Genomic DNA, 194,886 nt, shown 5'->3' with positions numbered 1-194,886 from the left:
CCGGGAGAGGGGAGGGAGCCAAGCCTTACGACGACTTCTTCTTGCGAAGCGCGTCGACGAACTTGTTCAGCTCGATGATCGGGTCGTAGGCCTTGTTGTCGACAGCGACGAGCGGGCCCTGCTTGCCTTCATAGATCTTGTCGAAGGCGGCCTTGTCCTTGGTGGCGAGGTTCAGCACCGAGTCGCGGATCTTGGTCTTCAGCTCTTCCGGCAGCTCGGTGAGATAGGCCATCGGCGAGTTCACGATCTGCTGCGACTTGTAGATGATGCGGAAATCGTCGGCCTTGACCATCTTCTTGCGGTCCATGCGCAGCAGGTTCGATTCCTGCTCGTCGTTCCACCAGTTGGCGGCGACGTCGACGGTGCCCTGGCCGAGCGCGATCACGGCGTTCTCGTGGCTGCCGGTGTAGACGACCTTGCCGAAGAAGGTCTCGGGCTCGATCTTCATGCCGTCGAGCGCGAAGCGCGGCACGTTGTTGCCCGAGGTCGAGTTCGGGTCGACCAGGCCGAGATTCTTGCCCTTGAGGTCCTCGACCTTCTGATAGGGCGAATCCTTCTTCACGTAGAAGACCGAGTAGTAGCCCTTGGTGCCGTCGATATTGGTCTCGATCGCGAAGGCGTCGATCTTGGCGCCGGTCATCAGCGCGCGAGCGAAGGAGGCCGGGCCGTACATGCCGATATGGATGTTGCCGGCGCGCTGGCCCTCGATGATCGCGGCGTAGTCGTTGGCGATGCGCAGGGTCACCTTGGTGCCGAGTTCCTTGGCGAGATAGTTGACGAAGGGGGTATAGCGCTCGACGACGCCAGAGGCGTTCTCGGACGGGATGATGGCGAAGATGAGCTCGGGATACTTCGCCTTCCAATCCTGGGCGAAAGCCGGAGCGGCGAGCGTTGCTGCGAGGCCGGCTGCGGCAAGCGTGAGCGTATGACGACGGGTCAGCATGAGAGTGCTCCTTTGAAAAGGTCGGCGATGAAGGGTCAGGCGTAGGGTGCAGGCGTGGATGCGCCGCCGGCTGCTTCAGGCGGCGGTCTGCTTGGCGCGCTGGGCTTCCTCGGTGGCGATGGCGTCGAGTTGGTCGAGCGCTTCGGCTCCGGCATCCTTGGCCTCGATGCCGTAGAGCTCTGCCGCGAGCTCGCTGGTCAGCGCATGCGGGGGACCGTCGAACACGACCTTGCCGGCGGCCATGCCGATCAGCCGGTCGCAATACTTCGCGGCGATGTCGAGGTGGTGGAGGTTGCAGATCACGGTGATGCCGTCCTCGCGATTGATGCGGAACAGCGCGTCCATGACGACTTGCGTATTGCGTGGGTCGAGCGAGGCGATCGGCTCGTCGGCGAGGATGATCTTCGGCTCCTGCACCAAGGCACGGGCGATGGCGACGCGCTGCTGCTGACCGCCGGAGAGGGTCTCGGCGCGCTGCGCCAACAGGTGGCCCATATCGAGTCGCTCGAGTGCCGCGATGGCACGAACCTTGTCGTCCTGCGAGAAGCTCTTGACCAGCGTCAGCGCGGCGGAGCGATGGTTCAGGCGGCCGAGCAGCACGTTGGTCAGCACATCGAGCCGGCCGACCAGGTTGAACTGCTGGAAGATCATCGCAGTGTCGCGCCGCCAGCCTCTGAGCGCGGCGCCGCGCAGGGCGGTGACGTCGCGCTCCTCGCTGAGGATGCGGCCATCGCTGGCATCGGCGAGGCGGTTCAGCATGCGCAGCAGCGTCGACTTGCCGGCACCCGAGCGGCCGATGATGCCGACCATCTCGCCACGCGGAATCGATAGGTTGACGTTGTCGACGGCGGCCTTGCCACCGAAACGCTTGGTCAGACCCTCGACACGCAGCATCAACAACTCTCCCGCGATTGCGGGATGATGCGGTATCGGCGACAGATGACACCGCCGTGACAGGAGGGGTGTTTCGAGGCGCCCAAGGGGCAGACGGTCATCGGCCGTCAACCATATCGTCGCGAGCCGCTGGAGCGGCGTGGCGTCAGGCCGCTCGCAACAGCAGGTCGACGCAGGCGGCGACGTAGGTCCTGCGCTCGGACGGGGGAGCCGGTGCGATGCCGAGCAGGCCGCGCACTTGGTGGAAGCCGCGCAGCATGCCGATGAACTGTTCGGCCAGCGTCGCAGCCTCACTGACTGTGAGCTCGCGCGACAACCCATCACCGGATCGTGACCGCTGCTCCAACAAGGCAGAGAGTTCCGCGATCATGCGCCCCGCTCCGGTATCGTAGGCGGCCTGTCCGAGTTCGGGAAAACGCGCGGCCGCCCCGACGATCAGGCGATGCAGATCGAGCGAGGCCGGGTGCAGCATCATCGCCAGAGCGTCCTCGCCGAGACGCAGCAGGATGGCCCGCAGATCGCCGGTCTCGCTGCGCGGACGACGCAACGGAATCGTCAGCTTTTCAGTGAGTTCGGTGCAGATTGCGAGGAACAGCGCCTGCTTGTCGACGAAGTGGCTATAGATGGTCTGCTTGGAGACGCCGGCGCGCTGGGCGATCTGGTCGAGGCTGGCGCGGTCGAAGCCCTCGGCCAGGAACGTCTCCGAAGCGGCCCTTGTGATCGCGTCATGTTTATCGGGCCGCGATTTTTCGGCCGGCATCGCTTTTGCTTCTGCAGCGGGGGCGCTAGTGCGTCCGTGCATTGATCATTCCGTCACGCTTCCGCCCTTAAAGGGTGCTTATCAAACTAGACCGTCCAGTCTAGAATATGTCCGCGGTACCGGAGCGTCCAGCCTGATGAAGCGTTTTCTCCTCCTTATCCTTGTCGCCGGGCTGGCGGGCGGTGGGTACTATGGCTACCGCTACCACTATAAGCCGACCAATCAGCAGGCGCAGGCGCGAGGCGTCGCCAGCGCGCAGAACCCCGCGATTCCGGTCGAGGTCGGGACGATCGAGCTCGCTACGGTCGCCGAAGAGGTCGAGGCGCTCGGGACACTCGCGGCCGAAGAATCCGTGGTGATCGCTCCCGAGATCGCCGGCCGCGTCGTCGCGCTCGGCTTCAAGGAGGGCGAGCGGGTCAACAAGGACCAGCCGCTGGTCATGCTCGATACGGCGATCCTCGACGCCGAACTGAAGCAGGCGCAAGCCGATATCAGCCTGGCGCGCGACACCTATGACCGCAACCGCTCGCTGGTGCAGCGCGGCGCCGGCACCCAGGTCGCGCTCGAGCAGGCGACGGCGCAGCTCGCCTCACAGGAGGCGCGCCTGCAGCTCGCCCAGGCCAAGCTCGCGCTGGCGACGATCAAGGCGCCGTTCAACGGCGTGGTCGGCCTGCGCGCCGTCGGCGTCGGCGACTATGTCTCGATCGGCAAGCAGCTGATCACGCTGACCAGTATCGACCCGATCAAGGTCGATTTCCGCGTGCCGGAGATTTACCTGACCCAGCTCAAGGTCGACCAGCCGATCCAGCTCAAGGTCGATGCGGTGCCCGACCGGCCCTTCGCCGGCAAGATCTTCGCGATCGACCCGGTCGTCGATGTCAATGGCCGGGCGGTCAAGCTGCGCGCCCTCGTCCCCAATGCCGATCTCGTCCTGAAGCCCGGTCTCTTCGCCCGCGTGACGATCATGGTCGACAAGCGCGAGAACGCGCTGGTCGTGCCGGAGACGGCGGTGGTGCCGGACGGGCTTGGCAAGACGGTCTTCATCGTCGAGAACGGCAAGGCCAAGCGCGTGCCGGTCGAACTCGGCAAGCGCCTGACCGGCAAGGTCGAGGTGGTCAAGGGCCTCAAGCCCGGAATGCAGATCGTCACCGCCGGGCAGATGCGCCTGCGCGAGGGCGCGACCGTCCTGATCAAGGAGAAAGCCGCGGTCCAGACCAGCTCGCTGCCGGGCGCCGTGCGGCAATGAGCCTGTTCGAGCTCTTCGTCCGCCGGCCGGTCCTCTCGACCGTCCTGAGCATGCTCGTCATCCTGATCGGCTTCGTCTCCTATACGCGTCTGACGGTGCGTGAATATCCGAACATCGACGAGCCGATCGTCTCGGTGCAGACGGTCTATCGCGGCGCCAGCGCCGAGATCATCGAGACGCAGGTCACGCAGATCCTGGAGAACTCGATCGCCGGCATCGAAGGCATCGAGATCATCAACTCGACCAGCCGGCAGGAGCGCAGCCAGATCTCGGTGCGCTTCCGGCCAGATGTCGACCCCGATGTCGCAGCCTCCGACGTGCGCGACCGCGTCAGCCGCGTGCGCGGCCGCATGCCCGACGAGATCGACGAGCCGATCATCGCCAAGGTCGAGGCCGACGCCCAGCCGGTGATGTACTTGTCGCTGACCAGCTCGCGGCATTCGCCGCTGGAGCTGACCGACTTCGCCGACCGTTTCATCGCCGACCGCGTCCAGAACATCACCGGCGTCGCCGAGGTCCGCATCCTCGGCCAGCGCCAATACGCCATGCGCATCTGGCTCGATCGCGCCCGGCTCGCCGCCTACAACATCACCGTCCAGGAGATCGAGGCGGCGCTGCGGGCGCAGAACGTCGAGATTCCCTCCGGCCGGATCGAGAGCGACAGCCGCGAATTCACGGTGCTCTCGCAGACCAGCCTGAACACGCCCGAGCAGTTCCGTGAGATCACGGTCAAGGACGCCAACGGCTTCCCGGTCAAGCTGCGTGACATCGCCAAGGTCGAGCTCGGTGCCCGCGAGGAGCGCAACGCCGCCTGGTTCCGGGGCAATCCTTCCGTCACGATCGGCATCGTCAAGCAGGCCACGGCCAACCCGCTCGACGTCTCCTCGGGCGTCGTCGCGGCGCTGCCGAGCATTCGCGAGGACCTGCCCGACGGCATGTCGATCGCGACCTCCTACGACACCTCGATCTTCATCGATCGTTCGATCAAGGCGGTCTACACCACGATCGGCGAGGCGGTCGTCCTCGTCGTCCTGATCATCTTCCTGTTCCTGCGCTCGCTGCGCGCGACGCTGATTCCGCTCGTCACCATCCCGGTCTCGCTGATCGGCGCCTTCGCGCTGATGTATGCGCTCGGCTTCACGGTGAACACGCTGACGCTGCTCTCGATGGTGCTCGCGATCGGCCTCGTCGTCGACGACGCCATCGTCGTGCTCGAGAACGTCCACCGCCATATCGAGGACGGGGTCGAGCCGACCAAGGCGGCGATCAAGGGCATCAACGAGATCGCCTTCGCGGTGGTCGCGATGACACTGACGCTGGTCGCCGTCTACGCGCCGATGGCGTTCTCGACCGGGCGCACCGGCAAGCTCTTCGTCGAGTTCGCGCTGACTCTTGCCGGCGCGGTGCTGGTCTCGGGCTTCGTCGCCCTGACGCTGACGCCGATGATGTGCGCCAAGCTGCTGAAGCACCACGACAAGCACAACTGGCTCTACAATATCCTGGAGCGCTTCTTCGAGGGGCTCGCCAGCGGCTATCGCCGCTCGCTGCGCTTTGCGCTGTCGGCCAGGCCGCTGGTGGTCCTTCTGGCGCTGCTCGTCGCCGGCGGCAGCTATTTCTTCTTCACCAATCTGCGCTCGGAGCTTGCCCCGGTCGAGGACCGCGGCACGATCACCGCGATCGGCGTGGCGCCGGAAGGCGCGACCATGGCCTTCACCGCCGATTATGCGCGGCGGGTTGAGGACTATTTCAGCAAGATCCAGGAGGTCGAGACCTATCTCGTCATTGTCGGCTTCCCGGACGTGACACGGGCGATCGCCTTTGCGCGCCTGAAGCCCTGGGAAGAGCGCCACCGCAAGCAGCAGGACCTCGTCGCCGAGATCAACAAGGGCCTGTCGCAGATTCCCGGCATCCGCCTGTTCGCGACCAATCCGCCCTCACTCGGCCAGGGCGGCGCCAACAGCAAGCCGGTCGAGTTCGTGCTGCGCTCGTCGGACCCTTACGTCACTATCAAGGAAAACGTCGACAGGCTGATCGCCGAGGTGCAGGGCAATCCGGCGCTGACCAATATCGAGACCAACCTCATCCTCGACAAGCCGCAGATCAAGGTCTCGATCGACCGGCAGCGCGCCGCCGACCTCGGCGTCGGCGTCGACGTGATCGGGCGCACGATGGAGACGCTGCTAGGCGGTCGCCAGGTCACGCGCTTCAACATGAACGGCGAGCAATACGACGTCATGCTGCAGGTCGCCGGCGCCGAGCGCAGCACGCCGCAGGCGCTGCAGTCGATCTACCTGATGGGCCGGGGCGGCCAGGCGGTGCAGTTGTCCAGCCTCGTCCAGATCGAGGAGAACGTCGCGCCCAAGGAGCTGATCCGCTTCAACCAGCTGCGGTCGGCGACGATCACGGCCGTGCCCGGAGCGGGCTATTCGCTCGGCGACGCGCTGACCGTGCTCGAGCAGGGTGCGGCCAAAGTGCTGCCGGCCTCATTTCAGACCGACTATTCCGGCCAGAGCCGCGAGTTCAAGCAGTCGGGCTCCTCGATCCTGCTCGTCTTCCTGCTGGCGCTCGGCTTCATCTATCTGGTGCTGGCGGCGCAGTTCGAGAGCTTCGTCGATCCCGTGGTGATCATGGTCTCGGTGCCGCTCTCGCTCACCGGCGCGCTGGCCGCGCTCTATTTCTCCGGCGGCACACTCAATGTCTACAGCCAGATCGGCCTGATCACGCTGGTCGGCCTGATCACCAAGCACGGCATCCTGATCCTCGAATTCACCAACCAGCTGCGCGAGGAGGGCAAGGAGATGATCGACGCCCTGGTCGAAGCAGCCGAACTGCGCCTGCGGCCGATCCTGATGACCACGGGCGCGATGGTGCTCGGTGCCGTGCCGTTGGCGCTGGCGGAAGGCGCCGGTGCCGAGAGCCGTTCGCAGATCGGCTGGGTCATCGTCGGCGGCATGACCTTCGGCACGCTGCTCACACTCTATGTCGTGCCGGTCGCCTATAGCTACCTTGCCCGGAGCAAGCACGGCTCGCGCCATGCGCCGGTCGAGGCGCATCCGCAGCCGGCGGAATGAGCGGCCGTCCGGGTAGAGGATATCCGGATAGCCTTTAGCGGAAACCTCTATTCGCTTTCGCCGCCAGCCGAGGCTAACCGTCCGGACGGCGGCGCCAAAGAGCAAGAACTCAGGCTGCCGCCCGTGACATGAACGGGAGGAACGGCATGAGGATTGGCACCAGATTCTGGCTGAGGGCGGCGATTGCCGCTGGCATGGCGAGCGCGGCTGCGATCGCGCAGGCGCAGAATTTCCCGAGCAAGCCGGTCACCATGCTGATCCCGTTCGCGGCCGGCGGGCCAACCGACGTGGTCGGGCGTCTCGTCGGCGAGCACATGGGCCGCACGCTCGGCCAACCCGTCATCATAGAGAATGCGGTCGGCGCAGCCGGCACGCTCGCCGGGCAGCGGCTGATGACCTCGGCCCCCGACGGCCATGTCATCCTGATCGGCCATACCGGCACGCATGCCGCGGCCGTCTCGCTCAATCCGAACCTGAAATACCGGCCGGTCGAGGACTTTGCACCGGTCGGGCTGGTCAATACCAACCCGATCTTCCTGACCGTGCGCAAGACGCATCCGAGCGGCACGCTGGCGGAGTTCGTCGCTTGGGTGAAGGCGAACGAGAAGGCGGCGAACAACGCTCATGCCGGCGTCGGCTCGGTCAGCCACACCACCTGCCTGCTGTTCAACACCGTCGTCGGGGTCAAGCCGAACGGCGTGCCCTATCGCGGCACCGGCCCGGCGATGAACGACCTCGTCGCCGGCCAGGTCGATTATCTCTGCGACCAGGCGGTGAACGTCGCGCCGCAGCACCGCGCCGGCACGATCAAGACGCTCGCCGTCGCCTCGACCGCCCGGGCGACGGCGCTGCCGGATGTGCCGACCAGCAGCGAGGGTGGCGTGCCCGGCTTCAAGGTCGAGGTCTGGAACGCGATGTTCGCGCCCAAGGACACGCCAGCCCCGGTCGTCGCCAGGCTGAACCAAGCGCTGAAAGCCGCGCTCGCCGACGCGACGGTGAAGGCCAAGCTCAACGAGCTCGGGGCCGAGATCCCCTCGGCCGAGCTGCAGGAGCCGGCCGGTTTGCGCGCTTTCGTGGGGGCCGAGATCGAGCGCTGGGCACCGATCATCAAGGCGAGCGGCGTCAAGATCGAGTGATCTTGCCGGCTACTGCAGCCTGACCGAGACGCTCTCGCTGGCGCCGGCGGCGTCGATCACCGAAATCCGCACGAAGCCCTTGCCGGGCGGCTGCCAGGAGGCCTCGCGGCGCTTCACCGCTGCGATCACCGGGGCGCCGTCGACCAGCCAGGTGAAGGGCGCGACGCCGCCCGCCACCTTGAGGTTGAGCTGAGGCGCACCCTCGACCGCGGAGGCAGCGAGATCGATTTTTGCGCCCTCGGGTGGGAAGGCTAGCTTCAGGCCCGGCGTCGCCAGCGCGGCGACCGTCTTCGGCACGTCCTGGCGCAGATGCCGGAGCGGCGGCGGCAGCGCGGCACTCGTCGCTGCGATCGTCCCCGGCGGCTGCACGAAGGGGCGCGGGTCGAGGCCGATGCGGGCGAAGGCGTCGAACAGGATCGGCGCTGCGACGACGCGCCCGACCAGCCCCGGCACCGCGCCATTGTCGGCACGGCCGACCCAGACGCCGATGGTGTGCTTGCGGTCGAAACCGACGGCCCAGGCGTCGCGATAGCCGTAAGACGTGCCGGTCTTGTAGGCGATCCGGCCCGGCGGAGCGTTGAGAGGCGGCGGCGCGCCGAGCAGGATGTCGGCGACATACCAGGCGGCGACCGGCTCGACGAGGCGCAGCGGCGGCTCGGCGACGCCGCTCGCCGGCTTCACGTGCAGCGGTACGACCTCGCCGCCACGGGCGAGGCCGACATAGAGCCGGGTCAGGTCGGAGAGCGTGATGCCGAGACCGCCGAGGCCGATGGCGAGGCCGGGCGCGCTGCCCTCCCTCGGCATGGCGATCGTGGCGCCGGAATCCTTCAGTCGCGACAGGAAGCGCTGCGGGCCGAGGGCCGAGAGCAGCTCGACCGCCGGCAGGTTGAGCGAGAGCTGCAGTGCCTTGCGGGCGCTGACCATGCCCTGGAAGCCGAGGTCGAAATTCTCGGGGACGTAGAGGCCGTAACGGGTCGGCCGGTCCTCCAGCATGGTCTCGGGGTGGGCGATGCCGTTGTCGAAGGCGAGCGCGTAGATGAAGGGCTTCAGCGCCGAGCCTGGCGAGCGCAGCGCCTGCGTCAGGTCGAGCGAGCCGGCGCGCCCGGCGTCGAAATAGTCGACGCCGCCGATCGAGGCGCGGATCTCGCCGGTCTCGTTGTCGGCGACGAGGATGGCGATCGAGAGCTGGGGACCTAAGGCCGTGGCGCGCTCGCGGGCGAGCTGCTCCAGGCTCGCTTGCCAGCGGGCGTCGATGGTGAGACGCTGGCTGCGCTGCGCCGGCGCCTCGGCGACGACCTGCTCGGCGGTGTGCGGGGCAAGATTCGGGAAGGGCTTGCGTGCGGTCGGGATCGGCTCCTCGCGCGCTGCGGCGACCTCGTCGGGCGTTGCGAGCCCGGCGGCCTCGACCCGGGCGAGCACACGCTCGCGGGCCTGGCGCGCCGCTTCCGGGAAACGATCGGGCCGGCGCGTCTCGGGCGATTGCGGCAGGGCGACCAGCAGCGCCGCCTCGGCGGTCGAGAGCCGCTTCGGCTCCTTGCCGAAATAGGCGAAGCTCGCGGCGCGTAACCCCTCGAGATTGCCGCCGAAGGGAGCGAGGGTGAGGTAGAGGTCGAGTATCTCAGTCTTGCCGAAGCGCCGTTCGAGTTCGACCGCGCGGACCGCCTGTCTCAGCTTGGCCGCGAGCGAGCGTTCCTGGCGTGGCTCGAGCAGGCGGGCGACCTGCATGGTCAGGGTCGAGCCACCCGAGACGATGCGGCCATTGCCCAGCATCTGCCCCGCTGCCCGCAAGGCCCCGAGCGGGTCGATGCCGGCATGGTCGTCGAAGCGCTTGTCCTCGAACGCCTTGAGCATGGAAAGGTAGCGCGGATCGACGTCGTTGGCGCCGACCGGAAGCTTCCAGCGTCCGTCGGCGGTGACGAAGGGGCGCAGCAGCTTGCCCTCGCGGTCGAGCACCACGGTCGAGCGGTCGCGAGCGGCGGCGAGGCCCAGCGGGGGAAGGGTCGAGGCGTACCAGAAGAGGGAGGCGGCGGTTGCCGCGACCAACGTGAATGCGCCTGCGCCGATATAGGCAAGTCGGCGCGGCGAGGCGCGCTTCCCTTCTCCCCTCGGGGGAGAAGGTGGCAGCGCGAAGCGCTGACGGATGAGGGCGGTCCAGCTTGCGACAAACCCACCGTCTGTCACGCCGGCCCTCACCCCATCCCTCTCCCCTGAGGGGAGAGGGGGTTCCGTCGCGCTTGGCCTTTCGTGCGGCGCGCTCACGTCAACCCTACCTTGCCGACGTGATCTCGATCGTGCCGAAACCCGTCCGGCCGAAGCGATCGGGCCGGTACATGTCCTCGATCACCGCCGCCGGCTGGACATAGCGGCCGGGCGAGACGGCCCGGGCGATGTAGGCGACCGTATAGGACAGCGGCTCGTTCTTGCCGCCATTGCGCTCGAAGGCCGCGACGAAGCGGTCGTCGCGCGCCTCGGTGTGGACGGGCGAGACCTCCTGCTTCAGCCAGTTGAGCCCCTCGACCGAGGCTCCCTCGGTCAGCTTGGCGTTCTCGATCTCGAGGCCGGCCGGGACGGGGTCGACCATCAGTAGCCGGCCATAGCGCGCCGCCGGCTCGGTGACCTTGAGCGCCACGACATAGCGCTCGTTCTGGCGCAGGCGGGAGGGATCGACCCGCTCACCCTTCATGGTGAAGAGCGTGCGTTCCAGCGCGAAGCCCTGGTTCAGCGCCGGTTCCGGCGTCGTCGGGATGCCGGAGACGCTGAGCACGGCATTGGCCGAGGCGGTGCCGGGATTGCCGATCACCAGCGGCTTGGCCTCCAGCGCCGCCTGCGGGATGGTGCGGTAGAAGGCGCCCTTGCGCTCGGCGCCGTCGACGGTCAGCGACATGCCGTCCGCCTCCTTGGCCATCGCCGCGGCGGCCATCGCCATCCACATGTTCTCCTGCGTCGAGGTGTAGCGCGCATTCTGGCGCGCGTTCTGGACGACGTCGGCGGCGCGGGAGAGGTCGGCGCGCTCGCCATTGCTCTCGGCGATCAAGGTCAGGATGCCGGCGCCGTCGCGCAGCCGTGAGCCGTAATCGGCGCGCGACAGACCGTCGTCGCTGATCTGCTGCAAGGTACCGAGCGCGCTGGTGAAGGCGGCGCGGCCGCGGGTGCGGTCGCCGAGCAGCGAGAGCGCGGCGCCGATCTGGGCGCGGGCGAGCGGAGAGCCGAAATCGCCGAGCTTGTTGTCGGCGAGATAGCGCAGGTCGCCCATCACCGGCCGGCCGTTGCGGGCGAGCACATAGAGCGCGTAGGCGATGCCGGCCGCCTCCTCCTTGTTGACCTCGCCGGTGTTGACGACCTGGTTGCGCAGGCGGTCGAGCGCCATGTTGAACGCCGTCTGCGGCACGGCGAACTGGCGTTCGCGGGCGCGGGTCAGGAAATCGGTGACGAAGGCGTCGAGCCAGAGATCCTCGCCGCCGACGCCCCAGAGGCCGAAGGAGCCGTTATTGCCCTGGCGTGCGAGCACGCGCTCGATAGCGGCGTTGACGCGCTCATCCGCGTTGCCGTCGAGCGCCAGCTGCTCCATCGAGGCGAGCCGGTTGACGACGAGCAATGGCAGCGCCCGGCTGATCGTCTGCTCGGTGCAGCCATAGGGGTAGCGGTCGAGCGCCTTCAGCACCGCTGCGACGTCGAGCGCCGCGACCGGCGACACGGAGACGGAGACCGCGCCGGAATCCGGCACGAGATCGGCCATCAGGTCGGAGGAGACGGTGAGCGAGCCGCCGCCGGGGATCGGGCGGACGATCCGGCGTGCGATCGTCTGGGTCGAGGGCTGCACCCGCACGGCGAGATTCTGCACCGTGCCGATGCCGTTCGGGCCGGTGATCCTGACGTCGAAGGAGGCGCGGCCGAGCCCGGCGGCGGTCACCGGGATCGTCAGCGAGCTCTTGGCTCCCGCTGCCATGGTCATGCTGCGGCGGGTTGCGTCGGCTGCGACGACGACCGGGCCCTTGACGTCGAGATCGACGAGATAGGCGCCGGCCGGGCCCTCGACATTGTCGATCTGCAGATGGAAGCGCGACTGGTCGCCGAGCGCGAGGAAGCGCGGCAGCGTCGCCTGGGCGACGATCTGGTCGCGCACGAAGACGTCGGCACTGGCCTGGCCGGTCCGGCCGGCACTCCAGGCCACGGCCATGAGGCGGACTGAGCCGTTGAAGGCCGGCAGTTCGAAATCGACCTTGGCGGTGCCGTCCGGACCGAGCTTGACCACGCCGGAATAGCGCGCCAGCGGCTCCTGCGTCGGGGCCTCGCCATTGAGCTGCGGAGCAGCGTCGCCACCGGAGCGGATCGCGCCGCGCGTGCCCTGCATGCCATCGATCAGATAGCCATAGAGATCGCGCAATTCATGGCCGAGCTGGCGCTGGCCGAAAAAGTACTTGCTCGGGTCGGGGCTCTCGAAGCGAGTGAGATTGAGGATGCCGACATCGACCGCGGCGACGGTGATGAAGGCCTCCTCGCCGGCCTTGGCACCCGTCACCTTGACGGGAAGCGAGAGCGTCGAGAGCGGGCGCACCAGATTGGGCGCGCCGAGGTCGATGGTGAGGTTGCGCTCCTCCTTGCCGACGCTGAACCAGGAAAGACCGATGGCGCGGCCGGGCATGCGCTGCGCCTGGCTGTCCATCGGGCGATGGGCGAGCACGACGAGATAGGCGCTGGCGCCCCAGTCGGACTTGGCCGGGATGGTCACGGTGGTGCCGGAGGCCGGCACGTCGACGGTGCGGATCTCGGCGACGCGGTCGCTCATCACCGCGAGCGTCGCCTTGCCGGCGAAGCGCGGGGTGAGACGCACCTGCATGCTCTCGCCATTGGCGTAGGAGGGCTTGTCGAGGGCGACGTCGAGCACATCGGGCTGGTCGGCGGTCTTGTCGGTCTCGTAGCCGACGTTGAAGGAGACGCTGGTCTCGGTCGCCTCGGCGCCGTCGGCGCTGACGTCGAGCCGATAATTGCCCCATTGCACGGGAGCAGCGATGCGGGCCGGCGCGGCCTCGTCGACGGCGATCTCGCCGTCGGCGACACGCCGCGTCGTCTTCACACCCTCATAGTTCCAGCGGCCGTCCTGGTAGAACCACTGATAGTTGCGGGTGACCTTGGACAGCGTCCATTTCAGGCCCTGGCGCGCGATGCGGCGGCCGTCGCCCTGGGCCATGATAACCTCGAAGGTCGCGGTCTGGCCGTTGCCGAGTTCGCCTTCCTTGAAGGCCTTGCGCACGCCGATGGCGGCACCCTTGGGCACGATCGGCATGGTGACGGAACGGGCGATGGCGCGCCCGCCGGGCTCGCCGACGCGCACGGTCAACTCGACCTCGAGCGGGCGGTTGGTCTCGGGCTGGGCGACCGGGTTGGCGATCGTGACCTTGCCGTCGGCGCCGGTCTTGGCGGCGTCCTCGAAATCGGCCTGCTGCGGCTCGAAGGCCTCGTCGGTCAGGCCGACCTCGTAGCCGGAAAAGCCCGGGATCGCGGTCTGAGCGGCCGAGCGCACCGTCATCGAGCCGGTAACGTCGAGATCGGATCCCGGCGCGCCGTAGAGATAGCGGGCGTTGACGTCGATCTCGGCGGGTTCGCCGGCCTGCAGAACCGGCTTCTTCGGCGCGAGCGTCAGCTCCAGCCGCTCGGGAACATAGTCCTCGACCAGGAAGGAGATTTCGCCGATCGCGGCGCCTTTCGGGTCGGAATAGGCCTGGACGCGCCAGGTGCCGCTCTGGGCGCCGGAGATCAGCGGGATCGAATGGGCGCGCCCGCCGGCGCCCTGGTCCTCGACCTGGCGGCGGCGGTATTCGACGCCGTCCGGGCGCCTGACGACCAGCGTCAGCGGCAGGCCGGAGACGGCGGCGCCCTTGGCGTCGCGCAGCAGCGTCGTCAGGTAGACGGTCTCGCCGGAGCGATAGACGCCGCGCTCGGTATAGAGGAAGGCATCGAGGCCCGCGGGGGCGACACGGCCCTTCACGCCGCGATCCGAGAGATCGAACGCGGTCTGCTTCAAGTCGAGGAAGCCATAATCCTCGGCGAGCGCAGCGGTGACGAGGCCGGGCGCATTGCCGCCCTGGCCCTTGCCGAGCGCGGCGTCGAAGCGGGCATAGCCGTTGCCGTCGGAGCGGATGGTCGCCAGCACCTCGTTGTTCCTAGCGATCAGGCGCAGTTCGGCATTGGCGACGGGCGAAGCATCGGCGAGCGAGCGCACCAGCACATGCACGCCATCAGGCCCCGAAAACGAGGTCAGGCCGAGATCGGAGACGACGAACCACTGCGTCGCGCGAGTCGTGCCGTCGTAGTCATAGTCGCCATCGCTGTCCGACGAGCTTGCGGTCCGGGCGCTGCCGGTCGGCTTGGCGAACATCACATAGACGCCGGGCTGGAGTCGGCCGACCGCCTCCAGCACAGGGAAAGCGGTGGTGACGTCCTTGTTGAGCTCGGACTTCACCGCCATGGTGCCCTTCCAGACGCTCGAGCCCTTGTCGGAAGCGATCTGATTGGCGTTGTAGCTGCCGAGCTGGCTGAGGAAGTCGTCGGAGTGGACCGAGCCGATCAGGTTGCGGTCGCCGATGCGCATCACTTCGAGATCGAGGCTGTCGGCGTTGACCGAGACGACCGGCACGCCCTGCTGGCCGGTGCGCGGCAGCACGTAGTTCTTGCCGGTGAAGCGCACCGAGGGTGCGCGGTCGCGGACATAGACCTCGTAATCGGCCGATTTCAGCAGCTTCTCGTCGGGAATCGCCGAAGGCACGCCCTGGCGGATAACGAAGCCGTAGCGTTCGCCATGGCGCAGTCCGTCGACGCAGAGCTGGCGCTCCTCGCCGCTGACGGCGAAATCGCCCTTGCCGGTGATGGCGACGTAGGGTGCGAAATCGACGCGGCCGCGCGACAACGGCTCGGAGAACTCGAAGCAGGCGCGCGGGCTCGCAGCGTCGGAATCGACCTTGTTGGAGATGAGGCGGAAACCGCGCTGGGCCCGCAGTGCCTCGTAATCGGTGCGCAGCGAGGCGTTGTCGGCGAGATCGAGGCTGAGGCGATAGGTGGTCAGCGCCGGGCGCCAGAGCTCATGCTTCTCGAAGACGCGGGCGAGCACGCCTAGTGAGGAGGCTTCGTCCGGGCGCGAGGTCGAGCGCTGATAGGCGAGATAGGCGGCGCTGATCGCACGCTCGCGCAGTTCATAGCGCTCACGATAATCGCGCGGCTCGATGCCGCTTGCCGCCTGCGCCATCAGGCGCCAGCCGCCGGGATTGGCGGGATCGGCGACTGCTGCGGCATTGGCGAGGGGCAAAGCGGCGCGGGCGTCGCCGCGGTTGAGGGCGGTGGTGCCGTCGCGCAGCAAGGTGGCGAAGGGGCGCTGGCCGACCGAGACCTCGCGCTTCAGCCGCTCTTCGAGGCGCGCTCCGTCGCTGGCGAGATCGGGCCGAACATAGGCCTTCTGGGCGAAAGCGGGTCCGGCGGCGACAGTCAGGCCGAGCAGGAGGGCGAGACGGACGAGATGGCGCATGGCTCGGTCTCCGAAAAGGCGGGCGGCCCGATTGTTGCCGCGGCAGGCGTCGACGCGATGACGGGTCATCGCGTCGCGCTGCGCGAAGCTAGCACCGGGCGCGTCGGGCGCAACTCGGCTTGCGACAGGTTGAGCCCTTCTCGCCTCTTGCCTCTGCGACGAGGCTGACGCTGAATGGCGCCGCGTTGCGGCGCGGTCTGGAACGAGGAGATGGTCGTGTTCAAGGTTCCCGCGCTGATCGGCATCGCCGCCGTCCTCACCTGCCTGAGTGCCGTGCAGGCGCAGCAGCCTGCCGATCCGCGATTAGCTGCGGCGACGCAGGCCTATACCGCTTTGCCAGAGACCGAGCGCAAGGCGATCCAGGCCGATTTGATCTGGACCGGACATCTCAACAGCGCCGCCACCGGGAATTTCGGACCGCTGACCTTCCGCGCCGTGAACAGCTTCAAGGCCGGCCGTGGCCAGCCCGACGGGCAACTGAGCGCGGCCGAGCGGCAGGAACTGGCGCGACTCGCCAGGACGGCGCGCGATGCGGCCGGCTTTGCGGTGATCATCGACCAGCCCACCGGCGTGCGCATCGGCATTCCGCAGAAACTCCTGCCCAAGCGCGAGGCGACCGCAGCCGGTGGCAGCCGCTGGCAGAGCGCTGACGGCAAGGTCACGCTCGATGTCAGCGCAGGCCCGGCGACCGAGCCGCTTCAGGCGATCTTCGAGCGGGCGACCGCGGTCAATCCGAACATCCAGCGCAAGGTCACCTACAAGCTGCTGCAGCCGAGCTTCTTCGTCGTCGCCGGCGAGACGCCGACCGGAAAATTCTTCCGGCGGCAGGCGTTGGGGCCGGCGGGCTTGCGCGGTTTCTCGATCGGCTACGACAAGAGCATGGCCACGACCTTCGACAAGGTGGTGACCGCGATCGCCGATAGTTTCGAGCCATTCCCGAGTGGAGCCGCGCCGGCTCCCACTCCGATCCCTGCAGCACCCGGTGCGCCGCTAGTGGTTGTCGCCCCCGCACAGCCGGCGACCGAACGTTTCGGCGTCGGCCTCGTCGTCGGCAAGGAGCTGGTGCTGACGGCGCGCGCTGCGGTGGATCCCTGCAAGGGGCTCAAGGTCGGCTCACGGCCGGCGAAATTGCGGCTGCAGGATCAGGCGAGCGGCCTCGCGTTGCTCGATGTGCCCGGGCTGGCCTCCAGCGCCGTGCCGGGGCTGCGGGATGCAGCGCCTGCCGCGCGGGAGGCCGTGGTCGTGCTGGCCTATGATGGCATTGCAACGTCGCGCACCGCGGTCGCGCTGCCCGGCGAAGTGATGAGCGATGCTGTGCTCGCGCCCTTGCAGCCGGGCGGCGCAGGTAGCCCCCTCTTCGACCGCCAGGGCCGCCTGGCCGGGCTGGTCACCGCTAATCCTTCGGACAAAGGTCTGATTGCCGGTGTCGCGCCGCAGCGCAATCATGCGATCGCCGGCGTCGCGCAGCTCCGAGCCATGCTGGAGAAGGCCGATGCCAAGCCTGCTGCCGCAGCGGCGGCGAGTGGCGAGCTGAGCACCGGAGCGATCGCCGAGACCGCCGGCAAGAGTGTCGTGCCCGTGGCCTGCGGGCTTTGACGTTCCCTCATCGCCTCGTGCATACAGCATACAAAGGCGGTTGCCTCGCTGGCGGCAATCGGCTCTGATAGCGAGAATGCAAGGAAGCCGCGCCGCAAGGTGAAGAAGCTTTCAAAATTTTAAATCGATTGAACGGGAGGGATATGGAATGAGCAGAATCAGCAGACGTTCGGTCCTCAAAGGCGCAGCGGCAGCCGGCGCGGCAGGGCTGATCACAGGCCCGGCAATCGGCCAGGCGCAGTATCCGAGCCGGCCGGTGACCTTGATCTGCCCCTGGGGCGCCGGCGGCGGCACCGACGCGACGGCGCGCATCGTCGCGCAATTGCTGGAGAAGGATCTCGGCCAGCCCTTCAACGTGGTGAATCGCACCGGCGGCTCCGGCGTCGTCGGACACCAGGCGATCGCGTCGGCCCCGGCGGACGGCTACACCGTCGGCATGCTGACGGTCGAGATCGCGATGATGCACCATCAGGGTCTGACCGAGCTCAAATCGACCAACTATGCCGCGCTCGCCCTGATGAACGAGGACCCGCCGGGCGTGCAGGTCTCGGCTTCGAGCCCGTACAAGGACATCAAGGCGCTGGCCGAGGCGATCAAGGCCGCTCCTCACGGCAAGCTCAAGGCGTCCGGCACCGGCCAGGGCGGCATCTGGCACCTCGCGCTGGTCGGCTGGCTGGTCGCGATGGGGCTGAAGCCCGACCATGTCGCCTGGGTGCCGTCGAACGGCGCCGCGCCCGGCATGCAGGATCTCGCGGCCGGCGGCATCGACATCGTCACCTGCTCGGTGCCGGAAGCGCGGGCGATGATCGACGCCGGCAAGGCGAAGTCGCTCGCGATCATGGCGAATGCGCGCAATCCGCAGTTCAAGGATGTGCCGACGCTGAACGAGTCGCTGGGGATCAACTACTCGGTCGGCGCCTGGCGCGGCATCGGCGCGCCCAAGGCCGTGCCTGCCGACATCCAGGCCAAGCTGACGGCGTCGCTGAAGAAGGCCTTCGACTCGAAGGAGTATCAGGACTTCATGAACTCGCGCGGCTTCGGCATGAAGTTCGCCGACGGGCCGGGCTTCGCCAAGTTCATGGCCGACAGCGACACATCGATGGCGTCGGCGATGAAGGCTGCCGGCCTGGCCAAGGCCTGATCGCTCGCAAGCAGGGCGGACGGGCGAGCGACGCTCGCCCGTTCCTCCGCTCCAGTCGGCGCCGGCGCGGCGCAATCACAGTTCGACGAGATTTCGCAGCATGTTGTTGTCAGACCGCCTGACCGGCGGCGCCATCGCGACGCTCGGCGCCGCCGCTTTCTTCTACGGTTCGAAACTGCCGCCGGTGCCCGGCCAGCAGGTCGGTCCCTCGGCCTTCCCGATGGTCGTCGGCGCCGGGCTGGTACTTTGCGGCGTGATGATCGTGCTGGGTGTCGGCCGACATTTCGAGGAGGTCGCCGAGGCCGATGTCGCGAGCCACAGTGCCCCGGAACTGCTCGAGCCGCTGCCGGCCTGGCGCAACTGGTTGGCTCTGCTGCCGCCGGCGCTGCTGCTGTTCTATGCGCTCGTCTCGGAGAGGCTCGGCTTCCTGCCGACGGCGGCGATCATGGTGCTGACCGCGAGCCTCGCCTTCGGCGCGCGCCTGAAGCTCGCTCTGCCGCTCGCGCTGATCGCGCCCTTCGTGATCAACCTGATCTTCCTCAAGCTGCTGCGCGTTCCCTTGCCCGGCGGCCTGCTGCCCTTCCCCTGGTGAGGCTGCGATGGATACCGTCATCCAGGCCTTCGGCCTCGTCTTCGCTCCGGATGTGCTGATCGCGATCTTCGCTTCCGCCGTCTACGGGCTTCTGGTCGGCTCGCTGCCCGGCCTGTCGGCGACGATGGCGACGGCGCTGCTCGTGCCCGTCACCTTCTACCTCTCGCCGATCGCGGCTGTCGCCACCATCATCACCGCTTCAGCGATGGCGATCTTCTCTGGCGACATTCCCGGCTGCCTGCTGCGCATTCCCGGCACGCCGGCTTCGGCCGCCTATACCGACGAAGCCTATGCGATGACGCGCAAGGGCGAGGCGGAGACCGCGCTCGGCATCTGCCTGTGGTTCTCGGCGCTCGGCGGCATCGCCGGCACGCTCTCGCTGATGCTGATCGCGCCGCTGCTGGCCGAGATGGCGCTGTCCTTCTCGACCTATGAGAATTTCTGGCTCGCCATGCTCGGGCTGATGTGCTCGACGCTGGTGGCGCGCTCATCGCCGATCAAGGCGATCGCGGCGATGCTGCTCGGTCTGCTGATCACCTGCATCGGCATCGACAACCCTGGCGGCGTGCCGCGCTTCACCCTGGGGTCGACTGACCTGCTGGGAGGCATCGAGGTGATCCCGGCGCTGGTCGGCGTCTTCGCTTTGGCCGAGGTGATGCGGGCCTTGACCGAGCGCGAGCCGCCGAAGCTGGAGAACCGCCGGCTCGGCTCGATCCTGAAGGGCCAGTGGGAGCTGACCAAGAAGTATCCGAAGCAACAGGCGCGCGGAAACCTGGTCGGCATCATTATCGGCGTGCTGCCCGGCGCCGGCGCCGATATGGCGGCCTGGGTCAGCTATGCCATGGCCAAGCGCTTCTCGAAGACGCCGGAGAAGTTCGGCACCGGCCATCCGGAAGGGCTGATCGAGGCCGGCGCCTCCAACAACGCGTCGCTCGCCTCGGGCTGGGTGCCGGCGCTGCTCTTCGGCATCCCCGGCGACACGATCACCGCGATCGCGATCGGCGTGCTCTACATGAAGGGACTCAACCCCGGCCCGACGCTGTTCACCTCGCAGGCGTCGAGCATGTACGCGCTCTACATCATCTTCATCATCGGCAACATCATCATGATCCCGCTCGGCATCATCATGATCCGGCTGGCGAGCAAGGTCGTCGGTGCGCCGCGCTCGGCGGTGATGCCGGTGATCATGATCTTCTGCGCGGTCGGCGCCTTCGCTACGGCGGGCAACAACCTGTTCGCGGTCTACTGCGTCGCCATCTTCGGCCTGATCGGCTTCGTGATGGAAAAGAACGGCTATCCGGTCGCGGCGATGGTGCTTGGCATCGTCATGGGCACGATGGTCGAGCAGAGCTTCGTGACTTCGCTGATCAAGTCGGACGGCTCGATCCTGCCCTTCTTCAGCCGGCCGGTCTCGTCGGTTCTGGCGGCGATGACCTTTGGTGCGCTGCTCTGGCCGGTCTTCGTCTGGGCGACGCGCAAGCTGATGGCGCAGCGACCGGCGACGGCCTGACAATAAGGGCGCTGCATCGACGATTATCTCGCGCACTATCTACCCGTCGGGTTCCTCCCTTCCCCCTTGTGGGGATGGGGATGGGGGTGGCGCCACTCGGTGACTGGCAGCAGGAAATGGAGGCGGGCAGCAGCGGCTCCGCTGCGAAATTCCATCGATCGCTCCGGCTTTACGACCCCCACCCCTGCCCCTCCCCACAAGGGGGAGGGATTTCCCGCCCTGCACCCGGCCCGGGGGAGAGGGGGCAGGCTCTGCCCGACGGCTACTGCCGACGATGATTCCGAATCAGTGCTAGAGACGGGCGCATGGACGATGTGCTCGATGAAGGGCAGGGCGGCGGCACGGTCGAGGTGCTGATCCCGCTCGGCCTCGACCAGGCCTATAGCTACGCCGTGCCGCCCGGGCTCACGCTCGCGCCGGGCGATGTCGTGCAGGTGCCACTCGGCCCGCGCGAGACGGTCGGCGTCGTCTGGGAGGCAGGCTCTGGCCGCGGTGGCAACCTGAAGAAGGTGGTCGGCAAGCTCGACATGCCGCCGCTCGATCCGGCCTTGCGCAAATTGGTCGACTGGGTCGCCTGGTACACGCTCGCCGCCAAGGGTTCGGTGCTGGCGCTCGCTCTGCGGCGCCCGCCTGATGACACGCCGGAGCGGCCGAAGCTCGGTGTCAGGCTGGTTGGGGCACCGCCAGCGCGGATGACGCCGGGCCGGGCGCGCGCCATCGCTGCGGCCGAGGGCGGGCTGCTGATCGGTAAATCGGCGCTGGCGGAGGCGGCCTCGGTCAGCACGGCAGTGATCGATTCGCTCGTCGATGCCGGTACCTTTTCCGTGGAGGCGTTGCCGCAGGAGGCGATCGCGGCGCGGCCCGACCCCGATCACGCCAGGCCGCAGCTCTCCGAGGATCAGCTGGCGGTTGGCGATGCCCTCGCGGAGCTCGTGCGCAAGCAGGCCTGGCAGGTGGCGCTGCTCGAAGGCGTCACCGGTTCGGGCAAGACCGAGGTCTATTTCGAGGCGGTCGCGGAGGCGATCCGGCTCGGGCGGCAGAGCGTGATCCTGATGCCCGAGATCGCACTCACGGCGCAGTTCATCGACCGGTTCGAGGCCCGCTTCGGCGTGCGGCCGGGCCTGTGGCACTCAGGCGTGAGCGGGCGCCGGCGCGAGCGCCTGCAGGCGGCGATCGCCAGGGGCGAAGCGCTGGTGGTCGCCGGTGCGCGCTCGGCGCTGTTCCTGCCTTATCGGGATCTCGGCCTGATCATCGTCGATGAGGAGCACGAGGCCGCCTACAAGCAGGAGGACGGCGTCGCCTACCATGCCCGCGACATGGCGGTGGTGCGCGGCAAGATCGAGAATGCGCCGGTGGTGCTGGCCTCCGCCACGCCCTCGCTGGAAACCCGCGTCAATGCCGAGCGCGGTCGCTACGTCCATCTCAAGCTGCCGGAGCGCTATGGCGGGCGTGAACTGCCGGTGCTCGGCCTGGTCGACCTGCGCAAGGACAAGCCGGAGCGCGGGCGCTGGCTCTCCTCGGGCCTGGTCAAGGCGGTCGAGGCCAATCTCGAGGCGAAGGAGCAGTCGCTGCTTTTCCTCAACCGGCGCGGTTATGCGCCGCTGACGCTGTGCCGCGATTGCGGTCACCGTTTCCAGTGCCCGAACTGCTCGGCCTGGCTGGTCGACCATCGCTTCCGGCGGGCGCTGGTCTGCCATCATTGCGGCCATGTTGAGCGCCGGCCGCATGAGTGCCCGGCCTGCCATCAGCCCGAAAGCCTCGTCGCCTGCGGGCCGGGCGTCGAGCGCCTTGCCGAGGAAGTCGCGACGCTGTTCCCGCAGGCGCGCTCGATCGTGCTGTCGAGCGATTTTCCGGGGGGTACCGAGCGCCTGAAGCAGGAGCTGATGGCGGTGGCCGAGGGCGAGTTCGATATCGTCATCGGCACGCAGCTCGTCGCCAAGGGCCATAATTTCCCGGGGATGACGCTGGTCGGGGTGATCGATGCCGATCTCGGCCTGACCTCGGGCGATCCACGCGCGGCCGAGCGCACCTTCCAGGTGCTGAGGCAGGTCACCGGCCGGGCCGGGCGCGGCGAGAAGCCGGGGCGGGCGCTGCTGCAGACACACGATCCCAACCATCCGGTGCTGAAGGCGCTGATCTCCGGCGATCCCGAACGCTTCTACGCGGCCGAGACGGCGTCGCGCGAGGCGGCCGGCCTGCCACCCTTCGGTCGGCTCGCGGGCCTGATCGTTTCGGCCAATTCGCAAGGGGAGGCCGAGACGCATGCGCGGGCGCTGGCGCGCTACGCCGAGGCGCCAGCCGGCGTCGCCGTGCTCGGCCCGGCCGAGGCGCCGCTGGCGATCCTGCGCGGGCGCCACCGCATGCGCCTGATCGTCAGGACGGCGCGCGAGATCAACCTCCAGGATTACCTGCGTGCGTGGCTGAAGCGCGCGCCGCGGCCGAAGGGCTCGGTCAGGGTCGCGGTCGACGTCGATCCGCAGAGCTTCCTTTGAAGTGATCCTTATTTGATGTTGAGGTAGATGCGCGACTGGCTACTGCCTGAATAAAGATAGACGTCGTCGGGGCCTTTATAGCCGGCAGGCGGCATATAGATGACCTGCAAGACCCGCTGCGTACGATTGCCGCAGCGGTGTTGTGTCGTCTCACGCGTGGTAATGCGCCCGCGCTCCGCCTCTCCGTTTACAGCTTGAATCACGTCGTTGCGGCAGTTCCAGAAATTGTAGATCTGCGTCTCAGTGTTGGCCGGCACGGAGCGGCGTGACCGCTCGTATTGCGCCAGAGACGATTCCATCGCCATGAGTAAGGTGAATGCCACTATTCCTGCTGTCGCGAGGTTCAATCTCTTCATGATCGCCTTCCCCCAAATCCGGCGACGGATGCTATTGCGGCAGGGAGGCAAGTCAACAAGGTCCTACAGGATCGACAGAATGGAAAGCTGCGCGTTCGGTCTGCTCTTTTCAACCGAACTAACCTGGCCTGACGAAGCATGGTGCTATGTGCCTCCGGAGCGGCGAAGTGCGGTTGCGCCCCCCGAAACCCCATGCTAGTGCACCGCCGCAATCCAAGCGCCGAAAGCCCTGGAACAGGTTCGTCGTGCGCTTGATCACCGCAGCGTCGGGGATATGCACTCCACCTTCGTCAGAAGGTCGCCGGAGCAGTCCCCTGGAAGAGAGAGCGAGAGCGTGGCCGAGGGCGGATCGCAGGAACAATCCCCTGTCTCGGGCGTGGCCGAGCGCTATGCGACGGCTCTGTTCGAACTGGCCAGCGAGGCCAAGACTGTCGACGCCGTCGCCAAGGATCTCGACACCTTCAGCGCGATGATCGCCGAGAGCGACGATCTCAAGCGCCTGATCGGAAGCCCCGCCTTCTCCACCCAGGACCAGGTTTCCGCCGTCGCCGCGCTCACCGCCAAGGCCGGCATCTCCGGCAGCGCCGCCAACTTCATCGGCTTCGTCGCCAGCAAGCGCCGCCTGTTCGCGCTGCCGGGCATGATCCGCGCCTTCCGCGCCAAGGTCGCCGAAGCCAAGGGCGTGGTCAGCGCCGAGGTCACGCTCGCCGAGCAGCCCTCTGCCGCCCAGCTCAAGGACATCGCCGCGACCCTCAAGGATGTCGCCGGCAAGGATGTCGACGTTTCCGTGAAGGTCGACCCGGCCATCATCGGCGGTCTCATCGTCAAGATGGGTTCGCGGATGGTCGATGCGTCCCTGAAAACCAAGCTCAATTCTATTCGTCTTGCCATGAAAGAGGTCGGCTGATGGACATCCGCGCCGCTGAAATCTCCGCTATCCTGAAGTCGCAGATCTCGAACTTCGGCTCGGAAGCCTCGGTTACCGAGGTCGGTCAGGTTCTCTCCGTCGGCGACGGCATCGCCCGCGTCTACGGCCTCGACAAGGTCCAGGCCGGTGAGATGGTCGAGTTCGAGTCGGGCGTGCGCGGCATGGCCCTCAACCTCGAGAGCGACAATGTCGGCGTCGTGATCTTCGGCTCCGACCGCGAGATCAAGGAAGGCCAGACCGTCAAGCGCACCGGCGCCATCGTCGACGTGCCGGTCGGCAAGGAGATGCTGGGCCGCGTCGTCGACGCGCTCGGCAACCCGATCGACGGCAAGGGCCCGATCAAGACCAAAACCCGTTCGCGCGTCGACGTGAAGGCGCCGGGCATCATCCCGCGCAAGTCGGTGCACGAGCCGATGGCGACCGGCCTCAAGGCGATCGACGCCCTGATCCCGATCGGCCGCGGCCAGCGCGAGCTGATCATCGGCGACCGCCAGACCGGCAAGACCGCCGTGGCGCTCGACACGATCCTGAACCAGAAGGCAATCAACGAAGGCACGGACGAGAGCCAGAAGCTCTACTGCGTCTATGTCGCGATCGGCCAGAAGCGTTCGACCGTCGCCCAGTTCGTGAAGGTGCTCGAAGAGCGCGGTGCGCTCGAGTACTCGATCGTCGTCGCGGCGACCGCCTCGGACGCTGCCCCGATGCAGTTCCTGGCGCCCTTCGCCGGCTGTGCCATGGGCGAGTACTTCCGCGACAACGGCATGCACGCCGTGATCATCTATGACGACCTCTCGAAGCAGGCCGTCGCCTACCGCCAGATGTCGCTGCTGCTGCGCCGCCCGCCGGGCCGTGAGGCTTATCCCGGCGACGTGTTCTACCTCCACTCCCGCCTGCTCGAGCGCGCCGCCAAGATGGGCGATGCCGCCGGCAACGGCTCGCTGACGGCGCTGCCGGTCATCGAGACCCAGGCCAACGACGTCTCGGCCTACATCCCGACCAACGTGATCTCGATCACCGACGGCCAGATCTTCCTCGAGACCGACCTGTTCTACCAGGGCATCCGCCCGGCGGTGAACGTCGGTCTCTCGGTGTCGCGCGTCGGCTCGGCCGCCCAGACCAAGGCGACCAAGAAGGTCGCCGGCAAGATCAAGGGCGAGCTCGCCCAGTATCGCGAGATGGCGGCCTTCGCCCAGTTCGGCTCCGACCTCGACGCCGTCACGCAACGCCTGCTCAACCGCGGCGCTCGCCTGACCGAGCTCCTGAAGCAGGGCCAGTTCTCGCCGCTGAAGATGGAGGAGCAGACGGTCGTGATCTATGCCGGCGTCAACGGCTATCTCGATCCGCTGCCGGTCAACAAGGTCCGCGCCTTCGAGGACGGCCTGCTCTCGCTGGTGCGCGGCAAGCATGCCGACCTGCTGAACGAGATCGGCTCGTCGAAGGACCTTTCGGACGCGAACGCCGCGAAACTGAAGGGCATCGTCGAGGGCTACGCCAAGTCGTTCGCCTGACGAGCGTCATGGCCGGGCTTGCCCGGCCGGCCACGTCGCCGCTGTCGCGACGGCGTGGTGAGCGAGAATGAGGTTCAAATCGTGAGTGGTCGGCTTATGGTCGGCCATGACGGGGTGAGAGCGCCAAATGCCGTCCTTGAAGGACCTTAGAAACCGCATCGCCTCGGTGAAGGCGACGCAGAAGATCACCAAGGCCATGCAGATGGTCGCGGCGGCGAAGCTGCGCCGGGCGCAGACGGCCGCCGAGGCCGCGCGTCCCTATGCCGAGCGCATGGAGGCGGTGCTGGCCAATCTTGCCGGCGGGCTCGCCAATGGCAGCGCGCCGCGCCTGATCGCCGGCACGGGCTCGGACAAGGTCCAGCTGCTCGTGGTCTGCACGGCTGAGCGCGGCCTGTGCGGCGCCTTCAACTCCTCGATCGCCCGTCTCGCCCGTGACAAGGCGAACGCGCTCAAGGCCGAGGGCAAGACGGTCAAGTTCATCTGCGTCGGCAAGAAGGGCTTCGACATCCTGCGCCGGCAGTTCGCCGCCGACATCCTCGAAGTCGTCGACTTGCGCGCCTTCAAGCAGCTCGGCTTCGCCAATGCCGAGGCGATCGCGCAGAACATCCTGACGCGCTTCGCCGCCGGCGAGTTCGACGTCGCGACGCTGTTCTTCTCGAAGTTCAAGTCGGTGATCTCGCAGATTCCGACCGCGCAGCAGATCATTCCGGCCGAGATCCCGGCCGGCGCCAAGACGACCGACGCGGTCTACGACTACGAGCCGGAAGAGAGCGAGATCCTCGAGACCCTGCTGCCGCGCAATCTGACGGTGCAGGTGCTCCGGGCGATCCTGGAGAACGCTGCCTCCGAGCAGGGCGCGCGCATGTCGGCGATGGACTCTGCCACGCGCAACGCCGGCGAGATGATCAAGAAGCAGACGCAGCTCTACAACCGCTCGCGCCAGGCGATGATCACCAAGGAACTGATCGAGATCATCTCCGGCGCGGAAGCGCTCTAACCGCCTAGACATTCAGGCCGGCGCGCCGGCCGCCCGACACGCTGAACGCGAATCCGAGGTTCGAACCATGGCCAAAGCCGCTACCAAGACCAAGACCGCCGACAAGCCCGCCAACACCGGCACCGGCCGCGTCGCCCAGGTCATCGGCGCCGTCGTCGACGTGCAGTTCGACGGCGTCCTGCCGGAGATCCTGAACGCGCTCGAGACCGACAATCTCGGCAACCGCCTCGTCCTCGAGGTCGCCCAGCATCTCGGCGAGAACACGGTCCGCACCATCGCCATGGACTCGACCGAAGGTCTGGTCCGCGGCCAGTCGGTGACCGATACCGGCGCGCCGATCGCGGTTCCGGTCGGCGACGAGTGCCTCGGCCGCATCATGAACGTCATCGGCGAGCCGGTCGACGAGGCCGGCCCGATCAAGACATCGGGCACCCGCGGCATCCACCAGCCGGCTCCGAGCTATGCCGAGCAGGCTACGGAAGCGCAGATCCTGGTCACCGGCATCAAGGTCGTCGACCTGCTGGCGCCATACGCCAAGGGCGGCAAGATCGGCCTGTTCGGCGGCGCCGGCGTTGGCAAGACCGTGCTGATCATGGAGCTGATCAACAACGTCGCGAAGGCCCATGGCGGCTACTCGGTGTTCGCCGGCGTCGGCGAGCGCACCCGCGAGGGCAACGACCTCTATCACGAGATGATCGAGTCGGGCGTCAACAAGAAGGGCGGCGGCGAAGGCTCGAAGTGCGCCCTCGTCTACGGCCAGATGAACGAGCCCCCGGGCGCCCGCATGCGCGTCGCGCTCTCCGGCCTGACCGTCGCCGAAGACTTCCGCGATCGTGGCCAGGACGTGCTGTTCTTCGTCGACAACATCTTCCGCTTCACCCAGGCCGGCTCGGAAGTGTCGGCTCTGCTCGGCCGCATCCCGTCGGCGGTGGGCTACCAGCCGACGCTCGCCACCGACATGGGCAACCTGCAGGAGCGGATCACCACCACCAACAAGGGCTCGATCACCTCGGTGCAGGCGATCTACGTCCCGGCGGACGACCTGACCGACCCGGCGCCGGCGACCTCCTTCGCCCACCTGGACGCCACGACGGTGCTCTCGCGCTCGATCGCGGAAAAGGGCATCTACCCGGCGGTCGACCCGCTCGACTCGACCTCGCGCATGCTCTCCGCCGCCATCGTCGGTGACGAGCACTACGGCGTCGCCCGTCAGGTCCAGCAGATCCTCCAGCGCTACAAGGCGCTGCAGGACATCATCGCGATCCTGGGCATGGACGAGCTCTCGGAAGAGGACAAGCTCGCCGTCGCCCGCGCCCGCAAGATCGAGCGCTTCCTGTCGCAGCCCTTCTTCGTCGCTGAGGTCTTCACCGGTTCGCCGGGCAAGCTCGTCGCGCTCGAGGACACGATCAAGGGCTTCAAGGGTCTGGTCGAGGGCAAGTATGACCACCTGCCGGAAGCTGCCTTCTACATGGTCGGCTCGATCGACGAGGCGATCGAGAAGGCGCAGCGCCTGGCGGCTGAAGCGGCCTAAGGCTGCCGACTCGCGTCATCAAGGGCGTCATTCTCGGGCTTGTCCCGAGAATCTCCCGACCAGAGGGCGCTGGTTTTCGAGATGGTCGGGTCAAGCCCGACCATGACGAGCCGAGGAAAGAGATACGATGGCCACCTTCACATTCGAACTCGTCTCGCCGGAGCGCATCCTGTTCTCGGGTGACGCCGTCAGCGTCATCGTGCCGTCGGTCGAGGGCGAGATGACCGTGCTCGCGGGCCATGCCCCGGTCGTCGCCGTGCTGAAGCCGGGCATCGTCCTGGTCCAGACCGGCGCCAGCAACGGCAAGGAGTTCTTCGTCTCGGGCGGCCTCGCCGAGGTCAACGCGACGAGCGTCACCATCCTGGCCGAGCAGGCCCGGTTCATCGAGGATGTCGACAACGCCGTGCTCGATCAGGAAATCCTGACCGCCGAGACCCGCCATGCCGGTTCGCATGACGAGGCCGAGAAGAAGCGACTGCACGACCAGCTTGTGCAGCTGCGCGAGTTCAAGGGCGTATTCGAGCAGCGCAAGGCGGCCTGAGCAGGTCCACTGGACGGAAATTGAGAAGGCCGGGAGCTCGCTCCCGGCTTTTTTTGTTCTGATGCCCAATGCCTACGACGAGTGGCCCCGGCTCATCGACTTTGACGATAGAGGCGCGGGGAACCCTCTCCTGGAAGGAGAGGGTAGGGTGAGGTGTAGGCCGTTCGACCAGTTCCGCGAGCGCTGACCGCGCGGTTGGGTTCAGGCCAACGTTTGCGGTCCGAACACCTCACCCCTACCCCTCTCCTTCCAGGAGAGGGGTTCCCGCGCCTGGGCACTATCAGCGGCGAACGCAGCCTCAGGCTGCGATTGCTTCCGCCAGCGCCACGACCCGCTTGGCCATTTCGGCATGCAGCCGCTCGACCATGCGGCCATCGAGCTGGATCGCGCCCTTGTCGGCGTTCTCAGGCTCCGAGAAGGCGGAGATGATGGCGCGGGCCCGGGTAAGCTCGGCTTCCTCGGGCGCGAAGACGGTGTTCGCCAGCGCGACCTGGTTCGGATGGATCAGTGTCTTGCCGTCGAAGCCGAGATCGCGCCCCTGCTCGCATTCCGCCTTGAAGCCGGCCTCGTCCTTGAGATCGTTGTAGACGCCATCGATGACGTCGACGCCATGGGCGCGGGCGGCGAGGATCGCCGTGGTCAGCCAGGGCAGCATTGGTGCGCGCCCGGGCACGAAGCGGGCCCGCGTCTCCTTGGCGAGGTCGTTGGTGCCGAGGACGAAGCAGGCGAGGCGTGTCACGGGATCGCGGGCGGCGCGCGCGATCTTCTCGCAGTCGAGGATGGCGAGCGGCGTCTCGATCATTGCCCAGATCTGCGTCTCGGGCTTGGCCCAGAGCCCGGTCAGGCGATGGCCGATCTCGACCAGCGTCTCCGGCGAAGAAACCTTCGGGATCAGGATCGCGTCGGGCGCCGCTTCGGTCGCGGCAGCGAGGTCGGCGTCGAACCAGGGCGTGTCGATGCCGTTGGTGCGGATGACGAGCTCGCGCCGGCCATAGCCGCCGGCTTTCACCGCAGCGCAGACCTGTTCGCGGGCCAGTTGCTTGGCGTCCGGGGCGACCGCGTCTTCCAGGTCGAGGATCAGCGCGTCGGCAGCGATCTCGCGGGCCTTCTCCAGCGCGCGGGCATTGGAGCCGGGCATATAGAGGACACTGCGGCGCGGACGGATATCGGTCATATTGTCTCTCCGGATTGAGGGTCGCCGGGTTCGCTGCAGTGCACAGTAGATCGCGCCGCAATGCAATGTCAGTTCTGCAAAAGATGGATGACAGGGCTGTGATGGGCTGGATTGCGGGCGTCGACGGCTGCAAGGCCGGCTGGATCGCGGCATTCTGCGATGCCGATCTCCAGAGACCACCAGTTGTCGAGGTCTTCCGTGACTTCTCGGCGATCCTCAATGACGAGCGTGCGCCGTCCGTCATCGCAGTCGACATGCCCATTGGGTTGCCCGATTGGACGGGCGGGCGAGGGCGTGGCCCTGAAGAGGCCGTGCGAGTCGTGTTAGGGCGCCTCCGCGGATCGGTCTTCAGCATCCCGTCGCGAGCTGCGGTCTATGCCGTTGACAGGCCCATTATCGGGATGGAAGACATCACGCATTCTCATGCCGTCGCTTGCGGGATCGCGCGCCAAACGTCGGGATTGCAGGCGGCATTCAGCCGGCAAGCTTTCATGATCCTCCCAAAGATTCGGGAAATCGACCGCCTCCTTCGCGAGTTCCCTGAGAACAGGCCGCGCGTCAAAGAGATACATCCCGAAGTCGCGTTCTGGTCGATGAACGGAGAGCAGTCACTTCAGTTCGCCAAAAGGGAACTGGCAGGCGAGGCGGAGCGCGTTGAGTTGCTTCACGCGCAAGGGTTTGCGCTGTCGAGCATTCTGGCGCCTCCTCCAAAAGGTGCCAAACGTGACGATGCGCTCGACGCGCTCGCGGCGCTGGTCGTCGCCCGGCACATTGCCGCCGGGCGCGGCAGGCCCTTTCCCGATCCGCCAGATCGCGATAGCCACGGTCTACCTATCGCGATCTGGACCTATGTCACGGATCGCTCCCTCGTCCAGGATCCCGCCATGACAGAGAAGCCTGTGCCGCGCCCGATGATCGAGGCCGCGGCCGACCGTATTGCCGGCCATGCACGCACCACCCCGGTGATGCGGCTCGGCACCGGCGCCTTCGGCTCGCGTGCCGATGTCTCGCTCAAGCTCGAATGCCTGCAGCATGCCGGCTCGTTCAAGACGCGCGGCGCCTTCAACAACCTGCTCTCGCTCGAGGTGCCCGCCGCCGGCGTCGCCGCGGCCTCGGGGGGCAACCATGGCGCCGCCGTCGCCTATGCCGCCGGCAAGCGTGGCGTGAAGGCGACGATCTTCGTGCCGGAAATCTCGCCGGCAGCGAAGGTCGAGGCGATCCGGCGCTTCGGCGCCGAGGTCCGCATCGGCGGTGCGCAATACGACGACGCGCAGGCGGCCTGCGACAAGTTCGTGGCCGAGACCGGCGCACTGAAAATCCACCCCTTCTCGGCCAAGGAGACGGTTGCCGGCCAGGGCACGCTCGGCCGCGAATGGCAGAGCCAGGAGCCCGATCTCGACACCGTGCTTGTCGCAGTCGGTGGTGGCGGCCTGATCTCCGGTATCGCTGCCTGGTTCGCCGGCACGAGCGTCAAGGTCGTCGGCGTCGAGCCGGAAGGCTCACGGGCGCTGCAGGCTGCCTTGGAGGCCAAGGGGCCGGTGACGGTGACCGTCGCCTCGGTCGCGGCGGATTCGCTCGGTGCCCGCAATGTCGGCCAGCTGGTCTATGATGTCTGCAAGGACACGGTCGACCATGTCGCTTTGGTGCCTGATGCGGCGATCACGGAAGCACAGCGTGTGCTCTGGCGCGATTTCCGCCTGGCGGTCGAGCCCGGTGGTGCCGCGGCGCTCGGCGCGCTGATCAGCGGCGCCTACAAGCCGCAACCGGGCGAGCGGCTCGGTGTGCTGGTCTGCGGCGCCAATGTCGATCTGACGAAACTGGTCGAGATCACGGCATGAGCAAGCGAGGTATCGCGAAGGGCGGCAAGGCGGTCTATGGCGCGCCGCTCGGCGTGCTGATGCTGGAGGCGCGCTTTCCACGCATCCTCGGCGACATGGGCAATGCCGCGACCTGGCCCTTCCCGGTGCTCTACAAGGTCGTCTCGGGCGCCAGCCCCGAGAAGGTGGTGCTGAAGGGTGCGGCCGGGCTGCTGCCTGACTTCATCGCGGCGGCGCAGGAGCTTGTCCGCCTTGGCGCCGAGGCGATCACCACCAATTGCGGCTTTCTCTCGCTGTTTCAGCAGGAGCTCGCGGCCGCCGTCGGCGTCCCGGTCGCGACCTCCTCGCTGATGCAGGTGCCCTGGGTGCAGGCGACCCTGCCGCCCGGCAAGCGCGTCGGCCTCGTCACCGTCTCGGCCGCGACCTTGACGCCGCAGCATCTGACGGCTGTCGGCGTTCCCGCCGACACGCCGGTGACCGGTACCGAGAACGGCCGCGAGTTCTTCCGCGTGCTGATCAAGGCCGAGAAGGAGGAGATGGACATCGATCTTGCCGAGCAGGATGTGGTCGAGGCGGCGCTGCGGCTGGTCGCATTGCATCCCGATGTCGGCGCGATCGTGCTCGAATGCACCAACATGCCGCCCTATGCGGCTTCGGTGCAGGCGGCGACGGGGCTGCCAGTCTACGACATCTACTCGATGATCTCCTGGTTCCATGCGGGCTTGCGGCCTCGGGACTTCCGCTGAGCCTCCGACTTCGGACCAGCTTTACGGCGGGCCGCGCCGCAGCGCACAATGAGAGCCCGCCGAGAGAGCACGTCGATGTCCGAGATCCCCAGCAAGACCAATCCCGGCCGCTTCTTCGAGGATTTTCGGCTGGGCGAGACGATTCCGCACGCGACGCCGCGCACGGTCACGGTTGGCGATGTCTCGCTCTATACCGCGCTCTACGGGCCGCGCTTTGCGGTGCAGTCGTCGGATGCCTTCGCCAAGGCGGTCGGCTATCCGGCGGCGCCGGTCGACGACCTGCTCGTCTTCCATATCGTCTTCGGCAAGACCGTGCCGGATATCTCGCTTAATGCGGTCGCCAATCTCGGCTATGCCGACGGGCGCTTCCTCAAGCCGGTCTTCCCGGGCGACACGCTGTCGACCACCTCCGAAGTGATCGGGCTGAAGCAGACCTCGGGCGGCGATTCCGGCATCGTCTATGTCCGCTCGATCGGTCGCAACCAGCATGGCGAGATCGTGCTGAGCTATGCCCGCTGGGTTCTGGTGCGCAAGCGCCAGCCCGGCACGCCGGCGGCGTTCGAGCTGGTGCCGGAACTACCGAAGAGCGTCGCGCCGGAAGCGCTGGGCGAGGGCTGCCCGCCGCTGCATCTGGCAAGCTATGACGACGCGCTCGCCGGCTCGCCTTTCCGCTGGGGCGACTATCAGGCGGGCGAGCGCATCGACCATGTCGACGGCATGACCATTGAGGAGGCCGAGCACCAGATCGCGACCCGGCTCTATCAGAACACCGCCAAGGTGCATTTCGACGCTTATGGCGCGCGCGAGACCCGTTTCGGCAAGCGCCTGATCTATGGCGGCCACGTCATCAGCCTGGCGCGGGCCCTCTCCTTCAATGGGCTCGGCAACGCCTTTCACATCGCCGCGATCAATGCCGGCCGCCATGTCTCGCCGCTGTTCGCCGGCGATACCGTCTTTGCCTGGAGCGAGGTGCTCGAGGCGGCCGAGCTGCCGGGGCGCGAGGATGTCGGAGCGTTGCGCCTGCGCCTCGTCGCGACCAAGAACCTGCCCTGCAACGAATACCCGCTGAAGCACGCCGACCAGTACGCCGACGGCGTGATCCTCGACTTCGACTACTGGGCCCTGCTGCCGCGCTGACCTCGCATGGCGGTGTCAGGTCACTGGGTGCCTTCGCTCGTCTTCTTGACGCTGACCTTGCCCTTGCCGTCGACCGTCGCCTCGTAGGTCAGGAGGTCGATGCGCTCCTCCTGCGAGATCGAGACGGTGAAGGAGGTCGTCGAGTTCTGCTTGATCGCGCTGATCCCGCCGCCGCCGACCTGCTTATAGGTGCGGCTGATATCGGCGAGAATCGCCTCGATGATGCATTTGGAGCGTTCGATCGCGTTCATCTGGCAGCGCTTTCCTGTGGCGTGGGCGGGGCCGAGCAGGCCGGCCATTCCGCTCAGAACGAGAATGAGCATGGGAAGGTTTCGTGCGGCGGTTCGTGTCATGGCGGTTCAGCCGGCCGTCATTTGCGCAGCGGCCGGTGCGTGAGCATGGCGTTGCTGGCGACCTCGGCCGGGATGCGCGGGTAGATCCGCTGCGTCCTGGCCTCCCAATCGGTCGCCGTCAGCACATTGCCCTTGCCGGACAGCGCGACCATCGCCTTGCGCCAGGGCATGGCGTGGCTCAGGCGCAATTGCATGCCCTGGCCCATGACGGAATATTTGTCGACGTCGGCGACACCATAGCAGTTCGAGGCGTTGGTATCGCCGCCTGGCGGGCAATGCGCCTTGCCGATGTCGACATGTCCGAGCCCGAGCAGATGGCCGATTTCGTGGACATGAGCGCGCTGCATGATCGCCTTGCCCTTGCTGTTGGTACCCTTCTGCACCGAGTTGGTGTCGAGGCTGTCATAGAGCTTGGCATGCGAGCCGAACCAGGTCTCGCTCTTGTGCAGCCGGACCACGTCGATGACGTGATGATGGCCGCCGAGCGCGATGCCGCGATCCTCGATCTTCAGCAGGCACCAGATGTTGGGGCGGTATTTCGTGCCGTTCTTCTCGAGCTCATAGACGGGAAAGTTGTTGGACAGCCAGAACTTGCCGTTCCAGAACCGGGTCGCCGACGCCACGAAGTTCTGCTTCCAGAGATTCCAGCTGCCGGTCGTCCATTTGACGATCTTGCGGGTCGGCTCAGTCGCTCGATTATAGTCGTGATAGGTGCCTTCGGCCGCGCCTGCGGCCGGGTTGATCTGCCGGAAGCCGAGCTTCAGCGTCAGCGTCAGCTCGGCATTGTTGTAAGGGTCGCAGCAGTCGGTGTTCAGTTCGGCCTCGAACTGTGAAAGGCTCATACCCAGTTTCATGGATGGTCCTCGCCCTGTGCGATACGGTCCTCAGGAAGGTGGCGAGCTGCGCTTGTCCCGCTTTAGGCGGTTTTCGCCGCCGGATCGAGAAGGGTGCCAGGCATCAGGTAAAGTTACAGATTCGATTTTCTGTAACCGACCATTCGCTTGCCGCATTGCAGCACGAGGATGGTTTCGTTAGACAGCCATTCACTCTAGAACGATACCAAGCGATCTTCGCTTCGTGAGCTTGAAGGGTCGGGAGTTCTCAACTTGGCCGAGTCCAGACCGGCGGCGCGCCCGCTTTCCCCGCATCTGCAGATCTACCGCTGGTCCTGGACCATGGCGATGTCGATCGCCCATCGCGTCACCGGCACAGCCCTCTATGGCGGCACGCTGCTGATCGCACTCTGGCTCATCGCCGCCGCGTCCGGCCCCGCCGCTTACGACACTGCGCAATGGATCGCCGGCTCCATCCTCGGCAAGCTCGTGCTGTTCGGCTACACCTTCGTGCTGCTGCACCATATGGTCGGCGGTCTCCGCCATTTCGTCTGGGACCTCGGCCATGGCTACGAGCCGCAGGCCCGTACGAACCTGGCGAAGTACAGCGTCGTCGTCTCTGGCGGGCTGACCCTGCTGGTCTGGCTCATCGCCCTGACGCGTTGAGGACAAAGCCGATGCTCTCCAACTCCTCGATGCGCACCCCGCTCGCCCGCGTCCGTGGCCTCGGCTCGGCCAAGTCCGGCACCGGCCATTTCTGGCTGCAGCGCGTCACCGCGGTCGCCAACGTCATCCTGGCACTCGCCTTCCTGTGCATCGTCATCTCGCTGATCGGAAAGCCCTATGCGCAGGCCGTCGCGACACTGGCCAAACCGCATGTCGCGATCCTGATGCTGCTCTTCACCGTCTCCGGCGCCGTGCACATGCGGATCGGCATGCAGGTCATCATCGAGGATTACATCCATCACGAAGGGCTCAAGATCCTCGCCGTGATGGCCAACACCTTCTTTGCGATCGCGGTCGGCGCCGCCTGCGCCTTCGCGCTCCTGAAGATCTCGTTCGGAGGCTGACCATGGCGATCACCCGCGCCCGCGCGACTCCGGCCTATACCGGCCAGGCATACGCCATCACTGACCACACCTTCGACGTCGTCGTCGTCGGCGCCGGCGGCGCCGGGCTTCGCGCCACGGTCGGCTGCTCGCAGGCCGGCCTGCGCACTGCCTGCATCTCAAAGGTCTTCCCGACACGCTCGCATACGGTCGCGGCCCAGGGCGGCGTCGCCGCCTCGCTCGGCAACATGGGCAAGGACACCTGGCAGTGGCACATGTACGACACCGTCAAGGGGTCGGACTGGCTCGGCGACCAGGACGCGATCGAATACCTCGTGCGCAACGCGCCGGCCGCCGTCTACGAGCTCGAGCATTGGGGCGTGCCGTTCTCGCGCACCGAGAGCGGTAAGATCTACCAGCGTCCCTTCGGCGGCATGACCACCGATTTCGGCAACGGCCCGCCGGCGCAGCGCACCTGTGCCGCCGCCGACCGCACCGGCCACGCCATGCTGCACACGCTCTATGGCCAGGCGCTGCGCTACAACACCGAGTTCTTCATCGAGTACTTCGCCATCGACCTGATCATGGACGAGGACGGCCATTGCCGCGGCGTGATCGCGCTGAAGCTCGATGACGGCACGCTGCACCGCTTCCGCTCGCAGCAGACGATCCTGGCGACCGGCGGCTATGGCCGTGCCTATTTCTCGGCGACCTCGGCCCATACCTGCACCGGCGACGGCGGCGGCATGGTGCTGCGCGCCGGCCTGCCGCTGCAGGACATGGAGTTCGTGCAGTTCCATCCGACCGGCATCTACGGCGCCGGCTGCCTGATCACCGAGGGCGCGCGCGGCGAGGGCGGCTACCTCACCAATTCCGAGGGCGAGCGCTTCATGGAGCGCTACGCGCCCTCCGCCAAGGATCTCGCCTCTCGCGACGTCGTCTCACGCTCGATGACGATGGAGATCCGGGCCGGCCGCGGCGTCGGCAAGAACAAGGATCACATCTACCTGCATCTCGACCATCTCGACCCGAAGATCTTGCACGAACGCCTGCCCGGCATCTCGGAGAGCGCCAAGATCTTCGCCGGAGTCGACGTCACTCGCGAGCCGATCCCGGTGCTGCCGACGGTGCACTACAACATGGGCGGCATCCCCACGAACTTCCACGGCGAGGTGCTGACCAAGGAAGGCGGCGATCCGGACCGGGTCGTGCCGGGTCTGATGGCGATCGGCGAAGCCGCTTGCGTCTCCGTGCACGGCGCCAACCGCCTCGGCTCGAACTCGCTGATCGACCTCGTCGTCTTTGGCCGCGCCGCTGGTCTGCGCTGCGCCGAGACGGTCAAGGCCGGTGAGAAGCAGCCGGAATTGCCGGCGAACTCGGCCGATCTGTCGCTCACCCGCCTCGACAAATACCGCAACGCCAAGGGCGGCACTTCGACGGCGGAATTGCGCGACCGCATGCAGCGGACGATGCAGACCAACTGCGCCGTCTACCGCACCGGCGAGACGCTCGAAGAAGGCCACAAGCTGATCCACGAGGTCTGGGGCGGCATCACCGACATCGCCACCACCGATCGCTCGCTGATCTGGAATTCCGATCTGATCGAGACGCTGGAGTTCGATAACCTGATCACCCAGGCGGTCGTCACCATGGACTCGGCGCTGCAGCGTCCGGAAAGCCGCGGCGCCCACGCCCGCGAGGATTATCCGGACCGCGACGACAAGGACTGGATGAAGCACACGCTCGCCTGGATCGACGACGAGAAGCGCAGCGTCACGCTCGATGACCGGCCGGTGCACACTTACACGCTCTCGAACGACATCGAATACATCAAGCCGAAGGCGCGGGTGTATTGAGACGGGGGCGAAGCAAAACCCTTGGACGCCGATAGTGCTCTTGTTGCTCGCGGCTGCATCGTTAGGTGGTTGTTCTTTGTTTATGCCGCTGAGAGGAACGGTCGGAGGCAAAGAAACCTTCACGGGATATCTTCGTGAGGGTGGGGGCATTGGGTTTCAGATCGGCAAGGTTGAGTGCTCAGGAAGCTATCGGCACGCATTTAGTCTTGGGCGAGGCGCCGTGAAATGCACTGACGGGCGAGAGGGGGATTTCTCGATGATCTCTTTCCCTGAACTTCGCCCTGGGCCTGGGCACGGTGATGGCAGAGCAACGGGCTCTCTGGGGGGCCGGGAATTGGTGTTCGACTACGGCAGTGGCTCGTTAGGTACGAAGGAATAGGCGTAGGCAGATGGCCGAATTCAATCTCCCGCAGAACTCCCGCCTGACCGAGGGCAAGGCCTGGCCGAAGCCGGCTGCCGCCAAGAAGGTCACCGAGTTCAAGATCTATCGCTGGAATCCCGACGACACCGCCAATCCGCGCACCGACACCTATTATGTCGATCGCGACGATTGCGGGCCGATGGTCCTCGACGCGCTGATCTGGATCAAGAACAAGGTCGACCCGACGCTGACCTTCCGGCGCTCCTGCCGCGAGGGCATCTGCGGTTCCTGCGCCATGAACATGGACGGCAAGAACGGGCTCGCCTGCACCACCGGCATCGACGAGTGCGGGGCCAAGGGCAAGGTCGCGATCTATCCGCTGCCGCATATGCCGGTGGTCAAGGACCTCGTTCCCGATCTCACCCGCTTCTACGCCCAGCACGCCTCGATCGAGCCCTGGCTCAAGACGACGACGCCGGCGCCCGAAAAGGAATGGTCGCAGGCCAAGGACGACCGCGAGAAGCTCGACGGGCTCTATGAGTGCATCCTGTGCGCCTGCTGCTCGACCTCCTGCCCGAGCTATTGGTGGAACGGCGATCGTTATCTCGGCCCGGCCGCGCTGCTGCAGGCCTATCGCTGGCTGATCGACAGCCGCGACGAAGCCACCGGCGAGCGCCTCGACGATCTCGAGGACCCGTTCCGGCTCTATCGCTGCCACACCATCATGAACTGCGCCAATGCTTGCCCGAAGGGTCTCAACCCCGCCAAGGCGATCGCGGAAGTCAAGAAGATGATGGTGACCCGCCAGGTCTGAGGCGGGTCTGCCGCGCGGCGGAGTGGTCGCGCGTCATGCTCGGGCTTGACCCGAGCATCTCAGGTCGGAGGAGGCTCCAATCGGCGCCCTCTGGTCCGGAGATTCTCGGGTCTGCGCTGCGCTTCGCCCGAGAATGACGCAGGGGGCCCCGGCGAGGCCCGAATCCTCACCCCAATTCCGCCGCTGATTTCGCTGGTTTCGGCCCTCAATCGATCACGCCCGCGACAAGACGCCGCGCTCTCTTCATGACGTTAAGTCACTGCATGAGGGCGAATCATGTCGCAAGAACAAGAGCAACTGAACGAGAGCAAGCTTGAACCGCTGGCCTTTCCCGTCGGCATCAATCCAAGGCGGTTCGGGCGCAGCCCCGGCCTGAAATTCTTCGTCATCGGCTTCCTGGCGCTGCTGCTGCTGATCCCGCTGATGTTCGTCTCAGGGCTGCGCAGCGAGCGGTCGGCCACTGCCAGCCAGGCGGCGCGCGAGATCGGCGAGGCCTGGGGCCGCGAGCAGATCGTCGGCGGGCCGGTGCTGATGGTGCCCTATCTGGTGCCGCCCAAGATCGCCAATGCCGCACCGACGCGCGAGGTCGCGGTCTTCCTGCCCGACGACCTCCAGGCGAGCTCGGAAGCACAGACCGAAATCCGGCGGCGCTCGATCTTCGATGTCCCGGTCTATCGCGGCAAGGTTGCACTGAACGCGCGCTTCCCGCCGCCCGATTTCAAGGCGATCACCTCGGAGACGGTGCAGCCGCTTTGGAACGAGGCGGTGCTCGCCGTCGGGGTCGCCGATGTCCGCGGCCTGAAGAACCGCGCCACGGCGCAAATTCGCGACGGCGCGGCAATTGAGTTCGAGCCGACCTTCGGCGCCGGCATCCGCGAGGGCAGCGGCATCCATGCGGCCCTGCGCGATGTCGACCTGACCAAACCGCTTTCGGTTGCGATCGGGCTCGATCTCAACGGTTCGCGCAGCCTGTCGATCGTGCCATTGGCCAAGAACAGCGCGCTCCGGATGAGCTCGAACTGGGAGCACCCGAGCTTCTCCGGCGCGCATTTGCCGGATGACCGGGTGATCGACGCGAACGGCTTTTCGGCCTCCTGGCGGGTTTCGCATCTGGCGCGCAACCTGCCGCTGGCCTTCAGCCATGACAACCGGCGTGCCGATGCGACCTTCCTCTCCGGCGGCGTCGGCGCCCGCTTCTACCAGCCGGTCGACCTTTACCAGCTCGTCGACCGCGCCATCAAATATGCGGTGCTGTTTGTCGGCGCGGTTTTCCTTGCCGTGTTCGGGTTGGAGCTGGTAGCGCGCGGCAATCTCCACGCCGTGCAGTACACGCTCGTCGGCTTCGCGCTGGTGCTGTTCTACGTGCTGCTATTGTCGCTGGCGGAGCATCTCGGCTTCCTGACCGCCTACCTTACAGCTTCCGCGGCCACGACGGCGCTGATCGCACTCTATATCGGCCTCGTCCTGCGCAGTTTTGCGCGCGGGGCCGTGCTGGGCCTGATCCTCGCCATCGGCTACGGCTTGGTCTACGCGCTGCTGAAATCCGAGGATTTTGCCCTGCTCGCCGGGGCAATCGGCGCCTTCGTCGCGCTGGCGACGCTGATGCTGGCGACAGCCAGGGTCAACTGGTCCGGCCTTGGTGACAGCGTGGCCAAGAGTGTCACCAGCGATCCGGCGCGGCCGACTGCGCCGGTATGACGCCTAGGACAAATAGCGGCTCGGCGCGAAAGGCGCCGGGTCGGCCGGAGCCTGTTCGCCGCAGACCAGAGCGGCGAGGATTTCCCCCGTCACGGGTCCGGTCGAGAAGCCGATATGCTGGTTGCCGAAGGCGAGCCAGAGGCCGGGATGGCGCGGCGCCTCGCCGATCATCGGCAGCGAGTCCGGCAGGGTCGGGCGCGAGCCGCGCCAGGTCGTCTCCTCGGCTGGTTCGGTCAGCGGAAAGGCCTCGCGGGCTCGCGGCAACACCTGGTCGATCTGGGCATGGTCGTCGGGCGCATCGCGATGGGCGAGCTCGACACCACTGGTCAGGCGCAGGCCGAGCTCCATCGGCGCCAGCATATAGGACGCCTCGACGTCGTAGATCGGGCGGTTGAGGAAACGCCCCTGCGCCGGCTTGTAGTGGCGGTGATAGCCGCGCTCGACATTGAGCGGGACCTTGAGCCCGAGCGGCCGGAGCAGGTCGGCGCTCCACGGGCCGAGCGCGACAACTGCGAGATCGGCCTCGTGCTGTGCGTTTTTGCCTGCGGCGCGCCAGCCGTCGCCCTGCTTCGTCAGGCCCATGACCTCATCGCGCAGGATCGTGCCGCCGCGGGCGGCGAAGAGCGCGGCATAGGCTTCGACCACGGCGCCTGGCCAGTCGACCGAGGCACTGTCCTTGTGCAGCAAGGCGGCCGAGAAGATCGGATTCAGGCTCGGCTCCAGCGCCGAGAGCGCCTGGCGATCGAGCGCCTCGACGCGCACGTCATGATCCTCGAGGAAGCTCCGGCGGGCCTCGGCAGCCGCCAGGCCGGCTTCGCTGCGCCAGAGCTCGAGGAAACCGGTGTCGCGCAGGCGCCAGGCGATCCCGGCTTCGGTCATCAGGCGCTTGTGCAGGGGCAGGGAGGGCGTGACCAGGCTTTCAAGCGCGGCGACACGCGGGGCGAGTCGGCCCGGCTTGGCCTCGGCGAGGAAGCCGAGGATCCAGCCGGGATTGCGCAGCAGATGGCCGAGCCGATAGCGCACCGCCGCGTGCCGGTTGCCGAGGTATTTCGGCAGGTTCTTCCATAGGCCGGGATTGTTGAGCGGCATGATCGAAGAGCGGCTGATCACGCCGGCATTGCCATAGGAGGTCTCGCGGCCGGGCTCGCGCCGGTCGATCAGCGTCACCTTGAGGCCGCGTTTCTGCAGCGCGAGCGCGCAGGAGACGCCGACCATGCCGGCGCCGATGACGAGAACGCTGCGACTCACCTGGACAGGACCGGGGAGGGAGCGGGCTCGGCGAGCCAGTGATCGAGGAAGCCGTCGAGCCAGGTGCGCACGGCGGGATCATACTGGTACCAGCCATCGAGATGCTGGTGGCGCAACTGCGCGCCCGGCATCAGCGTGCGCTCATGGGCGCGCACCGACCAGCGGCACATCATCGCCAGCGTCACCTCGGGGTGGAACTGCAGGCCGTAGGCCTTGCGACCGGCGCGGACCGCCTGGACCGGAAAATCGCCGCCGGTCGCCAGGCATTCAGCGCCAGTCGGACAATCGAAGCCCTCGCGATGCCATTGATAGACGGTTGCGGGCCAAGGGCTGCCGGTCGTGGCGGCGTCGGCATGGCCGGCTTCGGTCAGGCTAAGCGGGTAGTAGCCGATCTCGGCCCGGCCTTCGGCATGCGTGTAGACGGTTGCGCCGAGATGGCGGGCAAGCATCTGCGCGCCGAGGCATAGGCCGAGGAAGGGCGCTTCCTCCTTGAGGCAGACGCCGATCCAGTCGGTCTCCGCCTTGACGAAATCGTCGGGGTCGTTGGCGCTCATCGGGCCACCGAAGATCACCGCGCCGGCATGATCCTGCATGGTCTGCGGCAGCGGGTCGCCGAAGCGGGGCTTGCGGATGTCGAGGGCGTGGCCACGCTCGGTGATGAGGCGGCCGACACGGCCGGGCGTCGAATGCTCCTGATGGAGCACGATCAACACCGGCTTGCGCGACGGCTGGGTGCCGAGGCGGGTGCGGAGCCGACGACGGGCCTCGAAGCGATAGGACAGATCGTTCATCGCGACGTTCGATTGCGCTCCTGAGACCGGATTGTCCGCCGGATCACGCTTTAAAATGCGGTTTCCTGGTCCTTGCGGCAAGCAAATTATGCGCCATGGCGGGCATGGCCGAGGTCAACGCCGTGCATGCTTCGTGCAATCTTCCGTCAATACTCCTCTGGCAATGCAACCCGCAGTGATGACGCAGATTGACTTCCCGGCCAGGCTCAGGCATGAGAATGAACGTTCATTCTCAATCGTCGGAAGCATGTCGCACGTCATCACCCCCTTCTCGGCCGAGCGCGGCCTCAGCGAACGCCATGTCCGCATCCTCGACGCGGCCGAGGGCGTTTTCGCGCGCGCCGGCTTCCATGCGGCAACGATGAACGACATCGCCGTGGAAGCCGGGATGAGTCCGGGCAATCTCTATCGCTACTTCTCCTCGAAGGACGCGATCATCGCGGGCATGAGCGAGCGCGATCGAACGGAGGTCGCGGCCGATTTCGCCCAGCTCGATCCAGGCAAGGGCGGGTTGCTCGACCAGCTCGAGGAGCTCGGCCGCCAGCACATGGTGCGCAAGCCGCGCGAGAAGGCGATCATCGCGTTGCAGATCTGGGCGGAAGCCTCGCGTACCCCCGAGATGGCGCAGATCTGCGCTGGTTTCGACGAGGTGGTCGAGCAGGGACTCGCCGCTGCCGTCGAAGGGGCCAAGGCGAGCGGCGAACTGCCGAGCAATCTCGATCAAGCGCGCTTCCTGCAGGCGCTGTTCATGATGGCGGACGGCTTCTTCTGCCGGCGCGCCGTCGATCCGAATTTCGACGCCGCTGCCGGCGCCGATGCCCTGTTCGCCGCAATGCGCGGTCTGGCGCAGACCATGCTGCTGCCGCCCGTCGACGGCCAAACCTCGTAAGAAGACTGACCATGCCCGTATCGCCCAAGACCCTCATCCTGCTGCCGCTCGTCGCCCTCGCCTGCACGCCCGGAGCAGTCTTCGCCCAGGCGCCGGCCTCCGCCGCGACCGCCCAGCAGCCATCCGCCGGTCCGGCGATCACGGTGACATCGGCCAAGCGCGACGAGATCGTGCAGAGCGTCGTCGTCTCCGGCTCGATGATCGCGCGCGACGAGATCATGGTCGCGCCTGAGATCGACGGTGTCGTCATCACTGAACTCCTCGCCGAGGAGGGCGATCGCGTCGCCGCCGGCCAGGTGCTGGCGCGATTGTCGCGCACCACGCTCGAAGTGCAACGCACCCAGAACGAGGCGCAGATCAAGCGCGCCGAGGCGGCGGTCGACCAGGCCAAGGCGCAGATCGTCGAGGCCGAGGCCAATCTCGTTCAGGCCAACAACGCCTTCGACCGCACCAAGGCCTTGCGCGACAATGGCAATGCCAGCCTCGAGACCTTCGACCAGCGGTCCGCCGCGGCGCGCGGCGCGCAAGCGCGCCTGAATTCGATGAAGCAGGCGCTTGCGATCACCACGGCCGACCTGGCGCTGGCCCAGGCTCAGGGGCGCGATATCGAGGTCAGGCTGGCGCGCACCGAGATCAAGGCGCCCAAAGCCGGCATCGTCAGCCGCCGCAATGCCAGGCTCGGCGCCATGGCGACGATGGCGGCCGCGGAGCCACTGTTCAGGATCATCGCCGATGGCGCGATCGAGCTCGAGGCTGATGTCGCCGAGGTCGAGCTGCCCCATCTCAAGATCGGGCAGGCGGTCGCCGTCACGCCGGCAGGTTCCGACAAGGCGCTTGCCGGCCAGATTCGGCTGATCTCGCCCGAGGTCGACAAGGCCTCCCGGCTTGGGCGGCTGCGGATTTCGCTGATCGACAACCCGCCGGTCGCCGTCGGCTCCTTCGCGCGCGGCGTGATCGAGACCGGCCGCAAGACCAGCATAGTGCTGCCGCTTTCGGCGATCACCTATTCGCGCGGCGGCGCGATGGTGCAGTCCGTCAAGGACGGAAGGGTGACGACCAAGAAGGTCACGCTCGGCCTGATCGGCGGCGGACGTGCCGAGATCGCGTCGGGCCTCGCCGAGGGCGAGAGCGTGGTCGCCCGCGCCGGCACCTTCGTGCGTGACGGCGACATGATCACGCCGATCGCGACGAACTGACGGAGCCCCGCGTGAACGTCAATTTCTCCGCCTGGTCGATCCGGAAACCGGTTCCGGCGATCCTGCTTTTCGTCGTGCTCTGCGTGCTCGGGCTGCTCTCGTTCTCGAAGCTGCCGGTGACGCGCTTCCCGAACATCGACGTGCCCTTCGTCTCGGTGACGGTGACCCAGTCCGGCGCCGCGCCGGCCGAACTCGAAAGCCAGGTTTCGAAGCGGGTCGAGGATGCCGTCGCCAACATCACCGGCGTCAAGCATGTGATGTCGACGCTGACTGACGGCTCCTCGGTGACGATGGTCGAGTTCAGGCTCGAAACCAACACCGACCGCGCCGTCAACGATGTCAAGGACGCGATCGCCAAGATCAGGGCCGAATTGCCGCGCACCATCGATGAGCCGGTGATCCAGCGCATCGATGTCGAGGGCCAGTCGATCCTGACCTATGGCGCCTCCTCGCCCGGCATGACGCTGGAGCAGATCTCCTGGCATGTCGACGACGTCGTCTCGCGCGAATTGCAGGGGCTGAAAGGCGTCGGCCGGGTCGAGCGCTATGGCGGCGTCGACCGCGAGATCAGGGTCTCGCTCGATCCCGACCGGCTGCTGGCGCTCGGCACCACCGCCGGCGAGGTCAACCGCCAGATCCGCGCCACCAATGTCGACCTCGCCGGTGGGCGCGGTGAGGTCGGTGGCCAGGAGCAGGCGATCCGTACGCTCGCCAGCGCACGCACCGTCGCGGAGTTGGCCGACAGCAAGATCCAGCTCACTGGTGGGCGCGAGGTGCGCCTCAAAGAGCTCGGCCGGGTCGAGGATTCCAGTTCCGAGCCGCGCGCCTTCGGCCGGCTGAACAAGCAGCCGGTCGTTTCCTTCGCCGTGTTCCGCTCGAAGGGCTCGAGCGAGCTCTCGGTCAAGGACGTCGTTTCGGCCAAGCTCGACGATCTCAATAAGCGCTATCCGACGATCGCGCTGAAGCCGATCGACGATGCCGTCGCCTACACCCACGGCAACTACAAGGCAGCGATGGAGACGCTGCTGGAGGGCGCGGCGCTCGCCGTGCTCGTCGTCTTCGTCTTCCTGCGCAACTGGCGCGCGACGCTGATCACCGCGATCGCGCTGCCGCTCTCGGCGATCCCGACCTTCTGGGCGATGGAGCTCCTCGGTTTCTCGCTGAACCTGGTCAGCCTGCTCGGCATCACGCTGGTGACTGGCATCCTGGTCGACGACGCCATCGTCGAGATCGAGAACATCGTCCGGCACATGAAGATGGGTAAATCACCCTATCGCGCCGCGATGGAGGCGGCCGACGAGATCGGCCTCGCGGTCATCGCGATCACGCTGACCATCGTCGCGATCTTCGCGCCGGTCTCATTCATGGGCGGCATCGCCGGCCAGTATTTTCGCCAGTTCGGCCTCACCGTCGCGATCGCGGTGCTGTTCTCGCTCCTGGTCGCGCGCCTGATCACGCCGATGATGGCGGCCTATCTGTTCAAGCCCGTGAAACATCACGATGCCAGGGACGGCTTCGTGATGCGCGCCTATAGCTGGCTGCTCGAGGCGTCGCTGAGGAAGCGCCGCATTCCGGTGCTGCCGCGCTTCGACGGCTCGCGGACATGGCGCAAGCTGCCATTCAACACGGCGTATCTGACGCTCATCGCCGGCTTCGGCTTCCTCTTCATCTCGATCCAGGCGACGGCGCTGCTGCCGACCGGCTTCTTCCCGGAGGAAGACACCGCCCGCATCGTCGCTTCGGTCGAATTGCCGCCCGGCGCGACGCTGGAGGACACCACCGTCGCCACCGACAAGATCGTCGACAAGCTGCGCGAGATCCCGCAGGTGACGAACGTCTTCGTGCTCGGCGGTGCTTCGCCGACCGGGCAGCGCGAGGTCCGCCGCGCCGCGGTCTTCATCCTGCTGACGCCGAAGGCCGAGCGTGACGTCCCCCAGAAGGAGCTCAAGGTCACCATCGCCGAGAAGCTGGCTGGTGTGCCCGATGTCCGGGCCTGGTATGTCAACGAGCGCGGCGAGCGCGAGATGGCGTTCTCGATCCTGTCCAAGGATGGCGATGCGCTCGATGAGACCGTCGCGAAGATCGAGGCGCGCATGCGCCAGGTCGACGGCTACTTGAATGTCGCGACCGCCGGCTCGCTGAGCCGGCCGGAGATGCGCGTCACGCCGAAGCTCGAGCAGGCCGCCAATCTCGGCGTCACGCCCGAGGCGATCTCGGAGGCGCTGCGCGTCGCCACCATCGGCGACATCGGCCCCAACCTTGCCAAGTTCAATGCCGGCGACCGGCTGGTGCCGATCCGCGTCCAGCTCGACGAGCAGGCCCGCACCGACATCCGCAACATCGCGGCGCTGCGCGTCACCAGCGCGTCGGGCGTCTCGATCCCGCTGACGGCGGTGGCCGAGATCGGCTTCGGCGAGGGCCCGTCCTCGATCGACCGCTATGACCGCGTCCGCCGCGCCGCCATCGGCGCCGACCTGAAGCGCGGCTTCGAACTCGGCACGGCGCAGGAGAAGTTCCAGGAGATCGTCAAGGAGGTCGGTCTGCCCGAGGGCGTGCGCATCGCCGCCACCGGCGACGCCGAGATCCAGGGCGAGGTGGTCGAGGGCTTCATCACCGCGATGACCACCGGCCTGATGCTGGTGCTCGCCGTGCTGATCCTGCTGTTCGGCTCGGTCTTCCAGCCGATCACCATCCTGCTGTCGCTGCCGCTCTCCTTCGGCGGCGTGGTGATCGCACTGCTCGCCACCCACAACCCGGTCTCGATGCCGGTCTATATCGGCCTGCTGATGCTGATGGGCATCGTCACCAAGAACGCGATCATGCTTGTCGACTTCGCGGTCGAGGAGGTCGCCCGTGGCAAGGACCGGCTGACGGCGCTGCTCGAAGCCGGCCACAAGCGCGCCCGGCCGATCGTGATGACCACCATCGCCATGGCCGCCGGCATGCTGCCCTCGGCCTATGGCGTCGGCGATGGCGGCGAGTTCCGCGCGCCGATGGCGATCGCGGTGATCGGCGGCCTGATCGTCTCGACCGTGCTCAGCCTCGTTTTTGTGCCGTCCTTCTATGTGGTGATGGACGATCTCGGCCGCCTCACCGGCTGGATCTTCGGCCGCTTCCTCGGCAAGGCCGAGGATGAGAGCAGCTGGGCTCCGATGAGCGACGAGGAGACCCCCGGCGAAGCCAGCGCCAAGGCGATGGCCGGAAAGCTGCCGCCGCCGAGATTGGCGGCGGAGTGAGAACCAAGGGTCTGCCTCAGGGCAGGCCCTTTTTCGTGTCGGATCAATTCTCTCGGAGCGACAGGTCGAGGTTCTGCCCCTGACCTGGCTGGCTGCCGCGCAGCGTCAGCGCGACACCGTCCTGCTGGCGCGAAATCGTCAGGGTCGCGGGCGGGTTCGGGCGGACGCTTTCCGCAGTCTCGTTGAAGGCGAGCGTCAGCCGCTGGCCCTGGCGCGTGCCGGATAGATTCGCCACGGTGCCGGTGCTCTCCTTGAACGTGCCGGCATAGCGTCCGGTCTTCGGGTCGTGGCGCAGCTCGATCTTGATCGAGGTACTGAAAATGGCGGCGGTGCTGCAACTGCCGTCGAGGCTCAGGCGCGAGCCCTGCTGGTCGCCGTCGAATTGGCATTTCAGCGAGCGGCTGGTCCCGCGGGCGTTCTGGAGCGTACCATTGCCGCTGAAGCGACCTTCGAGGGAGTTCAGGAAACTCGCCTCGCTGCTGCCGGCTTCCTGCTCGGCGATGCCCGGCTGAGCCAGCACCAACAGCACCGCCGCGGCGAGCGCTTTCGCCATGCGATGTCTTGTCATGATCATTCCTCCTGCCGGCTAAACGTCTCAGGAGAGGTTTTGATCAATCTGCCTGCGAGATGACCCGATCGGCGGGCCTCAGACTGCTTCCGGTTCGGCGTCGGCGGTGCGTTTGCGCTCCACCGCGCAGCGATAGGCCTCGGTCAACTCATCGAGCACGGATTGGGCCGGTCGCGGCGCGTCGAGATGGAGAAAGCGCAGCTCCGCCATGAACTTCTGCCAGAGCGCCGGACCGCCCTCGGCCAGGATCTCGGCGCGGATCGACATCTCCGGCGTCACCGGCAGGAAGCGGCGGCCCCAGTCGGCCATGGCGGCGAAGACCGGCACCAGAGAAATCCCCATTTCGGTCAGGCTGTAGATGCCCTTCTGCTTGTGGCTGGCGTCGTCGCGGCGCGAGATCAGGCCATTTTCGAGCAGCCGCTTCAGCCGGTCGGCGAGGATGTTCGAGGCGATGCCCTCGTCCGATTTCGCCAGCAATTCGCGGAAATGCCGGCGATTGCCGAACATCATGTCGCGCAGGACGATCAGGCTCCAGCGATCCCCGAGGATTTCCAGGCTCAGATTGATCGGGCAGCCCGAACGGCCGGTCTCTCTCATATGCGTCTCCAAAACTGCTTGCATTCTACAATCAGTTTCGCTAGAAGCCAACTGCTTGCAAATCGCAAGCGGTTTTGCTGGCGCCGGGGCGGCGCCTATATGGAGGATGTGATGGCCAAGGTGATCGCCTGGAACCTCATGACGCTCGACGGCTATTTCGAGGGCAAGGAGAAGTGGGACCTGTCGTTTCACAACGACGCCTGGGGCGAGGAGCTCGATGCGCTCAGCAAGGAGTTCGGCAAGCGTGCCCAGCTTCTCGTCTTCGGCCGCGTCACCCATGACGGGATGAAGGCGTACTGGACCAGCGCCAACGCGGAGGACGGCGAGGTCACACGCTATATGAATGCGCTGCCCAAGCTAGTCGCCTCGCGCACGATTCAGAGTTCCGACTGGAACAACACGCGGGTGACCGCCGATATCGTCGGCGAAATCGCCAAGCTGCGGGCTGCTCCGGGCAAGGACGTCCTGGTCTTCGGCAGCGCCGAGCTGATCGACACGCTGTTGGCGGCGAAGCAGATCGACGAGCTGATGTTGGCAGTGGTGCCTGTGCGGCTCGGCGCGGGCACGCCGCTCTTCAAGGAAGGCGGCGAGCAACAGAAGCTCGAGCTGCTGGAGACCAGGCCGCTCAAGAACGGCACGGTGATCCTGCGCTACGCACCGGTAAACTGATGGAATGGCGACCCGTTGCGGAAGGGATGGGCTTCCAACCCTCCGCAGCGTCTACCTGCCGGGCCTGTGTAGCCGCGGCGATCTATTGCTTGAAGCCGATCAGCACGCCATCGGCGCCGAGCGAGAGCTGCAGGCCCCGGCGCTTGGTGGCGAGGCGCATGACTACGCCCTTGGCATTGCGGAGCCAGAGTGTGCCGCGGCCTTCGTCGCCGATCGCCCAGCCCTCGCGAATCTGGATGTAGGCGCCGGTGAAATCCTCGACATTGGCCAGGCGGTAGACCGAACCGGTCGCGGTCAGGCGCGAGGCGCCGATGCCGCCGATGCCGAGGCCGCCGACGGTGATGTCGTAATTGCGCTTGTTGAAGCGGAGCGTGCCGCCGCCGATAGCGCCCGAGCCGATGAAGGCCACCTGCACCTGCCGGATCGAGACGGTTCCGGTCGCCGGCCCGAACTGGCGCGACTGCGCGCCAGCCGGTGTGCTGACCAAAAGGCAAGTGAAGATGAAAGCGGAAACCCGAGCGACCATGGCTAGTTCTCCCCGCCTCAGAATGAGGCTGAGCGAACTGTGCGCCGGAAATATCAGGGATCAACCGGTATTTTAGTTTGCACCAATCAACTACGCTGGCGATAGAAAGTGGCTCGGCGGGCCCGCTTCCTATCGTCGTTCGATCGCGTGGCTCGAGGCTGATTTCAGCCCTTCCGCACCATCAGCACTGCCGCTAGGATCGCGACGCCGCCGAACGCCTGCGCCGGCGAGGGCTGCTCGGCGAAGATCGCCCAGGCGGCCAGCACCGAGACCAGCGCCGGCCAGACCATGACCAGCGAGGCGGCATTGGCGCCGTAATGGCCGAGCGCCAGCGTGATCAGGCCCTGGCCCATGGCATGCGAGACCAGGCCGAGTGCGGCGACGGCGAGCCAGCCGGTCAGCGTCTGAGGCAGGATAGTCTCGCCGAGGCCAAGCGCTGCAACGAGGCAGAACATGGCGCAGATGGCGCTGGAGATCAGGCTGATACGCCCGGCGGCGGCGCGATTGCGGGCGCGGCGCACGGCGAGGATATAGGCCGCGTAGGAGAAGGCGGCGCCGATGGCGAGGCCGTCCCCGAACAGGCCGGTGCCTGAGAGAGGCGTCACGGCGCTTCCCGACAGTTTTGGCAGCACCAGGAGGCCGGCGCCGCCGACGGCGAGCAGCAGCGCGCCGAGGATGCGCCGCGTCGGCTTCTCGCGGAACAGCAGCCAGCCACCGAGGATGACGCCGACCGGCGAGAGGTTGCCGAGCAGCGAGGCATTGGCGATCGAGGTGAAGCCGATCGAGGCGTTGTAGAGAACGACATCGACGCCGAAGGCGAGGCCGGCAAGCGCGATCGGCAGCATGGCGCCGGACCTGACGCCATCCGCATTGCCGCCGCGATCCTCCAGAGCCATCCAGGCGGCGAGGACCGGCAGGGCGAAGGCCATGCGCCAGAAGCCGGCCGCAGCCGGGCCGACATCGGCGAAGCGCACGAAGATGCCGGAGAAGCCGATGCAGGTTGCGCCGAGCAGCAGCGCCAGGAACATGGCGAGCGCCGGCGTGGCGGGACGATCTGGCACGGCAAGGCTCGGGGCGGACATCGGACGGCTTTCGGGCGCGATGATCACGGACAAGTCGCCGTCATTCCGGCCGGAGCGCAGCGTAGCGCCGGAATCCATCATAGAGCGCATCACCCTTCGATGGATTCCGGAACTGCGCCGCTGAAGCGGCTTGTCCGGAATGACGATCAACTGTGGCGCCCAACATAAGGCGCTTCCAGCAATCGGAAAAACGGATTATTCTGATTCATCTATCGCCATTTCCGCTGGTGCGATGATGTCGACCCATCTCGATCTCGATGCACTCGCCATGCTCGTTGCCGTCGCCGAGACCGGCGGCTTCACAGCAGCGGGCCAAAAGCTCGGGCGCACGCAATCGGCGGTGTCCGGCCGCATCCAGGATCTGGAGGCTGCGCTCGGCAAGCAGCTGCTGGAGCGTTCGCGCCGCGGTGTCACGCCGACGCAGGCCGGCGAGCGCTTGCTCGCCCAGGCCCGCCGCCTGCTCGCGATCGAGCGCGAGGCGCGGGCCGAACTCGAGGGCGACAAGGCGGTGGGACGCCTGCGCATCGGCCTGCCGGACGACTATGTCGACGCCTACCTCAGGCCGCTGATCGTGCGCTTCGCCGAAGAGCATCCGCGGGTCGAGATCGAGGTGCATTGTGAGCTCTCGAAGCGGATCGAGCCTGCAGTGGCGGCAGGCGAGCTCGACCTTGCCGTGATCACCCAGGACCCCGGCCGGCCGAAGGGCGAGCGCCTTAGGCGCGAGCCGCTGATCTGGGTCGCGGCCCGTGGCCACCGGCCGGAGCTCAGCGAAGTTCTGCCGCTCGGCCTGTTCAACGAGGGCTGCCGGGCACGCCCACGTATCCTGAATGCGCTGCAGGCCGCGGAACGGCCGCACCGGCTGGTGTTCTCGTCATCGCACATGGCCGGCCTGCTCTCGGCGGTGGAAGCGGGGCTGTGCGTCACCGCGATCACCGAGAGTGCGGCGCCGGTGTCCCTGCGCCGGCTCGAGCCGTCCGAGAACCTGCCGTCGCTGTTCGAGCTCTCGGTCGCGCTGGTGATCGCGCCGCAGGCGAGCATCGCCGCGCGTCATTTCGCACAGGCGCTGCGCGAGGCGATGGCGGCGCCGCGGCTGGCAGCCTAGATGCGCGTTACTCCGCCGCCTGCGGCTTCAGCACGCCGCGGCGGATCTGGTCTTCCTCGATCGACTCGAACAAAGCGCGGAAATTGCCCTCGCCGAAGCCGTCATCGCCCTTGCGCTGGATGAACTCGAAGAAGATCGGCCCGACCACCGTGGCGGAGAAGATCTGGAGGAGAACCTTGCTCATCCGGCCGGCCTTGTCGCCGAGCGCGACCGCGCCTTCGCCGTCGATCAGGATGCCGTTGGCCTTCAGGCGCTGGACCGGCTCGCCATGGTTCGGGACGCGGCCGTCGACCTTCTCGTAATAGGTCTCGGGCGGTGAGGGCATGAAGGGCAGTCCGTTCTGCCGGAGCTGCTCGACGCTGGCATAGATGTCGCGCGAGCCGAGCGCGACATGCTGGATGCCTTCGCCCTTGTACTGGCGCAGATACTCCTCGATCTGGCTCTTGTCGTCGAGGGATTCGTTGATCGGGATGCGGATCTTGCCGCAGGGCGAGGTCAGCGCCCGCGAGATCAGGCCGGTGAGCTTGCCCTCGATGTTGAAGAAGCGGATCTCGCGGAAATTGAAGAGATCGCCGTACCAGCCGGCCCAATGGTCCATGCGGCCGCGCATGACGTTGTGGGTGAGGTGGTCGAGATAATACATTCCGGCCTGCTCGGGATGCGGGTCCGTCTCGCCGAGCCATTCGAAGTCGACGTCGTAGATCGAGCCCTTCTCGCCATAGCGGTCGACGAAATAGAGCAGCGAGCCGCCGATGCCCTTGACCGCCGGAATCTGCAATTCGCCGGGACCGACCTTGCTCTCATAAGGCTCGGCGCCGAGCGAGACCGCACGCTCGAAGGCGTGCTTGGCATCGACCACGCGGAACGCCATGGCACAAGCGCAGGGGCCGTGTTCGGCGGCGAAGCTCTGCGCGAAGGAATCGGGCTCGGCGTTGACGATGAAATTGACGTCGCCCTGGCGATAGAGCGTCACCTTCTTGGAGCGGTGCCTGGCGACCTTGGTGAAGCCCATGGTCTTGAAGAGCTCGCCGAGTTTCTCCGGCTCGGGATGGGCATATTCGACGAACTCGAAGCCGTCGGTGCCCATCGGGTTGGCGTCGGAAATGGCCGGCGGGGCTGAATCGTGCGGGAACGGTCCCATGCGGTGTCCTCCTGAGAATGCTTGGTTGACCGATCCTCGCGCATTCGGATGGCGAAGGGTTTGCAAAACTCTGGACTCTCGGGTTGAATTCGCACGGATCGTGCATGAAAGTGCAGAAGGGCTCACGGAATGCCGCAGCTCGACGTTTTCGACTGGCGCCTGCTCGACGCTCTGCAGCAGGATGCTTCGCTGACCAATGGCGCGCTCGCCGAGCGCGTCGGCCTCTCCGCCAGCCAAATCTCGCGGCGGCGCCAAGCGCTGGAAAACGCAGGTACAATCCGCGGCTATCGCGCGCTGATCGATCCGGAGGCGATCGGGCTCTCCGTCACCGTCTTCATCCATGTCGCGCTCAACACCCATTCGCGCGACAATGCCCGGCGCTTCCGCGACCTGGTGAAGCTGACGCCGGCCGTGCTCGAGGCGCACGCGCTGACCGGCGAGGCCGACTACATGCTGAAAGTCGCGGTCGGTGACCTCAAGGAGCTGGCGCGCTTGGTCAACGAGGTGCTGCTGCCGCATGAGAGCGTGGCGCGGGTGCGCTCGGAGATCGCGCTGGAGACGCTGAAGGAGCCGGGACTTCTGCCCCTGGCGATGGTGTGAGCATGCCTCTTCCGTCCACGCTGCGGCGCGCTATAACTGCCGCATGGTCGTTCTCAATCGCATCTACACCCGCACCGGCGACGACGGCACCACGGCGCTCGCTACCGGCGCGCGCCGGGCCAAGTTCGACCTGCGCGTCTCCGCCTACGGTACGGTCGACGAGACCAATGCCTGTATCGGCCTGGCGCGATTGCACTGTGCCAGCGAGGACGCGGAGCTCGATGCCATGCTGGGGCGCATCCAGAACGATCTCTTCGATCTCGGCGCCGAGCTTGCCTCGCCCGATAGCGGCGAGAAGCCGGCCTTCGAGCCATTGCGGATCGTGCAGGCTCAGGTCGACCGCCTCGAAGCCGAGATCGACCAGCTCAACCGGCCGCTCGGGACGCTGCGTTCCTTCGTCTTGCCGGGCGGCACGCCGGGCGCGGCGTATCTGCATCTTGCCCGCACGGTCAGCCGACGGGCTGAGCGGCTGATGGTCGAATTGTCGCAGGGCGATGGCGAGAACGTCGCCCAGCCGGCGCTGAAGTTCATCAACCGCCTCTCAGATTTCCTGTTCGTCGCCTCGCGCCACCTCAATGCCAGGGCAGGGGGCGACGTGCTCTGGACGCCCGGCCAGAACCGCTAGTTTCATGTTCGTGCCGCTGCATGACGGCGTGCCGATGCGCTTCATCCGCGTTGCCTATGTCACCTATGCGCTGATCGCGCTCTGCATCGTGCTGCGCCTTGCGCTGATGCACTGGACCAGCGAGGCGAGCGAGATCGCGGTCATGGCCGGTTTCGGCACGATTCCCGCGGTCCTGTTCGGTGAGGCGCAGCTGCCATCGGAGCTGCTCAGGGCGCCGCCCTGGCTGACGCTCATGACGGGCATCATGCTGCACGCCAGCTTTGCGCATCTGATCGGCAACATGCTGTTTCTCTGGGTCTTCGGCGACAATGTCGAGGATGCGATGGGGCATCTGCGCTTCCTCGTCTTCTTCCTGCTCTGCGGCATGGCCGGGGCGCTGCTGCACGCGCTGATGAACCCCGAATCGGAGCAGCCGCTGATCGGCGCCTCGGGCGCGATCTCCGGCGTGATCGCCTCCTATCTGATGCTCTATCCGCGTGTGCGGATCTGGGGCCTCGCCTTCAAATGGATCCCGCTGCACATCCCGGCGATGTATGCGCTCGGTGCCTGGATCCTGTTCCAGCTGTTCTCGGCGCTGTTCGATCAGCAGGGCGCTGTCGGCTGGTGGGCGCATCTCGGCGGGCTCGGCGCAGGAGCGGCGCTGACGCCACTGCTGATCCGGCGCGAGCTGCGTCTGTTTGGCCGCGTCTTGCGGGGCAAGCCGTGACTTTCATGGCGTTGACAAGCCCAAATCCCCGTCGCTACGGTCCGTCCGCATTTCAGCCGAGAGCCACGATGCCGACCATCGCCATCGCAGGCGGATCGGCCTCCATCTCTCCGTAACCGGTGAAGCGCCCATGAAGATTCTTGTCCCCGTCAAGCGGGTAGTCGATTTCAATGTGAAGATCCGCGTGAAGGGTGATGGGTCAGGCGTCGAGCTGGCCAATGTGAAGATGTCGATGAATCCCTTCGACGAGATCGCGGTCGAAGAGGCGCTGCGGCTCAAGGAAGCGGGCAAGGCGACGGAAGTGATCGTCGTATCGGTCGGCCCCGCGCAGGCGGCCGAGACGATCCGCACCGGCCTCGCCATGGGCGCCGATCGCGGCATCCTGGTGAAGACCGACGCTCCCGTCGAGCCGCTGGCGGTAGCCAAACTGCTCAAGAAGATTGTCGAGCAGGAAACCCCGGAACTCGTTATCCTCGGCAAGCAGGCGATCGACGACGACAGCAACCAGACCGGCCAGATGCTGGCCGCGCTGCTCGGCTGGCCGCAGGGCACCTTCGCCTCGAAGGTCGTGATCGGCGACGGTTCGGCCGACGTCACCCGCGAGGTCGATGGCGGCCTGCAGACGGTGTCGCTGAAGCTGCCGGCGATCGTGACCACCGACCTTCGCCTGAACGAGCCGCGCTATGCCTCGCTGCCCAACATCATGAAGGCCAAGAAGAAGCCGCTCGACGAGACCACGCCCGAGACGCTCGGCGTCGACGTCGCGCCGCGTCTCAAGGTGTTGAAGACGGCTGAGCCGGCCGGCCGTTCGGCCGGCATCAAGGTGTCCAACGCCGCCGAACTCGTCTCCAAGCTCAAGACTGCCGGGGTGATCTGATGCCGACCCTTCTGCTCGCCAAGCACGACAACAAGAGCCTCAACGAAGCCACCCGCAAGGCGCTGACCGCGGCCAAGCAGCTCGGCGCGCCTGTGCATGTGCTGGTCGCCGGTCACAATGCCAAGGCCGTCGCCGAGGCGGCTGCCAAGCTGGACGGCGTCGAGAAGGTGCTGCTCGCCGACGATGCGTCTTACGAGCATCGCCTGGCCGAGCCGCTTGCGGCGCTGATCGTCTCGCTTGCGCCCGGCTATGACGCTCTGGTCGCTCCCGGCACCACCACCGGCAAGAACGTGATGCCGCGCGTCGCCGCGCTGCTCGACGTGATGCAGGTCTCGGAAGTGACCAAGATCGTCTCGGCCGACACCTTCGAGCGGCCGATCTATGCCGGCAACGCCATCCAGACGGTGCAGTCCGCCGATGCCAAGAAGGTGATCACCGTGCGCGGCGCTTCCTTCCAGGCAACCGGTGACGGGGCGGCTTCCGCGCCGATCGAGAACGCTGCGACGGCTGAGAACCCGGGCAGCTCGTCCTTCAAGGGCGAGGAGGTCGCCAAGTCCGACCGGCCGGAACTGGCCTCGGCCAAGATCATCGTCTCGGGCGGGCGTGCGCTCGCTTCGTCCGAGAACTTCGCCAAGGTGATCGAGCCGGTGGCGGACCGGTTGGGCGCCGCGATGGGCGCCTCGCGCGCCGCGGTCGATGCCGGCTACGCCCCGAACGACTGGCAGGTCGGCCAGACCGGCAAGGTGGTGGCGCCGGATCTCTATGTCGCGGTCGGCATTTCCGGCGCGATCCAGCATCTCGCCGGCATGAAGGACTCCAAGGTCATCGTCGCCATCAACAAGGACGAGGAGGCGCCGATCTTCCAGATCGCCGATTACGGCCTCGTCGGCGACCTCTTCACCATCATGCCTGAGCTCGAGAAAGAGCTCGAAAAGGCCGGCAAGTAGGCAAGTCGCGCTGCGGGCGGCCATGAGGCCGCCCGAGCCAGCTCCCCTCGGGAACAGAAGCGTCACATGGACCAACAGATCAGGACCGTCGGCATCATCGGCGCAGGACAGATGGGCAACGGCATCGCCCATGTCGCGTCGGTCGCGGGCTTCGACATCAAGCTGCACGACGTCGCCGAGGAGCGCATCAATGCGGCGCTGGCGACGATCGACGGCAATATGGCCCGACAGGTCAGCAAGGGCGCAATCGCCGACGAGGATCGCCGTACAGCGATGGCCCGGATCACGTCGGCGCCGAAGCTGGAGGATCTGGGCACCTGCGATCTGGTGATCGAAGCCGCGACCGAGAGCGAGGAGGTGAAGCGCAAGATCTTCACCGCGATCTGCCCCTATCTGCGGCCCGACGCCCTGCTCGCTTCGAACACCTCCTCGATCTCGATCACGCGGCTCGCCGCCGCGACCGATCGGCCCGAGCGCTTCATCGGCATCCATTTCATGAATCCGGTGCCGCTGATGCAGCTCGTCGAGCTGATCCGCGGCATCGCTACCGACGATCACACCTTCGAACTCGCCAAGGACTTCGTCGCCAAGCTGCACAAGACAGCGTCGGTTTCGGAGGACTTCCCGGCCTTCATCGTCAACCGCATCCTGCTGCCGATGATCAACGAGGCCGTCTACACGCTCTATGAGGGCGTCGGCTCGGTCGAGGCGATCGACACGGCGATGCGGCTCGGCGCGAATCACCCGATGGGCCCGCTCCAACTCGCCGATTTCATCGGTCTCGATACCTGCCTGTCGGTGATGCAGGTGCTGCATGACGGTCTGGCCGATTCGAAATACCGGCCTTGCCCGCTGCTGGTGAAATATGTCGAGGCAGGCTGGCTCGGCCGCAAGGCCGGGCGCGGCTTTTACGATTATCGCGGCGAGAAGCCGATTCCGACGCGCTGATCCCTGCCGTCATGCCCGGGCTTGACCCGGGCATCTCGGAAACCAGTGCCCTCTCCTCATGAGATTCTCGGGTCTTCGCTCCGCTGCGCCCGAGAATGACGGCTGTCGCCCGTAACCCGCAACATCGCGGCTTCACATTCCTGTCGTCTCGCGCTTACATTGATGCGTTACGGGATTCGTACGGCCAGCAAGCGGAGGCGCGATACGGGTGACGGCGCATGTGATGCATCCGATGGCCTCGCCGGACGGTTGTCCGGCGCTGGTGCTTAACGCCGATTTCCGGCCGTTGAGCTACTATCCGCTTTCGTTATGGAGCTGGCAGGACGCGATCAAGGCGGTCTTCATGGACCGCGTCAATATCGTCTCCGAATACGACACCGTGGTGCGCAGCCCGAGCTTCAACATGAAGCTGCCCTCGGTGGTTTCGCTCAAGACCTATATCAAGCCGTCGCGGACCCCGGCCTTCACCCGCTTCAACGTCTTCCTGCGCGACCGCTTCGCCTGCCAGTATTGCGGCACGCGCGATGAACTGACCTTCGACCATGTCGTGCCGCGCTCGAAGGGCGGGCTCACCACCTGGGAGAACGTCGTCGCGGCCTGTTCGCCCTGCAATCTGATGAAGGGCGACAAGATGCCGGCCGCGGTCGGGATGATCCCGACGCAGAAGCCGTTCGCGCCGTCGATCAACGACCTGCATCGCAACGGCAAGCTGTTCCCACCGAACTACCTGCACGAGAGCTGGCTCGACTATCTCTACTGGGATTCCGAGCTCGAGCCCTGAGCGCGGCTCCCGGTTCTACCAGCGCGGCCGCTTGACGCGACCGCCTGCGCTTCCGGTGCTCACGGACATCAGTCCGCTGCGCTCCGGTTCTCGGCGATCACGCCAATCGGACTCACGCTGGCGAACCGCCAGTCACTCTCAGCGCGCTTTTCAGCCCGAGCAGCGCTGCGATCAGCAGTCCCAGCGAGGCCAGCGCGTTCCAACCGGCGAGCGAGAGGCCGAGGAAGCGCCAGGCCGCTTCCGTGCAGGAGACGATGCGGGTCGTCCGCAGCTGCTTCATCAGGTCCTGGACGCCGGCTGCCGCGGGGGCAGGCGTTCCGCCGCAATCATTCGGGCCGGCGAAGATCCCCCATTCCACGCCGGAATGGTAGAAGCCAAGCCCGGTGCTCCAGGCCATCAGCAGCGCCAGGCCGATCAGCGCGGCGACCTGCAGCCGGCGCGAGCGCGCGAAAGGCAGAGCGATCGCGGCAAGGCCGATCGCGGCGTAATGCGGCGCCCGCTGCTCGAGGCAAAGCTTGCAGGGGCGCAGGTGCAGGACCAGCTCGAAGAACCAGGCGCCGGCGATCAGAGCGAGGCTCGCGACCCCGATCAGCGCGATCAGGCGGCGAGGATCGGCGAGAAGGCGCGGGACAAAGCCTGTCATGGCGTAACTCAGCAGGAGAGGAGCTGGCCCGAGCCTGTCAGCAGCTTGAGGCCGAAATAGAGCAGGATCAGTGCCGCTGCACCGCCGAGCGCGATCAGCTTCAGCCGCTTCTCGATGAAATGCCGGATCGTCTCGCCATAGCGGCGCAGCAGGAAGGCGAGGGCGAAGAAGCGGGCGCCGCGGGCGAGCACGCAGGAGAGCACGAAGAAACCGAGCCCGATATGAACGGCGCCGGCCAGGATCGTCACCACCTTGATCGGCGGCAGATGCGCCAGGCCGGAAGTGGTCAACAGGAGCAGCGTCGTGTCGGGGCCGGCGCAGGCGCGCAACTGCTCGAAGGCATCGAGCTTGCCGTAGAAGGCGAGCACCGGCCGCGCCAGCGCATCGAAGGCATAATAGCCGAGCGCATAGCCGGCGATACCGCCCAGGGTCGAGAAGATGGTCGCGATCAATGCGAGGCGATAGGCCCGCTCGGGCTTGGCCAGCGCCATCGGCACGAACAGCACATCGGCCGGAATCAGGAAGAAGGAACTCTCGATGAAGGCGACGACGGCGAGCCAGACCTGCGCACTGCGGCGCGCGGCGAGCGAGAGCGTCCAGAGGTAAAGTCGTTCGAACATCGCCGCCCCTTAGCGGGCGCGCGTGCGCCCGTCCATGGGGTGGACGTTACATCAACGAGTGTTCACGCGAGATTGACCGGCCCTCGGCGATCGCTATAGTCCGCCGGCCCGAAAGGGGCCCCTGTGGCGGAATTGGTAGACGCGCTCGACTCAAAATCGAGTTCCGCAAGGAGTGCTGGTTCGATCCCGGCCAGGGGCACCAAACATCGCGCTTGATGCGCTGGCCATCTCTTTCAGCCACTGTTTCTTCCAGCTCGGCTTCGAAAGCGGCCCCGCCTCCATCTGATCGAGCCGGGACGAGGCGTCGACCCAAAAGGAAGGGGGCGCCGCAGAGCCCCCTTTGATCGCATGTCGGGTGATCGTCTGGCCTGTGCGAGCTCAGATCACGCGGCGCGGGTCGAGCGCATCGCGCAGGCCGTCGCCGATGAAGTTGATCGACAGCACGGTCAGGAAGATCGCCGCACCCGGGAACAGGGCCCAATGCGGGGCGGTATCGAGATGGTCCTTGGCGTCGAAGAGCAGGCGCCCCCAGGTCGGGATATCGGGCGGGAAGCCGAGGCCGAGGAAGGAGAGCGTCGATTCCGCGATGATCGCCGAGGAGACCTCGATCGTCGAGGCGACGATGACCGGGCCGACCGCGTTGGGCAGGATATGGCGCGTCATCTGGCGGAACTTGGTGGCGCCCTGGGCCTTCGCAGCCTCGACGAACTCCTTCTCGCGCAGCGACAGGAACTGCGCCCGCACCAGCCGGGCGACCGGCATCCAGCGCAGGCCGCCGATGACGACGACGATCAGGATGAAGACGCCGCCCTCGACACCGAAGACTGCCTTCAGCTGCTCCCGGAACAGGTAGATGATCAGCAGCAGCAGCGGCAGCTGCGGCAGCGACAGGAACAGGTCCGTCACCCACATCAGCGCGGGGTCGGCGATCTTGCGCGACATGCCGGCCGAGGCGCCGATCACGACGCCGACGATGGTCGCGACCACCATGGCGGCGAGGCCGACGGCGAGCGAGATGCGCCCGCCATACATCATCCGCGCCAGGATATCCTGGCCGAGATCGTCGGTGCCCAGGGGGTGCGACCAGGATGGGCCCTGCAGCTGCGCCGAAAAATCGATGTCGTTGATCGGCACGGGCCAGAGCCAGGGACCGACGACGACCCCGAGGATCAGCAAAGCGAGGATGACGGTACTTGCCATCGCGAGGCGATGACGGCGGAAGCGCCGCCAGGTTTCGCGGCCGGGCGAGACTGAAACGCTCGCCGCGACGGCCACAGCCGGATCAGCGGAAGGAGATGCGAGGGTCGAGCCAGCCATAGAGCAAATCCGCGATGAGGTTGAAGAGGACGACCAGGCAGGCGAAGACGAAGGTGACGGCCATGATCACGGGCGTGTCGTTGGCGAGGATCGCATCGATCAGCAGCGAACCGATGCCGGGAATCCGGAAGATCTGCTCGGTGACGATGGCGCCGCCGAAGACCGCCGGCATCTGCAGGGCGACCAGGGTCACCACCGGGATCAGCGCATTGCGGGTGATGTGCCGCAGCGTGACGGTCTTCTCGCCGAGCCCCTTGGCGCGCGCCGTCGTGACATAGTCCAGCCGGATCACGTCGAGCACTGCGGAACGGACGTAACGGGTATAAGACGCCGCCTGGAACAGGCCGAGCACCGTGATCGGCATGATCGCCTGGCGGAACATCTCCCAATACCAGCGCCAGCCGCTCGCGGCGATGTCGGAGCGGTAGACGAAGGGGAACCAGTCGAGCTTGATCGAGAACAGCAGGATCAGCAGCAGGCCGGTGAAGAAGGTCGGCAGCGAGAAGCCGACGAAGGCGAGCGTGTTGGCGATCTGGTCGAAGACCGAATAGGGCCGCGTCGCCGCGTAGATCCCGACCGGCAGCGCGATGCACAGCGCCAGGATCTGCGAGGTGCCGACGACGAAGAGCGTGGTCGGGACACGCTGCAGGATCAGGTCGTCGACATTGATGCGGCTGGCAAAGGAGAAACCCCAGTCGCCCTGCGCCATCGCCGACAGCCAGCGCAAATAGCGCACCATGACTGGATCGTTGAGGCCGAAGCTGGCGCGCAGAGCCTCGCGCACTTCGGGCGGGACGTTGGGGTTGGTCGCCATCTCCGAAAACGGATCGCCCGGCGCCAACGCCAGAACCGTGAACAAGATCAGGCTGATGCCGAGCAAGCTCGGAATAGCGATCAGCAATCGCCGGAGAAGATAGGTCGCCATCTAGGATTCCCGTGAAGCGGGGTGTCGCTGGAGCAAACCGCGCTAGCCGATGGTGGTGACACCATCGGGCTGAAGCGGCTCGAGCGGGAGCGGCAAAGGGTCGCTCGCGGACGATATCAGTCGTCCGCGAGCGGTTTAGCCGGCCTCAGCTGCGATACCAGGCAGCGACGTTCCAGGTGTCGACATCCCAGCCGCTGTGATCGTGCATCAGGTTGGTCGCCGAGGCGGCGACGCGGGTGCGCGACAGCAGCGGCAGGATCACATGCGCCTCGCAGAAGATCTCGTTGACCTTGATCAGCAGCGCGGCGCGCTTGGCCGGGTCGAGCTCTTTCTGGGCAGCCTTGTAGGCCTTGTCGGCTTCCGGGTCGGAATAGCGCGAGACGTTCCGGCCCAGCCACTTGTTCTCCTTGCTGGCGATCTCCCAGGAGACGAACTGGTTGAGGAAGCGCTCCGGATCGGGCTGCGGCTGCGTGGTCGTGTACATCTCGATGTCGACATAGAGCTTGGTGTAGGTGTCGGGGTTCGCCACGTCGGAGGAGAAGAACACCGAGGCGGTCACCGATTTCAGCTCGAGATCGATGCCGGCCTTCTGGCAGGCCTGCTTGATGATCGCCTGCGTCTTCTGGCGCGGGGCGTTGATCGAGGTCTGGTAGACGTATTTGAGCTTCTTGCCGTCCTTCTCGCGGATACCGTCAGCGCCGCGTTTCCAGCCGGCCTCGTCGAGGATCTTGTTGGCCTTGTCGACATTGAACTCGTATTTGAGCTTCTGCGATTTGAACTGCTTGGGTTCGTTGACGAAGCTCGCCGTGGCGATGCCGCCGCGGCCATAGATGAACTTCTGGATCGAGTCGCGGTCGATCAGGAGGTTGATTGCCTCGCGCACCTTCGGATCCGACAGGGTGGGGTGCTTGGTCTTGGCACTGGAGCGCTCGCCATCGACCTCGGTCCAGGGATCGGTGGTGTTGAGGATGATGAACTCGATGTCGCCCGAGACCACCGCGCTGACCTTGCCGCGGCCGCCGGTCTCCATGCGCTTGAGGACCTCGTCCTCGACCTGCAGGTTCCAGGCATAGTCGAATTCGCCGGTCTGCAGCACGGCACGCGCCGCCGAGACCGCATCGCCGCCGCCCTTGACCTCGATCGTGTCGAAATGCGGCTGGTTCTTGACGTGGTAGTCCTCGTTGCGCGCGCCGATGAGGATGTCGCCCGGCTTGAAATCGACGAACTTGTACGGGCCGGTGCCGACCGGCTTCAGATTGGCCGGCGCCTCGCGCGACTTGGCGCCCTTGTACTCGCCGAAATGGTGCTTCGGCAGGATCTGACCGACGACACCGACGAAGGGATCGGCCCAGAACGGTGTCGGCTCCTTGAAGATGACCTTGACGGTGTGGTCGTCGACCTTCTCGACCTTGATGTTGGTGTAGGAGCCGGTGGTGTAGGCGGCGGTCGCCGGATCGGCGGCATACTCCCAGGTGAAGACGACGTCATCGGCGGTGAAGGGCTTGCCGTCATGCCATTTGACGCCCTGCTTCAGCTTCCACGTCACGACGGTGCCGTCGGCGGAAAGCCCGCCATTGGCCCTCGTCGGGACTTCGGCGGCGAGTTGCGGCGTGAGATTGCCCTCCTTGTCCCAGCCGGCGAGCGGCTCGAAGAAGATGCGGCCGGCGATCTGATCCTTGGTGCCGCTGGCGAAATGTGGGTTGAGCAGTGTCGGCGCCTGCCAGAGCAGGAGCTTGAGCGGCCCGCCACCGCCGGCCTTGGTCGGCTTGTAGGCCAGCGAGGCCTGCGCCATCGCAACGTCGTTCCAGGCCAGGATCTGCGTGGCGATCGGCGCCGTGATGCCGACGGCAGCCAATCGCTGGATGAAAGCGCGCCGCGAAACAGCACCATCCTTCACGCCCGCAACCAGCTCGCGCAACTTGTGTTCGTCCATCGGTGATCCCCTCTGCTGATATCGATCAGTCTGATCCGAACGAGGCCTTCGCCTCTTTTTTTCTTCGTCAGGGGCGGCAGCAAGACATGTGCCACAAAAAGCGTCAACAGGGGTCGTGACGCATCGCCGCCCTTGCGTGGTCGCCAAGGTGCCGGGACGCTCCCTCAACATTGCTGGCCGGCCGCCCTAAAATCGCCGCCCGCCCCGTTCTGTCTTGCGCCCTGAATCGATCCTTCCGGTTTTGAGGAGACAAACATGAGGGCACTCGCCATCATCGCCGCCGCCAGCATTCTCGGGCCCGTTCCGGCATTCGCCGAGGAGCTTCCGCAGCGCAAAGCCGGATTGTGGGAGACCAAATCGACCGGTGCCGAGGGCGAGACGAGCGCCAAGCAATGTGTCGGTCCCGGAACGGACCGCGCCATGCTGGGCGGCATGACCGGCGGTGCCTGCTCGAAGGTCGAGGTCAAGAAGACCGCGACCGGCTATGCCGTCGCGACGGAGTGCACGATCGGCCAGATCACGGCGGTCGGCAACAGTGTCGTCACCGGCGATTTCCAGGCGACCGTGCGCACCGAGGGCACCACCAAGCTCACCGGCATGCCCGGGCAGCCGGGGCCGGTCGAGCGCAAGCTCGTGGTCGAAGCCAAGCGCGTCGGCGATTGCGGGCCGGGCCAGAAGCCAGGTGACATCATCCTGCCCGACGGCAAGGTGATCTCGATGCCGGGGGCCGGAGCGAAGCCGTAGCGCGTAACGGGTCGGCGGCCCGGTCCATTTCGCAAAAAAGTTCTGTTGGCATGTCACAACATGCTGAGCCGCCTCGTCCTTGTGGAAAGCGCTTCAGAGGTTCTCTGACCTTGGGAAGCGCGTGTCGCCAGACAAGGACAAACCATGGGACCGGACATTCTTCAGGCTGATGCGGCAGGTGTCGCTGGACGGCTGCTCCTGGGCGGGACCTTCGCCTTCGCTGGCCTGCGCAACATCATCAACAGGAATCTGCTGACGAGCCTCATCGGGGCGCGCGGGGTGCCGCTGCCGGCCGCGACATTGTGGCTGGGGATCGCCTGGCAACTCGTCGCCGGCATCATGATCCTGTGCGGCATTCAGGCCGCGCTGGCGTCAGGAATGCTGCTCGCCTTCCTCGTGGCCGCGACGCCGATGTTCAATAATTTCTGGGATCATCAGGGGCTGGACCGGGCCAACCGCATCAACGGCTTCGTCGCCAATCTTGCGATCGCCGGCGGGTTTCTGGCTCTGATCGGTCAGGGCTGAGCCATTCAGCCCGGTTCGCCCGCGATCACGCCCTTGCGGAACAGGAAGCAGCCATAGGGGCGGGGATCGCCGACCTGCACCACCGCGAAGGCCTGCTTTGCCGCCTCGTAGAAGGCAAAGCGCTCGATGCCGGCGAGCGGTTCGATGCGGCCGAGCGCGCGGTCGAGTTCGGCCTGAACCTGGCGCTGGACGTCCGGGATCGCGGCGGCATCGCCGACCACCAGCATGCGCCGGGCCGGCTGCGGCTCGAATTCGTCGATCGGCAGCACCGAGAGAATGGCCCGCGCCGCTCGCGCCATGCTGAGGCCAGGCAGGCGTACCAGCCGGCCACTCGTGGTGGCGCGCGCGATCTTTTCAGCCGGATGGTTGGCATCGACCAAAGCAAGGTCGTCGCCATGGCCCATGGCGGCGAGCACCCAGAGCAGGTCGGCGGACAGGACAGGGTCGATATTCCTGAGCATGTCACTGACGTCCGCGCTGCGAGAGGTAGAGTTTTGCCGCATTGCCGCCGAAAACGGCAGTGCGCTGCGCCCTGGAGAGGCCAGCGAGGAGAATTTCAGCTGTCGCGAACCATTGTGCATAGGAGGCGCGCAGCGTCACCACCGGCCAGTCGCTGCCGAAGATCAGCCGGTCAGGACCGAAGACGGCGAGGAGATGTTCGACGACCGGCCGCAATGTCTCCAGCGTCCAGTCCGACCCGGCTTCGGTGACGAGGCCGGAGAGCTTGCAGAACAGGGGCGGATAGGCGGCGAGCGCCGTCATGCCCTCGCGCCAGGCCGCGAGATCTCCGGTCACGAGGTCGGGTTTGGCGCCGTGGTCGATGACGCAGGCGAGGTCGGGGTGGCGCTCCAGCACTGCGAGCATCGGCGCAAAATGGCGCGGCTTCAGCAACGCATCGAAGACGAGGTGGTGCGCCGCCATCGCTTCGAAGGCCGGCGCTAATTCAGGACGCGCCAGCCAGTTGTCGTCCGCGATGTCCTGCACCATTGGCCGCAGCCCGACGAGGAGCGGATCGTCGGCGAGGGCAGCGATCCGTTCTACGATATCGGGCGCGTCGAAATCAGCCCAGCCGACGACGCCAGCGACGAAGGGCGTCTTCGCGGCGATATCGAGCAGGAAGGCGGTCTCGGCCTGCGTCGGCGCGGCCTGGACCAGGATGGTGCGGTCGATGCCGTGCTGCGCCAGCAGTGGGGCGAGATCGGCGGGGCCGAAATCGCGATGGATTGCGCCCAGCGCCGGCGTCAGCCAGCCATAATCGCCGCGCGCGAGGCTCCAGAAGTGCTGATGGGCGTCGATGCGCATGGCGTCAGGCCGGAACCGGGACATCGGCGCCGAGCAGGCCTTCGGCCTTCAGCTCGGCCCAGAGGGCGGCCGGAACCGGCGCCGAGAGCTCTGTCACCTGATCCGCGACCTCTTCCGGCTTGACCGCGCCCATGACCAGGCTCGCCACGGCGGGGTGCCCGAGCGGGAACTGCAAGGCGGCGCGTCGCAGCGGTACGCCATGGCGGGCGCAGACCGCTTCGATCGCCGCGACACGGGCGAGTATCTCGGGCGGTGCCGGCTGGTAATTGTACTTGGCGCCGGCGACCGGGCCGGTGGCGAGGATGCCCGAGTTGAAGACGCCGCCCAGCATCAGGCCGATGCCCTTCTGCTGCGCCAGCGGCATGAAGGAGGCGAGCCCCGGCTGCTCCAGCAGGGAATAGCGCCCGGCGAGTAGCATGGTGTCGAAATCGCCGGCATTAGCGAAGCGCTCGCACATCTCGGCCTCATTGACGCCGACCCCGATCGCCTTGACCGCGCCGGCCGATCGCAGCCTGTCGAGCGCACGATAGGCGCCGGCCATGGCTTCCGCGAAACGGCTCTCGATCTGCTCGCGCCCATGGGTCCAGACGTCGACGTCGTGGATCAGGACGACGTCGATGCGGTCGACGCCGAGGCGCAGCGCCGACTGTTCGAGCGAGCGCATGGTGCCATCGTAGGAATAGTCGAAGCGAAGCCCGTGCGGCAGGCCGCCGAGATAGCCCGAGCCGTCGCCGCGGCCGGCGAAGGGCTCGGCGACCCGGCCGACCTTGGTCGAAATCACCACATCCTTGCGTCCCGAGCGGCGCAAGCCCGCCCCGATGCGATGCTCGGAGAGGCCGTGGCCATAAAGCGGCGAGGTGTCGACGAGATTGACCCCGGCCGCGAGTGCCGCCTCGACGGTCGCGATCGCAGTCGCCTCGTCGATATGGGCATAGAGATCGCCGAGCGGCGCGCCGCCGAAACCGAGCGTCGTGACCTCGAGGCCGGAGCGTCCGAGGGGGCGGGAAGCAAGCGTGGAAGTCGTCATCGGGAGCCGGGTTCTCGGTCGTGTTGCATCACTATGTGCACGCCAACATGTCAGCTTGCAACCGCCTTTGATCCGCACTAGCCTGCGCTCCATTCCCGCGGCTTGGCAATCGAGAGCCTGCTTGCCGGAACGGGATCAAGACGGCCGGCAACGGCCGCATCAGTCCAGGGAGGACGTCCATGACCGAAATTCTCAAGCCGACGCGGCGTGGCCTGCTGCGCGGAGCCGCCGCGCTCGGGGCGACCGGCGCGATCACCTCGCCTTTGGTGCTGCGCGAGGCCCACGCCCAAGCGGCGTTCAACTGGAAGCGCTTCTCAGGCACGACGATCGACGTGCTGCTGGTGAAGAATCCGCGCTCCGACCTGATGCAGGCGGCCGAGAAGGAGTTCACCGAGCTCACCGGCATCAAGGTCTCGGCCGAGCAGGTGCCGGAGCAGCAGCAGCGCCAGAAGGCGGTGATCGAGTTCGCCTCGGGCAAGCCGAGCTTCGACGTCAGCGGCATCTCGCTGCATGTGCAGAAGCGCATGGCCGCGAAGGGCAAGTGGTTTGCCGATCTGACGCCCTTCATCAAGGACGCCTCGCTGACCTCGCCGGACTTCAATTTCGAGGATTTCGGCGCCGGCGCCGTGGCCTATGCCCGCCAGAGCGACGGGGCGCTCGATACGCTACCCTTCTTCGTCGACTACTGGATGGTCTACTACAACAAGGAGCTCTTCGACGCGAAGGGCGTCGCCTATCCCAAGAGCATGGACGAGATGGCGGTCGCGGCCGCCAAGCTGCACGATCCCGCCAAGGGCGTCGCCGGCTTCGTCTCGCGCGGCCTCAAGAACGCCAACGTCCCGGTCTGGGCCTGCCTGGTGCTCGGCCAGGGCATCGAGACCACCTCGGCCGAGGGCAAGCTGCTCACCGACACGCCCGAAGCGATCTGGGCCGGCGAGCTCTACAAGAAGCTCAACAAGGATACCGGCCCGGCCGGCCAGGTCGGCTTCAACTGGAACGAGTGCCAGACCACCTTCATGCAGGGCCGCGCCGCGATGTGGCTCGACGGCATCGGCTTTGCGACCCCGCTCGAGGACCCCAGCAAGTCGCGTATCGTCGGCAAGGTCGGCTATGGCGTCACCCCGCCGGGGCCGAAGGCGCACCATGCCGGCATGTTCGGCGACGGCATCGGCATCTCGCGCGGCTCCTCGAAGAAGGAGGCGGCCTGGCTCTACATCCAGTTCATGACCAACAAGGCCAACCAGCTCGCCATGCTGAAGGCGGGCGCCGGCGCGCCGGCCCGCTCCTCGGCCTATCTCGACAAGGCAACGATCGAGTCGTCGAAATTCGGCAAGCAGTATTTCGACTGCCTGCTGAACTCGGCCAAGATCGCCCGCGCCGCGCTGCCGCAGATTGTCCCGGTGACCGAGTTCCGCGACGTCTTCGGGGTGGCGCTGACCAATGCGATCGGCGGCGCCGATGTCGCAGCCGAATTGAAGAAGGCGACGGAAGCCTTCGCGCCGGTCTTGGTCAAGAGCGAGCAGGGCTGAGGGGCGCAAACGCAGAACCCCTCCCCCTTGTGGGGAGGGGCAGGGGTGGGGGGCGCAAAGCCGGAGCTCGGCGGAGTTTTCAACGGCCTTTTCGGCAAAGCAGGCCTCTCGCTTCGTCAGGCTGACGATCGCCAAGCGGCGCCACCCCCACCCCCAACCCCTCCCCACAAGGGGGAGGGGAAGCGACCGCAGCGGATGCGGCGGGAATTGAACGAACAGGCACCATGACCAGCACAACCCTGCCAGCCAGCAACCTCGCGACCCCCGCGCAAATCCCTGCGGCGGGTTCGGCGGATTTCACGCCGCGCTATTGGCTGTTCTCCCTGCCTGCGGTGCTGATCATCGCCGGGGTGATCGTCTTCCCCTGGCTGTTCACGCTCTATATGTCGAGCCAGGACTGGAAGATCGGCGGCGGGCCGGAATTCGTCGGCCTGCAGAACTTCGCCGAGCTCTTCCGCGATGCGCGCTTCATCGAATCGATGGGGCACACCTTCTACTTCACCGTGCTCGCGGTCGTGCTGCCGATCCTGTTCGGCACGGCTGCGGCGCTGGTCTTCCATCGCGAATTTCCGTTCCGCGGCCTGCTGCGCACCATCTTCGTGATGCCGATGATGGCGACGCCGGTCGCGGTCGCGCTGGTCTGGACGATGATGTTCCACCCCCAGCTCGGCGTGCTGAACTACCTGCTTTCGCTCGTCGGCATCGGCCCGCAGGCCTGGGTCTATTCGCCCAATGCGGTGATCCCGACGCTGATCCTGGTCGAGGTCTGGCACTGGACGCCGCTGGTCATGCTGATCGTGCTCGGCGGCCTCGCCGGCCTGCCGCGCGAACCTTACGAATCCGCGCTGATCGACGGCGCCAATGCCTGGCATATGTTCCGCCATATCACGCTGCCGCTGGTCTGGCCGTTCATCATGGTCGCGATCGTGATCCGCACCATCGATGCGCTGAAAGCCTTCGACACGATCTTCGTGATCACCCAGGGCGGGCCGGGAACGGCATCGGAGACACTCAACATCTTCCTCTATCTGCAGGCCTTCCAGTTCTACAAGATCGGCTACGCCTCCGCCGTCGTGGTGATCTTCTTCGTCATCATCATCATGCTGTCGCTGCTGCTGCTCTATGCGCGCCAGAAGTCGAAGTGGAACGCGTAATGAAGCGCCTCGCCACCAAACTCGGCTTCTACGCCTCGGTCTTCGTGCTGGTCTCGCCGGCGGTACTGGTCTTCCTCTGGATGATCTCGCTCTCGTTCAAGAACGAGCTCGACAACACCGCCTTCCCGCCGGTGTTCATCCCGAGCCCGCCGACGCTGGCGAATTATGTCGATGTCTTCGCCAAGAACAATTTCGCGCTCTATCTCTGGAATTCGATCCTGGTGACGGGCGGGGCGGTGCTGATCGGCCTCGCCGTCGGCGTGCCGGCCGGCTACGGCATTGCGCGCGGCAAGGCGCATAAGTTCGCGATCCTGATCCTGGTCGCGCGGATGACGCCGGCGCTGTCCTATCTGATCCCGCTCTTCCTGTTGTTTCAGATTACAGGATTAGTGGGCTCCATCACGGCGCTGGTGATCACCCATCTCGTCATCACCATCCCGATCATCGTCTGGATCATGATCGGGTACTTTGAAAACGTGCCGATGGAGCTCGAAGACGCGGCCCGCATCGACGGTGCCACGACCTGGCAGGCCTTCCGCCATGTCGCGCTGCCGCTGGCCCGGCCCGGCATTGTCGTCGGTGGCATCCTCGCCTTCATCTTCTCCTGGAACAACTTCATCTTCTCGGTGGTGCTGGGTGGCAAGGCGAGCCGGACGCTGCCGTCGGCCGTCTACAACTCGCTGACCTTCGAGCAGATCTCGTGGGGGCCGCTGGCGGCCGCTGCTCTTCTCGTCACCTTGCCTGTCCTGCTGCTGACCGTGCTCGCCCAGCGCGAGATCGTCGCCGGCCTCTCCGCCGGAGGGCTCAAGGATGGCTGACATCGCTGGCGCTGATCTTGCTGCGCGCCCGACCTCTCCAACGCCTCAACTGGACATCTTACGGAAAGACGCTTCGCAATGGCTCTGAACCCCAACCGCTTCGGCCTCTCCTGCGCCATCACCACGCCGATGCGGGAAGGCGGCGCCGTCGACCTGCCGCGGCTCGTCCATCATGCCCGCCATGTTCTCGCCAATGGCTGCGACTCGGTCACGCTGTTCGGCACCACCGGCGAGGGCGCGGCGCTCGGCAGCCCGGCCCGCACCGCCATGCTCGGCGCGCTCGTCGGCGCCGGGATCGATCCGGCCAAGCAGATTTATGCCGGTGTCGCCGCCTCCTCGCTGCACGAGGCGGTCGAGCAGGCGCAGACGGCGCTGAATGTCGGGGCGAAGGGTCTGCTGGTCGCGCCGCCCTTCTACTTCAAGGGCGTCAGCGACGAGGGCCTCTATGCCTGGTTCTCGCAGTTCTTCGAGAAGCTCGGCGGCGCGGCGCGCAACACCATTCTCTACCACATCCCTTCGGTCACGGCGGTCGACGTTTCGGTCGGCCTGGTCGAGCGGCTGAAGAAGGCGTTCCCGGGCGTCGTCACCGGCATCAAGGATTCCTCCGGCGACTATGCGACGACCGAGGCCTTCCTGAAGGCGCATGGCGAGCTCGCCATCCTGGTCGGCGATGAGCGCCAGCTCGCCCGCGCCGTACGCAACGGCGCCCAGGGCACGATCTGCGGCCTCTCCAACCTGACGCCGCATCTGCTGCGCCCGATGGTCTATGAGGGCGCCGAAAGTGCGGTGGTGAACGAGCTGGTCGACGAGATCTGCTCCTATCCGGTGCTGCCGGCGGTGAAGGCGCTGGTCGGCCATCTCCATGGCGATGACGGCTACGGCCCGATGCGGGCGCCGCTGACCGCGCTCGACGAGGGCCAGCGCAAGGCGCTGTTTGCTGCCTTCGACCGGATCACCCGAGCCAAGGCGGCCTAGAGCCCGTTCCGATCAGCTTGCAGAGCAAGCTGATCGGTAGAAACGGGCTCTAAACTCAAAGTGAGAGACGGATTCACCGATCAGATTGGTTCAATCTGATCGGATCCGGCTCTGAGGAGGATGCGATGAGCCAGCCCGATCCGGACCGCGAGGGCGAGCCGCTGAAGCTCAGGGAGCGGGCCTATGCCAGCTTCACCGAGCGGCTGCTCGCCCGCGAGATCCGGCCGGGCCAGTTCGTCACCCAGCGCGAGCTCGTCGCGATGACGGGCTTCCCGCTCGGCGCGATCCGCGAACTGATCCCGCGGCTGGAAGCGGAGGGGTTGATCAAGACCGTGCCGCAGCGCGGCATGCAGGTCGCCCATGTCGACCTCAACCTGATCCGCAACGCCTTCCAGTTCCGCCTCTTCCTCGAGAAGGAGGCGACGGCCGCCTATACGCAGACCGCGACCGATGCCGAGATCGCCGAGCAGCGCGAGCGGCACGAGGCGATCGTGCGCCGGGCCGAGGCCGGTGGCGACGAGACGCTGATCGAGGACGCCGAGAATGTCGACCGGCTGATGCACGAGATGATCATCGACCATCTGGACAACGACATCGTCAGCCAGGCTTTTCGCGTCACCTGGCTGAAGATCAGGCTGATCCGGCAATACGAGACGCGCATCCAGAACCACATCCTGATCCCGGTGATGCAGGACCACCTCAAGATCATCGCCGCGATCGAGTCGCGCGATCCGGAGGCTGCGGCAGCGGAGATGAGCGCGCACATCAACAACGCCCGGACGAGGGCGATGAGCTACTGACCACGATCAGGCGCCGATCGAGAAAAAGGCGCTGGAAGCGAGCCGGAAAACCGGCCGCATTGGGAGGAGAGCAACAATGACCAAGCTGACGAAACGCGCCTTTCTCGCGAGCTCGGCCGCTGCCGGCGCCGTGATCGCGATGCCGACCGTATTGCGCGCACAGGCCACCGTGATGCGCTGGGGCGAGATGCTGCCTATCACCCATCCGCAGGTGCAGATGGTCGATCGCATCGCCAAGGAGGTGAAGGAGAAGACCTCGGGCCGTGTCGACATCCAGTCCTTCCCGGCCGGGCAGCTCGGCTCCGGCAAGGACATGATGGAATCGGTCGCTTCGGGCGCGCTGACCATGACGACCGACGGGGCGGCTGCGCTCGGCTCGTTCCTGCCGCAGCTCTCGGTGGTCGAGGCGCCCTATCTCTGGCGTGACCCGGCTCATATGAGCAAGGTCGCCAAGGCGCCGATCTTCACCCAGATGAACGAGGAGCTGATCAAGAAGCGCGGCATGCGCATGGCCGCGGTGACATATTACGGCAAGCGCCACCTGACCACCGGCTCTAAGGCGGTGAAGAGCGTCGCCGACGTCGCAGGGTTGAAGCTGCGCGTGCCGCCGGTCGACACCTTCCGCGCCATGGTCGAGGCCTGGGGCGCCAAGGCGACGCCGGTCAACTTCAACGAGCTCTATCTGGCGCTGAGCCAGGGCGCGGTCGACGGCCAGGAAAACCCGCTGCCGACCATCCACAGCGCCAAGCTGCAGGAGGTGCAGAAGCACCTGATCCTCACCGGCCACATCATCACGCCCCGCCTGATCGTCATCAACCAGGAGTTCTGGAAGGGGCTGAAGGACGCCGACCGGACTGTGCTGGAAGCCGCCATCGCCAACGGCGTCGCCTGGCAGGATGCCGAGCTTACGAGCCAGGAGGGCAGCCTCGTCGCGACGCTGAAGGCCGCCGGCATGAGCGTCACGGAACCGGACCTCGAAAGCTTCAGCAAGCCGGTGCTCGCCACTCTGCCGAAGCAGTTCGAGAGCAAATGGGGCAAGGGCACCTGGGACGCGCTCGCGGCGCTGTGACAGGCGCTTCGATGGCCGTGATAAGCGCGGGGAACCCTCTCCTGGAAGGAGAGGGCAGGGTGAGGTGTGGGAGGCCAGACCAGCTCCGCGAGCGCTCACCGCGCGGTCGGGTTCAAGCCAACGTTTTCAGTCCGAACACCTCACCCCTGCCCCTCTCCTTTCAGGAGAGGGGTTCCCCGCGACTCAAGGCCCAATGGCAATGAAATCCCTCGTCGCTCTCATAGATCGCTTCGTGCGCGCCGCCGCGGTGGGCTTGTTGCTGGCGTTGCTAATCGCCGTGCTGCTCGGTGTCGCCTCGCGCCAGCTCAACGCCCCGCTCGCCTGGACCGACGAGCTCGCGCAATACCTCCTCGTCTGGACCGGTTTTGTCGGCTGGATCATCGCGGCGCGGCGGCGCTCGCATATCCGGATCACGGTCTTCGCCGACCTCTTGCCGAAATCGGCCGGCCGGCTGTTCGAGATTGCGACGCAAGCCGCGATCATCGTCTTCGCCGCGATCCTGGTCCGCTATTCCTTCGGCCTGATCGAGCGGACCTGGGATGTCGAGTCGATCGCGCTGCCGGTTTCGAGCGCGGCGCTCTACGTGGTGATGCCGCTCGCCGGTCTCGCGCTGATTCTGCAGGCACTGGTCGAGATCGGCGATGTCCTCGCCGGCCGCAGGATCGAGACCGCCGAGCCGGGGACGCAGCCGCTATGACGACGCTGATGCTGCAGATCCTGCCGGTCTGGTTCATCGCCCTGCTGATGGGCGTGCCGCTCTTCGTCTCGATGGGGCTGGCGGCGATCGCCTTCGCCTTCTTCGGCGGTTTCCCGCTCGGCATCGTGCCGCAGAAGATCGCACAATCGGCCAATTCCTTCCCGCTCCTGGCGGCGCCCCTCTTCATTCTGATGGGCAACATCATGAACTCGGCCGGGATCACCGACCGGATCTTCGCCTTCGCCACGGCCTGCGTCGGTTGGCTGCGCGGCGGACTCTGCCACGCCAACATCCTCGCCAGCGTGATCTTCGCCGGCATGTCGGGCTCGGCGGTGGCCGATGCGGGCGGCGTCGGCACGCTCGAGATCAAGGCGATGCAGGACGAGGGCTACGACGCCGAGACCGCAGCGGCGATCACGGCCGCTTCCGCCACGATCGGGCCGATCATCCCACCGTCGCTGCCGATGGTGATCTACGGCGTCTCGGCCGACGTCTCGATCGGCGGGCTCTTCCTCGCGGGCGTCATCCCGGGCCTGCTGATGGCCGGCGCGCTGATGGCGATGGTGGTCTATGTCGCCAAAAAGCGCGATCTGCCGCGCCATCCCTTCCCCGGTGCGGCGCAGCTCTGGGTCGCCTACAAGGAAGCACATTGGGCGCTGATGACGCCGGTGATCCTGTTCGGCGGGATGATGGCCGGCATCTTCACGCCGACGGAAGCCGCGGCGGTCGCGACCGCCTATGCGATCGTGCTCGGCCTCTTTGTCTACAAGAGCTTCTCGCTCGACGACCTGCCGGAACTCGTCGTCCAGACCGTCGAGACCACCGGTGTCGTGCTGGCGCTGGTGATGACGGCGGCGGCGCTCGGCTGGTGCCTGTCGATCTCGCGCATCCCGCAGACGGTAGGGCCGATGCTGGTCGACCTCGCCGGCAACCCGCTGATGTTCCTCCTGATCGTCAACCTGCTGCTGCTCTTCGTCGGCTGCTTCATGGAAGCGCTGGCGGCGATGCTGATCCTGATCCCGATCCTGACGCCGGCAGCGGCCCAGTTCGGCATCGACCCGATCCAGTTCGGCCTGATCTTCGTGCTCAACCTGATGATCGGCACGATCACGCCGCCTGTGGGGGTGGTGCTGTTCGTGACGTCGAAGATCGCGAAGATCTCATTCGAGGCGATGTCGCGGGCGATCATTCCCTGGTTGCTGCCGCTGCTCGCGGTGCTGGTCGCGATCACGCTCTGGCCGCCGCTGACGACCTGGCTGCCGAACCTCGTGCTCGGCAGATAGGGCGGGCTCACACCGTCCGCGTCACCTTGGAGAGGTGGGGCGGACGGTCGGGGTCGAGGCCCCGGCTTTTGGCGAGTGCCGCGACAGCGCCGTAGAAGGCGCGAACCTGCGCCAGCGGCAGCAAGGCAGTGGGCAGGTCCGGCGGCAGTGGCAGGGTTTTGCCTGTGCTGTCGCCGCCTCCGGCATAGCGCAGATCGGCGCCGAGGCCCGTGAAGGCCGTAGCTGCGGCGCAGACGCTATCACTGCCCTCGTCGCCCGGATCGAGCGCCAGCGCCGGGAAGCCGGGTCCCACCAGCGCCAGCGGGCCGTGCAGCACCTCGGCGGCGCTGAAGGCCTCGGCATGGATGCGGCAGGTTTCCTTGAATTTGAGCGCGATCTCCTGGGCGATGCCGAAGGAGAGGCCACGGCCGATCACGTAGAGGCTGCGAGCCTCGCGCCAGGATAGCAAGGCGGGTGTCCAGTCGCAGCGCCCGGCCGCGTCCAGCCCGTCGGGCGCCTGCGTGAGCGCGGCGCGCAGCACGTCGTCTCGTGCCCATTCCGCTGTCAGGTGCAGGAAAGCGAGGCAGGTCGCGAGGAAGCTCTTGGTCGCGGCTACGCTGCGCTCGGGCCCCGCCCGCAGCGGCACGAGCATGTCGACCATGCCGGCGAGGGGCGATGTCTCGTCGTTGACGAAACCGACCACGAATGCCCCGGCCCGTTTGGCCGCCTCGGTCAACAGCAGCGCATCGGGACTGCGCCCGGACTGCGAGACGGCGATGAACAGGGCGCGTGAGAGGTCGAGCTCACCGCCATAGACCGAGGCGAGGCTGGGGCCGAGCGAAGCGACGGGCAGGCCGAGCGCGCGCTCGATCAGGTATTTGCCATAGGTCGCGGCATGGTCGGAGGAACCGCGGGCGCAGGTCGCGATGAAAGCCGGCCGCTTGATGCGCAGGCGTTCGACGAGATCGGCGACGATCGCGCCGTTCTCCACGGATTGGCGGCGCGCGACAGCGGCTGCCTCGGCCGCCTCGCAAGTGAGCAGGGCTTCAGCCATGGCGGCGCAAGGGCCCTTCGAGCAATTGATCGGCGATGAGAGCGACCTGGCGCGGGTCCAGCTTGCGGCCGGCGCCGCCGACACTCTGAACCGAAAGCGTACCACAGGCGATGCCTTCGGCGAGGGCGCGTTCGGGCATCCTCCCGGCGAGCCAGGCGGCGAGGAAGCCGGCGTTGAAGGCGTCGCCCGCGCCAGTGGTGTCGAGCACGGCCTGGCACGGTGCGGCGGGAAGCGTAAGGCACTCGTTGCCCTGGTAGAGGCGGGCGCCGGCGCCGCCATCCTTGATCGCCACCAGCGAAAAATGCCGGGCGAGCCGCCGTCCCGCTTCGTCGAGATCGTCACAGGCCGCGATCGCGCGGGCTTCGGATGCATTCGGCAGGAAGACATCGACGCCGGTGCAGCGCGCGACGAGCTCCGGCGAGCGGATCAGCGTGTCGTCCCAGCTCGGATCGAGCGAGACGGTGAGGCCATGATGCCGGGCGTCGGTCACCAGAGGCGGGATCTCGGCCAGCGTCGCGAACTCGGCGATATGGAGGTGGCAGGCGCGGACATCGCCGAGGGCGGTGGGAAGCGTCGCGGGGCGGGCGGAGCCGGCGCGTCGGGACAGGAAGGCGCGCTCGCCATCCTGTACCATGGCGACGGTGAGCTGCGGACCGGCATCGACGGCACGCTCCAGAAAGGCGAGATCGACGCCGCTGCCTTCGAGCGCGGGCAGGAGCGATTGCGAGAACGGGTCTTCGCCAAGGCGTGCCAGCAAAGCGGCAGCGCGGCCGAGCCCGACGAGATGTGCGGCGGTGATGAAGCCACCGCCACCCGGCACGACCGCGACCTCATCGGCGAAGCGCTCCTCGCCGAGGCGCGGCATCGCGTCCAGCCCACGGAAGACGAGATCGCAATAGAGCCGGCCGGTGCTCAGCACGAGCCCGTCCGGCCGGGGCCGCCTGGAGATCACAAGGCGCGCTCGCTCTTGGCGTCGAACAGGCGCAGCGCCGAGGCCGGGGCGCCGAGCCTGACGGCGCTGCCGACGGCAGGCGGGTGCTTGGCCGAAGCCGAGGCGAGCAGCAGCCCGCCTTCAGCCTCGACATGGACGAAGGTCTCCGGGCCGAGCGGCTCGACCACCACGACCGTGCCGGAGAGGACGAGGTCGGCGCCTTCGCCTTGCTCGAGCACGCGCAGCTCTTGCGGCCGGACACCGACGAGAATGTCGGCTGGCAGTGCGCTGGACCATGCAAGCGGGGTTTCACCGAGCTGCAGCGTGCTGCGGCCAGCGTCCGCGGTTGCCTTTGCCGGCACGACGTTCATCGTCGGCGAACCGATGAAGCGGGCGGTGAAGACGTCGGCGGGCTTCTCGTAGAGCTCCATCGGCGCGCCGACCTGCAGGATATGGCCGTCGCGCATCACCACGATGCGGTCTGCGAGCGTCATCGCCTCGACCTGGTCGTGGGTGACGAAGACGATGGTGGTGCCGAGCCGCTGGTGCAGGCGCTTGATCTCAAGCCGCATCTGGGCGCGCAACTGCGCATCGAGGTTGGAGAGCGGCTCGTCGAACAGGAAGACAGCGGGGTCGCGCACCATGGCGCGGCCGATCGCGACGCGCTGGCGCTGGCCGCCCGAAAGCGCGGAGGGGCGGCGTTCCAGCAGCAGCGTCAGGCCGAGCACCTCGGCGACCTCCTCGACGCGCTTGCGCTTCTGAGCCTTGTCGAGCCCCGAGGTGTAGAGGCCGAAGGCGATGTTCTCGGCGACGCTCATATGCGGGTAGATCGCGTAGTTCTGGAACACCATGGCGATGTTCCGCTCTTTCGGCTCGAGCCGGTTCACGATCCTGTCGCCGATCGAGATCGTGCCGTCGTTGATGTCCTCGAGCCCGGCGATCATGCGCAAAGTCGTCGACTTGCCGCAGCCGGAGGGGCCGACGAAGACAACGAACTCACCATCCTCGATCGTCAGGTCGATGCCGTGCACGACCTGCGTCGCGCCATAGCGCTTGACCAGCTTGTCGATCGCGATCCCGGCCATCAGGCGGCTCCTGCAAGGGCGGTGAAGGCGGCGTCGAGCTCGTTGCGTGCGGCGTCCTCACGCGCCTTCGTCGCGGCCGCGGCGTCCTCGGCCGCGGCGAGCTCGGTGCGGTAGCCGGCGAGCGCCTCGCCGAGTGCCTTCGGGCCCGGCCCGCCGAAGCGCTCGCGTAAAGCGACGAAGTTCTCGGGCGAGACCGCAGTGGCGAAATCCTCGCGGCTGAGACCCGGCTCGCGGCCGGCGGCGTGGCGGAAGGCTTCGGCGAAGGGCTCGTAGCCATCGCGCGGCAGGTCGCCGTCGCGAGCGACGACAGCGCGCGCCACCGCCGAGGCGACCTCGTGGGCGGCGCGGAAGGAGAGGCCCTCCTTGCGCACCAGCGTGTCGGCGAGTTCGGTGATGGTAATGCAGGAGCGGCGGATGGTCTCGGCGACGCGGCGGCTGTCGACCGAGAGCGCCGGCAGCAGCGCCGCGAGCAGATCGAGCACGCGCCCGCCGCTCTCGAAGCTCTGGTAGCCGGCTTCTTGGGTCTCGCCTTCGCTGTCGTTCATGTCGGTGAACGGCGTGTTGTGGACGACGTCGCGGACAAGCCGGGCGCGGCTCACTGTCTGCGAGGCGAGATGGCGCAGATGCTCGATCGGCACAGGGTTGCGCTTCTGCGGCATGATCGAGGAGATCTGCACGAAGGCGTTCGGCACATAGACCTGGCTGACTTCGAAGGCGGTCCAGAACTGCAGGTCCTGGATCAGCCGGCCGAGATGCAGGAAGACCAGCTCGACCGCGCTGAAGACGCCGGTGACGTAATCGACCGCGGCGATGCAGCCATAGGAGTTCTGCAGCGGCGCCTTGAAGCCGAGCAGATGGGCGGTGCGGTGGCGGTCGAGCGGGAAGCCGGAGGTGGTGATCGCGGCCGCGCCGAGCGGGCAGCGATCGAGAAGCTCGCGCGCCTGCACTAGGCGCTGGTGATCGCGCAGCATCACCTCGATGGCGGCCGAGAGATAATGGCCGAGGGTCGAGGGCTGGGCCGGCTGGCCGTGGGTATAGGCGACGATCAGCGTCGCCTTCTCGCGCTCTGCCAGCATCCATGCAGCGCCGATCAGGGCCCGCAGCTGGCCAGCGAGCTTGTCGAGCCGGGGCTTCAGCGCCAGCTTGAACAGGGTGTGCTCGATGTCGTTGCGCGAGCGGCCGGTGTGCAGGCGGCCATTGTCGTCGGCTTTCAGGCGCTTGCGCAGCTCGGCCTCGACCAGGAAGAAATAGTCCTCGACCTCGCCGGTATAGCTCAGCGTCGCCGGGTCGATCTCGCGCTCGATCTCGATCAGGGCGCGGGCGATTTCGGCAGCAGTGGCGCGCGGGAGGATGCCGGTCTCGGCGAGCATGACGAGATGGGCGCGGTCGACGGCGCGGAAGCCCTCGACATGATGGGTCTTCACCGCGTCAAAGAGCGGGCGCAGCACCGTCTCCTTGTAGACCGGATCGGGGAAGACGGAGCTGTCGCTGGTGCGCGGATCGGTGTGGGCGGTCATCGCAACTATCCCTTGAGCCCGGCGAGCACGACGCCGCGGACGATGTAGCGCTGGAGCAGCAGGAAGACGGCGAGGGTCGGGATCGTCGCCAGCGCCGCACCGGTCATGATCAGCTCCCACTGGATCTGCGATTCGACCGCGAAGGAGGCGAGCCCGACAGGGAGCGTGTAGAGCTCCTTGCTGGTGGTGACGATCAGCGGCCAGATGAAGGCCGTCCAGTTGCTGAGGAAGGTGAAGATCGCGAGCGCCGACAGCGCCGGCGTCACCAGCGGCAAGGCGATGCGCCAGAAGATCGCGAATTCGTTGAGCCCGTCGACGCGGGCCGCCTCGAGGAAGTCGTTCGGCACCGTTTCGAAGAACTGCTTCATCAGGAAGGTGCCGAAGGCGGTCATCATGCCCGGGAACATGATCCCCCAGTAGCTGTCGAGCCAGCCGAAGTTCTTGGCCATGACGTACCAGGGGATGACCAGCATCTCGGTCGGGATCATCAGCGTCGAGAGGATCGCCAGGAAGACGAGATAGCGGCCGCGGAACTGGAACTTCGCCAGCGTGTAGCCGACTAGGCTGTCGAAGAAGACGTTCGACAGGGTGACGATCGTCGCGATCGCCAGAGAGTTCCAGAACCAGCGCAGGAAGCGCCCATCCGAGAGCACGGTCTTGTAGTTGTCGAGCGTCGGCGCCGCCGGGATCAGCCGGAGATCGTAGATATCGGCCGAATCCTTCAGCGAGGTCGAGAACATGAAGAGCAGCGGCGTCAGCATCAGGAGGCCGCCGGCGAGCAGCAGCAGCCAGACGAGGACGCGGCCGGGCGCGAAGCGGTGCATGAGCGAGGAGCCGGTCATCAGCGATCCCTCAGCAGGCGCAGCTGCAGCAGCGAGACGCAGAGCAGGACGAGGAAGAGCACGACGGTTTGCGCCGCCGCATAGCCCATGTCGAAGGAGGAGAACGCCGTCTGATAGATCATCAGCACCAGCGGCTTGGTCGCGTTGAGCGGGCCGCCGGGATCGCCGCTGGTCATGTTGTAGACCTGGTCGAAGATGCGCAGGAAGCCGATCGAGGAGAACACGACGAGGAAGATGATCGTCGGCTTGAGCAGGGGCAGCGTGATCTTGCGCAGGATGGCGAAGTCGGAGACGCCGTCGATGCGCGCCGCCTCGTAATAGGTCGTCGGAATGGCGCGCAGGCCGGCGAGGAAGATCACCACCTGGAAGCCGAGGCCGGCCCAGATCGCCGGGGCCAGCACGGCCGGCAGCGCCTGCGTCGTCGAGCGCAGGAAGGGCTGCTGGGAGAAGCCGAGAGAGGAGATGACGTCGTTGATCAGGCCGATCGGCACCGGCTGGTAGAACCAGCGCCAGACCCAGGCCATCGCGGTGGCCGTAGTCAGGAAGGGCAGGAAGTACAGCGCCCGGATGAAGCCGTGCATGAAGCGGACGCGGTCGAGATGGTAGGCGATGGTGAAGGCGAGGACGAGGCTGACCGGCGTGCCGATGATCAGGTAGAGGAAGGTGTTGCGGAAGACCTGCCAGAACACCGGATCGGCCATCAGCCGCTTGAAGTTTGCCAGCCCGACGAAGGAGGGCGAGTTCATCAGGTTCCAGTTCGTGGTCGAGATCACGAAGGCCTCGACCGTCGGGTAGAAGCGGATCAGCCCGTAGAACAGGATCGGTACGGCAAGGAAGGCCCAGGCCCAGACCACCTGCTTCTGCTGCAGGGAGAGCCCGTGCCAGAGGCCTCCGCGCGAACCCTGACCTTGCAAGGACATGCTCATGACGATCGATCCGGGTTCACGCTCGAACCACGCCGTCATCCCGGACAAGCGGCGATAGCCGCGCAGCTCCGGGATCCATCATAGAATACTGTTCCCTACGATGGATCCCGGAGCTCCGCTTCGCTAGGTCCGGGATGACGATGTGGTTCACGGGCAAGCCGAGAGCTGGCTCACTTCTTGTAGAAGCGGTCGAGGATCGCCTGTTCGGCCTTGGCGGATTCGGCCAGCGAAGCCTTGGCGTCCTGGTTCTGGATCAGGACCCGGTTGGTCATGTCGAGCCCGACCTGGCGCTGCGCCAGCTCGTCGACGAAGACCGTCGCCTGCGAATAGTTCAGTGCCTTGAGGAACGGGCCATAGATCGGGTGGCTAAGGTTCTTCTCGGTCTCGGCCGCCGCCTTGCGGGCGGGCAGCTCGCCGACCATGTCGAGCCAGACCTGCATCGCTTCCGGCGAGGTCGTGAAGGCCATGAACTTCTTGGCGGCTTCGAGCTTGGCGCCGGTCGGCTTGCCGGTGATGGCGTTGACCCAGTAGCTGGCGAAGTTCGAGCGCTTGCCGTCGGCGCTCGCCGGCAGTTCGGTGACGCCCCATTCGAAGTTCTTGATGCCGCCGAAGGCGCCGAGGCGGAAGGAGCCGTCGACCGTCATCGCGGCGCGGCCGGCGCGGAAGGCGGCCTGGCCCTCGTCCATGAAGCCGGCCTGGCCGACCTTGTGGACGCGCTGCAGGTCGGCATACCAGTTCAGCGCCTTGGCGCCGGCCTCGCTGTCATAGGCGACGGTCTTGTTGTCGTCGGAATAGGGCTTGCCGCCCATCTGGCGCAGCAGTACCTCGCGCCACCAGTGCAGGTCCTGGCCGGGCATGTCGATCACGGCGCCGGCCGAGAGCATATTGCCGGCGGCGTCGCGCTTCACCGTCTTCTTGGCGGCTTCGAGGTACTCGTCGAGCGTCTGCGGCGGCTTGTTCGGGTCGAGCCCGGCCTCCTGGAACAGCTTCTTGTTGTAGAACAGGGCGAGCGTGCGGACCGCTGTCGGCAGGCCGTAATACTCGCCGTCGCGCTTCATCGTCTGGACGATCGGGTAGAATTCCTTCTCGATCATGTCGTGCGGGAAGGCGTCGCGCGGCAGCGGCTGGATGAACTTGGCGCCGACGAAATTGTCGAGCCAGCCATAATAGAGCTGGACCACGTCCGGCCCCTGGCCGGCGGGAACGGCGGCGGCGATCTTGGTCTGGTAGTCGGCATAGGGGAAGGTCGTGTGCTTGACCTTGATGCCGGGATTGGCGGCCTCGAAGCGCTTGATCAGCTCGTTCATCGCCTTGATGCGGGCGTCGAACACATATTGCCAGTACTCGATCTCGACCGCCTGGGCGCGCGCGCCGGCAATGGCGCCGACCGACATCAGAACACCCAGAACCAGTCCGCGAAAGCCGCGCATGATCTGTCCTCCCCATCTCGTTGCGACGTCCGCCCGCATGCTCGCTCCCGGCTGCCGGACGTTCGGCAGGCATGCTTTCCCGCAGCTCGCCTGCTGTCAATAGATTAATTCACTTGAGTTTGATTAATGGCCGTCGCAGCTTGTGCAGACAGAACGGGCCGACCCACAATGCCGCACCGCAAGCCTCCAGCCGCGCAGAGCGTCGCCCTCGGCGCCAATCCCGAGCGGGCGCGCCGGCACAACCGGCGCGTCGTGCTCGAGACATTGCGACAGCATGGCCGGCTCGGCCGCTCCGATATCGCCAATCTGACGCGGCTGACGGCGCAGGCGGTCTCGAACATCGTCGCCGAGCTGCTGGACGAGGGCTTCCTGATCGAGCTCGGGCGCCGGCGCACGGCGCGCGGCCAGCCCCCGGTCGAGTTCGCCCTCAACGCTGATGGCGGCGTGACCGCCGGCATGGAAATCGCCGCCGATCACATCACCACCGTGCTGGTCGACCTTACCGGCGAGGTCAGGGCGCAGCGCGTCGTGCCGTTGCCGGACATCTCGGTCGAGGCGGTGCAAGCGCTGGCGGCGGCAGAGCTCAAGCGGGCGCGGGCAACGCGGGGCCTGCCGGAGCGCCTGCTCGGCTGCGGCGTGGTGATGCCCGGCCCGTTCGATTTCGAGGGGACGATCACCGTCGGTTCGACGGCGCTGCCCGGCTGGACGGGGCGCGACGTGACGGCGCTGATGAGCGCCGCGCTGGCGACATCCGTGACGGTCGAGAACGATGCGACGGCGGCGGCGGTCGGCGAGCATCTCTACGGTATCGGCCGCAACCTCCGGCATTTCTGCCTGGTCTATTTCGGGCTCGGGCTCGGCCTTGGGCTAATGCTCGGCGGCGAGCCCTATCGGGGTGCCTTCGGCAATGCCGGCGAGCTCGGCCATGTTCCGGTCGTGCCGCAGGGCTTGCCATGCATCTGCGGCCGCCAGGGCTGCCTTGAAAGCTATGTCTCGCCCTCGGCCTTGCAGGAGACGCTGCGCCAAGCGGGGATCGCGCAGGTCGATGCGGCCAGCATCGCCGGACTCCATGCCGATGGGCACCCGGCCGTGCTGGGCTGGATCGCTGAGGCCGGGTCGCTGCTCGCGCCGGTGCTCGCCATGCTGGAGAACCTGTTCGACCCGGAGACGATCATCCTTGGAGGTGCGCTGCCGGACAGCGTCATCGATGCCCTGATTGCGGCAGCCGAGCCGTTGCCGCTGTCTGTCGCCAGACGCGATGGGCGAGCCATTCCACGCCTCCAACGCGGCACGACCGGTCAGCTTACAGCCGCGCTCGGGGCTGCGGCGCTGCCCCTGCTCGATGCGATCGCGCCGCGGCTGGTGCGCAATGCGGCCATGGCCGAGCCTGCCGCACCAAGTACCGCCGCTGCGTCATAGGCGGCCGATCGCGATGTCGCAGACGTGACGAGCTTTCGGCTGCGCCGACCCGGTTTTTCCGTTAACGCTCAGTCAGGCGAGTCGTTTGCCCGGGACCGATCGAACCGTCGCGCCTTTCGGGGATTGATCTTGGCAAGGCTCTTGCTAACGAGCCGGGGCGAACGATTGGAGATGCCGGCTCGATGCTAGAGTTCGAAGGGCGCGGCCTGCGCCGGATCCGGGCGCTGCGCCCGCCGCAGATGTCGAGCTGGACGCGCGAGGCCGTCGGTCAGCAGGCGCTTGCCAGCGCGCCGCCGGCTGCGGAATTGCGGGTCGCCTCCTACAACATCCACAAGGCCGTGGGGCGTGATCGCCGTTTCGATCCGGACCGGATCATCGAGGTGCTCCGGCAGATCGATGCCGATGTGGTGGCGCTGCAGGAGGCCGACCAGCGCTTCGGCGAGCGCTCCGGCCTGCTCGACCTCGCTCGCCTCGAACGCCGCACGGGGCTGAAACCGGTGCCGGTGCAGAGCGCCTGGCAAGGCCATGGCTGGCACGGCAATGTCGTGCTCTTCCGCGACGGCGCCGTCACCGCGACGCGGCAGCTCGTCCTGCCTGGCGTCGAGCCGCGTGGGGCACTGATCGTCGATCTCACCATCTCCCGCGCGCCGATCCGCGTGGTTGCTGCCCATCTCGGCCTGCTGCGCCATTCGCGCTCGCGCCAGGTCGAGACGCTGATCGCCGCCTCCAGGCCGACGGATGGACGGCCGATCTTCCTGATGGGCGACCTGAACGAATGGCGGATCGGCAAGAAATCGAGCCTGCATGGGCTGGCGCCGAAATTCGGGCCGCTGCAGGCCGCGATCCCGAGCTTCCCTTCGCGTTTCCCGATCTGGGCGCTCGACCGCATCGTCGCCTATCCGGCCGAAACCATCACCCAGGTTGAATTGCACGACACTGCATTGTCGCGGCTGGCCTCCGACCACCTGCCGATCAAGGCGGTAGTGCATCTACCGGGCGAGGACCGCCAGGCGCATTGAGACGCCCTTGCACCGAACGAGGAGTGCGCGAGGGTGCTTGACAATATTATATAGGATTCCTATTCAAATGACATGACCCTCTTCGATGCCAACTCGGAGCCCCTGCCGCGCCGTCTTCGCGACGGATTGGAGCGGCTGGCAAGCGTGCTGAAGGCCGATCAATGGTCGGCGGCCAATGCGGTCGGCCTCAATCCGACGCAGGCGCATGTGCTCTCCTTTCTCGCCGGTCGCGGCGAAGCGGGAATGCGCGTCAAGGCGATTGCCGAGCATCTCGGCGTGACCCAACCGACCGCGACGGATTCGATCGCGGCGCTGGAGCGCAAGGGGCTGGTCGCCAAAGGGCCCGACGCCAGCGATGCGCGGGCCGTCGCGGTGAGGATGACACAGGCCGGGAGCGACGCGGTCAAGGCGATCGGGCTCTCGACGATGGCGACGGATACGGCGCTCGCCCGCCTGTCCGCTGCCGAGCAGGCCGACCTGCTGCTGCTCGTCGTCAAGCTGATCCGCTCGCTGCAGATCGCCGGCGCGCTGCCGGAGCAGCGCACCTGTGTGACCTGCCACCACTTCCGGCCGAACGCCCATCCCGGCGCCGACGCGCCGCATCATTGCGCCTTCGTGAACGCCGCTTTCGGGACCCGGCATCTCCGGCTCGATTGCGGCGAGCATGAAACCGCGGAGCCGTCCGCTCAGGCTGCCACCTGGCGGGCTTTCACCGAGGCTTCCGCGCCCCTCCAGACGAACCGCTAGGCAGGAAGGAACTTAGATCATGAAGAGTTTTGGGCTGCGGGGCATCGGCCTCGCCGCAACGGTCGCGCTCGGCCTGATCGGTGCGGCCGGGGCACATGAGATCAAGAGCGCCAGCAACGCCGCGGTGCAGGCGTCGTTCGACATTGTCGAGACGACGATCACCACCGATCACGGCCATGCCGTCTTCCGCAGCCGCCTGCGCGGCGACGCGGGGGTGGCCAAGCCTGCGGCGACCGGAAATTTCGCCGGCTCCGAGGTCTATGCCTATGTCTGGCCGACCTCGCTCGACAGCGCCGAGGTCGGCTTCGACAAGGGCCAGGGCATCGTCGCCCTCGCCGTCACCTTCCACCCCGATTTCGACGACGGCGCCAAGGGCGCGAAGAACCGTGATGTCTGGCATCCGCACTGGGTCGTGCTGGCCGAAGACAAGGCCTGCGGCGGCGGGCTGAAAGTGCGCGACATTCCGGCAGGAGCGAAGCCGCGTCTCCCCGAGACCTGGCCCGGCGTGCCGCTCTTGATCGACAGCCCTGCCTACAAGACCGCACTCGCCGGCAGCACGGTCGAGGTCCATGTCCCGCTCGACAAGCTCGGCGCGCTGAAGGGTGCCTCCTTCGACGGCGTCACCGCGGGCCTGCGCGTCAACGCCAACCTGCACGCGCCGCTTCTCTGCGTCGCCAATGTCTTCAAGGTCGCCTCGGGCAATCTCAGCCTGCCCGGCAAGGTCGTGCCGGCGAAGTGACGCTGGCAGATATCCGCCGGTGAATCCGGCCGGATGGGCGGCGCGCCGACTGCCATCGACGCACCGCCCGGATTCCCCCTCCAGACGATAGAGAAGGAGCGGGGAGCCTCGCACGGAACGGCTCGGTCGATCCAGCAGGACGACGCAGCCGGGATCGACGCGCGGCGCGGAGCCGTTCCGCATCGCGGGGCGATGACCTTTCCGGACATGCGTGCCACGATGCCGGTCGCCATCATCCCAGACCGAGACCGTCATGCCCATAGCTGCGCCGCACCGTGCCTACCGCACCCAGAACTGGAGCCTGGCCAAGCCTTCGGCACGGGGGCGCAATGGCGTCGTCGTCTCGCAGAACCATGAGGCGGCGGCGGCCGGCGCGGCGATCCTCGAAGCCGGCGGCAATGCAGCGGATGCCGCGGTCGCGGCCGCCTTTGCGCTGGCTGCGGTCGAGCCCTGGAATAGCGGGCTTGGCGGCATCGGCTTTGGCGTCGTGGTCAAGGCCGGCGAGAGCAGGGCCCAGGTCGTCGATTTCGGCCCGGTCGCGCCGCGCCGCGCCGATCCGGCCGATTATCCGCTGACCGGCGAGATGAAGCTCGACCTGTTCGCCTGGCCGGGCGTGGTCGACGATCGCAACATCCACGGCCCGCTCTCCTTCTGCATCCCGTCCTCGGTTGCCGGTTACGCCAGGCTGAAGGAGGCGTTCGGGACCAGCATGCCGGTCTCCGAACTGCTCCAGCCAGCGATCGCGCTGGCCCGGCGCGGCCTGGCACAGGACTGGTACACGACGCTGAAGATCGCCTCCTCCGCCTCGGTGCTGCGGCTCTACGAGGAGAGCGCCCGGATTTACCTGCCCGACGGATTGCCGCCGGTGCCGCCCTATCAAGGCGTGCCGGGTTTCAGGATGCTCGGCAATCTCGGTGCGACGCTGGAACATCTCGCCCGGGCCGGGCTCGACGATTTCTATCGCGGCGATCTCGCTGCACGGCTGGCGGCTGATATCGCCGCGGTCGGCGGCGTGGTCGACGCGCAGGATCTGGCGGATTGCCGTGCAACTCTGCGCGAGGCGCCGGTGATCGACTGGCGCGGCACGCATCATATCCACACGGCCGGTGGTTTAACGGCGGCGCCGACCCTGCAGGCGGTGGTCGAGGGCATGGCTTCGAGCCCGCCTCCGGACGGTGGACCGGACTCGGCCTGGTTCGCGACGCTCTCGAAGGTGATGCGCGAAGCCTATGCCAGCCGGCTCGAAGGGCTCGGTGCGGCGCAGATGGCGAAGGAGCCGGCCGAGACCTGCACCACGCATCTCACCGTGGTCGACGGCGAGGGCACGATCGTCGCGCTGACGACGACCTTGCTCTCCTCGATGGGCAGCCGGCTCGTGCTGCCCGAGACCGGCGTGCTGATGAACAACGGCATGATGTGGTTCGACCCGCGCCCCGGCAGCGCCAATGCGATCGCGCCCGGCGCGCGCCCGCTCTGCAATATGTGCCCGGTGGTGGTGACGCCGGCCGATGGCGGCTTCCCGCGCTATGGCGCCGGCGCCTCGGGCGGGCGGCGCATCCTCGCCAGCGTCTACCAGATGCTGGCCTTCACCCTCGACAGCGGCATGAGCCTGGAGGATGCCGCGCATCAGCCGCGCATCGATGTCTCCGGACCGGACGGCACCAGCGCCGATGCGCGCCTGCCCGACGGCACGCTCGATGCACTGGCGGCCGTAGGGCCGTTGACGGTGGTCGAGCACGGCGTGCTGCCGCTCAACTTCGCCTGTCCGAACATGGTGCGGACCGGGCAAAGCGAGCAGGAAGGGATCAGCGACGCGGCTTCGCCCTGGTCTGCGGCGGTGGCGGCGAATTGAGGCGCTTGAACCGCACCGGCAAAACCCCTCTCCTGAAAGGAGAGGGGTAGGGGTGAGGTGTTCGGACCGAAAACGTTGGCCTGAACCTCACTGCGCGATCAGGCCTCGCGGAACTGGGCACAGGGCCTACCCCTCACCCTGCCCTCTCCCTACGGGAGAGGGTTCCCCGCGTTTCGGTCGTCACGGTCAGAGGCGAAGCTTCACGCCCGCTTCAGCCCCCACGGATAAGGCGCCGAGCCCGGTAGCATGCCGGTCAGACCCTTGCGATAGGCTGTCTTGATCACGAACTGGCCGAGCGGGATGGTGGCGCATTCCTCGAGCGCGAGGCGCCCGAGCGCGACCGCGACCTGCTTCTGCTTGGCCTCGTCGGGCGCATAGAGCCATTCCTCGGCCATCTCCTCGGCCTTGGCATTGGTCCACCAGCCGAACCAACCCTTCTCGCCCGGGCCGCGGACGATATTGGACAGAGCGGGGTTGCTCCAGCCGACCGCCGCGCCTGTGGTGTGGAAGATGCTCCAGCCACCCTTCTCGACCGGCTCGCGGCTGTTGCGGCGCTGGATCACCGTGCCCCAGTCGCTCGCCATCATCTCGACATTCATCCCGATTGATTTGAGCAGCTCGTAGGTGACGTCGCCGAGCGGGCCGATATCGGGGAAGTCGGTCGGGTTGATGATGACGACCTTCTCGCCGTTGTAGCCGGACTCCTTCAGCGCCGCCTTGGCCTTGTCGACGCTCTGCGGCATCAGGTCCTCGAGCTCGCCGGTGTAGTAGGGCGTGCCGCGCCACCACAGGTTCCGGCAGACTTGCCAGGTGGTGGTGTCGTCGCCCTGGGAGGCGCGCATATAGTCTTCCTGGTTGACCGCGAGGCGGACCGCGGCGCGCACCTTTGGGTTGTTGAAGGGCGGCTGGAGGTGGTTCAGCCGCATGATCGAGCCGCGGCCGTTCTTGTCGATGACCTCGCGGGTGATGTCGGGGCTTTTCGCGAGCAGGGGTTGGAGGTCGGCGAGCGGGCGCTCCCACCAGTCGATCTCGCCCTTGGTCAGCGCGGCGGCGGCGGTCGCCGGATCGGGCAGGATCGGCCATTCGATGCGCTTGAAATGCGCGACCTTGCCGCCGGCGTTGCGGCTCGGCGGCTCGCTGCGCGGCTTGTAGGCCTCGTTCTTCTCGTAGACGACGCGGCTGCCGGAGACATATTCGCTGGCGACGAACTTGTAGGGACCGGATCCCACCATTTCAGTGACCTGCTTGGTCGCGTCGGTCTTGGCCAGGCGTTCCGGCATGATGAAGGGCGGGTTGTCGGCCTTGGACATGCAATCGAGCATCATCGGGAAGGGCCGGGTCAGCTTGATCTCGATGGTACGCTCATCCGGCGCGGCCCAGGCTTCGACCGCCTTGATCAGGAGCTGGCCGTAAGGGTCGCGCTGGCACCAGCGCTTCAGGCTCTGGATGCAGTCGGCGGGCCGGACCGGCTGGCCGTCATGGAAGGCAAGCCCCTCGCGCAGCTTGATCTTCCAGGTCTTGCCGTCGGCCGAGATCTCGTGGCCCTCGGCCATTTGCGGCTGCGGCTTCAGGTTGAGATCGCCGCCATAGAGCGTGTCGTAGACGTAGTAGCCGTGATTGTTGGTGACGGTCGCTGTCGTCCAGATCGGATCGAGCGAGGTGAGATTGGCTTGCGGTGCCATCTTGAGCACGCTTGGGCTCGGTGCTTGCGCCAAGGCCTCGCGGGCCAGTGTTGGAGCGAACAGGGCGGCGGCTGCCGTGCCCTGCAGGAACTGACGGCGCTTCATATGGTCTCTCCCCTTTTATGATTGGATAGTACGGCTACAAACCCTGTTCGTCCTGCTGTCGTGGCTTGGAAACTCGCATGCCCCGGCTAGTCGAAGCCGAGGAAATTCGGGCTGTCCTTGAGCTTCGGGGCTTTCTTGAGCCCGGCGATATCCGGCACAGGGCGCGCCGTCAGCGGATCGCCCGCCAAGAGTGACTCGAGCGCGGCGGCAACAGCAAGCACCTTGGCGTCGCCGCCGCGCGGGCCGACGATCTGCAGGCCGAAGGGCAGGCCGTTGCGGTCGAGCCCGACCGGCAGCGAGATCGCGGGATGGCCGACGATGGTCACCGCATAGGCCATGGCGAGCCAGTGAAAATAGGTGCGTGTCGGCTTGCCGTCGATCTCGGCGGGATAGAGCTCCGACCAGGGCCGCGGCGAGAGCGTCATCGCGGGTGAGAGGATGACGTCGTAGCGTTCGAAGAAGCGCTGCCACTCATGGTAGATCACGGTCTGCTGCTTGAGTGCCCGGGTAATGTCGAGCGCGCCATAGCGCAGGCCTTCCTCGACATTGGCGCGGACATTGGGGCCGACCTGGTCCGGCGTGTCGCGTACCCGCTCATACTGCCCGGCGAGGAAGTTGACGGCGCGCAGGACCTCGAAGCTCTCATCGGTGCCGGCGCAATTGGGCGTCGCCTCATCCGTCCGGCCGAAGACCTTGCTGAAACGGCCGACCTTGTCGGCGAAGACCTCGCGGATGTGCCTTTCGGTCGGCGCGAAGCCGAAATCCGGGGTGAGCGCGACTTTCAGGGAAGCGAGATCGCAATGGTCCGGCCGGGCGAAGTCCTCGGGCCTTCTCACTTGCTTGCCATGGATCGTCGTCCCTAGCGGATCGACGGCGTCGTCGCTCACCATGGTGGAGAGCAGGAGGCAGAGATCAGGCACGGTGCGCGCCATCGGGCCGAGCACCGAAAGCGGGTTCCAGCCGAGCGCGCGCTTGTCGCTCGGCACCAGCCCCGGCGACGGCCGGAAGCCGACGATGCCGTTGAAGGCGGCCGGGTTGCGCAGCGAGCCGCCGGTGTCCGAGCCGGTGGCGATCGGCACCATGTTGGTCGCGAGCGCGACGCCCGAGCCACCGGAGGAGCCTGCGGCCGAGCGCGAGGGATCGAAGGGGTTGCCGGTGACGCCGTAGACGGCGTTGCGGGTGTTGGCGCCGGCGCCCCATTCCGGCGTGTTGGTCTTGCCGACGATGACGGCACCGGCCTTGCGCACGGAGGCGACGATGCCCTGGTCCTTTGTCGGCACATGCTCGGCGAACAGCGGGCTGCCATAGGTGGTGCGCAGGCCGGCGACGTCCTCGAGATCCTTGATGCCGATCGGCAAGCCGTGCAGCGCCGGTAGGTCGTCGCCGCGCATGGTGGCTGTGTCGGCCGCTTTCGCCGTCGCCCGTGCGCGCTCGTCGTCGCGTGCCACTATGGCGTTGACCGCAGGGTCGACCGCGTCGATGCGGGCAAGGCAGCTTTCGAGCAGTTCGGTGGCGGAGAGCTGCTTCGCGCCGATCAGGCGGCGGGCGGTGACGGCATTAAGATCGCAGGGTTCGGTCACGGGTTAAAGCTCCGGCAGTCAGGGCGGGTTCCTCGTGACCCGTCCTGCCAGTCGAAGCGGCCTGCGCTCCTGCGTCAACCCTCGCCGGGTTGAGTCCCGGCCTGCGTTCACCTCAGATGTGCAGGGCGTGGCCGAGCGCTTTCAGCGCCGATTCCTGGAAAGCCTCGCCCAATGTCGGATGGGCGTGGATGGTGTCGGCGATGTCCTCGAGCCTTGCCCCCATCTCGATGGCGAGGCCGAAGGCGGCGGAAAGCTCCGAAACGCCCTGCCCGACGGCCTGGATGCCGAGGACGAGATGGTTGTCGGCGCGCGCCACGACACGGACGAAGCCGGCTTCGCCATGGCGGGTCATGGCGCGGCCATTGGCCTGGAAGGGGAACTGGCCGATCTTGATCTCGAAGCTGGCAGCCTTGGCCTCCGCCGGTGACAGGCCGGCCGAGACGATCTCGGGATCGGTGAAGCAGATCGCCGGGATCGTGGCCTTGTCCCAGAGGCGCGGTTCGCCGGCGACGATCTCGGCGACCATCTCGCCCTGCGCCATGGCGCGATGGGCCAGCATCGGCTCGCCGGTGACGTCGCCGATGGCATGGATGCCGCGCATCGAGGTCTCACAGCGCTCGCCGATGCGGATGAAGCGGCCGTCCATGTCGAGCACGAGCTCATCGAGACCGAGCTTGCCCGTTGCGGGGGTGCGGCCGACCGTGACCAGGATCTTGTCGGCTGGGAGCTCGCGCTCCTTGCCGTCGGCCATCTCGATGCGCAGGCCATCACCCTTGGCGGTCGGGCCGAGTGCCTTGGAGCCGAGCAGGACCTCGACGCCGAGCGCCGACAGGCTCTTGGCGACGGGTGCGGTCAACTCGGCATCGTAGAGCGGCAGGATCTTGTCCTGCGCCTCGACCACCGTGACCTTGCTGCCGAGCTTGGCGAAGGCGGTGCCGAGCTCGAGCCCGATATAACCGCCGCCGACCACGACGAGGCGCTTCGGCAATTCGGTCAGCGCGAGTGCGCCGGTCGAGGAGATGACGTTGCCGCCAAAGGGCAGGAAGGGCAGCTCTACGGGGAGCGAGCCGGTCGCGATCACGATCGTCTCGGCCTTGATCACCTTTGGGCCGGTCTCGGTCTCGACCGCGACAGTCTTGCCGTCGCGGAAACGGGCCTGGCCGTGGACGATCTTGACCCTGGCCTTGCGCAAGAGGCCGGCGACGCCGTTATTGAGGCGCTGGACGATGCCGTCCTTCCAGGCGACGGCCTGCTTCAAGTCGAGCCTTGGCTCGGCGGCGGTCAGGCCGAACGGCGTCTTGCCGGCAGCGGCATGGGCGGCCTTCTCAAACTCCTCGGCGACATGGATCATCGCCTTGGAGGGGATGCAGCCGACATTCAGGCAGCTGCCGCCGAGCTTGCCGCTCTCGACGATGACGGTGTCGATGCCGAGCTGGCCGGCGCGGATGGCGCAGACATAGCCGCCGGGGCCAGCGCCGATGACGAGCAGCTTGCAGGTGATGTCGGTCATGCGAAGTCCTCGCAAGCAACGGTCATGAGGTTGCGCCCGAACCACCCCGTCATCCCGGCTGGAGCGGAGCGGAATGCCGGGATCCATCGTAGGGTACAGTTCCCTACGATGGATCCCGGAGCTGCGCCGCTTGCGCGGCTTGTCCGGGATGACGCGGCGTATGTGACGGCAGCCGACATCACATGTCCACGAACAGCGTCGCCGGCGTCTCCAGCAGCTCTTTCAGTCGCTGCACGAAGACCGCCGCGTCCCAGCCGTCGATGACGCGGTGGTCGAAGCTGGAGGAGAGGTTCATCATCTTGCGCGGCACGAAGGTGGTGCCGTCCCAGACGGGCCTGACCGCCATCTTGTTGACGCCGACGATCGCGACCTCCGGATGGTTGATCACCGGGGTGGTGGCGATGCCGCCGAGCGCACCGAGCGAGGTGATGGTGATGGTCGAGCCGGTGAGCTCGTCGCGGGTCGCCGAACCGTCGCGAGCCCGCTCAGCGAGGCGCGCGAGCTCGATGGCGCAGCCCCAGAGGTCGCGCGCCTCGGCATGCTTGACCACCGGCACCATCAGGCCGGACGGGGCCTGCGTCGCGATGCCGATATGCATGCCGGCATGCTGGTGGATGATGCCGGCTTCGTCGTCGTAAAGCGCATTGAGGCCAGGTTGTTCACCCAGTGCCTTGACCATGGCCCGCATCAGGAAGGGCAGCAGCGTCAGCTTCGGCCGCTCGGCCGTCGGCTTCTTGTTGAGCGCGGCCCGCAAGTCCTCCAGCGCCGAGACGTCGACCTCCTCGACGATGGTGATGTGCGGGATGCGCGACTTCGACAGCGCCATCTTCTCGGCGATGCGGCGGCGCAGGCCAACGACCTTGACGTCGGTGATCGCGGTCTTCGCGACAAGTCCACCCTTAGCCGGAGCCTCGGGGCCGCGCAGGATGAAGGCGTCGATGTCTTCATGGGTGACGCGACCGGCCGGGCCGGAGCCCTGGATCTGGCGCAGATCGATCCCGGCCTCGCGCGCCTTCAGCCTGACGGCAGGCGACGCCAGCGGCTTCTCGCCGACCGGGCGCCGCGGCGCGGATGTGGTGGCGACAGATGCCGGGCGGGCCTGAGCCTGAGCGGGCTTTGGCGTCGGCAGCTGCTTGGGGGCAGGCTCAAGAGCCGCTGCCGGCGTGGCCGGGGCAGCCGCAGCAACGAGCTTTTCTTTCGGCGGCTCCGCCGGCGCTTCGGCCTCGGCGGCCTCCTCGGACGCGGCTCCGCCGGAGACCTTCAGCTTCACCAGCGCCGAGCCGATCGCGACGGTGTCGCCGATCTCGGCGCCAACCCAGGTGACCTCCCCCTCGACCGGAGAGGGGATCTCGACGGTCGCCTTGTCGGTCATCACCGCGGCGATGAGATCGTCCTCGCGGACGATGTCGCCGACCTTGACGTGCCACTCGACCAGCTCCGCCTCGGCGATGCCCTCGCCGACATCGGGCAGCTTGATGATGCGCTCGGCCATCAGCGGCTCTCCATGATCTCGCGCAGCGCGGCGCCGACGCGGCCGGGGCCGGGGAAATAGGCCCATTCCTGGGCGTGCGGATAAGGCGTGTCCCAGCCGGTGACGCGCACGACCGGCGCCTCCAGGTGGTAGAAGCAATGCTGCTGCACCAGTGCGGCCAGCTCCGCACCGAAGCCGGAGGTCAGCGTCGCCTCGTGCAGGACGATGCAGCGGCCGGTCTTCGAAACCGAGGCGACGATCGCGTCGAGGTCGAGTGGCAGCAAAGTGCGCAGGTCGATGATCTCGGCGTCGATGCCGGTCTCCTCGGTGGCCGCCTGCGCGACATGGACCATGGTGCCGTAGGTGACGATGGTGACGGCCGAGCCCTCGCGCCGGATCGCCGCCTTGCCGAGCGGGATGGTGTAATGTCCCTCGTCGACCTCGCCGAGCTCATGCTTCGACCAGGGCGTGACCGGGCGGTCATGATGGCCGTCGAAGGGGCCGTTATAAAGCCGCTTCGGCTCGAGGAAGATCACCGGATCGGGGTCCTCGATCGCAGCGATCAGCAGGCCCTTGGCGTCACGCGGATTGGACGGCACTACCGTTTTCAGCCCGGCGACATGGGTGAACAGGGCCTCGGGGCTCTGGCTGTGGGTCTGGCCGCCGAAAATGCCGCCGCCGGTCGGCATGCGGATCACCATCGGACAGGTGAAGTCGCCAGCCGAACGATAGCGCAGGCGGGCGGCTTCCGAGACGATCTGGTCATAAGCCGGGTACATGTAGTCGGCGAACTGGATCTCGACGCAGGGGCGCAGGCCATAGGCCGCCATGCCGATCGCGGTGCCGACGATGCCGAGCTCGCTGATCGGCGCGTCGAAGCAGCGGTTGACGCCATATTTCTGCTGGAGGCCGTGGGTGCAGCGGAAGACGCCGCCGAAGAAGCCGACATCCTCGCCATAGACGACGACATTGTCGTCGCGGCCCATCGAGACGTCGAGGGCCGAGCGGATCGCCTCGATCATGGTCATGCGGGCCATGAAGTGCTCCCAACGTCATTGCGAGCGAAGCGAAGCAATCCAGTCGGCTCGCTCCACGCCCCCCTGGATTGCTTCGTCGCTGCGCTCCTCGCAATGACGGCTGGCGACCGATGCAGGCAAACCATCGTCACACCCCGATCTGCTGGCGCTGGCGGCGCAGATGCGGCGGCAGCTCGGCATAGACATCCTCGAACATGTCGCGCGAGGAAGGCTTGCCGCCGGCATGCAGCGTGCCGAAGCTTTCCGCTTCCTTCTGCGCGGCGATCACGGTTGCCAGGATCTCGGCCTCAGTCTGCTTGTGACGCTCCTCCGACCAGGCGCCGATCCCGATCAGGTGCTGCTTCAGCCGGACGACCGGGTCGCCGAGCGGCCAGTCGTCGGATTCGTGCTTGGGCCGGTAGGCTGAAGGGTCGTCCGAGGTCGAATGCGCGCCGGCGCGGTAGGTGACGTATTCGACCAGCGTCGGCCCGAGATTGCGGCGGGCGCGCTCGATTGCCCATTGCGCCACCGCGTAGGTCGCGAGGTAGTCGTTGCCGTCGACGCGCAGCGCCGGGATGCCGAAGCCGAGGCCGCGGGCGGCGAAGGTGCCGGAGCCACCGCGGGCGATGCCCTGGAAGGTCGAGATCGCCCACTGGTTGTTGACGACGTTGAGGACGACGGGGGCCTTGTAGGTCGAGGCGAAGACCAGCGCGGCGTGGAAGTCGGATTCCGCCGTCGAGCCGTCGCCGACCCAGGCGGCAGCGATCTTGTTGTCGCCCTTGATCGCCGAGGCCATCGCCCAGCCGACGGCCTGGACGTATTGGGTGGTGAGGTTGCCCGAGATCGAGAAGAAGCCGTTTTCCTTGGAGGAGTACATCACCGGCAATTGCCGGCCCTTCATCGGGTCGCGCTCGTTCGAGTAGATCTGGCACATCATCTCGACGAGCGGATAATCGTGCGCGATCAGGAGCCCGGCCTGGCGATAGGTCGGGAAGTTCATGTCGCCCTTGCCGAGCGCGATGCGGAAGGCGCAGCTCACGGCCTCCTCGCCGGTGTGCTGCATATAGAACGAGGTCTTGCCCTGGCGTTGCGCCATCTGCATGCGCGCATCGAAGGCGCGCAGCGTCAGCATATGGCGCAGGCCGCGGATCAGGTCGTCCTTGGAGAGATCGGGCACCCAGGGACCGACCGCCTCGCCCTCGCGGTCGAGGACGCGGATGATTGAATAGGCGAGGTCGCGGATTTCGCGGGGATCGACATCGACCGGCGGGCGCTGCACCGAGCCGGCCTTGGGGATCACGACATGCGAGAAATCGGGCTTCTCGCCAGGGCGACTGGCCGGGACGGGAACATGGAACCGAAGCGGTGAGGGGTCTGTCATGTCCGCGCTCCCTAGGCTCTGTTCGACCCAGCATTCCGCCATGCGGTCCCCGCCGCAAGGCACGTTTGCGGGGGCGCCTGTCGAGCCGCCGTCGTTATTCGGGCATGTTAGGGTGGTGCATCGTCGATTTCTTGCCGAAGTAGCCTTGAGATTCGGTTATGATCAGAGGATTATTCTGTAATCTTGGCATTTGGCGGAAAATTTGATCGATGGCAGTCAAAGCGCGGCGCGGCGAGGAGATCGACCAGATCGACCGGCGCATCCTCTCGGCGTTGAACGAGGACGGCCGGCTGACGATCAACGCGCTGGCTGAGAAGGTCGGGCTGTCGCCCTCGCCATGCTGGACGCGGGTGAAGCGGCTCGAGGAGAACGGCGCGATCGAGAAATATGTCGCGGTGCTGAACCACCGCGCGCTCGGGCTCGACAATGTCGTCTTCATCGAGATCACGCTCGACAAGCATGACGACAAGCTGCTCGACCGTTTCGGCGAGGCGCTGGCGCGGATTCCCGAGGTGGTCGAGGCCTATCTCGTCACCGGCGACTACGACTATCTGGTCAAGGCCGTGGTCAGCGGCACCGAGCACTATGAGCGCTTCCTGCGCGAGAAGATCTACCGCCTGCCGGGAATGCGGCAATCGCGCACGACCTTCGGCCTGCGCGCGCTGAAGCGGGCGATTTCGGTCGACCCGCTGCAGATCACGCCGGTGTGAGCCGATCCCCTCTCCCCTTGCGGGAGAGGGTTAGGGTGAGGGGTCTCGCGACGCTGGTCATAAGCCCGGTCTCCCGTTTTCCGGAACTTTCAAGACCTGTGCGACCCCTCATCCGGCCCTTCGGGCCACCTTCTCCCACAGGGGGAGAAGGGAAGGGTTCATGCCGGGACAGAGATCGCCATGCCATCGCGCTGCGGGTCGGCGCCGCCGGTCGCCAGCCCGTCCTCGATCTTGACGCCGTGGAGCGCGGCGAAGGGATAGCTCTGGGCTGAGCGCTTGACGTCATAGCCCTCGGCCTTGAGCTGCGCCTCGACGCTGCGGCGGATGCGGTTCGAGATGTCGATCGCGTTCGAGACACCCATGACGCGCGGCGCCGCCACCGCCTCCAGCATCGACATGTCGAAGTCGATGACGTTCATGATGCCCTGCGCCATGGCCGGGGCGATGTAGCTGCCGCCCGGCGCGCCCATGACGATGAAGGTCTCGTCGCCCTTGAAGACGATGGTCGGCGCCGCCGAGGAGGAGCGGCGCTTGCCGGGCGCGATCGAGCCGGCGCGGCCGGGGCGCGGGTCGAAGCGGCTCATCGTGCCGTTATAGATGAAGCCGAGGCCCTCGGTGATCGCGCCGGACGGGCTGCCGAGCGTATGGGTGAGCGCGACCGCATTGCCATGGCGGTCGACCACGGTGACATGGGTGGTCTCGCGTTGGGAGGAGCGCTCCAGCCGCTTCACATCGGCCCGCTCGCCGCGGCGGATGCTGTCGGCCTGTTCCGCCGCGTGCTCCTTCGAGATCAGGCGCGCGACGGGCACGTCGACATAGGCTGGATCGCCCATGAACTGGTCCTTGTCGATGGTCATGCGCTTCATCGCCTCGACCAGCAGGCGAACATGCTCGGCGCCGCTATGGCTGAGCTTGCCGATGTCGAAGGCCTCCAGCATGTTGAGAATCTGCAGCATCGACATGCCGCTCGCCGGCGGCGGCGAGGTCGAGATGCGGTGGCCGCGATAGGAGCCCCAGATCGGCTTGGCGACGGAGAGTTCGTAGCGGGCGAGGTCCTCGCGCGAGATCAGCCCGCCATGCCTGGCGAAGTCGGCGGCGATCTCCTCGGCGAGCTCGCCATGGTAGAACAGGTCGGCGCCGCCCTTGGCGAGCCGCTCCAGCGTATTGGCCATGTCGGCGTTGACGATGACATCGCCGGGGCGCTTGGCGCTGCCGTCGGGCCGGAAATAGAGCCGCTTGCCGGTCTCGCTGTAGCGCAGCTTGTCTGACGTGTTGACCTGGCCTGCGCCGCTCTGATCCTGAGACCAGAACCAGTGCATGTGCGGGCGGACCAGCACGCCCTCGCGGGCCTGCCTGATCGCCGGGGCGATCACGTCGGCCCAGTCCATCGTACCGAAGCGCGAGAGCACATGGTCGTAGCCCTTGACGCTGCCCGGCGTGCAAACGGCGAGATGGCCGAACTCGCTGATGCCGCCTTCGAGCAGGAAGGCGAAGCCGTCGCGCGACTGGCCCTGCAGCTTGTCCTGCCACATCTCCGGCTTCGCGGAGTAAGAGGCGCGGGCATAGAACTCGACGATCTCATGGACGCCCCTGCCGGGCATGTAGAGCTGCATCGAGCCGAAGCCGCCGATGCCCGACATCAGCGGATCGACCACGCCCTGCATGAAGGCGCAGGCGATCGCCGCATCGATCGCATTGCCGCCGCGCTCCAGCACGGCCGCGCCAGCTTCCACCGCTTCCGGCTGCGGAGCGACGATCATTCCGTTCTTCATGGGCAAGGGCCTTCCTCTCAAGGCGTGGTCCAGAACCGCGCCGTCATCCCGGACAAGCGGCGTAGCCGCGCCGCTCCGGGATCCATCGAAGGGTGTTGCTCTCTACGATGGATCCCGGAGCTCCGCTTCGCTACGTCCGGGATGACGATGTGGTTCAGGGCAAGTTTGTTTAACGCTCACGTCGGCTCGCCCAGCCGCCAGAACAGGCGGACGCCGCCATCTGCCATGCTCTCCAGTCCGGGCACGGCCGAGAGCAGCTTGCGGGTGTAGTCGTGCTGCGGCGCATCGAAGATCTGGTCGCGCGTGCCTTCCTCGACGATGCGGCCCTCATGCATGACGATGACGCGGTCCGAGACCTGCTCGACCACGCCGAGGTCATGGCTGATGAACAGGCAGGAGAAGCCGTGCTTCCTCTGCAATTCGGCGAAGAGCTCCAGCACCTGTGCTCTGACGGTGACGTCGAGCGCCGAGACCGGCTCGTCGGCGATGACGAAGCTCGGCCGGCGGATGATGGCGCGGGCGATGGCGACGCGCTGGCGCTGGCCGCCGGAGAGCTCGTGCGGATAGCGCTCGGCAAAGCCGTCGCCGAGCCCGACCTCGCCCAGGACTTCCGCGAGCCGCGCCTTCCTGTCGGCGGCGCTCATGCCCTTCACCAGCCGCAAGGGTTCGCCAACGAGCTCGCCGATGGTCATGCGCGGATCGAGCGAGGAATAGGGGTCCTGGAAGACCATCTGGCAGTTCAGCCGGTAGTCCCAATAGGCAGTCTCGCTCTTGTCGATCGGCTTGCCGTTGAACAGGATCGCGCCTTCGCTCGGCTTGATCAGCCCGGCGATGGCGTGGCCGAGCGTGGTCTTGCCCGAGCCTGAACCGCCGACCACCGAGACGACCTCGCCCGGCTTCACCGAGAGGCTGATGCCATGCAGGGCGCGCTTGGGCTGTTCCTTGCGGAAGAAGCCCTGGCGGCCGCCATAGTCGACGACGAGGTCGTTGACCGCGACCAGCGGCGTCTCGGCCTCTGGCACCTCGCGCGCCGGCTCGCGATGCGGCATCGCGGCAAGCAGCTTGCGGGTATAGGGGTGCTGCGGCCGGGCGAGGATATCCTCGCTCTTGCCGTGCTCGACGACGTCGCCCTGGCACATCACGACGATGCGGCTGCAATAGCGCGCGACCATGCCGAGATCATGCGAGATCAAGAGCACGGCGGTGCCGTTCTCCTTGGTCAGGTCGACCATCAGCTCCATGACGTCGCGCTGGACGACGGCATCGAGCGCGGTGGTTGGCTCGTCGGCGAGGAGCAGCGCCGGCTTCAGCAGCATCACCGAGGCCAGCATGATGCGCTGGCGCATGCCGCCGGAATACTGGTGCGGATAGGCGTTGAAGGCGCCTTCGGGGTCGCGGATGCCGACGCGCCGGAGCATGTCGAGGATCAGCTCACGCCGGCCGGCGGCGTCGAGCTTGCGATGCAGCGCGAGGCCCTCTTCGAGCTGGCGGCCGATCAGCATGGAGGGGTTGAGCGAGGTCATCGGCTCCTGGAAGACCATGCCGACCTTGGCGCCGCGGATGGCACGCAGGCGCTTTGGCGCCATGGTCGTGACCTCCTCGCCGTCGAAGCGGACCCTGCCCGAGATCAGGCGGACCGCCGGCGGGATGAAACCCATCACGGCGCGGGCAGCGAGCGTCTTGCCCGAGCCGGATTCACCGACGATGCCGACGATCTCGCCGGGCGACACCGAGAAGCTGACAGTGTTGACGACGGTGCGGCCGCTCGCGCCGATCCTGAGCGTAAGGCCATCGACCTCGAGCAATGGCTTGGTGCTATTGCTCGACGCGTTTTCTTCACGCGAACGGGTGCCCACTTCGCTTGAAAACGCTTTTGTCATCGCGCACCCCTCATCCGCGGATCGAGCTTGTCGCGGAGCGCATCGCCGAGCAGGTTGATGCCGAGCAGCGTCAGCGAGATGCACAGCCCCGGGAAGACGCCGAGCCAGACGGCCTGGCCGATATAGGGCCGCGAGCCCGCCAGCATATTGCCCCAGGTCGGGGCCGGTGGTGGCACGCCCAGGCCGAGGAAGGAGAGCGAGCTCTCGGCCAGCAGCACCCAACCGAACATCGAGGTCGCCAGCACGGTCAGCGGCGCGATGCAGTTCGGCAGGATGTGGCGCAGCATGGTGAAGGCTTCGGAGTTGCCCATCACCCGCGAGGCCGAGATGAACTCCCGCTCGCGCAGCGACAGCACGGTGCCGCGCACGATGCGGGCGACCGAGGGCGCATAGGCGATGCCGAGCGCCAGGATGATGCCGTATTTGTTGGCGCCGACGACGGCGAGCAGGCCGAGCGCCAGCAGGATGCCGGGGAAGGCGAGCAGCGCATCGTTGAAGGCCATGATGGTGCGGTCGACCCAACCGCGGACATAGCCCGAGAACAGGCCGATCACAGTGCCGAGCGAGACGGCGAGCGCGACCGTCAGCAGGCTGATCCAGACTGATGTCGCGGCGCCCGCCATCAGCCGGGAGAGCACGTCGCGGCCGAACTCGTCGGTGCCGAGCCAGTGCACCGCCGAGGGCGCCGCGAGCTTGGCCCGAAAGGAGAGCCGCAAGGGGTCATAGGGCGTCCAGAGCGCGCTGACCGAAGCGACGATGGCGAGGAAGCCGATCAGCGTGCCGCCGACCAGGGCGTTGGGAGCTGGTAGTCTCATTGTGCCGTCACCGTCATTGTGCAGTGACCCTTGGGTCGAAGATCGGATAGCAGAGGTCGATCACGAGATTGACCAGCACATAGGTGAAGGCGACGAAGAGCATGCAGCCCTGGATCACCGGATAGTCGCGGGCGAAGATCGAATCGACCAGGAGCCGGCCGAGGCCGGGGATGGTGAAGACGGTCTCGACCACGGCGATGCCGCCGAGCAGGTTGCCGAGCACGAGGCCGATCAGTGTCCAGGTCGGGCCGAAGGCGTTCTTGAAGGCGTGGTTCCAGAGCACGGCGCTCTCGGTCAGGCCCTTGGCGCGGGCATGGGTGATGTAGTCGAGCCGGAGCACCTCGAGCGTCGAGGCGCGCGCCATGCGCAGGATCACGCCGATCTCGTGCAGGAACAGCGTCATGATCGGCATGATCAGGTAGAGGATGCCGGCCCAGGGGTTCTCGGCGATCGAGACATAGCCGACCACCGGCAGCCATTCGAGCTTGAGCCCGAAGAAGAGCAGCAGCAGCAGGCCGAGCCAGAAGGTCGGGATCGAGAGCAGCAGCGTCGCGACGGCGACGAGCGAGAGGTCGAGCGAGGTATCCTGCTTCCAGGCGGCGAGCACGCCGGCCGGCACGGCGACGAGGCTGGCGAGAGCGACCGCAATGAGCACGATCTGGGCCGAGATCCAGAAGCGCTGCAGGATCAGCGGCAGCACCGCCTGCTGCGAGTTGATCGACTGGCCGAGATCGCCCTTGAGCAGGTTGCCGAACCAGATGCCGAACTGGACCGGCACGCTCTGGTCGAGGCCGAGCCTGGCCTGAAGGTCGGCGATCGAGGCCGGGGTCGCCAGATCCCCCAGCATCAGCGAGGCCGGATCGCCCGGAATCAGCCGGATCAACCCGAAGACCGCAACCGACACGATCAGCAAAGTCGGCACGGACATCAGAATGCGCGTCAGCGCAAAGCGCAGCATCGGCTTCCTCCCGGTCTGCGATGAAGGATGGCGTCAGTTCGCCAGCGTCACTTCCCACATGCGCAGCTTCGACTGCCACGGCTTGAAGCCCTGGACGCGCTTGGCATGGGCGATGATGTCGAGGCCGTTGAAGGCGAAGATCATCGGGACCTCGTCGATGACGCGCTTGTGCAGTTCGTCGACGAGCTTCTGCCGTTCGGCCCGGTCGGATGTGACGAACAGCTTGTCGATCTGCGCCTGCGCCTGCGGATTGTCCCAGACCTTGCGCGGCTGCTTCTCCTTCGGTCCCGAGAACTGCTCGAAGGCGATCGCCGGGTCGAAGCGGGCCGAGAAGGAGAAGGACTGCATCTGGTAGTTGCCCTTGTTGAAGCGGTCGAGCTGGGTCGCCCAGTCGAGCACCTCGATCTCGACGTTGACGCCGACGGCCTGCAGCATCTGCTGGGCCACCACCGCGGACGGGAAGCTCGGCACGACCGGGCGCTTGTTGGCGAGGATCACGATCTTCTCGCCCTTGTAGCCGGCCTCCTGCAGCAGCTTCTTGGCGCGGGCCGGGTCGTAGGCATGGCCCTTCTTCTCGACCTCGCCGAAATAGCTCGAGCCGGAATAGATCGGCGAGGTGTTGGGCTTGCCGAGGTCGTTGTAGAAGGCCGCGACGATCTCATCCATGTCGAGGGCGGCGGCGATGGCCTGACGCAGCTTCTGGTTGCCCATCACCGCGTCCCTGGTCTGGATCAGGAAGACATGGCGGACGGCGTTGGGCTCGACTGCGACGGCGAGCTTGGGGTTTTTCCGCAACTCGGCGGCATCGCTGGGCAGGATATCGGCCATGTCGAGCGCGCCGGAGACCAGCCCGGCCTTCACCGTCGCCGGATCCTTGACGATCAGGAACTTGACCTCCTTGAGCAGCGGCCGCTTCGAGCCGACATAGCCGTCGCGCTGGCCGCCCGGTGGCGATTTGTAGCCCTCGAAGGCGGTCATGGTGAAATATTCGCCGCGCTTCCATTCGCCGAACTTGTAGGGACCGGTGCCGATCGGCTTGTCCCAGGAACCGTCGGCCTTGACCGAATCCTTGTGCAGGATCGCGGTCATGGCGCAGTCGGTGCGGGCGAGCGTATCGAGGAAGAGCGCGTTCGGCTTGTCGATCTGCATCACCACGGTGCGCGCGTCCGGCGCCGTCACCGCCTCGACCTTGAGGCCGGAGCGGCCGTCGAATTCCGAGGTGCAGCGCCAGTCGGTCTTGGCGTCCATGTAGCGGTTCCAGCTCCACAGCACGTCGGCCGAGGTGAGCTCGGCGCCGTTGTGGAACTTGACGCCCTGGCGCAGCGTGAAGGTGTAGGTCTTGCCGTCGGCGGAGAGGTCGACCTTTTCGGCGAGCAGCGGCGTCGCGACGCCGCCCTCATTGTAGCCGACGAGGCCCTCGACCAGCTGCAGCGCGAAATCGTCGGTGTTGTCGTCGCGGTTGACGCCGGGATTGTTGCTGCGGATGTCGGCGGCGACCGCCACCGTGATCGATTGCGCCATGGCCGGTGCGGCGAAGGCGGTTGCAGCGATGAGGGCGGCGGCCGGCGCAAACAGATACTTCATCTCGGTCCCCTGTCGTTTTTTCGTTTGTCGTTGTGATCGTCAGGCCGCCGCGTCCGCGACGGTTCAATTGGCGAGGCCGACCTCCCAGAGCCGCGGCTTCGAGGCGACCCAGGGAGCAAAGCCCTGCAGGCGCTTCGAGACCACGGCGGTGTCGACCTGATTGTAGAGGAAGATCAGGGGCGCATCGGCCAGCATCAGTCTGTGCAATTCGTCGAACAGTTTCTGGCGCTCGCCCTCGTCGGCGGTGATCGTCGCCTTCTCGATCAGTTCGTCGGCGCGGCGGTTGTCCCAGGCCTTGGACGGGTAGGTGTCCTTGGGGCCGCTGAACTGGTTGTAGCTCTGGGCCGGATCAAGGCGGGCCGAATAGCTGAAGGACATCATCTGGTAGTTGCCCTTGCTGTAGCGGTCGAGCTGGGTCGCCCATTCCAGCACTTCGATCTCGCTGTTGATGCCGGCCGCCTGCAGCATGGCCTGCGCCATGATCGCGACCGGGAAGCTCGGCACGGTCGAGCGCTTGTTGGCGATCAGCTTGATCGCCTGGCCCTTGTAGCCGGCCTCCGCGAGCAGCTTTTTCACGCGCGCCGGGTCGTGGCGGTAACGCTGGCGCTGGACCTCGCTGTAATAGGGCGAGCTGACATAGACCGCGGAGTTGTTGGTGGTGCCGAGCTCGTTCGAGGCCTGGGCAACGAGTTCATCGAGATCGAGCGCAGCCGCGATCGCCTGGCGCATCCTGACATCGCCGAGCAGTGGATCGCGGCTCTGGAGAAGCAGCGCGTGCTTCGTCGCGCTGGGAGCGCTCAGCACCTGCAGGGTCGGGACCTTCCTCATCTCCAGCATGTCGGCATCGGGAATATCCGCGACATGCAGCGCGCCCGAGATCAGGCCGGCCTTGACGGTCGCCCCGTCGGCGATGGCGAGGAACTTGACCTCCGGCACCAGAGCGCGCTTGCGGCCGACATAGCCATCGCGCTTCTCGCCCGGTGGCGAAACATAGCCGTCGAAACGCTTCAGCGAGACGAATTCGCCGCGACGCCAGTCGCCGAGCATGAAGGGGCCGGTGCCGATCGGCTTGTCGAAAGAGCCGTCGGGTTTCAGCGAATCCTTGTGGATGATGGCGACCATGGCGCAGTCGGTCCGCGCCATGGTGTCGAGGAAGAGCGCGCTCGGTTTCTCCAGCGTCATCACAAAGGTCGCAGGGTCGCGCGCGGCAACGCCGGTCACCTTCATGCCGATGCGGCCGTCGAACTCGCTGCGGCAGCGCCAGTCGGTCTTCGGCTCCATGTAGCGGTTCCAGTTCCACATGACGTCGGCCGAGGTCATCTCGGCGCCGTTGTGGAACTTGACGCCCTTGCGCAGGCTGAACGTGTAGGTCAGCCCGTCCGTGGAGACGGAGATCTTCTCCGCCAGCAGCGGAGCGACCGCGCCGTTCTCGCGATAGCCGACCAGACCTTCGACCATGTGCAGGACGACGGCGTCGGTGTTGTCGTCGCGGTTGACGCCCGGATTGGTCGAGCGGATGTCGGCATTGAGTGCGACATTGATCGTCTGCGCCGCAGCGGGACTTGCGAGAGCGAGCAGGGCGAAGGCGGAGGCGAGCTGGCGGTTCATTGTCGTTCCCCTCGTTGTCCGTCTTCCCGGTCCCGGCGGCTCAGGCTGCCTTGGCCGCGCCGGTGCGGCGCTTGGCGAGCGCTTCCGCGAAGAAGTCCTCCACCCGCGGGACGGCTTTCAGCCCGTCATGCGGCATGTTCGGCACCAGGTCGAAACGCACGGTGATGCCGTGCTCCTCGAAGTTCCGGCGCAGGGTAGCCAGCCGTTCCGGGCGGTTCGCGCCGGCATGGTTGGCGTCCGGCATCCAGCTGGCGTTGCCGGGCTGGTGGGTGATCTCCCAGGTCTCGAGATCGGCGGCGCCGACGATCATCTGGACCGGAACCTGGCGCATCGCCTCGATATCGGGGGCGGCGCCGAAGAGATCGGCCATGTTGCGGGTGCCGACCCACCAGTCGCGCGTCGGGTCGAGCAGGGTCACCGAGCCCGGTGCGCCGATCGAAGCGGCCCAGAGCTTCTTGGGCTGCAGCATCAGGAAGCGATGGGTGAAGTGGCCGCCGCCGGAATAGCCGAACAGGGCGAAGCGGTCGAAGCGCAGGCCGTAATGCTGGGCGACCTCCTCGACCATGGCGAGCAGGATGTGGTCGTAGCGGACCTCGCCCTCGCGCATGTATTTGAAGCCGTTGCGGTTGCCGTCACCCATCACGCCGATCGGGAAGAGCGGGGCGAGGATGATGCAGTTGTTCCAGCGACCGAAGGCTTCGAAGGCATCGCGGTAACCGGTGAAGCCGCGGCCGGTGCCGTGCATGGCGACGACCAACTCGGGCGCCTGGCCGCCCTTGCCGAGGCTCTTGGGCACATAGAGGCAATAGCTGAAGCGCGGATCAGCCTTGCAGGCGGTGACCGGCGTCGGGCCGAGATCGTAGAGCGCACGGCCGCGGGCCGCTGCGTCGTCCTGCTTGGCGGGGCTTGCGACGGGAGCGGTCATGCGGCTTCTCACGATTGGTTATAAGATTGGCGCCAATTTTGTTGCATGATATGATTGGTGCTGCAAGCCGGATTCGACAGGGCAGTGCCGGCTGTGCGCGACGCGGCCGAACCAGTTCACAAGCATCGTTGAAATGCTCTAACTCTTTGTTTTTGCGCAATCCCGGACGCAAAACCGCTTCGCACTTTTGCTGGAATTGCTCTAGAGACCCGTCATGGCCACTCGCCCCAAGACCCCGCAGCGCGCCAAGGGTGAACTCGCCAACGAGATCGCCCGGGCGATCCATGTTCGCGCCTATCGGCCGGGCGAGTGGCTGCGGCAGATCGATCTGGAGGAGGCCTTCCAGGCGACGCGCTTCGATGTCCGCGCCGCGCTCGACGAACTGGCGGTGCGCAAGACGATCGAGCATGTGCCCAATCGCGGCTACCGCGTCACCGAGATCGATCTCGCCACCTATCGCGCGATCCGCGACACCCGCATCATCTTGGAGAGTGCCGCCGCCCGCCTCGTGATCGGCAAGATGGATGACACGGCACTCGCGAAGCTTGATGCACTCGCCCATGAGTTCCGCCAGGCCGTCCAGAGTGGCACGCGGGTCGAGCAGAGCGAGATCAACCGCGCCTTCCATAGTTTGATCTATGCCCATTGCGGCAATCCGGTGCTGGCGGAGACGATCTGGAGCCTGCGCGACCGTTCGCGCGGTTCGGCGGTCACGGTCTGGGCCTCGCATCAGGCCCTGCTCGCCAGTGACGCCGACCACCACGCCATGGTCGCGGCGATCCGCGCCGGGGACGGCGAGCGCCTGGCCGAGCTCACCGCCCATCACATCATCAAGGACCTGATCGAGGTCAACGGGGCCGCTTAGATGCGAGTTTTCTGAAGGTAGAGCCGTCATTGCGAGGAGCAGAGCGACGAAGCAATCCAGGGGGACGTAGAGCGCAGCCGCCCCTGGATTGCTTCGCTGCGCTCGCAATGACGGAGCCGAATGCTCCGGCCCGGTCGCGAGCATTCTAGTCGGCGACCGTGACCTCCCAGAGCCGCGGCTTCGACAGGATCGAGGATTTGTAGCCCTTGATCCGCTTGCCGAAGGCGCCGGCGTCGATGCCGTTATAGAGCATCACCATCGGCACCTCGGCGATGAAGCGCTGGTGCAGTTCGTCGAACAGCTTCTGGCGCTCGGCCTTGTCCGAGACGACCATCGACTTGTCGAGCAGCGCCTGCGCTTCGGGATTGTCCCAGACCTTGCGCGGCTGGGTCGCCTTCGGGCCGGTCACCGATTCGAACGAAAGCGCAGGGTCGAGCCTTGCCGAATAGGGGAAGGCCTGGAGCTGGTAGTTGCCCTTGGAGTAGCGGTCGAGCTGCGTCGCCCATTCGAGCACCTCGATCTGGACGTTGATGCCGGCGGCCTGGAGCATCTGCTGCGAGACCACGGCGGCGTCGAAGCTCTGCGGGTAGCGCTTGTTGGCGAGCATCACCAAAGGCTCGCCCTTGTAGCCGGCTTCCTGCAGCAGCTTCTTGGCCGCGGCCAGATCGTATTTATAGCCCTTGGCCTGGACCGCGCCGTAATAGGACGACAGCGACGGCACGATCGAATTGTTGCGCTTGCCGAGCCCGTCCGTGACCTGAGCGACCAGTTCCTCGGTATCGAGCGCCGCCGCGATCGCCTGGCGCAGCTTGACGTTGCCGAGCAGGGGATCGCGGGTCTGCAGGAGGATGCCGACCAGGCCCATATTGGTCGTGATCGAAAGTTCGACGCGCGGGTCCTTCCTGAGCTCCTTGACCTCGGCATTGGCGACATCGGGGACGATGTCGATGTCGCCGCGCAGCAGGGCCGCCTTGGCGGTCGCGCCATCGGGGATGACCATGAAGCGGACTTCGTCGACGAGCGGGCGCTTGCCGCCGGTATAGCCGTCCGGCGCGCCCGGCAGGCTGGCATAGGCCTCGTTGCGGGAGAGGCGGATGTATTCGCCGCGCTTCCATTCGGTAAGCTTGTAGGGGCCGGTGCCAACAGGCTTGTCGAAGGAGCCGTCGGCCTTGACCGAGTCCTTGTGCAGGATCGCCGTCATCGCGCAGTCGGTGCGGGCGATGTTGGCGAGGAAGAGCGAGCTCGGCTTGTCGAGCTTGAAGACCACCATCGCCGGATCGAGCGCGGTGACCGCCTCGACCTTGGCGCGGCCGCGGCCGTCGAACTCCGACAGGCAGCGCCAGTCGGTCTTCGGGTCCATGTAGCGGTTCCAGCTCCAGACCACGTCGGCCGCGGTCAGTTCGGCGCTGTTGTGGAACTTGACGCCCTTGCGCAGGGTGAAGCGGTAGCTCAGCCCGTCCGGCGAAAGCTCGACCTTTTCGGCCAGCAGCGGCTTGACCTCGGAATCCTCGCCATAGGCGACGAGGCCCTCGACAATGTGCAGGACGACCGAGTCGGTGTTGTCGTCGCGGTTGACGCCCGGATTGATGCTGCGGATGTCGGCGTTGAGATGGATGCGCAACGTCGCGGCTGCAGCCGGCAAGGCAACTGAGGCCGCAACGCCGAGCGTTGCGAAGGCGAGGGAAAGGCGGCGTCGGCTATGCATCGGCAGGTTCCCCTTGTTTTATGATCTGGACGCGTCGCTGCCGCCTTATTCGGCGGCCTGCGCGAGCGTCATCGGTTCATCGGTGAGGCTGTAGCGGGTGAAAATGCGGTTGAGGGCCGGCAGCGGCGCGACTTCCATCGTGCCCTTGGCGGGCTGCATGATCACCATCGAGACGGTGGCCGAGAGATTGCCGGTATCGTTCAGGCGCGGCGGCCGGCAGACCGAATGCGGGGTCAGGAAGTCGTCGAAGAAGGCCTGCTTGAGGTCGTCGACGGTGAGCTTGCGGCCGGCCTCGTTGAGCAGCTTTTTGACCCGCCAGTCGCGGTAAAAGCTCTCGGGCACGCGCGGGATGCCGGTGTCGATGATCTTGGTCAGCGCGACCTGCCCGACCCAATGGTTGGCGTGAACGATCAGCCCGTCCTCGGGATAGAGCGGGAAGGCGGCATCGGGCGCGCATTCGAAGTCGATGCCGAAGCCGGCGACGGTCGAGAGCATCATATTGTTCGAGCAGGCCTTCGGCGTCGTCGCGACCGCCTTGATCGCGAAGGCGAAATGCTCCTGCTCCAGGACCTTGCGGCGGATCAGCGCCAGCGGCACGCCGGTTTGCGTGAAGTCGCGCTCGGATTCGAGATAGTTGGCGGTGATCGAGATGCCGGCCGAGTTCATGCCGCAGCGGGCGAGGCCGCCGGCCTCGACGAAGGTCAGGAAATCGGGACCGTCGTCGCGGCGCACGCGCAGCACGATCGCGGTCTCGGCGCATTCGGCCTTCCAGTCCCAGTTCTGGCCGTGGATCAATTCGCCGCTGGCGCTGCGCTCGGGCAGGATGATTGCGCCGGTGCAGCCATCGTCGAGCTCTTCCTCGGCTGCGACCGGCTTGTTCTTCTCCAGTTTTGCCTTGGCGATCACCTCGGTGCGGGCATTGATCATGATGACGTCTTCGAGCGTGACGCCGGCGCCGTCGGCGATGCCGCGCATTTCCTCGACGTAATGCTTGCCGAAGGCCTCGATCTCGCGGGCGAACTCGCCGATCAGGCGCGACTTGGCGGCGGCGTCATAGCCGAGATCGCCGAGTTGGCCGCCATAGAGTTCGATCGAACGCTTGACGCGTGCAGGCACCGTCGCACCATGCTGGCGGCCGCGTTCATAGGGCGTGCCCGAGACATCGACGAAGGGAAAGGGCGAGGTCATGACCGGATCTCCGCGGTTCGCGCTGGCGCTATCTCGATCCGTAATGTATTTCATTTCAAACTAAGACAATCAAGAGCCTTTCCATGACATCTCCGACACGGCTGCAGCAGGAGATCGCCGAACGCCTCCTGCAAATGGTGCGGGAGGACGGGTTGCAGGCCGGTGCCTGGCTCAACGAGAACAGTGCGGCGCGCCGCCTCAATGTCTCGCGCACGCCGGTCCGCGCCGCGATCGACCATCTCGCCCGACAGGGTCTGGTGCGACGGCATCCGAACAAGGGCGTCGAGCTTCTGAGCGCGCCGGAAGCCCCCGGCGATGGCGCCGCAACGGCCGACGCGACCGAACTTGCCATGGTCAAGGTGGCGCAGGATCGGCATGGCGGGCGCCTGCCCGACGAGATCTCCGAGCTTGAACTGATGCGGCGCTATGAGCTCGGCCGTCCCGAGGTGCAGCGTCTGATGGCGCGGCTTGCCGATCTCGACATGGTCGAGCGCAAGCGCGGCTATGGCTGGCGTTTCCTGCATGAGGCGCGCGACCAGTCGGCACATGACGAGCGCTACCGCTTCCGCCTGCTGATCGAGCCGATGGTCTTCCTCGAGCCCGGCTTCTCGCTCGAGCAGGGCTGGATCGACGAGATGCGGGCCCGGCACGAATTGACCCTATCCCGGCCTTGGAAGGAAAGCTCGGCGATCGGCTTCTACGAGATGAACGCCGATTTCCACGAAGGGCTGGCAGCGGCCTCGGGCAACCGCTTCATCCATTCCGCCGTGCGCCGGCAGAACCAGATGCGCCGGCTTTCCAATTACGACTGGACCTATGGCTATGAGCGCGTCGTGGTGAACAGTCGCGAGCATCTGCAGATGCTGGCGACGCTGGAGGCCGGCGACCGCCAGCTCGTCAGTGCCCTGATGCGCAGCCATCTCCAGCGCGCGATGCAGTTGCGCCGGCCGGACGGACTCGACTGAACAGCCCGACTGAAATGATTGCGCTGGCCCCCTCAGCCCTCATCCTGAGGAGCAGCCGAAGGCTGCGTCTCGAAGGATGGTTCAGTTGTCTCCGGAGTCTCCTGAAACATCCTTCGAGATGCGCTCCTGTGGAGCGCTCCTCAGGATGAGGGCTGAGGAGTTCGAAGCGATAGCGTCACCTGCTAGGCATTCTCGCTATTGTCTTTTGAATTTAAGAAAGACATCATGCGGCGATCAATAGCGAGGATCCGCCGATGACCGCGCACGCACTTGCCCCCGAAAACCGCCGCGACAACGCGCCCGACGCCTTCTGGATGCCGTTCACGCCGATGCGCGCCTTCCGGCAGGCGCCGCTGCTGTTCGAGCGCGCCGAGGGCATGCACTACGTCACGCCGGACGGGCGGCGGGTGCTCGACGGCATGGCCGGGCTCTGGTGCGTCAATGCCGGGCACGGCCAGGCCAGGATCACCGAAGCGATCCGCGAAGCCGCCGGCCGGCTCGATTTCGTCTCCTCTTTCAAGATGAGCCACCCCGACGCGCAGAGCTATGCGGCGCGGCTCGGCGATTTCGCGCCTGAAGGCATCGACCACGTCTTCTTCGTCAATTCGGGCTCGGAGGCGGTCGATACCGCGCTGAAGATCGCGCGAGCCTACCATCAGGCTCGCGGCGAGGCCTCGCGCACCAAGCTGATCGGCCGGGCCAAGGGCTATCACGGCATGGGCTGGGGCGGGCTCTCGGTCTCCGGCATCGGCCGGCACAAAGCGGCCTTCGGGCCGCTCTTGCCCGATGTCGCACATCTGCCGCTGCCCTATGACCGCGCCAGCATGGCCTTCTCGCGCGGCCAGCCGGAAGGCGGGCTGGCCGCCGCCGAGGCGCTGGAGAGCCTGCTGCAGATCCATGATCCCCAGACGGTCGCGGCCGTGATCGTCGAGCCCGTGACCGGCTCGGGCGGGGTCTACCCGCCGCCGCAGGGCTATCTCGAACGCCTGCGCGCAATCTGTGACCGGCACGGCATCCTCCTGATCTTCGACGAGGTCATCACCGGCTTTGGCCGGCTGGGCAGCCCCTTCGCGGCGCAGGCCTATGACGTCAGGCCCGATCTGATGAGCTGCGCCAAGGGCATGACCAATGGCGCGGTGCCGATGGGCGGCGTGCTCGTCGCCGGTCCTGTCTATGACGCGTTCATGGCCGGGCCGCCCGAGGCGATCGAGCTCCTGCACGGCTATACCTATTCGGCCCATCCGCTCGCCTGCGCCGCCGGTCTCGCGACGCTCGACGTCTTTGCCGAACAGGACATTCTGGGCGGCCTCGCCAAGGTGCTGCCGCTCTGGGAGGAGCGGGCGCACCGGCTGAAGGGCTCAGCCCACGTCGTCGACATCCGCACGGCCGGCCTGCTGTGTGCGATCGATCTTGCGCCGCGCCCGGGGGCGGATGGCGCGCGGGGCGGAGAGGCCAACAAGCTCTGCCTCGATGCCGGCGTGCTGATCCGCAATGCCGGCGATACGCTGGTGCTGTCGCCGCCGCTGATCATCGCGTCAGAGGAGATCGGGGAGATCTTCGCCGCGATCGAACAGGCGCTGGGGCAGATCGACTAGGTCGGCCTTACGCCCATTCGCCCTTGCGGAAGACCGCGACGCGGCTGCCATCGGGCTTGACGCCGTCGATGTCGACCTCGCCGGAACCGATCATCCAGTCGATGTGGATCAGGCTGCGGTTGCCGCCCTGCGCCGCGATCTGCTCCGGGGTCAGCTTGGTGCCGTCGATGAAGCATTTCGAATAGCACTGGCCGAGCGCGATGTGGCAGGAGGCGTTCTCGTCGAAGAGCGTGTTATAGAACAGGATGCCGCTCTGCGAGATCGGCGAGGAGTGCGGCACCAGCGCGACCTCGCCGAGCCGGCGGGCGCCCTCGTCGGTGTCGAGCACCTTGTTCAGCACCTCCTCGCCGCGGCTCGCCTTGGCCTCGACGATACGACCCTCCTCGAAGCGCACCTGGATATTGTCGATCAGCGTACCCTGATAGGAGAGCGGCTTGGTCGAGGAGACATGGCCGTCGACACGGCGGGCATGCGGCGTGGTGAAGACCTCCTCGGTCGGGATGTTGGCGTTGCAGGTGACGCCGTTCTTCGCGGTGGAGGCGCCGCCTTGCCATTCATGCCCGTCGGCGAGGCCGATGGTGAGGTCAGTGCCCGGCCCGGTGAAATGCAGCGCGGAAAAGCGCTGGCCGTTCAGCCATGTGGTCCGCAGCGCCAGCGCGGCGTTATGCTGTGCCCAGGCGGCGATCGGGTCGTCGCGGTCGACGCGCGACGCCGCGAAGATCGCCTCGGCCAGCCGGGCGACCGCGATCTCCTCGGCATCATCCGGGAAGACTTGGCTCGCCCAGGCCGCGCCGGGAAAAGCGACGATGTTCCAGTTGATGTCGAAATTGGCGATCTTCTCCAGCGCCGGCTGGTAGGCGATCGAGTTCGCCTTGTTGGCGCGGGCGACCTTGGCCGGGTCCTGCTCGGACAGCAGCATCGGATTGTCGCCGACGATGGCGAGCCGGGCGGTATTGGCCGAGAAGGCTTTGGCGACGCCCTCATAGAGCCATGATGGGGCGCGGTCGAAGCCGGCATCCTGGCCGAAGCGGTAGCGTGCCAGCGTCACCGCCTCATCCGATAGGATCGGCGTGACGAGGCTGGCGCCGGCCTTGTAGGCGTGCTCGGCGATGCGCCGGACCAATGGCAGCGCCGCGCTCGGGGCGGTCAGGAACAGGTCCTGGCCCGGCTGCAGGTTGAGGCCGACCTTGATCGCGACCTCGGCCAGCCGGTCGAGCTTGGCGGCATCGATGCCGGAGACGTGCTTGTTCATGAGGGCCTCGTCGGAGTGATTTTGAGAGCCGCATTGCTGGCGGAAATCCGGCGCGGGTCAACCACTGCGGTGACATTGGACACCCACCCTGCCGTCATTCCGGACAAGCGGCTTTAGCCGCGCAGCTCCGGAAACCATCATAGAACTCAGTGCCCTACGATGGATTCCGGCGCTCCGCTTCGCTACGGCCGGAATGACGGAGATTGTGTCGGGCAGGCTACCAGCAACAGCCCTCAGCGCTGGCCTGGCCGGGTACGACGGGCCCTGGAGCGATCGCCGCGCCAATCGGCGACAGACATGGTCGGCAGGTCGAAATAGTCGCGCGTCGTGGCGTAGCCATGCCCGCCCATGCGGCCGATCGCGTCGAGCGCGACCGGATCGACATAGTGCTTCACCTTATCGACCGTGTCGGCGCGAAAATGGGCGTAGACGACCTCGCCAAGGATGATCTCGCGCGAATTGCCGATGCCGAGCGTGGTGTGGTGGCGGCATTCGAACGCGGCCGGCGCCTGACCGATCCAGGGGCAGGGCACCTTGACACCGGGCATCGCGGTGAGGCCGGCCTCGGCGAGTTCGTCGGTGCCGGGCTCGAACGGCACGGCGCAGGCATTCATGCCGTCGAGCAACGCGTCGGAGACGATGTTGACGGTGAAGGCGAGGCTCTCGCGGACATTGCGGCCGGTATCCTTCTGCCCGCCGGTCTGGCGGTATTCGACGCCGAGCGCCAGGATCGCCGGGTCGGCCGAAAGGCAGTTGAAGAACGAGAACGGGGCGGCGTTGACGACGCCGTTGGCGTCGATCGTGGTCACCAGGGCGATCGGGCGCGGTACCACCGCGCCGATCAAGAGCTTGTAGCGCTCGCGCGGGGTCAGCGCGGCGAAGTCGAAGGTGACGATCTCGGCGGCGGCCGACCGGTCCTGCGTCAGCGTCTGGGTCACGACGGGGTCAATCCTTCACTCAAGGCATAGGGCGCGAGCACATCGCGGATGTCGCGCTCGGCGCGGGGGGCCAGCAAGGCGCGGGTGACGACGGACTGCAGATGATGATCCATCAGCGCAGCCGCACGGGCTGCATCGCCGGCGCGCAGGGCCTCGATCAACTGGCGATGCTCGGAGACGGCGCATTCGGAGGAGTGCGGGCGGCCGTAGATGGCGAGGATCAGCGAGCAGCGCGACGACGCTTCCTGGACATAGCGCAAGAGCAGCGCGTTGCCGGTCATCTCGGCGAGCTTGATATGGAATTCGCCGGAGAGCCGGATCGATTCGGGCCCGTCCTGCCCGTGCGCCTTTTCCTCCTGCCGGACGTGAGCCTCGAGCTCGGCCGCCTGCGCCGCGGTCAGCCGCCCCGCCAGGTTTTCGGCAACGAGCCGTTCCAGTCCGCGGCGGACATCGAAGACGTCACGTGCCTCCTCCAGCGTCGGATAGGCGACATTGGCACCGCGATTGGGCTTGAGCTCGACCAGGCCCTCGACGGCGAGCCGCCCGAAGGCCTCGCGCACCAGGGTGCGGCTGACGCCGAGCTGCTCGCCGATCGAATCCTCGGGGAGTTTCATGCCGGGCTTCAGCGCCTGCTCGATGATGGCGCGCCGCAGCGCCTTGTAGACCGCCTGTGCCCGCGGCATCGGCGTGCCTGTCGCGGCCGTCTTGCCGTTGGGGCGGGGCTTGTTCGCTGCGAGCGATGGGGCAGGGCGCGGCATGAATCGAGTTTCCGCTTGTCTTCAATAATCGCATACAATACGCTTCTTCTATCGTATGCAAGTTTGCTCATCGATCGCACACGAGATGGCGCGCAAAGCGCCACGACGATCACAAAGGCGGCAACGGAACGGCATTCCCCGGTGCGCAAAGCGGGCCGGCGGCAAGCAACAAAAGGGGAGAGTCCGATGAAGAAGGCCTGGTTGCTGGCGGCTGTCGCCGCCTTCGCGCTCAACGGTGCGGTCGAAGCCAAGACGCTGAAATGGGGCGCGTCGCGCGAGATCGCCTCACTCGACCCCTATTCTTATGGCGAGACCTTCACGCTCGCCGTGCTGAACCACGTCTATGAAGGGCTGGTGCGCTATACCGGCGATCTCAAGATCGAGCCGGCGCTGGCGGAATCCTGGGAGACGGTGACGCCGACGACCTGGCGCTTCAAGCTGCGCAAGAACGTCAAATTCCATAACGGCAACCCGTTCACGGCCGACGATGTCATCGCTTCGCTGGCGCGCGTCACCCACGAGACCTCGCCGCTCAAGGGCAACCTGCCGGCCTATAAGAGCGTGAAGAAGATCGACGACTACACGGTCGAGCTCGAGGTCAACGGGCCCTATCCGCTGCTGCTCAACGACCTCACCAACATCTTCATCTTCGACAAGGAGTGGATGGAGGCCAACAACTCGCTGCTCCCCACCGATTCCGGCAAGGGCGTGAAGGGCTACGCCACCGATAACGCCAACGGTACCGGGCCGTTCAAGGTCGAGAGTCGCCGCGCCGACGCCAAGACGGTCTTCGCCAGGAATCCGGATTGGTGGGACAAGCCGAAGCACAATATCGACGTGATCGAGTTCACGCCGATCACCTCGTCCTCGACCCGCGTCGCGGCGCTGCTCTCCGGCGAGATCGACTACACCAATGTCGCGCCGCTGCAGGATCTGCCGCGCCTCGCGGCCTCATCTGAGGTCAAGGTTCTGCAGACCAACGAACTGCGCTCGGTCTTCTTCGCCTTCAACCTGACCGACAAGCTCGTCGAGAGCGACGTCAAGGAGAAGAACCCCCTCAAGGACATCAAGGTGCGCGAGGCGCTCTACCGTGCCATCGACATCGACGCGGTGCAGAAGCGGGCGATGCGCGGCCTCTCGCGCAACACCGGCGCGCTCGTCGCCCCGGCGATCCCCGGCTACGAGCCCTCGCAGGACCAGCGCCTGCCCTTCGACCTCAATGGCGCCAAGAAGCTGCTCACCGAAGCCGGCTATCCGAACGGCTTCTCCTTCCTGATGAACTGCCAGAGCGACTCGCTCGTCAACGAGGAGGAATTCTGCCAGGCGGTCGCGGCGATGTGGTCGCGGGCCGGCCTGAAGCCGAACCTCAGCCTCGCGCCGCGCAGCCAGCAGACGCCGAAGCGGGTCAAGGGCGAGTTCGACGTGATTTCCTTCGGCTGGGCCAACGAGCCGATGATCGACGCCTATTCGGTGCTGGTGCAGGTGCTGCGTTCCAAGAGCGGCACGGGTGGCGTGTTCAACTGGGGCAATTGGGGCGATCCGCGCATCGACGCGCTGGTCGACAAGTCCGGCGTCGAACTCGATACGCCAAAGCGCATCGAGATGATGAAGGAGGCGCTGAGGATCGCCAAGGCAGAGCACCTCTTCATCCCGCTGCACCAGCAGCCGATGGCCTGGGCGATGCGCAACACGATTGCCTCCACAGTCCAGGCCTCGGACAACAAGCCGCGCCTGTGGCTGACCATGATGAAGTGAACGACCGGGGCGTCATGGCCGGGCTTGACCCGGCCATCTCGGAAACCAGCGCCTTCCCGTCCTGAGATTCTCGGGTCTTCGCTTCGCTACGCCCGAGAATGACGACGGAAGACAGGAGCAACCGATGCCGGCCTTCCTCTTCAAGCGCTTCATCAACGCCGCCGGCGTCATGCTGGCGGTGGCGTTCCTCGCCTTCCTGACCTTCCGCTTCGTCGGCGACCCCGTCGAGCTGATGTTGAACGAACAGGCGAGCCAGGCGCAGCGCGACGAACTGCGCGTCCGGCTCGGGCTCGACAAGGGCTTCCTGCTGCAGTTCGCGACCTTCGTCGGTAACGCCGTGCGCGGTGATTTCGGCATCTCCTACCGCAATCAGCAGGAGGTGTTCACGCTGATCGCCGAGCGCTTCCCGGCGACCTTCGAGCTGGTGCTGGTCGCGACCTTCCTGTCGCTGGCGGTTGGGATTCCGCTGGGGGTCTACACCGCGATCAAGCGCGACAGCCTGCTCGCCAAGGCGCTGGAGTTCGTCTCGGTGCTCGGCGTCTCCCTGCCGAGCTTCGCACTCGGCATCCTGTTCATCCTGGTGTTCTCGGTGACGCTGCAATGGCTGCCGGCCTTCGGCCGCGGCGAAGTGGTCCAGCTCGGCTGGTGGAGCACCGGATTGCTCACCGCATCGGGCCGCAAGGCGCTGATCCTGCCCGGGATCACGCTCTCGCTGTTCCAGATCACGCTGGTGATGCGGCTGGTCCGCGCCGAGATGCTGGAGACGATGCGGACCGACTTCATCCGCTTCGCCAGGGCGCGGGGCCTGCCCTCGCGCGCCGTGCATTTCCGTCACGCGCTGCGCAACTGCCTGATGCCGGTGATTACGGTGACCGGCCTGCAGATCGGCAACCTGATCGCCTTCGCGCTGGTGACCGAGACGGTGTTCCAGTGGCCGGGCATGGGCATGTTGTTCGTCCAGGCCGTCACCTTCGTCGATATCCCGGTGATGGCGGCCTATCTGATCGTCGTCTCCTTCATCTTCGTCTCACTCAACACGCTGGTCGACCTGACCTATGCCTGGGTCGATCCGCGACTGCGCGAAGACGCGCTCTCGGGAGGCGCCAATGCCCGTTGAAGCCGCCGCCAAGCCCGGATATCTCCGCCGCTTCCTCGACAGCGATGTCGGCTGGAGTTTTCGGCGCACGCCGGCGGCCTGGCTCTCGGCGTTGGTGCTGGCGATCCTGATCCTGACGGCTTTGTTCTGCCCGCTGATCGCGCCGCAGAACCCGCATGACCTCGCCCAGATCTTCATCGACAAGGCCGAGATCCCGCCGATCTGGTCGCAGGACGGCGAATGGCCCTTCCTGCTCGGCACCGACCCGCAAGGGCGCGACGTGTTCTCCGCCATCCTCTACGGCACGCGGGTGTCACTGATCATCGGCTTTTCCGCCGTTATGGTCTCGATGGTGATCGGCGTCTCGATCGGCCTGGTCTCCGGCTTCTATGGCGGGCGGATCGACAACCTGCTGATGCGGCTCGGCGATACCGTGCTCTCGATCCCGACGCTGCTGATGGCGATCCTTGTCTCGGCGATCTTCCGCGAGTTGCTGCCTCCCGGCCTGCGCGATCCCTTCGCCGCGGCGGTGCTCGTCGTCTCGATCGCGCTGACCAACTGGGTGCAATACGCCCGCACGGTGCGCGCCTCGACCATGGTCGAACGACGCAAGGAGTATGTGCTGGCGGCGCGCATCATCAAGGTTCCCGCCAGCCGGATCATGCGCCGGCACATCCTGCCGAACACGCTGACCCCGGTGATGGTCGCGGCCACCCTCAATCTCGGCCTCGCCATCCTGTCGGAAGCGACGCTGTCCTTCCTCGGCGTCGGCATGCCGATCACCCAGCCCTCGCTCGGCACGCTGATCCGGATCGGCAACCAGTATCTGTTCTCCGGCTCCTGGTGGCTCGTCGTCTTTCCCTCGCTGCAGCTCGGCCTGATCGTGCTCTCGGTCAACCTGCTCGGCGACTGGCTGCGCGACGCGCTGAACCCGAAGCTGAGGTGATGGTGATGAGGCAAGCTGCCGAGGCGCCCGTCTTCCCTTCTCCCCTTGCGGGAGAAGGTGGCCCACAGGGCCGGATGAGGGGTCGCGCAGGTCCTGAAGCATTTGCCTTCGGTGCTGCACTGCCTGCGACCGGCGCCGTGCGACCCCTCACCCCAACCCTCTCCCGCAAGGGGAGAGGGGGCGGATCGCGCCCCGACCATGCCGACCGATAATAAGAGGATACGCCTGCGATGACCGCCTCCCTGCTGCTCCGCAATGTCCGTCCCTATGCCGGCAAGGCCGTCGACCTGCTGATCGAGAACGGCAAGATCACGCAGGTCGATACGAACCTCGTCGCGCCCGCCGGCGTCGCGGTCGAGAACGGGCGTGGCGAGATCGTCATCCCCGGTTTGGTCGAGGCCCATACCCATCTCGACAAGAGCCTGCTCGGCCTGCCCTGGTACACCAACGAGGTCGGCCCCAAGCTGCTCGACAAGATCGACAATGAGCGGGTCAACAAGAAGCGGCTCGACATCGATCCCGCGCGCCAGTCCGCCCGCCAGAGCATCCTCTCTTCGCTCAAGGGCACGACCCATATCCGCAGCCATGTCGATGTCGACACCGAGCACGGCATGTGGGGCGTCGAGGGCGTGATGAAGACTCGCGACGCCTATCGCGACATCGTCGACATCGAGCTCGTCGCCTTCCCGCAGTCGGGGCTGCTGCGCCGGCCGGGCACGCTCGAACTGATGGATCAGGCGATGAAGGCCGGCTGCGAGATCGTCGGCGGGCTCGATCCCTGCACGATCGACCGCGATCCGAAGGGCCATCTCGACGCCGTCTTCGGGCTCTGCCGGCGCTATGGCAAGCCGCTCGACATCCATCTGCACGAGCCGGGCGAGGTCGGCGCCTTCTCGCTCGACCTGATCATCGAGCGCACGCGCGCGCTCGGGATGACCGGCAAGGTCACGGTCAGCCACGCCTTCTGCCTGGGCACGCCCGACCCGGCGCTGATCGATCCGTTGATCGATCAGCTCGCCGAGCTCGACATCGCGATCATGACGACGGCGCCGGCGAGCCGCCCGGCGCCACCGGTGAAGAAGCTGCTGCAGGCCGGCGTGCGCGTTTGCTCCGGCTCCGACGGCATCCGCGACACCTGGAGCCCATACGGCAACGCCGACATGCTGGAACGGGCGATGTTCGTCGGCCTGCGCAACAATTTCCGCCGCGACGACGAGGTGAGGCTGGCGCTCGACGTCTGCACCACCGAAGGCGCCAAGGTGATGGAGATTGCAGGCTACGGGCTCGCTGTCGGCTGTGTCGCCGATCTCGTCTTGCTCCCGACCGAGTCGATCGCCGAGGCCGTCGCGACCCGCCCGGCGCAGCGCCGGGTGATCAAGCGCGGCAAGGTCGTCGCCCGCGACGGCGTCTCGATCAGGACCGCGCCGTGACCTTGCAAGCCACCAAACGGCCGGAAGGCCGTATCCTGCTGACGGCGCGCTGGCTCGTCGGCCACGCGCAAGGGCGCCATCGCCTCTATGAGAATGGCGAGATCGTCTTCGAGGATGGCGAGGTCGTCTTCACCGGCCATCGCTTCCCCGGCGACGTCGCCAGGCGGATCGATTATGGCAACGCCGTGATCGGGCCGGGCTTCGTCGATCTCGACGCGCTCTCCGATCTCGACACCACCATCCTCGCCTATGACAACCAGCCGGCCTGGAAGAAGGGCCGGGTCTGGCCACGCAGCTATCTCGAAGCCGGCCCCTACGAGATGTATTCGCGCGAGGAGCTTGCCTTCCAGAAGAAGCACGCCTTCGCCACGCTGATCCGCAACGGCATCACCACGGCGCTGCCGATCGCCTCGCTGTTCTACCGGGCCTGGGGCGAGACGGTCGAGGAGTTCGAGGATGCGGCCGAAGCGGCGGCTGCGCTCGGCCTACGGGCTTACCTCGGCCCCGGCTACCGCACTGGCAACCAGCTGGTCGAGGCCGATGGCCGCATCGTCACCCATTACGACGAGGCGCGCGGCCTCGCCGAGCTCGATGGCGCGATCGCGTTCTGCCGAGCGCATGAGGGTGCCGCCGACGGACTGATCCGCACCATGCTGGCGCCGGACCGGATCGAGACCTCGACTGCCGAGCTTCTGCGCCGCACGGCGGCGGCCGGGCGCGATCTCGATGTGCCGGTGCGGCTGCATTGCTGCCAGTCGAAGATCGAATACGACCTCGTCCTCGCCCAGCACGGCATGAGCCCGCCGGAATGGCTGGAGAGTCTCGGCTTCCTCAATGAGCGCTGCCTCTTGCCGCACGGCACGGTCGTCTCCGGCAGTCGCCTTGTCGAGCGTCCCGGCCGTGATCTCGAAATCATCCGCGATGCCGGCGCTGCGATCGTGCATTGCCCGCTGGTCTCCGGCCGGCACGGCAATGCGATCGACCATTTCGGCCGCTACCGCGCCATGGGCCTCAAGATTGGCATGGGCACCGACACCAGCCCGCCTGACATGATCATGAACCTGCAGGTCGGCATGATCCTCGCCCGCACCATGGCTGGCAGCGCGACCGCTGTCCGCTCCGAGGACTATTACGATGCCGCCACCGTAGGCGGGGCCGATGCGCTGGGCCGGCCCGATCTCGGCCGGCTCCAGCCCGGCGCGCGCGCCGACATCACCGTCTTCGCGCTCGACCGGCCCCATAGCGGCCAGGTGATCGACCCGATCCAGACCATGCTGCTCACCGGCCATGGCCGCGACGTCCAGGCGGTGATCATCGACGGCCGCTTCGTCATGGAGGACCACGTCATCCCCGGCATCGATGAGGCCGCCGACAATACCCGTGCGCAGAAGCAGTTCGAAGGCGTGATGGCGCGCTATCCGCAGCGCACCCATGGAAATCCCCCGATGAGCGAGATCTTCTCGTCGAGCTACGCGATCGAACGCAGGGAGGACGCCGCGTGAACGCCCAGCCAGCGCTGCTCTCGGTCCGCGACCTGCGCATCGTCTTCGACGGGCGACGCGGCCCGTTGACGGCGCTCGACGGCGTCTCCTTCGAGATCGCGCCGGGCGAGATTTTGGGCGTTGTCGGCGAATCCGGCGCCGGCAAGTCGCTGACCGGCACGGCGGTGATCGGACTGCTCGACCCGCCAGGGCGGCTGGCGGGCGGCGAGATCAAGCTGTCGGGCCAGCGCATCGACAACCTGCCGGCCGAGGCGATGCGCAAGCTGCGCGGCCGCCGGATCGGCGCGATCTTCCAGGACCCGCTGACCTCGCTGCACCCGCTGCTGACCGTCGGCGAGCAACTGATCGAGACGATCACGACGCATCTGCCGGTTGGCAAGGCCGAGGCGCGCAAGCGGGCGCTCGACCTGCTCAAGGAGGTCGGCATCCCCGCCGCCGAGACCAGGATCGACCATTATCCGCACCAGTTCTCCGGCGGCATGCGCCAGCGCGTCGTCATCGCGCTCGCGCTCTGCGCCGAGCCCGAGCTGATCATCGCCGACGAGCCGACGACGGCGCTCGACGTATCCATCCAGGCGCAGATCACCACCTTGCTGAAGCGCCTTTGTCGCGAGCACGGCACCGCGATCATGCTGGTCACCCACGACATGGGCGTGATCGCCGAGACCGCCGACCGCGTCGCGGTGATGTATGCCGGGCGCATCGTCGAGATCGGCCCGGTCGAGGAGGTGACGCGCCGGCCGCGCCATCCCTATACCGCCGGGCTAATGGCCTCGATCCCGAGCGTGCATCGCCGCAATGCCGAGCTCAACCAGATCGACGGCTCGATGCCGCGGCTGAATGCCATTCCCGCCGGTTGCGCCTTCAACCCGCGCTGCGGCTTCGCCACCGATTTCTGCCGCGAGCACAAGCCCGGCCTGCCGGTGTCCGGCCATGCCGCCGCCTGTCATTTCCCGCTGCGGGAGATGGCCCATGGCTGAGGCGAACACCATCCTCGAGGTCGCATCCGCCTCCTGCCGCTTCGACGTCTCGGCGCCCGCCCTGTCGCGGCTGTTCTCGCATGAGCCGCGCCGCATCCTGCGCGCGGTCGAGAACGTCTCATTCAATGTCCAACGCGGTACGACCTTCAGCATCGTCGGTGAATCCGGCTGCGGGAAGTCAACGCTGGCGCGCATGGTCGTCGGGCTGCAAAGACCCACGCAGGGCATGCTGGATTTCAAGGACATCAAGCGCGGCGACGGCTCGGTCGGGCCGCCGCGCGTACAGATGATCTTCCAGGACCCCTATGCCTCGCTCAATCCGCGCTGGCGCGTCGGCGACATCATCGCCGAGCCGATCCGCGAATTGAAGCTGCGCAAGGACGAGAACGAGACGGCCATCCGCGTCGGCGATCTCCTGGAGATCGTCGGCCTGTCGCGAGCGGATGCGAGCCGCTTCCCGCACGAATTCTCCGGCGGCCAGCGCCAGCGCATCTCGATCGCCCGCGCGCTGGCGACCGAGGCGGATTTCCTGGTCTGCGACGAGCCGACCTCGGCGCTCGACGTCTCCGTCCAGGCGCAGATCCTCAACCTGATGGTCCGGCTGCAGAAGGAATTCGGGCTGACCTATCTCTTCATCAGCCATAATCTCTCGGTGGTCCGGCATATGTCCGACCACCTCGCCATCATGTATCTCGGCCGCTTCGTCGAGAGCGGGCCGGCGGAAGAGGTCTTCGCCCGGCCGCGCCATCCCTATACGCGGCTGCTGCTCGACACGATCCCCGATGTCGAGAAGCCGAACCGGGAGCGCCGGCCGATGTCGGGCGAGGTGCCGAGCCCGATCGCGCCGCCGCCGGGCTGCGCCTTTCATCCGCGCTGCACCCAGGCGGTCGAGCGCTGCCGTAGCGAGGTGCCGGCGTTGCGCCGCGAAGGCGAGTTGGAAATCGCCTGCCACCTCGCTTGAGGCCGCTCCACGCAGGGTGGCCGCATGTCCTCTCCGCACGGGAGGAGCGGTGCATTCCTCGTTCAGTACCCCAGCGCGCAGCCGTCCTTGCGCGGGTCGGAGCCGCCGGTCAGCGTGCCCTTCTTCCAGTCGATCCAGATCGCCTGGGCGCCGCCCATCGGCGATTTCGGCGGCTGGACGTCGAAGCCGCGCGCCGCGAGCGCCGCACCGACGCTGTCTCGCAGGCGGCTTTCAGTCTCGACTGTGTTCGTGCCGGGCAGCGGGAACAGGCGCGGCAGGTCGATCGCCTCCTGCAGGTCGAGGTCGTGGTCGAACAGCTTGGCGAGGAAATGGGCGTGGCCCATCGCCTGGTAGTGCCCGCCCATGACGCCGAAGGGCATGACGACACGGCCATTCTCGGCAAGCATGCCTGGGATGATCGTGTGCATCGGCCGCTTGCGCGGGGCGATCGCGTTCGGGTGGCCCTGCTTCAGCACGAAGCTCTGGCCGCGATTGTGGAAGAGCACGCCGGATTTCTTCATCATCAACCCGCTGCCATAGGGCGAGAAGATCGAGTTGATGAAGGAGATCGCGTTGCGGTCCTTGTCGACGACGCTGATGTAGACCGTGTCCTTGTGCTCGGCGCCGCCGGGGATGACCGGCAGCGGATCGAGTGCGCGCTGCGGATCGATCATCCCGGCGAGCTCGTCGGCGAGCTCATTCGACAGTAGATGTTCGACCGGCACCTCGGCCTTGGCGGGGTCGGCGAGGAAGCGATTGCGCGCGGCATAGGCGAGGCGGGTCGCCTCCAGCTCGATATGCAGGTTCTCGATCGCGAGCGGGCCGCCCTTGGGCTGGAAGCGCTCGAGTATCTTCATGATCAGCAGCGCGATGACGCCCTGGCCGTTGGGCGGGCACTCATAGACCGTGCGGCCGCGGAAGCTGGCGCTGATCGGCGTGACGTATTCGCCCTCGGCGGCAGCGAAGTCGTCAGCCGTGTGCAGGCCGCCTGCGGCCTGGAGATAGTCGACCATCTCCCTGGCGATCTCGCCGCGATAGAAGGCGTCGCGGCCTTCGCGGCCGATCGCTTCGAGCGTGTCGGCCAGGGCCGGCTGGCGCTGGACGGTGCCGGCCGGCGGGGCCTTGCCATCGACCAGGAAGGTCGCGGCCGCGTTGGCGTCCTGGATCAGCAGATCGCGCTGGGCGGCGAGGTCGTAGGCGACGCGCGGCGTCAGCGCATAACCGTCGCGGGCATAGGCGATCGCTGGCGCGAAGATCTCCGCGAGCGGCAGGCGGCCATGGTCCTTGTTGAGCCGGGTCCAGGCATCGATCGCGCCCGGCACGGTGACGGCATGCGGCGAATGCCGTTCCAGCGTGGTGATGCCGGCCTTCTCGTACCAACCCAGCGTCGCAGCGGCGGGCGTGCGGCCCGAGCCGTTATAGGCGATGACATCGGTCGAGCCGCCGCGCGAATAGAGCACGAAGCAGTCGCCGCCGATGCCGGTCGAGCCGGCCTCGACGACGCATTGCACGGCGCAGGCGGCAATGGCGGCGTCGATCGCATTGCCGCCGGCCTTCATGATGTCGAGCGCGGCGAGCGTCGAGGCAGGATGCGAGGTCGCCGCCATCGCATTGCGGCTGATGGCGAGAGAGCGACCGGGAAGCTCGAGATCACGCATGGAAGAGGCTTTCGTGGAAACTTAGCCGGCGTTCGTCGCCGGCCATTGGGGCAGGGAACGAAGGGCGTTCAGCCCTTGCGGAGATTGGTGAAGACCGGGACGCCGTTCAGCATTCCGGTGAGGTTCTTGCGGTAGGCGACCGGCTGCAGGTACTGGCCGGCCGGAACATAGGGCACGTCCTGCATCGCCTGCAGCTCGATCTCGCGGGCGATCGCCTTTTGCTGTGTTGGATCGGCGGCCCCAAGCCAGCGGGCGCGCAAGGCTTCGATCTGCGGACTGTCGGGCCAGCCCGGGCTGCCCTTGGCGCCGTTACCACGCAAGGGCGAGCTGGTCGCCGGCGAGCCGAGATCGAGCCCGGACCAGTAGGTGATGTAGCAGCTCCAGCCGCCCTGCTCGACCGGGCTGCGATTGCCGATGCGCTGCAGCACCGTGCCCCAGTCGGCAGCGACGAAGTCGACATTGACGCCGATCTTATTCAGCGCATCGGCCGCGACATCGCAGACCAAGGCGATGCGCGGCACATCCTGCGCTGCGAGGAACACCGCTCGCTCGCCCTTGTAGCCTGCGGCGACGAGCTCCTGCTTGAGCTTGCCGAAATCCTTCGGTCCCTTCAGAGCCGGGGCGGCGACATCCGAAGCCATGGGCGAGTTGTTCGGGAAGAAGCCGATGCTGCCGCGCTCGACCTGCGGATCGCCGCCGCAGACCGCGTTCATGCAGTCCTCCTGGTCGATCGCCTTGAGGATGACGCGGCGGATCGCCGGGTTGTTGAAGGGCGGCTGCAGATGGTTCAGCCTGAGCTGCCCGGCCATGCCGGTCCGGTCCCTGACCTCGACCACGATGTTCGGATCCTTGCGCAGCAACGGCAGAAGATCGATGATCGGCTGCTCGACCCAGTCCACCGCCCCGGTCTGCAGCGCCGAGACCGCGGTTGCGGCATCGGGCATGACGTTGAATTCGATGCGGTCGAGATAGGGCGTGCGCGGGCCGGCGGTGAAGCTCGGCGTGCCGCTGGAACGTGGGACGTAAGCCTCGTGCCGGGCATAGACATGGCGGGCGCCGGCGATGCGCTCGGCGGTGAGATAGCGATAGGGGCCGCTGCCGACCGCCTCGGGGATCTGTTTGAACGGGTCGGTCTGTGCGAGGCGCTCGGGCATGATCGCGGCGACCAGTGCGCTCGGGCGGGCGAGCGCGGTCGGCAGATGCGGGAACGGTGTCTTCAGCCGGAAGACGATGGTGCGATCGTCCGGCGCCGAGAGCTCGTCGGTCGCGGCCATCAGCGCCTGGCCGAAGGTGTCGCGCACGCCCCAGCGCTTGATCGAGGCGACGGCGTCGCGCGCCAGCACCTTGCTGCCGTCATGGAAGACGAGACCGGGCCGGAGCGTCAGCGTCCAGCGCTTGCCGTCATCCTCGACGACATGGCCTTCGACCATTTGCGGCTGCGGCTGGAACTGGTCGTCGAGCCCGTAGAGCGTGTCCCAGACGAGCAGCGCATGGGTGCGCGTCGAGTAGCCGTTGGTCCAGATCGGATCAATGATCGCGACGTCGGAATAAGGCACGAAGCGCAGGGTCTTGGCATCCTGCGCGCTGGCGAGATGCGGTGCTGCCGGCAGGAAGGCCGTCGCGGCCGAAGCTTTCAGGAATTGGCGTCGATCCATTGTGATTCCCCTCGTTCTTTTAAGGCTGATCCTCGGGCGTCCTCGGGATCGCGGGCTTCTGGCGAGCCGCTGCGTCGTTTGGTTCAGATCTGCGTGCTGGCCGGCAAGGTCGATGGAGCTCCGGTTGCCTGGCCGCGGCTGCGCAGGAACTCGGCGAGGCGGGGCGCCGTGCGCAGGACATGGTCGCGCATCACCGCCTCGGCATGCTCGGCGTCACCGGTTCTGATTGCCTCGACGACCTCGTCCTGGCGCTCGGTGGCGTGGGCGGGCTGGGCGACGTGGTGGAGCCAGACGCGCATGTACGGCTCGACGGCGATGTGCAGCGCCGCGATCTGGGAGATCAGCTTCGGCCGTCCGCTCAGGCCGCAAATATAGGCGTGGAAGGCCTGGTGCTTGCTGAGCCAGTCGGCGCCGCCGGCCGCGCCGGCGCGGTGCATGCGGACGACATGGTCGTCGAGCTCGGCCAGCGCCGCGGCGTCGAAGCGCGGCATGGCGAGGCGGACCGCCAGCCCTTCGAGCACTGAGCGAATCTCGAAGAGCTCGTAGATCTCCTCGATGGTCAGGCCCGAGACGACGCAGCCGCGATTAGGACGGATGACGACGAGCCCCTCATTGGCGAGGCGCTGAAAGGCCTCGCGCACCGGCATGCGGCTCATGGCGAGCTCGCGCGCGATCGTCTCCGGAATCAGCCGCTCGCTGGGCTGGTAGCGGCCGCTGCGGATGTCCTGCAGGATGGCGCGGTAGGCCTCGTCCTGCGCCGTGGCGGCCATCCCTTTCGAGGCGAAGCTCATCCCGTTCCCCTGCGCGCCGCCGATGCCCGGTTAGCAGCTTTGTATGAGTGTATCCACTATTACAAAGCCAGAAGTCCGCCGTGCGCAAGGGTTTCCTTGCGCCGGCGGAGGGCGATTGCGTCGAGATGTCAGAGCGCCGCGGCGTAGAATTCGAGATAGCGGCGGGTGACCTCGTTCCAGGAATAGGGTGCGAGGTCAGACAGGCGCGGACGGGTGTTGCCGGGGAAGCGGACGAGATCGGCATGGGCCTGCTCGATTGCCGCCGCCGCTTCCTCCGGATCGGCGAAGTCCACCGTCCGGACCACGGGAAACTTGCTGGCTAGGCCTGCGAAGGCGGCGTTTGGCTGGACGACCGGCACGAGGCCGGCGCTCATCGCCTCGACCAGTGCGAGGCCGAAGCCCTCGAATTCGGAGGCCGAGACGAAGAGCGAGGCGCGGCTCATCACCTGCCTCGCCGCAGCATCGCCCAGCCCGAGATGGAGCGTCACGTTCTGCTCCATGCCGGCGGCGGCGATCGCGGCGCGCAGCGCTTCTTCGGTCCAGTCGGAGGTGACGCCTAGCATGTCGAGATGCCAGCCCGGCTCGCGCCGCGCCAGCACAGCCATCATCGCGATCAGCCGGTCCGGCCGCTTGTTCTTCGAGAAGCGCCCGATGCTGACGAGGCGGCGCTGCGGCTCCAGGCTGGAGGCGCCGGCGAACTTGTCGAGGTCGACGCCGTTCTCGATCACCCGGACCTTGCCGGGCGCAAGCCGCTCGAACATGCGGGCATCGTTGCTGCTGCAGCCGGCGATGCCGCGATAGGCCTGGGCCGAGAGCCGGGTCGGGCCGTTGAACCAGAGCTTCTTCAGGCTGGCGAAGTCGCCGGTGTGGAAGAATCCGCCATGGGTGGTGGCGACGAGCGGCTTGCGATGCAGCAGCCAGCCGAGGGCGAGCGCATCGAAGAAGAAGTCGACCGCATGGACATGGACGAGATCGGCTTCGCGCAGATGGGCGAAGACCTCAGGCGCGAGCGGATAGCGCGTCGAGCCGCGGAAGGGAATGCGGGTGACCGTGATGCCGTCGATGACCTCGCTTGCCGGCAGGACGAGATCCGGCTGCGAGAACAGGCGATCGAGTGTCACCACGGACGGTTGCAGTCCGACCGCCAGCTGCGCCCGGCAGAGATTGGCGACGACATCCTCGAGCCCGCCGCGATTGGGCAGGAACTGGCGCACGACATGGACGATGCGGGTACCCGCCGGCACTGCGGGCGCGGAGCGGTGGGAGAAGGGAGCAGTCACGGTTTGGCCTCCGGACCGCAAATAGCACTGGGCTTCTTCGCCTTGAAGCGCTGAGTCAGCAGCTTCATCTGCGGGCGCTCGCCGGCCGGGGTCGGCTCGAGGTTGAAAATATAGTCCGCGGGCCACCAGGCCCCGGCGCCCCAGGCGGTCCAGCCCAGCCATTGCTGTGGGTTGGCGTCGAGCTTCGTCACTATCTGCCTGAGGGTGGTGAGGCATTCGGACCGGTTCGAGGCGGCGAACTCGCCGAGGAAGCCGCGGCGACCATGCGCCTTGAGCCAGGTCGTGACGTCGTCGATCCCCTTCAGCGCGCCGGCGGCGGCCGAGCATTCCGGGGCGCGACCGGAATAGTCGGCGTCGAGATATTGATGGAAGTCGTAGGCGTAGCGGTCGAGCGGGTCGACGACGCCGAGCAGATCGCGGCCATTGTTGCCGACGGGCAGATCGGAGGTCCAGCTATGGGCGCCGCCGAAGGCCGTGCCGGTGACCAGCAGGAGCTGCTTGGCGCCCGCCTTGCGGATCGCGGCGATGGCGGTGTTCTGGATCTTCGCCCAATCCGCGCTGTTGATGTCGTAGGGCTCGTTCATCAGCGAGAAGACGAGCTTGGGGCGGTCGCGATAATGCTGCGCGAGCTTGCCCCAGACATCGGCGAGCGCTGCGGCCGGGAGCTCGGCCGAGCCGAGCTGCTTCTTGGCGTAGTAGCCGTAATTGTGCAGGTCGATGATGGCGACGAGTCCAGCCTCCTCGATCCGGCGGACCGTCTGGTCGAGATAGGCGAGCTCCATGATGTCGAGCGAGCCGTTAAGCTGAGGCTGGAGGCGCTCCCAGCGGAAGGGCAGGCGGATGGCGCTCATGCCGAGTTTGCCGAGCCGCTGGATCGCCGCTTCGCTGGGATAGGTGTAGTCGGTGTCGACCTTGCCCGGCAGATCGCCGAACTCGGCGCCCGAGAGGTTGACGCCACGCAGGCAGATCTCGGCTTGCGCAGGCAGTGCGGCGATCAGCGCCAAAGCTAGAACGGCTGATCTCACGGCGCGACGATCCTGAGCAGCGCATCGAGCAGGCGTCGCCCGGCGGCGAGATGCGTGAAGTTGTGGTCGGCGTCCGGGATCATTGTCAGCGACGCGTTGGGATAGGCGGCGAGGCCCTTGCCGGCCTCGCCGAAATAGGTCTGGAGCTCGGCCAGGCCGACATCGCCATCGGCATAGAGCAGCGACAGTGCGACCTTGCGCTCGGCCAGCACCGCGAAATGACGATGGCATTGATGATGGAGCCGGCCATGCTTGGTCAATCGGCCGAGCAAGGGCGCGAGCTTGACCGAAAGCCGCTTGCGATAGCGGTAGATGAGATAGCGCCCGGCCGGACCGACGCGGAGCTTGCCGGTGAGCAGGCGGCGCAAACCGTCCTTGCGGGCCAGCGTCGCGCCGAGATCGCCGGCGCTGCGATGGGCATAGCGGATCGCATCCTCGACGCTTTCGTCGGGGTCCCAGACGAAGCGCTCATTGTTGACGATGACGAGGCGGCGGATGCGCGCGTCGACGACAGCGGCATGGAAGGCGGCATAGGCGCCGCTGCAGCGGCCGATCAGGACCGGGGCGTCGAAGCCGCGCGCCTGCATGGCGTCGATGGCGAGGCGGACATCGTCGATCTGCGCCTGCGAATAGAGGATCTCCGCCGGCCCGCCGGCAGCCGTTCCGCTGTCGCCGACGCTGCTGGCGTCGAAGCGCAGCGAGGCGATGCCACGCTGGGCGAAGGCGCGGGCCTGGTTCACGCTGACCCGGGCCCAGCCGATATGATAGTCGCGGCCGGCATTGACGAAGACGATGGGCTCGCGCGCTGCCGGTCCGAGCGGCTCGCAGAGCACGCCGAAAAGGCGCCCATCCGGGCCGAAGCGGATCGGCCGCTCGATGAAGCCGTCGCCAAGCACGCCTTCCGCCGGGCCGGGTAGCTGGGGCGCCTTGATGCCAGCGGGCGCAGCGAGAGTCGCCTTGGCTCGTTCCGCGATCCAGTCGACGATACCAGCGATCGTCGCTTTGGGCGGGCGGGCCGCGGTCGGGTCGGTGGTCAGCGTCTCGTAGCCTTCATAGACACGCTGCGTCACGACGGCGCCGAGGCCAGCGAGCGTCTCGGCCAGGGCCGCGTCGCCGCCATGGCCGGACCGCGAGAGCAGCAGGACTTGTTCGGACGGCGCCTGCTGGAGCGCGGTTGTTCCAAGCGTAGCGATCGCTGGCAGTCGGCCGGGCGCGATGCGCAGGCCGGCCACGGCGCAGCGGGTGTCGTCGTCCGGGTCCGTGCCGATGCCGATCCGATCCGAGACGATGCGCGTCCAGGCCGCAAGCTCGCGCAGATAGCGCTTGCCGTTGCCGACTGGCGCCATGAGGACGGTTGCCGCGATCGGCGCGAGGTCTTCGGCGAGCTTGAGCGCCAGCGTTCCGCCGAGTCCCTGGCCGAGCAGGACGAGGCGCTCGCAGCCGCTGGCGCGGCGCAGCAACTCTGCGGCGGCGCGAACCGTCTCGAACCAGTCGTCCAGCCCTTGCGGATCGGCGGCTTCCTGGGCGTCGCCCTGTCCGGGATAGTCGAAGCGCAGGCAGGCGATGTCCTTGTCCGAGAGCGCCTGTGCCAGGCTGCGCCAGGTCGCGCGCAGGCAGAGTTCCTCATAGCCGACGGCGCCGAGCATCAGCACCGCGACCGGAGCGTTGCCGGGATGGAAGACGCCCATGCTGCGGCCGAAGGTCACCGGCGTGCCGAAGAGCGAGGGCGCCGTCGCAGAGACCTCGCCGGCCGGGTCGATACGGTAGGCTGCGGCTACCGTCATCGGCCAGCTCCCTCAGTGGCACGGCCGGTCGGTAGCGGGGCTGCCTTTTCCGCCGGCGTGCCGCCGAACAGGAAGGGCCGGATGAAGGCGGTCGCCATGTTGTCGATCCGCCATTTCTGCTTGATCCAGTACCAGGCGGCGAGGCTCGAGGCGGTGCTGAAGATCAGCCCGGCGATGGCGATGCCCATCAGCCCGCCGATACGCGCCAGCCCGTAGAGCAGGCCGAGATAGAGGACGAACATGATTGCCCGCGCGATCAGGAAGAAACGTTCGCCGCCGCCGATCATCAGCAGCCAGGAGCCGGGACCGAAGAAGGCGAGCGAGACCGAGAGCACGCAGAGCGCGGTCAGCACGTCCTCATGCTTGACGAATTCCGGGTTGAACACATGCAGGATGAAGGGCGCGACGACGGCGAGCGCCAGCGCACCCAGGAGCGAGATGCAGAAGCTCGCGAAGGACAGCCGCCCGATCAGCAGCTGCGCGCCGGCTGTGTCGGATTTCTGGAAGCGGGCGGCGATCATCGGGATGCCGACCGTGTCGATCGCCGCCAGAGGCAGCAAGAGCAGCATCGAGATCCGCAACGCGACGAAATAGAAGCCGGCTTCGTTAAGGCCGAGCAACGCGCCGATCAGGATCGTCTCAAGATAGGCGGAGGCCGAGTTCAGCACGTTGTTGGCGATGAAATAGCCGCTTTCCCGGCGCCACTCGCCATGGGTCTCCGCCGGCACCCGGTCGCGCGCCTTGAGCCAACCCACCCCCTCGTCCTGGAGGAAGCAGACGCTCTGGTAGAGCGTGGTCGCGGCGAGCAGGCCGGTGACGATCGCCATCGCCCCCGCGCCACCGGTCAGGACGCCGCCGAGGCCGGCTGCTCCGATGCACAGGATCGAGGTGCCGCGCCAGACGATCTCGCGCGGCACGAGCGACATGTTGATGCGACCGTGGATGCGGAAATAGTTCTGGAGGTATTCGCTGAGAGCGAAGATCGCGGCGAAGACGAAGGCGAGCCAGAGATAATGATAGGTCGGCGGCAGCCGCTCGGTGAAGAGCCAGAGCGGCAGGGCCGCAGCCAGCAGCACGAAACAGCCGAGCGCGAGCCAGCGGGCGTTGACGCCGAGAAGCGCCTGGTTGAGGGGGTGGCCGCTCGCCTCGGTCCGGCGGTAATGCTTGACCACGAGGATCTGCTGGCCGAGCACGGCGATCAGCCCGAGCGCGCTGCCGATCGAGAACAGGAAGACATAGAGCCCGTATTCCTGCGTCGGCAGGAAATGGCTCGCAACGAGCAGCACGAAGAAGCTCAGCAGCGTACTGCTGAAGCGCGACGAGAAGGCGGGCAGGAAGCGGCCCGCTCCGGTCCATGCCAGCTCCAGCAGCACCTTCACGGCCGAGCCTCCCGCGGTTGCAGGAGGGCATCTTCGGCCGGCTTGCCGACGAGGCTGTCGAAGACGGCGCCATAGGCGGCCGCAATGCGGTCTGGCGTATAGCGGGCCGCCGCGGCAAGCGCGCCGGCCGATTGCGTGGCCACGAGCTTGCGGTCGCGGGCAAAGGCCATGATCGCCTCTGCCAGCGCCGCATCGTCGCCCGGCTCGAACAGGGCGCCATTGACACCGGGCTGGATCGTCTCGGGGATGCCACCGGACCTGGCGCCGATCACCGGGACGCCATGGGCGAAGGCCTCGATCACCACCCGGCCGAAGGGCTCGCGGAACAGCGAGGGGGCGGCCAGGACATCGACCTGCGGCAGGAACTCGTCCGGCTTCGTCCAGCCGAGGAAGCGGGTGTTATGGGTCGGGAAGCGTCCGGGCAGCGCCCTGGCGTAATCGCTCTGGCCACTACCGGCGATCAGGAACTCGACCGCCTCGCCTGCAAGCCGATGAGCGGCGGCGGCCAGCGTGTCGAGGCCCTTGACCGGATCGTGGACGCCGATGAAGCCGACGCGCAGCGGGCGATCAATGGGCGGCGCGGTGCGGGGTAGGGCGCCGGGCACAGGCGCGATCGCGCCGGGGATCGGATGCATGGTCGCATGCGGGAAATAGCCGTGCTCGATATGGCGGCCGATGATGAAATCGGTCTCGCCGATGACGGCGTCGACGAAGCGCGAATTCACTTTCTTGCCATACGAAGTCGCTTGGCAGGACACACAGGCGCGGCCGCAATTGTCGCCGCCACGCCACATGCTGCCCTTCCAGCAGAGCAAGAAGGTGCTGCGCAGGATATGTGCCACCGGCACGCCGCAACTCTTCGCCGCAGCCCAGGTCGCGACATTGATGTTCTCGATCGAGTCGGTCAGCACGATGTCTGGGCGCAGGCGCCTGATCTCGCGGCGCATGACCAGGAAGGCGCGCGGGTTGAAGTTCTCAAGCGCATGCCAGATCGCCTTCTTCCAGGCCGGGCGCGGCACCCGGTAGTTCCAGTCGATGTTGAGCGAGCGCAGACGATGCACTGGCACTCCGTCATAGATCTCGTGCCGGTCCTCGCCGGCGACATTCACCACGGTCAGATCATGGCCGGCGGCACGCAGCAGCCTGGCGACAATCATCGCCGAGATCGGCCCGCCACCGTCGATGAAGGGCGGGAAAGCTGCACAGGCCATCAGGATACGCATGCGGTCTGGACCTGTCCTCGTCACGGCGCGTTTGCTGGGCCGGCCTTTCCCTTTGGTAGGGATACGCGGCACGAGCTAAGCAAACGTTGGCGTGGCCGGGGGATTTCTCCCTGTTGTAAACGGGGCGTGAACGGGATCGCGCGGATCGCGGCTGCGCAATCGAAAAAGGCTTCCGATACCGCCAACTTTCGTAAATATTGAACTATCATCGACGACCGCTAAGCGAAATATTCCTTTTGTGTGCGCTGGTTATTTAGTTAATTTCCAAATAATCGAATCTTTTAATACTTGAGTCAAATCGTAATTATTCCGTTACCGAAATATTAACCACAGATCGACAGGATGCGCGGTGGAATTCCAGCCGATCCGGTCGGCGCATCCGGACGCGGATGCGCGCGGTATCGGGACGGTTCGAGGAGATTTGCGGTGCCGGCTGCGTTCGAGGCAGGTGGAAAAGACGACGCGTCGGCGCCGGGCCGGCTCTCTGCTGCCTTCAGCCTGCCCGAACTGCTCCAGCTGCTGCATCGGCGCCGCTGGCTGGTGATCGCGAGCGCGGCGCTCTGCCTGCTGCTCGCACTCGCCTATCTTTCGGTCCAGACCCCGATCTACCGGGCCACGGCGGAACTCCTCGTCGATCCGCAGGCGCTGCAGGTCGTCGGCAAGGACATCGTGCGCACCGATACCTCGGCCTCGATCGATTTCGCCAATGTCGACAGCCAGGCGCTGGTGATGACCTCGACCGGCGTGCTGCGCCAGGTCATAGAGGATCTCGACCTCGAGAACGATCCTGCTTTCAATCGCCCGCCCGGCCTGATCTCGCGCTTGCTCGGCCGGCTCGTGCAGCCGACGCCCGACCAGCGCCTCGCGCAGATGGTCGACGCGCTCAAGAAGTCGATCGTGATCCAGCGCGTCGAGAACTCGCTGGTCTTCCGCATCATCGTCTCGCATCCGCGAGCCCAGAAAGCGGCTGATATCGCCAATGGGCTGGCCCAGGTCTACTTCCGCCAGGGCAATGATGGGCGTCGCTCCGTGGTCGAGCGCGCCAACGTGACGCTGATCGACCAGATCTCCGGCCTGCGCACGCAGCTCGATACGGCGGAGCGCGCCGTCCAGAGCTTCCGCAGCCAGCATGGCCTCGTCAGCACCGGCGAGGGCGGGCTCATCATCTCGCAGCAATTGCGCGACCTCTACGGCCAGATCAGCCAAGCCGAGGCCGAGTTCGCACGCCAACAGGCGCGGCGCGACCAGCTCGCCCGCTATCAAAACCGCGATCCGCTGTCCGACACGCTGCCGGAAGCGCTGACCTCGTCGGTGGTGACCTCGCTGCGTGGGCAATATGCCCAGAGCGCGCGCGAGGCGGCGAGCCTTGCCCAGACGCTCGCGCCGCAACATCCGCGTCTGATCGAGATCAGGGCCGAGCTCGCCGAGACGCGCCGGCTTCTCGCCGGGGAATTGGCCCGTCTGCGTTCCACAGTGCAGGAAGGTTATCGCCAGGCCGAGGCCAATCTTGCCAATCTCAGGAAGCGGGCGACGGAGCTGACCAAGTCGCAGGAGGTCAGTGGCGCCGCCCAGATCAAGCTGCGCCAGCTCGAAAGCGAGGCCGAAGCGGTGCGTGTGGTCTACAGCGCCTCGCTGCAGCGCGCCAAGGAGCTCGAGCAGCAGAAGCGGATCGAGACGAATAATTCCCGCATGTTGTCCGAAGCCGTAGCGCCGGCGGTCGCCAGCCAACCGCCGGCCCTGCTGGTGATCGCAGCTGCGCTGCTTTTCGGCAGCTGCGCCGGACTCGGGCTCGCCTATCTCATCGAATGGCTGCCGACATCGCGGCTCCTGCCCCAGATAGCAAAGCCGCTCACGCCGGAAGCTGCCGGCCGGGCCATCGGTGTCGGCACCGTGATATCGCTGCCGGCGCGGGCCGCCGGCCGTGAAGATGCGCTCCTGCCGATCACGCGGCTGCTGCAGAAGACGCTCGGCCCGCATCTGCCGGCTTCGGTGATGATCGCCGGCTCGGTCGACGATGCCACGCAGGCGGCGCTCGCCGAGCACCTCGCCAACAGCCTGGCGGCACATGGCGAGAGCGTTCTACTCTGCCAGGACGGGACTGGCCGCGACATGAACATCCGCCGGATCGAGCCCGCCGCGGTCGCGCCGGCCCGGCCGGGGCGGCCGCGCAACTTCATCATCATGCGGCGGACCGCGCAGGCCGACGGCAAGGCGAGCGCACGGCCGGACGCGATCGTGTTCGCAACCTCGCTCGCCGGCGAAACCACCCGCAGCCTCGTCGATCAGGCCGCTGCGATCGACCCGGCCGGAGAGCACATTGTCGCGCTCGTCGTTCCCGAGAGCGCGGGAGTTGGTGTGTCCAGCGTGGCGGCGCGCTGGCTGCGGCGTCCGGCACAGGCGGCCGCGTGAGCAGGCCCTCGGCCATGGCTGACGGCTTTGATCCGAGCCGGCCTCTCCCGACCCTGCCGATCGCGCTGCTGATCGGCGCGCTCACCTTCAACATGGCGCTGTGCTTCATCAACACCAACGTCATGGGCATCAACGATACCATGGTGATGGGCTGCGAGGTGGTGCTGGTCGCGGCCGCGCTCTATCTCGGCCTCGGCCGCAATGCCGCGCCCTATCTGCTGCTGGCGATCTTCTTCTCTTACGCCGTCCTGCTGATGGCGATGCGGCCGCTGATCGATCCCAAGGCGGTGCGCGACTTCCTGATCCCGATCGCCTTCTATCTGCTCGGCAAGAGCTGCAATGATATAAGACTGGCGGATCGCGCCGCCTTGCTCTGCGGGCTCATCGTCGTCGCCTTCGGCCTGTTCGAATTCCTCGCGCTCGACGTCTACGTCTCCTATTTCAACATCATCAAATACTATGTCGCGCGCGGCACGGTGGCGCCGAGTGATGTCAGCGCCCAGACCGGTGCGCTCTTCGCCAGCGGCCTCAGACCGGACTCGCGCACGCTCCTGCCGTTCCTCGGGCCGCACCGGGCCTCCTCGGTGTTCCTCGAACCGATTTCGACCGGCAATTTCGGCGCGATCCTCTATATCTGGACGCTCAACCGGCCGGGCATGGCGAAGCGCTGGCTCACCATGGCTACGGGGCTGACGGCGATCGTCCTCAGCGACTCGCGCTTCGGCGCTAATGTCTGCATCGTCGCGACGATCGCCTATCTGGTGGCGCCGCGCACGCCGCGCTTCATCTGGCTGGCTGCGCCCTTCGTCGCGCTGATCGGGCTTGCGATCTATGGCTTCGTCAGCGCCGAGGTGAACTGGCAGAACAATTTCATGGGTCGCATGCTCTGGACGGCGCGGCTCATCACCTCGCTCTCGCCAGCCGCGGTCTTCGGCCTGTCGCCGGACAAGCCCTTCCTGTCCGATTCCGGCTACGCCTATTCGCTCAACCAGATCGGGCTGCTCGGGGTGATCGGCTTCTGGAGCCTGTTCATCTTCGCGCCGGAGAGAACGCCCCGCGCCTGGCGCTTCAAGGTCTGCGTCGCGACCTATATCTGCCTGCTGATGATCGTCAGTGACTCCGTCTACTCGATCAAGACGGCCGCATTGCTCTGGTTCATGACCGGATCGAGCGATGCCGATGCGGGCGCCGAGCCCGCCAAGGCCGCAGAGCGCGACGCTGAACCAGCCTATTCCGTGGCGGCAACGGGCTGAACCGGCTGCATCTCAGCTATTCGAGCAACCAGCTATTTACCACATGTCCAAACGTCAGCCAGTAAAGCGCATTGCCGGTGCTTTCCATGATGTGCGCAAGGCAACTTTAAATTTTATGCGTTAGGCCTGACGCAAAGAACGACACGGCGTCACACCAATCGACGGAAAGCCTCACGACGGATACTGCGACCGCGCCCTGCGCGAGCGTTTACCTCCGTATGCCGAGGCTAGGCCGCTGCGACGCCGCGCCAGTGACACGGGACAGGGCAGGACGAGAGATGAAGACCAGGATCCGCGAAATCCTCAAGACCACCGGCAAGCTGCCGGTCGACGTCGGCACCCTCAGTGACGAGGCCGATCTCTACAATGCCGGCCTCACCTCCTTCGGCACGGTCGAGCTGATGATGGCGCTCGAAGATGCCTTCGAGGTCGAATTCCCCGACATGATGATGAACCGGCGCAACTTCGCCTCGATCGCCTCGATCGAGAACGCGATCCGCACCATCCAGAGCGAGCACGTCTGATGACGACGCTCGCCCGCCTGGCCGAAGCCGGCTACCAGCTCACATCCGAGATGCCCGGCGCAAGCGCCGAGGCGCAGAAGGCGATGGTCGCCACGGCGCGCAAGGTCGCCAAGATCGCGGCCGAGCATGCAGCGGATGTCGATGCGAACTCGCGCTTCCCGCATGAGGCCTTCGAGGCCCTGAAGCGCGAGCGTCTGCTCGGGATCATGATCCCGGCTGCGCAGGGCGGCGAGCAGGCGAGCCTCTCGACGATTTCCGAGATCTGCGCGGTGCTGGCCCAGGCCTGCGGCTCGACCGGCATGATCTACGCGATGCACCAGATCAAGGTGTCGAGCCTGGTGGTGCACTGCGGTGACGATCCCTGGCACGCTTCCTTCATGGCGCGCATCGCCCGCGAGCAGCTCCTGCTGGCGTCGGCGACGACCGAGGGCGGCGGCGTCGGCGGCGACCTGCGCTCGTCGATCTGCGGCGTGGTGCGCGAGGGCGACGACTTCGCGCTCGATAAGGAAGGCTGCCTGATCTCCTATGGTGCGCAGGCCGACGCGATCCTGATCACGTCCAGGCGCACCCCCGAAGCGCCGCCGTCCGACCAGGTCATGTCCGTCCTGACCAAGGACCAGTACCAGCTCGAGCGCAGCGCGGCCTGGGACACGATGGGCATGCGCGGCACCTGCTCCGACAACTTCACCTTCGCCGGCCGGGCCCCCGCCGTGCAGATCATCCCGGTGCCCTTCGCCGAGATCGCGGCCCAGTCGATGCTGCCGAACGCGCATCTGCTCTGGGCTTCGGTCTGGTACGGCATAGCGGCTGAGGCCGTCGCCCGCGCCGAGGGTTTCGTGCGCAGCGAGGCGCGCAAGCGTCCGGGCTCGACACCGCCGAGCGCGCTGCGCCTGGCCGAGCTGCTCGCCCGCCTGCAGCAGTTCAAGGCGCTGGTCGTCGCCGGGCTCGACCGCTACGAGCGCGCCCGCAGCGACGCCGACGAGCTCTCCTCGATGGGCTTCGTCGTGGCGATGAACAGCATCAAGGTCGTCGCGTCGCAGAGCGTCGGCGAGATCGTCATGCAGACCTTCCTGATCTGCGGCATCCAGGGCTATCGCAACGACAGCCCGGCGAGCCTGGCGCGCCTGATGCGCGATGCGCTCTCGGCACCGATCATGATCAACAACGACCGAATCCTCGGCAACACCTCCAACCTGCTGGCCGTGTACAAGCACGACCCCAGCCTTTCCCGGTGATCGCATGTGCCAGAACTGCCCCCAGCCGCAGGGCTTCCTTGCGGAGCTGATCGATAACGGCCTGCTGATCGACACCGGTGTCGACGGGCTCTATGGCCGCAGCGGCCTGTTCGAGGAGGTCGTCGCCCAGTTCGACCTGCTGATCACCCGCTATGGCGGCAAGGACGGCGCCGAGGTCGCGCGCTTCCCGCCGGCGATGAGCCGCAGCTCTTTCGAGAAGAGCGGCTATCTCAAGAGCTTCCCGCAGCTCGCCGGCACCGTGCACGCCTTCGACGGCGACGAGCGCGCCCATGCAGAATTGCTGCACAACGTCGCCGAGGGGCACGACTGGACCGGCGGCCAGAAGTCGACGGACGTCGTGCTGACCCCGGCCGCCTGCTACGTGCTCTACCCGGTCGTCGCCAAGCGCGGGCCGCTCAAGCCGGACGGCGCGCTGTTCGACCTGCAATCCTACTGCTTCCGGCACGAGCCCTCGAAGGACCCGGCCCGGATGCAGCTCTTCCGGATGCGCGAATATGTCCGCTTCGGCACGCCCGAGCAGGTCACGGAGTTCCGTGCGCTCTGGCTCGAGCGCGGTCAGGAGATGATGGCCTCGCTCGGCGTGCCCTTGCATGTCGATGTCGCCAACGACCCGTTCTTCGGCCGCGCCGGCCGCATGCTCGCCAACAACCAGCGCGATCAGCGCCTGAAGTTCGAGCTCCTGATCCCGATCGAGAGCGAGGAGAAGCCGACCGCCTGCCTCTCCTTCAACTACCATCAGGACCATTTCGGCACGACCTGGGGCATCGAGACCTCGGCCGGCGAGACCGCGCACACGGCTTGCGTCGGCTTCGGCATGGAGCGGGTCGCACTCGCTTTGTTCAAGCACCATGGCTACGACGTCGCGCGCTGGCCGGCCGCTGTCCGCGACGTGCTCTGGCCGTGAGTGCGATGACGGCCCAGCGCAAGATTGCCGAGCCTGCGGCCATCGTGGGCCGGCTGCTGCCGGTCGACCCGCTCGCCTATGACAGGCATGCCATGCATGCCGGCGAGCGGCACTGGCCGCAGACCAATTGCTATGCCGACCTCTGGATCGAGATCCTGCATGCGCTCGGACTGGAGCCGGCGGCGGCCTTCGGCTTCACCATCACCCAGGATTTCGAGGGCGACCAGTTCACCTTCTTCAAGCCGCCGCTCGACGATCTCGAAGCGCTCTACGGCCTTAAGGTGACGGAGCTCGCGCTCTATGACGAGTTGATCGGTCATATCGAGCAGCAGATCGCGCTCGGCCGGCTGGTGCTGCTCGAACTCGATTCCTTCTACATGCCCGACACGCGCGGCGTCTCCTATCGCGACAGCCACGGCAAGACGACGATCGCGGTGAACCGGCTCGACCGTGCCGCCCGCGAGCTCGATTATTTTCACAATGACGGGCTGCACCGCGCTGTCAGAGAGGATTTCGACGGGCTGTTCCGGCTGCTGCCGGGGCAGATGCGCGAGGACACGCTCTTTCCCTATGCCGAGATGGTTCGTTTGCCGCAGCGCCGGCCGGACGAAGCCGCCCTGCGCGCGACCGCGCTGAGGCTGCTCGCCCGGCATGTCGCGCGCCGGCCGCAGGATAATCCTGTCGCGGCCTTTCGAGCCGTCGCCACGGCGCAGGCCGAGGCTCTGGCCGAGCGGCCGGGCGCGGCCTTCCATCACTATGCCTTCAATACGCTGCGCCAGCTCGGCGCCAATTTTGAGCTGCTCGCCAGCCATCTGTCCTGGCTCGGCCAGAGCGTCGAAGGATTGGATGCGGCCCGAGACGGTGCGCTGCGCATCGCCGAAGGCGCAAAGGTCGCGCAGTTCCATCTCGCAAGGGCGATGAAGCAGAAGCGCTTCGAGCGTCTCGACACGACGCTTGCCGGGCTCGTGGGCGAATACGATCAGGTCAGCGAAGCGCTCGGCCAGCGCTTCCCCGGCTGAGGCGATGGCCCGCATCGTCGCGCGCTCCGGCGAACGGGCCCTGCCGCTTGAGGGCTGGTCCTGGCTCGCGACAATGGCCGACGCGGTTGCGACGCCGGCCGATCTGCTGGGGAACGGCGACTGGCGGGAGGCCGCCGTGCCCGGCACGGTCGCCGGCACGCTGCGCTCCCTCGGCCGGCTCGACGACACCGGCGCCGATGCGATCGGCCAGCAGGATCACTGGTATCGCACGCGATTGACCGAGCCGCTGAACGGGCGTCTGCGCTTCGAGGGACTGGCGACCGTCACGGAGATCTGGATCGACGGCGTCAAGCGGGCTGAAAGCTCGTCAATGTTTGCAGCCGTCGAGCTCACGGTCGATTGCGCTGCCGGGACCGAGATCGCGCTGTGCTTCCGTGCGTTGGCGCCAAAGCTCGCCGCCGCCCCGCGCCGTGCCCGCTGGCGACCGGCGATGATCCAGCCCAACGGACTGCGCTGGTTCCGCACCAGCGCGCTCGGCTCGATGCCGGGCTGGTGCCCGCCCGGCCTGCCGACTGGGCCCTATCGCCCGGTGTTGCGAATCGAGAGAAAGGCGGATGCAGCGGGGATCGAAGCCGTCGATTTGCGCACGAGTTATGACGGGCAGACCGGCATTGTTGCGCTCAGCCTGACGCTTGCCGCGAATGCGTCGCTGCCAGGTAGCGTCATCATGCGCTGCACTGGTGGCGAAGTGGCTTTGCATGTGGATGGCAAAGGGAAGTTAGCCGGCACATTATCTCTTTCCAGCATCGCACCCTGGTTCCCGCATACCCATGGTGAGCCGGCGCTGCATGACCTGACCCTCGAGCTGGATGGTGAGACGATCGATCTCGGCCGCATCGGCTTCCGTTCACTCGAAGTGGATCGCGGCGCCGACGGCGAAGGCTTCGGTCTTATCGTCAACGGCGTGCCGGTGTTCTGCCGCGGCGCCTGCTGGAGCAATGCCGACGTCACGACGTTGGCGGGTGGCCGCGCCGCGTACGAGCCCTGGCTCAGGCTGGCGCGCGAGGCCGGGATGAACATGATCCGCCTGCCCGGCGTGATGAGCTATGAGGACGACGCCTTCTTCGCGCTCTGCGACGAGCTCGGCATCATGGTCTGGCAGGAGATGATGCTGGCCAATTTCGACTACCCGCAGGGCGATGCCGGTTTCCGTGCGGCGATCAAGGCGGAGGTGGAGGCGCTGCTCGGGCGCACGCAGGGCTCGCCCTGCCTCGCCGTGCTCTGCGGCGGCAGCGAAGTCTTCCAGCAATCGGCGATGCTGGGCGCGCCGCCGGAGGCCTGGTCGGGCCCGGTCTTCGACGAGGTGCTGCCGGAGGCGGTCGCCCGCCTGCGACCCGACATCGCCTATGTCCCGAACTCGCCCTCGGGCGGGCCGCTGCCCTTCGTCGCCGACAAGGGTGTGACGCATTATTACGGCGTCGGCGCCTATATGCGCGGCCTCGACGATGCCCGCCGCGCCAATGTCCGCTTCGCCGCCGAGAGCCTCGCTTTCGCCAATGTGCCGGAGGAAATCTCGCTGCTGAGCGGCAAGCCGCCGGCGATCACCCACCATCCCGACTGGAAACGGGCCGTGCCGCGCGATGCCGGCGCCTCCTGGGATTTCGAGGATGTGCGCGATCACTATCTCGAGCGGCTCTACGGGCTCGAACCGGCGCGGCTGCGCCGCGAGGACCCAGAGCGCTATTTCGCCTTGTCGCGCGCGACCGTTGCCGAGGTGATGGAGGAAACCTTCGCCGAATGGCGCCGGCCGGGCTCGCCGACGCGCGGCGCACTGGTCTGGCTGTTGCAGGATCTCCAGCCCGGCGCCGGCTGGGGTGTGATCGCCAGCGATGGCGAGCCAAAATCGGCCTGGTACGGGCTCGCCCGCGCCTTCCGGCCGGTCCAGCTCGCGCTCACCGACGAAGGCGTGAACGGCCTCGCTTTGCACCTCCTGAACGAGCGTCCTGAGCCGTTGGCCGCGACCGTCGAGCTGACCTGCTGGCGCGCCGGTGAGGTTGCCGTCGTGCAAGCGAAGCGCGAGGTCGCGCTCGGTCCGCGCTCGGCGACGACGCTGTCGGCCTTCGAGCTGATCGGCCGCTTCTTCGATATCGCCTATGCCTACCGCTTCGGCCCGCCCGGCCATGACGTGACCTCGGCCGTACTGCGGGACGCCACGAGCGGCGAGGTGCTGGCGGAGGCTTTCCATTTCCCGCTCGGGCGCGGCCATGAGCGGCATCGCTGCGGACTTGCCGCGCAGCTGGAGCGCGACGGCGACGATTGGTGGCTCGTGCTCTCGACCCAGCGCTTGGCGCAATCGGTCGAGATCGTCGACCATGGCTGGCGGCCCGAACAGAACTGGTTCCATCTGGCGCCGGGCGAGCCGCGGCGCATCCGCTTGCGCCGACGCGAAGGGGCCAGTGGCGAGCCGGCGGGCGAAGTCCGCGCCGTCAACGCGATCGATCGCGCGAGCTACGCGACGGGCGGATGAGAGCGTCGGTTTCGGCCGTCGCGGCCGTCTAACCGCTTGGCGCGGGCCTTACCTTGGCGCGGGCCTGCCGCACGAGCGGCGACAGGGCTGACGCATCCTTCTCGAAGCCGGCGCGGAAATCCTCGCGCATGCGCTTCGTCCAGAACTGGTTGATGTGATCGGCGATCGAAGCGACCGCCTGCTCGTCCGGGTAGGATTTGAAGAAGCCGCCGATCTGATTGGCCATGAGGGCGAGCTTGGCGAGGTTCTCGCTGGCATGATCCCGGGTCATCGCTTCGCTGCTCTTCGCCTCGATCATATCACTGCGCGCTCCACGGTGTCGGCGAGGCGTCCGGCAAAGACAGTGGCGGAGTCGGCGCGCGCGATGCAGACCAGGGTCAGGCCGAGCGCGTTCGCCCGCTCGATCGCCAGCGAGGTCGGCGCCGAGATCGTAACCAGCGCGCCCGCGCCGAAGATCGCTGCCTTCTCGACCATCTCGAAGGAGGCGCGGCTGGTGACCAGGACGAAGCCATCGCTCGCATCATGGCCGGCGCGCAGGCGGGCGCCGATCAGCTTGTCGAGGGCATTGTGGCGGCCGACATCCTCGCGCACCGCCAGGATCGCGCCATCGCGGTCGCACCAGGCAGCGGCATGGACCGAACGGGTCAGGCGGTGCAGCGGCTGCTGGCGCTCGAGCCCGGACAGTGCTGTGCCGATTGCCGCGGGTGCGATCGCGACCGCCTCGGCCGCGCGTGCCTCGGCTGTCGGCAGTTCGGCGAGTCCCTCGACGCCGCAGAGCCCGCAGGAGGTGCGGCCCGAGAGGTTGCGGCGGCGGGCGAGATGCTCGCGGAAGCGGCCGGGCGCCAGCTCGACCGTGACGACGATGCCGTCCTGCTGCGGCGCGAGCGCAATCCTCCTGATCTCGTCGACGCTGCGGACGATGCCCTCGGTCAGGCTGAAGCCGGCGACGAAATCCTCGATGTCGGATGGTGTCGCCATCATCACCGCATAGGGCAGATTGCCGTAGACGATGTTGATGGGCGACTCGACGGCGACCTCGGCGCTCGCATCGAGCGCCCGATCGCCCGCGCCGAAGCGCACGGTCCGGACCTGGACCGCGTGGCTCGCCGGTGGTTGGGCGGGCGGGCTATTCCGCGGCATCGGGCAAGCGCCCCGCGATCAGGCGCAGCGAGATATCCTGCTCGCGATTGCGCTCCTGCCATTCGGAATAATAGTTCGTCCGCCGGACCTCGACCGCGGTGACCTTGTATTCCGGGCAGTTCGTCGCCCAGTCGGAATAATCGGTGGTGATGACGTTGGCGCCGGTCTGCGCATGGTGGAAGGTGGTGTAGACTACGCCCGGCTGCATCCGCTCCGAAACCTCGGCGCGTAGCGAGATGTCGCCCGAGCGGCTCGCCAGCGCGACGAGGTCGCCATCCTTGATGCCGCGGCTCTCGGCGTCGAACGGATGGATTTCCAGCACGTCCTCCTCGTGCCAGCGGCTGTTCTCGGTGCGCCTGGTCTGCGCGCCGACATTGTACTGCGAGAGGATGCGCCCGGTGGTGAGGATCAGCGGGAAGCGCGGTCCGGTCCGCTCCTCGGTCGCCACGAACTCCGTGATCATGAACTTGCCCTTGCCGAGCACGAAGCGGTCGACATGCATCAGCGGGGTGCCGGCCGGCGCCTTCTCGTTGCAGGGCCACTGCACCGAGCCGAGCTCGTCGAGCTTCTTGTAGCTGACGCCGGCGAAGGTCGGGGTCAGCCGCGCGATCTCATCCATGATCTCGCTCGGATGTGCGTAACTCATCTCGTAGCCCAGTGCCCTGGCGAGATCGAGCGTGACCTGGAACTCGGCCTTGCCTGACATTGGCGCCATGACCTGCCGGACGCGGTTGATGCGGCGCTCGGCATTGGTGAAGGTGCCGTCCTTCTCCAGGAAGGAGGAGCCCGGCAGGAAGACATGGGCGTATTTCGCCGTCTCGTTCAGGAACAGGTCCTGGATGACGACGCATTCCATCGCGGCGAGGCCGGCCGTGACGTGCTTGGTGTTCGGGTCGGACTGGGCGATATCCTCACCCTGGACATAGAGCCCCTTGAAATGGCCGCCGACCGCCTCGTCGAGCATGTTGGGGATGCGCAGGCCCTGCTCGGAATCGAGCGGCACGCCCCAGATCGTCTCGAAGATCTGCCTCGTGGCGTCGTCGGAGACATGGCGGTAGCCGGTGAACTCGTGCGGGAACGAGCCCATGTCGCAGGAGCCCTGGACGTTGTTCTGGCCGCGCAGCGGATTCACGCCGACGCCGTCGCGGCCGATATTGCCGGTCGCCATGGCGATGTTGGCCATGCCCATCACCATGGTCGAGCCCTGGCTGTGCTCGGTGACGCCGAGACCGTAGAAGATCGCGCCATTGTCGCCGGTGGCGTAGAGCCTGGCCGCGCCGCGGACATCGGCCGCCGGCACGCCGGTGAACGCCTCGCTCGCCTCGGGCGAGTTGCGCTCCTCGGCGACGAAGCGGGCCCAGACCTCGAAATCGGCGAGGTCGCAGCGCTCGCGGACATAATCCTCGTCGATCAGCCCCTCGGTGACGATGACATGGGCGATGGCGTTGATCAGCGCGACATTGGTGCCGGGCTTGAGCGGGAGATGGTAGTCGGCCTTGATATGCGGCGACTTGACCATGTCGATCCGGCGCGGGTCGGCGACGATGACGCGTGCGCCCTGGCGGATGCGCTTCTTCATCCTGGAGGCGAAGACCGGGTGGCCGTCGGTCGGGTTGGCGCCGATGACCAGGATGACGTCGGCCTTCTCGACCGATTTGAAGTCCTGCGTGCCGGCCGAGGTGCCGAGCGTCGTCTTCAGGCCGTAGCCGGTTGGCGAATGGCAGACGCGGGCGCAGGTATCGACATTGTTGTTGCGGAAGGCGGCGCGCACCAGCTTCTGGACGAGGAAGACCTCCTCATTGGTGCAGCGCGAGGAGGTGATCGCACCGACCGACTCGCGCCCATACTTCGCCTGGATGCGCTTGAACTCGCTGGCGGCGTAGCCGATCGCCTCGTCCCACGACACTTCGCGCCAGGGATCGGTGATCTTCTTGCGGATCATCGGCTTGGTCATGCGGTCCTGATGGGTCGCATAGCCCCAGGCGAAGCGGCCCTTGACGCAGGAATGGCCCTCGTTCGCCTTGCCGTCCTTGTAGGGCACCATGCGCACGACGCGGTCACCCTGCATCTCGGCCTTGAACGAGCAGCCGACGCCGCAATAGGCGCAGGTCGTGACCTTGGAATGCTCGGGCTGGCCGAGCTCGATCACCTTGTTCTCCATCAGCGTCGCGGTCGGACAGGCCTGGACGCAGGCGCCGCAGGAGACGCATTCGGAGCCGAGGAAATCGGTCGGGCCCGCAGCGACGCGCGAGTCGAAGCCGCGGCCGGTGATCGTCAGCGCGAAGGTGCCCTGGACCTCGGCGCAGGCGCGCACGCAGCGATTGCAGACGATGCATTTCGTCGGATCGTAGGTGAAATAGGGGTTTGAGGTGTCCTTCGGCAGCCAGTTTTCGTTGGCATAGCCTTCGGTGCTCGCCGGCTTGACGTGGTTCTCGCCGTCATAGCCGTAGCGCACCTCGCGCAGGCCGACGCTGCCGGCCATGTCCTGGAGTTCGCAATCGCCATTGGCCGAGCAGGTCAGGCAGTCGAGCGGGTGGTCGGAGATGTAAAGCTCCACCACACCCTTGCGCAGCGCGGACAGATTCTCCGTTTGGGTGCGTACGATCATGCCGTCTTCGGCCGGCGTCGTGCAGGAGGCGGGCGTGCCGCGCCTGCCCTCGATCTCGACCAGGCAGAGCCGGCAGGAGCCGAAGGGCTCGAGCGAGTCGGTGGCGCAGAGCTTGGGGATCTTGGTGCCGACGCTCATCGCCGCCGCCATCACCGACGTCCCGGCCGGGACGGTGACGCTCTCACCATCGATAGTCAGCGTCACCGTCTTCTCGGCGACCCGGATCGGCGTCCCGAAATCGATTTCCTTGATCAGGCTCATCGATGCCTCCTCACTCGGCCGCCAGCGGCAGGCGCTCGGCCGGTGGACGGTCGAAATCCTCGAAGAAATGGTTGAGCGCGCTCATCACCGGCATCGGGGTGAGCCCGCCCATGGCGCAGAGCGAGGCGTCGGTCATCAGCTTGTTGAGATCGCGCAGCACGGCGAGATCCTTCGGCCGCTCGTGGCCGGCGATGATCCTGTCGACCAGCTCGACGCCGCGCGTCGCGCCGATCCGGCAGGGCGTGCACTTGCCGCAGCTCTCCTTGGCGCAGAACTCGAAGGCGAAGCGGGCTTGCTTCGCCATATCGACGCTGTCGTCGAAGACGACGATGCCGCCATGTCCCAGCATCGCCCGGATGCCGGCGAGCGCCTCGTAGTCCATGGCTACGTCGAGCTGCTGTGCCGTGAGATAGGCGCCGAGTGGGCCGCCGACCTGCACGGCGCGGATCGGCCGGCCGCTCAGGGTGCCGCCGCCGATATCCTCGATGATCTCGCGCAAGGAGATGCCGAAGGCGAGTTCGATCAGCCCGCCGCGCTTGACGTTGCCGCCGAGCTGCACCGGCAGCGTGCCGCGCGAGCGGCCCATGCCGTAATCGGCATAGGCCTTGGCGCCATGGGTCAGGATCCAGGGCACGGCGGCGAAGGAGAGCACGTTGTTGACGATGGTCGGCTTGCCGAACAGGCCCTGCAGCGCCGGGATCGGCGGCTTGGCCCGGACGATGGCGCGCTTGCCTTCGAGGCTCTCCAGCAGCGAGGTCTCCTCGCCGCAGATATAGGCGCCGGCCCCGAGCCGAACCTCGAGCTCGAAGGCCTTGCCCGAGCCGAGTACGGACGCGCCGAGAACGCCGGCATTGCGCGCCTTCAGGATCGCCCGCTGCAGCGTCTTGTGGGCGTGCGGATATTCCGAGCGCAGATAGATGTAGCCTTTGGTCGCGCCGACGGCGATCGCGGCGATCGCCATGCCCTCGATCAGCAGGAAGGGATCACCTTCCATCAACATCCGGTCGGCGAAGGTGCCGCTATCGCCTTCGTCGGCATTGCAGACGATGTATTTCTGTGTCGCCCTGGCGTCGTGGACGGTTTTCCACTTGATTCCGGTCGGGAAGCCGGCGCCGCCGCGGCCGCGCAAACCGGATTCGCGGACCTCCTCGACGATCTCGGCGCCGGTGAGCGAAAGGGCCTTCTCCAGGCCCTTCAGCCCGTCATGGGCGCGATAATCGGCGAGCGAGAGCGGATCGGTGACGCCGACGCGTTCGAAAGTCAGGCGCTGCTGGCGCTTCAGCCAGTCAAGCTCCTCGACCCGGCCGAGGCGCAGGCCATGGGTGCCGCCATTCTGGAAGCCGACCTCAAACAGCGCGGCGACATCTTTCGCCGCGACTGGGCCATAGGCGATCCGGCCTTCCGATGTCTCGACCTCGACCATCGGCTCGAGCCAGAGCATGCCGCGCGAGCCGTTCCTGACGAGTTCGACCGCGATGCCGCGCGCCTGCGCCTCTTTCGCGATGGCACTCGCGACAGCCTCGGCGCCGACCGAGAGAGCGGCAGCGTCGATCGGGACATAGATGCGGATCGCCTCGCTCATTGCCGTGCTCCGCACAGCGCCGCGACGCGGTCGGCATCGACGCGGCCAATCAATTCGCCCTCGACCAGGGCCGATGGGCCGAGCGCGCAATTGCCCAGGCAATAGACCGTTTCGATCACTGCTTCGTGGTTGCCGCCATGACTGTCGACGACGATGCCGTGCTCGCGCGCAAGGTCATCGACCAGCGTCTCGCAGCCGAGTGCCTGGCACGCTTCGGCGCGGCAGAGCTTGACGATGCGGCGCGGCGGGGGAGCCGTGCGGAAGTCGTGATAGAAGGAGATGGTGCCGTGCACATCGGCCCGCGACAGGTTGAGCGCGTCGGCGATCAGTGGCACGACCTGCGGGTCGACATAGCCGAATACCTCCTGCAGCGCGTGCAGGATCGGCAGGGTCGCCCCTTCGAGGTGAGACAGGCCCGACACAATCGAGCGCGCCTCGTCCTGATCCCAGGCTGGGTAGTGGACCATCGCCCTTCCTCCATGCAGGCCGTTCTGCCGGCCAGCGCCTTTCGAGGAAGGGTGGTGAAGTTTAGGATGATTTCAAATCGTTTGTTCTGACTGATTGATAGGCATGAGCTATTAATATGGAAGGTGTTGGCCAGCCGGTCTTCCCGACAGGCAAGGAAATGCCGATAACCTCGGCTTATCGCCCTGCCAGTCAGGCTCGCTGCCGGCGCTCTCAGCTGGTTCGATAGTCCCTGACTATTTGACGATCGGGCGCCGCGGCAGCGCTGCTTCGGTCACCGTTTCGGACATCATCAGCAGGTTGCGAGCCAGCGGTGCCGAGGGTTGGCGATCGGCCATGATCAGGCCGATCGTGCGCTTGGCGTCGGGCTCGGTGAGCGGCAGCGCCTTGGTACCGAGGGGGACGCCGAAGAACTCGAGGAGCTGGATCGAGACGATGCTGGAAACGCCCTGGATGCCGGCATGCGAACACAGATTGAAAATCGAATTGGTCTCGATCGCCGGCTTCGGCGCATGCCCCACCGAGCGGAAAATGCCGTCGATGATGCGCCGGTTCTGCATGTCGGCGGTCAGCAAGCAGAGTTTGAGCTGGGCGGCTTCGGCCCAGGTGATGGCCTCGCGTTCGCCGAGCCGACCATCTTCGCGCGTCAGCAGCACATAGGATTCCTGGTAGATCGGCTTGGAGACGACGCGTTCGAGCGGCTCGTTATCGAGATAGGTCAGGCCGACATCGAGCTCGAAATTGTCGATACCGTCCTGGATCTCGGTCGAGGTCAGCGATAGCACGGTCAGCGAGGCGCCGGGATAGCGCGTCGAGAACGGTGCGGTGATATGGGCGATCATCGGCAGCGCGGTAGGGACCGCACCAAGCCTGATCCGGCCGCTGACGCCCTCGCGCAGCTCCGCGATCGCGTCCTTCATCTGATCGGCCTCGGCGAGGATGCGCCGCGCATGCGCGAGCACGACCTCGCCTTCCTTGGTCAGTCCCTGGAACCGCCGGCCGCGCTCGACGATCAGCACGCCGAGCTCCTCTTCGAGCTGGACGATCGCGGCCGAGAGCGTCGGTTGCGAGACATGGCAGGCCTCGGCCGCCTTGCGGAAATGCCTCTCGCGGGCGAGCGCGTCGAGATAGATGAGCTGGCGGATGATCATGGCCGTGTCTCAGGCGTTCCTGTCGAACGGCGCCTGTTCCGGCTCAATTCCCAATCGTGCGGCGCGCCGCGGCCAGTCTTTCCAGATTCTGGCGGTTTCCGATAGGCACAGCAAAAAGGGGCCGCTATGGCGGCCCCTTCCCGAGGAATATGGTGGCGCTCAGTTGTGGTGCGGCAACACGCCGGCGCCGCGCCCCGGCTGGGCCTCCACGCCTTTGAAGTGGTCGTGATAGGCGAGGTACTGCGCCTGCTCGGCGAGAGCACGCCGGTTCTGGGCCTGCTCATGCACGATGCTCTCGGCACCAAGCTCGGTGGCGTAAGCCATGGAGCTCGCTCCCGAAAGCAGAAGCGCTGCCGTGATGGCGATGGTCCTGCGTGAAAGCATGACAATCTTCCTGTTTGACTGAGTCGCCCTGCGGATGAACTAGTTACCGCAGCGCGCTTTCCAACAGCGCTGCGACGACTGCGGGCTCACATTCCCGTTACGCTCCGCTTCAGCGGCTTTTCGAGACGTTCCAGTAGACCGGGACGCCGGGGGAGAGCAGGCCGTTGAGGCTGGCTTGCCGGCCGCGCACCAGCCAGAACTGCCCGACGGGAACATAAGGTACGGTCTCGACGGCGCGTTCCTGGATCTTGCGTGCGATTGCCTTGCGGGCATCGAGATCGGGGGCCATCGTGAACTCGGCTCGCAACTTCTCGATCGCCTCGTCGCAAGGCCAGCCGAACCACGCATTCTCGCAATTCGAGCGCAGCGCCAGATGGCCGACCGGCTCCGTCATGTCGGGCGCCGCCGGCCCTGAGGCGAAGGTGGACCAGCCGCCTTGCGTCACCAGGTTCTTGCTGGTGCGCCGGCTCGACAAGGTGCCCCAGTCCATGGCCTGGTAGTCGACGTTGAGACCGACATCGCGCATCAGCTGCGAGACGACGAGGGTCTGGGGGCTGAGCGCGGTCTCGGTGGCATCGAGCACCACGATCTTCTCGCCCTTATAGCCGCTCTCCGCGATGAGCTTCCTGGCTGCCGCCAGATCGGGCTTCGGCCAGGCCGCGTCGGTGAAATAGGGCGAGTCGCACATGTAGAAGGACGGGCAGATCGTATAGAGCGCCTTGTCGTCGACATAGGCGCGCACCGCCTGCTCCTGGTCGACGAGGTGCAGCATCGCCTGGCGGAGCTTCGGGTTGTTGAACGGCGGCTGCGACTGGTTCATCCGGAAGACGCCCTGCAGCGCCGCGAGCTTCGAGACGGTGATCTTCGCATTGCCCTTCACCAGCGAGATCATGTCCGGCGGCATCTCCTCGAAGATGTCGATCTCGCCGGCCTGCAGCGCATTCAGCGCCGTCTGCGCATCCGGCATGATCAGCCATTCGACGCGGTCGACATTCGCGACCTTGCCGCCGGACAGGCCATCGGGCGCTTCCTTGCGCGGCTGGTAGGTCGGCGCCTTGGCGTAGACGATCTTCGAGCCCGGCGACCACTGCTCCTTGACCAGCATGAAGGGGCCCGAACCGGTCGCATCGGTGATGTTCTGGTTCGAAGGCGTGGCTGCAATGCGGGCCGGCATGATTGCGGGCAGCATCGAGCTCGGCTTGCCGAGCGCATCGAGCACCAGGCCCCAGCGATCCTTGAGCACGAGCGTCACGGTCTTCGGGTCGGTCGCCGTCAGCGAGGCGGTGTGGGCCAGGAGCTGCTGGCCGAGGCCGTCGCGCTCGCCCCAGCGCTTCAGCGAGGCGACCACGTCCGTGCTCGTCACCGGCGTGTTATCGTGGAATTTCAGGCCCTCGCGCAGCACGAAAGTCCAGGTCAGGCCATCGGTGGAGGTGGTGAAGCTCTCCGCCATCTGTGGCTTGATCAGGCCTTTGGCGTCGACCGCGAAGAGCGTGTCGTAGACCATATAGGCGTGGTTGCGGACCATGTAGTCGGAGGTCGTCATCGGATCGAGCGTGCGCAGGTCGCCGAAGGGGCGCACCTTCAACACGGTCTGGGCTGCGGCCGGCAGCGCCACCAGCGGCAGCACGAGGCCCGCTGCCAGCGCCAGTTTTCTCTTCAGGTTTGTCATCTTTTCCCTCCCTCTGAACTGTCTCGCGGTTCTTGTCGTCGGCTGCGGCGCTATACCCTGATTTTGCGGGCGAGCCGCGGGTCGATGGCATCGCGCAGCGCGTCGCCGAGCACGTTGACGGTGAGCACGAGGAGCGCGAGCGCCACGCCCGGGAAGGCGATCATCCAGGGCGCGCGCTGCATGAAGGGGCGCGCCTCGGCCAGCATGTTGCCCCAGCTCGGGATCGTCGGCGGCGTGCCGGCGCCGAGGAAGGACAGGATCGATTCCACGATCATCGCCGAGGCGAAGACATAGGTGGCCTGGACGATCACGGGCGCCGCCGCATTGGGCAGGATGTGGCGCAGCAGCATTCGCGTCAGGCCGGCGCCGTTGGTGATCGCCGCCTCGACATAAGTCTGCTCGCGCAAGACCAGCACCGAGGAGCGGACAACACGGGCCATCCGCGGAATCTCGGCGATACCGATCGCGATGACGACGTTCTGGACGCTCGACCCGAACAGCGACATCAGCGCGATCGCGAGCAGGATGCCGGGGATCGCCATGAGGCCGTCCATCACGCGCATCACGGTGCCATCGAGCCAGCGCACATAGCCGGCGACGAGGCCGATGAGCAGGCCGAAGGTGACGGTCAGGAGCGTGACGAGGGCGCCGATCGTCAGCGAGATCCGGGTGCCGTTCAGCGTTCGCGACAAGGTCGAGCGGCCGAGCTGGTCGGTCCCGAACAGGAATTCGGCTCCCGGCGGACGCAGGCGCTGGATCGGATTCACCCGGACCGGATCGGGCAGGATGTAGGGCGCGATCAGCGCGACCAGGGTGAAGGCGGCCAGGACAGCAAGGCCAGCGAGAATGGTCGGATTCATGCGCAGGAAGCGGCGCATGGCATGCACGGAGCTGGGCGCTTTCGCGACGGGGCCGGCCGCGGTCATCGTCACGGCGCCCTCAATAGCGGATGCGCGGGTCGAACAGCACATAGCTGAGGTCGACCAGCAGGTTGACGGTGACGTAGACGAGCGAGAAGACGAGGATCAGGCCCTGCACCACCGGATAGTCCCGCCGCAGGATCGCGTCGGTGGTCAGGCGGCCGAGACCGGGGATGTTGAACACCGTCTCGGTGACCACCACGCCGCCGAGCAGCGCGGCGATGCCGACGCCGACCACGGTCACGACCGGGATCGCGGCGTTCTTCAGCGCATGGCGCAGCACGACCATGCGAGGCTTGAGGCCCTTGGCATGGGCGGTGCGGACAAAGTCCTCCGCCAGTATCTCGAGCAGGCTCGCCCGTGTGACCCGCGCCAGCAGCGCCGCATAGAGCATGGCGAGGGCGAGCCCGGGCAGGACGAGGCTGTTCAGGCAGGGCAGCAGGCCCTGTGCGAGCGGCACATAGCCCTGTGTCGGGAACCAGCCGAGCGTCAGGGCGAAGACATAGACCAGGAAGAAGGCGACGACGAAGACCGGAGAGGAGAAACCGACCATGGCGAAGGCCATGACCATCCGGTCGACCCGGCTGCCGGCCTTGAGCGCACTCAGGGTTCCGAGCGGAAGCGCGATGGCGAGGGCCATCAGGATCGCGACGAGCGCCAGCATCGCCGTCGGCTCGATCCGCATCCCGATCAGCCGCGTCACCTCCATGTCGGAGAAGACCGAGCGGCCGAGATTGCCCTGGGCGAGCTGATCCGCCCAGGCGAAGAGCTGCTCCGTCAGCGGTTTGTCGAGGCCGAGCTGGGTCCGGATCGTGGCGATCTGCTCGGTCGTTGCCTGGTCGCCCGCGATCAGGACAGCCGGGTCGCCGGGCGTCAGTCGCAGCAGGAAGAAGACGAAGAGCCCGACGAAGGCCAGCACCGGGATCGTCGCGGCGAGCCGGCGCAGGACATAGGAGGTCATGACCGTCCCCGATTGTCCGCGGCGGAAACATGCGCGCCCATCATCTCGCCCCCAAACCTACTTTGTAACGTTTCAATCAAGCTCTCACACAGCCAGAAGAGCCGCAAGTGGCTTTCTAATAGAAATTGCGCTTGCGATTTGTGACATGGTCCGCAAAGCTGGATTCAAGTTTTGAACCGTTTCATTCGTGAGGTTGGATGGCGACGATCCGTGATGTGGCGCGCTTGGCTGATGTGTCGGTGGCGACGGTGTCGAATGTGCTCAACAGCGCCGATCGCGTCAGTCCCGAGCTTCTCGCGCGGGTTCGCGCCGCGATGGAGAAGCTGAGCTATACGCCCCATGCCGGCGCGCGCTCGCTGCGCAAGCGCTCGAGCGGGCTGATCGGCCTCGTCGTCGGCGACATCACCAACCCGTTCTTCTCCGACCTGTTCGAGGCCGTCGAGGATGCCGCGGCGGCGAGCGGCCATCTCGTGCTGCTGTGCAACTCCAATGAACGGAGCGAGCGCGAGGAGGCGCATCTGCGCATGCTGCGCACGCAGCGCATTGACGGGCTCATCCTGGCGCCGACGGGCGCGGTCTCGATGAACCGGGCCTCGCTGCTGGCGCAGTTGGAAGTGCCGATCGTTCTGGTCGACCGCGCCATGGAGGGGCTGGGTTATGATGCGGTCGTCCTCGACAACCGGCGGGCGGGCTTTGAGGCGACGCAGCACCTGATCGGCTGCGGCCACAGGCGGATCGGGCTGGTCAACGGGCCGGAGGTTCTGCGCACGGCTGCCGAGCGTCTTGCGGGTTATCGCGAGGCGCTGCTGGCGGCGGGGCTGTCGCTCGACCCTGAACTCATCCGCGACGCCGGCTTCCGTCAGCAGCCGGCCGAGCAGGCGATGGCCGAGTTGCTGGCCTTGCCGCAGCCGCCGAGCGCGGTCTTCGCCACCAACAACCTGATGACGGTCGGCGTCGTGAAGGCGCTGGCGGATCGCGGCCTTGCCTGCCCGCAGGACATCTCCGTCATCGGCATCGATGATCTGCCCTGGGCCGAGGCGGTCTCGCCCAGGCTCAGCGCCGTCGCTCAGCCGGTCCGCGCCATGGGGGAGGCTGCGCTCGATCTCCTGCTCCGGCGCCTTGCCGGTACCTTGTCCGGCCCCGGAACCACCACCGTGATGGCGCCACGCCTCGTCATCCGCCGCTCCTGCGGTGCGCCTGCCACCGGATTGCCTGCCCATGTCGACTGAACTCACCAAGCTCAGCGCGCTCGCCGTGCGCGACCTCCTCATGGCCGGTGAGGTCCGTTCGGTGGAGCTCGTCGAAGCTGCCGCGGCGCGCCTCGCCATCGTCGAGCCGCAGCTGAACGCCGTGCCGACGCTCTGCCTCGACCGGGCAATGGAGCAGGCGCGCGCGGCCGATGCGGCGCGGCGGGCTGGGCAAGCGAGCCTGCTCGGCGGGCTGCCGATCGTCGTCAAGGACAACAATGACGTCGAGGGCGTGCGCAACACCGGGGGCACGTCGATCTTCCGCGATCGCATTTCGACTGAATCGGACCGGACCGTCGCATTGATGGAGGCGAACGGCGCCGTCACCCTCGGCAAGTCGAACCTGTCCGAGCTCGGCGGCGCGCAGACCACCAACAGTGTTCATGGCACGACGCGGAACCCTTATGACCGGCGCCTGACCTGCGGCGGCTCCTCGGGCGGCGCGGCGGTGGCGCTGGCGACCGGCGAGGCCTGGCTCGCCCATGGCAATGATTATGGCGGCAGCCTGCGCATCCCGGCCGCATTCTGCAATGTGACGGGCCTGCGGCCGACGCCGGGCCGGGTGCCGCGCAAGCGATTGGCTGACCCGTTCGACACCATCGCGGTCGAGGGACCAATGGCGCGCGACGTCGCCGATCTCGCGCTCTTCTTCGATGCGATGACCGGCTACGACCCCGGCGACATCCTGACTGCGCCGACCGGCGAGGCACCCTTCCTGGATGCCGCGCAGGCGCCGCGCAAGCCGGCGCGCATCGCCATATCGGCCGATCTCGGCCTTTTGCCGATCGAGGAGCCGATCAGGCAAGCGCTTTCGGACCTAGCCGAGATGCTGGAGAAGTCCGGCATTGCGGTGGCGCACAGCGCGCCGGATGTGACGGGCGCGATGGACGCTTTCCGTGTGCTACGCGGAGAAGGATTCTACGCTACCTTCGAGCCGCTCCTCGTCGCGCATCGTGATGCGTTCCCGGCGCCGGTCCTGGCCGATCTGCTGCGCGGCCGCGATCAGCAGGGCCATGCCATCGTTACGGCCAACCGCCATCGCAGCGAGCTCTATCGCCGGGCGGTCGACTTTCTCGTCGAGCATGATTTCCTGATCTGCCCGGCGACGCAGGCCATGCCCTTTTCCGTCGAGACGCTGTTCCCGGCGGCCGTCGACGGACGGCCGATGCAGGACTATGTCGACTGGATCTCGATCACTGCGATCTGGTCGCTCACCGGCCTGCCGGCCATCGCCATCCCGATCGGCTTCTCGCGCGAAGGCCTGCCGATCGGCATCCAGATCCTGTCGCATGCCCGGCGCGAAGCCGATCTGTTCCGGCTAGCGGCCTGGATCGAGCGGGAACTCGCTTTGCCGAAGATGCCGATCGACCCGCGCTAGGGGAAAGCGCGTTCAGGCCGTCGCCGACGCGCTCATCAAAGCTGCCGAGGCGAGCCGCCGTTGCCGCAATTCGGGATGCTCGTCGAAAGGCTGGAGCGGCGTCATCCAGCGCCGGAGCGTCTGCTTGGTGTCGATGCGGGCGGTGAAGGGATCCTGGCCGTGCACGGTCCAGGCGATCGTCTCGCCGAGCTCGAGCAGGGCGAAGGCGCCGGCCGGTCCCGGCAGGGTGGTGAAGCTCTCGGTCAGCGACTGCAGGGTCAGATGCGGGATGGCGTCGACGGTGGTCAGCGTGTTCCAGTGGACATGGCCGGCGATACAGACCATCGGCACCCTCGCCCGGGCGAGCACGGCGCGGACGCGCTCGGCGCCGGGATAGGTCGAGGCTTCCGGATTGCGCTCGAAATAGTAGTTGCCGATCTGGCCATGGCCGGAGACGGGAACATGGCTCATCACCACCAGCGGCCGGTCGGCAGCCTCGATCGCCGCAGCGAGCCAGATCAGATCGGCCTCGCGCAGCACGAAACCACCCGGGCGGTGGATGCGCGAATCCGCGGCCCAGAGCACGAGGCGCCAGTCGCCGAGATCGACGGTGCGATGGCCCAGGCTATGGCCGAGGATCTCCTCGTTCTCGGTGACGCTGAGATGGTCGCGGTCGTGATTGCCGCAGAGATGGAAGCGCGGTGCCGTGATCGGCGCGAGGGCCTCCGCGACCTCGCGCTCGAGCCTGAGGTCGGTGGCGTGGTCGACGTCGGAGATGCGGTCGCCGAGATCGATCACGGCGTCGGGCCTGGTCTCGGCGACGAAGCGGCGGAATTCGCCCATCAGCGGCAGGGCCGCGCTGCCGACCTTGGTGAAGCTGTTCTCGCCGTGATGGATATCGGCGACGAAGGCGAGGCGGAGGGATCGGGTCATGGCGGGGCTCGTAGAAGAAGCGGAAGGGGCAAGGGCAGTGCCGTCATTGCGAGCGTAGCGAAGCAATCCAGCATCAGAGAGCACTATGTCTCCCTGGATTGCTTCGTCGGCTAACGCCTCCTCGCAATGACGACCTTGGTCGTTTTTAGCGAGCCGCGAGCGTCACGCGGCCGGCGCGGAAATCGAGCACATAGGGGATGTGCCCCTGCAGCGGCCGCCAGGCGAGCGAGCGCTTCATGCCGTAGGACTCGTAGGGCTGGTAGAGTGGCAGCACCGGTGGATCGTTCTTGATCGCCTGCATCAGTGCGGCATAGGCCTGCTTGCGTTCGCTAAGGTCGGTCGAGAAGCGGAACTTGTCCCAGAGGGCGATGTAGGCGTCGTCGGCCTTGAAGCGGCCTTCCGAGGCGGAGTTGCCGGTCGGCGCCCACATGATGCCGAAGGCACCGGCCGGGTCGGGGAAATACATCGGGTTCGACCAGCCGCGCGCCATCATGGTCGGGTCCGAGCCCGTCCACTGCTCGGTGACGTTGAGCTGCATCTTGACGCCGACGGCGCCCCACATCTCCTGGATCGCCTGCGCCGCGAGCAGGCCGTTGGTGTAGTAGGCCGCCTGGATGTCGTAGCGGATCGGTGAGCCGTCATAGCCGGCTTCCTTGAGCAGCGCCCTGGCCTTGGCCGGGTCGTATTCGAAGGTGGCGAGCTCGGGCATGTAGAGCGGGCCGAACTGCGCGAAGGTATGAGAGGTCGGCACCTTGGCCTTGCCGAACCAGAGCGCCTCGTTCAGCGTCTTGCGGTCGATAGCGTAGGACAGCGCCTGGCGCAGCTTGGGGTTGGCCATCTTCGGGTTCTGGGTGTTGAAGATGACGACGTGGAAGAGCGGCGTCTGCATGCCCTCGACCTTGAGCTTCGGATCGGCCGCGATCGGCTCGAGCTGATCCGGCGGGACGTTGGTGATGAGATCGACCTCGCTGTTCTTGAGCGCCGTCAGACGCCCCGAAAGCTCAGGGATGCGGGTGACGGTGACCTTCTGGAACGGGGCCTTCTCGCCCCAGAAGCCGTCGAAGCGCTCATAGACCAGGCGCTGGTTCGGTACGAACTCGGCGATTTTGTAGGGGCCGGTGCCGACCGGCTTCAGCGCGAAGGCCTCGAAATCGGAGGCCTCGGCGACGTTCGGATCGCCGGTCAGGGCCATCACGTATTTCTTCGGCACGATCATGCCCTGCTGGACGTTGAGCAGCGTCTCGAACAGCGGCTCGGGCCTGGTCGCGGTGATGCGCACGGTCTCACCATCGACGGCCTCGACCCTGGCCATGTTCGGCAGCGTGTCGCGCTTGCGGATGCCATAGGGCGGGAAGGTCGCGTTGATGATGCGGTCGAAGGAGAAGACGACATCCTCGACCGTCATCGGGTCGCCATTGTGGAAGGTTACGCTCTGGCGGATTTTGAGTTCGATCACGGTCGGCGAGACCTGCGTCCAGCTGGTCGCGATGCCCGGCTGCCAGACGCTTTCGGCGCGGGTGGCGTCCTTGCCGATCAGCGGGTCGAAGGCGTTGAAGTAGAACTGCGAGCCGACATTCGAGAAATCGCGGCCGGGGTCGAGCCAGGGCGCCATGTTCTGGACGCCGACCTTCAATTCCTGTGCCTCGGCGAAGCTGACGAATGCCGTCGCCGAGAGCGCGGCGAGCGCTAGGGTCTTCAGGATCTTGCACATGATTGTCTGTCCCTTGTTCGGGTGAACGGCATGAATAGCGAATGGGCAGTCAGCGTCCGCGCAGGCGCGGGTCGAGGCGGTCGCGCAGCGCATCCCCGAGCAGCATGGCGACGAGGCTGACGAGCACGATGAAGAGGGCGGGTATGGCGACGATCCAGGGCGCGGAGGCCATGTAGTCCCGGCCCTGGCCGACCATCGAGCCGAGCGTCGCGGTCGGTGGCTGGACGCCGAGGCCGAGGAAGGAGAGCGCCGATTCCAGCAGGATCAGGTTCGAGAAGTTGAGGCTCGCCATGACCACGACCGGCGAGATCAGGTTCGGGATCATGTGGACGGTGGCGATGCGCCAGGGGCCGGCGCCGGCGGCGCGGGCGGCCTCGACGAAGGGCATCTCGCGCAAGCTCAGCACCTGGGCCCGGATCAGCCTCGCGAAATGGGCCCAGTAGGCGATGCCGAGCACGCAGATCAGCACCGTGACGTCGGTCCCGGCGAGCGCCACGACGAAGAGCGCGACGAGGGTGAAGGGCAGCGACATCATGATGTCGACGAGGCCCATGATCAGCGCATCGGCCCAGCCGCGCAGCAGCCCTGCAGCGAGGCCGAGCGCCGCGCCGATGGCAAGACCGAGCAGGCTGCCGAAGAGCGCGAGCGCCAGCGTCAGGCGCAGGCCGTAGAGACAGCGCGACAGCAGATCGCGGCCGAGCTGGTCGGTGCCGAGCCAGTAGAGCGGGTTGGCGCCGGTGCTGCCGACCGGAGGCTTCAACCGCGCCAGGAGCCGCTGCTGGTCGGGCTCGAAGGGCGAGACCAGCGGGGCGAGCACTGCGAGCGCGAGTAAAATCAATCCGAGCAGCGCCGCTGCCGTGACCAGCATGTTGGCGCCGCCCAGCGATGGGAGCTTGAGCCGCGGCAGCCGGCGCGGCGGGAGCATGAGCTTGGCGTCTGCGATCTCGGTCATGGCGGGTCAGGCTCCGACGAGGCGCACGCGCGGATCGGACGCGGCATAGGCGAGGTCGATCGCGAAATTGACGAGGATGACGGTGCTGGCGACGACGAGGACGCCGAACTGCAGCACCGGATAATCGCGGCGCAGTGTCGCGCCGACGAGCAGGTCCCCAACCCCGTTCCAGGCGAAGACGGTCTCGACCACGACGGCGCCGGAGACGAGCGTGGTGATCTGCAGGCCGAGCACGGTGATGACCGGGATCAGCGCATTGCGCAGCCCGTGCCGCAGGATGATGGCGCGCTCGGACAGGCCCTTGGCGCGGGCGGTGCGCATATAGTCCTCGGAGAGGACGTCGAGCATGGCGTTGCGGGTGTAGCGGGTGAGCGCCGCGACGAAATAGGCGGCCAGCGCCACCGTCGGCATCAGATAGTGGAGGGCGGTGGCGGAGCCGGCGCTCGGCAGCCAGTGCAGCGTGTAGGAGAAGACGAGCAGCAGCAGGATGGCGAGGACGAAGTTCGGGACCGCGTAGCCGAGGAAGGCGACGAAGAGCATGCTCTGGCCGCGCGGCTGTCCGCGCCAAAGCGCGGCGAGAATGCCGAGCGGGACGCCGACCGCGATGGTCAGCGCCAGCGTCGCAAGCAGCAGGGAGGCGCTCTGCCAGAGCCTTTCGCCGAAGATCACGGCGACCGGCCGCCGCTCCATCAGGCCGAGCCCAAAATCGCCTGAGAGCAGGGACTTCCAGAACAGCAGGTATTGCTCCGCGATCGGGCGGTCGAGGCCCCAATAGGCGATCATCTCGGCCCGCGAGACGGCATCGAGCCCTTCCGGCATCAGGAAATCGATGGGATTTCCGGTCAGTCGCGTTGCCAGGAAGACGGCCGTGACGATCGCCCAGAGGGTGATGGTCATGCGCAGGAGACGGCTGCCTAGGAATGCGAGCATGGCGTCCTCTGGGACGGGCTGCGGGTGTCGCCGCGCGGCCGGTTGGGCCGGCCGAGACCCGAGCCTTCTGGCAGCCTTCCATGACAAGCTTATGAATATAGCTCACTCAGTATCATGTTTGACACTGAGACAATCTCAGTCCATGCATGCCCGACTTCGACGCGGAGTTAGCGGTGCACGTAGCGGACGATATTCGTGGCTGGCTGATCGATCTCGACGGCACCTTGATCTGCGGCGGCCGGGCGATGCCGGGTGCCAGGGCTTTTCTGGACGCCTGCGCCGGCCGCTTCGCCGTGGTCTCGAACGATGCCGAGCACACGCCGGCGGAACTGGCGAGCTACCTGCGGCGGATGGGGCTCGAGGTTCCGGCGAGCCGTATCGTGCTGGCGGGAGCAGTCGCGCTCGATGACATCGCCGCGCGACGCCCGGGCGCTCGCGTGCTCGTGCTGGCGGGCGACAGCCTCATGCGCCATGCGCGCGAGCGCGGCCTCGTGCCGGTTCGGACGCGGCCCGATATCGTCTTCCTCGGCCGCGACCGGCGCTTCAGCCATGCGCGGCTGGCGCTCGCAGCCAATGCCGTGCGAGCGGGGGCCGAGCTCGTCGTCGCCAATCCCGATCTCGTCCATCCCGGCCCCGAGGGTGCGGTCGTGCCGGAAACCGGCGCGCTGCTGGCGGCGCTCCTCGCCTGCACCGGTCCCGTCAGCTATCGGCTCATCGGTAAGCCGGAGCCGACATTGTTCGATGCCGGGCTCGCCTTGCTCGGCCTGCCGAAACGGATTGTCGCCATGCTCGGCGACAATCCCCGGACCGACGGTGAGGGCGCGCGCCGCTTCGGCCTGCGTTATGTCGAGATCGCCGGTGGGGTTTTCCCGCAAGTGGATGCCGAGACAACTTGCCCGCGAGAGGAAGGCGTGTTCGCCTTGCCGGCATGACCATCTCTCAACGCAAGCCGGATGCCGACGCCATGGCGGAAAACCCCGATCGGGCGCGCAGTGGCGGGCATGACGGCTTCGATGGCGTGATCGAGCGGCTGACGGCGCTCCGCCCGACGCTGCCGCCCACGGCGGCCCGCATCGCCGATGTCTTCCTCGCCCATGCGGCCGAGGTCGTCCATATGTCGGTGACGGAGGTGGCCGAGCGGGCGGAAGCGAGCGAAGGCAGCGTGATCTCGCTCTGCCGCCAGCTCGGCGCGCGCGGCTTCCAGCAGGTCAAGATCGCGCTGGCGCGCGATCTGGTGCAGCCGGTGCAGTTCATCCACGAGGATCTCGCCCGCACCGACGATACCGGCACCGTGATCGAGAAGATCTTCGGCAGCGATCTGCAGGCGCTGCACGACACCATGAAGGTACTCGACCGGGGGGCGATGGAGCGCGCCGTCGCCGCGATCCGTCGGACGCGCCGCGTCGAGCTCTACGGCATCGGCAGCGCCGCCCCGATCGCGGAAGACGCGAACTATCGGCTGCTGCGCATCGGCGTCGAATCCAAGGTCGTGGTCGATTCCCACGTTCAGGCGATCAGCGCCGCGCTGACCGGCCCCGAAGTCGCAACGATCACCATCTCGCATTCCGGCTCGACCCACGAGACCGTCACCGCGACAAGGCTCGCCCGAGAGGCCGGGGCGACGACGATCTGCATCACGAATTTCGGCAAGTCGCCGCTGCTCGCCTATGCCGACATCGTCTTGAACACCATGGCGCGCGAGACCCAGTTCCGCACCGAGGCGATGACGAGCCGGATCGCGCAGCTTGCCGTGATCGACGCCCTGATCGCCTGCCTGTCGCTGGCCGATTACGACAAGGCCGTCGCGACGATCGGCAGGACCTTCGACGTGCTCTCGACCAAGCGGTTCTAGCGCTGGCTAGCGCCCCTTATGCGAAGAGCGCTGCCGGGTTGGGCGTATACTTGGCGAGCTTGTCGCGATCGATCGTGACGCCGAGGCCGGGCAGGTCGGGGATCGTCAGCCAGCCTTCCGCATCGAGATCGAAGGGCCTCGCGAGGATGCCGTCGACATAGGGGCTGCCGCCGATGAATTCGACGAGGTCGGCATCGGGGAAGGCGGTCGCCATCTGCAAATCGGCGGCGAGGCCGAGCGCCGTGTTCCAGCCATGGCCGACATATCTGATGCCGAGGTCATAGGCCATCCAGGCGATGCGGCGCTGCTCGGAGATGCCGCCGACTTTGGTGACATCCGGCTGGACGATGTCGACGGCACCGGTGGTCAGCCAGGGAATGAAGCTCTGGCGCCTTGTCAGGACCTCGCAGCCAGCGATCGGCACCGGCGAGGAGCGACGGAGCTCACGGTAGTCGTCGATCGCGTCCGGCCGGACCGGCTCCTCGAACCAGCCGACATCGTAATCGGCGAGCATTTCGGCGGTGCGCTTGGCCCATTTCAGCCCATGCGGCCAGAGCGCGTCGCTGGCGCCGGCATCGACGAAGAGCTTGGAGCGCTCGCCGGCGGCCTCGCGTGCGGCGCGCACGATCGCTTCGTCGAGCTTGGTGTCGAGCGCCCGGCCGAACGGGCCCCAGCCGATCTTGAAGGCGGTGAAACCCTTGTCGCGATAGCTCGCGACGACGTCCCGCATCGCGTCGGGCTCCTCCATCAGGAGCGAGCAATAGGGCTGCACGCGCTCGCGATAGCGGCCGCCGAGCAACCGGCCGACGCTGAGGCCGGTGGCCTGGCCGAGAATGTCCCAGAGCGCAATATCGATGCCGCTGATCGTATGCGTCAGGGTGCCGCCGCGGCCCATCCAGAAGGTGTTCTGGTGCAGCTTCTCGCTGACGAAGTCGGGCGAGAGCGCATCGGCGCCGAGGAAGAGCGGCTCCAGCACCTTGAGCCCGGCCTGGACGAGGCGTCCGTCGGTGAAGACGCTGCCATAGCCGGTGACGCCCTGATCGGTGTGCACCGCGATCAGTGCATGGATCGAATCCTCCGGCCGGATCTCGGCGGACCAGCCGCCCTTCGGGCTCTCGCCGAAAAGCGGGGCGGCCTCGATGCGGGTGATCCTGAACGGCGGCAGCGCTGCCGGGCGGTTGCCTGCGCGGGTCTGTGGAAGAGCCTGATCGTTCACTGTGCGTCCCTTTCCCTGCGGCGCTTGGCGACGATGGCCTCGTAGTCCATCGCGTGGTTCATCACGGTGATGTGCTCGTCGAGCGTGCGCTCGATCGCCTCGATGTCGCCGGCCTCGAAGACTGCGAGCAGGTCGACATGCTCCTCGACGACGCCGGCCATCGGCTTGCCGAAGGTGGCGAGGCCGAAAATGATCGTGCATTGCGGCGCCAGCGTCTCCCACAGATCGAGTGTGACGCTGTTGCCGCCGAGCCGGCAGAGGGCGCGGTGGAAGCGCGTATCAGCGACCGCGACGCCATAGGCGCTGCCGCGCGCCGCCATCAACTCCATCTCGGCGACGGCGCTGCGCAGATCGTCGAGATGGCTGCCGCGATTGCGGCCGGCGGCGACGGCGCGGGCGGTGGCGCTGGCCTCGAGCGCGATGCGGGCCTCGATCAGGTCGGAAACGCGCTCATTGGTGACCGGGCGCAGCCTGATGCCCTTATAGGGCTCGCTGACGACGACGCCCTGGCTTTCCAGTAGGCGCAAGGCCTCGCGCACCGGCACGCGGCTGACGCCCAGCTTGCGGGCGAGATCGACCTCGACGATGCGGTCTCCCGGCAGGATCAGCCCGGCGGCTCCGCCGGCGATGATCGCTTCGATGGTGTGGTCGACGAGGGTCTGCGGCTGGAGCGGCTGCCAGTCCGGGGCCGGGCTCCCGATCCGCTCCGGTGTCGCCGTCCCGGTCGCCCCCATGCGTTCGTCCGCCTCCGGCATGCAACTCTCTCTCGCTTGACACATCGTATGATCGTATACAATCATACGAAAACAAGAGCAAGAAGGGGCTCAGCATGTCGTCCACAAGCCGGGTTCGCTGCGAGATCGATTTCGAGGCGAGCGGCCGTCAGGCCGGCTATCTGCGCGCGCCATTATCCCGCAACACCTCGGGCTGGGGCGTCGTCGAGATTCCGGTCGTCAGCGTGAAGAACGGCAGTGGCCCGACGATCCTGTTCACGGGAGGCGTCCACGGCGACGAATACGAGGGGCCGATCGCCATCTCGCGGCTCGCCCGCAGCCTCGATCCGGCCAGGGTCCAGGGCCGCGTCATCATGATCCCGGCGCTCAACATCCCAGCGGTGATGAACGACACGCGGCTCTCGCCGGTTGACAACCGCGACATGAACCGCTGCTTTCCGGGCAATCCGAAGGGCACCTTCTCGGAGATGCTGGCGCATTTCGTCGATGAGGTGCTGCTGCCGCTGGTCGACATCTCCGTCGACCTTCATACGGCGGGTCACTCGGGCGATTCCGCCCTCTCGACCAACATGCACTACGTCGCCGACACCGCCCTGCGCGAGCGGACCATGGCGGCGGCGGCGGCCTTCGGCGCGCCCTACAATGTCGTGTTCTGGGGTGTCGACGAAGGCGCGACGCTGACCTCCTCGGTCGAGCGGCGCGGCATCCTCTCGCTCGGCACCGAGCTTGGCGGCTGGGGGCGGGTCAATGTCGAGGGCGTGCGCATCGCCGACCGGGCCCTGACCAATATCCTCAAGCATTTCGGGCTGATGGAGGGCAAGCCGGAGACGCGCCAGCGCGACGGCTCTCCTGGCACCCGCCACATGATGGTGCGGGATTCAGCCGGCTATTCCTTCGCTCCTGCGGGCGGGCTGTTCGAGCCGCGCAACGTCGTCGGCGACGCCTGCCGCGCCGGCGAGCTCGCCGGCTATCTGCATTTCGTCGAGGACATCGACCGCGCGCCGCTGGAGGTGCGCTATCGCCGCGACGGGGTGCTGTGGATGTCGGCCGGGCCGGGCCGCGTGCAGCGCGGCGATGCCGTGGCCGTGCTGATGGAGGATTACGACGCGCTACGCGCCGCGGCCTGACTGTCTTCGTGCCTGACCATCAATCCGGAGGGGATAAGAACATGGCAAAGCACCTCATTCTCAAAGCAGCTGTCATCGCGGCCATCGCCCTGGGAGGGGCTCAAGGAGCGCTGGCCCAGCGCAAAGGCGGCGAGGTCGTCATCGGCATCAGCCAGGCGCCGCCCTCGCTCGATGCCCAGATCACCTCGGCGCAGGCATCGCGCAACGTCACGCTGCATATCTTCGAGACGCTCTATGCCCGCGACGAGAACGCCAAGCCGGTGCCGGAGCTGGCCGAGGGTGTCACCGTCTCGCCGGATGGGAAGAGCTATGTCTTCCCGATCCGCAAGGACGTGACCTTCCACAACGGCAAGAAGCTCGACGCCGCCGACGTCGTCGCCTCGCTCGAGCGCTATCGCAAGATTGGCGCGTCGCCCGCGCTCGTCGCCGCGATCGATACGGTCAAGGCGAGCGGCGAGCATGAGGTCACGGTCACGCTGAAGCAGGCCCAGTCGACCTTCCTCGACAATCTCTCGTCGCCGCGTGCGCCGATCGCGATCTATCCGGCGAGCGAGGCCGCCAAGGAAGCCGGCAAGATCGAGATCATCGGCACCGGTCCGTACAAGTTCGTCGAGTACAAGCCTGACAGCCACGTCAAGCTGACGCGCTTCGATGGCTATGCGCCCAACCCCAAGGGCACCGGCCGCGATGGCTTCGCCGGCAAGAAGGAAGCCTTCCTCGACAGCGTGACCTTCCGCTTCATGCCGGAAGGGGGCGCGCGCACGGCGGCGCTCGAGGCCGGTCAGATCCAGTTCAACGAAACCGTCGACGGGTCGACGGCGAAGCGGCTCGGCAGCGACGCACGCTTCACCATCCACAAGGTGATGCCGTTCGGCCTGCAGGTGATCAAGTTCAACCAGGCGCAGCCGCCGGCCAACGACGTCAACTTCCGTCTCGCCGTGCAGGCGGCGCTCGACATGGAGGAGATCATGGCGATCTCCTATGCCGACATCTACCAGATGGACCCGAGCTGGCTTTATCCGGGCGCCGCCTTTCACTCGACTGTCGGCAGCGACAAATACAACAAGGCCGACCTGAAGCTCGCCAAGGAGCTGCTCGGCAAATCCTCCTACAAGGGTGGCAAGGTCACCTTCATCGTCGACAACCTGCGCGCCAATGTCGACACCGCGACAGTGGTGCAGCAGAAGCTCAAGGAGATCGGGATCGAGGTCGAGATCGCCGTCTCGGACTGGCCGACCGTCTCCAAGATCGGCTTCACGCCGACGAACTGGACCTTCTGGACCCACGGCTTCGGCATCGAGCCCTATGAGGGGCCGGGCTCGGTGATGGCGCCCTGGGTGAACGGGCTCTCGCAGCAGGCCAAGGACCCGGAGATCGACCGCATCGCGGCCGCGTTCAACGCCGAACTGGACGAGGGCAAGCGCAAGGCGCTCTACGATGCCTTCCAGAAGCACATGTACGATGCCGCCGTCGCCATGAAGGCCGGCAATTACGGGATCTTCCAGACCTCGACGGCGAAGCTCAAGAACTTCAAGCCCTACCGCATTCCCCGGATGTGGGGCGTCTGGCTCGAGCCGTGAGCCCGAGCGGCTGAACTCCACCTCATGGACGTCGACCACTGCCAGGAACGCCTAGTCATCCCGGCCGGAGCGTAGCGAAGAGCCGGGATCCATGCCCGAACCTTCATCGGAAATGCTCAGGAATGGATCCCGGGTCTCCCTCCGGTCGCCCGGGATGACGCGCGTTTATCTCTGTTATCAGCCAACTCTCAAAGGAAGGGCGGCATGGGAAGCTTCCTGATCCGCCGCCTGGCGGGCGCCTTCGTCGTGCTCGCGCTGGTGTCGCTGATGTCCTTTGCGCTGATCTGGCTGGTGCCGGGCGATCCGGCGGCGGCCTTTCTCGACGCCTCGGCGACGCCGGCACAGATCGCCACGCTGCGCAGCGCGCTCGGGCTCGACCTGTCGCTGCCGCAGCAGATGATCGGCTGGTACGGGCGGATTCTGAGCGGCGATCTCGGCCAGTCGATCCTGCTCAACCGCTCGGTCAGCGCAGCCCTGATCGAGCGCCTGCCGGTGACGCTGGCGCTGGCGGCGCTCGCGCTCGCCTTCGCGGTCGTGGTCGGCGTCACCGCCGGCCTCGTCGCCGCCGTCAACCACAACCGCTGGCCCGACCAGGCGGTGATGACGGCGGCGCTGCTCGGATTGTCGGTTCCCGATTTCTGGCTCGGCCTGGTGATGGTCCTCGTCTTCGCGGTCTCGCTTGGCTGGCTGCCGAGCGGCGGCTTCACAGCCTTCACGCAATCGCCCAGTGAGTGGCTGCGCTGCATGATCCTGCCGGCACTGACGCTCGGCCTCGTCCAGGTCGGCTTCATCGCCCGGATGGCGCGCGCCTCGATGCTCGACACGCTCGGGCAGGATTATGTCCGCACCGCCGACGCCAAAGGCCTCGCGAAGCTGCGGGTCGTGCTGCGGCATGCCTTACCTAATGCCCTGATCCCGATTCTCACCGTGATCGGCATCGTCTCCGGCGCGTTGCTCGGCGGCGCCGTCATCGTCGAGCAGGTCTTCTCGATCCCGGGGATCGGCCGCCTGATCGTCGGCGCCATCGCCGCGCGCGATTTTCCGGTGCTGCAGGGCGGGCTTCTGTTCCTCGCGGTCGTCTATCTCTCGATCAATCTCGTGGTCGATGTCCTCTACGCCGTCGTCGATCCGCGGGTGAGACTGGCATGAGCGCGGGCGAACCGCTTGTCGGCCGCGCTGCGTGGCGACGCCTGCTGCGCCACCGCTCCTTCATGATCGGCGGCGTGCTGATCCTCGCCATGGTGCTGGTCGCGCTCGCCGCCGGCCTGCTCTCACCCTTCGATCCGCTGCGCAGCAATGTCCGCGCCCGGCTGGTGGCGCCGGATGCCGTCCACTGGTTCGGCACCGACCATTTCGGCCGCGACATCCTCTCGCGCGTGATGATCGGGGCTCGCATCTCGCTCGCCATCGGTGCCCTCACCGCCATCCTCGCCGGCATCGCGGGGACGCTGAGCGGCGCGGTCGCCGGCTTCTTCCCGCGCCTCGACCAGCCGATCATGCGGGTGATGGACGCGCTGATGGCGTTCCCCTCGATCGTGCTCGCCATGGTGGTCTCGGCCGTGCTTGGCGCGTCGCTGACCAATGTCGTGATCGCGCTCGCCATCGCCACGACGCCGCACACCGCCCGGATCGTGCGCGCCTCGGTGCTGCTGGAGCGCGAGCTGGACTATGTCTCGGCCGCGCGTGCGATCGGCGCCGGCGAAATGACCATCCTGTTCAAGCATGTGCTGCGCAATGCCGCCGGGCCGCTGATCGTGCGGTTGACCTATGTCTTCGCCATCGCGGTGCTGGCCGAGGCGGCGCTGTCCTTCGTCGGCGCCGGGCCGCCGCCGCCGGCCGCGTCCTTCGGCTCGATCATCGCCCAGGGTCGCGATTTCATGCGCGAAGCGCCGTGGATCACGGTGTTTCCGGGCCTCGCCATCATCGTCTGCGTGCTCGGCCTCAACCTGCTCGGTGACGGCCTGCGCGACGTGCTCGATCCCCGCCTGAAATTCTGACCCGCCGGAGCCTGCGATGAAACGCATCCTGATCGCCGACTGCAAACAGGAGATCTCATCCTTCAATCCGCTGCCGTCGCACTACGACAACTTCCTGATCCGCAACGGCGAGGAGCTCTACGAGCAGCGCGGCCAGAACCAGGAGCTCGGCGGCGCGCTCGCGGTGTTCGAGGCACGGCCCGACATTGAGATCGTGCCGACGATCTGCGCGCGCGCCGGCAGCGCCGGCCTGCTCTCGGCGGAAGGCTGGAAGAGGCTCTCCGAGGAGGTCCTGGCGGCGATCTTCGCCAAACTCGATGGCATCGACGGCATCTATGTCTCGCTGCATGGCGCGATGGGTGCCGATGGTGAGCTCGATCCGGAAGGCTATCTGCTGGAGAAGCTGCGCGAGCGTGTCGGGCCGGAGATGCCGATCGTCATCTCGCTCGACCTGCACGGCATCCTGACCGGCCGCATGCTGCGCCAGGTCGACGGCTTTGCGATCTACTGGACCTATCCGCATGTCGACTTCGCCGACACCGGCCGACGCGCGGCCGAACTGCTGCTGAAGCTGATGGCTGGCGGGGTCAGGCCGGTCGCGGCACGCGTCGTCATTCCGGCGCTGGTCCGGGGCGATGAGCTCATCACCAAGACAGGCTGCTATGGCGAACTGCTCGCCGAATGCCGCCGTCTTGAGGAAGAGGGGCGGGCGCTCGCGGCCGGCATCATGATCGGTAACCCCTTCACCGACGTGCCGGAGCTCTGTTCGCAGGTCCTGATCCTGACCGATGGCGACCCGGCGACCGCCGAGCGGGAAGCGACAAAGCTGGCGCAGGAGTTTTGGCCATTGCGCTTTCGCATGCAGGGCAAGCTCGTGCCGCTGGGTCGCGCCATCGCCCAGGCGCGCAGCATCGACGGGCCAGTGATCTTCACCGACGCCGCCGACGCCACCTCTTCGGGAGCGTCGGGCGACAGCAACGCAATCCTCGTGGCGTTGCGTGAGGCCGGCTACCGCAAGCGGGTGCTGGCGCAGATCGTCGATGCGGCGGCTGCGGCCGCGGCGCATGCGGCGGGAGTCGGAGCGAGCCTCTCGCTGACGCTCGGCGGCTCGATCGACCCGGCCCGGTTCCCGCCGCTGCAGGTGACCGCAACGGTCAAGCTGCTCTCGGACGGCGAAGCCTCGCTCGAGACGATGAAGGCGCCGCTTCGGGCCGGCCCGACCGCGGTGCTGACTTACGACAACGTCACCGTCGTCGTGATGAGCCGCTCGGTCAGCCTGTTCGACCGGGCGATGTACTACGCCAATGGGCTCGATCCGGAGGATTTCGACCTGATCGTGGTGAAGTCGCCGCACACCGAATTCCACATGTTCGACCAGTGGTGCGCGCGCAATTTCAACGTCGACGCGCCCGGTGCGACCTCGGCGAACCTCCGGAGTCTCGGGCACCGCATCTGCGCCCGTCCCGTCTATCCGCTCGACGACAACGTCACCTTCGCGCCGCGCGCGACGATCTACGAACTGTGAGGACCAGGCCCGTGCCCAGGATCGAGGCTGTCGACTTCTTCTACCTCGCCATGCCCGTCGTCACCGACGAGGCCGATGGCAGCCAGGACGCGCTCTTGGTGCGGGTCGCCGCCGGCGGCCATGTCGGCTGGGGCGAATGCGAGGCGGCGCCGCTGCCGTCGATCGCCGCTTTTATCTGCCCGATGTCGCACGGGGTCTGCCGGCCCGTCGCCGATTCCGTCCTTGGCCAGAGGCTGGAGGGCCCCGAGGACATCGCCCGTATTGCTGCCGCGGTCGCCTACAACTCGATGGACCTGCTGCAGGCGCCGCATACCTTCTCCGGCGTCGAGATGGCATTGTGGGACATTCTCGGCAAATTGCGTTCCGAGCCGGTCTGGCGCCTGCTCGGCTATCGCCAGAGCCATCCCAAGACGCCCTATGCCTCGGTGCTGTTCGGCGACACGGCGCAGGAGACGCTCGAGCGCGCCCGCGATGCCAGGAAGCGGAGTTTCCGCGCCGCCAAGTTCGGCTGGGGGCCGATCGGCCGCGGCAGCGTCGAGGCCGATGCCGAGCATTTTGTCGCGGCGCGGGAGGGGCTGGGAGCGGACGGGATCCTGCTGGTCGATACCGGCCAGATCTTCATCGAGGATGTCGAACGCGCGGCCGCCCGCTTGCCGGCAATGGAAAAGGCTGAGGTCCTCTGGTTCGAGGAACCCTTTCACGCCAGCGCGCTCGACGCCTATGGCGCACTCGCCAGGCGCAGCCCAAAAGTACGTCTGGCTGGCGGCGAGGGCGCCCACAATGAATCGATGGCCAAGCAGCTGATCGACTATGGCGGCATCGGCTATGTCCAGATCGATTGCGGCCGGATCGGCGGAATCGGTCCCTCGAAGGCGGTGGCCGATTATGCGGTGGTGAAGGGCGTGACTTTCGTCAATCACACCTTCACCTCGCATCTCGCCCTCTCGGCCTCGCTGCAACCCTATGCCGGCCTCGTCGATCACGAGATCTGCGAATATCCGGTGATGCCGAAGCCGCTCGCCACGGCGATCTCCGCCAATCATCTGGAGCGCGACGCTCACGGGCAGGTCGCGGCGCCGGATGCGCCGGGCCTCGGCATCGAGGTCGCGACGACAGCGCTGAAAAGCTACCTTCAGGAGGTCGAGATCTCGGTCCAAGGCAAGCGGCTCTATAGCACGCCTAGCCTCTGAACGGTGCTTGACGATGTAGCGCCGCCTTATAGGGTGGGCGCGATCGAGGTTCTCCGGGTTGCTTCCGGAGCTAAGAGGGAATTCGGTGAGGCGCTGGGCATCGGACCGAAAAGTGGAATCCACTTTTCGGGTGAATCCGATGCCTCGACAAAGAGATAGATCGCCATTCTGCGTCCGATAGGACACATGGCGATCTGTGGCCAAAGCCGAGGCTGCCCCCGCAACTGTAAGCGGCGAGCCCTCCGTCCATCGTCCACTGGCGCCTAGCGCGCCGGGAAGGCCGGGCGGAGTCAGCGTCGACCCGCGAGCCAGGAGACCTGCCCCGATCGTTGAAGACGTCTTTCGGGCGGGGTGTCCCGGAGGTGTGCATCGGTGGCGGTCGTCCGAGACCGCCATCTGTCCACATCCCCTGCGCAGCTCCCATCCGTCATCTCGGGGAGCGATGAAGCCCATGTTCATGACGACCGCCATGCGCGCGACCGCGCAGAGCTTGACGGCTGCGTGCAGCCAATCCTATCAGGGATGCAACATTGTTACATCTAAGGTTGCTCCTGTGCCGACCATTCGCTGTCTTCGATTGCCGGCCGCGGCACTCCTCGGCACCCTACTTGTGGGCGCAGCCTCTGCCGCGCCGACGCAGTATCCGCTGACGCTGGAGAACTGTCGCGAGAGCGTGACCTTCGCCGCGCCGCCCAAGCGCGTCGTCGCGATCGGCCAGACGCAGGCGGAGATTCTCTACGCGCTCGGTCTCGGCGACCGTGTCGTCGGCACCGCAGTCTGGTTCTCGCCCGTCGCCAAGCCCTATGAGGCGGTCAACGCCAAGGTGAAGCGTCTCGCCGACAATGATCCGAGCTTCGAGGCGGTGCTGGCGCAGGAGCCCGATCTCGTCACTGCGATGTTCGAGTGGCATGTCGGACCCAACGGCATCGTCGGCAAGCGCGACCAGTTCGCCAAGGTGAAGGTGCCGACCTATGTCTCGCCGACCGATTGTGTCGGCAAGGACAATTCCGGCGCCGGCGACGGTGTGCGGACGCAGATGTTCACGATGGAGCTGGTCTATCGCAACATCCGCGAGTTCGGGCAGATCTTCGACGTTGCCGATCGGGCCGATAAACTCGTGGCCGAGCTCAAGGCGCGCGAGGAGAAGGCGGTCCAGGCGGTGGCGAACGTCAAGGCCAAGGACGTGCCGGTCGTGGTCTGGTTCTCCAGCAAGGACATCAAGGGCGACGGCTTCATGGCCGGCAAGAACGGCGTGCCCGCCTATATCCTGTCGAAGCTCGGCGCCCGCAACATCATCAGCACCAATGAGGAATGGCCGCTGGTCGGCTGGGAGAGCATCGCCGCCGCCAACCCCGCTGTAATCGTCACGGTGAAGATGGAGCGCCGCCGCTTTCCGGCTGACGATATCGAGAAGAAGCTCGACTTCCTGAAGACCGATCCCGTCGCCAGCAAGCTCGATGCGGTGAAGAACAGCCGCGTCGTCATTATGGATGTCGGTGCGACCCGCGCCGGTCTCGACACGGTCGATGGCATCGAGACACTCGCCAAGGCAATCGCCGGCTTCGGCCTTTCTCCTTGAGCCACGCCGTCTACGGCCCCAACTGGCCGGCGCGAATCGCCATCGCGCTGGCGTCCCTGCTGGCGCTCACCGTCTCGGTGGCGCTGGCGGTGACGATCGGCGAGATGCGCATCCCGCTGGAGACGGCGCTGCGGGCGCTCGGCAACGGGCTGTTCGACCTCGATTTCCCGGTCAGCGCGATCCAGCAGGGCGTGATCTTCGATTATCGCCTGAGCCGGGCGCTGATGGCGGGCTTATGCGGTGGGGCTCTGGCGCTTTCGGGCGCGATCCTGCAGGCGCTGCTGCGCAATCCGCTGGCGGAACCTTATGTGCTGGGCATCTCGGCCGGCGCCTCGACCGGCGCCGTCGCGGTGCTGATCCTCGGCGTCGGCATCGGCGGCACGGCGCTGACGGTCTCGGCCGGCGCCTTCATCGGCTCCTGCGCCGCGCTCGCTGTCGTTGCGCTGCTGGCGACGGGCGCGGGCGGGGCGAGCGATCGCGTCATCCTAGCGGGCGTCGCCACCTCGCAGCTCTTCAACGCAGCGACTGCGACGATCGTCACGACATTGGCCAGCGCCGAGCAGGCGCGCGGCGTGATGTTCTGGCTCTTGGGAAATTTCGGCGGCGTGCGCTGGCCGGATCTCTGGATCGCGGCCCCGGTCGCCTTCATCGGCTTTGCGATCTGCATGCTGCACGCCAAGGTGCTCGATGCTTTCGCCTTCGGGGTCGATGCCGCGGCCTCGCTCGGCGTCGCGGTCACTAGGGTAAAGGTCGTGCTGCTCGCGACGACAGCGGTGATGACCGCGGTCATGGTCAGCATCGTCGGCACGGTCGGCTTCGTCGGGCTGATCATTCCCCATGCCGCCCGCTTCCTCGTCGGCTCGGGCCATGCGCGTTTGCTGCCGGCCTGCCTCGTCATCGGCGCGATCTTCATGATCCTTGCCGACATCCTGTCCCGAATCCTGATCCCGCAGCAGATCCTGCCGATCGGCGTGGTGACGGCGCTGTTCGGCGCTCCGGTCTTCGCCGTGATCCTCTATCGTGCGAGGCGGCCGTCATGACGCTCGCGACCCGCGAGCTGCGCTGGGCCGCCGGCGGCCGGATGATCGTCGACGGGGTGACGCTGCAGGCGGCTCCCGGACGAGTGCTCGGCCTGATCGGCCCCAATGGTTCCGGCAAATCGAGCCTGCTGCGGCTGCTCTGCCGGCTGCGCAATGTCGCGAGCGGCGTCGTCATGCTGGATGGACGCGACATTGCCGCCGTGGCGCGACGCGAGCTCGCCCGCCGCCTCGCCTTCGTCGAACAGCAGGCGACGACCGAGATCCAGCTTTCCGTCTGCGACGTGGTCCGCCTCGGCCGCACGCCGCATCGCGCCGCGCTCGCATCATGGAACGACGCCGACGAGGCGGCGGTGAACGAGGCGCTGGCAAGGGTCGGGCTCACGGAGCGGCACGACCAGTTCTGGCACACGCTCTCGGGCGGCGAGCGCCAGCGGGTCCATATTGCGCGGGCGTTGGCACAGGAACCGAGCGAGCTCATCCTGGACGAGCCGACCAACCATCTCGACATCCAGCATCAGCTCTCGATCCTGGGGCTGGTCCGTCGCCTCGGCATCACCTGCATCATGGCGCTGCACGATCTCAACCTCGCCGCCATGTTCTGCGACGAAATCGCGCTGCTGCATGAGGGGCGGCTGCAAGCGGCGGGGCCGCCGGACGAAGTCCTCACGGCTGAAGCGATCCAGCGCATCTTCGGTGTCGCGGTCTCGATCCGGACGGGGGCATCTGGGCGCCGGCACATCGAATACCTGATCGAGACGGAGCGGAGGCAGTCATGAAAGCAGCTGAGGCACAGGCCCAGGTTTCCGACTACTGGACCCGGCGCGCGCCGGCTTTCGACGGCGTTGCCTCCCATGTCGCGCAGGCTTCGCTCTGGCGCGACGTGCTTGCGGCTGCGTTCGAGACGCAAGGTGCGAAGGATGTCGTCGATCTCGGCACTGGCACTGGCGCCTGTGCGCTCATCGCCGCCTCGCTAGGGCATCGCGTGCGCGCCTGCGATGGCTCGGCGGGCATGCTCGCCGCGGCCCGGCAGGCCGCCGAGGCGTCCGGGCTCGAGGTCACCTTCGAACAGGCTCTGATCGAGGAGGCGACGTTCGCGGCGGTGTCCGCCGACATCGTGACATTGCGCAATGTGCTTTGGACGCTTCCCGATCCGATGGCAGCCCTGCGCAAGGCGCATTTGCTCCTGCGCCCGGGTGGCCTGGTGCTCGTCTCGGACGGGCTCTGGTCGGTCGCGGCGCAATATCGCTCGACCTATCCCGACAGCCTCGCGGCCAGCCTGCCGCGCCATGACGGGCTGACCGAGGACGAGGCGCGGACGATGCTGAGCGAGGCCGGTTTCGGGCCGGCGCGGAGCTGGCAGCACCTCTTTCCAGCATCGCCCTATCCCAGTGATGTGCCGATGTTCGTGCTGACGGCGCGAAAAGGCTGAAGCTACCCGCGATCCTCGAATGCCGGATGCTCCCCTCTCCCCAGGGCGAGATGGGCGAAAGGGCGAGGAGAGCGAAGCCATCAGAACCAGGAACAGCATTGCAACCGGGAGCCACTAGGCTTCGGTTGCATTTGGTCCGGCAATGTCCTGGAAACACTGTGCTCTAAACCGAGCTAGGTAACGGCGCGCCATTCAGGATAAAAATGCGAACACCTATATATTTGAAATAGCTATATAATTTTCACTTCCCTTCACCGTCGAATCCGCCATCTCCGAGACCGCGCAATTTCCGAAGATGGGTGGCCTTTGGGAGGCAGAAAGACACCTGGAACACGTGGAGGAAGCGCGCCGGGCCAATATTCAAGAGCGCCTAACGCTGGCGAGAGCAATGCTCGAGAAACAAGATCCTCTTTATCTGCGACGATTGAGCTCCTCAAAGCCAGCGATCACCGGCCGCCCCGCTTCTCAACATCGCCGAGCTGTTCGACCAGATTCGGGTCGCAAAGCACCCACCCCGCCGGGGCCGGCTCGCGGCGGCGCGAGCTTCGGTGCTGGAGGCGTATCAGCGCTACACGGACGCAACGCCTGGGCGCTGGCGCCGGACGAGACCAAGAAGCGCATCGAGGGCTCAGGCGGCAGCTGTCCGGGCGACGCTCGATATGCTTGCAGCTGAGGCCACTTGGGGCCGCCGCGGCAAAGGTGGCGCGACCATTGAAGCCGTGCCGCTCACCGCCGCCTGTTTTCAGCACTGTGAGAGCCGACCGGCTCAGCATGCCGACGGCCGCGTCTTCGCCGATCCGAACCTGCACACCCATTGCGTCATCATGAATCTCGCAACCCGAGCGGATGGTACGCTCGGGGGGCTTCACTCGAAGATTCTGCGCGATCACAAGATGACGGCCGGCGCCGTTTATCATGCTGCGCTGGCCGCTGAGGTGCAGAATCTCGGCTTTGCGGTCGATCGTATTGGCAAAAATGGCACCTTCGAGATCGCCGGCGTCACTGACCACGCAATCCAGTATTTTTCGGCGCGACGCCAGGAAATCGAAGCAGAGCTGGCAAAGCTCGGCGCCGACAGCCCGTCGGCTCCAAGCCTTGCCGCAGCCATTACCCGGCAGACGCGGAGCAGCAAGATTGCCTCCGACACGAGCGCGGCGCAAAGCACGTGGATCGATGCTGCGCAGGCGATCGGCCTCGACGTCGCTGGTTTTGTCGATGCGCTACGGGCTCCGCCGATCGGTCACGATCGGCGCGCAGCCGAACTGGCCTTGCAGCAAAGGCTGGATGAACTGCCGGAACTGCTGACGCAGTCCCAGAGCGTCATTGAGCGACGCGAGCTCCTACGCGCCGTCGCCGCCTGCCTCGTCGGGACTGGGCTTCCTGCTGAACGTGCTGCCCACGAAGCTGATCAACTGCTGCATCAGGAGGCGTTTCTCGAGATCGCTCAGGATGCGCTCGGCCGGCCGCTCTATTCGACGCCCGATATGGTTGCCATCGAGCGGCAGGTCGTCGAATGCGCCCACGGCATTGCGAGCATCCGACTCTGGCGCGTGTCAGACATCATGCGGCGGCTACTCTTGGTCCATTCCTGACATCTAGGAGGTCCGCTTTCGGGTGATCCAGTTTGGCGGAGAGGCGGGCGTTCTCGCCCTCGAGTGTCTTCAGTCGGCGTGCAATTGCTGGCCCTGCGAACGATGATGGTCGCGTGCGCGGCCTTGGCCAACGAGACCACCCGCATGGCCTGGGCGATCATGACCAACCGACGCGACCTATCGCGAGCCGGTCCCGCAGGCCGCATAGACATCAGGCGAACCTCGCCGACGAACTTGGGAAGGGCGAAACCAACGTAATGCAGGCAGCCGGTCGAACCGAAGAACGGGAAAACCCACACGCGCCACGGCGCCTTCAAGCGTGCGGTTTAGCGTTGAAGGGCTGAGCCCAGATCGCGTCATAGGCCAGCACGGCGTCGCCGCCCCAGTTGACGACGACGATCTCGCTGGTCGCGGCATGGGCCGGCGTCAGCCGCAAGCTCGCCGGGATCGCCAAGGCTCGCCGATGATGCCGCGCGCCCTCAGCGGGAAGGCGACATTGTTATAGACGGCCAGATGCGGAAATAACGCATGCCCCTGGAAGACCACGCCGAAATTGCGCCGCTCGGGCGGCAGCGCGGTCACGTCGCGACCGTCGAGCAGAAGGCGCTTACCGCTCGGGGCGACGAAGCCGGCGATGCTCATCAGGATCTTCGTCTTGCCGGAGCCGGAGGGGCCAAGCAGCGTGATGAATTCACCGGGCTCGATTGTCAGATCGGTCGGTTCGTGCGTGACGAAATCGCCATAGCGCTTCTCGACCTTGTCGAGGACAAGCAAGTGAGCCGGTAGTCACGCCGATGATGACGATCTTCCAGGGCGCCGATCTCGCAAGGGCGAGCAGGCCTCGGCGCTGGGGCAGCCCGGCTCAGCGCAGATCGCGCGCGCCGATGCGATCGGCGAGTTCGATAAGCCAGCGCAGGACCGCCCGCTCCTCCTCGGGGAGCTCGGGACGGTTCGCTGTGGTTTTGGCAAAGCGCCTAAAATCGCGCCAGCGCAGATGGAAATCCAGCACGTCTTTCGGCGCACGCGGGCGGCGCGGTGCGCGACGCTTTATCGGGGTTTCATCTGAAGGAGTCATGCACAGTCCGGTCCAAAGCCGCCTGCAAGTATAGTAGTCACATGCCGCAAGGACCCGAGCGTGAAAAAAGCGTGAAGTCGCTTGGTGCCGCTCGCATTCGATGGGATTATCCTTTCGACGGTACGGCCTCGCTGGGGAGAGCTGTGACACGATGGCTCAAGCGCTTCTCAAGATATCGCTTTTTGGACCCTGCATCGTGCAGTCGGTCCAAGATGGACGTTATGCGATCACGGGCGCGAAGCACCGTGCGATCTTTGCGCTGCTGGCCACCGCCCCGCTCGGGCGACGGACGCGTAACTTCCTGCAGACGACGCTTTGGGGAACGCATTGCTTCGACACTGGCCGACAGAGCCTCCGGAGGGCGCTGTCCGATATCAAGCATATCATGGGCGAGGATTTCGCCGAGCTGATCGACGCCACCCATGCCGACATCACCCTGGATCTGCGCAAGGTCCGCTTCGACGGCCGTACCGGAGACGGGCTTTTTCTCGACGGCATCGACATCCGCGAGAAGGGCTTCGTCTCCTGGGTCGATGGCATCCGAACCAACCCGGACCAGCTCGGCGCGCTCTATGGCAGCTCGCTGGTGCTTCGTGCACCGGTCCAGCCTGTCGTCGCGGTGCTACCTTTCTCCGCACTGGGCGGCGACCCGATCGACGTCACGCTCGGCGACTGGTTCGCCGAGCAGATCTGCCGCTCGCTGAGCCGCTCGCGCCTGCTCGCGGTGATCTCGCATCTGTCAGGACGGGAGCTCGTCCGGCAGACGATCGACATCGCCGCGGTGCGCACCAAGCTGCGCGCCGACTTTTGCGTGATGGGCAGTCTCAGACGCGAGGGCGCCAGGGTCGTGCTGGACGCCGACCTCATCGACACGACGTCGAGCCAGATCCTCTGGACGGAAGAATATTGTCTGCCCGCCGACAACTTCACCGAGCGCGCCGGCGAGGTGATCCAGACGATCCTGTCGCATGTCGCGAGCTCAATTGCCGAGGACGCCGTCCGACATGCCCGCCAGTCCGATCCGACACGGATCGACAGCCACCGGCTCTTGATCGCCGGCGTGACCCTGATGCACCGTCGGACGCTGCACGAGTTCGCATTGGCGCGCTCGCTGCTCGAAGAGGCGCTGCGGCGGGCGCCCTATGCGGCCGAGAGCCATGCCTGGCTCGGCAAATGGTATGTGCTGAGTGTCTTCAACGGCTACAGCACGGATCCGGATCAGGAAACCAGCCTCGCAATCGATAGCACCTCGCGCGCTCTCGACCTCGAACCGGACGACGCCTTTTGCCTGACGATCGACGGCTTTGCACAAAACAACCTGCTGCGGCGACACGACCTTGCGGCCACGCGCTATGATCTTGCGATCGAGAAGAGCCCAAGCTGCTCGCTGGCCTGGCTGTTCCGTGGCGTTCTGCACGCATTTCACGACGAAGGCGACCAGGCGGTCGTTGCGACGGAACGGGCACGGCGGCTCTCGCCGCTGGACCCCTTCGGCTACTACTACGACTCCCTGACGGCGACCGCATATTTGGCAACTGGTGACTACGAACAGGCGATCGAGCTGGTCGATCGCTCCTTCGCGATCAACGACCGACACACGTCGACACTGCGGACGAAGATCATCGCTCTGCATTATCTCGGCCGTGGCACTGAGGCCGCTAAGGCGGCGCGCGAATTGATGCAGCGGATGCCGAGCTTCACCGTGGAATCGTACCGCCGCACCCACCCGTCGGCGGAATTCGAAATCGGCCGCCGCGCTGTCGTGGCACTTCGCGCTGCCGGAGTTCCTTAACGGAAGCGAGTGAACCGACATCTCGCAGCAGGGTGATTTTGGAGGGTCTTGGCATGGGCGGCATGGGCGGCATGGGTGGTATGGGTGGTATGGGTGGGCTTGGCGCGACAGGGCTAGGATCATTCGTCCCGACCGAGCTCATCGACCCGGCGACAGTGGTTGGAGTGATCGACACGAGCGAAGCGCTTCTTCACATCGCCGATTCCTTCGAATCGTCGAGCACGATACCGGCCAATCTTCAGATGGACGCCGCGCGGAACCTTTCCACCTGCGCACCCTGGGTCAGGGCCTCGCTCTATCTCTCCGACTTCCTGAAGGATCTGGGCTGGACCAGTTCGACTGCTGCGTCCGGCTCTGCCAGCCTGGAGCTCGTCGGCACCAAGATCGTCGAGCTGGTCCGGCCGTCGATCGCGCTGTTCCGCGAGCAGATCGCGCTCGTGCGCGACTATATGGATCTGCGCCCTGAGCGCAGCACCGAGATCTTGTCGCAGCTCGGCTTCCCGACTGGCTATTTCACCAGTATCCTCGGGCTCACCTCCGCGCGAAACCCATTTACCTTCGAATTGATCGCGGCGACCCAGGTGTTGACCGCGCACGTCGCCATGGGCGCCAAATTTCATCTGGCGTGCCGGCGGCCCGATCAGATCGCTCCGGTCATGCCGATGATCCAGACACCCGCCCATCCGACCTATCCGAGCGCCCATGCCGCCGAGGCCTTCGCGGTGGCGACGGTCATCGAGGGACTGCTTCAGGCGATCGCGACCACGCATCACTTTTCGCACGGCAACGCATTGCGCCTGCTCACCTTCAAGCTGGCCGAGCGCATCGCCGAGAACCGGGTGATCGCCGGCGTCCATTACCCGATCGACAGCTGGGCCGGCGCCACCATCGGCGAGGCCGTGGGTCGACTGATCCTGCGCAAATGCGGCATTGCCGCAGCGCTTCATCCGGCGGTTTTCGAAGCGACCAATCTCGATTTCTCGGTCGCGGCCTTCCGCCCGGACCTCTGGCCGGGCGATGCTCGCAGTTGCGCAAAACTGACGCGAGCGCCCACCCCCATCGAGGGCCCGAACCAGAGCCCGCTCTTCGCTTGGCTCTGGCGGAAGTCTCTCGACGAATTCCAGCTGTCCTAGGGCCTATCCGGCGAAGCCCGGCTCGCCGGATAGGCTCCAACCCTTTGCTTTCAACGCAGTTCCAGCAGAGCCACTCCATGCTTCTGCCGGAATTGATCGAGAAGGACCGGCATCATGTATGTGCGGCCGAACGATTTCGAGCCGGAGGCCTATGCGCGCTGGGCTTTCGGCGCGGGGCGCGCTCATGTCTTCGCCGATGCGGCAGGCGCTGCGAGCCCGCTGATAGGGGCGTTGGCGACGCTGTCCCTGACCGACCCGGGCAAGCTCGCCGGCACGCCGGATGTGCTGGTGCCGACGCTCTGGCACGACTACAAGCCGGAGGCAGGGGCCATGCACCTGCCGCTGCTGCTGCGGCTTCCGGCGGCGAGCGGCAATGCGAGCCTTCACCCTCTCGATGATATCGCGGAAGCTGCACGCCAGTTCTCGGACACGGCTGAATTGCGCCTAGGCGCCCCCGTGCTGGAGAGCCGGGTCGATGCCGACTTCGCACCGAACCGGATCGACAAGCGCCTGAAGGGCGCGGCCCCAGGACGTCGGCCGAAGGCGATCGTCGCCGTGATCGATGATGGCCTGCCTTTCGCACATCGGAACTTCCGCGATCGCGACGGTCGCACACGCATTGCTTTCTGCTGGCTCCAGGGGGCGCCCGTCGCGCCCGAGGAGGCCGGCCGCACGGTGCTGTTCGGGCACGAATTGCTGGGACACGACATCGACGAATTGATCGCAGCCTCGGGCGCCGACGAGGTGGGCCTCTATCGGCGCGTCGGTCATGAGCGTGGCGCTTTCGCGGGCGACACGACGCTCGGCGCCATGACCCATGGCTCCCATGTCCTCGACGCGGCTGCCGGTTATCGACACAAGGGCAACGGTAAGGCCGGGGACGATCTCGACGACGCCGCGATCATCGCCGTACAGCTTCCGGCGCCGGTGACGCTCGATACGACCGCGTTCGGCAGGGGATTCTTCATCCTCGCCGCGCTGCAATACATCTTTGACCGCGCTGAGCGCCTGGCCAGGCGGCATGGCGTCGCCGAGCTACCGCTGGTGATCAACCTCAGCTACGGTTTCAGCGGCGGGCCGCATGACGGCAGCGACCAGCTCGAGCGCGCGATCCGCGTGCTCGTCTCGCAGCGCAAGCTGAAGGCGCCGACCCATCTCGTCATGCCGGCCGGCAACGATTTCGAGAACAGCCTGCTAGGTGTGATCTCGGCCGAAATGCTGGCGGCGCGCGGCTCCAATCCCGCACAGGGCTTCGCTATTCCCTGGCGGGTTCAGCCGGTCGACCGCACCTCGAACTATCTGGAGATTTGGCTGCCGCCGGGCGCCGATCCCACCGGAGTGAACTTTACGCTACACGATCCGGCCGGCGCCATGATCGTCGAACGGCGCCTTGCCGCGGCCGATGGCACGCGGCATATCGACCTCGTTGGGGACGCATCGGCGGCCCCTTTTGGGCAGGTCAGCATCGAGCGCATCGGCAATGGCGGCCCGACGCGGCACTGGCGGATCGTGGTCGCGCTCGCGCCGACCGCCCGCGAGTTCCCCTCGCGCAGCTATGCATGCTCCGGACGATGGAGCGTCGAGCTGAGCGAGTTGGCGGCCGTCCTCGCCAAGGGCCCGATCGCCTGCCGCATTCAGCGGGACATCAACCCGTTCGGCTATGCCAACGGCGCCCGCCAGAGCTATCTCGACGAGCCAGCCTGTAAAACGGCGCCGCAGGACCTGGACGAACCTGACGCCTTCATCCAGCGTTTCGGAACCGTCAACGGCATCGCGACGCATGACGCGGTGACGGTCGTCGGCGGCTATGTCGTGTCGACGGGGCGTCCGGCCGAGTACAGCTCAGCTGGCGAAACCAGCGAAGGGAGCAAGGCGCGTGTAGATTGCTGCGCACCTTCCGAGCTCAATCCCGCCTTGCCGGGCATTCTCGGCGCCGGCGTCCTCTCCGGCAGCGTGTTCCGGATGCAGGGGACGAGCACGGCCTCGCCCCAGGTCGCCCGCGCCATCGCCGCGCATTATCTGCGCGCGGGCGGCTCGCGCCACTCGCAGGGCGGGCTCGCAGACCTGTTGGGTGCGCGCTGGCGGCCAGCCGACGACATCGCCATCCCGCATCATGACGAGAGGCATCGTCAGGCGCGTCTTGGCAATGGGCTGCTGGCGGAGCGGCGACCCGGACACGGGCCACGGGAAAGCTGAGAGCGGCAGACAGGACCAGCGGTTCGTGTGACAGGACCGGCCTCGGCTTTCGGCACTTCGATTGCGTGTCCCGCCGGCCGCCCGCCTCGCATGATGGATCTTTTTGCTTCGACCGTTTGCTTTGGCCCCGCGCCCATCCAACTGAGTTGATGACGCGAAGGCCGATGCTTCGGTCCTTGCCACACAAGGCCGTTGCTGTTCACACCTCGCGCATGCCGCGCCACATGACATCCAGCAGCGGCTGCAGCAGATAGGCCCACATCGTGCGGTTGCTCGTCACGATCAGCACCTCGGCTGGCATGCCGGCAACGAGCTGCACGTTCGGGAGCTTCTCGAGCTCGCTCCGCTCGACCTCGATTCGAGCCAGGAAATAGGGAAGATTGGTGCGTTCATCCGTCATCCGGTCGGCCGAGACCGTCCGCACGACGCTCCTGATCACCGGCAGGCTGCGCGCGCTGAAGGCGGGGAATTTCACCTGCGCCTCGAGACCGGGATGAACGACATCGACATCGGTCGGTGCGATGCGCGCGTCGATCAGGAGCGTCTCGTTGGCCGGGACGAGATCGAGAATGACCTCGCCGCCCCGGATCACCCCGCCCACCGTCTTGGCCCGCAGATTCACGACGCTGCCGTCGAGCGGCGCCGTCACCACGGTCCGCTTCAGCACGTCGCGGCTGGCCACAAGCTTCTCGCGCAGGGTCGTCAGTTCTGCCCGCACCTCGGTGAGCTTGCCGGCGATCTCATCGGCCCGATCGGCGCCGAGCGAGACGATCTGAAGCTGCGTCTCGCCGATCTGCTCCTTGACTTTCGCGATCGTCGCCAGGGCCTCGCCGTGACGACCGCCGATCTCGGCCGATGCGCGCTCAAGACGGCGCAGTTCCGGCTTGGTGAGCATGCCCTTGGCGAAGAGCGCCTGCTTGCCTTCGAGTTCGTCCCGGATGAGGGCTGCCTGCGAGCGGGTGCTATTGACTTGGGCCTGGAGGGCCTTGATCTGCTCGGTCTGCTGCTCGATCCGCTGACGCAGAACCTTCTGGCGCGAGACGTGCGCCTCCCGACGGGTGCGGAAGAGTTCGCGCTGGCCGTCCAGCACAGCTTTCAGGGCGGTGTCGCCCGGCTCGCCGGCGAGTTCGTCCGGAAATCCGATCTCCGCCGCCCCGGCTTGCTCGGCGAGGAGCCGGGCCTGACTGGCAAGCATGCTGCGGTACTGGCCGAGGAAAGCCTCATAGGCCGCGCGCGACTGCAGGCTCGCGAGATCGACCATCGGTTGCCCGGCCACGACCTGATCGCCTTCGCGCACGTAGATCTTTTCGACGATGCCGCCTTCGAGATGTTGCACGGTGCGCTTGCTGCCGTCGGGACTGACGATACCGGGCGCCACCGCGCCCCCGGCCAAGGGGACCAGTGCCCCCCAGATTCCAAGGCCGACCAGGAAGATGGCGATGACGGCGCCGCCGACGCGCATCGGGCCGCGCAAGTTGTCCCGAAGGGCCGATCCGTCAACGGCCGGACGAACGTCGACGGGTATGGTCGCGACCGCAAGAGCCTTGGTCATGTCCCTCACACCTTTCATGCGCCGGCTTCGGTCCCGAACTCGCGCCCCAGCCGCGGCTGGGGCGACAGCCGATCGAGCCGTTCCCGCAGCGAATCGGGCTTGTCGTCGGCCTCGGTAGCCGGCAGGGGCTCGTCCTCGTCGCGCACCGCCGAAAGCGCGTTCGTGCGCAGCGATTTCAGGATCTCGTCGCGCGGCCCGAACAGAACCACGCGCCCTTCTTTCAGGACGAGGATCCGGTCGGCCTCGGCCAGAGTTGAAGGACGGTGGCCGACGATCACGAGCGCTGCGCCGCGCTCCTTGAGGTCCTTCACGGCGGCCGCCAGTGCGGCCTCGCCGGCCTGGTCGAGATTGGCGTTCGGCTCGTCGAGAACGACGAGAGCTGGATTGCCGTAGACCGCCCGAGCGAGCCCAAGGCGTTGGCGCTGCCCGCCGGAGAGCCGCGCGCCGCCTTCGCCGATCTGCGTCTCATAGCCGTTCGGGAACTGCTGGATCATCGTGTGCGCCCGCGAGAGCGTCGCCGCCTCCATCACCTTGTTCTGGTCGATCTGCGGCTCCATGCGGGCGATGTTCTCGCTCACGGTCGCAGAGAACAGCTCAACCTCCTGCGGCAGATAGCCCAGCACCGAACCGAGCTGCGTCTGGTCCCAATGGCGCAAATCCGAGCCGTCGATGCGGACCGTTCCTGCCGTCGGCGCTTGAATGCCGACGAGAAGCCGGCAGAGGCTGCTCTTTCCCGATGCGGACGGACCAATGACCGCAACCGCCTCGCCGGGATTGAATGACAGGTTGACGCCCCGCAAAATCGGCTCGCGGATACCGGGCACGGTCAGGGTGACGTCAGCAAGGCTGACGCGGCCCTCGACCTTGGGGAGGCGGATCCGGTCGAGCTCCGGCGGCTGCGAGCGCGCACGCGCCTGCAGGCGCTGATAGGCCAACCACGCGTTCACGAAGGCGCGCCAAGCCCCGGTGCCCTGTTCCACCGGAGCAAGTGCGCGGCCCAACAGGATCGAGGCAGCCATCATCGTGCCCCCGGTCAGCTCACCCCTGACGACGAACCAGGCGCCTACCGCCAGGATCACGATCTGCACACCGAAGCGAAAGAACTTGACGAGGCCGAGCAGTACGCCGCTGCGCTCGCCGACGCTGCCGAGGCCGCCCAGAACGTCGTCGTTCTGCTTGCGCCAGCGTTGCTCCAAGGCCGGCATCATGCCCATGCCGCGCACAACCTCAGCGTTGCGAATGACAGTCTCGGCGAAACCGTGCGAGGCGATCTGCGCGACGCTCGCCGTCCGTGTGGCATTCCTCGTCAATAGGTCGTTCACCACCGCGAGCGCTGCCAGCAGGAGCGCGGAGCCAACGGCAAGCAGCCCGAGCGCCGGATGCAGCACCCAGATCATTGCACAGAAGACTGGGACCCAGGGCATATCGAGGAAGGCGATAAGACCTTGCGAGGTGACGAAGCTCTGGATCTGGCCGATGTCGCGCAGAGGCTGAGCGCCGGCCGTGTCGCCTGTGAGCCGCGCCCTGACGCTTCCCGCGAGATAGAGCGGGCCGAGGCAGCCGGCCAGCCAGTTCGAGAGGCGCACGCCGATGATACTGCGCAGGGCATCGAGGATGCCGAGAATCAGCAGGGCCGCCAGGGCCGCGCCAGTCAGCATGATCAATGTATCGACATGGCCGGTGGTCAGCACCCTATCGTAGATCTGCATCGTGAAGATCGGCGAGGCCAGCATCAGGAGGTTGATCGCGACGCTCAACAAAGCGAGCCCGCCGAAGGCGGCGCGGCTCGACCCGAGCGCTCGATCGAGATCGGTCTTGCGCCATTGATAAGGAGCTCTCGAAAACACCAGCAATCTCCTCGAGCAGACATGTCGGGATCAGGCGAGCATGGCCGGATCAACGATGATGGCGCCGCTGGCGAAGATCGTGTCGGCGGCGGTCTGCGCGGCGAGCGGGTCGACGGTTCCGAGCAGCACGTAGGTCGTCTGGGCAGAACCGCTCAATGTGAGCGCATAGTCGGTACCCGTGCCGAGTCCGAGCGCAGCCAGATCGACGAGCGTGATCACAGCCGAGGCATCACCGAGGCTGGAGATCCGGACGATTTCGCCCGCCTCGTAGCCGAAAATGTAGTCGACGCCCGCACTGTTGCGGAACTCGTCGGCACCGGCGCCGCCGCTCAGCGCATCGATGAAGCCGTCGCCGCCGTCGAGCACATCGTTCCCCGCCTCGCCGAAGAGACGATCGTTCCCGGCGCCGCCCAGCAGCGTGTCATTGCCGCCGCCACCGCGGATCTGATCGTTGCCTCCTCGGCCTTCGAGCACGTTGTCGGTCGCGGCGACGGGTGCGCCGGGGATCGCGACATCGCCGATCAGGACATCGTCGAACCCGCTGCCGACGAGATTCTCGATGCTCGCGAGCCGGTCTCCCACGGCGCCCGGTCCGCCCTGGCTGACGGTGCCATCAGGCCGAATAGCGAGCTGGACCGGTCCTGTTGCATTGGAATAATCAGCCGTGTCGTTGCCAGCTCCTCCGACCAGGAGGTTCGCGCCGGCGTCCCCGCCGAGGCGATCGTTGAAGCCCGAGCCGAACAGGTTCTCGATATTCGTGAGCACGTCGCCGGTCGCATGGCCGCTGGTGACCGTGCTGCCGAGCAGCACGGTCACGCCGGCCGTCGAGGTCGAGAAGTCCGCGGTGTCGACGCCGAGGCCGCCGTCGATGATGTCGGCGCCGGCCGCGCCGCGCAGGACGTTGTTGGCGTCACTGCCGGTCAGGGTATCGTTCAAGTTCGAGCCGAGCAGGTTTTCGATGCCGCGGATCCGGTCACCTTGCGCATGGCCGCCCGATCCGACCGTCTCGCCTGTCGCGCTCAAGGTGACGATGACGCCCGCCGTGGATTCGCTGTAGTCGAGCGTATCGCCCGCCGCCGCGTTGACGCCGCCGTCGACCACGTCCGAGCCGCCGCCCGTGCGGAACAGATTGTCGGCTGCATTGCCGATGAGTGTATCGGCACTGTTCGAGCCGAAAACGTTCTCGATACTAGTGAGCTGATCTCCCTGCGCGTCGGCTCCCACCTGCGTCAGCAGATTGAGGTTGACGATGACGGGATCGCTGGAGGTGCGGTAGTCGGCGGTGTCGCTGCCAGCGCCGCCGTTGATGATGTCGGCGCCGGCGCCGCCGGCGATGACGTTAGCGGCGTCGTTGCCGAGGATCGTGTCGACACTCGCGGTGCCGACGACATTCTCGATCAGCAGTAGCCGATCGCCCTGTGCATCACCGCCGTTGCTCACGATAGCCAGCGCCGGGCTGACCACGGTCGAAGCATTGAGCACCAGATTGACGCCTGCGCTCGAGGCCGAATAATCCGCCGTATCGGCGCCGGCATTGCCGAAGAGCACGTCAGCGCCGGTTCCACCGACCAAGATGTCGTCGCCGGCACCGCCGTCGAGCGTGTCGTTGCCGGCGCCACCATCGAGCCGGTTCGCAGTGGCGATGTTCGGACGGCCGGCGATAACGACATCCGCCACGATGATGTCGTTGAAGTCACTACCGACGACGTTTTCGACATTGCCGATGAGATCACCACCTGCCGCGCCGTTCGGCTGGCCGTTGAAGGATGCGGCCTGGACCAGGCCGTCCTGTCGCAGTTGCACGAGGACAGCGCGGTCGGAGGTGGAATAGTCGGTCGTGTCGATGCCGGCCCCGCCATCAAGGATGTCGGCGCCCGCGCCGCCGCGCAACGTGTTGTTCTCGGCGTCACCGATCAGAGTGTCGGCGAAGGCCGAGCCGATCAGGTTCTCGACCTCCCTCAGGATGTCGCCCTGCGCATCGGCGCCGACGCCGGCAATCGCGCTCGACAGACGTACCGACACGCCGCCGGCGGAAGCGGAATAGTCGGCGGTGTCGATGCCGAGGCCGCCCAGCATGGTGTCGGCGCCCGCATCCCCGAACAGAACGTCATTGTCCATGCCGGCTTCGAGGACATCATCGCCCTCGCCACCGCGGAGACTATCGTTGCCGAAGGATCCGATCAGCGTGTCGTTGCCGGCGCCGCCGTCGAGATGGTCATTGCCCATGCCACCGGAGAGGCGATCCAGGCCACCGCCGCCAAATAGGGAATCGTTGCCCAGGCCGCCCGACAGGATATCGTTCCCGCCGCGGCCGAAGACGAGATCATTGCCCATGCCGCCGTCGAGGATGTCATCGCCGCCGACATCGTCGTTCAGCGTTGCCGGATCGAGGACGTTGTCCTGATTGGCGTCGTCGGCATCACCGTCGAGGATGTCGTCGCCATCGCCGCCGTCGAGGCGGTCGTTTCCGGCACCGCCCGCGAGACGGTCATTGGCGCGGCCGCCGCTGAGAATGTCGTTGCCGTCGCCGCCGTAGAAGAAGTCGGGATCGCTGTCGCGCGCGCGAAGTGAAA

At 66.6% G+C, this 194,886-nt stretch carries 163 protein-coding genes, 1 tRNA gene, 1 pseudogene and 1 riboswitch (1 of these 166 running past the window's edge); of the genes and pseudogenes, 86 read left to right on the top strand and 79 right to left on the bottom strand.

What is annotated here, in order from left to right:
- Positions 1 to 25 precede the first annotated feature (25 nt).
- From phnD to ACSQ24_RS28680, 3 genes are all read right to left on the bottom strand, one after another.
- Positions 26 to 943, bottom strand: coding sequence for a phosphonate ABC transporter substrate-binding protein (gene phnD / locus ACSQ24_RS28690; protein ID WP_436098185.1), 918 nt, complete (start codon positions 941 to 943; stop codon positions 26 to 28).
- 75 nt (positions 944 to 1,018) lie between these two features.
- Complete coding sequence (gene phnC / locus ACSQ24_RS28685) at positions 1,019 to 1,837, bottom strand: phosphonate ABC transporter ATP-binding protein (RefSeq protein WP_436098184.1); 819 nt, start codon at positions 1,835 to 1,837, stop codon at positions 1,019 to 1,021.
- A 145-nt stretch (positions 1,838 to 1,982) separates the two neighbouring features.
- Positions 1,983 to 2,597: a TetR/AcrR family transcriptional regulator gene (locus ACSQ24_RS28680; protein WP_436098183.1), complete on the bottom strand. Its 615-nt coding sequence runs from the start codon at positions 2,595 to 2,597 to the stop codon at positions 1,983 to 1,985.
- Positions 2,598 to 2,733: 136 nt separating this feature from the next.
- On the opposite strand from ACSQ24_RS28680, the gene ACSQ24_RS28675 reads away from it, so the two are divergent.
- The 3 genes from ACSQ24_RS28675 to ACSQ24_RS28665 all read left to right on the top strand — a co-directional run bounded on the left by ACSQ24_RS28675 (position 2,734) and on the right by ACSQ24_RS28665 (position 8,050).
- Positions 2,734 to 3,843: an efflux RND transporter periplasmic adaptor subunit gene (locus tag ACSQ24_RS28675; protein WP_436098182.1), complete on the top strand. Its 1,110-nt coding sequence runs from the start codon at positions 2,734 to 2,736 to the stop codon at positions 3,841 to 3,843.
- Complete coding sequence (locus ACSQ24_RS28670) at positions 3,840 to 6,914, top strand: efflux RND transporter permease subunit (protein WP_436098181.1); 3,075 nt, start codon at positions 3,840 to 3,842, stop codon at positions 6,912 to 6,914. The genes ACSQ24_RS28675 and ACSQ24_RS28670 overlap by 4 nt, the downstream gene beginning before the upstream one ends.
- A 146-nt stretch (positions 6,915 to 7,060) precedes the next feature.
- A complete protein-coding gene (locus ACSQ24_RS28665) occupies positions 7,061 to 8,050 on the top strand; it encodes a tripartite tricarboxylate transporter substrate-binding protein (RefSeq protein WP_436098180.1) in 990 nt (329 codons plus the stop codon).
- Positions 8,051 to 8,059: 9 nt separating this feature from the next.
- Here ACSQ24_RS28665 and pbpC read toward each other — a convergent pair whose 3' ends face one another.
- Positions 8,060 to 10,114, bottom strand: coding sequence for a penicillin-binding protein 1C (gene pbpC, locus ACSQ24_RS28660; RefSeq protein WP_436098198.1), 2,055 nt, complete (start codon positions 10,112 to 10,114; stop codon positions 8,060 to 8,062).
- Between the two features lie 202 nt (positions 10,115 to 10,316).
- Positions 10,317 to 15,566 carry an alpha-2-macroglobulin family protein gene (locus ACSQ24_RS28655; protein WP_436098179.1) on the bottom strand — a complete coding sequence of 1,750 codons (5,250 nt, stop codon included), beginning with the start codon at positions 15,564 to 15,566 and terminating at the stop codon, positions 10,317 to 10,319.
- Positions 15,567 to 15,740: 174 nt separating this feature from the next.
- Here ACSQ24_RS28655 and ACSQ24_RS28650 point away from each other — a divergent pair, with 174 nt between their 5' ends.
- The 5 genes from ACSQ24_RS28650 (at position 15,741) to ACSQ24_RS28630 (ending at position 22,897) form a co-directional block, all read left to right on the top strand.
- Positions 15,741 to 17,162: a trypsin-like peptidase domain-containing protein gene (locus ACSQ24_RS28650; protein ID WP_436098178.1), complete on the top strand. Its 1,422-nt coding sequence runs from the start codon at positions 15,741 to 15,743 to the stop codon at positions 17,160 to 17,162.
- A 148-nt stretch (positions 17,163 to 17,310) separates the two neighbouring features.
- On the top strand, positions 17,311 to 18,303 hold the full coding sequence (locus ACSQ24_RS28645; RefSeq protein ID WP_436098177.1) for a tripartite tricarboxylate transporter substrate binding protein: 993 nt from the start codon (positions 17,311 to 17,313) through the stop codon (positions 18,301 to 18,303).
- 100 nt (positions 18,304 to 18,403) lie between these two features.
- Positions 18,404 to 18,895 carry a tripartite tricarboxylate transporter TctB family protein gene (locus ACSQ24_RS28640; RefSeq protein WP_436098176.1) on the top strand — a complete coding sequence of 164 codons (492 nt, stop codon included), beginning with the start codon at positions 18,404 to 18,406 and terminating at the stop codon, positions 18,893 to 18,895.
- Between the two features lie 7 nt (positions 18,896 to 18,902).
- A complete protein-coding gene (locus tag ACSQ24_RS28635) occupies positions 18,903 to 20,405 on the top strand; it encodes a tripartite tricarboxylate transporter permease (protein ID WP_436098175.1) in 1,503 nt (500 codons plus the stop codon).
- Positions 20,406 to 20,710: 305 nt separating this feature from the next.
- A complete protein-coding gene (locus ACSQ24_RS28630) occupies positions 20,711 to 22,897 on the top strand; it encodes a primosomal protein N' (protein WP_436098174.1) in 2,187 nt (728 codons plus the stop codon).
- 8 nt (positions 22,898 to 22,905) lie between these two features.
- On the opposite strand, the gene ACSQ24_RS28625 is transcribed toward ACSQ24_RS28630, so the two are convergent.
- Complete coding sequence (locus ACSQ24_RS28625) at positions 22,906 to 23,253, bottom strand: hypothetical protein (RefSeq protein ID WP_436098173.1); 348 nt, start codon at positions 23,251 to 23,253, stop codon at positions 22,906 to 22,908.
- A 334-nt stretch (positions 23,254 to 23,587) separates the two neighbouring features.
- On the opposite strand from ACSQ24_RS28625, the gene ACSQ24_RS28620 reads away from it, so the two are divergent.
- The 5 genes from ACSQ24_RS28620 to ACSQ24_RS28600 all read left to right on the top strand — a co-directional run bounded on the left by ACSQ24_RS28620 (position 23,588) and on the right by ACSQ24_RS28600 (position 28,758).
- Positions 23,588 to 24,160 carry a F0F1 ATP synthase subunit delta gene (locus tag ACSQ24_RS28620; RefSeq protein WP_284167113.1) on the top strand — a complete coding sequence of 191 codons (573 nt, stop codon included), beginning with the start codon at positions 23,588 to 23,590 and terminating at the stop codon, positions 24,158 to 24,160.
- A complete protein-coding gene (gene atpA, locus ACSQ24_RS28615) occupies positions 24,160 to 25,689 on the top strand; it encodes a F0F1 ATP synthase subunit alpha (RefSeq protein WP_436098172.1) in 1,530 nt (509 codons plus the stop codon). The genes ACSQ24_RS28620 and atpA overlap by 1 nt, the downstream gene beginning before the upstream one ends.
- Positions 25,690 to 25,816: 127 nt before the next feature.
- On the top strand, positions 25,817 to 26,686 hold the full coding sequence (locus ACSQ24_RS28610) for a F0F1 ATP synthase subunit gamma (RefSeq protein WP_436098171.1): 870 nt from the start codon (positions 25,817 to 25,819) through the stop codon (positions 26,684 to 26,686).
- Between the two features lie 67 nt (positions 26,687 to 26,753).
- Positions 26,754 to 28,217, top strand: coding sequence for a F0F1 ATP synthase subunit beta (atpD, locus tag ACSQ24_RS28605; RefSeq protein ID WP_436098170.1), 1,464 nt, complete (start codon positions 26,754 to 26,756; stop codon positions 28,215 to 28,217).
- A 127-nt stretch (positions 28,218 to 28,344) separates the two neighbouring features.
- The gene (locus tag ACSQ24_RS28600; protein ID WP_110489939.1) at positions 28,345 to 28,758 is read left to right on the top strand and encodes a F0F1 ATP synthase subunit epsilon; all 414 of its coding nucleotides are present in this window, start codon (positions 28,345 to 28,347) and stop codon (positions 28,756 to 28,758) included.
- A gap of 298 nt (positions 28,759 to 29,056) precedes the next feature.
- On the opposite strand, the gene ACSQ24_RS28595 is transcribed toward ACSQ24_RS28600, so the two are convergent.
- Positions 29,057 to 29,932: an HpcH/HpaI aldolase/citrate lyase family protein gene (locus ACSQ24_RS28595; RefSeq protein ID WP_436098169.1), complete on the bottom strand. Its 876-nt coding sequence runs from the start codon at positions 29,930 to 29,932 to the stop codon at positions 29,057 to 29,059.
- A 65-nt stretch (positions 29,933 to 29,997) separates the two neighbouring features.
- Between ACSQ24_RS28595 and ACSQ24_RS28590 the strand changes: the two are divergent.
- The 4 genes and pseudogenes from ACSQ24_RS28590 to ACSQ24_RS28575 form a co-directional block, all read left to right on the top strand.
- Positions 29,998 to 30,684, top strand: a pseudogene (locus ACSQ24_RS28590) (DUF429 domain-containing protein); the annotation flags it as partial.
- 132 nt (positions 30,685 to 30,816) lie between these two features.
- On the top strand, positions 30,817 to 31,770 hold the full coding sequence (locus ACSQ24_RS28585) for a threonine/serine dehydratase (RefSeq protein WP_436098197.1): 954 nt from the start codon (positions 30,817 to 30,819) through the stop codon (positions 31,768 to 31,770).
- Positions 31,767 to 32,495 (top strand): aspartate/glutamate racemase family protein, encoded by a 729-nt coding sequence (locus ACSQ24_RS28580; RefSeq protein ID WP_436098168.1) that lies wholly within the window; start codon positions 31,767 to 31,769, stop codon positions 32,493 to 32,495. Before ACSQ24_RS28585 ends, ACSQ24_RS28580 begins: the two co-directional genes overlap by 4 nt.
- A 75-nt stretch (positions 32,496 to 32,570) precedes the next feature.
- Complete coding sequence (locus ACSQ24_RS28575; protein WP_436098167.1) at positions 32,571 to 33,632, top strand: MaoC family dehydratase; 1,062 nt, start codon at positions 32,571 to 32,573, stop codon at positions 33,630 to 33,632.
- Positions 33,633 to 33,652: 20 nt separating this feature from the next.
- Here the strand turns inward: ACSQ24_RS28575 and ACSQ24_RS28570 are convergent, their stop codons facing one another.
- Complete coding sequence (locus ACSQ24_RS28570) at positions 33,653 to 33,955, bottom strand: hypothetical protein (protein WP_436098166.1); 303 nt, start codon at positions 33,953 to 33,955, stop codon at positions 33,653 to 33,655.
- Positions 33,956 to 34,002: 47 nt separating this feature from the next.
- Positions 34,003 to 34,827: a hypothetical protein gene (locus tag ACSQ24_RS28565; RefSeq protein WP_436098165.1), complete on the bottom strand. Its 825-nt coding sequence runs from the start codon at positions 34,825 to 34,827 to the stop codon at positions 34,003 to 34,005.
- A gap of 264 nt (positions 34,828 to 35,091) precedes the next feature.
- Between ACSQ24_RS28565 and sdhC the strand changes: the two genes are divergently transcribed.
- The 5 genes from sdhC (at position 35,092) to creD (ending at position 40,596) form a co-directional block, all read left to right on the top strand.
- On the top strand, positions 35,092 to 35,484 hold the full coding sequence (gene sdhC, locus ACSQ24_RS28560) for a succinate dehydrogenase, cytochrome b556 subunit (protein ID WP_436098164.1): 393 nt from the start codon (positions 35,092 to 35,094) through the stop codon (positions 35,482 to 35,484).
- 11 nt (positions 35,485 to 35,495) lie between these two features.
- A complete protein-coding gene (sdhD, locus tag ACSQ24_RS28555; RefSeq protein ID WP_436098163.1) occupies positions 35,496 to 35,888 on the top strand; it encodes a succinate dehydrogenase, hydrophobic membrane anchor protein in 393 nt (130 codons plus the stop codon).
- Positions 35,889 to 35,890: 2 nt separating this feature from the next.
- Entirely contained in the window at positions 35,891 to 37,723 is a 1,833-nt protein-coding gene (sdhA, locus tag ACSQ24_RS28550) for a succinate dehydrogenase flavoprotein subunit (protein ID WP_436098162.1), read from the top strand.
- A gap of 389 nt (positions 37,724 to 38,112) precedes the next feature.
- Positions 38,113 to 38,898: a succinate dehydrogenase iron-sulfur subunit gene (locus ACSQ24_RS28545; protein ID WP_436098161.1), complete on the top strand. Its 786-nt coding sequence runs from the start codon at positions 38,113 to 38,115 to the stop codon at positions 38,896 to 38,898.
- A gap of 276 nt (positions 38,899 to 39,174) precedes the next feature.
- Entirely contained in the window at positions 39,175 to 40,596 is a 1,422-nt protein-coding gene (gene creD / locus ACSQ24_RS28540) for a cell envelope integrity protein CreD (protein ID WP_436098160.1), read from the top strand.
- Positions 40,597 to 40,599: 3 nt separating this feature from the next.
- Here the strand turns inward: creD and ACSQ24_RS28535 are convergent, their stop codons facing one another.
- Positions 40,600 to 41,844 carry an NAD(P)/FAD-dependent oxidoreductase gene (locus ACSQ24_RS28535; RefSeq protein WP_436098159.1) on the bottom strand — a complete coding sequence of 415 codons (1,245 nt, stop codon included), beginning with the start codon at positions 41,842 to 41,844 and terminating at the stop codon, positions 40,600 to 40,602.
- Positions 41,841 to 42,635: a glutamine amidotransferase gene (locus ACSQ24_RS28530; RefSeq protein ID WP_436098158.1), complete on the bottom strand. Its 795-nt coding sequence runs from the start codon at positions 42,633 to 42,635 to the stop codon at positions 41,841 to 41,843. The genes ACSQ24_RS28535 and ACSQ24_RS28530 overlap by 4 nt, the downstream gene beginning before the upstream one ends.
- Positions 42,636 to 42,882: 247 nt before the next feature.
- Here ACSQ24_RS28530 and ACSQ24_RS28525 point away from each other — a divergent pair, with 247 nt between their 5' ends.
- Genes ACSQ24_RS28525 through ACSQ24_RS28515 form a run of 3 tightly spaced genes read left to right on the top strand, consistent with a single transcriptional unit; the run spans position 42,883 to position 47,956 of the window.
- A complete protein-coding gene (locus ACSQ24_RS28525) occupies positions 42,883 to 43,524 on the top strand; it encodes a TetR/AcrR family transcriptional regulator (RefSeq protein ID WP_436098157.1) in 642 nt (213 codons plus the stop codon).
- A gap of 11 nt (positions 43,525 to 43,535) precedes the next feature.
- A complete protein-coding gene (locus tag ACSQ24_RS28520; protein WP_436098156.1) occupies positions 43,536 to 44,720 on the top strand; it encodes an efflux RND transporter periplasmic adaptor subunit in 1,185 nt (394 codons plus the stop codon).
- An 11-nt stretch (positions 44,721 to 44,731) separates the two neighbouring features.
- Complete coding sequence (locus ACSQ24_RS28515) at positions 44,732 to 47,956, top strand: efflux RND transporter permease subunit (RefSeq protein ID WP_436098155.1); 3,225 nt, start codon at positions 44,732 to 44,734, stop codon at positions 47,954 to 47,956.
- Between the two features lie 43 nt (positions 47,957 to 47,999).
- Here ACSQ24_RS28515 and ACSQ24_RS28510 read toward each other — a convergent pair whose 3' ends face one another.
- Together ACSQ24_RS28510 and ACSQ24_RS28505 are read right to left on the bottom strand one after the other, a co-directional pair.
- A complete protein-coding gene (locus ACSQ24_RS28510; RefSeq protein ID WP_436098154.1) occupies positions 48,000 to 48,509 on the bottom strand; it encodes a hypothetical protein in 510 nt (169 codons plus the stop codon).
- A 93-nt stretch (positions 48,510 to 48,602) separates the two neighbouring features.
- Positions 48,603 to 49,121 carry a winged helix-turn-helix transcriptional regulator gene (locus tag ACSQ24_RS28505; RefSeq protein WP_436098153.1) on the bottom strand — a complete coding sequence of 173 codons (519 nt, stop codon included), beginning with the start codon at positions 49,119 to 49,121 and terminating at the stop codon, positions 48,603 to 48,605.
- Between the two features lie 111 nt (positions 49,122 to 49,232).
- Here ACSQ24_RS28505 and ACSQ24_RS28500 point away from each other — a divergent pair, with 111 nt between their 5' ends.
- Positions 49,233 to 49,790 carry a dihydrofolate reductase family protein gene (locus ACSQ24_RS28500; RefSeq protein ID WP_436098152.1) on the top strand — a complete coding sequence of 186 codons (558 nt, stop codon included), beginning with the start codon at positions 49,233 to 49,235 and terminating at the stop codon, positions 49,788 to 49,790.
- An 82-nt stretch (positions 49,791 to 49,872) separates the two neighbouring features.
- On the opposite strand, the gene ACSQ24_RS28495 is transcribed toward ACSQ24_RS28500, so the two are convergent.
- Positions 49,873 to 50,316, bottom strand: coding sequence for a hypothetical protein (locus ACSQ24_RS28495; RefSeq protein WP_436098151.1), 444 nt, complete (start codon positions 50,314 to 50,316; stop codon positions 49,873 to 49,875).
- Between the two features lie 164 nt (positions 50,317 to 50,480).
- Positions 50,481 to 51,377: a DMT family transporter gene (locus tag ACSQ24_RS28490; protein WP_436098150.1), complete on the bottom strand. Its 897-nt coding sequence runs from the start codon at positions 51,375 to 51,377 to the stop codon at positions 50,481 to 50,483.
- Between the two features lie 256 nt (positions 51,378 to 51,633).
- Between ACSQ24_RS28490 and ACSQ24_RS28485 the strand changes: the two genes are divergently transcribed.
- On the top strand, positions 51,634 to 52,500 hold the full coding sequence (locus tag ACSQ24_RS28485) for a LysR family transcriptional regulator (RefSeq protein WP_436098149.1): 867 nt from the start codon (positions 51,634 to 51,636) through the stop codon (positions 52,498 to 52,500).
- 7 nt (positions 52,501 to 52,507) lie between these two features.
- On the opposite strand, the gene hppD is transcribed toward ACSQ24_RS28485, so the two are convergent.
- Positions 52,508 to 53,641, bottom strand: a complete 1,134-nt coding sequence (gene hppD, locus ACSQ24_RS28480; protein ID WP_436098148.1) for a 4-hydroxyphenylpyruvate dioxygenase — start codon at positions 53,639 to 53,641, stop codon at positions 52,508 to 52,510.
- Between the two features lie 129 nt (positions 53,642 to 53,770).
- Here hppD and ACSQ24_RS28475 point away from each other — a divergent pair, with 129 nt between their 5' ends.
- The 7 genes from ACSQ24_RS28475 (at position 53,771) to ACSQ24_RS28445 (ending at position 59,125) form a co-directional block, all read left to right on the top strand.
- Complete coding sequence (locus tag ACSQ24_RS28475; RefSeq protein ID WP_436098147.1) at positions 53,771 to 54,241, top strand: Lrp/AsnC family transcriptional regulator; 471 nt, start codon at positions 53,771 to 53,773, stop codon at positions 54,239 to 54,241.
- Between the two features lie 43 nt (positions 54,242 to 54,284).
- The gene (locus ACSQ24_RS28470; RefSeq protein ID WP_436098146.1) at positions 54,285 to 54,866 is read left to right on the top strand and encodes a cob(I)yrinic acid a,c-diamide adenosyltransferase; all 582 of its coding nucleotides are present in this window, start codon (positions 54,285 to 54,287) and stop codon (positions 54,864 to 54,866) included.
- A gap of 4 nt (positions 54,867 to 54,870) precedes the next feature.
- Entirely contained in the window at positions 54,871 to 55,572 is a 702-nt protein-coding gene (locus tag ACSQ24_RS28465; protein WP_436098145.1) for a rhomboid family intramembrane serine protease, read from the top strand.
- Positions 55,573 to 55,702: 130 nt separating this feature from the next.
- Positions 55,703 to 56,449, top strand: coding sequence for an electron transfer flavoprotein subunit beta/FixA family protein (locus tag ACSQ24_RS28460; RefSeq protein ID WP_436098144.1), 747 nt, complete (start codon positions 55,703 to 55,705; stop codon positions 56,447 to 56,449).
- Positions 56,449 to 57,396 (top strand): electron transfer flavoprotein subunit alpha/FixB family protein, encoded by a 948-nt coding sequence (locus ACSQ24_RS28455; RefSeq protein ID WP_436098143.1) that lies wholly within the window; start codon positions 56,449 to 56,451, stop codon positions 57,394 to 57,396. Before ACSQ24_RS28460 ends, ACSQ24_RS28455 begins: the two co-directional genes overlap by 1 nt.
- A gap of 66 nt (positions 57,397 to 57,462) precedes the next feature.
- Positions 57,463 to 58,344, top strand: coding sequence for a 3-hydroxybutyryl-CoA dehydrogenase (locus ACSQ24_RS28450; protein ID WP_436098142.1), 882 nt, complete (start codon positions 57,463 to 57,465; stop codon positions 58,342 to 58,344).
- 223 nt (positions 58,345 to 58,567) lie between these two features.
- Positions 58,568 to 59,125 (top strand): HNH endonuclease, encoded by a 558-nt coding sequence (locus ACSQ24_RS28445; protein WP_436098196.1) that lies wholly within the window; start codon positions 58,568 to 58,570, stop codon positions 59,123 to 59,125.
- Positions 59,126 to 59,237: 112 nt separating this feature from the next.
- On the opposite strand, the gene ACSQ24_RS28440 is transcribed toward ACSQ24_RS28445, so the two are convergent.
- Together ACSQ24_RS28440 and ACSQ24_RS28435 are read right to left on the bottom strand one after the other, a co-directional pair.
- On the bottom strand, positions 59,238 to 59,768 hold the full coding sequence (locus ACSQ24_RS28440; protein ID WP_436098141.1) for a disulfide bond formation protein B: 531 nt from the start codon (positions 59,766 to 59,768) through the stop codon (positions 59,238 to 59,240).
- Between the two features lie 8 nt (positions 59,769 to 59,776).
- A complete protein-coding gene (locus tag ACSQ24_RS28435; RefSeq protein WP_436098140.1) occupies positions 59,777 to 60,388 on the bottom strand; it encodes a YqaA family protein in 612 nt (203 codons plus the stop codon).
- Positions 60,389 to 60,505: 117 nt separating this feature from the next.
- Between ACSQ24_RS28435 and ACSQ24_RS28430 the strand changes: the two genes are divergently transcribed.
- Positions 60,506 to 60,590 (top strand) — tRNA-Leu (locus ACSQ24_RS28430).
- Positions 60,591 to 60,766: 176 nt separating this feature from the next.
- On the opposite strand, the gene ACSQ24_RS28425 is transcribed toward ACSQ24_RS28430, so the two are convergent.
- The 3 genes from ACSQ24_RS28425 to ACSQ24_RS28415 form a co-directional block, all read right to left on the bottom strand.
- On the bottom strand, positions 60,767 to 61,705 hold the full coding sequence (locus ACSQ24_RS28425; RefSeq protein WP_436098139.1) for an ABC transporter permease: 939 nt from the start codon (positions 61,703 to 61,705) through the stop codon (positions 60,767 to 60,769).
- Positions 61,671 to 62,630, bottom strand: coding sequence for an ABC transporter permease (locus ACSQ24_RS28420; RefSeq protein ID WP_126114933.1), 960 nt, complete (start codon positions 62,628 to 62,630; stop codon positions 61,671 to 61,673). Before ACSQ24_RS28420 ends, ACSQ24_RS28425 begins: the two co-directional genes overlap by 35 nt.
- A 145-nt stretch (positions 62,631 to 62,775) precedes the next feature.
- Entirely contained in the window at positions 62,776 to 64,563 is a 1,788-nt protein-coding gene (locus tag ACSQ24_RS28415; RefSeq protein ID WP_436098138.1) for a peptide ABC transporter substrate-binding protein, read from the bottom strand.
- Positions 64,564 to 64,818: 255 nt separating this feature from the next.
- Here ACSQ24_RS28415 and ACSQ24_RS28410 point away from each other — a divergent pair, with 255 nt between their 5' ends.
- Positions 64,819 to 65,307, top strand: a complete 489-nt coding sequence (locus tag ACSQ24_RS28410) for a DUF3617 domain-containing protein (protein ID WP_436098137.1) — start codon at positions 64,819 to 64,821, stop codon at positions 65,305 to 65,307.
- A gap of 144 nt (positions 65,308 to 65,451) precedes the next feature.
- Positions 65,452 to 65,832 (top strand): DoxX family protein, encoded by a 381-nt coding sequence (locus ACSQ24_RS28405; RefSeq protein ID WP_436098136.1) that lies wholly within the window; start codon positions 65,452 to 65,454, stop codon positions 65,830 to 65,832.
- A 5-nt stretch (positions 65,833 to 65,837) separates the two neighbouring features.
- Here ACSQ24_RS28405 and ACSQ24_RS28400 read toward each other — a convergent pair whose 3' ends face one another.
- The 3 genes from ACSQ24_RS28400 to ACSQ24_RS28390 are packed head-to-tail and all read right to left on the bottom strand — an operon-like array spanning position 65,838 to position 68,161.
- Positions 65,838 to 66,293 carry an RbsD/FucU family protein gene (locus ACSQ24_RS28400; RefSeq protein ID WP_436098135.1) on the bottom strand — a complete coding sequence of 152 codons (456 nt, stop codon included), beginning with the start codon at positions 66,291 to 66,293 and terminating at the stop codon, positions 65,838 to 65,840.
- 1 nt (position 66,294) lies between these two features.
- Positions 66,295 to 67,134 carry an amidohydrolase family protein gene (locus ACSQ24_RS28395; RefSeq protein ID WP_436098134.1) on the bottom strand — a complete coding sequence of 280 codons (840 nt, stop codon included), beginning with the start codon at positions 67,132 to 67,134 and terminating at the stop codon, positions 66,295 to 66,297.
- A gap of 4 nt (positions 67,135 to 67,138) precedes the next feature.
- Entirely contained in the window at positions 67,139 to 68,161 is a 1,023-nt protein-coding gene (locus ACSQ24_RS28390) for an aldo/keto reductase (RefSeq protein ID WP_436098133.1), read from the bottom strand.
- A gap of 179 nt (positions 68,162 to 68,340) precedes the next feature.
- On the opposite strand from ACSQ24_RS28390, the gene ACSQ24_RS28385 reads away from it, so the two are divergent.
- The 8 genes from ACSQ24_RS28385 to ACSQ24_RS28350 all read left to right on the top strand — a co-directional run bounded on the left by ACSQ24_RS28385 (position 68,341) and on the right by ACSQ24_RS28350 (position 76,486).
- Positions 68,341 to 69,690, top strand: coding sequence for an ABC transporter substrate-binding protein (locus ACSQ24_RS28385; protein WP_436098132.1), 1,350 nt, complete (start codon positions 68,341 to 68,343; stop codon positions 69,688 to 69,690).
- A 224-nt stretch (positions 69,691 to 69,914) separates the two neighbouring features.
- Positions 69,915 to 70,844, top strand: coding sequence for a carbohydrate ABC transporter permease (locus ACSQ24_RS28380; RefSeq protein WP_436098131.1), 930 nt, complete (start codon positions 69,915 to 69,917; stop codon positions 70,842 to 70,844).
- Complete coding sequence (locus ACSQ24_RS28375; protein ID WP_436098130.1) at positions 70,844 to 71,662, top strand: carbohydrate ABC transporter permease; 819 nt, start codon at positions 70,844 to 70,846, stop codon at positions 71,660 to 71,662. The genes ACSQ24_RS28380 and ACSQ24_RS28375 overlap by 1 nt, the downstream gene beginning before the upstream one ends.
- A gap of 78 nt (positions 71,663 to 71,740) precedes the next feature.
- Complete coding sequence (locus ACSQ24_RS28370; RefSeq protein ID WP_436098129.1) at positions 71,741 to 72,637, top strand: dihydrodipicolinate synthase family protein; 897 nt, start codon at positions 71,741 to 71,743, stop codon at positions 72,635 to 72,637.
- Positions 72,638 to 72,762: 125 nt separating this feature from the next.
- Complete coding sequence (locus ACSQ24_RS28365; RefSeq protein WP_436098128.1) at positions 72,763 to 73,437, top strand: GntR family transcriptional regulator; 675 nt, start codon at positions 72,763 to 72,765, stop codon at positions 73,435 to 73,437.
- 76 nt (positions 73,438 to 73,513) lie between these two features.
- A complete protein-coding gene (locus ACSQ24_RS28360; protein WP_436098127.1) occupies positions 73,514 to 74,506 on the top strand; it encodes a sialic acid TRAP transporter substrate-binding protein SiaP in 993 nt (330 codons plus the stop codon).
- Positions 74,507 to 74,705: 199 nt separating this feature from the next.
- Positions 74,706 to 75,203, top strand: coding sequence for a TRAP transporter small permease (locus ACSQ24_RS28355; RefSeq protein WP_436098126.1), 498 nt, complete (start codon positions 74,706 to 74,708; stop codon positions 75,201 to 75,203).
- The gene (locus ACSQ24_RS28350; protein ID WP_436098125.1) at positions 75,200 to 76,486 is read left to right on the top strand and encodes a TRAP transporter large permease; all 1,287 of its coding nucleotides are present in this window, start codon (positions 75,200 to 75,202) and stop codon (positions 76,484 to 76,486) included. Before ACSQ24_RS28355 ends, ACSQ24_RS28350 begins: the two co-directional genes overlap by 4 nt.
- A 7-nt stretch (positions 76,487 to 76,493) precedes the next feature.
- On the opposite strand, the gene ACSQ24_RS28345 is transcribed toward ACSQ24_RS28350, so the two are convergent.
- The 7 genes from ACSQ24_RS28345 to ACSQ24_RS28315 all read right to left on the bottom strand — a co-directional run bounded on the left by ACSQ24_RS28345 (position 76,494) and on the right by ACSQ24_RS28315 (position 84,250).
- Positions 76,494 to 77,519, bottom strand: coding sequence for an SIS domain-containing protein (locus ACSQ24_RS28345; protein ID WP_436098124.1), 1,026 nt, complete (start codon positions 77,517 to 77,519; stop codon positions 76,494 to 76,496).
- A complete protein-coding gene (locus tag ACSQ24_RS28340) occupies positions 77,512 to 78,384 on the bottom strand; it encodes a carbohydrate kinase family protein (RefSeq protein WP_436098195.1) in 873 nt (290 codons plus the stop codon). The genes ACSQ24_RS28345 and ACSQ24_RS28340 overlap by 8 nt, the downstream gene beginning before the upstream one ends.
- Positions 78,385 to 78,467: 83 nt before the next feature.
- On the bottom strand, positions 78,468 to 79,535 hold the full coding sequence (locus ACSQ24_RS28335; RefSeq protein ID WP_436098123.1) for an ABC transporter ATP-binding protein: 1,068 nt from the start codon (positions 79,533 to 79,535) through the stop codon (positions 78,468 to 78,470).
- Positions 79,535 to 81,052, bottom strand: a complete 1,518-nt coding sequence (locus ACSQ24_RS28330) for an argininosuccinate lyase (RefSeq protein ID WP_436098122.1) — start codon at positions 81,050 to 81,052, stop codon at positions 79,535 to 79,537. The genes ACSQ24_RS28335 and ACSQ24_RS28330 overlap by 1 nt, the downstream gene beginning before the upstream one ends.
- Positions 81,053 to 81,057: 5 nt before the next feature.
- Positions 81,058 to 81,894 (bottom strand): carbohydrate ABC transporter permease, encoded by an 837-nt coding sequence (locus ACSQ24_RS28325; RefSeq protein WP_436098121.1) that lies wholly within the window; start codon positions 81,892 to 81,894, stop codon positions 81,058 to 81,060.
- Positions 81,894 to 82,820: a carbohydrate ABC transporter permease gene (locus ACSQ24_RS28320; protein ID WP_436098120.1), complete on the bottom strand. Its 927-nt coding sequence runs from the start codon at positions 82,818 to 82,820 to the stop codon at positions 81,894 to 81,896. Before ACSQ24_RS28320 ends, ACSQ24_RS28325 begins: the two co-directional genes overlap by 1 nt.
- 170 nt (positions 82,821 to 82,990) lie before the next feature.
- Positions 82,991 to 84,250 carry an extracellular solute-binding protein gene (locus tag ACSQ24_RS28315; protein ID WP_436098119.1) on the bottom strand — a complete coding sequence of 420 codons (1,260 nt, stop codon included), beginning with the start codon at positions 84,248 to 84,250 and terminating at the stop codon, positions 82,991 to 82,993.
- Positions 84,251 to 84,418: 168 nt separating this feature from the next.
- Between ACSQ24_RS28315 and ACSQ24_RS28310 the strand changes: the two genes are divergently transcribed.
- From ACSQ24_RS28310 to ACSQ24_RS28290, 5 genes are all read left to right on the top strand, one after another.
- The gene (locus tag ACSQ24_RS28310; RefSeq protein ID WP_436098118.1) at positions 84,419 to 85,669 is read left to right on the top strand and encodes an ROK family protein; all 1,251 of its coding nucleotides are present in this window, start codon (positions 84,419 to 84,421) and stop codon (positions 85,667 to 85,669) included.
- Between the two features lie 182 nt (positions 85,670 to 85,851).
- The gene (locus ACSQ24_RS28305) at positions 85,852 to 86,688 is read left to right on the top strand and encodes an endonuclease/exonuclease/phosphatase family protein (protein ID WP_436098117.1); all 837 of its coding nucleotides are present in this window, start codon (positions 85,852 to 85,854) and stop codon (positions 86,686 to 86,688) included.
- Between the two features lie 72 nt (positions 86,689 to 86,760).
- Complete coding sequence (locus ACSQ24_RS28300; protein WP_436098116.1) at positions 86,761 to 87,435, top strand: MarR family winged helix-turn-helix transcriptional regulator; 675 nt, start codon at positions 86,761 to 86,763, stop codon at positions 87,433 to 87,435.
- A gap of 19 nt (positions 87,436 to 87,454) precedes the next feature.
- Positions 87,455 to 88,174 (top strand): hypothetical protein, encoded by a 720-nt coding sequence (locus ACSQ24_RS28295; RefSeq protein WP_436098115.1) that lies wholly within the window; start codon positions 87,455 to 87,457, stop codon positions 88,172 to 88,174.
- A gap of 253 nt (positions 88,175 to 88,427) precedes the next feature.
- The gene (locus ACSQ24_RS28290; protein ID WP_436098114.1) at positions 88,428 to 90,026 is read left to right on the top strand and encodes a gamma-glutamyltransferase; all 1,599 of its coding nucleotides are present in this window, start codon (positions 88,428 to 88,430) and stop codon (positions 90,024 to 90,026) included.
- Positions 90,027 to 90,226: 200 nt separating this feature from the next.
- Here the strand turns inward: ACSQ24_RS28290 and ACSQ24_RS28285 are convergent, their stop codons facing one another.
- From ACSQ24_RS28285 to ACSQ24_RS28260, 6 genes are all read right to left on the bottom strand, one after another.
- A complete protein-coding gene (locus ACSQ24_RS28285; protein ID WP_436098113.1) occupies positions 90,227 to 91,813 on the bottom strand; it encodes an ABC transporter substrate-binding protein in 1,587 nt (528 codons plus the stop codon).
- An 86-nt stretch (positions 91,814 to 91,899) separates the two neighbouring features.
- The gene (locus ACSQ24_RS28280; protein WP_436098112.1) at positions 91,900 to 93,393 is read right to left on the bottom strand and encodes an amidase; all 1,494 of its coding nucleotides are present in this window, start codon (positions 93,391 to 93,393) and stop codon (positions 91,900 to 91,902) included.
- A gap of 112 nt (positions 93,394 to 93,505) precedes the next feature.
- Positions 93,506 to 94,903, bottom strand: coding sequence for a dihydrolipoyl dehydrogenase (lpdA, locus tag ACSQ24_RS28275; RefSeq protein ID WP_436098111.1), 1,398 nt, complete (start codon positions 94,901 to 94,903; stop codon positions 93,506 to 93,508).
- Positions 94,904 to 95,081: 178 nt separating this feature from the next.
- Positions 95,082 to 96,395, bottom strand: a complete 1,314-nt coding sequence (locus tag ACSQ24_RS28270) for a dihydrolipoamide acetyltransferase family protein (RefSeq protein WP_436098110.1) — start codon at positions 96,393 to 96,395, stop codon at positions 95,082 to 95,084.
- Entirely contained in the window at positions 96,395 to 97,411 is a 1,017-nt protein-coding gene (locus ACSQ24_RS28265) for an alpha-ketoacid dehydrogenase subunit beta (RefSeq protein WP_436098109.1), read from the bottom strand. Before ACSQ24_RS28265 ends, ACSQ24_RS28270 begins: the two co-directional genes overlap by 1 nt.
- 127 nt (positions 97,412 to 97,538) lie before the next feature.
- On the bottom strand, positions 97,539 to 98,771 hold the full coding sequence (locus tag ACSQ24_RS28260; protein WP_436098108.1) for a 3-methyl-2-oxobutanoate dehydrogenase (2-methylpropanoyl-transferring) subunit alpha: 1,233 nt from the start codon (positions 98,769 to 98,771) through the stop codon (positions 97,539 to 97,541).
- 209 nt (positions 98,772 to 98,980) lie between these two features.
- Between ACSQ24_RS28260 and ACSQ24_RS28255 the strand changes: the two genes are divergently transcribed.
- Positions 98,981 to 99,481: an Lrp/AsnC family transcriptional regulator gene (locus tag ACSQ24_RS28255; RefSeq protein WP_436098107.1), complete on the top strand. Its 501-nt coding sequence runs from the start codon at positions 98,981 to 98,983 to the stop codon at positions 99,479 to 99,481.
- A 158-nt stretch (positions 99,482 to 99,639) separates the two neighbouring features.
- Here ACSQ24_RS28255 and ggt (ACSQ24_RS28250) read toward each other — a convergent pair whose 3' ends face one another.
- From ggt (ACSQ24_RS28250) to ACSQ24_RS28220, 7 genes are all read right to left on the bottom strand, one after another.
- Positions 99,640 to 101,253 carry a gamma-glutamyltransferase gene (ggt, locus tag ACSQ24_RS28250; protein WP_436098106.1) on the bottom strand — a complete coding sequence of 538 codons (1,614 nt, stop codon included), beginning with the start codon at positions 101,251 to 101,253 and terminating at the stop codon, positions 99,640 to 99,642.
- A 176-nt stretch (positions 101,254 to 101,429) separates the two neighbouring features.
- The gene (locus ACSQ24_RS28245) at positions 101,430 to 103,133 is read right to left on the bottom strand and encodes an ABC transporter ATP-binding protein (protein ID WP_436098105.1); all 1,704 of its coding nucleotides are present in this window, start codon (positions 103,131 to 103,133) and stop codon (positions 101,430 to 101,432) included.
- Positions 103,130 to 103,948: an ABC transporter permease gene (locus ACSQ24_RS28240; protein ID WP_436098104.1), complete on the bottom strand. Its 819-nt coding sequence runs from the start codon at positions 103,946 to 103,948 to the stop codon at positions 103,130 to 103,132. The genes ACSQ24_RS28245 and ACSQ24_RS28240 overlap by 4 nt, the downstream gene beginning before the upstream one ends.
- A 13-nt stretch (positions 103,949 to 103,961) precedes the next feature.
- Positions 103,962 to 104,906, bottom strand: coding sequence for an ABC transporter permease (locus ACSQ24_RS28235; RefSeq protein WP_436098103.1), 945 nt, complete (start codon positions 104,904 to 104,906; stop codon positions 103,962 to 103,964).
- Positions 104,907 to 104,939: 33 nt separating this feature from the next.
- The gene (locus ACSQ24_RS28230; protein WP_436098102.1) at positions 104,940 to 106,490 is read right to left on the bottom strand and encodes an ABC transporter substrate-binding protein; all 1,551 of its coding nucleotides are present in this window, start codon (positions 106,488 to 106,490) and stop codon (positions 104,940 to 104,942) included.
- Positions 106,491 to 106,553: 63 nt separating this feature from the next.
- The gene (locus ACSQ24_RS28225; protein ID WP_436098101.1) at positions 106,554 to 108,098 is read right to left on the bottom strand and encodes an ABC transporter substrate-binding protein; all 1,545 of its coding nucleotides are present in this window, start codon (positions 108,096 to 108,098) and stop codon (positions 106,554 to 106,556) included.
- Between the two features lie 40 nt (positions 108,099 to 108,138).
- Positions 108,139 to 109,023 (bottom strand): alpha/beta hydrolase, encoded by an 885-nt coding sequence (locus tag ACSQ24_RS28220; protein ID WP_436098100.1) that lies wholly within the window; start codon positions 109,021 to 109,023, stop codon positions 108,139 to 108,141.
- A 214-nt stretch (positions 109,024 to 109,237) separates the two neighbouring features.
- On the opposite strand from ACSQ24_RS28220, the gene ACSQ24_RS28215 reads away from it, so the two are divergent.
- Positions 109,238 to 109,888: a GntR family transcriptional regulator gene (locus ACSQ24_RS28215; RefSeq protein WP_436098099.1), complete on the top strand. Its 651-nt coding sequence runs from the start codon at positions 109,238 to 109,240 to the stop codon at positions 109,886 to 109,888.
- A gap of 145 nt (positions 109,889 to 110,033) precedes the next feature.
- Here ACSQ24_RS28215 and ACSQ24_RS28210 read toward each other — a convergent pair whose 3' ends face one another.
- Entirely contained in the window at positions 110,034 to 111,593 is a 1,560-nt protein-coding gene (locus ACSQ24_RS28210; protein ID WP_436098098.1) for an ABC transporter substrate-binding protein, read from the bottom strand.
- A 45-nt stretch (positions 111,594 to 111,638) separates the two neighbouring features.
- Positions 111,639 to 112,781, bottom strand: a complete 1,143-nt coding sequence (locus ACSQ24_RS28205) for a C45 family autoproteolytic acyltransferase/hydolase (protein WP_436098097.1) — start codon at positions 112,779 to 112,781, stop codon at positions 111,639 to 111,641.
- Between the two features lie 83 nt (positions 112,782 to 112,864).
- Between ACSQ24_RS28205 and ACSQ24_RS28200 the strand changes: the two genes are divergently transcribed.
- Both ACSQ24_RS28200 and ACSQ24_RS28195 read left to right on the top strand, forming a co-directional pair.
- Complete coding sequence (locus ACSQ24_RS28200) at positions 112,865 to 113,746, top strand: GntR family transcriptional regulator (protein ID WP_436098096.1); 882 nt, start codon at positions 112,865 to 112,867, stop codon at positions 113,744 to 113,746.
- A gap of 254 nt (positions 113,747 to 114,000) precedes the next feature.
- The gene (locus tag ACSQ24_RS28195; RefSeq protein ID WP_436098095.1) at positions 114,001 to 115,341 is read left to right on the top strand and encodes an aminotransferase class III-fold pyridoxal phosphate-dependent enzyme; all 1,341 of its coding nucleotides are present in this window, start codon (positions 114,001 to 114,003) and stop codon (positions 115,339 to 115,341) included.
- Between the two features lie 7 nt (positions 115,342 to 115,348).
- Here ACSQ24_RS28195 and ACSQ24_RS28190 read toward each other — a convergent pair whose 3' ends face one another.
- The 3 genes from ACSQ24_RS28190 to ACSQ24_RS28180 all read right to left on the bottom strand — a co-directional run bounded on the left by ACSQ24_RS28190 (position 115,349) and on the right by ACSQ24_RS28180 (position 118,214).
- Positions 115,349 to 116,593 (bottom strand): aminopeptidase, encoded by a 1,245-nt coding sequence (locus ACSQ24_RS28190; protein WP_436098094.1) that lies wholly within the window; start codon positions 116,591 to 116,593, stop codon positions 115,349 to 115,351.
- Positions 116,594 to 116,826: 233 nt separating this feature from the next.
- Positions 116,827 to 117,531: a flavin reductase family protein gene (locus tag ACSQ24_RS28185; RefSeq protein WP_436098093.1), complete on the bottom strand. Its 705-nt coding sequence runs from the start codon at positions 117,529 to 117,531 to the stop codon at positions 116,827 to 116,829.
- The gene (locus tag ACSQ24_RS28180) at positions 117,528 to 118,214 is read right to left on the bottom strand and encodes a GntR family transcriptional regulator (RefSeq protein WP_436098194.1); all 687 of its coding nucleotides are present in this window, start codon (positions 118,212 to 118,214) and stop codon (positions 117,528 to 117,530) included. Before ACSQ24_RS28180 ends, ACSQ24_RS28185 begins: the two co-directional genes overlap by 4 nt.
- Before the next feature lie 261 nt (positions 118,215 to 118,475).
- On the opposite strand from ACSQ24_RS28180, the gene ACSQ24_RS28175 reads away from it, so the two are divergent.
- The 7 genes from ACSQ24_RS28175 to ACSQ24_RS28145 all read left to right on the top strand — a co-directional run bounded on the left by ACSQ24_RS28175 (position 118,476) and on the right by ACSQ24_RS28145 (position 126,959).
- Entirely contained in the window at positions 118,476 to 120,044 is a 1,569-nt protein-coding gene (locus tag ACSQ24_RS28175; protein ID WP_436098092.1) for an ABC transporter substrate-binding protein, read from the top strand.
- Between the two features lie 124 nt (positions 120,045 to 120,168).
- Complete coding sequence (locus tag ACSQ24_RS28170) at positions 120,169 to 121,161, top strand: ABC transporter permease (RefSeq protein ID WP_436098091.1); 993 nt, start codon at positions 120,169 to 120,171, stop codon at positions 121,159 to 121,161.
- Positions 121,151 to 122,086 (top strand): ABC transporter permease, encoded by a 936-nt coding sequence (locus tag ACSQ24_RS28165; protein WP_436098090.1) that lies wholly within the window; start codon positions 121,151 to 121,153, stop codon positions 122,084 to 122,086. The genes ACSQ24_RS28170 and ACSQ24_RS28165 overlap by 11 nt, the downstream gene beginning before the upstream one ends.
- A gap of 230 nt (positions 122,087 to 122,316) precedes the next feature.
- Positions 122,317 to 123,516, top strand: a complete 1,200-nt coding sequence (locus ACSQ24_RS28160) for an amidohydrolase family protein (protein WP_436098089.1) — start codon at positions 122,317 to 122,319, stop codon at positions 123,514 to 123,516.
- Positions 123,513 to 125,018: an amidohydrolase family protein gene (locus ACSQ24_RS28155; protein WP_436098088.1), complete on the top strand. Its 1,506-nt coding sequence runs from the start codon at positions 123,513 to 123,515 to the stop codon at positions 125,016 to 125,018. The genes ACSQ24_RS28160 and ACSQ24_RS28155 overlap by 4 nt, the downstream gene beginning before the upstream one ends.
- A complete protein-coding gene (locus tag ACSQ24_RS28150) occupies positions 125,015 to 125,998 on the top strand; it encodes an ABC transporter ATP-binding protein (RefSeq protein WP_436098087.1) in 984 nt (327 codons plus the stop codon). The genes ACSQ24_RS28155 and ACSQ24_RS28150 overlap by 4 nt, the downstream gene beginning before the upstream one ends.
- Entirely contained in the window at positions 125,991 to 126,959 is a 969-nt protein-coding gene (locus ACSQ24_RS28145) for an ABC transporter ATP-binding protein (RefSeq protein WP_436098086.1), read from the top strand. The genes ACSQ24_RS28150 and ACSQ24_RS28145 overlap by 8 nt, the downstream gene beginning before the upstream one ends.
- Positions 126,960 to 127,021: 62 nt before the next feature.
- On the opposite strand, the gene ggt (ACSQ24_RS28140) is transcribed toward ACSQ24_RS28145, so the two are convergent.
- The 8 genes from ggt (ACSQ24_RS28140) to ACSQ24_RS28105 all read right to left on the bottom strand — a co-directional run bounded on the left by ggt (ACSQ24_RS28140) (position 127,022) and on the right by ACSQ24_RS28105 (position 137,754).
- Positions 127,022 to 128,617, bottom strand: a complete 1,596-nt coding sequence (gene ggt / locus ACSQ24_RS28140) for a gamma-glutamyltransferase (RefSeq protein WP_436098085.1) — start codon at positions 128,615 to 128,617, stop codon at positions 127,022 to 127,024.
- A 68-nt stretch (positions 128,618 to 128,685) separates the two neighbouring features.
- Positions 128,686 to 130,272 carry an ABC transporter substrate-binding protein gene (locus ACSQ24_RS28135; protein WP_436098084.1) on the bottom strand — a complete coding sequence of 529 codons (1,587 nt, stop codon included), beginning with the start codon at positions 130,270 to 130,272 and terminating at the stop codon, positions 128,686 to 128,688.
- Between the two features lie 83 nt (positions 130,273 to 130,355).
- Positions 130,356 to 131,063, bottom strand: coding sequence for a GntR family transcriptional regulator (locus tag ACSQ24_RS28130; RefSeq protein WP_436098083.1), 708 nt, complete (start codon positions 131,061 to 131,063; stop codon positions 130,356 to 130,358).
- 128 nt (positions 131,064 to 131,191) lie between these two features.
- Positions 131,192 to 132,343 (bottom strand): glycosyltransferase family 4 protein, encoded by a 1,152-nt coding sequence (locus ACSQ24_RS28125; RefSeq protein ID WP_436098082.1) that lies wholly within the window; start codon positions 132,341 to 132,343, stop codon positions 131,192 to 131,194.
- Entirely contained in the window at positions 132,340 to 133,368 is a 1,029-nt protein-coding gene (locus ACSQ24_RS28120; RefSeq protein ID WP_436098081.1) for a glycoside hydrolase family 5 protein, read from the bottom strand. Before ACSQ24_RS28120 ends, ACSQ24_RS28125 begins: the two co-directional genes overlap by 4 nt.
- Entirely contained in the window at positions 133,365 to 135,152 is a 1,788-nt protein-coding gene (locus tag ACSQ24_RS28115) for an alpha/beta fold hydrolase (protein WP_436098080.1), read from the bottom strand. Before ACSQ24_RS28115 ends, ACSQ24_RS28120 begins: the two co-directional genes overlap by 4 nt.
- Positions 135,149 to 136,531 (bottom strand): lipopolysaccharide biosynthesis protein, encoded by a 1,383-nt coding sequence (locus tag ACSQ24_RS28110; protein ID WP_436098079.1) that lies wholly within the window; start codon positions 136,529 to 136,531, stop codon positions 135,149 to 135,151. The genes ACSQ24_RS28115 and ACSQ24_RS28110 overlap by 4 nt, the downstream gene beginning before the upstream one ends.
- The gene (locus ACSQ24_RS28105; protein ID WP_436098078.1) at positions 136,528 to 137,754 is read right to left on the bottom strand and encodes a glycosyltransferase family 4 protein; all 1,227 of its coding nucleotides are present in this window, start codon (positions 137,752 to 137,754) and stop codon (positions 136,528 to 136,530) included. Before ACSQ24_RS28105 ends, ACSQ24_RS28110 begins: the two co-directional genes overlap by 4 nt.
- 426 nt (positions 137,755 to 138,180) lie before the next feature.
- Between ACSQ24_RS28105 and ACSQ24_RS28100 the strand changes: the two genes are divergently transcribed.
- The 7 genes from ACSQ24_RS28100 to ACSQ24_RS28070 all read left to right on the top strand — a co-directional run bounded on the left by ACSQ24_RS28100 (position 138,181) and on the right by ACSQ24_RS28070 (position 147,607).
- Complete coding sequence (locus tag ACSQ24_RS28100) at positions 138,181 to 140,163, top strand: GumC family protein (RefSeq protein ID WP_436098077.1); 1,983 nt, start codon at positions 138,181 to 138,183, stop codon at positions 140,161 to 140,163.
- Positions 140,164 to 140,177: 14 nt separating this feature from the next.
- Positions 140,178 to 141,416, top strand: coding sequence for a hypothetical protein (locus ACSQ24_RS28095; RefSeq protein WP_436098076.1), 1,239 nt, complete (start codon positions 140,178 to 140,180; stop codon positions 141,414 to 141,416).
- 278 nt (positions 141,417 to 141,694) lie between these two features.
- Positions 141,695 to 141,940, top strand: a complete 246-nt coding sequence (locus ACSQ24_RS28090) for an acyl carrier protein (protein ID WP_436098075.1) — start codon at positions 141,695 to 141,697, stop codon at positions 141,938 to 141,940.
- Positions 141,941 to 141,990: 50 nt separating this feature from the next.
- The gene (locus ACSQ24_RS28085; protein ID WP_436098193.1) at positions 141,991 to 143,175 is read left to right on the top strand and encodes an acyl-CoA dehydrogenase family protein; all 1,185 of its coding nucleotides are present in this window, start codon (positions 141,991 to 141,993) and stop codon (positions 143,173 to 143,175) included.
- 4 nt (positions 143,176 to 143,179) lie between these two features.
- Positions 143,180 to 144,100, top strand: coding sequence for an amino acid--[acyl-carrier-protein] ligase (locus tag ACSQ24_RS28080; protein WP_436098074.1), 921 nt, complete (start codon positions 143,180 to 143,182; stop codon positions 144,098 to 144,100).
- A gap of 5 nt (positions 144,101 to 144,105) precedes the next feature.
- Positions 144,106 to 145,119, top strand: a complete 1,014-nt coding sequence (locus ACSQ24_RS28075; RefSeq protein ID WP_436098192.1) for a DUF1839 family protein — start codon at positions 144,106 to 144,108, stop codon at positions 145,117 to 145,119.
- A gap of 4 nt (positions 145,120 to 145,123) precedes the next feature.
- Entirely contained in the window at positions 145,124 to 147,607 is a 2,484-nt protein-coding gene (locus ACSQ24_RS28070) for a glycoside hydrolase family 2 protein (RefSeq protein ID WP_436098073.1), read from the top strand.
- A gap of 28 nt (positions 147,608 to 147,635) precedes the next feature.
- On the opposite strand, the gene ACSQ24_RS28065 is transcribed toward ACSQ24_RS28070, so the two are convergent.
- The 10 genes from ACSQ24_RS28065 to ACSQ24_RS28020 form a co-directional block, all read right to left on the bottom strand.
- The gene (locus tag ACSQ24_RS28065; protein WP_436098072.1) at positions 147,636 to 147,905 is read right to left on the bottom strand and encodes a formate dehydrogenase subunit delta; all 270 of its coding nucleotides are present in this window, start codon (positions 147,903 to 147,905) and stop codon (positions 147,636 to 147,638) included.
- Complete coding sequence (fdhD, locus tag ACSQ24_RS28060; RefSeq protein ID WP_436098071.1) at positions 147,902 to 148,747, bottom strand: formate dehydrogenase accessory sulfurtransferase FdhD; 846 nt, start codon at positions 148,745 to 148,747, stop codon at positions 147,902 to 147,904. Before fdhD ends, ACSQ24_RS28065 begins: the two co-directional genes overlap by 4 nt.
- Positions 148,734 to 151,616: a formate dehydrogenase subunit alpha gene (gene fdhF / locus ACSQ24_RS28055; RefSeq protein WP_436098070.1), complete on the bottom strand. Its 2,883-nt coding sequence runs from the start codon at positions 151,614 to 151,616 to the stop codon at positions 148,734 to 148,736. The genes fdhD and fdhF overlap by 14 nt, the downstream gene beginning before the upstream one ends.
- A gap of 10 nt (positions 151,617 to 151,626) precedes the next feature.
- Positions 151,627 to 153,198: a formate dehydrogenase beta subunit gene (locus tag ACSQ24_RS28050; RefSeq protein ID WP_436098069.1), complete on the bottom strand. Its 1,572-nt coding sequence runs from the start codon at positions 153,196 to 153,198 to the stop codon at positions 151,627 to 151,629.
- A complete protein-coding gene (locus ACSQ24_RS28045) occupies positions 153,195 to 153,665 on the bottom strand; it encodes an NAD(P)H-dependent oxidoreductase subunit E (RefSeq protein ID WP_436098068.1) in 471 nt (156 codons plus the stop codon). Before ACSQ24_RS28045 ends, ACSQ24_RS28050 begins: the two co-directional genes overlap by 4 nt.
- Before the next feature lie 234 nt (positions 153,666 to 153,899).
- On the bottom strand, positions 153,900 to 154,814 hold the full coding sequence (locus tag ACSQ24_RS28040; protein ID WP_436098067.1) for a LysR family transcriptional regulator: 915 nt from the start codon (positions 154,812 to 154,814) through the stop codon (positions 153,900 to 153,902).
- A gap of 159 nt (positions 154,815 to 154,973) precedes the next feature.
- Positions 154,974 to 155,198 carry a hypothetical protein gene (locus ACSQ24_RS28035; RefSeq protein ID WP_436098066.1) on the bottom strand — a complete coding sequence of 75 codons (225 nt, stop codon included), beginning with the start codon at positions 155,196 to 155,198 and terminating at the stop codon, positions 154,974 to 154,976.
- A 109-nt stretch (positions 155,199 to 155,307) separates the two neighbouring features.
- Positions 155,308 to 156,867, bottom strand: a complete 1,560-nt coding sequence (locus ACSQ24_RS28030) for an ABC transporter substrate-binding protein (protein ID WP_436098065.1) — start codon at positions 156,865 to 156,867, stop codon at positions 155,308 to 155,310.
- Positions 156,868 to 156,917: 50 nt separating this feature from the next.
- Positions 156,918 to 157,793, bottom strand: a complete 876-nt coding sequence (locus tag ACSQ24_RS28025) for an ABC transporter permease (protein WP_436098191.1) — start codon at positions 157,791 to 157,793, stop codon at positions 156,918 to 156,920.
- Positions 157,794 to 157,806: 13 nt separating this feature from the next.
- Complete coding sequence (locus tag ACSQ24_RS28020) at positions 157,807 to 158,748, bottom strand: ABC transporter permease (RefSeq protein WP_436098064.1); 942 nt, start codon at positions 158,746 to 158,748, stop codon at positions 157,807 to 157,809.
- 197 nt (positions 158,749 to 158,945) lie between these two features.
- Here ACSQ24_RS28020 and ACSQ24_RS28015 point away from each other — a divergent pair, with 197 nt between their 5' ends.
- Entirely contained in the window at positions 158,946 to 159,977 is a 1,032-nt protein-coding gene (locus ACSQ24_RS28015) for a LacI family DNA-binding transcriptional regulator (RefSeq protein ID WP_436098063.1), read from the top strand.
- The gene (locus ACSQ24_RS28010) at positions 159,967 to 161,373 is read left to right on the top strand and encodes an amidase (RefSeq protein WP_436098062.1); all 1,407 of its coding nucleotides are present in this window, start codon (positions 159,967 to 159,969) and stop codon (positions 161,371 to 161,373) included. The genes ACSQ24_RS28015 and ACSQ24_RS28010 overlap by 11 nt, the downstream gene beginning before the upstream one ends.
- A gap of 12 nt (positions 161,374 to 161,385) precedes the next feature.
- On the opposite strand, the gene ACSQ24_RS28005 is transcribed toward ACSQ24_RS28010, so the two are convergent.
- The 4 genes from ACSQ24_RS28005 to ACSQ24_RS27990 all read right to left on the bottom strand — a co-directional run bounded on the left by ACSQ24_RS28005 (position 161,386) and on the right by ACSQ24_RS27990 (position 165,878).
- Positions 161,386 to 162,285 carry a metallophosphoesterase family protein gene (locus ACSQ24_RS28005; protein WP_436098061.1) on the bottom strand — a complete coding sequence of 300 codons (900 nt, stop codon included), beginning with the start codon at positions 162,283 to 162,285 and terminating at the stop codon, positions 161,386 to 161,388.
- 145 nt (positions 162,286 to 162,430) lie between these two features.
- The gene (locus tag ACSQ24_RS28000) at positions 162,431 to 163,996 is read right to left on the bottom strand and encodes an ABC transporter substrate-binding protein (protein ID WP_436098060.1); all 1,566 of its coding nucleotides are present in this window, start codon (positions 163,994 to 163,996) and stop codon (positions 162,431 to 162,433) included.
- Positions 163,997 to 164,045: 49 nt separating this feature from the next.
- Positions 164,046 to 164,948, bottom strand: a complete 903-nt coding sequence (locus ACSQ24_RS27995; RefSeq protein ID WP_436098059.1) for an ABC transporter permease — start codon at positions 164,946 to 164,948, stop codon at positions 164,046 to 164,048.
- A gap of 6 nt (positions 164,949 to 164,954) precedes the next feature.
- Complete coding sequence (locus tag ACSQ24_RS27990) at positions 164,955 to 165,878, bottom strand: ABC transporter permease (RefSeq protein WP_436098058.1); 924 nt, start codon at positions 165,876 to 165,878, stop codon at positions 164,955 to 164,957.
- Positions 165,879 to 166,051: 173 nt separating this feature from the next.
- Here ACSQ24_RS27990 and ACSQ24_RS27985 point away from each other — a divergent pair, with 173 nt between their 5' ends.
- Together ACSQ24_RS27985 and ACSQ24_RS27980 are read left to right on the top strand one after the other, a co-directional pair.
- On the top strand, positions 166,052 to 166,810 hold the full coding sequence (locus tag ACSQ24_RS27985; RefSeq protein WP_436098057.1) for an HAD-IIA family hydrolase: 759 nt from the start codon (positions 166,052 to 166,054) through the stop codon (positions 166,808 to 166,810).
- On the top strand, positions 166,807 to 167,730 hold the full coding sequence (locus ACSQ24_RS27980; protein WP_436098056.1) for a MurR/RpiR family transcriptional regulator: 924 nt from the start codon (positions 166,807 to 166,809) through the stop codon (positions 167,728 to 167,730). The genes ACSQ24_RS27985 and ACSQ24_RS27980 overlap by 4 nt, the downstream gene beginning before the upstream one ends.
- A 16-nt stretch (positions 167,731 to 167,746) precedes the next feature.
- Here ACSQ24_RS27980 and ACSQ24_RS27975 read toward each other — a convergent pair whose 3' ends face one another.
- Positions 167,747 to 168,946 (bottom strand): mandelate racemase/muconate lactonizing enzyme family protein, encoded by a 1,200-nt coding sequence (locus tag ACSQ24_RS27975; protein ID WP_436098055.1) that lies wholly within the window; start codon positions 168,944 to 168,946, stop codon positions 167,747 to 167,749.
- A complete protein-coding gene (locus tag ACSQ24_RS27970; protein WP_436098054.1) occupies positions 168,943 to 169,701 on the bottom strand; it encodes a GntR family transcriptional regulator in 759 nt (252 codons plus the stop codon). Before ACSQ24_RS27970 ends, ACSQ24_RS27975 begins: the two co-directional genes overlap by 4 nt.
- A 74-nt stretch (positions 169,702 to 169,775) precedes the next feature.
- Between ACSQ24_RS27970 and ACSQ24_RS27965 the strand changes: the two genes are divergently transcribed.
- The 11 genes from ACSQ24_RS27965 to mobF all read left to right on the top strand — a co-directional run bounded on the left by ACSQ24_RS27965 (position 169,776) and on the right by mobF (position 182,718).
- Positions 169,776 to 170,807 (top strand): succinylglutamate desuccinylase/aspartoacylase family protein, encoded by a 1,032-nt coding sequence (locus ACSQ24_RS27965; protein WP_436098053.1) that lies wholly within the window; start codon positions 169,776 to 169,778, stop codon positions 170,805 to 170,807.
- Between the two features lie 41 nt (positions 170,808 to 170,848).
- The gene (locus tag ACSQ24_RS27960; RefSeq protein WP_436098052.1) at positions 170,849 to 172,387 is read left to right on the top strand and encodes an ABC transporter substrate-binding protein; all 1,539 of its coding nucleotides are present in this window, start codon (positions 170,849 to 170,851) and stop codon (positions 172,385 to 172,387) included.
- A 204-nt stretch (positions 172,388 to 172,591) separates the two neighbouring features.
- Positions 172,592 to 173,536, top strand: a complete 945-nt coding sequence (locus ACSQ24_RS27955) for an ABC transporter permease (protein ID WP_436098051.1) — start codon at positions 172,592 to 172,594, stop codon at positions 173,534 to 173,536.
- Positions 173,533 to 174,384 carry an ABC transporter permease gene (locus ACSQ24_RS27950; RefSeq protein WP_436098050.1) on the top strand — a complete coding sequence of 284 codons (852 nt, stop codon included), beginning with the start codon at positions 173,533 to 173,535 and terminating at the stop codon, positions 174,382 to 174,384. Before ACSQ24_RS27955 ends, ACSQ24_RS27950 begins: the two co-directional genes overlap by 4 nt.
- A 16-nt stretch (positions 174,385 to 174,400) precedes the next feature.
- On the top strand, positions 174,401 to 175,888 hold the full coding sequence (locus ACSQ24_RS27945) for a M81 family metallopeptidase (RefSeq protein ID WP_436098049.1): 1,488 nt from the start codon (positions 174,401 to 174,403) through the stop codon (positions 175,886 to 175,888).
- An 11-nt stretch (positions 175,889 to 175,899) separates the two neighbouring features.
- Complete coding sequence (locus ACSQ24_RS27940; RefSeq protein WP_436098048.1) at positions 175,900 to 177,078, top strand: mandelate racemase/muconate lactonizing enzyme family protein; 1,179 nt, start codon at positions 175,900 to 175,902, stop codon at positions 177,076 to 177,078.
- A gap of 29 nt (positions 177,079 to 177,107) precedes the next feature.
- Positions 177,108 to 177,417: riboswitch (cobalamin riboswitch) on the top strand.
- 223 nt (positions 177,418 to 177,640) lie between these two features.
- A complete protein-coding gene (locus ACSQ24_RS27935; protein ID WP_436098190.1) occupies positions 177,641 to 178,657 on the top strand; it encodes an ABC transporter substrate-binding protein in 1,017 nt (338 codons plus the stop codon).
- On the top strand, positions 178,654 to 179,697 hold the full coding sequence (locus ACSQ24_RS27930) for a FecCD family ABC transporter permease (protein ID WP_436098047.1): 1,044 nt from the start codon (positions 178,654 to 178,656) through the stop codon (positions 179,695 to 179,697). Before ACSQ24_RS27935 ends, ACSQ24_RS27930 begins: the two co-directional genes overlap by 4 nt.
- Positions 179,694 to 180,473 carry an ABC transporter ATP-binding protein gene (locus tag ACSQ24_RS27925; RefSeq protein ID WP_436098046.1) on the top strand — a complete coding sequence of 260 codons (780 nt, stop codon included), beginning with the start codon at positions 179,694 to 179,696 and terminating at the stop codon, positions 180,471 to 180,473. The genes ACSQ24_RS27930 and ACSQ24_RS27925 overlap by 4 nt, the downstream gene beginning before the upstream one ends.
- Positions 180,470 to 181,126 carry a class I SAM-dependent methyltransferase gene (locus ACSQ24_RS27920; RefSeq protein ID WP_436098045.1) on the top strand — a complete coding sequence of 219 codons (657 nt, stop codon included), beginning with the start codon at positions 180,470 to 180,472 and terminating at the stop codon, positions 181,124 to 181,126. Before ACSQ24_RS27925 ends, ACSQ24_RS27920 begins: the two co-directional genes overlap by 4 nt.
- A 548-nt stretch (positions 181,127 to 181,674) precedes the next feature.
- Positions 181,675 to 182,718 carry a MobF family relaxase gene (mobF, locus tag ACSQ24_RS27915; RefSeq protein WP_436098044.1) on the top strand — a complete coding sequence of 348 codons (1,044 nt, stop codon included), beginning with the start codon at positions 181,675 to 181,677 and terminating at the stop codon, positions 182,716 to 182,718.
- Between the two features lie 313 nt (positions 182,719 to 183,031).
- Here the strand turns inward: mobF and ACSQ24_RS27910 are convergent, their stop codons facing one another.
- The 3 genes from ACSQ24_RS27910 to ACSQ24_RS27900 all read right to left on the bottom strand — a co-directional run bounded on the left by ACSQ24_RS27910 (position 183,032) and on the right by ACSQ24_RS27900 (position 183,793).
- Complete coding sequence (locus ACSQ24_RS27910; protein ID WP_436098043.1) at positions 183,032 to 183,154, bottom strand: hypothetical protein; 123 nt, start codon at positions 183,152 to 183,154, stop codon at positions 183,032 to 183,034.
- Positions 183,145 to 183,492, bottom strand: a complete 348-nt coding sequence (locus ACSQ24_RS27905) for an ATP-binding cassette domain-containing protein (RefSeq protein WP_436098042.1) — start codon at positions 183,490 to 183,492, stop codon at positions 183,145 to 183,147. The genes ACSQ24_RS27910 and ACSQ24_RS27905 overlap by 10 nt, the downstream gene beginning before the upstream one ends.
- An 88-nt stretch (positions 183,493 to 183,580) precedes the next feature.
- Positions 183,581 to 183,793 (bottom strand): hypothetical protein, encoded by a 213-nt coding sequence (locus ACSQ24_RS27900; protein ID WP_436098041.1) that lies wholly within the window; start codon positions 183,791 to 183,793, stop codon positions 183,581 to 183,583.
- 196 nt (positions 183,794 to 183,989) lie between these two features.
- On the opposite strand from ACSQ24_RS27900, the gene ACSQ24_RS27895 reads away from it, so the two are divergent.
- The 3 genes from ACSQ24_RS27895 (at position 183,990) to ACSQ24_RS27885 (ending at position 188,914) form a co-directional block, all read left to right on the top strand.
- On the top strand, positions 183,990 to 185,585 hold the full coding sequence (locus ACSQ24_RS27895) for a hypothetical protein (RefSeq protein WP_436098040.1): 1,596 nt from the start codon (positions 183,990 to 183,992) through the stop codon (positions 185,583 to 185,585).
- A 53-nt stretch (positions 185,586 to 185,638) separates the two neighbouring features.
- Positions 185,639 to 186,718 (top strand): phosphatase PAP2 family protein, encoded by a 1,080-nt coding sequence (locus ACSQ24_RS27890; RefSeq protein ID WP_436098039.1) that lies wholly within the window; start codon positions 185,639 to 185,641, stop codon positions 186,716 to 186,718.
- 114 nt (positions 186,719 to 186,832) lie between these two features.
- Positions 186,833 to 188,914, top strand: a complete 2,082-nt coding sequence (locus ACSQ24_RS27885) for a hypothetical protein (RefSeq protein ID WP_436098038.1) — start codon at positions 186,833 to 186,835, stop codon at positions 188,912 to 188,914.
- A gap of 199 nt (positions 188,915 to 189,113) precedes the next feature.
- Here the strand turns inward: ACSQ24_RS27885 and ACSQ24_RS27880 are convergent, their stop codons facing one another.
- The 3 genes in view from ACSQ24_RS27880 to ACSQ24_RS27870 are tightly spaced (at most 30 nt apart) and all read right to left on the bottom strand, a layout consistent with a single transcriptional unit that may run on beyond the window.
- Entirely contained in the window at positions 189,114 to 190,466 is a 1,353-nt protein-coding gene (locus ACSQ24_RS27880) for an HlyD family type I secretion periplasmic adaptor subunit (RefSeq protein ID WP_436098037.1), read from the bottom strand.
- A gap of 14 nt (positions 190,467 to 190,480) precedes the next feature.
- Positions 190,481 to 192,313 carry a type I secretion system permease/ATPase gene (locus tag ACSQ24_RS27875; RefSeq protein WP_436098036.1) on the bottom strand — a complete coding sequence of 611 codons (1,833 nt, stop codon included), beginning with the start codon at positions 192,311 to 192,313 and terminating at the stop codon, positions 190,481 to 190,483.
- A 30-nt stretch (positions 192,314 to 192,343) separates the two neighbouring features.
- Positions 192,344 to 194,886, bottom strand: partial view of a calcium-binding protein gene (locus ACSQ24_RS27870; protein ID WP_436098035.1) — the 3' portion only. The gene runs 106 nt beyond the window's last position; only the last 2,543 of its 2,649 coding nucleotides appear in the window; its start codon lies beyond the right edge, outside the window; it ends in the stop codon at positions 192,344 to 192,346.

Origin of the sequence: Allobosea sp. LjRoot237 (assembly GCF_964253285.1) — a bacterium.
Taxonomy (GTDB): domain Bacteria; phylum Pseudomonadota; class Alphaproteobacteria; order Rhizobiales; family Beijerinckiaceae; genus Allobosea.
This window is presented reverse-complemented; position numbering and strand designations above follow the sequence as displayed.

Bases quoted from the DNA above. Each gene is read 5' to 3' on its own strand.
- ACSQ24_RS28145 (WP_436098086.1), top strand. From the start codon at position 125,991: ATGGCTGAGGCGAACACCATCCTCGAGGTCGCATCCGCCTCCTGCCGC.
- ACSQ24_RS28265 (WP_436098109.1), bottom strand. From the start codon at position 97,411: ATGGCCCGCATGACCATGATCGAGGCGATCCGCTCGGCCCTCGACGTC.
- ACSQ24_RS28470 (WP_436098146.1), top strand. From the start codon at position 54,285: ATGGTCGTTCTCAATCGCATCTACACCCGCACCGGCGACGACGGCACC.
- sdhA (WP_436098162.1), top strand. From the start codon at position 35,891: ATGGCGATCACCCGCGCCCGCGCGACTCCGGCCTATACCGGCCAGGCA.
- ACSQ24_RS28135 (WP_436098084.1), bottom strand. From the start codon at position 130,272: ATGGATCGACGCCAATTCCTGAAAGCTTCGGCCGCGACGGCCTTCCTG.
- creD (WP_436098160.1), top strand. From the start codon at position 39,175: ATGTCGCAAGAACAAGAGCAACTGAACGAGAGCAAGCTTGAACCGCTG.
- ACSQ24_RS28440 (WP_436098141.1), bottom strand. From the start codon at position 59,768: ATGACAGGCTTTGTCCCGCGCCTTCTCGCCGATCCTCGCCGCCTGATC.
- ACSQ24_RS28290 (WP_436098114.1), top strand. From the start codon at position 88,428: ATGCCCATAGCTGCGCCGCACCGTGCCTACCGCACCCAGAACTGGAGC.
- ACSQ24_RS27980 (WP_436098056.1), top strand. From the start codon at position 166,807: ATGACCATCTCTCAACGCAAGCCGGATGCCGACGCCATGGCGGAAAAC.
- ACSQ24_RS28305 (WP_436098117.1), top strand. From the start codon at position 85,852: ATGCTAGAGTTCGAAGGGCGCGGCCTGCGCCGGATCCGGGCGCTGCGC.
- ACSQ24_RS28270 (WP_436098110.1), bottom strand. From the start codon at position 96,395: ATGGCCGAGCGCATCATCAAGCTGCCCGATGTCGGCGAGGGCATCGCC.
- ACSQ24_RS28330 (WP_436098122.1), bottom strand. From the start codon at position 81,052: ATGACCGCCCACACCGATCCGCGCACCAGCGACAGCTCCGTCTTCCCC.
- ACSQ24_RS28020 (WP_436098064.1), bottom strand. From the start codon at position 158,748: ATGACCTCCTATGTCCTGCGCCGGCTCGCCGCGACGATCCCGGTGCTG.
- ggt (WP_436098106.1), bottom strand. From the start codon at position 101,253: ATGAAGAACGGAATGATCGTCGCTCCGCAGCCGGAAGCGGTGGAAGCT.
- ACSQ24_RS28010 (WP_436098062.1), top strand. From the start codon at position 159,967: ATGTCGACTGAACTCACCAAGCTCAGCGCGCTCGCCGTGCGCGACCTC.
- ACSQ24_RS28165 (WP_436098090.1), top strand. From the start codon at position 121,151: ATGCCCGTTGAAGCCGCCGCCAAGCCCGGATATCTCCGCCGCTTCCTC.
- ACSQ24_RS28400 (WP_436098135.1), bottom strand. From the start codon at position 66,293: ATGCTCAGGAATATCGACCCTGTCCTGTCCGCCGACCTGCTCTGGGTG.
- ACSQ24_RS28375 (WP_436098130.1), top strand. From the start codon at position 70,844: ATGAAGCGCCTCGCCACCAAACTCGGCTTCTACGCCTCGGTCTTCGTG.
- ACSQ24_RS28035 (WP_436098066.1), bottom strand. From the start codon at position 155,198: ATGCTTTCACGCAGGACCATCGCCATCACGGCAGCGCTTCTGCTTTCG.
- ACSQ24_RS28635 (WP_436098175.1), top strand. From the start codon at position 18,903: ATGGATACCGTCATCCAGGCCTTCGGCCTCGTCTTCGCTCCGGATGTG.
- ACSQ24_RS28085 (WP_436098193.1), top strand. From the start codon at position 141,991: ATGCCCGGCGCAAGCGCCGAGGCGCAGAAGGCGATGGTCGCCACGGCG.
- ACSQ24_RS28670 (WP_436098181.1), top strand. From the start codon at position 3,840: ATGAGCCTGTTCGAGCTCTTCGTCCGCCGGCCGGTCCTCTCGACCGTC.
- ACSQ24_RS28570 (WP_436098166.1), bottom strand. From the start codon at position 33,955: ATGCTCATTCTCGTTCTGAGCGGAATGGCCGGCCTGCTCGGCCCCGCC.
- ACSQ24_RS27965 (WP_436098053.1), top strand. From the start codon at position 169,776: ATGTCGTCCACAAGCCGGGTTCGCTGCGAGATCGATTTCGAGGCGAGC.
- ACSQ24_RS28380 (WP_436098131.1), top strand. From the start codon at position 69,915: ATGACCAGCACAACCCTGCCAGCCAGCAACCTCGCGACCCCCGCGCAA.
- ACSQ24_RS28680 (WP_436098183.1), bottom strand. From the start codon at position 2,597: ATGCCGGCCGAAAAATCGCGGCCCGATAAACATGACGCGATCACAAGG.
- ACSQ24_RS28645 (WP_436098177.1), top strand. From the start codon at position 17,311: ATGAGCAGAATCAGCAGACGTTCGGTCCTCAAAGGCGCAGCGGCAGCC.
- ACSQ24_RS28225 (WP_436098101.1), bottom strand. From the start codon at position 108,098: ATGAACCGCCAGCTCGCCTCCGCCTTCGCCCTGCTCGCTCTCGCAAGT.
- ACSQ24_RS28285 (WP_436098113.1), bottom strand. From the start codon at position 91,813: ATGAAGCGCCGTCAGTTCCTGCAGGGCACGGCAGCCGCCGCCCTGTTC.
- ACSQ24_RS28655 (WP_436098179.1), bottom strand. From the start codon at position 15,566: ATGCGCCATCTCGTCCGTCTCGCCCTCCTGCTCGGCCTGACTGTCGCC.
- ACSQ24_RS28255 (WP_436098107.1), top strand. From the start codon at position 98,981: ATGGCAGTCAAAGCGCGGCGCGGCGAGGAGATCGACCAGATCGACCGG.
- ACSQ24_RS28240 (WP_436098104.1), bottom strand. From the start codon at position 103,948: ATGAGACTACCAGCTCCCAACGCCCTGGTCGGCGGCACGCTGATCGGC.
- ACSQ24_RS28000 (WP_436098060.1), bottom strand. From the start codon at position 163,996: ATGTGCAAGATCCTGAAGACCCTAGCGCTCGCCGCGCTCTCGGCGACG.
- ACSQ24_RS28345 (WP_436098124.1), bottom strand. From the start codon at position 77,519: ATGGCTGAAGCCCTGCTCACTTGCGAGGCGGCCGAGGCAGCCGCTGTC.
- hppD (WP_436098148.1), bottom strand. From the start codon at position 53,641: ATGGGACCGTTCCCGCACGATTCAGCCCCGCCGGCCATTTCCGACGCC.
- ACSQ24_RS28325 (WP_436098121.1), bottom strand. From the start codon at position 81,894: ATGACCGGCTCCTCGCTCATGCACCGCTTCGCGCCCGGCCGCGTCCTC.
- ACSQ24_RS28445 (WP_436098196.1), top strand. From the start codon at position 58,568: ATGCATCCGATGGCCTCGCCGGACGGTTGTCCGGCGCTGGTGCTTAAC.
- ACSQ24_RS28435 (WP_436098140.1), bottom strand. From the start codon at position 60,388: ATGTTCGAACGACTTTACCTCTGGACGCTCTCGCTCGCCGCGCGCCGC.
- ACSQ24_RS27880 (WP_436098037.1), bottom strand. From the start codon at position 190,466: ATGACCAAGGCTCTTGCGGTCGCGACCATACCCGTCGACGTTCGTCCG.
- ACSQ24_RS28200 (WP_436098096.1), top strand. From the start codon at position 112,865: ATGACATCTCCGACACGGCTGCAGCAGGAGATCGCCGAACGCCTCCTG.
- ACSQ24_RS28335 (WP_436098123.1), bottom strand. From the start codon at position 79,535: ATGGCCGGGATCGCGATCGACAAGCTGGTCAAGCGCTATGGCGCGACG.
- ACSQ24_RS28095 (WP_436098076.1), top strand. From the start codon at position 140,178: ATGGCTGACGGCTTTGATCCGAGCCGGCCTCTCCCGACCCTGCCGATC.
- ACSQ24_RS28175 (WP_436098092.1), top strand. From the start codon at position 118,476: ATGAAGAAGGCCTGGTTGCTGGCGGCTGTCGCCGCCTTCGCGCTCAAC.
- ACSQ24_RS28675 (WP_436098182.1), top strand. From the start codon at position 2,734: ATGAAGCGTTTTCTCCTCCTTATCCTTGTCGCCGGGCTGGCGGGCGGT.
- ACSQ24_RS28295 (WP_436098115.1), top strand. From the start codon at position 87,455: ATGAAGAGTTTTGGGCTGCGGGGCATCGGCCTCGCCGCAACGGTCGCG.
- ACSQ24_RS28230 (WP_436098102.1), bottom strand. From the start codon at position 106,490: ATGAAGTATCTGTTTGCGCCGGCCGCCGCCCTCATCGCTGCAACCGCC.
- lpdA (WP_436098111.1), bottom strand. From the start codon at position 94,903: ATGACCGACATCACCTGCAAGCTGCTCGTCATCGGCGCTGGCCCCGGC.
- ACSQ24_RS28625 (WP_436098173.1), bottom strand. From the start codon at position 23,253: ATGAAGAGATTGAACCTCGCGACAGCAGGAATAGTGGCATTCACCTTA.
- ACSQ24_RS28075 (WP_436098192.1), top strand. From the start codon at position 144,106: ATGACGGCCCAGCGCAAGATTGCCGAGCCTGCGGCCATCGTGGGCCGG.
- ACSQ24_RS28495 (WP_436098151.1), bottom strand. From the start codon at position 50,316: ATGGTCGCTCGGGTTTCCGCTTTCATCTTCACTTGCCTTTTGGTCAGC.
- atpD (WP_436098170.1), top strand. From the start codon at position 26,754: ATGGCCAAAGCCGCTACCAAGACCAAGACCGCCGACAAGCCCGCCAAC.
- ACSQ24_RS27990 (WP_436098058.1), bottom strand. From the start codon at position 165,878: ATGCTCGCATTCCTAGGCAGCCGTCTCCTGCGCATGACCATCACCCTC.
- ACSQ24_RS28580 (WP_436098168.1), top strand. From the start codon at position 31,767: ATGAGCAAGCGAGGTATCGCGAAGGGCGGCAAGGCGGTCTATGGCGCG.
- ACSQ24_RS28090 (WP_436098075.1), top strand. From the start codon at position 141,695: ATGAAGACCAGGATCCGCGAAATCCTCAAGACCACCGGCAAGCTGCCG.
- ACSQ24_RS28205 (WP_436098097.1), bottom strand. From the start codon at position 112,781: ATGACCTCGCCCTTTCCCTTCGTCGATGTCTCGGGCACGCCCTATGAA.
- ACSQ24_RS28475 (WP_436098147.1), top strand. From the start codon at position 53,771: ATGCCGCAGCTCGACGTTTTCGACTGGCGCCTGCTCGACGCTCTGCAG.
- ACSQ24_RS28170 (WP_436098091.1), top strand. From the start codon at position 120,169: ATGCCGGCCTTCCTCTTCAAGCGCTTCATCAACGCCGCCGGCGTCATG.
- ACSQ24_RS27925 (WP_436098046.1), top strand. From the start codon at position 179,694: ATGACGCTCGCGACCCGCGAGCTGCGCTGGGCCGCCGGCGGCCGGATG.
- sdhD (WP_436098163.1), top strand. From the start codon at position 35,496: ATGCTCTCCAACTCCTCGATGCGCACCCCGCTCGCCCGCGTCCGTGGC.
- ACSQ24_RS28630 (WP_436098174.1), top strand. From the start codon at position 20,711: ATGGACGATGTGCTCGATGAAGGGCAGGGCGGCGGCACGGTCGAGGTG.
- fdhD (WP_436098071.1), bottom strand. From the start codon at position 148,747: ATGCCGCGGAATAGCCCGCCCGCCCAACCACCGGCGAGCCACGCGGTC.
- ACSQ24_RS28030 (WP_436098065.1), bottom strand. From the start codon at position 156,867: ATGACAAACCTGAAGAGAAAACTGGCGCTGGCAGCGGGCCTCGTGCTG.
- ACSQ24_RS28420 (WP_126114933.1), bottom strand. From the start codon at position 62,630: ATGGCGACCTATCTTCTCCGGCGATTGCTGATCGCTATTCCGAGCTTG.
- ACSQ24_RS28355 (WP_436098126.1), top strand. From the start codon at position 74,706: ATGAAATCCCTCGTCGCTCTCATAGATCGCTTCGTGCGCGCCGCCGCG.
- ACSQ24_RS28595 (WP_436098169.1), bottom strand. From the start codon at position 29,932: ATGACCGATATCCGTCCGCGCCGCAGTGTCCTCTATATGCCCGGCTCC.
- ggt (WP_436098085.1), bottom strand. From the start codon at position 128,617: ATGCGTGATCTCGAGCTTCCCGGTCGCTCTCTCGCCATCAGCCGCAAT.
- ACSQ24_RS28460 (WP_436098144.1), top strand. From the start codon at position 55,703: ATGAAGATTCTTGTCCCCGTCAAGCGGGTAGTCGATTTCAATGTGAAG.
- ACSQ24_RS28405 (WP_436098136.1), top strand. From the start codon at position 65,452: ATGGGACCGGACATTCTTCAGGCTGATGCGGCAGGTGTCGCTGGACGG.
- ACSQ24_RS27955 (WP_436098051.1), top strand. From the start codon at position 172,592: ATGGGAAGCTTCCTGATCCGCCGCCTGGCGGGCGCCTTCGTCGTGCTC.
- ACSQ24_RS28320 (WP_436098120.1), bottom strand. From the start codon at position 82,820: ATGAGCATGTCCTTGCAAGGTCAGGGTTCGCGCGGAGGCCTCTGGCAC.
- ACSQ24_RS28065 (WP_436098072.1), bottom strand. From the start codon at position 147,905: ATGATCGAGGCGAAGAGCAGCGAAGCGATGACCCGGGATCATGCCAGC.
- ACSQ24_RS28415 (WP_436098138.1), bottom strand. From the start codon at position 64,563: ATGGACGAACACAAGTTGCGCGAGCTGGTTGCGGGCGTGAAGGATGGT.
- ACSQ24_RS28310 (WP_436098118.1), top strand. From the start codon at position 84,419: ATGCCGCACCGCAAGCCTCCAGCCGCGCAGAGCGTCGCCCTCGGCGCC.
- ACSQ24_RS28220 (WP_436098100.1), bottom strand. From the start codon at position 109,023: ATGACCGCTCCCGTCGCAAGCCCCGCCAAGCAGGACGACGCAGCGGCC.
- fdhF (WP_436098070.1), bottom strand. From the start codon at position 151,616: ATGAGCCTGATCAAGGAAATCGATTTCGGGACGCCGATCCGGGTCGCC.
- ACSQ24_RS27960 (WP_436098052.1), top strand. From the start codon at position 170,849: ATGGCAAAGCACCTCATTCTCAAAGCAGCTGTCATCGCGGCCATCGCC.
- ACSQ24_RS28585 (WP_436098197.1), top strand. From the start codon at position 30,817: ATGACAGAGAAGCCTGTGCCGCGCCCGATGATCGAGGCCGCGGCCGAC.
- ACSQ24_RS28025 (WP_436098191.1), bottom strand. From the start codon at position 157,793: ATGACCGCGGCCGGCCCCGTCGCGAAAGCGCCCAGCTCCGTGCATGCC.
- ACSQ24_RS28525 (WP_436098157.1), top strand. From the start codon at position 42,883: ATGTCGCACGTCATCACCCCCTTCTCGGCCGAGCGCGGCCTCAGCGAA.
- ACSQ24_RS28385 (WP_436098132.1), top strand. From the start codon at position 68,341: ATGACCGAAATTCTCAAGCCGACGCGGCGTGGCCTGCTGCGCGGAGCC.
- ACSQ24_RS28195 (WP_436098095.1), top strand. From the start codon at position 114,001: ATGACCGCGCACGCACTTGCCCCCGAAAACCGCCGCGACAACGCGCCC.
- ACSQ24_RS28650 (WP_436098178.1), top strand. From the start codon at position 15,741: ATGGCGCCGCGTTGCGGCGCGGTCTGGAACGAGGAGATGGTCGTGTTC.
- ACSQ24_RS28565 (WP_436098165.1), bottom strand. From the start codon at position 34,827: ATGAGCCTTTCACAGTTCGAGGCCGAACTGAACACCGACTGCTGCGAC.
- ACSQ24_RS27950 (WP_436098050.1), top strand. From the start codon at position 173,533: ATGAGCGCGGGCGAACCGCTTGTCGGCCGCGCTGCGTGGCGACGCCTG.
- ACSQ24_RS28070 (WP_436098073.1), top strand. From the start codon at position 145,124: ATGGCCCGCATCGTCGCGCGCTCCGGCGAACGGGCCCTGCCGCTTGAG.
- ACSQ24_RS28180 (WP_436098194.1), bottom strand. From the start codon at position 118,214: ATGCCGCGGGCACAGGCGGTCTACAAGGCGCTGCGGCGCGCCATCATC.
- ACSQ24_RS28115 (WP_436098080.1), bottom strand. From the start codon at position 135,152: ATGACGGTAGCCGCAGCCTACCGTATCGACCCGGCCGGCGAGGTCTCT.
- ACSQ24_RS28160 (WP_436098089.1), top strand. From the start codon at position 122,317: ATGACCGCCTCCCTGCTGCTCCGCAATGTCCGTCCCTATGCCGGCAAG.
- ACSQ24_RS28315 (WP_436098119.1), bottom strand. From the start codon at position 84,250: ATGCGCGGCTTTCGCGGACTGGTTCTGGGTGTTCTGATGTCGGTCGGC.
- ACSQ24_RS28260 (WP_436098108.1), bottom strand. From the start codon at position 98,771: ATGACAGACCCCTCACCGCTTCGGTTCCATGTTCCCGTCCCGGCCAGT.
- ACSQ24_RS28665 (WP_436098180.1), top strand. From the start codon at position 7,061: ATGAGGATTGGCACCAGATTCTGGCTGAGGGCGGCGATTGCCGCTGGC.
- ACSQ24_RS28040 (WP_436098067.1), bottom strand. From the start codon at position 154,814: ATGATCATCCGCCAGCTCATCTATCTCGACGCGCTCGCCCGCGAGAGG.
- ACSQ24_RS28575 (WP_436098167.1), top strand. From the start codon at position 32,571: ATGTCCGAGATCCCCAGCAAGACCAATCCCGGCCGCTTCTTCGAGGAT.
- ACSQ24_RS27885 (WP_436098038.1), top strand. From the start codon at position 186,833: ATGTATGTGCGGCCGAACGATTTCGAGCCGGAGGCCTATGCGCGCTGG.
- ACSQ24_RS28485 (WP_436098149.1), top strand. From the start codon at position 51,634: ATGTCGACCCATCTCGATCTCGATGCACTCGCCATGCTCGTTGCCGTC.
- ACSQ24_RS28005 (WP_436098061.1), bottom strand. From the start codon at position 162,285: ATGACCCGATCCCTCCGCCTCGCCTTCGTCGCCGATATCCATCACGGC.
- ACSQ24_RS28530 (WP_436098158.1), bottom strand. From the start codon at position 42,635: ATGAACGATCTGTCCTATCGCTTCGAGGCCCGTCGTCGGCTCCGCACC.
- ACSQ24_RS28105 (WP_436098078.1), bottom strand. From the start codon at position 137,754: ATGCGTATCCTGATGGCCTGTGCAGCTTTCCCGCCCTTCATCGACGGT.
- ACSQ24_RS28300 (WP_436098116.1), top strand. From the start codon at position 86,761: ATGACCCTCTTCGATGCCAACTCGGAGCCCCTGCCGCGCCGTCTTCGC.
- ACSQ24_RS28505 (WP_436098153.1), bottom strand. From the start codon at position 49,121: ATGAGAGAGACCGGCCGTTCGGGCTGCCCGATCAATCTGAGCCTGGAA.
- phnD (WP_436098185.1), bottom strand. From the start codon at position 943: ATGCTGACCCGTCGTCATACGCTCACGCTTGCCGCAGCCGGCCTCGCA.
- ACSQ24_RS28050 (WP_436098069.1), bottom strand. From the start codon at position 153,198: ATGAGCGAGGCGATCCGCATCTATGTCCCGATCGACGCTGCCGCTCTC.
- ACSQ24_RS27900 (WP_436098041.1), bottom strand. From the start codon at position 183,793: ATGACTCCTTCAGATGAAACCCCGATAAAGCGTCGCGCACCGCGCCGC.
- ACSQ24_RS28350 (WP_436098125.1), top strand. From the start codon at position 75,200: ATGACGACGCTGATGCTGCAGATCCTGCCGGTCTGGTTCATCGCCCTG.
- ACSQ24_RS28015 (WP_436098063.1), top strand. From the start codon at position 158,946: ATGGCGACGATCCGTGATGTGGCGCGCTTGGCTGATGTGTCGGTGGCG.
- phnC (WP_436098184.1), bottom strand. From the start codon at position 1,837: ATGCTGCGTGTCGAGGGTCTGACCAAGCGTTTCGGTGGCAAGGCCGCC.
- ACSQ24_RS28390 (WP_436098133.1), bottom strand. From the start codon at position 68,161: ATGACGACTTCCACGCTTGCTTCCCGCCCCCTCGGACGCTCCGGCCTC.
- ACSQ24_RS28455 (WP_436098143.1), top strand. From the start codon at position 56,449: ATGCCGACCCTTCTGCTCGCCAAGCACGACAACAAGAGCCTCAACGAA.
- ACSQ24_RS27995 (WP_436098059.1), bottom strand. From the start codon at position 164,948: ATGACCGAGATCGCAGACGCCAAGCTCATGCTCCCGCCGCGCCGGCTG.
- ACSQ24_RS28370 (WP_436098129.1), top strand. From the start codon at position 71,741: ATGGCTCTGAACCCCAACCGCTTCGGCCTCTCCTGCGCCATCACCACG.
- ACSQ24_RS28215 (WP_436098099.1), top strand. From the start codon at position 109,238: ATGGCCACTCGCCCCAAGACCCCGCAGCGCGCCAAGGGTGAACTCGCC.
- ACSQ24_RS28600 (WP_110489939.1), top strand. From the start codon at position 28,345: ATGGCCACCTTCACATTCGAACTCGTCTCGCCGGAGCGCATCCTGTTC.
- ACSQ24_RS28340 (WP_436098195.1), bottom strand. From the start codon at position 78,384: ATGCCGCGCCTCGGCGAGGAGCGCTTCGCCGATGAGGTCGCGGTCGTG.
- ACSQ24_RS28500 (WP_436098152.1), top strand. From the start codon at position 49,233: ATGGCCAAGGTGATCGCCTGGAACCTCATGACGCTCGACGGCTATTTC.
- ACSQ24_RS28245 (WP_436098105.1), bottom strand. From the start codon at position 103,133: ATGACAAAAGCGTTTTCAAGCGAAGTGGGCACCCGTTCGCGTGAAGAA.
- ACSQ24_RS28190 (WP_436098094.1), bottom strand. From the start codon at position 116,593: ATGAACAAGCACGTCTCCGGCATCGATGCCGCCAAGCTCGACCGGCTG.
- ACSQ24_RS28545 (WP_436098161.1), top strand. From the start codon at position 38,113: ATGGCCGAATTCAATCTCCCGCAGAACTCCCGCCTGACCGAGGGCAAG.
- ACSQ24_RS28080 (WP_436098074.1), top strand. From the start codon at position 143,180: ATGTGCCAGAACTGCCCCCAGCCGCAGGGCTTCCTTGCGGAGCTGATC.
- ACSQ24_RS28520 (WP_436098156.1), top strand. From the start codon at position 43,536: ATGCCCGTATCGCCCAAGACCCTCATCCTGCTGCCGCTCGTCGCCCTC.
- ACSQ24_RS28410 (WP_436098137.1), top strand. From the start codon at position 64,819: ATGAGGGCACTCGCCATCATCGCCGCCGCCAGCATTCTCGGGCCCGTT.
- ACSQ24_RS27890 (WP_436098039.1), top strand. From the start codon at position 185,639: ATGGGCGGCATGGGCGGCATGGGTGGTATGGGTGGTATGGGTGGGCTT.
- ACSQ24_RS28045 (WP_436098068.1), bottom strand. From the start codon at position 153,665: ATGGTCCACTACCCAGCCTGGGATCAGGACGAGGCGCGCTCGATTGTG.
- ACSQ24_RS28610 (WP_436098171.1), top strand. From the start codon at position 25,817: ATGCCGTCCTTGAAGGACCTTAGAAACCGCATCGCCTCGGTGAAGGCG.
- ACSQ24_RS28360 (WP_436098127.1), top strand. From the start codon at position 73,514: ATGACCAAGCTGACGAAACGCGCCTTTCTCGCGAGCTCGGCCGCTGCC.
- ACSQ24_RS28395 (WP_436098134.1), bottom strand. From the start codon at position 67,134: ATGCGCATCGACGCCCATCAGCACTTCTGGAGCCTCGCGCGCGGCGAT.
- ACSQ24_RS28510 (WP_436098154.1), bottom strand. From the start codon at position 48,509: ATGGCGAAAGCGCTCGCCGCGGCGGTGCTGTTGGTGCTGGCTCAGCCG.
- ACSQ24_RS28130 (WP_436098083.1), bottom strand. From the start codon at position 131,063: ATGAGCTTCGCCTCGAAAGGGATGGCCGCCACGGCGCAGGACGAGGCC.
- ACSQ24_RS28365 (WP_436098128.1), top strand. From the start codon at position 72,763: ATGAGCCAGCCCGATCCGGACCGCGAGGGCGAGCCGCTGAAGCTCAGG.
- ACSQ24_RS28425 (WP_436098139.1), bottom strand. From the start codon at position 61,705: ATGGCTGGCTCGACCCTCGCATCTCCTTCCGCTGATCCGGCTGTGGCC.
- ACSQ24_RS28210 (WP_436098098.1), bottom strand. From the start codon at position 111,593: ATGCATAGCCGACGCCGCCTTTCCCTCGCCTTCGCAACGCTCGGCGTT.
- ACSQ24_RS28450 (WP_436098142.1), top strand. From the start codon at position 57,463: ATGGACCAACAGATCAGGACCGTCGGCATCATCGGCGCAGGACAGATG.
- atpA (WP_436098172.1), top strand. From the start codon at position 24,160: ATGGACATCCGCGCCGCTGAAATCTCCGCTATCCTGAAGTCGCAGATC.
- ACSQ24_RS28640 (WP_436098176.1), top strand. From the start codon at position 18,404: ATGTTGTTGTCAGACCGCCTGACCGGCGGCGCCATCGCGACGCTCGGC.
- ACSQ24_RS27920 (WP_436098045.1), top strand. From the start codon at position 180,470: ATGAAAGCAGCTGAGGCACAGGCCCAGGTTTCCGACTACTGGACCCGG.
- ACSQ24_RS27945 (WP_436098049.1), top strand. From the start codon at position 174,401: ATGAAACGCATCCTGATCGCCGACTGCAAACAGGAGATCTCATCCTTC.
- ACSQ24_RS27970 (WP_436098054.1), bottom strand. From the start codon at position 169,701: ATGCCGGAGGCGGACGAACGCATGGGGGCGACCGGGACGGCGACACCG.
- ACSQ24_RS28465 (WP_436098145.1), top strand. From the start codon at position 54,871: ATGTTCGTGCCGCTGCATGACGGCGTGCCGATGCGCTTCATCCGCGTT.
- ACSQ24_RS28235 (WP_436098103.1), bottom strand. From the start codon at position 104,906: ATGCTGCGCTTTGCGCTGACGCGCATTCTGATGTCCGTGCCGACTTTG.